169 protein-coding genes (2 of these 169 cut by a window edge) are annotated in these 230,686 nt (G+C 41.9%); 47 read left to right on the forward strand and 122 right to left on the reverse strand.

The features are described 5' to 3' along the window. A protein-coding gene (locus BUC20_RS22040; RefSeq protein ID WP_073233201.1) for a glycosyltransferase crosses the window boundary here: on the reverse strand, positions 1-904 show its 5' portion. It extends 218 nt beyond the left edge of the window; 904 of the gene's 1,122 nt are visible here — the first part of the coding sequence; its start codon is at positions 902-904; its stop codon lies beyond the left edge, outside the window. Between the two features lie 130 nt (positions 905-1,034). On the opposite strand from BUC20_RS22040, the gene tgt reads away from it, so the two are divergent. The 5 genes from tgt to BUC20_RS22065 all read left to right on the forward strand — a co-directional run bounded on the left by tgt (position 1,035) and on the right by BUC20_RS22065 (position 7,982). Further along, positions 1,035-2,165, forward strand: a complete 1,131-nt coding sequence (gene tgt / locus BUC20_RS22045; protein ID WP_073233202.1) for a tRNA guanosine(34) transglycosylase Tgt — start codon at positions 1,035-1,037, stop codon at positions 2,163-2,165. Further along, positions 2,166-3,269, forward strand: coding sequence for an LptF/LptG family permease (locus BUC20_RS22050; RefSeq protein WP_084529152.1), 1,104 nt, complete (start codon positions 2,166-2,168; stop codon positions 3,267-3,269). After that, entirely contained in the window at positions 3,270-4,163 is an 894-nt protein-coding gene (locus tag BUC20_RS22055) for a DMT family transporter (protein WP_073233203.1), read from the forward strand. It begins immediately after the preceding gene. A 723-nt stretch (positions 4,164-4,886) separates the two neighbouring features. Continuing rightward, positions 4,887-7,697, forward strand: a complete 2,811-nt coding sequence (locus tag BUC20_RS22060; protein ID WP_073233204.1) for a TolB family protein — start codon at positions 4,887-4,889, stop codon at positions 7,695-7,697. A 3-nt stretch (positions 7,698-7,700) separates the two neighbouring features. Then, on the forward strand, positions 7,701-7,982 hold the full coding sequence (locus BUC20_RS22065) for a LapA family protein (RefSeq protein ID WP_073233205.1): 282 nt from the start codon (positions 7,701-7,703) through the stop codon (positions 7,980-7,982). A gap of 94 nt (positions 7,983-8,076) precedes the next feature. Here the strand turns inward: BUC20_RS22065 and BUC20_RS22070 are convergent, their stop codons facing one another. Together BUC20_RS22070 and ispE are read right to left on the reverse strand one after the other, a co-directional pair. Beyond that, positions 8,077-8,493, reverse strand: coding sequence for an OsmC family protein (locus BUC20_RS22070; RefSeq protein WP_073233206.1), 417 nt, complete (start codon positions 8,491-8,493; stop codon positions 8,077-8,079). 6 nt (positions 8,494-8,499) lie between these two features. Next, positions 8,500-9,303: a 4-(cytidine 5'-diphospho)-2-C-methyl-D-erythritol kinase gene (gene ispE / locus BUC20_RS22075; RefSeq protein WP_073233207.1), complete on the reverse strand. Its 804-nt coding sequence runs from the start codon at positions 9,301-9,303 to the stop codon at positions 8,500-8,502. Positions 9,304-9,490: 187 nt separating this feature from the next. Here ispE and BUC20_RS22080 point away from each other — a divergent pair, with 187 nt between their 5' ends. The 3 genes from BUC20_RS22080 (at position 9,491) to secDF (ending at position 13,842) form a co-directional block, all read left to right on the forward strand. Next, positions 9,491-10,285, forward strand: a complete 795-nt coding sequence (locus BUC20_RS22080; RefSeq protein ID WP_073233208.1) for a thymidylate synthase — start codon at positions 9,491-9,493, stop codon at positions 10,283-10,285. Next, on the forward strand, positions 10,282-10,767 hold the full coding sequence (locus BUC20_RS22085; protein ID WP_073233209.1) for a dihydrofolate reductase: 486 nt from the start codon (positions 10,282-10,284) through the stop codon (positions 10,765-10,767). The genes BUC20_RS22080 and BUC20_RS22085 overlap by 4 nt, the downstream gene beginning before the upstream one ends. A 114-nt stretch (positions 10,768-10,881) precedes the next feature. Continuing rightward, complete coding sequence (secDF, locus tag BUC20_RS22090; protein WP_073233210.1) at positions 10,882-13,842, forward strand: protein translocase subunit SecDF; 2,961 nt, start codon at positions 10,882-10,884, stop codon at positions 13,840-13,842. A gap of 86 nt (positions 13,843-13,928) precedes the next feature. Here secDF and BUC20_RS22095 read toward each other — a convergent pair whose 3' ends face one another. Then, entirely contained in the window at positions 13,929-14,492 is a 564-nt protein-coding gene (locus BUC20_RS22095; RefSeq protein ID WP_073233211.1) for a hypothetical protein, read from the reverse strand. Positions 14,493-14,740: 248 nt separating this feature from the next. Between BUC20_RS22095 and BUC20_RS22100 the strand changes: the two genes are divergently transcribed. Continuing rightward, positions 14,741-16,045 (forward strand): NAD(P)/FAD-dependent oxidoreductase, encoded by a 1,305-nt coding sequence (locus BUC20_RS22100; RefSeq protein ID WP_073233212.1) that lies wholly within the window; start codon positions 14,741-14,743, stop codon positions 16,043-16,045. Beyond that, a complete protein-coding gene (locus tag BUC20_RS22105; RefSeq protein ID WP_073233213.1) occupies positions 16,023-16,886 on the forward strand; it encodes a hydroxymethylglutaryl-CoA lyase in 864 nt (287 codons plus the stop codon). The genes BUC20_RS22100 and BUC20_RS22105 overlap by 23 nt, the downstream gene beginning before the upstream one ends. Positions 16,887-16,914: 28 nt before the next feature. Here BUC20_RS22105 and BUC20_RS22110 read toward each other — a convergent pair whose 3' ends face one another. Next, positions 16,915-17,340, reverse strand: a complete 426-nt coding sequence (locus tag BUC20_RS22110; protein WP_073233214.1) for a GNAT family N-acetyltransferase — start codon at positions 17,338-17,340, stop codon at positions 16,915-16,917. A gap of 481 nt (positions 17,341-17,821) precedes the next feature. Here BUC20_RS22110 and BUC20_RS22115 point away from each other — a divergent pair, with 481 nt between their 5' ends. Beyond that, complete coding sequence (locus BUC20_RS22115; protein ID WP_159441144.1) at positions 17,822-19,552, forward strand: T9SS type B sorting domain-containing protein; 1,731 nt, start codon at positions 17,822-17,824, stop codon at positions 19,550-19,552. An 81-nt stretch (positions 19,553-19,633) separates the two neighbouring features. On the opposite strand, the gene fbaA is transcribed toward BUC20_RS22115, so the two are convergent. Beyond that, positions 19,634-20,713: a class II fructose-bisphosphate aldolase gene (fbaA, locus tag BUC20_RS22120; protein ID WP_069377817.1), complete on the reverse strand. Its 1,080-nt coding sequence runs from the start codon at positions 20,711-20,713 to the stop codon at positions 19,634-19,636. A 398-nt stretch (positions 20,714-21,111) separates the two neighbouring features. Between fbaA and BUC20_RS22125 the strand changes: the two genes are divergently transcribed. Both BUC20_RS22125 and accD read left to right on the forward strand, forming a co-directional pair. Continuing rightward, positions 21,112-22,143, forward strand: coding sequence for a GNAT family N-acetyltransferase (locus BUC20_RS22125; RefSeq protein ID WP_073233216.1), 1,032 nt, complete (start codon positions 21,112-21,114; stop codon positions 22,141-22,143). 183 nt (positions 22,144-22,326) lie between these two features. Next, a complete protein-coding gene (gene accD / locus BUC20_RS22130; RefSeq protein WP_073233217.1) occupies positions 22,327-23,172 on the forward strand; it encodes an acetyl-CoA carboxylase, carboxyltransferase subunit beta in 846 nt (281 codons plus the stop codon). Between the two features lie 59 nt (positions 23,173-23,231). On the opposite strand, the gene BUC20_RS22135 is transcribed toward accD, so the two are convergent. From BUC20_RS22135 to glmM, 4 genes are all read right to left on the reverse strand, one after another. Next, positions 23,232-25,526 carry a GH92 family glycosyl hydrolase gene (locus BUC20_RS22135; RefSeq protein ID WP_073233218.1) on the reverse strand — a complete coding sequence of 765 codons (2,295 nt, stop codon included), beginning with the start codon at positions 25,524-25,526 and terminating at the stop codon, positions 23,232-23,234. A 306-nt stretch (positions 25,527-25,832) separates the two neighbouring features. Next, positions 25,833-26,366 (reverse strand): GNAT family N-acetyltransferase, encoded by a 534-nt coding sequence (locus BUC20_RS22140; protein WP_073233219.1) that lies wholly within the window; start codon positions 26,364-26,366, stop codon positions 25,833-25,835. Positions 26,367-26,377: 11 nt separating this feature from the next. Then, positions 26,378-27,526: a cysteine desulfurase family protein gene (locus tag BUC20_RS22145; RefSeq protein ID WP_073233979.1), complete on the reverse strand. Its 1,149-nt coding sequence runs from the start codon at positions 27,524-27,526 to the stop codon at positions 26,378-26,380. A gap of 5 nt (positions 27,527-27,531) precedes the next feature. After that, a complete protein-coding gene (gene glmM, locus BUC20_RS22150) occupies positions 27,532-28,920 on the reverse strand; it encodes a phosphoglucosamine mutase (protein WP_073233983.1) in 1,389 nt (462 codons plus the stop codon). Positions 28,921-29,095: 175 nt separating this feature from the next. Between glmM and BUC20_RS22155 the strand changes: the two genes are divergently transcribed. From BUC20_RS22155 to BUC20_RS22165, 3 genes are read left to right on the forward strand one after another with little or no spacing between them, the layout of a single operon-like run. Then, complete coding sequence (locus tag BUC20_RS22155) at positions 29,096-29,827, forward strand: class I SAM-dependent methyltransferase (RefSeq protein WP_073233220.1); 732 nt, start codon at positions 29,096-29,098, stop codon at positions 29,825-29,827. Continuing rightward, positions 29,824-30,387: a phosphatase PAP2 family protein gene (locus BUC20_RS22160; protein ID WP_073233221.1), complete on the forward strand. Its 564-nt coding sequence runs from the start codon at positions 29,824-29,826 to the stop codon at positions 30,385-30,387. The genes BUC20_RS22155 and BUC20_RS22160 overlap by 4 nt, the downstream gene beginning before the upstream one ends. After that, positions 30,387-31,115: a ZIP family metal transporter gene (locus BUC20_RS22165; RefSeq protein ID WP_073233222.1), complete on the forward strand. Its 729-nt coding sequence runs from the start codon at positions 30,387-30,389 to the stop codon at positions 31,113-31,115. The genes BUC20_RS22160 and BUC20_RS22165 overlap by 1 nt, the downstream gene beginning before the upstream one ends. Positions 31,116-31,123: 8 nt before the next feature. Here BUC20_RS22165 and BUC20_RS22170 read toward each other — a convergent pair whose 3' ends face one another. The 9 genes from BUC20_RS22170 to BUC20_RS22205 all read right to left on the reverse strand — a co-directional run bounded on the left by BUC20_RS22170 (position 31,124) and on the right by BUC20_RS22205 (position 37,239). Beyond that, on the reverse strand, positions 31,124-31,588 hold the full coding sequence (locus BUC20_RS22170) for a MarR family winged helix-turn-helix transcriptional regulator (protein WP_317042808.1): 465 nt from the start codon (positions 31,586-31,588) through the stop codon (positions 31,124-31,126). Further along, positions 31,588-31,749: a C1orf53 family protein gene (locus BUC20_RS33965; protein ID WP_159441145.1), complete on the reverse strand. Its 162-nt coding sequence runs from the start codon at positions 31,747-31,749 to the stop codon at positions 31,588-31,590. The genes BUC20_RS22170 and BUC20_RS33965 overlap by 1 nt, the downstream gene beginning before the upstream one ends. Then, positions 31,750-32,691, reverse strand: coding sequence for an MBL fold metallo-hydrolase RNA specificity domain-containing protein (locus BUC20_RS22175; protein ID WP_073233224.1), 942 nt, complete (start codon positions 32,689-32,691; stop codon positions 31,750-31,752). Then, positions 32,691-33,287: a dephospho-CoA kinase gene (coaE, locus tag BUC20_RS22180; protein WP_073233225.1), complete on the reverse strand. Its 597-nt coding sequence runs from the start codon at positions 33,285-33,287 to the stop codon at positions 32,691-32,693. Before coaE ends, BUC20_RS22175 begins: the two co-directional genes overlap by 1 nt. After that, a complete protein-coding gene (locus tag BUC20_RS22185; RefSeq protein ID WP_073233226.1) occupies positions 33,287-34,234 on the reverse strand; it encodes a CdaR family protein in 948 nt (315 codons plus the stop codon). Before BUC20_RS22185 ends, coaE begins: the two co-directional genes overlap by 1 nt. A gap of 79 nt (positions 34,235-34,313) precedes the next feature. After that, the gene (gene yajC / locus BUC20_RS22190; RefSeq protein ID WP_073233227.1) at positions 34,314-34,655 is read right to left on the reverse strand and encodes a preprotein translocase subunit YajC; all 342 of its coding nucleotides are present in this window, start codon (positions 34,653-34,655) and stop codon (positions 34,314-34,316) included. A gap of 28 nt (positions 34,656-34,683) precedes the next feature. After that, positions 34,684-35,148, reverse strand: coding sequence for a DUF1573 domain-containing protein (locus tag BUC20_RS22195; protein ID WP_073233228.1), 465 nt, complete (start codon positions 35,146-35,148; stop codon positions 34,684-34,686). A gap of 5 nt (positions 35,149-35,153) precedes the next feature. Continuing rightward, entirely contained in the window at positions 35,154-36,047 is an 894-nt protein-coding gene (nusB, locus tag BUC20_RS22200) for a transcription antitermination factor NusB (RefSeq protein ID WP_234994574.1), read from the reverse strand. Positions 36,048-36,150: 103 nt separating this feature from the next. Continuing rightward, complete coding sequence (locus tag BUC20_RS22205) at positions 36,151-37,239, reverse strand: Glu/Leu/Phe/Val family dehydrogenase (protein WP_073233230.1); 1,089 nt, start codon at positions 37,237-37,239, stop codon at positions 36,151-36,153. Positions 37,240-37,352: 113 nt separating this feature from the next. Between BUC20_RS22205 and BUC20_RS22210 the strand changes: the two genes are divergently transcribed. The 4 genes from BUC20_RS22210 (at position 37,353) to BUC20_RS22225 (ending at position 43,766) form a co-directional block, all read left to right on the forward strand. Continuing rightward, positions 37,353-39,152 (forward strand): ABC transporter ATP-binding protein, encoded by a 1,800-nt coding sequence (locus BUC20_RS22210; RefSeq protein WP_073233231.1) that lies wholly within the window; start codon positions 37,353-37,355, stop codon positions 39,150-39,152. 73 nt (positions 39,153-39,225) lie between these two features. Next, positions 39,226-39,555: a DUF3276 family protein gene (locus BUC20_RS22215; RefSeq protein ID WP_069377834.1), complete on the forward strand. Its 330-nt coding sequence runs from the start codon at positions 39,226-39,228 to the stop codon at positions 39,553-39,555. 512 nt (positions 39,556-40,067) lie between these two features. Continuing rightward, on the forward strand, positions 40,068-42,467 hold the full coding sequence (locus BUC20_RS22220) for a TonB-dependent receptor (protein ID WP_073233233.1): 2,400 nt from the start codon (positions 40,068-40,070) through the stop codon (positions 42,465-42,467). A gap of 51 nt (positions 42,468-42,518) precedes the next feature. Further along, positions 42,519-43,766 carry a DUF4374 domain-containing protein gene (locus tag BUC20_RS22225; RefSeq protein WP_073233234.1) on the forward strand — a complete coding sequence of 416 codons (1,248 nt, stop codon included), beginning with the start codon at positions 42,519-42,521 and terminating at the stop codon, positions 43,764-43,766. 113 nt (positions 43,767-43,879) lie between these two features. On the opposite strand, the gene BUC20_RS22230 is transcribed toward BUC20_RS22225, so the two are convergent. The 12 genes from BUC20_RS22230 to BUC20_RS22285 form a co-directional block, all read right to left on the reverse strand. Beyond that, positions 43,880-45,007: a TlpA disulfide reductase family protein gene (locus tag BUC20_RS22230; protein ID WP_084529154.1), complete on the reverse strand. Its 1,128-nt coding sequence runs from the start codon at positions 45,005-45,007 to the stop codon at positions 43,880-43,882. Between the two features lie 25 nt (positions 45,008-45,032). Next, positions 45,033-46,217 carry a thioredoxin family protein gene (locus tag BUC20_RS22235; RefSeq protein ID WP_073233236.1) on the reverse strand — a complete coding sequence of 395 codons (1,185 nt, stop codon included), beginning with the start codon at positions 46,215-46,217 and terminating at the stop codon, positions 45,033-45,035. A gap of 213 nt (positions 46,218-46,430) precedes the next feature. Then, complete coding sequence (locus tag BUC20_RS22240) at positions 46,431-47,876, reverse strand: RagB/SusD family nutrient uptake outer membrane protein (RefSeq protein ID WP_073233237.1); 1,446 nt, start codon at positions 47,874-47,876, stop codon at positions 46,431-46,433. 102 nt (positions 47,877-47,978) lie between these two features. Further along, a complete protein-coding gene (locus BUC20_RS22245) occupies positions 47,979-51,605 on the reverse strand; it encodes a SusC/RagA family TonB-linked outer membrane protein (RefSeq protein WP_084529156.1) in 3,627 nt (1,208 codons plus the stop codon). A gap of 242 nt (positions 51,606-51,847) precedes the next feature. Next, a complete protein-coding gene (locus BUC20_RS22250; RefSeq protein WP_073233239.1) occupies positions 51,848-53,011 on the reverse strand; it encodes a FecR family protein in 1,164 nt (387 codons plus the stop codon). A 91-nt stretch (positions 53,012-53,102) separates the two neighbouring features. Continuing rightward, positions 53,103-53,681 (reverse strand): RNA polymerase sigma factor, encoded by a 579-nt coding sequence (locus BUC20_RS22255; RefSeq protein WP_073233986.1) that lies wholly within the window; start codon positions 53,679-53,681, stop codon positions 53,103-53,105. Positions 53,682-53,790: 109 nt separating this feature from the next. After that, positions 53,791-54,918, reverse strand: a complete 1,128-nt coding sequence (locus BUC20_RS22260) for a TlpA disulfide reductase family protein (RefSeq protein ID WP_073233240.1) — start codon at positions 54,916-54,918, stop codon at positions 53,791-53,793. 42 nt (positions 54,919-54,960) lie between these two features. Further along, the gene (locus tag BUC20_RS22265; RefSeq protein WP_073233241.1) at positions 54,961-55,890 is read right to left on the reverse strand and encodes a hypothetical protein; all 930 of its coding nucleotides are present in this window, start codon (positions 55,888-55,890) and stop codon (positions 54,961-54,963) included. Between the two features lie 21 nt (positions 55,891-55,911). Beyond that, positions 55,912-57,369, reverse strand: coding sequence for a RagB/SusD family nutrient uptake outer membrane protein (locus BUC20_RS22270; RefSeq protein WP_084529158.1), 1,458 nt, complete (start codon positions 57,367-57,369; stop codon positions 55,912-55,914). A gap of 11 nt (positions 57,370-57,380) precedes the next feature. Beyond that, positions 57,381-60,890, reverse strand: coding sequence for a SusC/RagA family TonB-linked outer membrane protein (locus tag BUC20_RS22275; protein ID WP_159441146.1), 3,510 nt, complete (start codon positions 60,888-60,890; stop codon positions 57,381-57,383). Positions 60,891-61,094: 204 nt separating this feature from the next. Further along, the gene (locus BUC20_RS22280; protein WP_073233247.1) at positions 61,095-62,273 is read right to left on the reverse strand and encodes a FecR family protein; all 1,179 of its coding nucleotides are present in this window, start codon (positions 62,271-62,273) and stop codon (positions 61,095-61,097) included. Between the two features lie 63 nt (positions 62,274-62,336). Further along, complete coding sequence (locus BUC20_RS22285; RefSeq protein ID WP_073233249.1) at positions 62,337-62,930, reverse strand: RNA polymerase sigma factor; 594 nt, start codon at positions 62,928-62,930, stop codon at positions 62,337-62,339. Positions 62,931-63,155: 225 nt separating this feature from the next. Between BUC20_RS22285 and BUC20_RS22290 the strand changes: the two genes are divergently transcribed. Next, a complete protein-coding gene (locus BUC20_RS22290; RefSeq protein ID WP_073233251.1) occupies positions 63,156-64,397 on the forward strand; it encodes a DUF5018 domain-containing protein in 1,242 nt (413 codons plus the stop codon). Positions 64,398-64,468: 71 nt separating this feature from the next. On the opposite strand, the gene BUC20_RS22295 is transcribed toward BUC20_RS22290, so the two are convergent. The 10 genes from BUC20_RS22295 to BUC20_RS22340 all read right to left on the reverse strand — a co-directional run bounded on the left by BUC20_RS22295 (position 64,469) and on the right by BUC20_RS22340 (position 83,285). Continuing rightward, complete coding sequence (locus tag BUC20_RS22295; protein ID WP_234994575.1) at positions 64,469-66,271, reverse strand: cellulase family glycosylhydrolase; 1,803 nt, start codon at positions 66,269-66,271, stop codon at positions 64,469-64,471. Positions 66,272-66,281: 10 nt separating this feature from the next. Then, complete coding sequence (locus BUC20_RS22300; protein ID WP_073233992.1) at positions 66,282-67,724, reverse strand: glycoside hydrolase family 30 protein; 1,443 nt, start codon at positions 67,722-67,724, stop codon at positions 66,282-66,284. 66 nt (positions 67,725-67,790) lie between these two features. Continuing rightward, entirely contained in the window at positions 67,791-69,326 is a 1,536-nt protein-coding gene (locus BUC20_RS22305; protein WP_073233253.1) for a RagB/SusD family nutrient uptake outer membrane protein, read from the reverse strand. Positions 69,327-69,421: 95 nt separating this feature from the next. Next, positions 69,422-72,514, reverse strand: a complete 3,093-nt coding sequence (locus BUC20_RS22310) for a SusC/RagA family TonB-linked outer membrane protein (RefSeq protein ID WP_073233255.1) — start codon at positions 72,512-72,514, stop codon at positions 69,422-69,424. Positions 72,515-72,731: 217 nt separating this feature from the next. After that, on the reverse strand, positions 72,732-75,653 hold the full coding sequence (locus tag BUC20_RS22315; RefSeq protein WP_073233257.1) for a triple tyrosine motif-containing protein: 2,922 nt from the start codon (positions 75,651-75,653) through the stop codon (positions 72,732-72,734). Positions 75,654-75,904: 251 nt separating this feature from the next. Beyond that, positions 75,905-78,838 (reverse strand): TonB-dependent receptor, encoded by a 2,934-nt coding sequence (locus tag BUC20_RS22320; protein ID WP_073233259.1) that lies wholly within the window; start codon positions 78,836-78,838, stop codon positions 75,905-75,907. A 35-nt stretch (positions 78,839-78,873) separates the two neighbouring features. Next, positions 78,874-79,743, reverse strand: coding sequence for a hypothetical protein (locus tag BUC20_RS34105; RefSeq protein WP_073233261.1), 870 nt, complete (start codon positions 79,741-79,743; stop codon positions 78,874-78,876). Between the two features lie 359 nt (positions 79,744-80,102). Beyond that, positions 80,103-80,828 (reverse strand): YARHG domain-containing protein, encoded by a 726-nt coding sequence (locus BUC20_RS22330; protein ID WP_159441147.1) that lies wholly within the window; start codon positions 80,826-80,828, stop codon positions 80,103-80,105. A gap of 104 nt (positions 80,829-80,932) precedes the next feature. Next, a complete protein-coding gene (locus BUC20_RS22335) occupies positions 80,933-81,952 on the reverse strand; it encodes a cytochrome d ubiquinol oxidase subunit II (protein WP_073233265.1) in 1,020 nt (339 codons plus the stop codon). Between the two features lie 4 nt (positions 81,953-81,956). Next, complete coding sequence (locus tag BUC20_RS22340) at positions 81,957-83,285, reverse strand: cytochrome ubiquinol oxidase subunit I (protein WP_073233267.1); 1,329 nt, start codon at positions 83,283-83,285, stop codon at positions 81,957-81,959. Positions 83,286-83,489: 204 nt separating this feature from the next. Between BUC20_RS22340 and BUC20_RS22345 the strand changes: the two genes are divergently transcribed. Continuing rightward, the gene (locus tag BUC20_RS22345; protein WP_073233269.1) at positions 83,490-84,428 is read left to right on the forward strand and encodes a GLPGLI family protein; all 939 of its coding nucleotides are present in this window, start codon (positions 83,490-83,492) and stop codon (positions 84,426-84,428) included. Continuing rightward, positions 84,425-87,100 carry a TonB-dependent receptor gene (locus tag BUC20_RS22350; protein ID WP_073233271.1) on the forward strand — a complete coding sequence of 892 codons (2,676 nt, stop codon included), beginning with the start codon at positions 84,425-84,427 and terminating at the stop codon, positions 87,098-87,100. The genes BUC20_RS22345 and BUC20_RS22350 overlap by 4 nt, the downstream gene beginning before the upstream one ends. Here BUC20_RS22350 and BUC20_RS22355 read toward each other — a convergent pair. Together BUC20_RS22355 and BUC20_RS22360 are read right to left on the reverse strand one after the other, a co-directional pair. Then, on the reverse strand, positions 87,078-88,535 hold the full coding sequence (locus BUC20_RS22355; RefSeq protein WP_073233273.1) for a M56 family metallopeptidase: 1,458 nt from the start codon (positions 88,533-88,535) through the stop codon (positions 87,078-87,080). The genes BUC20_RS22350 and BUC20_RS22355 overlap by 23 nt on opposite strands. Positions 88,536-88,539: 4 nt before the next feature. Beyond that, positions 88,540-88,902 carry a BlaI/MecI/CopY family transcriptional regulator gene (locus tag BUC20_RS22360; RefSeq protein WP_073233275.1) on the reverse strand — a complete coding sequence of 121 codons (363 nt, stop codon included), beginning with the start codon at positions 88,900-88,902 and terminating at the stop codon, positions 88,540-88,542. Positions 88,903-89,083: 181 nt separating this feature from the next. Between BUC20_RS22360 and BUC20_RS22365 the strand changes: the two genes are divergently transcribed. Further along, the gene (locus tag BUC20_RS22365) at positions 89,084-89,914 is read left to right on the forward strand and encodes a hypothetical protein (RefSeq protein WP_143166878.1); all 831 of its coding nucleotides are present in this window, start codon (positions 89,084-89,086) and stop codon (positions 89,912-89,914) included. Positions 89,915-89,927: 13 nt separating this feature from the next. Here the strand turns inward: BUC20_RS22365 and BUC20_RS22370 are convergent, their stop codons facing one another. Then, positions 89,928-92,495 (reverse strand): M1 family metallopeptidase, encoded by a 2,568-nt coding sequence (locus BUC20_RS22370; RefSeq protein WP_073233279.1) that lies wholly within the window; start codon positions 92,493-92,495, stop codon positions 89,928-89,930. A 116-nt stretch (positions 92,496-92,611) separates the two neighbouring features. On the opposite strand from BUC20_RS22370, the gene BUC20_RS22375 reads away from it, so the two are divergent. Beyond that, positions 92,612-93,460 carry a DUF2911 domain-containing protein gene (locus BUC20_RS22375; RefSeq protein WP_073233281.1) on the forward strand — a complete coding sequence of 283 codons (849 nt, stop codon included), beginning with the start codon at positions 92,612-92,614 and terminating at the stop codon, positions 93,458-93,460. Between the two features lie 57 nt (positions 93,461-93,517). Here the strand turns inward: BUC20_RS22375 and BUC20_RS22380 are convergent, their stop codons facing one another. The 8 genes from BUC20_RS22380 to BUC20_RS22415 form a co-directional block, all read right to left on the reverse strand. Next, positions 93,518-95,221 (reverse strand): sodium:solute symporter family protein, encoded by a 1,704-nt coding sequence (locus BUC20_RS22380; protein WP_073233283.1) that lies wholly within the window; start codon positions 95,219-95,221, stop codon positions 93,518-93,520. An 88-nt stretch (positions 95,222-95,309) separates the two neighbouring features. Further along, on the reverse strand, positions 95,310-97,748 hold the full coding sequence (locus tag BUC20_RS22385; RefSeq protein ID WP_073233285.1) for a PIG-L family deacetylase: 2,439 nt from the start codon (positions 97,746-97,748) through the stop codon (positions 95,310-95,312). A 95-nt stretch (positions 97,749-97,843) separates the two neighbouring features. Next, a complete protein-coding gene (locus BUC20_RS22390; RefSeq protein WP_073233287.1) occupies positions 97,844-98,443 on the reverse strand; it encodes a hypothetical protein in 600 nt (199 codons plus the stop codon). Positions 98,444-98,557: 114 nt separating this feature from the next. Next, the gene (locus BUC20_RS22395; RefSeq protein ID WP_073233289.1) at positions 98,558-99,184 is read right to left on the reverse strand and encodes an FMN-dependent NADH-azoreductase; all 627 of its coding nucleotides are present in this window, start codon (positions 99,182-99,184) and stop codon (positions 98,558-98,560) included. A gap of 56 nt (positions 99,185-99,240) precedes the next feature. Continuing rightward, positions 99,241-99,834 (reverse strand): Crp/Fnr family transcriptional regulator, encoded by a 594-nt coding sequence (locus BUC20_RS22400; RefSeq protein WP_073233291.1) that lies wholly within the window; start codon positions 99,832-99,834, stop codon positions 99,241-99,243. A 33-nt stretch (positions 99,835-99,867) separates the two neighbouring features. Beyond that, the gene (locus tag BUC20_RS22405) at positions 99,868-101,358 is read right to left on the reverse strand and encodes a helix-turn-helix transcriptional regulator (RefSeq protein ID WP_073233293.1); all 1,491 of its coding nucleotides are present in this window, start codon (positions 101,356-101,358) and stop codon (positions 99,868-99,870) included. Positions 101,359-101,453: 95 nt separating this feature from the next. Next, positions 101,454-101,771: a putative quinol monooxygenase gene (locus BUC20_RS22410; RefSeq protein WP_073233295.1), complete on the reverse strand. Its 318-nt coding sequence runs from the start codon at positions 101,769-101,771 to the stop codon at positions 101,454-101,456. Positions 101,772-101,881: 110 nt separating this feature from the next. After that, positions 101,882-102,712, reverse strand: a complete 831-nt coding sequence (locus BUC20_RS22415) for a M57 family metalloprotease (RefSeq protein ID WP_073233297.1) — start codon at positions 102,710-102,712, stop codon at positions 101,882-101,884. Between the two features lie 407 nt (positions 102,713-103,119). On the opposite strand from BUC20_RS22415, the gene BUC20_RS22420 reads away from it, so the two are divergent. Further along, entirely contained in the window at positions 103,120-104,109 is a 990-nt protein-coding gene (locus BUC20_RS22420; RefSeq protein WP_073233299.1) for a PDDEXK nuclease domain-containing protein, read from the forward strand. 62 nt (positions 104,110-104,171) lie between these two features. On the opposite strand, the gene BUC20_RS22425 is transcribed toward BUC20_RS22420, so the two are convergent. From BUC20_RS22425 to BUC20_RS22475, 11 genes are all read right to left on the reverse strand, one after another. Beyond that, the gene (locus BUC20_RS22425; RefSeq protein ID WP_084529166.1) at positions 104,172-105,437 is read right to left on the reverse strand and encodes a glycoside hydrolase family 88 protein; all 1,266 of its coding nucleotides are present in this window, start codon (positions 105,435-105,437) and stop codon (positions 104,172-104,174) included. Positions 105,438-105,468: 31 nt separating this feature from the next. Then, positions 105,469-107,286 carry a RagB/SusD family nutrient uptake outer membrane protein gene (locus BUC20_RS22430; protein ID WP_073233303.1) on the reverse strand — a complete coding sequence of 606 codons (1,818 nt, stop codon included), beginning with the start codon at positions 107,284-107,286 and terminating at the stop codon, positions 105,469-105,471. A gap of 17 nt (positions 107,287-107,303) precedes the next feature. Then, entirely contained in the window at positions 107,304-110,423 is a 3,120-nt protein-coding gene (locus tag BUC20_RS22435; RefSeq protein WP_073233305.1) for a SusC/RagA family TonB-linked outer membrane protein, read from the reverse strand. 114 nt (positions 110,424-110,537) lie between these two features. After that, positions 110,538-112,649 carry a chondroitinase-AC gene (gene cslA, locus BUC20_RS22440; RefSeq protein WP_073233307.1) on the reverse strand — a complete coding sequence of 704 codons (2,112 nt, stop codon included), beginning with the start codon at positions 112,647-112,649 and terminating at the stop codon, positions 110,538-110,540. A 16-nt stretch (positions 112,650-112,665) separates the two neighbouring features. Further along, positions 112,666-114,102 carry a sulfatase gene (locus BUC20_RS22445; RefSeq protein ID WP_073233309.1) on the reverse strand — a complete coding sequence of 479 codons (1,437 nt, stop codon included), beginning with the start codon at positions 114,100-114,102 and terminating at the stop codon, positions 112,666-112,668. A gap of 76 nt (positions 114,103-114,178) precedes the next feature. Beyond that, positions 114,179-118,279: a hybrid sensor histidine kinase/response regulator transcription factor gene (locus BUC20_RS22450; protein WP_073233311.1), complete on the reverse strand. Its 4,101-nt coding sequence runs from the start codon at positions 118,277-118,279 to the stop codon at positions 114,179-114,181. A 111-nt stretch (positions 118,280-118,390) separates the two neighbouring features. Beyond that, the gene (locus BUC20_RS22455) at positions 118,391-118,822 is read right to left on the reverse strand and encodes a DoxX family protein (protein WP_073233313.1); all 432 of its coding nucleotides are present in this window, start codon (positions 118,820-118,822) and stop codon (positions 118,391-118,393) included. 58 nt (positions 118,823-118,880) lie between these two features. Next, complete coding sequence (locus BUC20_RS22460; RefSeq protein ID WP_073233315.1) at positions 118,881-119,486, reverse strand: TetR/AcrR family transcriptional regulator; 606 nt, start codon at positions 119,484-119,486, stop codon at positions 118,881-118,883. A gap of 162 nt (positions 119,487-119,648) precedes the next feature. Next, positions 119,649-120,266 (reverse strand): alpha-ketoglutarate-dependent dioxygenase AlkB family protein, encoded by a 618-nt coding sequence (locus tag BUC20_RS22465; protein ID WP_073233317.1) that lies wholly within the window; start codon positions 120,264-120,266, stop codon positions 119,649-119,651. Between the two features lie 157 nt (positions 120,267-120,423). Next, on the reverse strand, positions 120,424-121,008 hold the full coding sequence (locus tag BUC20_RS22470) for an insulinase family protein (protein ID WP_073233319.1): 585 nt from the start codon (positions 121,006-121,008) through the stop codon (positions 120,424-120,426). Positions 121,009-121,264: 256 nt separating this feature from the next. After that, a complete protein-coding gene (locus BUC20_RS22475) occupies positions 121,265-121,771 on the reverse strand; it encodes a hypothetical protein (RefSeq protein ID WP_073233321.1) in 507 nt (168 codons plus the stop codon). 189 nt (positions 121,772-121,960) lie between these two features. Here BUC20_RS22475 and BUC20_RS22480 point away from each other — a divergent pair, with 189 nt between their 5' ends. Continuing rightward, positions 121,961-122,656 carry a LytR/AlgR family response regulator transcription factor gene (locus tag BUC20_RS22480; RefSeq protein WP_073233323.1) on the forward strand — a complete coding sequence of 232 codons (696 nt, stop codon included), beginning with the start codon at positions 121,961-121,963 and terminating at the stop codon, positions 122,654-122,656. A gap of 86 nt (positions 122,657-122,742) precedes the next feature. Then, on the forward strand, positions 122,743-123,117 hold the full coding sequence (locus tag BUC20_RS22485) for a hypothetical protein (protein WP_073233325.1): 375 nt from the start codon (positions 122,743-122,745) through the stop codon (positions 123,115-123,117). 46 nt (positions 123,118-123,163) lie between these two features. Here BUC20_RS22485 and BUC20_RS22490 read toward each other — a convergent pair whose 3' ends face one another. The 6 genes from BUC20_RS22490 to BUC20_RS22515 all read right to left on the reverse strand — a co-directional run bounded on the left by BUC20_RS22490 (position 123,164) and on the right by BUC20_RS22515 (position 132,074). After that, the gene (locus BUC20_RS22490) at positions 123,164-123,703 is read right to left on the reverse strand and encodes a DinB family protein (RefSeq protein ID WP_073233327.1); all 540 of its coding nucleotides are present in this window, start codon (positions 123,701-123,703) and stop codon (positions 123,164-123,166) included. Positions 123,704-123,768: 65 nt separating this feature from the next. Further along, the gene (locus tag BUC20_RS22495; RefSeq protein WP_073233995.1) at positions 123,769-125,541 is read right to left on the reverse strand and encodes a cytochrome c oxidase subunit I; all 1,773 of its coding nucleotides are present in this window, start codon (positions 125,539-125,541) and stop codon (positions 123,769-123,771) included. 182 nt (positions 125,542-125,723) lie between these two features. Further along, a complete protein-coding gene (locus BUC20_RS22500; RefSeq protein ID WP_073233330.1) occupies positions 125,724-126,593 on the reverse strand; it encodes a helix-turn-helix domain-containing protein in 870 nt (289 codons plus the stop codon). A 113-nt stretch (positions 126,594-126,706) separates the two neighbouring features. Continuing rightward, positions 126,707-127,102 carry a hypothetical protein gene (locus tag BUC20_RS22505; RefSeq protein ID WP_073233332.1) on the reverse strand — a complete coding sequence of 132 codons (396 nt, stop codon included), beginning with the start codon at positions 127,100-127,102 and terminating at the stop codon, positions 126,707-126,709. 63 nt (positions 127,103-127,165) lie between these two features. Continuing rightward, a complete protein-coding gene (locus tag BUC20_RS22510) occupies positions 127,166-128,545 on the reverse strand; it encodes a type III PLP-dependent enzyme domain-containing protein (protein WP_073233334.1) in 1,380 nt (459 codons plus the stop codon). Between the two features lie 94 nt (positions 128,546-128,639). Next, positions 128,640-132,074, reverse strand: a complete 3,435-nt coding sequence (locus tag BUC20_RS22515) for a pyruvate carboxylase (RefSeq protein WP_073233336.1) — start codon at positions 132,072-132,074, stop codon at positions 128,640-128,642. A 235-nt stretch (positions 132,075-132,309) separates the two neighbouring features. On the opposite strand from BUC20_RS22515, the gene BUC20_RS22520 reads away from it, so the two are divergent. Further along, positions 132,310-133,218 carry a DUF6268 family outer membrane beta-barrel protein gene (locus BUC20_RS22520; RefSeq protein WP_143166879.1) on the forward strand — a complete coding sequence of 303 codons (909 nt, stop codon included), beginning with the start codon at positions 132,310-132,312 and terminating at the stop codon, positions 133,216-133,218. Positions 133,219-133,283: 65 nt separating this feature from the next. Here BUC20_RS22520 and BUC20_RS22525 read toward each other — a convergent pair whose 3' ends face one another. The 4 genes from BUC20_RS22525 to BUC20_RS22540 are packed head-to-tail and all read right to left on the reverse strand — an operon-like array spanning position 133,284 to position 139,034. Then, on the reverse strand, positions 133,284-133,982 hold the full coding sequence (locus tag BUC20_RS22525; protein ID WP_200800984.1) for an ABC transporter ATP-binding protein: 699 nt from the start codon (positions 133,980-133,982) through the stop codon (positions 133,284-133,286). Between the two features lie 10 nt (positions 133,983-133,992). Next, entirely contained in the window at positions 133,993-136,167 is a 2,175-nt protein-coding gene (locus BUC20_RS22530; RefSeq protein ID WP_084529170.1) for a TonB-dependent siderophore receptor, read from the reverse strand. 11 nt (positions 136,168-136,178) lie between these two features. Then, positions 136,179-137,603: a DUF3526 domain-containing protein gene (locus BUC20_RS22535; RefSeq protein ID WP_073233343.1), complete on the reverse strand. Its 1,425-nt coding sequence runs from the start codon at positions 137,601-137,603 to the stop codon at positions 136,179-136,181. A gap of 3 nt (positions 137,604-137,606) precedes the next feature. After that, positions 137,607-139,034, reverse strand: a complete 1,428-nt coding sequence (locus BUC20_RS22540; RefSeq protein WP_073233345.1) for a DUF3526 domain-containing protein — start codon at positions 139,032-139,034, stop codon at positions 137,607-137,609. A 78-nt stretch (positions 139,035-139,112) separates the two neighbouring features. On the opposite strand from BUC20_RS22540, the gene BUC20_RS22545 reads away from it, so the two are divergent. The 4 genes from BUC20_RS22545 to BUC20_RS22560 are packed head-to-tail and all read left to right on the forward strand — an operon-like array spanning position 139,113 to position 146,890. Next, positions 139,113-141,317 carry a peptidase domain-containing ABC transporter gene (locus BUC20_RS22545; protein WP_073233347.1) on the forward strand — a complete coding sequence of 735 codons (2,205 nt, stop codon included), beginning with the start codon at positions 139,113-139,115 and terminating at the stop codon, positions 141,315-141,317. Between the two features lie 28 nt (positions 141,318-141,345). Beyond that, positions 141,346-144,036, forward strand: a complete 2,691-nt coding sequence (locus tag BUC20_RS22550) for a lantibiotic dehydratase (protein WP_073233349.1) — start codon at positions 141,346-141,348, stop codon at positions 144,034-144,036. 3 nt (positions 144,037-144,039) lie between these two features. Then, positions 144,040-144,927 carry a thiopeptide-type bacteriocin biosynthesis protein gene (locus BUC20_RS22555; protein WP_073233352.1) on the forward strand — a complete coding sequence of 296 codons (888 nt, stop codon included), beginning with the start codon at positions 144,040-144,042 and terminating at the stop codon, positions 144,925-144,927. 16 nt (positions 144,928-144,943) lie between these two features. Beyond that, positions 144,944-146,890 carry a lanthionine synthetase LanC family protein gene (locus BUC20_RS22560; protein ID WP_073233354.1) on the forward strand — a complete coding sequence of 649 codons (1,947 nt, stop codon included), beginning with the start codon at positions 144,944-144,946 and terminating at the stop codon, positions 146,888-146,890. Positions 146,891-146,938: 48 nt separating this feature from the next. On the opposite strand, the gene BUC20_RS22565 is transcribed toward BUC20_RS22560, so the two are convergent. The 6 genes from BUC20_RS22565 to BUC20_RS22590 all read right to left on the reverse strand — a co-directional run bounded on the left by BUC20_RS22565 (position 146,939) and on the right by BUC20_RS22590 (position 151,026). Continuing rightward, the gene (locus BUC20_RS22565) at positions 146,939-147,133 is read right to left on the reverse strand and encodes a pinensin family lanthipeptide (RefSeq protein ID WP_073233356.1); all 195 of its coding nucleotides are present in this window, start codon (positions 147,131-147,133) and stop codon (positions 146,939-146,941) included. Positions 147,134-147,360: 227 nt separating this feature from the next. Beyond that, positions 147,361-148,479 carry a glycoside hydrolase family protein gene (locus BUC20_RS22570; protein WP_200800985.1) on the reverse strand — a complete coding sequence of 373 codons (1,119 nt, stop codon included), beginning with the start codon at positions 148,477-148,479 and terminating at the stop codon, positions 147,361-147,363. Between the two features lie 92 nt (positions 148,480-148,571). Then, on the reverse strand, positions 148,572-149,267 hold the full coding sequence (locus tag BUC20_RS22575; RefSeq protein WP_073233358.1) for an alpha/beta fold hydrolase: 696 nt from the start codon (positions 149,265-149,267) through the stop codon (positions 148,572-148,574). Positions 149,268-149,512: 245 nt separating this feature from the next. Further along, the gene (locus tag BUC20_RS22580) at positions 149,513-150,145 is read right to left on the reverse strand and encodes a hypothetical protein (protein WP_073233360.1); all 633 of its coding nucleotides are present in this window, start codon (positions 150,143-150,145) and stop codon (positions 149,513-149,515) included. A 108-nt stretch (positions 150,146-150,253) separates the two neighbouring features. Beyond that, entirely contained in the window at positions 150,254-150,592 is a 339-nt protein-coding gene (locus BUC20_RS22585; protein ID WP_073233361.1) for a hypothetical protein, read from the reverse strand. After that, complete coding sequence (locus tag BUC20_RS22590; RefSeq protein ID WP_073233362.1) at positions 150,589-151,026, reverse strand: hypothetical protein; 438 nt, start codon at positions 151,024-151,026, stop codon at positions 150,589-150,591. The genes BUC20_RS22585 and BUC20_RS22590 overlap by 4 nt, the downstream gene beginning before the upstream one ends. A 278-nt stretch (positions 151,027-151,304) precedes the next feature. Between BUC20_RS22590 and BUC20_RS22595 the strand changes: the two genes are divergently transcribed. Then, positions 151,305-152,591: a hypothetical protein gene (locus tag BUC20_RS22595; RefSeq protein ID WP_073233363.1), complete on the forward strand. Its 1,287-nt coding sequence runs from the start codon at positions 151,305-151,307 to the stop codon at positions 152,589-152,591. 285 nt (positions 152,592-152,876) lie between these two features. Beyond that, the gene (locus tag BUC20_RS22600; protein ID WP_073233364.1) at positions 152,877-153,713 is read left to right on the forward strand and encodes a DUF6266 family protein; all 837 of its coding nucleotides are present in this window, start codon (positions 152,877-152,879) and stop codon (positions 153,711-153,713) included. A 32-nt stretch (positions 153,714-153,745) separates the two neighbouring features. Here BUC20_RS22600 and BUC20_RS22605 read toward each other — a convergent pair whose 3' ends face one another. Continuing rightward, complete coding sequence (locus BUC20_RS22605; protein ID WP_073233365.1) at positions 153,746-154,678, reverse strand: MBL fold metallo-hydrolase; 933 nt, start codon at positions 154,676-154,678, stop codon at positions 153,746-153,748. An 8-nt stretch (positions 154,679-154,686) separates the two neighbouring features. Beyond that, the gene (locus BUC20_RS22610) at positions 154,687-156,825 is read right to left on the reverse strand and encodes a carboxy terminal-processing peptidase (protein ID WP_234994576.1); all 2,139 of its coding nucleotides are present in this window, start codon (positions 156,823-156,825) and stop codon (positions 154,687-154,689) included. A gap of 221 nt (positions 156,826-157,046) precedes the next feature. Between BUC20_RS22610 and BUC20_RS22615 the strand changes: the two genes are divergently transcribed. Next, a complete protein-coding gene (locus BUC20_RS22615; protein WP_073233366.1) occupies positions 157,047-158,252 on the forward strand; it encodes a GAF domain-containing sensor histidine kinase in 1,206 nt (401 codons plus the stop codon). Positions 158,253-158,271: 19 nt separating this feature from the next. Here the strand turns inward: BUC20_RS22615 and BUC20_RS22620 are convergent, their stop codons facing one another. Next, positions 158,272-159,387: a nuclear transport factor 2 family protein gene (locus tag BUC20_RS22620; RefSeq protein ID WP_073233368.1), complete on the reverse strand. Its 1,116-nt coding sequence runs from the start codon at positions 159,385-159,387 to the stop codon at positions 158,272-158,274. 200 nt (positions 159,388-159,587) lie between these two features. Beyond that, entirely contained in the window at positions 159,588-160,823 is a 1,236-nt protein-coding gene (locus BUC20_RS22625) for a thioredoxin family protein (protein ID WP_073233370.1), read from the reverse strand. Positions 160,824-161,086: 263 nt separating this feature from the next. On the opposite strand from BUC20_RS22625, the gene BUC20_RS22630 reads away from it, so the two are divergent. Beyond that, positions 161,087-162,160: a PDDEXK nuclease domain-containing protein gene (locus BUC20_RS22630; protein ID WP_073233372.1), complete on the forward strand. Its 1,074-nt coding sequence runs from the start codon at positions 161,087-161,089 to the stop codon at positions 162,158-162,160. An 83-nt stretch (positions 162,161-162,243) separates the two neighbouring features. On the opposite strand, the gene BUC20_RS22635 is transcribed toward BUC20_RS22630, so the two are convergent. The 16 genes from BUC20_RS22635 to BUC20_RS22710 all read right to left on the reverse strand — a co-directional run bounded on the left by BUC20_RS22635 (position 162,244) and on the right by BUC20_RS22710 (position 184,522). Further along, positions 162,244-163,389 carry an efflux RND transporter periplasmic adaptor subunit gene (locus BUC20_RS22635; protein ID WP_073233374.1) on the reverse strand — a complete coding sequence of 382 codons (1,146 nt, stop codon included), beginning with the start codon at positions 163,387-163,389 and terminating at the stop codon, positions 162,244-162,246. A 12-nt stretch (positions 163,390-163,401) separates the two neighbouring features. Continuing rightward, positions 163,402-167,763, reverse strand: coding sequence for a CusA/CzcA family heavy metal efflux RND transporter (locus BUC20_RS22640; RefSeq protein ID WP_073233376.1), 4,362 nt, complete (start codon positions 167,761-167,763; stop codon positions 163,402-163,404). A gap of 97 nt (positions 167,764-167,860) precedes the next feature. Beyond that, entirely contained in the window at positions 167,861-168,235 is a 375-nt protein-coding gene (locus tag BUC20_RS22645; protein ID WP_143166880.1) for a hypothetical protein, read from the reverse strand. A 54-nt stretch (positions 168,236-168,289) separates the two neighbouring features. After that, positions 168,290-168,574 (reverse strand): exonuclease/endonuclease/phosphatase family protein, encoded by a 285-nt coding sequence (locus tag BUC20_RS22650; RefSeq protein ID WP_143166881.1) that lies wholly within the window; start codon positions 168,572-168,574, stop codon positions 168,290-168,292. A gap of 9 nt (positions 168,575-168,583) precedes the next feature. Beyond that, a complete protein-coding gene (locus BUC20_RS22655; protein WP_073233379.1) occupies positions 168,584-169,909 on the reverse strand; it encodes a LamG-like jellyroll fold domain-containing protein in 1,326 nt (441 codons plus the stop codon). A gap of 55 nt (positions 169,910-169,964) precedes the next feature. Further along, the gene (locus BUC20_RS22660; protein WP_073233380.1) at positions 169,965-171,050 is read right to left on the reverse strand and encodes an alkaline phosphatase family protein; all 1,086 of its coding nucleotides are present in this window, start codon (positions 171,048-171,050) and stop codon (positions 169,965-169,967) included. Positions 171,051-171,118: 68 nt separating this feature from the next. Then, positions 171,119-172,429 carry a DUF5690 family protein gene (locus BUC20_RS22665; protein WP_073233381.1) on the reverse strand — a complete coding sequence of 437 codons (1,311 nt, stop codon included), beginning with the start codon at positions 172,427-172,429 and terminating at the stop codon, positions 171,119-171,121. A gap of 13 nt (positions 172,430-172,442) precedes the next feature. Continuing rightward, positions 172,443-173,675: an NAD(P)/FAD-dependent oxidoreductase gene (locus tag BUC20_RS22670; RefSeq protein ID WP_073233383.1), complete on the reverse strand. Its 1,233-nt coding sequence runs from the start codon at positions 173,673-173,675 to the stop codon at positions 172,443-172,445. Positions 173,676-173,705: 30 nt separating this feature from the next. Next, on the reverse strand, positions 173,706-174,866 hold the full coding sequence (locus tag BUC20_RS22675) for a TIGR03364 family FAD-dependent oxidoreductase (RefSeq protein WP_234994577.1): 1,161 nt from the start codon (positions 174,864-174,866) through the stop codon (positions 173,706-173,708). Positions 174,867-174,870: 4 nt separating this feature from the next. Next, positions 174,871-176,316: a phosphonoacetaldehyde dehydrogenase gene (gene phnY / locus BUC20_RS22680; RefSeq protein WP_073233385.1), complete on the reverse strand. Its 1,446-nt coding sequence runs from the start codon at positions 176,314-176,316 to the stop codon at positions 174,871-174,873. 56 nt (positions 176,317-176,372) lie between these two features. Then, positions 176,373-177,614, reverse strand: a complete 1,242-nt coding sequence (phnA, locus tag BUC20_RS22685; protein WP_084529176.1) for a phosphonoacetate hydrolase — start codon at positions 177,612-177,614, stop codon at positions 176,373-176,375. A 117-nt stretch (positions 177,615-177,731) separates the two neighbouring features. Continuing rightward, entirely contained in the window at positions 177,732-179,228 is a 1,497-nt protein-coding gene (locus BUC20_RS22690) for a SusD/RagB family nutrient-binding outer membrane lipoprotein (protein ID WP_073233387.1), read from the reverse strand. Between the two features lie 5 nt (positions 179,229-179,233). Next, entirely contained in the window at positions 179,234-182,404 is a 3,171-nt protein-coding gene (locus tag BUC20_RS22695) for a SusC/RagA family TonB-linked outer membrane protein (RefSeq protein WP_084529178.1), read from the reverse strand. Between the two features lie 362 nt (positions 182,405-182,766). Beyond that, positions 182,767-183,288, reverse strand: coding sequence for a CAP domain-containing protein (locus BUC20_RS22700; RefSeq protein ID WP_073234014.1), 522 nt, complete (start codon positions 183,286-183,288; stop codon positions 182,767-182,769). Positions 183,289-183,338: 50 nt separating this feature from the next. Further along, positions 183,339-184,118 (reverse strand): Fpg/Nei family DNA glycosylase, encoded by a 780-nt coding sequence (locus BUC20_RS22705; RefSeq protein ID WP_073233389.1) that lies wholly within the window; start codon positions 184,116-184,118, stop codon positions 183,339-183,341. Between the two features lie 59 nt (positions 184,119-184,177). Next, positions 184,178-184,522: a winged helix-turn-helix transcriptional regulator gene (locus BUC20_RS22710; protein WP_073233391.1), complete on the reverse strand. Its 345-nt coding sequence runs from the start codon at positions 184,520-184,522 to the stop codon at positions 184,178-184,180. Positions 184,523-184,703: 181 nt separating this feature from the next. Between BUC20_RS22710 and BUC20_RS22715 the strand changes: the two genes are divergently transcribed. Continuing rightward, complete coding sequence (locus BUC20_RS22715; RefSeq protein WP_073233393.1) at positions 184,704-185,645, forward strand: MBL fold metallo-hydrolase; 942 nt, start codon at positions 184,704-184,706, stop codon at positions 185,643-185,645. Here BUC20_RS22715 and BUC20_RS22720 read toward each other — a convergent pair. Next, a complete protein-coding gene (locus tag BUC20_RS22720) occupies positions 185,639-186,481 on the reverse strand; it encodes an alpha/beta hydrolase (protein WP_073233395.1) in 843 nt (280 codons plus the stop codon). The genes BUC20_RS22715 and BUC20_RS22720 overlap by 7 nt on opposite strands. Positions 186,482-186,567: 86 nt before the next feature. On the opposite strand from BUC20_RS22720, the gene BUC20_RS22725 reads away from it, so the two are divergent. The 5 genes from BUC20_RS22725 to BUC20_RS22745 all read left to right on the forward strand — a co-directional run bounded on the left by BUC20_RS22725 (position 186,568) and on the right by BUC20_RS22745 (position 188,855). After that, a complete protein-coding gene (locus BUC20_RS22725; RefSeq protein WP_073233397.1) occupies positions 186,568-186,936 on the forward strand; it encodes a winged helix-turn-helix transcriptional regulator in 369 nt (122 codons plus the stop codon). A 98-nt stretch (positions 186,937-187,034) separates the two neighbouring features. Beyond that, the gene (locus tag BUC20_RS22730) at positions 187,035-187,397 is read left to right on the forward strand and encodes a hypothetical protein (protein WP_073233399.1); all 363 of its coding nucleotides are present in this window, start codon (positions 187,035-187,037) and stop codon (positions 187,395-187,397) included. Next, entirely contained in the window at positions 187,351-187,761 is a 411-nt protein-coding gene (locus tag BUC20_RS22735; protein WP_143166882.1) for a hypothetical protein, read from the forward strand. Before BUC20_RS22730 ends, BUC20_RS22735 begins: the two co-directional genes overlap by 47 nt. A gap of 44 nt (positions 187,762-187,805) precedes the next feature. After that, positions 187,806-188,159, forward strand: coding sequence for a hypothetical protein (locus BUC20_RS22740; RefSeq protein WP_073233403.1), 354 nt, complete (start codon positions 187,806-187,808; stop codon positions 188,157-188,159). Between the two features lie 198 nt (positions 188,160-188,357). Beyond that, the gene (locus BUC20_RS22745) at positions 188,358-188,855 is read left to right on the forward strand and encodes a type 2 periplasmic-binding domain-containing protein (RefSeq protein WP_073233405.1); all 498 of its coding nucleotides are present in this window, start codon (positions 188,358-188,360) and stop codon (positions 188,853-188,855) included. A gap of 76 nt (positions 188,856-188,931) precedes the next feature. Here BUC20_RS22745 and BUC20_RS22750 read toward each other — a convergent pair whose 3' ends face one another. Continuing rightward, positions 188,932-189,525, reverse strand: coding sequence for a DUF4291 domain-containing protein (locus BUC20_RS22750; protein WP_073233407.1), 594 nt, complete (start codon positions 189,523-189,525; stop codon positions 188,932-188,934). 82 nt (positions 189,526-189,607) lie between these two features. On the opposite strand from BUC20_RS22750, the gene BUC20_RS22755 reads away from it, so the two are divergent. Then, entirely contained in the window at positions 189,608-190,165 is a 558-nt protein-coding gene (locus BUC20_RS22755) for a thioredoxin family protein (RefSeq protein WP_073233409.1), read from the forward strand. Between the two features lie 107 nt (positions 190,166-190,272). On the opposite strand, the gene BUC20_RS22760 is transcribed toward BUC20_RS22755, so the two are convergent. The 15 genes from BUC20_RS22760 to BUC20_RS22830 all read right to left on the reverse strand — a co-directional run bounded on the left by BUC20_RS22760 (position 190,273) and on the right by BUC20_RS22830 (position 216,703). Further along, complete coding sequence (locus BUC20_RS22760; protein ID WP_143166883.1) at positions 190,273-191,532, reverse strand: DUF4302 domain-containing protein; 1,260 nt, start codon at positions 191,530-191,532, stop codon at positions 190,273-190,275. 17 nt (positions 191,533-191,549) lie between these two features. Next, positions 191,550-192,833, reverse strand: a complete 1,284-nt coding sequence (locus BUC20_RS22765) for a DUF4302 domain-containing protein (RefSeq protein WP_073233413.1) — start codon at positions 192,831-192,833, stop codon at positions 191,550-191,552. A 19-nt stretch (positions 192,834-192,852) separates the two neighbouring features. Continuing rightward, positions 192,853-193,704: a zinc-binding metallopeptidase gene (locus tag BUC20_RS22770; RefSeq protein WP_073233415.1), complete on the reverse strand. Its 852-nt coding sequence runs from the start codon at positions 193,702-193,704 to the stop codon at positions 192,853-192,855. Positions 193,705-193,725: 21 nt separating this feature from the next. Continuing rightward, positions 193,726-195,204, reverse strand: coding sequence for a RagB/SusD family nutrient uptake outer membrane protein (locus tag BUC20_RS22775; protein ID WP_073233417.1), 1,479 nt, complete (start codon positions 195,202-195,204; stop codon positions 193,726-193,728). A 55-nt stretch (positions 195,205-195,259) separates the two neighbouring features. Continuing rightward, positions 195,260-198,853, reverse strand: a complete 3,594-nt coding sequence (locus BUC20_RS22780) for a SusC/RagA family TonB-linked outer membrane protein (protein ID WP_073234016.1) — start codon at positions 198,851-198,853, stop codon at positions 195,260-195,262. A 279-nt stretch (positions 198,854-199,132) separates the two neighbouring features. Beyond that, a complete protein-coding gene (locus tag BUC20_RS22785) occupies positions 199,133-200,311 on the reverse strand; it encodes a FecR family protein (RefSeq protein ID WP_084529182.1) in 1,179 nt (392 codons plus the stop codon). A gap of 87 nt (positions 200,312-200,398) precedes the next feature. After that, positions 200,399-201,019 (reverse strand): RNA polymerase sigma factor, encoded by a 621-nt coding sequence (locus tag BUC20_RS22790; protein WP_073233419.1) that lies wholly within the window; start codon positions 201,017-201,019, stop codon positions 200,399-200,401. A gap of 270 nt (positions 201,020-201,289) precedes the next feature. Continuing rightward, positions 201,290-203,365 carry a glycoside hydrolase family 2 protein gene (locus BUC20_RS22795; protein WP_143166884.1) on the reverse strand — a complete coding sequence of 692 codons (2,076 nt, stop codon included), beginning with the start codon at positions 203,363-203,365 and terminating at the stop codon, positions 201,290-201,292. 15 nt (positions 203,366-203,380) lie between these two features. Next, the gene (locus BUC20_RS22800) at positions 203,381-204,820 is read right to left on the reverse strand and encodes an alpha-L-fucosidase (RefSeq protein ID WP_073233421.1); all 1,440 of its coding nucleotides are present in this window, start codon (positions 204,818-204,820) and stop codon (positions 203,381-203,383) included. Positions 204,821-204,850: 30 nt separating this feature from the next. Next, positions 204,851-206,815: a heparinase II/III domain-containing protein gene (locus BUC20_RS22805; protein WP_073233423.1), complete on the reverse strand. Its 1,965-nt coding sequence runs from the start codon at positions 206,813-206,815 to the stop codon at positions 204,851-204,853. A gap of 8 nt (positions 206,816-206,823) precedes the next feature. Next, on the reverse strand, positions 206,824-207,219 hold the full coding sequence (locus BUC20_RS22810; RefSeq protein WP_073233426.1) for a hypothetical protein: 396 nt from the start codon (positions 207,217-207,219) through the stop codon (positions 206,824-206,826). Positions 207,220-207,344: 125 nt separating this feature from the next. Then, on the reverse strand, positions 207,345-209,087 hold the full coding sequence (locus BUC20_RS22815; RefSeq protein ID WP_084529184.1) for a RagB/SusD family nutrient uptake outer membrane protein: 1,743 nt from the start codon (positions 209,085-209,087) through the stop codon (positions 207,345-207,347). 9 nt (positions 209,088-209,096) lie between these two features. After that, entirely contained in the window at positions 209,097-212,153 is a 3,057-nt protein-coding gene (locus BUC20_RS22820; RefSeq protein WP_073233428.1) for a SusC/RagA family TonB-linked outer membrane protein, read from the reverse strand. Positions 212,154-212,177: 24 nt separating this feature from the next. Beyond that, complete coding sequence (locus BUC20_RS22825; RefSeq protein WP_073233430.1) at positions 212,178-213,818, reverse strand: RagB/SusD family nutrient uptake outer membrane protein; 1,641 nt, start codon at positions 213,816-213,818, stop codon at positions 212,178-212,180. A 17-nt stretch (positions 213,819-213,835) separates the two neighbouring features. Then, positions 213,836-216,703, reverse strand: coding sequence for a SusC/RagA family TonB-linked outer membrane protein (locus tag BUC20_RS22830; RefSeq protein ID WP_084529186.1), 2,868 nt, complete (start codon positions 216,701-216,703; stop codon positions 213,836-213,838). A gap of 521 nt (positions 216,704-217,224) precedes the next feature. Between BUC20_RS22830 and BUC20_RS22835 the strand changes: the two genes are divergently transcribed. Continuing rightward, a complete protein-coding gene (locus BUC20_RS22835; RefSeq protein ID WP_073233434.1) occupies positions 217,225-221,307 on the forward strand; it encodes a hybrid sensor histidine kinase/response regulator transcription factor in 4,083 nt (1,360 codons plus the stop codon). 60 nt (positions 221,308-221,367) lie between these two features. On the opposite strand, the gene BUC20_RS22840 is transcribed toward BUC20_RS22835, so the two are convergent. From BUC20_RS22840 to dinB, 5 genes are all read right to left on the reverse strand, one after another. Beyond that, positions 221,368-221,793, reverse strand: a complete 426-nt coding sequence (locus BUC20_RS22840; RefSeq protein WP_073233436.1) for a PEGA domain-containing protein — start codon at positions 221,791-221,793, stop codon at positions 221,368-221,370. Positions 221,794-222,111: 318 nt separating this feature from the next. Beyond that, the gene (locus BUC20_RS22845; protein ID WP_234994578.1) at positions 222,112-223,233 is read right to left on the reverse strand and encodes an AAA family ATPase; all 1,122 of its coding nucleotides are present in this window, start codon (positions 223,231-223,233) and stop codon (positions 222,112-222,114) included. Continuing rightward, positions 223,202-223,912: an RNA ligase family protein gene (locus tag BUC20_RS22850; RefSeq protein ID WP_073233440.1), complete on the reverse strand. Its 711-nt coding sequence runs from the start codon at positions 223,910-223,912 to the stop codon at positions 223,202-223,204. The genes BUC20_RS22845 and BUC20_RS22850 overlap by 32 nt, the downstream gene beginning before the upstream one ends. A 205-nt stretch (positions 223,913-224,117) precedes the next feature. Beyond that, positions 224,118-227,060 (reverse strand): DNA polymerase III subunit alpha, encoded by a 2,943-nt coding sequence (locus BUC20_RS22855; RefSeq protein WP_073233442.1) that lies wholly within the window; start codon positions 227,058-227,060, stop codon positions 224,118-224,120. Positions 227,061-227,063: 3 nt separating this feature from the next. Next, positions 227,064-228,221: a DNA polymerase IV gene (gene dinB / locus BUC20_RS22860; protein WP_073233444.1), complete on the reverse strand. Its 1,158-nt coding sequence runs from the start codon at positions 228,219-228,221 to the stop codon at positions 227,064-227,066. Positions 228,222-228,557: 336 nt separating this feature from the next. Between dinB and BUC20_RS33970 the strand changes: the two genes are divergently transcribed. Beyond that, positions 228,558-228,698, forward strand: coding sequence for a hypothetical protein (locus BUC20_RS33970; protein WP_159441148.1), 141 nt, complete (start codon positions 228,558-228,560; stop codon positions 228,696-228,698). Beyond that, positions 228,688-229,578, forward strand: coding sequence for a lysophospholipid acyltransferase family protein (locus tag BUC20_RS22865; RefSeq protein WP_159441149.1), 891 nt, complete (start codon positions 228,688-228,690; stop codon positions 229,576-229,578). Before BUC20_RS33970 ends, BUC20_RS22865 begins: the two co-directional genes overlap by 11 nt. Before the next feature lie 59 nt (positions 229,579-229,637). On the opposite strand, the gene BUC20_RS22870 is transcribed toward BUC20_RS22865, so the two are convergent. Next, on the reverse strand, positions 229,638-230,686 hold the 3' portion of the coding sequence (locus BUC20_RS22870; RefSeq protein ID WP_073233448.1) for a RagB/SusD family nutrient uptake outer membrane protein. It continues 445 nt past the right edge of the window; the window shows 1,049 of its 1,494 coding nt (coding positions 446-1,494); the start codon falls outside the window, past its right edge; it ends in the stop codon at positions 229,638-229,640.

Here is a 230,686-nt window from a genome sequence, read left to right on the forward strand (position 1 = left end):
AAAAGGCATAAAACAGGAATTGAAAGATGATCTGGCAGGAAAGGATAAACTTATGTTTGCCTTTGTATAATTTGCCGGCACCAAAATGTCTCTTCTTTTGTCGCAGGTAAGCACCAAAGCTTGTGTTTGGTTCAGACCAGACATGACTATCTTTATTGATTCTGATTTCTGTGTTGCGGGAATGTGCATTCGCATTTACAAATAAATCATCATCACCTGAAGGGATATGCATGTGAGCTGCGAAGCCTTTATTCTTGAAGAAAAGCGTCTTTTTATACGCCATATTTCTTCCTACACCCATGTATGGCATCCCTTTAATGGCATATGAGAGGTAGTTTACAGCGGTAAAGAAAGTTTCAAAACGAATCAGTGCATTTAGAATGCCTCTTTTCTTCAGATAGGGAGAATAGCCCAGAACGATCTCTACTTTAGGGTCTTCTGATTGCTGCATTCCCAGTAACCAGTTTGCTGAAGCAGGAACACAATCCGCGTCTGTAAACACGAGCCAGTCGTTAGAAGCGGCTTTAATCCCCATGGTAACGGCGAATTTTTTACCTGCAATAAACTTTTCACCTTCAGAGATCGTGACGATTTTCAGGCGTTTATATTGTTTGGCAAATTCCTCCAGAAGCTGTCTTGTACCATCCCAGGACCTGTCGTTCACCACAATCACCTCAAAATCAGGGTGATTTTGTTCCAGAACTGCCGGAAGGTATGCTTTCAGGTTATCCACTTCATTCCGCGCACATATAATAACGCTAAGCGGTTTTGCAGAAGTTTCAGGTATAGGTTCTACCGGAAAAAATGCCAGTTTCAGGTGAACAAACAGACTAAAGTATAATTGTATTAAGAAACAGAAGATCAATGAGCCGAGCAGGCAACACTCTATTAAGGTTAATTCCACGATGTATTTTTGTAGCTGCCAAATTTCTGCTTTTTAATCTGTAATGTTCCTTTTTGTTGATAAAAAATTTAGCCCATTTATAGCGCTATTTTTGCTACTTTTGGCAGATTTTAGTGGAGCATACAGATATATGAAATTTACCTTACAGGCAAACGATACACATTCAAAGGCGAGAGCAGGAACAGTTACAACAGATCACGGAGACATACAAACTCCAATTTTCATGCCTGTGGGCACTGCAGGGACTGTAAAAGCAGTTCATCAACGGGAACTTAAAGACGATATTGACGCAAAGATTATCCTCGGAAATACCTATCATTTATACCTTAGACCGGGGCTGGACATTATAGAAGGTGCCGGTGGATTGCATAAATTCATTGGTTGGGACCGTCCGATTTTAACAGATAGCGGAGGTTATCAGGTCTATTCTTTGAGTAAAGTAAGAAAGATTAAGGAGGAAGGTGTTACTTTTCGCTCGCATATAGACGGCTCGAAACATCTTTTTACACCTGAATATGCCATGGATATTCAGCGTACCATTGGTGCTGATATCATTATGGCATTTGATGAATGCACCCCTTATCCTTGTGATTATAAATACGCAGCGAATTCGATCAACATGACCCATCGCTGGTTAAAGCGCTGCTGCAACAGGTTCGATACGACTGAGCCGAAATACGGATTCAATCAAACTTTATTCCCTATTGTTCAGGGATCAGTATACAAAGATTTAAGGGTAAAATCTGCAGAGTTTATTGCAGGAATGGGCCGCGAAGGAAATGCAATCGGCGGATTGTCGGTTGGGGAACCTGCAGAAGAGATGTACGCGATGACAGAAGTTGTTTGTGACATTCTTCCTTACGATAAACCGAGGTACCTGATGGGCGTGGGAACACCAATCAACATCCTGGAAAACATCGCTTTAGGCGTAGACATGTTTGATTGTGTAATGCCGACCAGAAACGCCAGAAACGGGATGTTATTCACCAGAAACGGGATCATCAATATCGGCAATAAGAAATGGGAAAATGACTTCTCTCCTATTGATGCAGAAAGCGACCTTCATGCAGATCAGGTATATTCCAAAGCTTATTTAAGACACCTTATGCACTCGAAAGAGATGCTTGGCGCGCAAATTGCGACCTTGCATAACCTGCATTTTTACCTTTGGCTTGTTAAAACAGCCAGGGAAAAGATCATCAGTGGCGAGTTTTACGCCTGGAAGAACAAAATGGTGACTATATTAGGTAATAAATTATAAATGAACTTCATCAAAGGCAGGATTAAGATTATCGACTGGTACATCATCAGTAAGTATCTGGGTACATTTATTTATACCCTGACGCTGTTTGTGATCATCATCGTCATCTTTGACCTTTCCGAAAAGCTGGATGATTTCCTGGGTAATAACCTGAGCTTCTGGCAGGTCATATCTTTATACTATGCGGGATCTATCCCCTTTTATGTAAATATGCTCTCTCCGCTGATCAATTTTATAGCGGTGATCTTTTTCACCGCAAAGATGGCTGATCAGACAGAGATTGTACCCATATTAAGCGGTGGAGTTAGTTTTAACCGCTTTTTATTGCCTTATTTCATCTCTGCCTTTATCATTTTCTCCATTAACCTGGCTTCTAATCTATACATACTTCCTTATACCAACCAAATCAAAAACAGCTTTGAAAACACCTATATAAAGAAGAATGACCCAACCAGCAAGACTGATATCCACATGAAACTGGACGAACATACCTTTATATACATGAGGAGTTTTGACAACAAGAGTAAGGTTGGAACCCAGTTCTCACTGGACAATTTCAAAGGGGATGTGCTGACAAAAAAGATCGTTTCTGATGAAATCAAATGGGATTCCGTAAAGCGCTCCTGGAAACTGACGAATTACTCAGTAAGGGACATCAATGGCTTGAAAGAAACCATGACCGCAGGTGCGGGTAAAACCAAGGATACCATTCTTGATATGCGTCCTGATGACTTCTCTGCTTACGACAATGTCTTCGAAAACCTGTCTGGAAAAGACCTTTCAGATAAGATCAAAAAAGAAAGAATCAGGGGCTCCGGTATCATGAACGACTTGCTTTTCGAGCGCTATAAACGTTATTTACAGCCCTTATCCGCCTTCGTACTTACCCTTATTGGTGTGGCTTTATCCTCCAGAAAGGTCCGCGGAGGAGTCGGGCTACCCTTGGGAATAGGCATTCTTCTGAGTTTTGCCTATATCGTATTCAATCAGTTTGCCAAGATGTTCTCACTTAAAGGAGGGATTTCACCGCTGATTGCAGTGCTCGTACCTACCATAATTTTTGGTCTTTTAGGGTACTATTTACTCAGAAAAGCACCGAAATAAATGAACGATCCGGCTGGCATCTCCCCAAATAGAAACCTGTTAATCCTGCATTCTACTGTTTTTATATGGGGCTTTACAGGCATTCTTGGTGCGCTGATTTCCATCAATGCAGTACAACTGGTTTGGTACAGGGTGCTCATTGCCAGCCTTAGCCTGCTGATTTATTTCAGCCTGAGTAGAACAAGTTTAAGGGTTTCCAGGAAACAATTCCTCCGGTTTTTCTTTACAGGGAGCATTGTTGCGGTCCACTGGATTCTCTTTTTTTACGCAATTAAGGTCTCCACAGTATCCGTTACGCTTGTTTGCCTCTCCTCTTTCACCCTTTTTACCGCAATATTAGAGCCCCTGATCAAGAAAAAACCCATTTTGATACCCGATGTCATTATTGGATTAATCATCATCCTGGGCATCTATATGATCTTTAAATTCGAAGCAGGATATACACTGGGTATAATATTAGGCTTGTTATCCGCTTTAGCCTCCAGTCTATTCTCTACAATTAATTCTACCCTGGTCCAGAAAAGTGATCCGAAAATCATTGGTTTTTACGAAATGGCAGGTGCTTTTTTCTGGATTACAGTGTACCGTTTGCTCGATAAATCCCTGCTTTCAGAATCCTTTAACCTGAGTATAAAAGACTGGTCTTACCTTCTTTTATTAGGCACCATCTGCACTGCGCTTGCCTACGTTGCAGGCGTCTCCGTGATGCGTACATTATCTGCTTTTCGGGTAGCCCTGATCACCAATCTTGAACCTGTTTACGGGATCATTTTAGCGTTCATATTCTTCGGCACAAAGGAAACCATGTCTATCGGTTTTTACCTCGGTGCAGCACTCATTATCGGAGCTGTATTTTTATATCCGATATACAAAAAGCGTAAAAATTTAAGCTAGGTATTTCGTCAGAACAGCCGCTTATTCCCTTCCTTTTCCCGCTCAGAAATCAGCCGCAAAAATCGAATAACAGCTTTCCCTTCTCAACGAAACGCTTCGCATTTCCAGACCTGAATCCCAGTTTTACCTCATGCAAATCTGTTTTAAATTTCGACCTTAAAAAGACATCAAGTTGCAATAAATACAAATACAAGGAATGAGATCAGACGCAACCATGACCTGAAAACACCCAGCTGAAAGACACCCATGCCCCGCCTGTAACAACGGGTCATCGCAACCAAAATCCGCTTCTTCGCTTCTCAAAACCCTTCACAAAATCCAGTCACAATTCTTAAAAAGATCAGTCAACGGACCAGAGCACAGACATCGGATTTTAAGAGATAAGGAAGGTCCCTCCAGGAAAAAGCCCTTACTTATCCGGATCGGTAAAAGAATCCCCCGGGGTAGGGGAGAGGAAATCCTCCGGTTTTTTCTATTGTAAGTAATCCTCAAATAGTGTACCTTAATCCCGGATTAAAAATCAAACATAAACACCTGTCAAAAATCCATAAATAAACACTGATTATTGCACATAAAAGGCCTTAAACTGACACACCTGATTTCACTTACAAAAACACAATCAATTGAAAATCAAAACCATTATAAAATTCAACTAAAATTAAAGATTAAATAAAAAAAGGCCCTGAAAATCTGAAAAACTAATTATTTTAGCATATCCAAATAATGACCATAATATCAAGAAATAAAAAACTAATAATCAGCATAATAACAACATCAGTATTAAGTTTAACATCACACAAAGGCTTTGCTCAGATCTTCAACTCAGAACAGAACCCACTTAGTGTAAAATGGAGACAGATCAACGCTTCCGGATTCAGGATCATCTACCCCGATGAGCTCGAGAAGGAAGCACAGAGAATGACCAACACCTTAAAACACATCTATCCTTATGTCGGAGCGAGCATAGGCAGGAAAAATACCAGCATTCCTATCCTGCTTCAAAACCGTGGTGTAATCGCCAATGGCTTCGTTCAGCTCGGGCCAAAAAAATCGGAGTTCTACACCACTCCTCCCCAACAGTTCGACAGTCAGGACTGGCTCAACAACCTCGCTGTTCATGAGCTCCGGCATGTGGCACAATTTGATAAACTCACTGGCGGACTCGCCCATCCTTTTCCTGAACAAGTATACCTCGCCTGGTTCGGGGTAAGCATCCCACTCTGGTTCTTTGAGGGAGATGCAGTAAGTACAGAAACCTCTCTGACAAATGCCGGTCGCGGAAGAATTCCTTCCTGGATCATGCCTTATAGAACCCAGCTGCTGGAGGGCAAAAAATTCTCTTACAGCAAGGTGAATTTCGACTCAGAAAAAGACCTCACTCCCGGCTATTATCAGCTCGGATATGTGATGGCCTCGAACCTCAGAAAGCAGTCCGGTAAAAACATTTTTGACAGCGTACTCACCGACATCAAACGACGCCCGCTCCGGGCCTACCCTTTCTCCGGAAGCTTAAAGAAATTCAATGGAAAAGGAAGTAAGGAATGGTTCGACAATACCACCGAAAATCTCCGCAAAGAATGGGAACTTCAGGCACAGAAATCAACGACGGAGGCCTACCCCTCCCTCAACAAAAAAGCAGACCTGGCAACCAGCTGGTTTCTGCCCGTAAAAATTAACGGTCAGCAGATCCTTACCCTGAAACAAAGCAAGGCTGAGCCTGCACATTTCAGCATGATCGGTCCGGACCGGAAAGAAAAGAAATTACTTTCCATCGGATACCAGGAACAACCATGGTTCAGTTATGCCAACGGGCTAATCGTCTGGGATGAGGTAAGGTATGACCCGAGGTACAGACAGAGAAGTTACAGTGTCATTTGCAGTTATGACCTTCAAAGCGGGCGCACAAAAAAGCTGAGCTCCCGCAGCCGCCTCTTCTCCCCTACTCTATCGGCTGACGGAAAAAAAATTATTGCAGTACGTTTTGACCTGAGCAACCAGTGTAATCTGGTAGAAATGGATGCCGGTACCGGAACCATACTTCATACCTATCCGAATCCGGAGAACCTGATCCTTCAGACACCGGCCTACCGGCAGGATGGAGCAGAGATTGCTTTTGTCAGCGTAAGCGAAAAGGGAAAAGCTTTACGCACTATAGACCGCTCCGGAAAAACAGAGGTACTGATCGCCGAATCTCAACAGCAACTCAGCAGGCCGGTTTACCTTCCGCAAGGAATAGCTTTTAACGCTCACTACAATGGGATCGACAACATTTACTACATACAACCCCTCAGCAAAAAGATAAGCGCTCTGAGCGCAGCAAAATACGGCGCGTTCAATGTAAGCCTGTCCCCGGACCAGCAATCCATTGTTTTCAACAATTATGGACTGCAGGGTTATGAGGTTGCAGAAAGCCTCTTGAAGCCCCATGCTCCGGGGGAAAACAATTTTGTCTTTCTGGGCGCTGCAGCTGCGGCACAGGAAAATTCAGGAAATGTATTCGCGGCAGTTCCCGACAGCAGCTTTGCCTCCAGGCCCTACCACGCCCTGGGAAATCTGTTCAACGTTCACAGCATTATTCCAGTAATTGAAGATGAGTATCGCGGTGGGCTTCAAATCAACTCAGACAACCTCCTCAATACCATGAATGTGTTTACCGGCGTAAATTATTTCAGAGACCTCAACCGATTTGAGTACAATGCCGGGTTAACCTACAAAGGATTCTACCCGGTACTCAGCGCCGTTTACAGAAACAGACCGAGACGCACCTTTTACAACAGCAACTCAGGCGTACAACAAGGAGACTGGAGAGAAAACAATGTCCAGGTCAAGGCTTCCCTTCCGATCAGCCTCAACTCCCTCAACGATACTTACAATTTTTCCCTGAACACCTCCACCAGCTATACCCAAAGGTACCTGCCTGAAAATATGCCAAAGGATTACATCACCACTTTGAAATTCCCGATGGAGTATAGTTTCACTTTTACCCATACCACCCGGCAGGCAGAAAGGGACATTGCCCCGAAATGGGCACAGATCCTGAGGGTCACTTACCTTCATCAGCCTTTTGACCAGCAACTCGCAGGTGACCTCTTTGCCGCTGAGAGTTTCCTTTATTTTCCCGGTATTGCCAGAAACCATTCCTTCCTGGCTAATTTCAGCTACCAGAGGACTTCAGGTATCAGAAGATACGACCGGGAGATCAATACCGTTTATGGCTACAGCAATATTCCTGCAATAAGCAAACTGAGAAACACCCTGCTCCTCAACTACCGTTTTCCAATTGTATTTCCGGATGCAGAGATCGGACCACTTGCTTATATCAGAAATCTTCGTGGAGGTTTGTTTTGTCACTATGAAAACCTTGGAGATGAAACAAATTTGGCAGAACCTAAAACTTTTGGCTTCGAATTACGTAGTAGTATGAACCTCCTTCGTTACAAACCTTTGGTAGATGTGGGAGGAAGGGTCGTTTTTGTGAACAAAATGTACAACCAAAACCCTATATTAGAATTAATTTTAAATTATAGCTTTTAAGTCATGCGTACTAAAACCATTTTCATCATCATTTTTACGGTGCTCATCACCATCTTTTTAATGATCAACACCGATGTCGTAGAATTCAATTTCATATTCGTTAAGAAAGACATTTCTAAACTTTTAGTGGTTGGTGTTTGTACGTTTATCGGTTTTATTCTTGGTTATTGGGTGGGAAGACCAAAAGTTACAGTGAGCAGCTATGACCATAAAGAAAGTCCTCAGTTAAAACCTGAGGACCCTAAAAAATCAATCAGCGATGCGGATCGCGATTATATCAGCTAAAGGCTTTTCAACGGCCGGCTGCAACCCTTCATCTACCGCTGAATTAGAGGAGCAAAGGTTGCAGGCGGCTTTCTGTTGATCCATCCAATAAGTATTATTGATGAATGCTATACGTGAAATTTATCGTAGCTGAGCGTCCCAGGATATTGGAAACCGAGCAATATTTGTCGAAAGTAAGTGCCAGTGCACGCTCCACTTTCTGAACGTTTAAAGCACCATACAAATCGAAATGAATATCAATTACGTCAAAAATCGGAGGCATTTCCTCTGTTTTTCTGGTTGCTTTGATCTTGATTTTCACATCATTCAAAGGTTCTTTCTGCTTGTTGAGCACATTGACCATATCGATCCCGCTGCAACCGCCAAGGCCAATCAGTAACATCTCCATCGGACGGAAACCTTTACCTTCTCCACCAATCTCTGCTTTCGCATCCAGTTCTACCGTATGACCGCCAGAGTTTTCTGCTTCAAAATTAAATTTATCGTTTTTTCTTATCAGGTTGATTTCCATAATTCATTAAACGTTGTAAAATACTTTATTGGTTCTTTCAAGTTCAGGAAGTTTTACCGCTGACTTGAAAATTGCATAAACGCAGGACCCGCTCCCACTCATCGAAGCATAGATTGCTCCATTGTGGTAAAGGTTGTTTTTTATGTTTTCAATTTCGGGATACTTCAAAAAGACAGAAGCTTCAAAATCGTTCTTCAGCTCTGCCTTCCAGTCACTCAAAGGCAAATGTATTAAATCTTTCAGCGAAGTAACAGGAAGAGCAGGCTTTATTCCATCATATGCTTCTGCCGTAGAAACATGGATCCCGGGTTTAACCAGTACCAGGAAGTATTCATTAAGATCGATACTGACCTCAGAAAACTCGTCTCCCTTACCTTCGGCATAAACCGCTTCGTTCCGGATGAAAAACGCACAATCTGCCCCCAGTTTGCGCGCATAATCCTCCATTTGTTCATTGGAGAGCGACAATCTGAATTTTTCATTCAGCAATTTAATCAGGAAAGCAGCATCTGCAGAACCACCGCCCAGACCTGCCCCTATCGGAATGTTTTTCAGCAAACACAGGTGTTGGGGAGGAAGGTCAAAATCATTTTTCAACAAATGATAAGCCCTGAGACAGATGTTGTCTTTTGTATCACCAGGAATATCCGTACCGCGGATGGTACAACTCAGCACCTCCGCATCCAGTGTTTCTATAACGTCGTAAATCTTTACCGGGTAAAAAATGGTTTCGAGGTTATGATACCCGTCCGCACGTTTTCCGGTAACATGTAATCCCAGATTAATTTTGGCGTTGGCAAATGCAAGCATTGGTTTCTGATTGTAGGACAAACTTACATAAATGAGGACAAAAGAAGCAGACTGCAAACCGAAAAAAAGAAAGGATTTGAACAATGCTGAATTTTTATTTTTTAATTTTGTACGATCCTATGAAACCCGGGAGAACGTAGTATCTTGCGGTGAAGCACAGGAGAAAGAAAAAGGAGCTTAGCAATACATGAAACAATATTTAGATTTAATGCAGCATGTGCTGGATCATGGCACACAGAAGCATGACCGGACGGGAACAGGAACAATTAGTGTATTTGGCTATCAGATGAGGTTTAACCTTCAGGAAGGCTTTCCGATGGTGACCACCAAGAAACTACACTTAAAATCTATCATCCACGAACTGATCTGGTTCCTGAGCGGAGATACCAATATAAAGTACCTCAAAGATAATGGCGTTAAAATCTGGGATGAATGGGCAGATGCCGATGGTAACCTTGGGCCGGTTTATGGTTCACAGTGGAGGTCATGGCCAACACCTGATGGCCGCAAGATCGATCAGATCAGTCAGATCATCAACAGCATCAAAAACAATCCCGATTCAAGAAGGATCATCGTATCCGCATGGAATGTAGCCGATATCGAAGACATGGCCCTGCCACCTTGCCATGCATTCTTCCAGTTTTACGTAGCAGATGGTAAATTAAGCTGTCAGCTTTACCAAAGAAGTGCAGATATCTTTTTGGGAGTTCCGTTTAATATTGCATCTTACGCCTTATTGACCATGATGGTTGCCCAGGTGTGCGGACTTCAATACGGAGATTTCATTCATACCCTTGGAGATGCCCACTTGTACAATAACCATATTGAACAGGCCAGACTGCAATTGAGCAGGGAGCCAAAAAAATTACCACTGATGGAGATTAACCCCGGGGTCAAAGACCTGCTGGATTTCAAATTCGAAGATTTCACCCTGCAAGGTTATGAGCCACACCCTCATATTAAAGGAGCTGTTGCCGTATGATCCTTTCCATAGTAGTCGCCATTGCCGAAAATAACGCCATCGGCAAAGACAACCAATTATTATGGCACCTTCCTGCTGATTTAAAACACTTCAAGGACATCACCAGCGGACATACCATTATCATGGGCAGAAAAACCTATGATTCTATTGGCAGGCCCCTTCCCAACCGACGTAATATCATCATTACAAGGAACAGTAATCTGGACCTGCCGGGAACAGAAGTGACCCATAGCCTGGAACAAGCCTTACAGCTTTGTGCTGCGGAAGAAGAAGTATTCATCATTGGCGGTGCCGAACTCTATAAACATGCACTGGAGGCCACAGACCGGATTTACCTGACCAGGGTGCACCAAAGCTATGAAGCGGATACCTTTTTTCCGGAATTGGCTCCCGGACAATGGCAGGAAACAAGTATAGAAAATCATCAGCCAGATGAAAAAAACAGGGTTGCTTATACGTTTTCGACGCTTGAACGCAAATAGTTAAGCCCCCATAATAAAAACTTTAATAACGTGGCCTATTATTTAAAAAAATAATTAGATTTGCCGACTTGTTAAAAAAATATATAGCTTATATAGACTAATAATTACAAACAAATGCAGGGTAAAGGTTTTATTAAATTTATGGCGATACTATTGGGTATCGTCTGTGTGTATTCTCTCTCATTCAACTTTGTCACTTCGAAAGTTGAAAAAGACGCAAAAGCTTATGCTAAAGGGGATGTGAATAAGGAAAAAGCTTATTTAGATTCCATGGCCACAGTGCCGGTTTATCCTGTTTTTGGATTCAACTACCAGTTCTGTAAAGAGAAAGAAATTAACCTTGGGCTCGACCTTAAAGGTGGTATGAACGTAACGATGGAGATCTCGTTATCTGAATTGGTTAAATCTTTAGCCGGCAATACTGATGATGCGAATTTCAACAAAGCGTTATCAAATGCACAAACACAACTAAACGCAGGTGGAAAAGATTTCATCGCTTTATTTGTAGATGAATTCGAGAAACTTTCTCCGAACGTGAAGTTAGCAGATTTCTTCTCTAACCAGGACAACGCTAAATTGCTTAAAGCTAACGCGAGCAATTCAGAGGTAAAAAGTTATTTGTCTAAAGAAGCAACAAGTGCGATCGACCGTTCCTTCACTGTCATCAGAAGCCGTATCGATGGTTTCGGTGTAGTAAGTCCGAACATGCAGAAACAAGAAGGTACCAACCGTATCCTGATTGAGATGCCAGGTGTTCAGGATAAAGAAAGGGTTCACAAATTATTGCAAGGTTCTGCAGAATTACAATTCTGGCAGGTATACAACAATGAGGAAGTGTACTCGATCATGGAGAACATTAACAAAACGCTTGCTTCGACCTTAAAAGTTGCAGAGCCTGCAACTTCAGCAACAAGTACTGATACTACTGCTAAATCTGAAAGTAAACTTGCAGGTCTGGCTAAAAATAAAGACACTAAAGATTCTGCTGCTACGAAAAACAAAGAGCTGACAAAATCGAATCCTTTATTCGCTGTATTAAACGTTCCTACTTACCAGGCAGAAAACGGACAGACTTCATTACGTCCGGGACCAGTTGTAGGTTGGGTAGCTCAAAAAGATACCGCTAAAGTAAACTCCTATTTCAAAAGATCTGAAATTGCGTCGATCATTCCTCAAAGCTTCAAGTTCATGTGGAGTGTTAAACCAATGGACCTTGCTACCACAGGCGGTTCAAAAGTTTTTGAATTGTATGCCATCAAAGCAACATCTATGGATGGTAAACCAGACTTAGGTGGTGATGCGATCAGCGAAGCCCGTAGTGATTACGATCAGAAAGGCAGACCTGAAGTAACCATGTACATGACTGGTGATGGTGCTTCAAAATGGAAAAAAATTACTGCTGAAGCAGCTGCAGATCCAAACAATAAAAAATCTATTGCAATTGTATTAGACAATACCGTTTACTCTGCTCCTACTGTACAAAACGAAATCCCTAATGGTATCTCTTCCATCACTGGTAACTTTACCGTGAATGATACCCAGGATTTGGCAAACATCTTAAAAGCAGGTAAACTTCCTGCTCCTGCAAGAATCGTTGGTGAGTTTGTTGTTGGTCCTTCATTGGGTCAGGCAGCGATTGACAATGGTTTATTATCCTTTGTTCTTGCCTTTATCGTGATTCTGGTCTTCATGGCTTTATATTACAACAAAGCAGGATGGGTAGCTAACCTTGCCCTTGTGATCAACTTATTCTTCATCATGGGTATCCTGGTTTCACTGGGTGCAGTATTGACCTTGCCTGGTATCGCAGGTATCGTATTGGTAATCGGTTTATCCGTAGATGCGAACATCCTGATCTTTGAGCGTGTAAGGGAAGAGCTGACTTTAGGTAAGCCAACACCGGTTGCGATCAAAGAAGGTTTCAAACATGCAATGTCTTCTATCATTGACTCCAACGTTACGGTATTGGTATTGGGTGTGATTCTTTTCATCTTCGGAACAGGTCCGGTTCAAGGTTTCGCAACGACGCTTTGTATTGGTATCCTTTCTTCACTATTCTGTGCAGTATTGATCTCACGTCTGGTATTTGAATGGTTGTTAGAGAAAAAATCAAACATTACTTTCGGTAACAAACACACCATCCACGCGTTCAAAAACATTGCGTTTAACTTCGTTGGACACAGAAAGATCTATTATATGATCTCTACTGCAATCATCGTTCTTGGTTTCATCTTCTACTTCAAACATGGTGGATTAAACCTGGGTATCGATTTTAAAGGCGGTAGAACTTATATCGTTCACTTTGACAAAGGAATGCACACGGAAGATGTTAAATCTAAACTGGCAGAAGTATTCCCTGAATCAGAAACGATTGTTAAAACCGCAGGTGCAGACAACGAATTAAAAATCACCACTACTTACCATATCACTGATCAGGATAACGGAGCCGACAAACTTGTTGAGAAAGCCCTGAACGATGGTTTAGCAAAAACTGGTGTTAAATATACCATTGAAAGTAATGAGAAAGTAGGACCAATCATTGCGAGTGACATTGTGACCAGAGCTTACGGGTCTATCCTGTTCTCTTGTTTAGTGATGTTTATCTATATCGTGGTCAGGTTTAAGAAACTGAACTACGGTTTAGGTGCAGTAATCGCATTGTTCCATGATGTGTTACTGGTACTTTCATTCTACACGATCTTAGATGGTGTCCTTCCATTCTCTTTAGAGATCGGACAGGATTTCATCGCGGCAATCTTAACGGTAATGGGTTATACCATGACAGAGACGGTTGTTGTATTTGACCGTATCCGTGAAAGACTTGCAGAAAGCGGAAAAGAAGATCTACATGGTGAGGAACGTAATAAACTGATCAACTTTGCACTAAACAGCACATTGAGTCGTACTATTTTGACTTCATTAACTGTATTCTTCGTATTACTTGTGATCTTCATCTTTGGTGGAGCAAGTATCCGCGGATTTATCTTCGCACTATTGATCGGTCGTATCATCGGTACATATTCATCATTATGTATCTCTACCCCGATTGTAATTGACTTAGGAAAGAACAAGTAAGAAATTACTGATCCAAATAAAGAAAGGGCTGTATCAAATGATACGGCCCTTTTCTTTTTATTTCCTAATGTACTAACACGTAAGAATTACTTTCCTGCCTCTGTATTGTACTGTTTAATAACTTCTCTTACCTGATCAAAACTGAATTTATCCGCTGCAAGATAACGCTCTGCTATAGTCTTATTGTCTTCTATAAGGGAATAGAAAGCATCTTTTCTATCTTTCCGGCTTCCAATTAGGTTGTTACTTTTCACTTCTATAGGAATGCCATTTCCTTTAGAAGCATACCAGGTTACTATGGTATGGGATGCGCCCTTATAGCCGGAGAAACTATTGACATATTCAAACAGACTGATCTTTCCAAATTCAATTCTTAGCAAGAATACTTTTTTATCCCACTTAGACGGTTGTACAGCCTGGTAATCCTCCTGTTTTTTTTCCAGGTGAAATGCATCGACTTCCAATGGGCTGTACTTCACCTTATCCGAGCTATCAGTTTGCCTATATTTAACCTTATTCAGATTATAATCATTGATTTTACCCCACAGCGTGTCTTTTTGCGTAGTAACAACATAATCTTTTTGAGCATAGACTGTTGCAATTGAACAAGATACTATTGAAAAAACCAGTAACATTTTTTTTAGTGCCATTATGTAATATTTTTTGATGGTTTTGGTTTATAAAATGATCAGCCAAAGACTGATCTGTTTCAGAACATTTAGAATAAAGCATACGGTATTAAGCGCATTGATTTCAAATTGTTAAATTAGTTAAAAACTACATCTCTCCAACAAAAATAAATTTGGTACAACCATTATAATTTGACATTATTTAAGCAATAATAATTCTTTTTGGATGCCTTTTTGTTTGTTATGTATCTTTACGAAAACAGATCATTATGGAGCAGCATTTCCCAAAAGGCAACAAAACCAGAATAGTAATTGTAGGCGGAGGATTTGGAGGAATAGAATTAGCGAAGAAACTAAGAAATAAAAACATTGAAATCATTATGGTAGACAAACACAACTACCATACTTTCCAGCCCCTCCTCTATCAGGTGGCTACCGGTGGTCTCGAAGCTGACTCCATTGCTTTCCCGCTCCGAAAGATTTTTAAAGGACAAAAGAACCTGACTTTCCGCGTTGCAGAAGTGAAAAAGGTAAACCCGGAAACCAACTGTATTGAAACTTCCATTGGCACCATCGACTATGACCATCTGGTGATTGCGACAGGCTCCACCAGTAACTTCTTCGGAAATACAGAGATTGAAGACAATGCCATGCCGATGAAATCCATCCCTGAGGCCTTAAACCTCAGAAGTCTGATTCTGCAGAATTTAGAAGCTGCACAGATTGCGCCGGATGCACTGACTGTAAATGAACTCCTCACCTTTGTGGTGGTTGGCGGAGGTCCTACAGGCGTAGAAACCGCAGGTGCGATTGCAGAATTGAAAAAACACGTATTGAAAAGCGATTATCCTGAACTGGATATCGATAAAGTTCATATTTACCTGATCGAAGGATCTCCCGAACTATTGGGTGCCATGTCTGTTCAGGCCCAGAAAAAGGCGCATGATTTCCTGACAGAACTGGGTGTAAAAATCATGACCGAGTCCAGGGTGCAGTCTTTCGACGGAAAAGCTTTATCTCTTGCTGATGGTCAGAAGATCCCTTCCTCGAACGTAATCTGGTCTGCAGGGGTGAAAGGTGTGGTCTTAGACGGATTAAGTCCTGATGCCGTAGTACGAGGTGGCAGACTCAAAGTAAATGAAATCAATAAGGTCGAACACTATGAAAACATTTATGCCATAGGCGATGTGGCCGCAATGATCACCGAAGAATTTCCTAACGGACATCCCGGAGTCGCTCCTGCAGCAATTCAACAGGGAAAACTCCTGGCCAAAAACCTGATCAGCATCGTAGAAAAGAAACCTACCGAAAACTTTAAATATTTTGACAAAGGAGCGATGGCAACCGTAGGTAGAAACCGTGCGGTGGTTGACCTTCATAAAATCAGATTTCAGGGAGTATTCGCGTGGTTTACCTGGATGTTTGTACATTTGATGACCCTTGTAGGCTTCAGGAATAAACTCGTGGTTTTTGTAAACTGGGTATGGAGTTATTTCAGCTACGACAGGGGAACCCGGTTAATCATTCGCCCATATCACAAGAAAGAACAACATGAACCAGCAAAAATCGATTAAACTAGTAGAATGCCCGAGGGATGCGATGCAAGGCATTCACGACTTTATTGATACTGACCTCAAAGCAGAATATATCAATTTATTATTACAAGTGGGCTTTGACACCATCGATTTTGGCAGTTTTGTTTCCCCTAAAGCGATTCCTCAACTCAGAGATACGGCAGAAGTGTTGTCTAAACTAGACCTCGGTCAGTCAAAGTCAAAATTACTGGCCATTGTAGCTAATTTAAGAGGCGTAGAAGAAGCGGTTAAACATAAAGAGATCAGTTACCTCGGTTTTCCCTTTTCGATCTCTGAGACCTTCCAGATGCGCAACACCAATTCTACCATCGCGGCGTCGCTGGATACGGTAAAACAAATGCTCGACCTTTGCGACCAGCATGATAAAACAGCAGTCGTTTATTTGTCGATGGGTTTTGGAAATCCATACGGAGATGAATGGAATGAAGAGATCGTAGAAAAATGGGCCGGTACCCTTGTTAACAATGGTGTAAAGATCTTGTCCTTGTCTGATACCATCGGCGTATCCTCGCCGGAAAGAATAAAAGCAATTTTACCCGGACTTACCGCCAAATTCCCTGAGGTAGAAATAGGTGTACATTTACACAGCACTCCGGAAACAAGGATTGAAAAGATCGCGGCAGCTTATGAAAGTGGTTGTCTCCGTTTCGACAGTGCTTTAAAAGGTTTTGGGGGATGTCCTATGGCGGCTGATGACCTGACCGGAAACCTGGCTACAGAAGACCTGATCTGGTTTCTGGAAAGCAAAGGAGAAAAACTAAATCTGGATATGGAAAAATGGAAAGCTGCGGTACAGCTTTCCTCAGGAATTTTCTTATAACCTATAAGCGGGTAGATTCCTTCGGCTTCTACCCTTTCTTAACCATTTTAAAATGCTGAATTCCAGCTTCCTCAAACTGGTCTCCTTCCGCCACAAAACCAAATCTGGCGTATAAAGGCATGGCGGTTAACTGTGCATTCAGGTAAATATAATGCGCATCTTCAGGAAGATCAGACAGTGCAGCAGCAACCAATGCCTGGCCAATCCGCTTTCCCCTGAATTCCTTTAATACCGCAAACCGTTCCAGTTTATACCCATTGTCGGTTTTTCTCCAGCGACAGGCACCACAAGGCTGATTATCCATCATGGCCAGAAAATGAACAGATTCTTCTTCATGCTCCCATTCTAATTCTGGCGGACAGTTCTGCTCTTCTACAAAAACTACTTTTCTGATTGCAAATACCTTTTCCAGCTCTTCTTTATTCGTTGCTTTATTGACAAACAATGTTTCCATATTGAATTGATTTGTACAAATATGCTAAAAATCTAATGGATGCACCAGTATGACTTATTTCAATAAAATTTTGCTATTAAAATCATTATTATGCATTACAATTCCATATACAGAATTGTAATGCAACACAATTACAAAACACACAAATCATTGTCAGGCAAATACTTGGTTAACAAAATACATCTGTTTAGATTAGCATCAGGTCTTTAATTCAGAGGGGGAAATCTCTGTAATTTTCGTTCTTCGGAGGTCATATGATCTCCAAAGAGCGGAGACTCATTTTATTTTATTGAACAAAAGATAAAAAATGAGCAAAACCATCTTCGCTGTTTTTTTATGCTGTTTTTCCTGCTGCATTAATAATACATTTTCACAAACCTGCCAGGGAAGTCTTGGCGATCCGGTTGTGCATATTGATTTTGGCAGAGGTGATGACACTTTTGGTCCAGAATTAGGATCTAACACAAAATACCAATATATCATGTCAAATGCACCGGCTGATGGATATTATACGATTAAGAAAAAAATAGATAGAGGTGATCCCTGGCATTTTATTTCAAATCATACTCCAGATGACCCTGATGGCTATCTTATGATGGTTAATGCAAGTTATAGTCCTGGAATCTTTTATGAGACAATCGTTACTACCGAACTATGCGCTAATACAACTTATGAATTTGCAGCATGGGTTGCTAATCTAATGAAATCAGGAGGAATCAAACCCAACATTACCTTTCAAATAACAACGATCAATGATCAAATACTTAGCACATACAATACGGGAGATATCCCTAATTCAGTCGAATCTACCTGGAAACAATATGGCTTTTTATTTACTACTATTGGAAATGTAACCCAAGTAAAAATCAAGATTGTTAACAATGCATTAGGCGGCAGTGGTAATGATCTGGTACTTGATGACATTACGTTCAGACCTTGTGGGCCCAAAATTTCCACTTCTATAGATAATGGCCAACAGGAAAAAATCATTTGTGAAAATGAAAACACTTCAATTACTATTTCTGCAAATGTTGAAGGGTCAGCAAACCTCCGATACTTATGGCAAAGAAATAGTGGCAATGGCTGGGTTGACCTTAATAACGAAACGACTACACAGATAATTATTCCCGCTCAAACCTTGCCACCCGGAAATTATCAATACCGTATTTTAGCTGCTGAAATAAACAATTTCAACTCACCCTCGTGTAGAGCTGCTTCATCAGCCGTCACAATCCAAGTAACCCCCTCCCCTAAGCCGATTGTCGTTAGTCAACAAAACGTTTGCATAGGAAATACAATCAATTTAGATGTAAATGGAACTGCAGATTCTTATTCCTGGACAGGACCAAATAATTACCGCTCTAACCTTAAGTCACCTGTCATCGAAAATGCTTCCGCTGCTGATGCTGGAACATACCAAGTAAGCATCATCTCCAAAGGTTGCTCAGCTATTGCACAGATTAATGTATCCATTATAGCTCTTCCCTTAGCTGAAGTCGATGCTTCATCTGTTTCTATCTGTGAGGGTACTTCCGTTACACTCCATGCTTCCGGCGGATCCAGCTATAAATGGATGCCATCCGAAGGATTATCCGCTACGGATATCCCCAATCCCATCGCTTCCCCCGGAATCACGACTGTATACAGTGTATCAGTTTCTAATGGAGTTTGTGAAGCCATCAAATATGTAATCGTGAATGTATTTAGAAAAGCTGAAGCTGATGCCGGAAAAGACAGGTCGATCATAGAAGGGCAGTCTATTACCTTAAATGGCAAGGTTTCCGGTGATCATGTCCGGTATTTCTGGACTCCTTCTAATTTCCTGGACGATCCCTCAAAACTAAACCCCACAGCCAGTCCTCCACAGCACATCACTTATACCTTGAATGTATGGTCTGAAGAAGGCTGTCCCGGCAGCACTTCTGACGTATCCGTTAAAGTTTATAAAAAACTGGAAATTCCCAATACCATCACCCCAAATGGCGATGGCATTAATGATGTATGGAATATTGCCGCATTGGAGGCTTATCCGGAAGCAGAAATCAAAATCGTAAACCGCTATGGGGAACGGGTATTCAGCTCTGCATCTGATGCTAAAAACTGGGATGGAAAATATAAAGGCGTCAATGTTCCGGTAGGAACCTATTATTACATGATTGACCTCCACAGCGGGCAAAAAATCATCACCGGATCAATTACCGTTCTAAGATAGTCTTCTTCTGATTTCAAGCCCACATTTCATAAAAAAAGCGCTCTGATTTTTTCAGAGCGCTTTTCATATCAATAAGACACCTTATAATTTATCGCTTGCGTCTTTACAGTTCAAATCTTCAAAAGCTTGTGTTAAACGTTTCACAAAAGCTTCTTCACCTTTACGCAACCATACGCGTGGATCATAGTATTTCTTATTTGGTTTATCTTCCCCATCAGGGTTACCAATCTGGCCTTGAAGATAAGCTTCATTTGCAGTATAATAATCTAAGATACCTTCCCAGAATGCCCATTGCATATCAGTATCAATGTTCATTTTGATGGCTCCATAAGAAATTGCCTCTCTGATTTCTTCCTGAGAAGAACCTGATCCACCATGGAATACAAAATTGATTGGTTTCTCTGCAGTCAATCCGAATTTTTCTTTGATGAAGTCCTGAGAGTTTTTAAGGATAACCGGTTGTAATTTTACGTTACCTGGTTTATACACTCCGTGAACATTACCAAAAGCGGCAGCTACGGTGAATTTATCACTTACTTTACTCAATTCTTCGTAAGCATAAGCTACTTCAGAAGGCTGAGTGTATAATTTAGAGCTATCTACATCGCTATTGTCCACGCCATCTTCTTCACCGCCGGTTACACCAAGCTCGATTTCAATGGTCATGCCCATTTTTGCCATACGTGCAAGATATTTAGCAGAGATTTCCATATTTTCTTCAATAGGTTCTTCTGATAAATCAAGCATGTGTGAAGAGAACAATGGTTTGCCGTGCTCAGCAAAGAATTTTTCTCCATGATCCAACAAACCGTCGATCCATGGTAATAATTTCTTAGCGGCATGATCAGTATGTAATACGACTGCAACACCATAATGTTCTGCTAATAAATGAACGTGTTTAGCAGCAGATACCGCTCCCAATACGCAGGCATTTAGATTGTCATTATTCAATGTCTTTCCTGCATAAAACTGGGCACCGCCATTTGACAGCTGAATCATAACAGGTGAATTAACTGCTTTAGCTGTTTCCATTACCGCATTAATTGTATTGGTACCGGTAACATTAACCGCAGGTAATGCAAACTGATGTTTTTTAGCCTGTTCAAATAATTCCTGAACAGCATCTCCGTAAATTACGCCTTTATAGCCTTTTAAACTCATTGTTTTATAATTTTTTATATCCCGAAGTTATGAAAAATATCACGCTGACCAAATCTGTGGCCAACAAATTACAAACTAATATTTCCTCATCTGACTCCATTATTCAAATATTAACATCCAAATGATTGGAATCATCCATTTACGAACCAGTCTGAGTTCCTGCTAAAATCCTGTTTAAATGTTTTGCATATGGTATTCATATGTGTTATCCTCCAATTGACCATCATTTAACCATCAACAGGAGGTTGATAGGTCTATAATTGGTCTGACAGACCTTTCAACGATGTTTTCGAGATCAAATGACCCTTTATTTTAGGATAACACATATGAATACCATATGAAAAACATTTCGTAAATTGTTTTTAATCAATTCAATCACTTACTTAAATAAATTAAAAATGGGAATATTAATAAATGGGTTATTTGGCGGATTCCATGGTAGAGTCGGCAACCTGGTAGGTTATACCTTAAAAGGTAAACATGTCATCAGAATGATAGGCAGAAGCGAAAAACCACTTACTCCGGCAAGAAAAGCAAACTGCCAGAAGATGACAGTGGTCAATGAAATCCTTAAGCCTTCAATTTATGCGATCCGTGCAGGATTCCGCCTTGCGGTTGTCGGAACGGACAGAAACGAATACAATGAAGCCGTTTCTTACAATAAAAAGAATGCCCTTCGGGGTGAATATCCAAACATTAGTCTGGACTACAGCAAAGTATTGATGAGCATGGGAACCCTTCCTGTGGCAGTGAATCCCTCGATCAGCCAGAATGAGGAGAAAATCACCTTTAACTGGGAAGACCAGGTCTTTTCGGGAAGCCAGTATTATAACGATCGGGCGATGCTGGTGATTTATTTCCCCGATTTAAAAGACACCTGTTACCAATTAATCGGAGCAAAAAGAGGGGAAGGCACAGATGTGCTTTCTATCGATCCGGCGCATCTCAACAAACGCATGGAAGCCTATATCTCTTTTGCCAGACAGGATGGCAGAGAAGTCTCTAATAGCGTACATGCGGGCTCTTTGAACTTAGATCGTGAAGTAGACATTGCTGAAGATGCTGCGCCGGAGACTAAAGATAATTCTGAATTTGTTCATCAACTACAGGATGAATTAAACCAAAAAACAACCGGAGACTGGGAGTTAAAACTCAGTCAGCATGATGCCCGCATCGCAGAACTCAGGATCACCTCCCCTGTTAATGAACAGGTGGATCTAAAAGAAATGATTGCTCCTTTATTCAAAAAAACAAAGATTAACCGGCTTGTGGTGAGTATAAACACAGGAAACAAGGAAATGATCAGCTTATTAAAAGATCTGGGTTTCAGAAAGGAAGGTCATTTTATTGAAAACCGGTTTGTAAATGGCGAATGGATCAATGAATATCAGTTTGCGATACTAAAATCGGAATGGGACCTGTTGAACTAGTGCTTTAGCAAGAGATCATCTGTTTTTTATTTGGGTATGCTATACCGGAAGATTGAAGCATCTATCCTGGCAGGAATTCCTGTGAACTGACCATAAGTAACCGGCATTTTTCAACAATTGAAACTAGCGCTTCCGTTCTGATTTTTTTTTGTTTCTTTGTACTCGCATTTTTCAACAAATAACATGGCTTGGTTTAAGAGAGAAAAAAAAGGTATCAGTACACTGACAGAAGAAAAAAAAGAAGCGCCAGACGGTTTATGGAACAAGTGTCCGAATTGTAAGAAAGCACTCCACAGTGCCGATCTGGAAGAAAATAAATACGTTTGCCAATATTGTGATTTTCATTTAAGGGTAGGATCAAAAGAATATTTTCAGGTATTATTTGACAACGATGAGTTCAAAGAACTTTTCCCGAACCTGACCTCAGGTGACCCTTTGAATTTTACAGACAGCAAACCTTATGTAGAGCGACTGGTAGAAAGTCAGGCTAAGACGGGCTTAAAAGATGCCATCAGAGCTGGGCATGGTAAGATTGAAGGCCAGGACCTGGTCATTGCCTGTATGGACTTCAACTTCATCGGAGGTTCGATGGGATCAGTAGTAGGTGAAAAAATTGCCCGTTCTATTGATTATTGTATCAAACATAAAATTCCATTCCTGATGATCTCCAAATCCGGAGGTGCGAGAATGATGGAAGCCGCATTCTCATTAATGCAGATGGCTAAGACTTCGGCTAAATTAGCCCTCCTAAGCCAGGCAAAAATTCCTTACATCTCTTTGCTAACAGATCCGACAACAGGTGGTGTAACAGCTTCCTATGCAATGCTGGGTGATATCAATATTGCTGAACCTGGTGCCTTAATCGGTTTTGCAGGTCCAAGGGTAATTAAAGAGACCATTAAGAAAGACCTTCCTAAAGGATTCCAAACTGCAGAGTTTGTGCAGGAACATGGCTTCCTTGATTTTATTGTTGACCGCAGGGCGATGAAAGCAAAACTAGCTGCCTTCCTTAGAATGCTCAACAACTAATAAAATTTTACGCATAAAAAAAGCGGGCATTTTACAATGCCCGCTTTTTTTATGTCCCATTATTTATTCGGATCTGTAGAATAAGAATAAGGGAAATCAGTTTCCTTAGTTCCTCTTTGCTTGTTTGGTGTTGCAGACATGCTGAAATCCAATACTGCTCCTTTGTTTAGTTCTGAGTGGCTCAACCAGTTTTTAGGATAAGCGGTACCATTGTATTTAAGTCCCTGAACATACCTGTTGTCAGCACTGTTATTCGCCGCATTGATCGTCACTGTTTTTCCGTTCTCCAGGTTCAATGTTACCTTTTTAAATAAAGGTGCACCCAGTACATACTGATCTGTTGCAGGCGTTACCGGATAAAAGCCCATCGCAGAGAACACATACCAGGCAGAAGTCTGTCCGTTGTCTTCATCTCCACAATAGCCATCAGGAGTAGCTTTATACATTCTGTCCATTGTTTCCCTCACCCAATATTGTGTTTTCCATGGTGCACCTGCATAATTGTACAGATAAATCATGTGTTGGATGGGTTGATTTCCATGCGCATACTGCCCCATATTGGCAATCTGCATTTCACGAATCTCATGGATCACACTTCCATAATAGCTCTCATCATAAATCGGAGGCAAACTGAAAACAGAATCCAGCTTATTGACAAATTTATCTTTACCACCCATTAATTTCGCAAGACCGTCAATATCCTGGAAAACAGACCAGGAATAATGCCAGCTATTTCCTTCTGTGAATGCATCACCCCATTTGAAAGGATTAAAAGGAGACTGGAAAGAACCGTCTTTATTTTTACCCCTCATCAATCCACTGGAAGGATCGAACAGGTTTTTATAATTCATGCTTCTTTTCGCGTATAAATCAAGCTCTGCTTTTGGTTTCTTCAATGCTTTACCCAATTGATAAATCGCAAAGTCATCATAGGCATACTCTAACGTACGTGCCGCATTCTCATTAATTTTCACATCATAGGGTACATATCCCAATTCATTGTAATACTTCACTCCTGCCCTTCCTACAGCCTCTAACGGACCTTCATTATTGGCACCATGAATCAAAGCATCATACAAAGTATTGATGTCATATCCCCGAAGTCCTTTAATATAAGCATCAGCAACTACCGAAGCAGAGTTATTCCCCACCATCACATTGGCATATCCCGGGCTCGACCATTCCGGCAACCATCCTCCTTCTTTGTAATCATTGATCAGTCCTTCCTGCATCTCTTTATTGATGGATGGATATACCAGATTCAGGAATGGATATAAGGCCCTGAAAGTATCCCAAAAACCTGTTCCGGCAAACATATAGCCAGGCAGGATCTTCCCATTATAAGGGCTCCAGTGTACAATTTTATTGCTGGCATCCAGTTCATACAATTTATTCGGGAAGAATAATGTCCTGTAAAAGCTCGAGTAGAAAGTTTTAGTCTGATCTACGGTGCCACCTTCTACCGCCACTCTGCTCAGGGTTTTATTCCAAACCGCCTTGGCTTTGGCTTTCGTTGCATCGAAAGAATCGTTAGCCAGTTCTCTCTTTAAGTTCAGTTCAGCCTGTTCAAAGCTGATAAAGGACGAGGCCACTTTCATGGTCACCTGCTCTCCTTTTTTTGTTTTAAAGCCTACGATCGCTCCTGCATGGTCTGCTTTCAGCTCTAATTCCTCTTTCAGCAACTCTTTTCCTTTCCAGGCATTTGCCGAACTAAAGTCTTTGTCAAAATAAGCTACAAAGTAATTTTTGAAGTTCTCAGGAGTCAGCTTATGGCTATGTCTGGTGGTATAACCAATGATTTTTCTTTCTTTAGGAAAGATCCTGATATAAGAACCTTTGTCGAAAGCATCCAGCACCACAAAAGAACTGTCGGATTTCGGAAAAGTAAACCTGAACTGAGCAGCTCTTTCCGTTGGTGTAATCTCCGTGGTCACATCAGCATCGGCCAGGTAAACGCTATAGTAATAAGGTTTGGCAATTTCGGCTTTGTGAGAATACCAGCTGGCACGCTCATCCTGTTCAAATTTCTTCTTACCCGTTACCGGCATGATAGAGAATTGTCCGTAATCATTCATCCATGGAGATGGCTGATGGGTTTGCTTAAAACCACGGATTTTATCTGCATCGTAAGTATAGGCCCAGCCATCCCCCATTTTACCAGTCTGGGGAGTCCAGAAATTCATCCCCCAGGGTAAAGCAATGGTAGGATAAGTATTTCCGTTAGACATAGAAGGTTTACTGGCTGTTCCCATCAGGGGATTGATCCATTCTACCGGATCGCTCAGCTTTCCAACTGTTTGTGCAAAAGCCGAAGAACAGCCTGCAATTAATAATGCTGTAAGGTATCGTTTCATCATCTTGGTCTTGGATAAATAAAATTATAATATTTGGTTTAAAATCTTGCTTCTCATATGTTAAATCCGGACATCCGAAAAAACCAACGCTTTTCCGGTCAGTTCTTCAGTGTATAATTTATTATTAATCGCTAATTAAAATCGTTTTAGCACAACCCTAAAGTAATAGATTTTTATTAGATAACTAAATAAAAAGTATAACATTTTGGTTAAAGTACCGCAGGAGTAGTAAAACGTTTTATTTCCAGACCAGGAACCTGTCCTGAAGCAGTCATAAAGAAGATATAATGATAAATTGGAAGCTGCTTAACTGAGTGATCTCAGATAGACTTTACTTTTGATTTTTTCAACAAGTGGACTGGCCTCCTGATCCGACAATATCCTGTTGCTCATTAATAGAAAAGGAAAAGATTGTTTCGGATCAGCATAGGAAGGCTGCCGGTAAGGCAATGTTAAAATATGATAGCCCAATCTTTCATAAAAAGCGATCCTTCTGACCGCAAAAGAGTCCTCAGGATGTTCAACTTCCAGTATGATCGTTCCCGGAATCTGTTCCTTGTAATGGTTTAGCACACGCGCACCATAATTCTGCCCGCGTAATGCCGCATCAATTGCAAAATGTTCAATAAAACAGCATCCTTCGATTTCCCACCAGGTGATCAGCCCGATGTATTGCTCTGCAGCATATACCAGATCAAGGTGCATCTCTTCGGTATCCGGAACCAGCCCAAGAAGGGAAACCCAGTCCCTCCGCTCATGCGGAGGGAAGGCATCCTCATATAATGTTTTGATAAAAGTCAGCGCCGGATCGTTTACCGAGGTGATGCGTTGAAACTGCATAGAAGAATCGTTTATGCAGTAATATTTTGACTAACTACCTGTTTTACTTTATCAACTACAATATCCAGTTCTTCTTTTGTATTGTATTTACTGAAGGAGAACCTCACCGAGGGACGGTTTGGATCCGCGTTAATACCGCTCAGTACATGTGAACCGATATTTGAACCAGAAGAACAGGCACTACCACCAGAGGCAGAAATACCATTGATATCCAGGTTAAACAACAACATGTCAGACATGTCCATTGCAGGGAATGAAACATTCAATACGGTATATAAACTCTTATCCGCCTCAGTTTCTCCGTTAAAATAAACATCGGCAATTTCGGTACTCAACCTGTGTTTAAGGTAGTCTTTCAGTTCCTGAATATGCTTCTGGTGACTTTCCATTTCTGCATAGGCGATTTCCAGCGCTTTAGCCAGGCCAATAATACCGTATACATTTTCTGTTCCACCACGCATATTACGTTCCTGGGCACCACCATGAATGAACGGGCCGATTTTGATGTTATGGTTTACAAAAAGGAAACCTACCCCTTTTGGTCCGTGTAATTTATGTGCAGCGCAAACAATAAAATGTGCTTTTAATTTTCTTACATCATGTACATAATGTCCCATGGTCTGAACCGTGTCGCAATGATAAATCGCATCATATTGTTCACAGATCTCTCCTACGCGGACAATATCCGTCAGGGTTCCAAGTTCGTTATTGGCATGCATCAGGGAAACAAAACTGCGTTCGTTATCTTTCAATAACTCTTCCAGATGTGCATAATCAATATTTCCCTTTTCATCGATATTTACAAAGCTCAGCTTTTCAATTACCCCCTGCTTCAACAACATATTCAGGGTATGTTCTACAGCATGGTGTTCAATTTTCGAAGTGATGGCATGTTTAATATTGTAAGCTGCAATACCACAGCGAATCGCCGTATTATCAGCTTCTGTACCCCCAGAGGTAAAAAAGATCTCTGCAGGAGTCGCATTTAAAAGACCGGCAACTGTTTTTCTTGCTTTTTCCACCAATGTACGTACCTCTCTACCCTGAGCATGAATTGCAGATGGATTGCCGTAATAGTTAGTCATTACGTTCACCATCTCTGCGATCACCTCTGCATCAAGAGGTGTCGTTGCCGCGTTATCCAAATAGATCCTGTTCATCTGCATTAGTTCAATTTTAAAATTTCTTTAATATCTGATATGATTTTTGAAGCAAGGTTCTCCGCAACAGTCTCACTTCCGGCCTCACTGTAAATACGAATGATCGGTTCTGTATTTGACCTGCGCAAATGAACCCATTCTTTATCAAACTCAATTTTCAACCCGTCAATGGTACTGGTAGGTTGATTTTTATATTTCTCCTGAACCTTCAGCAAAAGTGCATCAATGTCCATTTCCGGAGTTAAGGTGATTTTGTTTTTAGAGATATAGTAAGCCGGGTAACTGCTTCTCAAAAGAGAAACCGATTTACCAAATTTTGCCAGGTGGGTCAGGAATAAACCGATTCCAACAAGGGCATCACGGCCATAATGAGATTCCGGATAGATGATACCACCATTTCCTTCTCCACCGATAATGGCATTGATTTCTTTCATTTTATTCACTACGTTCACCTCTCCAACCGCAGAAGCATGGTACTCCCCTCCTGCCTTTTCCGTCACATCTCTCAATGCTCTGGTAGAAGATAAGTTAGAAACGGTATTTCCCGGTGTGTTCTTAATCACGTAATCTGCTACCGCAACAAGGGTATATTCCTCTCCAAACATGCCACCATCTTCACAAACAAAGGCCAGACGATCTACATCCGGATCTACCACGATTCCTAAATCTGCATTTTTCTCTTTTACAAGTTTAGAGATTTCGGTCAGGTTTTCCGGCAATGGTTCCGGGTTGTGAGGGAAATTTCCATCAGGAGTACAGTACAATTCATAAATGGTTTTCACACCCAGGGCTTTCAATAAAGCAGGTACAAAGATACCGCCTGTAGAATTTACACAGTCAATCGCAATTTTGAAATTGGCTGCCCTGATGGCTTCCACATCTACCAGTGGCAAAGCCAGAACCGCATCAATATGTTTCTGAAGATAGGTATCATTATTGGTCACTTTACCCAGATCGTCCACATCAGCAAAGCTGAATTCCGCTTTTTCGGCCATGTCCAAAAGTTCTTTTCCATCTGCATCGCTGATGAATTCCCCTTTTTCGTTCAGTAGCTTTAAAGCATTCCATTGTTTAGGATTGTGACTGGCCGTTAAAATGATCCCGCCTCCTGCTTTTTCCAGTGGAACAGCGATTTCCACGGTTGGTGTAGTCGATAATCCAAGATCAACGACTTCAATTCCCAGGCCCTGAAGTGTTCCGATCACGAGGTGGTTCACCATTTCTCCGGAGATTCTGGCGTCACGACCGACAACAATTTTTTTAATGTTCGTTTTATTGATAATCCAGGAGCCATAAGCTGCCGTAAATTTAACGATATCAATAGGAGTCAAACCGTTACCGGCAATTCCGCCGATGGTTCCTCTTATTCCAGAGATAGATTTTATTAGTGTCAAGTTATTCGGTTTTTTTTTCAAAAATAGCAAAAAAAGAACATAATGATTGATTTTTAAGCCTTTCAATCGTAAAATTAACATCATTAAAATTGCAGGTCAAGCTTAAATAATCCTCTTTGTTGCATTTGAAAATACTATCTTTGTCTTTTTCCTAAACATCAAAAATTCTGGCTCTATGCAGCGTAAATGGTTTCAATATTGGTTCAACTCCCCCTATTACCATATTTTATATAGTCAACGTAATGACGCTGAGGCAGAATTCTTAATCGACAACCTTTCTGCGTATTTAAAACCTGCAGCAGATTCCAGGATTCTGGACATTGCCTGTGGCAGAGGCCGTCATTCCATTTACCTGAATAAAAAGGGATATGATGTTACAGGAATTGATCTTTCCGAGCAAAGTATCAAATATGCGCAACAGTTTGAACAAAAACACCTTCATTTTTTTGTTCATGACATGCGTAAACTCGCTTTCATCAATTACTTTGACATTGCGATGAACCTTTTTACCAGTTTCGGGTATTTTGAAACGGAAAAAGAACATGTCAGTGCTTTAAAATCCTTTCGCAAAGGGATTAAGCATGATGGAACACTTGTGATTGACTATTTCAATACCAATAAAATCATTAAGAACCTGACACAACAGGAAACAAAAACCGTGGAAGGCATAGAATTTCACCTGCATAAATTTGTGGCAGATGGAAAAATCATTAAACACATCAATTTTGAACACAGGAATAAAGCCTTTGCCTTTGAAGAACGTGTACAAGCCTTCCAGCTGGAAGATTTTAAAAGAATGCTGGAGAAGAGTGGCTTGCAAATCAGCGAAACTTTCGGAAGTTATGGCCTGGAGCCTTTTGACGAGATTAAGTCTGACCGTCTGATCCTAATCTGCAAAAAAGTATGATAGAAAGCCTGCAGCAATTTGACGTTGAATTGTTTCTAAAAATTCACAGAGGCCTGGCGAATCCATTTTTCGACTGGCTGCTGCCGCTAATGAGGAACCGTTATTTCTGGGCACCACTTTATCTCTTTATCATCATCTTTTGTGTAAAAGAGTATAAGAAAAAAGGCTGGTATATTGTTGGTATGTTACTATTTACCGTAGCTATGGGTGATTTAATCTCCTCCAGGGTAATTAAACCATTGGTGGCCCGTATCCGGCCTTGTAATGACCTTACTCTGGCTGATGACATCATTCACCGTGTCCCTTGTGGAAGTGGCTATAGTTTTCCTTCTGCTCATGCGACCAATCATTTTGCCATTGCTTTGTTTCTTATTTTTGTCTTTTACGACAAATGGAAACCAATTTTACCCATTGCATTGAGCTGGGCCTTTATCATTTCCTTTTCACAAATCTATGTTGGGGTACATTACCCGGTTGATACCCTGTTCGGCGCTTTACTTGGCGGCTCGATTGGTATCGCAACATCGTTTATCTACAAAAAAATACAACCACAAGTATAATGGAAGTCTGGAAGCTGTTTATGTTATTCTTTAGCGCCTTTTTAGGAGGCTCCGCCATCTTTCTGGTGAAGAGCGATAAATCGCAGTTACTGAAATTAATCCTGTCTTTTAGTGGCGCTTATCTGTTTGCCATTACGGTCCTGCATCTCATACCTGATGCTTACAGTGGTCCTGATCATGCAGAAATCGGAATCTTTATCCTGATTGGTTTTTTATTCCAGATCCTGCTGGAACAGTTCTCTGAAGGGGTAGAACATGGACATATTCATAAACACGGGGATTCTAAAGCATTCCCTTATGGCATCATGATCAGCTTATGTTTACACGCTTTTCTGGAAGGAATGCCTTTGGCAAAAGATCAGCACAATGCTTTGATCTTCGGGATTTCGTTACACCATATTCCTGCGGCTTTTGCATTGGCCAGCATCTTGTTGCAAAGTAAATTCAACCGGAACAGTGTTCTTTTTTACATTAGTATTTTTGCCATTATGGCCCCTCTGGGCTTCTATGTGAGCTACGGACTAAGTAATGGGACGATTGGCGGGGTAGAGAATTACTTCAATAAGATCATGGGAATTGTAATCGGGATTTTCCTGCACATCTCCACCACCATTTTGTTTGAATCCAGTGTAGACCACAAAGTAAGCAAGCGGAAGATGATTGCAGTACTCTGCGGTGTGGCAATCGCCCTGGTTGGTTATTTCTCTAACGGCGGGCATAGCCATTAAACCAGCTATTACCCCCTCATTTTATCCAGCAGATCGTTTAAAAGCGCAGCTTCCTCTTCGGTCAGATTTTTGGAAACCGGTGCGGAAAGGTCCAGTTCGTCGTCCATCTTTTTCAACAAAGAGAGTCCTTTATCGCTGATCAGAATATCTACTGCCCGTTTATCGTTTGGATTTACCTTTTTGGCTACGAGTTCCTTCTGAACCAGGCGCTCCGTAATTCTGGAAGCATCACACATCTTATCCAGCATCCGTTCTTTCAGCAGATTGATGGTAGAAGGCGCAGGATATTGCCCTCTCAGGATCCTCAGGATATTGAACTGCTGCGGCGTGATTTCATAGGGCTGAATCACCTGCCTGAAATGTTCATTACACCAGCTATAGGTAAACACTACATTTACGATGGCCTGCTGGTAAATGTTTTCAAATTTTGACGTTTTTGTTTCTTTCTGCAACTGCATCTCCAATCTTTTCATTAAGTATCGTTCTCTTCATTTGGTTTGGTCTTCTTTTTACCAAATCCCCAGGGGCAATGTTTGCATTTATTCTTGCAACAATACCCTCTTTTCAGGTGATAAGCCGCTGTAAAAACCATTAGCCCATCTTCATTAAGATAATAGTCTACCCCTTCTTCCATTTAAGTAAGCAATTTAACTACCAAACTTTTTTCATAATGGTTTTTCAGTTGTACCCCATCCCCATGATTTGTCCAGACCTGGGTAGGCTTCACCTGCCCTATCGTGTACAGGATATCCTCCCAATCGGCATGATCAGAAACATACAACTGAATTTCGTTGTTGTTCTGCAGGTGCTTCCAGCCTGTGGCAAAGACCCTGATCACATTGATGGCCCTGAAATAACTCCTGAACACCATTGGCGGAACCAGATAAACCATATGGGTATGGTTATTCTTCATTACCTTCCGGTCGTACATCTCATATTTACCCATATCTATTCCCTTTTGCTCATAGATCTTCACAAAAGGCATCATGCTATGGTGTACCAATATCCGCTTTTCCGGACAATATTTATTCATCAGACTGATCAGCCGCTGACATTTTCCCAGGGCATAGGCTCCCAGCATGATATTACTCTGAGTACTGTTAAGTTTCAGGATTTCTTCCTCTGCTGCGGGATGTCTGGTATTTGGATCCGCAAAAGTAGTCTCGGTGATCAATACATCTGCGGTTACATATTCAATAGGCTCACAGGTATCATCAGGCTGAAGTTTATAATCTCCGGTGTACAGATACCTGATTCCCTCATATTCCATCAGGATCATGGCAGAGCCCAGAATATGTCCTGCAGGAATAAAGCTGATCTTCACCCCATTTAAGACAAAAGTTTCTTCGTATGCTTTAAGGTGGAATTCTCCGCCGGCAAATTTCTTATAACGGTGTTTCATAAACAGCGCCGTTGCTTCCGTACAATAGACATTCAGGTTCCCACCGATGGCATGATCTCCATGTGCATGGGAAATCACCGCGTATTTCACTATTTCCTTTGGATCCAGATAAAAATCACCATATCTACAAAACAAACCCGTTTTTGTAGCAACTATAAAATCATCCAATATCATTAAGGAAGTATATTTAAAAACTGATGGTGAAGTTCCATCACTTGTATAATTAAAGAATCTGTTTCATTATTACGGACCAGCATATCCGCCATTTTAGCCTTTTCCTCGTCGGAGAGCTGTTTATCCATCCGGGCTTTAACTTGTTCAGCTGTTACCCCATCCCGTTGCATTACGCGCTGTAATTTCAATTCCAGTGGCGCAACAACCAGTACATTGCGGTCGCACATCTGATAAGAGCCACTTTCAAAAAGTAAAGCTGCCTCTTTGAGCACATAAGGAACCGTTGAAGGAATATCCTTTACCCAATGTTCAAATGCCCGGAATACTGCCGGGTGAACCAATGCATTTAACTTAGCCAGTTCATCGGCCTGATTAAAAACAATACCTGCAATGTGTTTATTATTTAATACCCCATCAGCAGTATAGCTCTCTGCACCGAAGGTATCTTTAACTCCCTGTACCAGGATCGGATCACTCACCATGATCTGTTTCGCTACCGTATCCGCATAAAATACCGGAATGCCCAGGGTTTCAAAAACCTTACACACGGTGGTCTTCCCACTCCCTATACCTCCTGTTATTCCTATTTTTAACATTATTTTTCTATGATAAAATCAATTTTTGCAGGTTGTGCCTGCACCAGCTTACAATAATCCGGGAAGCGGATCAGCTTCACCGTTAGCTCATTATGCTGAAATACTTTCCACTCATTCATGTCCACTACCGCCTCTATAAATTCTTCATTCACCTGAGCATATTTAGAAAGGGCAACCAATAGCGTAATCTTTACCTTTTTTGGGTAAAGTTTAACATTGTAATATTCTTTGTTATTGATCACCTTAACCGGAACTTCAATGATTTTTTCCGTGAACTCATCTACAGGCAGTTTCACCTCCACACTTGTCGGGAAAATATTCACGTTTTTCATCTTGTTCTGTGTCATCGCTACCCTTGCCACGGTTGTCGCCTGTATTTTCTCTATTTTCAGGGTATCGGTGTTCCATTCGTTGATGTTCCTGATGTCATTTTCAGGGCCGGAGATGGTCACATAACTTGGCGTAATCTGTACCTCATTGGAAACTCCATACTGTGGGACATAGCTCAGGTTAGACACCAGGTTTACCGGCACCCGCTTTACCCTTCTTTCAGAAAAATCAAAGTAAAGCGTATCAGGTTTTACAGAAATGATCTTTTGAGAAGTTTCCAGTTGGCGGTTTACATTAAACAGCTGCTCGGAAAAGAGCACAAAGTTCCTGTTGTTCAGTTTCTCCAGACTGATAGAAATAGACTGTGGTTTCACCCTCAAACGGGCAAAGAGCAATTGCCAGCCTGTTCCTTCCACCTGCAGATCTACGGTATCTGATTGTAAAGGATGGAAAGCTTTTTTCTGGGGGAAATTCCTGTAGTCCAGCACCGTCTTGGCAGTATAGACATATTTGTTGTTCAAAGCCATGAACAGCCAAGCACCAACTGCCATGAACAGGCAGGTGACCAGCACCAGAAAACGCTTTCGCTCTACTTTTGTGAGTTTGATGATTGGCATGGCGGTAAAGTAAACAAATATACTGAAATGCAAAAGCCGCACCAAACAAGGATGCGGCTTTTACTTATAGCAGAGAAAACTACGCTTTCGGAGCGTCAGTTTTTGCAAGGTCAACTTTAGGAGCTGCAGCTTTCGTTGCATCTAAAGAGATTGCAGTTTTATCAAAACGGATTTTAGTACCGCCTTCTACTTCGATTAAAAACGTAGTATCGTTCATATCAACGATTCTTCCATGAATTCCGGCAGTAGTAACGATTTTATCACCTTTTTTCAAGTCTTCAACCAGTTTTTTATGGTCTTTTGCTTTTTTAACCTGTGGTCTGATCATAAAGAAATAAAATACGACCATGATTAAAACCATTGGGACCAGGGTACCTAGCATACCGCTGCCACCTGCTTGTAAGATTACTGTTGATATCATATTGTTGTTTATAAGATTTTTGTATTGCCTATTTTGCTTCTTTGATCTCTCCGGTCAGGTGTAATTCTGCAATCGCCGGATTGGCATTGGAAGTCACTGTGATGACTTTATCCTGCATACCGAATTTACCCGTGCTGTCAAATACAACTTTGATCTCACCGGTAGCACCCGGCTGAATCGGCTCTTTTGGAGGTTCAGGAATGGTACAGCCACAAGTAGCAGTCGCATTGCTGATGATCAGCGGGCTTTTACCCGTATTTTTAAATTTATAACTGTAATGAACTTTCTCTCCCGGTGCTATTTTACCAAAGTTATAGACTCCGCTATCGAAAGTCATTACTGCAGCATCTGCTGCCGCAACAGGTGATGTTGTAGCTTCAGTTGTTGCTGTTGTACCCGTAGAAGCTGTGCTTGCTGAAGGTGTTTTTGCTGTGTTTTGCTGGCATGATGCAAATGTCATCGCTGCAATTGCCAATAACAAGATTTGTTTCATAATCGTTATTCTTCTATAAGTCCTCGACCGATTTTATGGATGCTATCTGTCCTTTTCAGGTCACCTAAAATTTTGTCCAAGATACCGTTAATAAATGAATTACTTTTCGGAGTACTGTAATCTTTTGATAGATCAAGGTATTCGTTAATAGTTACCTTAACTGGTATTGAAGGGAAGTTCAGGAGTTCACAGATCGCCATTTTCATCAAAATAGTGTCCATTAATGCAATCCTTTCCGACTCCCAGTTTTTTGTACGTTCTGCGATCAGGTCCTGATATTCTTTGTTGTTTTTCAAAGTATATACAAACAGGTCTTCCACAAACTTGCTGTCTTCTTCCCAGTCCTGACTAATTGGGGTCAGCTTATTTTTACGTGGATCTTCGGAGGTAAAATTCTTCAAAGTCTTGGCCACCATTCCCTGCATCACTTCTTTATCTACAGACCAGTTGATAAATTTATCCTCAAAAGCCTGGATAATGTTGTGGCTTTTCAAAATAATCTTTCTGAAAATGTATTTAATAATGGTTTTGGATTCCTCCAGACTGTTGTCCTCATCGCTAAGGTAAGCCAGGTATTCAGGAGTAGTTTTCAAGGTATTGAAAATACCTTTTACAAATTCCGGGTCAGATAACCAGTTGATCTGGTATTTGTTGACCATGTCAATAAAAGCAGGATTCTCTTTCAGAGTTACTGCAAATTTATTGTGAAGCAGTTTCATGTTTGGATTGAGATCCTCTGCGGTAGGCAAATGTTTATTTGACCTCTCAGTAGCGTCTGTACTGGTGTATTCTGTGACCTCAACAAGGAGCGAAAGCATCCAGATGTACATTTCGTACACGCTGTCAATACTCTGCATTAATGCTTTCTTTGAAGAAGCTAAATCTCTCTTGTCTGTCATTTGCCATGCAAAAATATTTTGCAAAGCTTTAATTCTTAAGTGCCTTCTGTTTAACATGAATGTAAGAACGAGTGGTAAATTACCGGTTTATTAAAATTGTTTATTAGAATGATGATTTTATTTTTTTGATGTCGATGATTCTTTGTTCAGCAATGCGGTTCGCGGCCCATATCGTTGGGATGTTGTCTTTTTTGGACATTTTAATGACGTCACGCGTGGCATTGTAAATGTTCTCTGTTAACTGGATCGTGCGTTTTTTACCAAAACCGGTCAACTCAGAATAGCAACTGATTAATCCACCTGCATTGATCAGATAATCCGGAGCAAATAGGATGCCTTTTTCCAAAAGCAATTTACCGTGGATCTGTTCATCTGCCAGCTGATTGTTTGCAGAACCTGCAATAATCGCAAACTTCATTTTAGGAATGGTCTTATCATTTACGGTTGCACCTAAGGCACATGGTGCATAAATATCCGCATCAATTCCAAAGATTTTATCCGCTGCGATGGGTTTCGCCTTATACGTACGTGCAACATGTTGCAGGCGTTCTTCATTGATGTCACTGATGTATACTTCTACATTTTCAGCTCTCAACAGCTCTACCAGGTGCTCCCCTACATTTCCAATCCCTTGTACTACTACTGAGCGCCCTGCCAGCATATCTGTTCCGAAGACTTCTTTCACACAGGCTTTAATGCCCAGAAAAACACCCTTAGCTGTATGTGGTGCCGGGTTACCTGCGCCACCTAAAGATTCAGGAACCCCGGTTACATGACCTGTTTCCATACGGATATACTCCATATCTTTTGTTGTCGTACCCAGGTCTTCAGCAGTGATGAACTCTCCGTTCAGGTTTTTAATGAACCTGCCATAGCTGCGCATCATGGCTTCTGATTTCCCTTTTCTGGAATCCCCGATAATTACCGCTTTACCACCACCGATATTCAGGCCTGTGATTGCTGCTTTATAGGTCATTCCTCTCGATAATCTGAGTACATCTTCCAGTGCTTCAGCTTCTGTAACGTAATTCCACATGCGTGTTCCGCCTAAAGCCGGACCAAGCGTGGTATCATGAATGGCTATAATTGCTTTCAAGCCAGTATCGGGGTCATTGCAAAAAACGACCTTTTTATGCCCTGCGGCACTTAATTGGTCTAAAACTGAATTCACAAGAGAACTATTATCAGGCATATAATTTTGTTTATCAGATATGTCGCAAAACTAGCATAAAAAAAACATTATTTACACTGTTTTAACCAAAGTCTTAAAAAAAATTACCTTCATTTGGCTAACTTTACCAACTCATGAAACACCTTAGATTCTTAAACAAATACTTCTATAAATATAAATGGTGGATTATTCCGGGGGTATTTTTTGTAATTATCTCCAATATCTTTGGTGTAATCCCCGCTCAGGTCATTGGGCACGCCTTTAATTTAATTACGGAAAATATACAGATCTATGGTTTGTTCGAAGGTTTTGAACGCCGCAGCATCATCTATGATATCTTTAGTACCAGTTTATTTTATTTTGGTTTACTGGTCCTCGCCCTATATTTAATGAGGGGTCTTTTCCTGTTTTTCATGCGGCAAACCATTATTCTCATGTCCAGGCATATAGAATATGACATGAAGAATGAAATCTATGCCCATTATCAGGAACTGAGCCTCGGCTTTTACCGCAGGAACAATACCGGTGATTTAATGAACCGTGCTACAGAAGATGTAAACAGGGTGCGGATGTATGTAGGTCCGGCAATCATGTATACCATAAATACCGCTGTGCTCTTTGTACTCGTGATCTATGCCATGTTTTCGGTAAACAGTACCCTCGCGATTTTTTCCCTGCTCCCACTCCCGGTATTGGTGGTGATCATTTATTTTGTGAATACCCTCATCAATCAAAAGAGTGAGCAAATCCAGGAACGGCTTTCCAGATTGAGTAGTTTTGTTCAGGAAAGATTTTCAGGAATCCGGGTCATCAAATCCTATGTAAGGGAAGACCATACCAAAGAAGTATTTGCAGCAGAGAGCCAGGGTTACAAGGACAATGCGATGGGACTGGTTAAAGTACAGGCTTTATTTTATCCGACCATGTTATTACTGGTTGGGCTGAGCACCATCTTAACCGTTTATATCGGCGGGAAACAGGTGATCGAAGGATCGATCAGTGCCGGAAATATTGCAGAGTTTATTGTATATGTCAATCAGCTCACCTTTCCCGTATCGATGCTGGGTTGGGTAACGACATTGATCCAAAGGGCTTCGGCATCTCAGAAAAGGATCAACGAATTCCTTCAGCTCCAACCCGACATCCTTTCCGGAAGCAGCGCTATTGCTCCCGTAAATGGAAACATCAAATTTGAAAATGTAAGTTTCACCTATCCTGATACCGGAATCCAGGCAATAAAGGACATCAGTTTTGAGATTGAACAGGGACAGTTTGTGGCCATCATCGGTCGGACCGGCTCAGGAAAGTCGACCCTGGCCAATCTGATGATGCGCATGTATGATGTAGATCAGGGAGAAATAAAGATGGATGGTGCCCCGATAGAAACACTGAACCTGCAACATTACCGCAGTCAGTTTGGCTTTGTACCACAGGAAGTCTTTTTATTCTCAGATACCATCAAAAACAACATTGCCTTTGGACTGGATCAGGTAAATGAGGAAGAAGTGATTGAAGCGGCAAAAAATGCAGCAGTCTATCAAAATATTATCAATTTCGACCTTAAGTTTGAAACCATGCTTGGCGAAAGAGGGATTACCCTGTCGGGCGGACAAAAGCAACGTGTATCCATTGCCCGTGCGTTAATTAAAGAACCTAAGGTATTGATCTTTGACGATTGTCTTTCTGCGGTAGATACCCGTACAGAAGAGGAAATTCTGAACAATCTTGGAAAAGTAATGAAGGGAAAAACAAGTATTCTTATCGCACACCGGATATCTACCATAAAAAACGCAAATAAAATCCTTGTTTTAGATGATGGAAGGATTATTGAGCAGGGAACTCACAGCGATTTGCTTCAATTAGGAGGTGCTTATTCAGAAATGTATCAAAATCAATTGCTGGAAGAAGAAACTTCTGACAATTCTACCTCCTGACAATTTTCTATTTTGAAGTTTAATAATTATTGCTTTATATTTACCCGAACCAAAACCAAGATCAATACCAACCATGGGAGAATTTGACAACAAAGAGAGAGAAGAGGTTTTTTCGAAGAAAGTAAGGGCCGGTAAAAGAACGTACTTTTTCGACGTAAAAGCAACAAGATCAGGAGACTACTACCTTACTTTAACTGAAAGTAAAAAAAGACTGGAAGACGGTGTGTTTGTAAAACATAAGATCTTTTTATATAAAGAAGACTTTGAGAAGTTTGCTGAAGGATTAAATGAGACTGTTGACTATATTAAAAGCCACCAGGATGTTGTAGAAAAACGCTATGAATATTCTGAGAACCACGAAGGCGCAGGAAACAAGAACCATAATGATGATTTTTCTTTCTAACATATAAAGAAAATTAGAAGCCCCTCATCACAGGGGCTTTTTTGTGTCTTTTATTTTTACTACCCGTTTCAAATATCGTTGTAATGAAAAGGAAGACCTTCCTTTTCATATCTGCCCAGTCCCATAAGTTCTTGCGCGGCGGGCAAACACAGCCTCCTCGTAAACACAGCCTACCCCCTCGTAAATACAGATCAGGCTGCAAATACAAATCCCTTCATAAACACAGATCCTCCATCAATACGGGCAGCTTTCCAACCAGGAGCTGAAGAATAAGTTACCCTATTTATAATAATTCTAAATAAATTACAGATTTAAGGATATACTTCTTAGATTAGCCTAGTTTTTAATCAATCTAAATAACTTGTCATATGAAATAACGATTACAGCAACCTCTCTATCTATTATTCTTTAAAAGAATAAGGGATAAATATATTCATGAAAAAGCCGTACAGCAGCAACTGTACGGCAGATACCTTTAAAAAAAGGAAACTTCTAACGTCAATTAAAAGTACATGCAAATTAAGAAATTTTTGCTTACAGGGATATTTTTTGCCCTGAATTTATTAGGTGCGTACGCACAATCCGGAAATTCCACGATTACCGGAAAAGTCAAAGATGAGTCCGGCAGACCGATTCCCGGCGCGATCATAAAAATAACAGGCACTAACACTGCTGTTGCAGCAGATGAAAACGGCCTTTTCAAATTTGAGCGGATCAGCTCCGGAAAGGTAACGGTTACCGCTTCCGCCATCGGGATGAAACTTCAGCAAAAAAGTGTTTCAATTAGCCCGGAGAAACCTGCAGAACTCCAGTTCATACTCCTTCCCAGCGTTCAGCAATTGGAATCCGTTGCCATAAACGGACGGACAGTAACCCAGGAAGTGAACCGGCAGGCCTATAATGTCACAGCAATTGATGCCAAAAAACTACACAACACCTCTCTTGATATCGGACAGGCATTAGACAGGGTATCAGGAATAAGGGTAAAAGAAACAGGAGGTCTGGGTTCCAATATGAATATTTCGCTCAATGGTTTTACAGGCAACCAGGTTAAATTTTTTATTGATGGATTGCCTATGGACAATTTTGGCTCCTCCTTTCAATTGAACAACATCCCTATAAATTTCGCAGAAAGGATAGAAGTATATAAAGGTGTGGTCCCGGTATGGCTTGGGGGTGATGCTTTAGGAGGAGCAGTGAACATCATTACAAAAAGCACTCCACAGACCTATTTAGATGCGTCCTATTCCTTTGGTTCTTTTAATACACATAAGACCAATGTAAATGCAGGATACACTGCAAGGTCTGGTTTTACCGCACAATTGAATGCCTTTCAAAATTACTCTGATAACAATTATTGGGTAAATGTGGATGTAGCTGATTTTGAATCGGGAGTTTATACACCCATGCGGGTAAGAAGATTTCATGACAACTATCACAATGAAACGGCTATACTTAATCTGGGCGTAATGAATAAAAAATATGCTGATCAGCTATTAGTGGGCATTACCCTCGGACAGAATAAAGCAGATATCCAGACAGGTAACAGAATGGAAGATGTATACGGGGCCCGGTTAAGAAAAGGAAATATCATTCAGCCCACATTCAAATACATCAAAAAAGATTTATTCACCAAAGGACTTGATGTGCAGCTTACAGGAAGGTACAATTTGGGGGAAGAACGCTCTATTGACACCGCATTCCGCCGATACAACTGGCTCGGAGAAAGCAGTCCTAAGGACAAAAATCCTGAAGCTAAAGGAGGAGAATCCGGCGAACGGAGAGATTATCGCTATAAAAATAACAATGGCGTGTTTTCGGGAAATATCTCCTATGTGATTAATGAGCATCATTCCATCAATTTCAATCACATTACCACGACTTTTAACCGCAAAGGTTTTAATGCATTGGATCCAGGCAACCTGGCCGATCAGCAGCCCCAAAAAACAACCAAACATGTTACGGGTTTAGGATACCGTTTTGACTACAATCAAAAATGGAGCAGCACCATCTTTGCAAAAAACTATGCTCAGCAAAGTCAGGCCAGCAAACTGATGGATGGAGTTTATTCCAAAGGCGAAAGAAGCATATCTGAATTTGGTTATGGCTTCGCAACCACTTACCACTTGCTTTCCAACCTTCAATTAAAGGCTTCCTATGAGAAAGCGAGAAGATTGCCTGAAAACAATGAACTCTTTGGTGATATTGATCTTCTGTCTCCAAATTTAGACCTGTTACCGGAAAGCAGTAATAACCTCAACATTGGGGCACGTTACCATTTCAGTCTGAACAAAAACCATCAGTTTAGTATCGATGCCAGCTACGTTCACAGAGACGCTTCAGATTTTATAAGATGGGTTCTTCAGCCGGTTAGTTTTGACGGAAAACAGAATCAGAAAGCTGATAATGTAAGAGATGTTAAAAACAGCAGTATCGAGGGAGAAATCAATTACTCTTATAAAAACCTGTTTAATGCGGGCTTTAACATTACTTATCAGAACCTGAGAAACAACACCCGGTATGAACCCGGAAAGACAGAGCCCAGTCCGACGTTCGGAGACCGGATTCCTAATATGCCTTATATATTCGGAAATGCAAATGCCTCTGTAGTAATCCCCAACATTGGTAAGGATAAGAATTCATTAACGATAGGATACAATATGCTTTTTGTCGGAAAGTTCTATCTGCGCTGGCCAAGTAACGGAAGCCAGAGCACAAAAGCTGAAATCCCTCATCAGATATCCCACAATGCCAATATGGTCTATACGATGGCCAAAGGTAAATACAACCTTTCTCTGGAGTGTTTTAACCTTGCTGATAAGGTACTGTACGACAACTATAGCTTACAAAGACCCAGCAGGTCCTTTGCCTTAAAAGTAAGGTACTTCTTCAGCAAAGACCTTCTTAAATAACCCGCTTTTAAACCACAATTTTTAATCAAATCAATAATAATTTTTAATCATATGAGAACAACAGTATCCTACTTTTTAACGTCTGTATTGACCGCAGGCGTTCTTTTAACAAGTTCATGCAGTAAAAAAGAGAGCCCGCAAATAGATACCGGCACTTCCAATACAGGAAAATCAAAATTCGTCTTTGTTGTTTATACAGATGGTTCAGGTGGTGAGGCCAGCAGATATATCGTCTCTACGGAGGATGTAAAATCGGGTACCATCTCCACAACAGGAAACGGAGTAGAAACTGATGCCTATTCGTTTATCAAACAAAACAATAAACTTTTTGGGATTGTATATGCGGCTCAAGGTCCTACTACTCCTTTTAAACTAAATGAAAAAGGAGAACTGGTACGTGCCGGTGCATCGGTAAACACAGAAATGACCGGAATCTATGGAACGGTGAACAACAACGAATATGTTGGAGGCTCTGTCGCCAGAAGCTTAGCCAGCCCAATAGGCACATTGTACCGCTTTGATGCCGAGAATTTAAGAATAGCAGGAAGAAATACCGTGGATCTTTTCAAAATTACCGGAACAGATGAAATGGCTGTATGGTCTGGTATTACACAGGTGGACAACAAATTATTTGCGCCGGTATATTTTTCACCAGGTGTTTCAGGAAAGACAACCAAATATGTTGACAGTACCTGGATTGCCGTGTTTGATTATCCATCCTTACAATATAAAAAACTGATTCGTGACGGAAGAACCGGTTTTATAGGGAACTGGTTTGGCATGCAGGGCGTAAAACAGATAGAAAATGGCGATGTGTATGCCTGGTCTACCGCTGGCGGATCCGGCACCTTGAAATCGACAAAACCTTCGGCCATTGTCCGCATTAAAAAAGGCACTGAGGAATTTGACCAATCTTATTTTTTCAATGTCGAAGCAGTTACAAAGACTAAAATCGCACGTGGAGAGTACATAAAAGATGGAAAATTCCTGATGACACTCTACGCTACGAATGAGGTTGGTGGTGTTAGCGGAGGCAGGGTGAAATTAGCCATCGTAGACGTGATTAACAAAACGGTTAATTATGTTACCGGTGTTCCTGAACATGAACAAATGAGCTACAATATGAAAACTTATGTGGAAGAGGATGGCAAAATCGTCTACTATGTACTTAAAGAGGATGCAGCCAATGGCGGTGAGCATTATTTATATGTAGTTGATGTCGCTACAAACACTGCGAAAAGAGGTATTAAATTCCAGGGAATCGCTGATGTGACTTCTATAACAAAGCTAAAGTATTAACAAAAAAAATTAGCCTGTCTGGTTATTTTATATTTAAGGTCCATAAAGCTTTTGTTTTATGGACCTTAAATTTAGCATACGCCGGCATGCTCATTTTTCGGAAATCAGCACATTTATTTCAACAGCTCCTCGAGCTTCTCATGAAGGCCTTTTCCTCTCAGGTCCTTTGCCACAATAATTCCTTTATCGTCTACCAATACCGAATGCGGAATCCCACGGATGGCATACAGTTTCACCATCGGACTTTCCCAGAACTTCAGGTCTGAAATCTGATACCAGTTTAAATGATCGTCTGCAATTGCTTTTTTCCATGCTGCAGCACCCTCTGCTTTATCAAGAGACACACCCAGTACATTCAATCCTTTCTCATGATACTTCGCATAAGCAGCAACCAGATTCGGATTTTCCTGACGGCAAGGTCCGCACCAGGAGGCCCAGAAATCTATTAAAGTATATTTTCCTTTTTTTACCACATCATTTAAAGAAAGCCTGGTACCCTCCGGGGTTAACGCGCTAAAATCAGGTGCTTTGATGCCTATCGCTACCCTCGATAAATCCTCCAGACGTTCTTTTACTTTAATGCCATAAGTACTGGACTTTACCTCTTTTGAAAGTGACTGGTATACAGGCTGAGTAACTGAAGGTTCAATATCCCCGTTAAAAATCAGGTAAGGCGTATAATAAGAAGCCGGGTTCTGAAGAATAAAGTCTTTGGCCAGTACGGCCTGCTCTTCTTCCAATTGGTCGAATTGTGCACTGATCGTTTTGACCAGTTCTTCATTCTTAGCAGTACGTGCCTCCTTGTAGGCTTGATTCAATGCTCTGGTTTTCGCTGTAACAGGTGCCATTATTGCATTAAATTTCAGGTAATCATCATGCGATGCGGAACCGGACAAACTGACCTTAGACAGGTCCTCAGCATTTCCTTTCAACACCATCGATGAATTGTCCAGAAAGGCATTGTACCTGATCCTTTTGTTTTCAACCCTCAGGCTATAGAAATCTGCGCCGTTTTTTACTGTTCCTTTCAGCTCAAACTGATTGTTTTTTACCGTCTGGAAAATGGTATCGATCTGGCCCTGGCCGGCACCATGAATCAGCATCACCTTATCTCCGTCTTTTAAGCCACTCAACTCCCCTTTTAGAGAAAAGCCTGTTGTATTTTGTGCATTTGCTCCTGCAATACCAAGCAATGACGCCATGGTCAATGAAAGTATGGAGCGGTTTAGTGTCGTTCTCATTTGTATCTGTTTATCTTTTATCTGCTTATAACAATTCAATTTTATCAATTAACTCCTGGGCAAGTTTCTGGATTTTAGAAGTTTCTGCATCCGCCAGCTGTCTGGATTTTTTTGCCGCGATAAGTGCTTCTTCTTTCTTTTTCAGCGACAGGCATACTTTAGCAAAGGTGCTCTGGATCGAATATTCTTCAGGTTCCAGTGCTACAGCATGTTTGGCCATCAGATAAGCTTGCTGCAATATTGCAGGATTGGAAGCCCCTTTATAATCGGCTCTTCTGGCCAGGAAACTCAGCTTCTCGGCATCTGCCTTTAACACTCCTTTCAGTGCTTCATCCGTCACCCTTTTGTAATCGGCAGTTCTATCCTGTTCCAGGTAAAAATCAGCTTCCAGCATCGCTCCCTGTTTCCTGCGGTCTGCTTTATCTGAGCCATTAAAAAAGGCCAGCTTTTTCATAAATGCAGTTTCATCTTTAGCGTAAATATATCCATACATGCTACTGCTGACTAAGCGGTCTGTCAGTTGTTCTCTTTCCTCCGCGCTGCTCCATGCCCCATACTTTGATTCGTTTGCCATAAAGTAAGCCCCTAACCGGTCGTTTTCTGTTCTGGCCAGGGCTTTTACCGCTTTCCATCCCAATGCAGAATTGAGTTCCTGCTCTGTAATTCCGGTAACAATATCCTTTCCTATTTTTTCGGCAGCTCCGCGGTCAGACTTCTGTAATGCCAGATAATAATCCAGAATAAAAGGAATGTCTCTTTGTCCGGACTCATACTTTTTTTTCAGAAAAGAAAGGTTTCTTTTCGGATCGGCCGCCATCTTTCCTTCTTCCAAAAATTCAGCAACAGACATTTTGGAAGCTGTTCTGTGCACGACCTCTCCTTTATCATTGACAAACAGGAAAGTCGGAAAAGATTGTACATTATATTTCTTGCGGAGTTCAATCCCCTCCCCTTTTTCCATATCAATCTTCGCATTGATAAAATGTTCGTTAAAGAATGCAGCCACCGAAGGTGCTACAAAAACATTTTTATCCATCCATTTACAGGGCGCACACCAGGAAGTATAACAATCAATAAAGATCAGCTTATTTTGAGTGGCCGCTTTTTCGGTGGTTTCTTTCCAGTTTGAAGTCTGGTTAAATTTAATTCCTTCCTGTGCTTTTAAACTTCCGCTAATCAGCAGAAACAGGAACATGAGTAAGTTTTTCATTAGTATATAATTTGAATTTTATCTGTTATGATTGATCATGCGCCTATTATTCATTGATATTTATTGTTTTCAATGGGATTCATGAGCTCGCAAGCGAGGTTCATTGCTTTTTGCAAGCGGTATGCTTATGATCAATCATTGACCTGTTTTTTTATTTATGAAATTCCATCGAACTCCCGCCGATCAGCAGAGGAGAGGCCGGTATTAAATGCCTTAGCGGTCATATACCGGTATCGAAGGATTAAACTCCAGAACTTTTGGTGGCAGTGGCAGGATATATCGCTTATCATTGGCTGGCAAAGTATACGTCTCAGCCCCATTCTTATGGACCACGGTTTTTGCAAAACGGGGATCTTTATTCAATCGTTTCAAATCGATCAGACGCGCATTTCCCTGAAAAGCATTTTCCCTTCTTCTTTCTTCCAGCGCCATCAGCAATACCTGCTCACTGTTAGCAGCCACCAATGGCTGATTACCTTCAATACGCATGTTCCTCAGCTTATCCAGGTGCTGCAAAGCAATGTCCTTATTTCCAACCCTTGCTTCACATTCTGCTGCGATCAGGTAAAGTTCCGGCGTACTGAAACCCAGGTTAAACTCTACATAGGGCGCCCACAATCTTCTGTTCGGGAAATAAACCGGCTTGGAACCAAAGTTAGCTTCTCCATTACAAAAGAAAAGATTCAATCTTTTGTCCTTCGCGTTTACAGGCAGGTCTTTCTGATAAACATTTAAAAGATCAGCACTGATATACAATTCTGTAAACACATGACCACCACTACCGGAACCGATACGGGTCCAGATACTTTCTCCATTTTTATCGGCAGCAGGAAATAATACCTTTGAATCGGCAATCGTGCATACCCTTCCATAGGTTCCTGCCTTATTCGTGTATAGTTTGTAATCAATCAGGCTGCTGTTTAATTTCAATGCCTCATTTACATTTTGTAACGCTTCATTATACTTTCCCATGTACAGGTACATCCTGCTCAAAAAAGCATAACCTACACTTTTAGTCGGGTGGAAATTATTAGGCGCTTTCACAGATAAATATGGCAGAGCTTCATCAAGATCCTTTTGGATCTGAGCGTATACCTCCGCAACCGTATTTCTTTTGTACTTGACATTGACGTCTTCAGTCAGTACTAAAGGCACTCCCAGATCAGTTGCTGCAGTAGCAGCATCATAATGCGCAGCATAAGCATTTACTATAGTCAGGTATTCAAATGCCCTTCCGATTTGTGCTTCTGCTTTCAGCTGCATCCGGTCGGCCATCGGCCTGTCTTTTACTTTTTCAATATTATTGATCACCGTATTATAAACAAAAATATGCTCATAAGCCCCCTCATAAAACCCGTCTTCTTTCCCCGGCTCGAAAACCGCACCAGGTTTAAACTCATATAAATTCCGCTTAAAAAGCGCATAAGAAGGATAATCAGCAGAATTGTTTACATCCTTTATTTCTCCGCTTTGCGCATCATCAGTCAGGTAAGTAGGATAAGCAGCCGTTGTTCCGTACAATGCGGAATTGTTTAATAATTTTTCATAGTCTTCATAAAATTCTGGTATCGTATAGCCTTTTGGTTTTACATCCAGGTAATCTTTACAGCCCGATATTATCAGGATGCTGAGGGATAAAATGGTGAATATCTTTTTCATCAGAATATATTTGTTTTTTATTGGTTATGAAGCGATCATGATCTTGTTAGTCATTACGTTGTGTGATCTGTAAGATCATGATGGTTTCATATTGTTGTTGAATTAAAAATTAGCAGACAGCCCGAAGGTATAGGTTGGAGGCAGCAGGTTTCCTCTTGAAGGAGGAGGGAAATCTTTGGAAGTAGAAGAAGAAACGTTGGCTCCCATCCACATTTCCGGATCCAGATTTTGCCTGTTTGCTGACCAGCGCCATGCATTTTGAACCTGGAAACTCAACCTTAAGCGTTGAACATGATTTTTCTTTAAAAAGTCATTGGCCAGATTATAGCTTAAAGTAATGTCACGAAGTTTGATGTAGTCTGCCTTTTGAATGCCATGATTTCCTGCTTCCCAGATATTGGTAATCGAGCTGCTTGCTGCAGTTTTAAATGCAGGAGCGACTCCCGGAATCAGCTCATCTCCAGGTTTTCTCCAATAATTCAATGCATTTCTATCCATGTTACTGGTATAGTTCAGTTCTGCATATTTGGTTAAATAAGGGGAAAGTACGTCTCTCATCACATGACCTCCATAATAGATAAACATAAAGAACAGGTCAAAATTCTTATAACTGATGTTATTGGCCAGGGAGACCGCATATGGAGGAGTTGAAGTTCCTTCATAAACCAGGTCTGACACCGATAGGTCATCTGTACTCTTCACTTCTTTTCCTTCTTTCGTTAATGCGATCGGATTTCCCTTTTCATCCAGTCCTTTATACCTGATGCTATATATGGCATTCATCGGTTTCCCTACCCTGTTTTGCGCTCTTTCGGTATAATTATAAATACTGTTGCTCGAATTTTCCAGCTTAGTCAATACATTGTTATTATAATTGAAGTTCAGTGTGGTATTCCATTTGAAATCACTGGTTTGCATGTTCGTGCTGTTCAGAGAAACATCAATCCCTCGATTCCTCATGCTTCCATAATTCAGCAATACGGAACTCCATCCAATTGTAGGGTCAGTATTCTGCATTCCCAAAAGATCGCTGGTAGATTTGTTGTAAAACTCTACTGATCCGGAGAAACGGCTTTTGAACAGGCTGAAATCCAATGCAATGTTTGTTACCCTTGTTTTCTCCCATCGAAGCTGGGCATTTGGCGGACTATCTATTTCAGACTGGAACTCAGAGGTATACCCGTTTGGTTGTCCGTCTTTCGTAATCAGATAGGGGCCATTTAACTTGGAAACATTCCCGTTGATGCCATAAGTGGTACGAACAGTAAGGCGATCCAGCCAATCGTTCTGGTTTTCAGAGATGACATACATTAAACCCGCAGACCATAAAGGTTTATATTGGTACTTAGGATCCGTACCGAACAAGTTCGACTGGTCCATCCGGATGCTGGCAGTGGCAGTAAGCTTATTGTCGTACGTATAAGAACCATTACCATAAAAAGAGACAAACCTGTTATCCGTGTAGGCAAAGCCTTTCTCCAGCCTGTCAAAGTGGAACCTGCCAAATACCGCTTCAGTACCAATGGTATCTCTTGCCAGCAAGGCTTCATTGATTGGCTTGTAAACCAGGCTATAATCATCATAGCCATATTTGTACATATTGGTACCGGAGGTTAATATTTTACGCTGCTCTGCACCCGCAATGATGTCTACACGATGTTTTTCAGCAAATAATCTGCTGAAATTCAGCTGTGCCCTTAATGTATGGGAATTTTTATCATTCCTGATTTCATTCACCTGGCCACCCAGGGGAATCAGATTACTGATGAGTCCTTTAGGTGAGATGATCGTCGCATCATTGATCTGTGTTTTTACGTTGTATGCATCCTTTGTATAATACTTCTTTTCATATTCTTCTGTTCTTTCCTTCTGATAAAGGAGGCTTAGTGATAGTCCATTAATAATTTTGATGTTCGCCCCGACATTGATATTCAGATAATTATTATCATAAGTATAATGTTTGGTGTTCATCTCATTTACAGGAGCAAAATTCTCGTTCTGCAAACGCAGGCCATTCAGGCGGTCAATTTCAAATTGTGATTTGGAATTCAGCCAGTTTACCGGGTTTCCCTGCTGATCTCTCAACATAAAATAAGAGGCTTTACCCTTATTCAGGATGTCCATCCCGATCACCCCGTTGTCATAATCTTCCTTTTTCTTACTTCCCAATACACCAATGTTCAGCTTTAACCATTTGTTTAGGTTTAGCGTATTATTGAGGTTAAAGCCCATTCTGTCGGTACTTTGTTCCCGCTCATAAGGGTTTGAACCAGTGTAGTTCCCACTAAAATTATAGGTATATACATCTGATCCACCGGTCAGGGAAAGGTTGTGTTGCTGATCGATCGCGGTCTTACGGATGAACTCTTTGATCACCTGATCGTAGCGGTCATTGTTGCGGTAAACATCCAGAGCGGTTTGTAATTCCGCCTCGGTAAGGTGTTCCTCTCTTCTTTCGTAATACAATTTGTAAACGTCATTCATTGCTTTACGCGGGTCTATTCCACTATAAGATCCTGAACGGTAATTGAACATTTCCCGTTGAAAATCTACCAGTTCCGCACTGCTCATTTTATTCGTATAATTACGATCGGGTAAAGGCGTAAACTTAAGCGTTCCGTTATAATTTACCCTAACCGGTCCTTTTTTTCCTTTGCGGGTATTGATTACAATTACTCCGTTTGCAGACCTTGCTCCATAGATAGAAGCAGCAGTCGCATCTTTTAAAATGGATATCGTTTCTATATCAGCAGGATTGATCGATTCCGGATCCCCTTCGAAAGGTGCGCCATCGAGTACATACAGCGGTTTGTTTTCTCCTTTGATGGTAGATACCCCACGGATCTGTACCTTTCGTTCCCCAGCCACTTTATAAGTGGTTAATCCCGCGGCCATCCCTTCGATCCGGTCCAGAATATTTCCCTGTAACTTACCACCAAGATCTTTGTCGGCATTAATCACATTGATGGATCCTGCGGCACGCTCTTTTGGAATATCCTGATACCCGGTAGATACAATTGCAATTTCTGATAATAAAGCGGGGTTAACCTCTAAACTGATCCGGATCGGGCTTTCTCCGTTTGCGGGTACTTCTTTTGATTTGTACCCGATGTAAGAAACCAGCAAAATTGCCTTTTCATCTACTGCATTGAGCTCAAAATCACCTTCCGTATTGGTGACCACCTTCTTTTTAGTGTCTTTCACCTGCACGGTAGCGCCAGGCAAAGGCATTCCCTTTTCGTCCAGTACCTTCCCTCTGACTTCAATAAATTTGAAATAATTGTTCATCAGGTTCAGCAAAGAGAGGTCCTTTTGCTTAATCACGACCGTATTTTCAATAATTTTAAAGCTGAGGTCCTGATCCTGAAAGCAAGCTGCTAAAGCCTGTTCCAGTTTTACATTTTCCAGGTTCAGGTTTACCTTTTTAGCGGATTTGATCAGGTCACTATTGTACAAAAAAGTGAATTTTGTCTGTTTCCTGATGGATAGTAAAACCTGCTGCAAACTGGCATTCTTTTCATGTAGTGTAACCCGCTGTCCAAAGGTACTGGCCGCAGCCTGCACCAGTGATATGGTGATCAATATTACGATCAGATTAATCCGCATAATAATTTGTCTTCTGGTTAAGGAATTTATAAAGGGGATAGCCCTGTAAATGGCCTTAAATGGTTTAAAATATGGCGCATGGCGTAGCCTGTCCATACCTGTGGTAGTATTAAATAAATACATACATTTGTAAGGTTGGGTTAAAGTATTATTCTGTTTCTATGCGTTTTTCATCCCGGTTACGATCGGGACAAATGGAAAAAATGGTTAACCCAACAGGGGTCCCGGGTACGACCAGGATCTTCAACCGGGTAAGTGCTTCAACACTTTCCCGGTTTTTTATGGATTAACATTTATAGGTTCCCTACTCCAGGACTGGTAAATTTCTCTTCATTTTTTTTAGTTTATGGTTTATGATTAGTTGATTAAAGCGATACCACAATTTTATTTCTGGTATTGGTTTGCTTTTCTATTTTAAATTTCACGTTCAGATACCGCAGCATATCCAGGAACGCAGCAGCATTCACTTTCCTGCTCACCTCTCCTGTAAATGATATTTCCGGAATATTGCCCTCATAGACCACGTCTACGTTATACCATCGGGAAGCCTGCCTCATGACAGTTTTTAAGTCGCTCTCGTTAAAACGGAAGAAACCGTTCTTCCAGCTCATCACTTCTTCTGTATCCACTTTAGCCACGGTCAATTTATCTTTTAGCAGGGCTTGTTCCCCCGGTTTAAGGAACACATGCGCTGTTGGATCTGCTTTTTTGGAGACCTTCACGCGGCCTTCCAGCAGGGTTGTTCTTCCGACAGGTTCATCTGCATAGGCATTCACATTAAAGTGAGTGCCCTGTACTTCAATCTGCTGTGTGGGTGTCATCACGATGAAAGGAACACGTTGTGTATTTTCTTTTCCTTCTTTAAGCTGTTTGGCAACTTCAAAATAGGCCTCTCCTTTTAATTCAACTTTTCGCTCATGGAGGTGGTCAAAAGTCAATGGAAACCTCAGTGAAGATCCTGCATTTAGCCATACTTTGGTCCCATCCGGCAAAACTACCTGGTATTCGCCTCCATCAGGAGTGCTGATGGTATTGTAAACATCAGGTTTACTTACACTTGAAAGGTGATAAATCAACTGGCCATCTTTTGATTTAGAGATCTCCACCCCCGACTGACTGGCAAGGGTTCCGCTCTTCGCATCTGATAAAGAAATCTGACTGCCATCATCTAAGGTCAGGATCGCATTGTTCCCTCCCGGGGCAATTGTCTTTGCAATCGCATGCTGTTCTGCAACATTATTTTCCGGAGATCCGGACACATAAAAGAATATAGCTGCAGAAAGACTCAGCAACAGTACTGCAGCCGCAGCGATCCTGGGCCACAAAGGAATGCTGCGGGCTGGTGCTCCCGGAAGTTTTAACCGCTCCCGGACCTCGTCAATATCCTGACTAAGCTCTTCCATGCTGAAACCATGATTTAAACCGGCTGTTCTGCTCAGATGCCAGCTTTCCAGTAAAGCACGCTCTTCTTCCGTACAATTACCGGCAAGATACCTGTCCAATAAATCTTTTGCATTTAGTTTTTCCATAGTACAGAAGAGGCTGCTTTGCCTTTATAAAAACAACAGACAGGCAGGTCGGGCGGAGGGGGTAAATAAAAATGATTTTTTTTATTTAAGATCAGTAATGGGAAATTAAGAACAGGAATACGATCAGTCCGAGTTTAATTCTCAGTATTTTTAAGGCATGCTGTACATGTTTCCTCACCGTCTGTTCGGAAAGGTCCAGCTGCGCTGCAATTTCCTTATGACTCAATTGCGATTTCCTGCTCAGCTCAAAAACTTCACGCATTTTAGGAGGTAAAGCTGAAACTTCTTTTTCGATCAGAGCGGCCAGTTGTTTTTCCCTGACCAGATGATCCGTTACACAGGTTCCCTCATCGATAAACTGCTGCAGCGAACTCAGGTAGGCAGATTCCACTTTTTGGTGGGAGATCACATTAAAAATGCGGTTGCGCACCGCAGTATAGAGATAGGCAGAAAGGTTTTCCGGGAAAGACAAGGTTTCACGTTTGGTCCACAGGCTGGCAAAAAGCTCATGAACAATGTCCTTTGCCTCTTCGCGATCCTGCATCCATTTATACGCATGAATGTGCAACAACCAGGTATACCTGTTATAAATTTCTGTATAAGCTTTTCTATCCCCGGACTTTAACAATCCGGCCAGTTCATTGTCCGATATTGTCTGATAATTAAGCATTTTGTCATCCCCCCGGGCGAATATAGTAATTATGACCTTATTCAAAAGAAGAACTCCCATACCCGAAAGCGGATATGGGAGTTTATAAATTGCCTGAACAGACCTGAGCCTACTTCATTAACTCTTCCAGTTTTTTATGCAATTCTTCTCCACGTAAATTTGCAGCAACAATTTTACCTGCCGGATCAATCAGGTAATTTTGTGGAATTCCTTTTACCCCATACATCTTTGAAGCCGCATTGTTCCATCCCTGCAAGTCACTTAGTTGTGTCCAGGTCAGGCCATCTGCTTTAATCGCATTTAACCAGTTGTCTTTCTTTCCAGGCTGATCCAGTGAAACCCCAAGGACGGTAAAGTTCTTCTCTTTATACTTGTTATAAGCCGCCACTACATTTGGGTTTTCCGCGCGGCATGGCCCACACCAGGAAGCCCAGAAATCCAGCAATACATACTTACCTCTGAACTCAGAAAGTTTAACCGGTTTATCATTCACATCATTCTGTGTGAAATCAGGAGCTGTTGCACCAATAGCCGTCGCTTTCGCAATCTCAATCTGTTTGGCGAAATCCAAACCAGCCTTACTTTCCTGCAGGCGTTTACTCAATGCATGGAATTTAGGTTCTACCTTAGCCACATCTATATCATACTCGGATGATTCCCTTAAGGCCAGCAGGCTAAAATAAGAATCAGGATGTGCTGCAATAAAGACTTCCTGAATTTTCAGTTTTTCATCGGCCGCAGGTTTATGTCTGCTTTGCAAGCTCTTTACAAACTCTTCTTTTTGCTTTTCTTCGTTACTTGCTGCTGCCCATTCGGCATTCAGCCCACTGATAATTTTCTCCGGCCCTGCAACAGCTTTTAAATACACTGCATGTTCTGCATTGATCGGAGATCCCGTAATCAAAGCATTTTTTACAGAATCTTTAGCCTTCACATTGATCTCTCCCTTATCAAGATAAAAGGATAAGACATCCGGATTCTTCGAAGGTACCGCTGCTCCCTGCTGGTCAAAAGTAATTTTAGCAGCCGTTGGTCCGGATACTTCTCCTTTAAAATTAAAAGCTCCGTTTTTCAGAATTGCCGAATCTTTTACCATCGAGCCATCCTTGCGGTAACTCAGGTAAGCCTTTGATTTGGCTCCGCTTTTGGCTATAGCTCCTTTTAAACTGAAAGCTGCATTTTGCGCATTCGCCAATACCGGAACAGCACATATTAGCGTAAAAACTAATTTTCTCATTGTTTGAATTGATTTGGTTGAATTTATTGATTATTATAATGATTAAAGCGATGCTTTGTAAGCATCAAATTTTGCTCTGTAAGTGTTTCCCATAGCCTGTATGTCCCAACCCTGGGAATGAAGATACCTGACAAACGCTTCATATTTTTTAGCCCTTGCCGGACTGTTATCGAGGTATTTCTTCTTAATGTTTTCTTTTGATTCCAATGCCAGTAACCTCATCCAGGAAGAGAAGTCGTTTTCAAAAGAAGTTGCTCCTGAAGACTCAATGAATCCTCCACTGGCTGCCAGCAGCGCATACGCCGCATCTCTCTTTTCTGCGTCCTTATCTTTATCGAACTCTTTCTTGATTTTATCAGCTGCAGCACCATTGTCATACGCTTTTCCGGCATCTGCAAATTCCTTTACCGGCTCTGGGATGCGCAAAGTGACCATGGAAGAAAGTTCAGCCCATATAAAAGTACTCAGGACCGAATCCTGATAATAATGGTTTTCAGGATTCAGTACAGGTAAAGCATCCTTCATTTTATTAGGCCAGCATACCACCAGCCTGCTCCTCCCTATTCTTTTGATGTCTTTTGCAAAGTATCCTTTTCCATAACTTTTCACAAAAAACAATTCTAAGGGAAAGTATGATTTTGAGAATTTCGGAGCAACGCCAGACATCAAAGTCTTCGTATAAAGAATGGCACTCTGTCTGTCCTCATCCGCAATTTTCTCCACGCCAAAACGATTGGTCGGGTCGCTATCCAAAATCGCATTGGTCACTTCCTTCCAATCCTTAAAATCCATTCTCATCCAGACATTATGGTTTTGATATAATTCCTTAACAGCAGGGTCTGCATCCGCAGGAGGCGAAAATGTCTCTTCAAATTTCAGGTCTTCTCTATTCGTTAAGGTCTCTCCTTTCTTACAGGACCATAACAAAACAGCCAGACTAAAGGCCAAAACGTATATTTTTTTTAAGTTCATCTCTTTTAAATTTAAGTCAGCTTATCTTTTATTTATTGGCATTTCCGGACTGTTGATCTGCTCCGATAAAGGGATTTGCAGGATGTAGCGGGGATCTTTCTCCTTTAAAGTATATACCTGCCCGTTCTTATATACATGCGTTAAAGCAGGTTTCCCTAATCTCCGCAAGTCAAACCACCTCAATCCGCCCTCAAAAGCAGTTTCCACCCGACGTTCTTCGTAAATGCGCTTCAGAAGGTCTTCCTGGCTTGCAAAATCGGCCAATGTCAATGGAACAAAAGCCCCCTTCTTAATGCGGTTCAGCAGGAGGTTATTCAAATCGGCAATGGCCAGTTCTTTACGCCCTAACCTTGCATAAGCCTCTGCCCGGGTCACATATGCTTCGCTCACTTTTAATCCGATATGATAACTACCGTTTTCCTGTTTGGCAAACATGTTATAAATGGTAGGTCCTGTCTGCACACCATCGGCAGTATTCAGGTCGGCAAATGAATCAAAAATGTATCTCCGATAGTCCGCTACCCCGTTACGCCTGCATAAATCCAATAGCTCAACAGCGGGTTTACAGGCATTCATGCCATGATAAAAAATATTATTATTGGCTCTCCCTGCCATGAAGAATAAGACTTCATTTTTATAATCAGAATCAATCATTCCGTAATTGCTGGTAAAGGCATAACTTTCCTGGTTCTCTTCATCAATATGGGCCTGAGTTTCATTCATATTAAACAGACCTTTGGTATTCATCACTATCGTTGATGCAGCAATGGCACCTTCATTATCCCCCGTAAAAAGCTTTACCCTGGCATTAAATAACTGCAGGGAGTTGTAATTGAAGCGGTACTTACCTTTCTCCGGTTTCCCCATTAACAAAAGCCCAGCCTGATCAATATCCTTCCTGATTTGCCCCCATACTTTTTCAATCGGCTCCCTCACATTGTTCTGGGTATGCTGATGAACATCCAATGCAGACAACGGCATCGGAACCCCTTGACCAGCAAGCGTTTCCGGAGCGTAAACATCAGCATAGAGGTTTACCAGATAAAAATAGCTGAAGGCCCTTAGTGCATAAGCTTCGCCCATGACCGTTTCAAAAAGGACTTTATCAGCGGAAGAAGGACTTCGTTTGGAAAACTCATCCAATACCGTATTGGCATAATAAACGGATCGGTACAATTGCCCCCAGTAAGGGTCATCTGCAACCCCATCCATCTGATGGCTGGCTGCCCAGACGTACCAGGGTTCATTAGCACGTTCCAGGCCGTTAATGGTTTGCAGGTTCACAAAAGCATTGTCCGTCATGAGTTCTGTTTTAAAGTAGAAATCCAGTTTTGGATAACCACCCAGTAATACAGATTCGTAGTCGGCAATGGTTACAGGCATCATGCTGTTTACCGGTTTGATGTCCAGCATTTTTTTACAGCCCGAAGACAACAGCACCAGCATCGCTATAAAATTCAAATAAAATATCTTTTTCATAATTGTGGTCTTTAGAATTGTACAGACAAGGAAACGGAATAAGAACGGGGTAATGGCAGGAAGGTATTTCCAAAGGAAACATTTGCATTCCTGGTGTCATTGTAACTCATCATGGAGCCTGTAGACTCAGGATCCTGTCCTTTTAATGCTTTATTTTTCCATACATGGAGGTTGTTTCCCTGTAACATAAAACGGATGTTCTGAATTCCCTTTGCCCGAAGCGCCGGGGTAAAAAGATCATAACTGAGGGACAGGTTTTGTAAACGGACAAAATCGCCTTTTACCGTTCTCAGGTCACTATTGTCATACATCTTTCCATTGTATGGACTTGTTCCCGTTACCGCGAGGTCCCATGGATCAGATTCCAGCTTTGGAACGTTGGTATGCAATTCATCTCCCGCTTGTCTCCAGCGCCCGGCCCATTCTTTAGACATGTTTTGTGTGGCATCAGGAAAACCGAATGCAAATCCCTGGGAAAGGTTACGCAAGCGGATTACATTTCCGAAGTTTCCAATGAACAGCGCAGAAAGCGTAAATTTCTTATAAGAAAAAGTATTGGTCAGACCACCTTGTATCACAGGCATCGTAGTCCCCGAATAAGTCAGTCCATCTATCTTATTCATTCCATACAAGACCTTTTCCCCTTCTTTTGTGGTATAAAAAGAAGCCCTTCCATCCGCATTCAATCCCGCGTACCGGTAAGACCAAAGTCCGTTAATCGGCTTCCCTACCATTGCCGAAGAAGCAAAATTACTACGTTGAGCATCCGTAAGGCTGTTTACCGTTGGCACTGAATAAACTTCCAATACTTTGTTCTCATTGTATCCCATATTCACATTCGTAGACCATCGGAAATCTTTTCCATCGATATTAATGGAATTTAAAGACAGCTCAAAGCCCTGGTTTTTCATAGAGGCCCAGTTGACCTGAATAGAGCTAAAACCAGAAACCTGTGATACCTGCTTTGTTCCTAAAAGGTCTTCCCCTTTCTTGTTATAATACTCAATGGTACCACTCAATCTGCGTTTCCACAACCCAAACTCCAGGGCCAGGTTGGTGGTATAGTTCATCTCCCATTTCAGGTTTGGATTTTTAGGCGCTGAGATCACCAGATAGCCTTCCTTATTGATCACATCCGTTGTACCTATCCTCGCCACCAAATCTGAATAAGCCTGAGAAGCCACATTACCCTGACTACCATAAGAGCCTTTCAAGGTGAGGTAAGTCAGCCAGTCTTTGTCCTTCAGAAAGTTCTCTTCTTTCATCTGGTAGTTTAATCCCAGTGCCCAAAGTGGTTGAAAGAGCTTGTTGGTCTTTATCCCAAACCGGTTTGATCCATCAGAACGGGCATTCAGACTCATCGTATACCGATTCTTGTAGGTATATCCTGCTACTCCAAAATAGGATACTGCTGCTGTTTCATTCAAACTCTCTGTCCAGTACGGAATTCCCATGGTTTCCATGAACTCAAACTGAGGAACCTGCTGATGCCCCCGGTTGTGCACATATCCATAGATATCGGTAGTCACCTCTTTATACTTAGATGTTCTGATCTCCTGGCCAGCCATCACATCAAACCGGTGATCGGTACCAATTACAGGCATATAGGAAAGCTGGTTCCTGAAAGTTAAAGAGTTGTTATTGTTGGACCTGTCCTGTCTGTAGCCTCCGTCAACCCATACCGGAACAGAGATATAATCCACAGTCTTGGTCATGTCTCTTTTCCTTGCACGAACAAAATAACTCTCCTCCGTCGCGATGTCCTCATCTACAGTATTTTGCTTTGAAAAAGAGAACAAACTGGTAAAGATCAGATCAGGTACCAATCTCCATTCCAGATCTACTGTTCCACGCATTCCGAAGTTCCTGGAGGTTCGCCAGCCCTGCTCTCTGTTTTCAAGGAAATTATACTTCAGGCTATTGTAATACATGTGGTTGTATCCACCATTTTCATCAAAGGCATTTTGGGCAGGTGTGGTGTATATCGCCCATTCATAGGGGTTCTCGCGGGAATCTGTGGCGAAGAAACTATTGTTTTCTCTGGCATTGACATCCAGCATTCCCCCGATACGGATATTATCCCTCAGTTTTGTGTACACCTTAACTGATCCGGTATAGGTTTTTTGTCCGACTTTTTTAGCGGTTGCCTGATCATCCATCATGCTTCCCGATAAGTAAAAAGTGGTCTGTTCGGTACCGCCGGAAAAATTCAGACTATGCTTATGGGTAAGTGAATTTCTGAATAAGTGTTTAAACCAGTCTGTATTTACAGTTTCCAGTTGTTTCACTTTATCCTGAAATTGAGACCAGCTCATCTTCCTGTCGTGAACATCTATAAAATAGCGTTCGAAGTCTGAAACCGTTCCATATTGTCCGGGTTTATTGGTACTGGTATTCAGGATACCTCTGGAAATCATTTCCAGATTCACATCGGTCCGTTCTTTTGAATTCATCATGTAAGCATCGTCAATCTGCGGGCGCATCCCCATGGAAAGGTGACTGGAATAGCTGATTCTGGTTTTGCCCGAAACTCCTTTTTTGGAAGTGATTACAATTACCCCATTTGCGGCCTTGGTCCCATATATCGCGGTTGCGGCTGCATCTTTTAACACATTAATAGATTCAATATCGTCCACATTGATGCCACCTATTCCTGAAGCAATGAGGTTCCTGTTGTTCATGATATCATCTACGGAAACGTTCATCGGATCATCCAGGATAATCCCATCTACCACCCAAAGCGGCTGCACATTCCCGCTGATGGTGGATGTTCCGCGAATCCTGATCTGGGGGATTGCTCCGGGTGCTCCTGATGTGCTCACGATGGTTAGTCCCGGGACCTGTCCTTGTAACAGTTTATCAATATTAGGCTGGTTAATGGTTTTCAGCACATTCATATCCACAGTGGTGATGGAAGAAGTCAGTCTGCGCCGTTCAATTTTCTGATAACCACTCACCACGACTTCCGAAAGGTCAGACAGGTCTGCCTCAAGTTTAATCAGCATGCTGTTTCTACCTTTAACAGGTTCTTCCTTGCTGATATAACCCACACAGGAAAAGATCAGCACTGCCTCTCCGTTTGGTACGGTGATGGCAAATCCACCTGACTGATCTGTGGCAACCCCCAGCTTGCTGTCTTTAAGACGAACGCTGATTCCGGGCAGAGGAATTCCGTTTTCATCGGTAACTTTTCCTTTAACCTCTATGGATAGTGGTTTTCGAACCTGGGGCCTCCTTTGTATGACCACGGTATTTTGCTGGATGACATAAGTAAGGGGCTGATCTTCAAAGCAGACCTCCAATGCTTCGGTTAAGGAAACATTTTTCAGGGTCACATTCACTCTTTTTGCGCCTTCCAGCGTCTGTGCAGTATATACAAAGTTATAGCCACTTTGTATCCGTAATTCTTTAAGAATTTTATCCAGAGAAGCATTTTGCTCAGAGATGGTTATGTTCTGTGCAACACTTTTTGCGGAGATCTGGAAGAAAATGGTCGTCATTAGAAGAATGGTTAACTTCATGATTCGCAGTATTTTATTTTGGGCATAAGCGGGCCGCTTAGACCTCAGGAGATCGTAAATATTCATTACATTTGGGTGGTTTGGTTTGTTGATTGATTGTCTTCTGCAAAATTTCGGGTAAACCAGGCCAGTGTCAGACCACGATGGCAGTCGGGTCTGGCATGTTTATTTGAACCATTAAGCTTACCTTGGGTATAAGTAGATTTATGGCATAACTGTTATTCTCCTTCCTTCGATTTTAAAGTGCACTGTTTTCGTTAATTCAAGAATATTCAATACTTCAGATACCTCTTTAAATCGTGATACCGTCCCTATAAAAGTATTATCTGTTGGTTTTCCCTGGTAGACGATCTCCAGATCATACCACCTCGAAATCTTTCTCATAATGCTGCGGATGTCTTCATTGGCAAACATGAAATACCCTTTTTTCCAGGCGATCATTTCTTCCATATCTACCGGGATGACATGAAAATGGTCATTGACAAAAATGGATTGCTCTCCGGGTTTTAGCGTTAACTCATTATTGAGCCGGATACTTCCTTCCAGTAAAGTAGTTTTTGTACTTTCCTCATCCGCATAGGAATTGACATTAAAATGCGTTCCCAAAACCTCTATCACCTGAGCGCGGCCTCCCTGATCTGACTTCGCTGCAGTCAACACCTTAAATGGCTGATGTTTATTTTTTGTGACTTCAAAGTAGGCTTCACCGCTCAGCTCTACGATACGGTTTTTCAGGCCCGTAAATGTCAGGGGAAACTTGAGGGAAGAAGCGGCGTTGAGCCATACTTTGGTGCCATCAGGCAAATTGATCTGATACTGCCCGCCTCTTGGCGTGGCAATCTTGTTATGTCCTTCAGAAGCTTTATTTGAAGCACTGACATCATAGGTCAGCTGCCCTTCTGCAGTTTTGATGATGTTAATCCCTGATTGTTTTGCCAATTCCCCGTTCTCTGCATCACTAAGGGAGATTTCTGAACCATCGGCTAAGGTAAGAACAGCCTTATTTCCACCCGGAGGAATACTAACGGCATACCGGGGAGCACTCCTTCCAATCCCCTGCCCGGTAACAGGAGCATAAAAATAGAAAGCAATGCTAAGACTGATGAACACCATCGCCGCTGCCGCCCAATACAACGCAGCATAAGATTTTATCCTTCTGACTGGTACAGGCCGATCAACAGACACGATCCTCTTCAAAACAACCTCCCATTGCGCTTCCCGGATAAGTTCTTCCCCATCAGCCTCCTGCTCCATCATTTCCAGGATTCCTTCCCTTACCGCATCTCCCTCATCCCCAGTCAACTCCAAAAGCGAGTCTGTTTCTTCAGTTTTGAGTTCCCCTTTTTCAAATTGTTCCAATAAATATTTTATACGGTCCTTCATAGATTCTGATACTAAGAAGCAGCAAATGGAAATAAGGACTATCGGGAAATAAAAAAAATATTTTTATTTCAGCAAGGTGAGGTATGCCAGCAGGCTCAGCGTGATTCCATGATGGTGCAAATGTTCCCGGATGGACTTTAGAGAGATCACCAACGCATTTTTTACAGTATTTGGAGAAATATGAAGTGAGGCAGCAATCTCAGGAATGTTTAAGCCCTGGCCCCTGCTCATCAGGTAAATCTTTTTTCTTTGTGCCGGCAAGCGGTCAACCGCATCTGTAATCAGGTGATTGATTTCATTGAGGTGGATCGTATCAATCGTCGTATTGCTTTCATGTGGCTGTTCCTGTTTCAGGTCATCGATGGCTTTAGTTTGCTTCAGCACCTTTCTAAGATGGCTGAGGCATTCGTTTGAAGCATATTTATACAACCATGCTTTTACATTCTCGACTTCATCAAGCTTATCCCTGTTCAGCCAGACCCTCAAAAAAGTATCCTGAATAATTTCTTCTGCAGCAGCTTCGGATTTTGTGAAGCGCAATGCGAAAGTCTGTAATACAGGAAGGTAATGATAGAACAAGACGCTGAATGCCTGCTCATCCCCTTCCGAAATTTGCTTCAATAGCAGCCGTTCATTAAAAATTGGTTTTAATGTCATACCCTTATTTTCCCCCTACATATCCTGAAAGACCTTTTTAAAGACCTGAATACGTACCGTAATGTTAAATAATTATTTTGAAAGCAGCGACATTGTAAAAAACAACCTCTTGTTTTTACTGGTTTCCATTCATTATCCTCAGCTTCTTTCAAATAAAAATTCGGCAAAACATATTAAACTTTTATAGAAAATAACTCTACTTTAGCGTCATAAAAAAATAAATAAATGAAAATTCAAAATTACACGCTCCTCCTTCTCCTGTTTCTTTTTAGTTGTAAGAAAGATTCACCTGTTGTTCCAACTCCCGAAGTCATTCCGGGCAAAAGCAGTGAAAAGAAAATTACCGCTTTTAAATTCTCCACAATAACGCCCGAAGCGATTGGTATCATAGATGAAACCGCAAAAAAAATTGCGATCAATGTCCCTTATGGTACGACGATCACTGCAATGAAACCAGTAATTTCAGTTTCGGACAAGGCAACAGTTAACAATGCGGAAGCTGCAGATTTTTCAAAAATTGTGGTTTATAAGGTAACAGCAGAGGATGGCACCACACAGGAATACGAGGTAACAACAACCAGCAGTAATCCCAAATTCAGCATTGAGACCTACACGGGACCAGTAGAATTGGAAGCCGGAAATGGTTATTTTCTATTAAAAGGAAAAGGTTTTGGAACTGATGCTTCAAAAATTGAGGTAATCCTCACCAATCGTACAACTTTGGTGAAAACGACCATGCCCAGCCTTCTTCTGCTCAATGATACTTCTATAGGACTAACCATCCCTGAAACTTTGGCTTTTGGCACTTATTCGGTTCAATTGGTGATCAATGGAGAAGCGGTGCCTGTTCCTGTCACATTAACTATTGTTCAGGCGGCGCCAATACTGGAGTCACTGAGTAGTGCTTCATTAGCACAAAGTGAAACACTGACCATCAATGGTCGTTTTTTTGCAACCGGAAATACATTATCCATCATATTCAAATCAAAGACTACAGGAACTATTTATACGATAAATAATCCCGGTACAGATATAGTCGCCACCAGCACTAAATTAGCAGTTAAGCTGACCAATATCCCTGGCGGAACCTATACGGTTCAGGTAAAATCAAATGAAAAAGTTTCTGCAACCAAAGATGTCGAGGTCATCGCCCCTGTTGCATCGACGCTTAAAATCCTTCGTATCCGACAATCCACTCATACCAACGGGTATGGTTTTTATCCGGGAGAGGGGATGCGGATAATTGCCAATTTTATTTTTTACACTGAAAAACCTTCGATTATATTCTCGCCTTTAACCGGTATAACACAATACCTCATAAAAGGTTCAATTTCTTCCGGAAGTATGGATGAGACGACGATTGATCTTGAAATAAGAGCATCTATTCCAAAAGGCAAGTATAAAATATACATAGAGTCAAATGGGCGGACAAGTGATCTATATGATCAGATCATTGAAATCTTATAAAGCGTAACGCTAAAAAGGTGGTCCATCCAGACCACCTTTATCAATTACAATTAAACTAAACTTGAGTGCGTTTATCTTTCAAAGTGGATGCTGCTAAAATTGAAGCCTCCGGTATTTATATAAAATTTCAGCTTTTGAATTCCTTTCCTCAACCTGATTCCTTTAAGAAACTGGGGTTTGAAAATGGACAGTCCACCTGTTTGTGAAATGACTTTATTTGCAGCCACTGTTTTTCCGTCGATCAATATCGAAATGTTCCCCTTGTTATCCTTTGCGGCTACATTCAGGGTTAAGTTGTAAATACCAGCGTTCTGTACATTGATGGTGTATTGCAACCATTCTCCAGCTTCGGTATCACTTACAAAATACCCGGTTTCAGGAGCAGTATGCTGCCGGATATCTACTCCGTCATTCCGGTAGGTCCTTCCCCGGTTTCCAATTGTTGTCTTTTGCGTGGAAACATGGTAATCTGCGGTATCCTGATCAAAATACGCTTTGCCGTTGATCCCTAAGTCATAGTCTGCTGCGGCCAGGCTGATTCCAGGTTTAATCACATTCGCTTTAAACGGTTTCGTTTCGGAAGAGAAAGGCTGGCGAAACATGGCGTCTACCACATCTGAATGGAAGATATTACGTTCTATTTTCAAATCTTCCGCCAATTGCATCAATCCTTTTTCCGCAACCAGGGCTGAAGGTCTTGGTCCCGCCCCGTTCCAATATTTCAATACCTCATCGTATTCCGGATTGCTTTTCACCTGCAAAGGATTGTTGTGTCCCAATTTCTTCAGAGGCCACCAGGCCCAACCTATATTGTTCTTTTCGAAAAGGCGAATGGCTTCTGTAAACCATACATTGGAGTTTTCTCCTGTCTCTCCCAGCCATACCGGAACATTTCGTTCCGCGCTGGCCTTCAACATTCCGGAAGCAGAAGCCTGGTCATTAAATGCCCAGTATTTGTGGAAGCTGAGTACCATATTTTTATCCCAAAGTGGAAATATCCCATTGTAATTGTTTCCCCAGCCATTGCCCTCAATGATAATGATGTGTTGTTGATCTACCTCGCGGATGGCTTTCGTGATTTCCACCATTAACTTTCTCAGACCTATGTTTTTCTGTTCTTTAATGCCGTTTTTATCATTTTCCCGGTCTTCAAATCCCCAATTCGGTTCATTGATGATATCATAGGCGCCAATCCAAGGTTCATTTACATACCTTTCTGCCAGCTTCCGCCATAAAGCCACTGTTTTCTGCTGGTTTGCTTCACTATCCCATAATGAGGGTAAAGCAGGATTCCGGTCAGAAATGTTAAAGTCGTTCCCTTGACCTCCCGGTGCGGCATGTAAATCCAGAATGAGGTATAATTTATATTCCTTACACCAGGCCAGTAAACTATCTGTCATGGCAAATCCCTGTTCAATCCAGGTATTTTGAACAGGTACCGGTTCCTGTTCCACCGGTAAAGTATAAAGGTTAAAATGCATCGGAAGTCTGACAGAGTTGAATCCCCATTCTTTCATCGCCTTGATATCAGCTTTACGGGTATGATTCGACAACCATGCTTTATAAAAAAGGCGGGTCTTATCTTCTCCGATCAAATCCTTCACCTTCTCCCGGATTTTAAATTGTTGTCCTCCTCCGTTCAGTCCTAACATATACCCTTCCTGAACCATCCATCCTCCAAAGCCCATTCCTCTTAACAGTACATTCTCTCCTTTTTCATTCCGAATTTCTTTGCCTTGCACCTTTAGGTAACCTTGAGCAAGCGTTCTTTGCACAGTCAGGCAAAAAAGGGCCACACTCATCATGGCCAGGAAGATCAGTTGTTGTACCTTTTGCAAGGTACCAGGTGCGGCATCTATAGTTATTGCGCTCATAAATAATCTGTTAATCGATAATAATCGTTGAAATGGAATGAGGTAAACTGGTGGTTTCTGAGGATTTTCCGTACATCCACAAATGATAAGGAAGCGTTTTTTCAGATTTATTCATCACGATGATCACTATTTTTCCATCCGGATTTATAAACGCGGTACTGATCAACAGGTCCCGGTTTGAGGAAGCAGCAATGCGTCTGGCACCTGGCTGTACGAACTTCGAGAAATGTCCCAGATAATAATAGGAATTGGTGTAGATGAGCTTGCCGCTCTTCAGATCAGCATGAATGGGGGCAAAACAAAAATTACCGACATGATTGGGGCCTCCGTTTTCATCCAGCAACATGTTCCAGTCGGTCCAGGCAGAAACACCACTATTAAAATCATTGATCATGGAATAGCCATAGCGTTCACCCAAAGACCAGTTTTTAACACTGTCCAGGTTAAACTTTTCCACACAACCTTCTGTAAAAATGAGTTGTTTATCAGGAAAGGTTTCTTTCACCAATTTCACATTTTCGAACAACATTCCACTACCGGTCCAGGTTTCATACCAATGAAAACCTATTCCCCAGATGTATTTGGCAGCTTCAGGATCAGACAATAAAATGTTCGCTCTTTGAAAAATCTGATCCCTGTTATGGTCCCAGGCAATCAGTTTCTTTTCAGCCATTCCATTTTTCTTTAATGTTGGTCCCAGGTATTCTTTAATAAAATCACGTTCTTCCGCTGCGGTATAAATACAAGACTCCCACTTTTGCGTAGCCATTGGTTCATTTTGAACAGTAAGCCCCCAGACCGGGATTCCTTTAGCTTCATAGGCATTAATGAATTTCACAAAGTAATCAGCCCAGTTCTGACGGAATTCGGGTTTTAGCTTTCCTCCTTTCAGCATGCTGTTATTTGTTTTCATCCAGTCGGGAGGACTCCATGGACTCACATACAGGGGCAACTTACCTCCCGCAGCAAGTATGGCTTTTTTGATCAGTGGAATTCGGTATTGCTCATCATGGGCAACTGTAAAGGTCTTCAACTCCGGATCCTGGTCTTTTACATAGGTGTAACTTCCGCTGGAAAAATCACTGCTGTGAATGCTGGTCCGGGCAAGGGTATATCCAATCCCCTTATCTTTACTGTAATAAGCATCCAGAAATTCCTGCTGACTGGCCGCAGGCAATTTAGCAAAGTTTTCAGCCACTGCATCTGTAATGGATCCGCCAATGCCAATAACAGACTGAAAGGTTTTAGAAGGATCGATAAAAATACAGACTTCTGTCTCCAGTGGTTGAGGCATACTTCGCGAAGATAATGTCCCTGTTTTACTGATGCGCAGATCCGTTCCCAAGGCAGTAGTGTATTGAGTAATTGTTTTAACAACCGGTCTTCCTTGCTGACCATGCGCGCATAAAACTGGTAAAAGGAATAAAAAAGGAAGCAATCTCTTCGTCATCATAAATTGGTATTGGGTTCTTAAGATAGGTTTAGCAGTCATAAAGAAAGACCGCTAAACCTATATGTTCTAGTTATATCCAGGGTTTTGAGTCAGGTGAGCAGTAATGACATCATTGTAAGGAATAGGAAGCAATTCATGTTTTCCTTTCACAAAGCCAAGAGGTCCCAGTTCCTGCTGTGCAAGGTCCCACCTTACCAGATCTAACCAACGGAATCCTTCAAATGCAAGTTCCAGTTGCCGCTCCAATACAATTGCTTTAAATAATGGATCTCCGGCCAGGCCAGACAATTGCGTCATGTTCCGTTTTGACCTCAGCAAATTGAGATAATCCAATCCTTTAGGCTCTGCTCCAGCCCGGAAACTGGCTTCAGCAGCCATCAGAACGACATCTGCATAGCGGATAAATCGCCAGTTGGTTCCATAATTCACTTCAATAACCGCATTTGGTGTACTCGCAGACTGACTGATATAGGATCCGTATTTGCGCTGAAAACAACCATCAAAGTCATACACACCTGTGGCCGGGAATTCTCCTCCACCGGCAATGAGCTCTTCCCTTGACATAATGATTTGTTTTCTTCTCACTACATCACCAGCATTGACATAGGCATCATATAATTTTCTTTTAGCGAGGTTCATGCCCCAGCCTCCAACCAGTGAATCTGCGGGTGCCTTTTTATATCCTGCATCAGATCTCGGGCCCCAAAGCTGCACGTGAATATTGCTTTCAGGAGTTTCTCCCCATGGGAAATTTCCATAATCATAAGCAGCCGTACTGGTATAAGAGATTTCAAACAAGGACTCTTTACCAAACTCCCCCGCTTTGGAAAATGCATCTCCAACAGACTCCGCCAGTTGATACTGTCCCGAATTGATCACCAGATCAAACTGTTCTGCCGCTTCAGTCCATTTCTTCTGATACAGATAAACCTTTCCCAATAGCGCCTGAGCTGTACCTTTAGAAGCGCGGAAACGATCCGCTTTAGCATAAGCACTCTTTAATGGCAATCCGGCAATAGCTTCTTTCAGGTCAGCCTCAATTCTTGCATATACCTCGGCCTTAGGTTTCCGCCCTACAGAAGAATACTGGCTTGGATCAATTTCATCTGTGACCAATGGAACATCCCCCCACATACTTACCAGGTCAAAATAATTGTAAGCCCTTAAAAACTTAGCTTCTGCAATTACCCGTTTACGTATGTCTGTTTCAGGACTTACTTTATTGATGATCTTATTGGCCCTATACACTGCAATGTATAGTTTCTGCCATACGATAGAAACCTTATCATTCTGAGAAGTGGCTGAGAATTTATCCAGCTCCTGATAACCTGGCTGATCACCACCATTTGCCCCTCCTGCATTACTTTCGTCTGAGGGCATGATTTTCAGCATCAACATGCTGTTCCACCCTCCTTTATAATAATCAGATTGCATAATGTCATAGACCCCTACAATTGCAAGGTTAGCATCTGCATCTGTTTTGTAAAACTCCTTCTCATCCAGACGTCCAGGAACTTCCTGATCAAGAAACTTTTTACATCCGGAGGCCAGAAAAAGGGTAACCATACCCAATATCACGGTTTTTGTATTAAATATTTTCATGGGAATATATTTGTTTTAATGGATATGAAGCGATCATTAGCTTTTTCATTTTTAGTGGTATAGGTATGCCAATGATGGTTTCATGAGAATTAAAATTAAAAGGTAAATGAAAGTCCAAACAATGCTTTTCTTGGTGTTGGGTAAACTCCTCTGTCTATACCGATACTATTACCCCCGGCATTTCCTCCTTCAGGATCAAGGCCTTTATACTTGGTAAAAGTGAAAAAATCATCCAGGGAGAAATACAGCCGTACATTCTGAACACTGATCTTATTGGTGAAAGAATTTGGAAGGGTATAGCCAAGTTGCAATTGACGGATTTTGGCGAATGAACCATCGAATACCATCATATCACTGTTATATGATTTTGCATCTGCACCTGCAGAAAAGAAAGTATTTGTACTTCCATCACCGTTCCATCTGTCTTTAAAGAAGAAATCAGGTTTATTGGCAGTACGACGGTCATTACGAACAAAGCCCATCAATACATCATTTCCCTGCGAGCCTTGTAGAAAGGCTAAAAAATCAAAACCTTTGTAGCTCATAGTGATTCTTGCACCATAGGTGAAGTCAGGAAAAGCATTTCCTATATTGGTTTGATCAGTCGGACCGATTGAACCATCTTTGTTGACATCTACGAATCTTGGATCGCCCGGTTTTGGCGCATATCCGGTCAGCTTATTGTCTGAGATGTATTTATCGATCTCTGCCTGGTTTTGAAATATACCATCGGTTTTATACCCATAGAAATACCAAAGTGGCAGGTCTTTCTCAAAACGGGTAGCAGACCAGCCCGTACCTACTCCGGCTCCCGTAATGATCGGATAAAGTGGATTGGTTTTAGTCACTTTATTATCAAGTGCACTCAGATTCAATGCAATCTCATATTTGAATGCCCTTTCGTTTCCGTTGTTATAAGCCAGCTCAAATTCCCAGCCTTTATTGACTACATTTCCGCTGTTGACATCATTCAATCCATTTCCTGCAATATAAGGTGCCGCCCCATTGGTGATCAGGTCTTTGGTGGTTTTCTTAAAGTAATCGGCAGTAAAGGTCACTCTGCTGTTGAACAGGCTCAGGTCAAGACCAAAATCAAGCTGCTCGCTGGTTTCCCAGGTGAGGAATGCGTTCAGTAAATTTGTAGGGGAGGCTCCGAGTATAAAATTCCCATCCGCATCGGTATATTTCTGTCCCTGGCCAACAAAACTCTGCCAGGAGCCGATTGGCACATTAGATAAACTACCATTCTGTCCCCAGCTACCCCTTAATTTTGCATAATTCACCACTTTGGATACACCAGATGTAAAGAAATCTTCCTTAGACATTACCCAGCCTGCGGATACGGAAGGGAATGTTCCCCAACGCCTGTCGGCCGGAAAAAGTGAAGATCCATCATATCTCAATGTCGCAGCAAACAGGTATTTATCTTTGTAATCATACATTAAACGTCCATAGTACGATTGTAAGGTACTTGCATCATATCTTCCTGTAAAAGTCGATAGTTTCTCTTTTGCTTCAAGAACATATTCAGGGTAGGCCCATTTATCCTCATTTCTAAAAATACCTGAATAAGAACCTTCAATGTTATTGTACATTCTTTTGATGGCAGAAGTACCTGCCAATGCGCTAAAATTATGGTCCCCTATTTTTTTACTGTAGGTGATGTAATTTTCCCATTGCCAGTTGAAATAGTTGCGCTGGTAATCTGATCCGTTGGCAATTGGTGTTGTTTTCTCGCTGGAATACCAGGAAGTAGGATTCCAGGCATGATTTCTAACGAATGCGGCATCAATACCAAAACGGGTGGTAAACTTAAGTCCGGCAATTGGTTCAACATCAGCAAAGACATTACCTACCAGTTTATTTTGGTTCGTTCTGGAATTGGTCGTTGCAATCATGGCCAGCGGGTTGCCATACTCCCCCTGAACATAAGGGGAAATGCCATAATAGTTCCCGTTTCCATCTCTTACCAGTGGAAAATTACTGGCCAATGCATTCTTCACATGTGTAGGTAGCGCTCCTGTATAGGTAACCGGCGTAAGTGGGTCATAAGCCAGCATACTTCCTACAACAGAGCCGTACTCTGTGTTTTCTGAAATCCCACGGTTCGTGAAATTGGAATAAGAAAGGCGTTCACCGATGTTCAGCCATGATTTCATCTTGTGGTCTGAGTTGATGCGGATGGTCACCCTATCGAACTTGGATTTGTCGCTCCCGATAATCCCTTTTTGCGTAAAATAGTTCATCCCGATCAGGTAGGTTGATTTTTCAGAGCCACCACTAAAATTCAGGGTATGGTGTTGTAAAGGTGCGGTATCAAAAACTTCGTTTACCCAATTGGTGCCGGCTCCTACAGCCTGTGCTTCGGCAAGGCTGGGTCCGCTGAGTTTTGCTTCCGACAAATATTGCTGATACTGCAAGGGATCCATTGGCTGCACATTATTTCTGGCCGACTGTATACCGTATTGAAAAGTATAATTGATCACAGAAGAATTTGCCTTACCTGATTTTGTAGTGATGATTACCACGCCGTTGGCACCTTCTGCTCCATAAATCGCTGCGGAAGCTGCATCTTTCAGAATCTCAATATTGCTGACTTCCGAAGGATCAAGAAATTCAATCCCACCTGCACGCACTCCATCAACAATGTACAAAGGATCAGATTTCCGGTTGGAACCAGCTCCCCTTACGCGAATGCTCATTCCCGCGCCTGGTGCACCGGAGTTCGGGATCACATTTACACCAGCAGTTCTGCCTTGTAATGCCTGATCGATCCTGCCGGAAGAGACCGTTTTCAGGTCTTCGGCTTTAATAGAAGAAATTGCCCCGGTTACGAGACTTTTCTTTTGTGTTCCGTAACCAATCACTACGATTTCACTAAGTGCAGTTTCATCTCCTTCCAATGCTACGTTGGCCGTGCTTCCTGATACGGTAATGATCTGGATTTTCATGCCCAACTGACGAAATTCCAGTTTTGAGCCCGAAGTTGCAACGATGGAATACCTTCCCGCTGCGTCTGTGCTCGTTGCTTTTGAACTGCCTTGTATTGTGACGGTAACTCCCGGCAATGGTTGCCCATTTGCTTTCTCAGTTACCTTGCCCGTTACTGTTACTTCTTGTGCCATGGAGGCAAAGGGGGAAATAAGTAAACAGCACACGAAGAAAATAAGAGTAATACTTCTTTTCATACGATTTAATTTAGGTTAGTTAATATTTGGTTAGCTGGCCAAAGCGTATTGCAATGGCAGAATCAAATCTATATCAGGAGGGAAATATTTGTACAAACAGATAGGCCTACACCGCCACTACACAAGCCATAGAAGTCCCGGAGGGCCTGTATAAGAGCCCCTACATTACTACTACAAACAAACATTAACTAACTGAAAACAAATAACTTAAATCAAATCAACCCGTTACATCAGACCTGGAGATGGTAATTAGAAAATCATAGAGATTGGTTTCCGGCTGCAGGCGCAGTTTCTTCCTCAAACGGTAACGCCCTACCTCTACTGCTTTGATGGTAATGTTCATCAGCTGTGCAATTTCCTTGGTAGAAAGGTTCATTTTGAGGTAAGCACTCAGCTTGAGTTCATTAGGGGTAAGATCAGGATACAGGTCTTTTAACTTATTAAAGAAATCAGCATTTACAGAATTGAAATGCATGGAGAAATTATCCCAGTCCTGATCACTCTTTTCTACATCACGAATCAAACGGATCAGGTGCCGGAAACTTGGAGAGCTATCGTTAATATCATGGTTTTTAATCACAGTGGAGATGACATCTTTGATTTTAGCCAGCACCTTGCCCCTTTGCACCAGATGCATGGTCATGGTCGACAATTCCCTGTTTTTATAATCTACATCAGCTTCCAGTTTTTCGTATTCCAAACGGACAATTTCCTTCTCCGAACGGTCCATTTCCAACTGGTGCAGGTAACTCAGTTTTGCCTGTTCGATGCGGTGTTTCTTTTTCTGCCATTTAAATAAGAGATAGATCAGCAAGCCAGCCAGCAGCAGATAAAAAACATACATCCAGATGCTTTGATACCAGGCTGGTAATACTTCAAAGGAATAGGAAACCGGATCCGATTCATTGCCTACACTATTTCTTGCCTTCACCGTAAACGTATATTTTCCTGCCGGCAGATTGGTATAGTCTTTTTCTGTTTTTTGCCCCCATGGAGACCAGGTATTATCAAAACCGACCAACTGGTAGCTAAACTCGATGTTCTTCCGGTGTTCAAACAAAGTTGAGGAATATTCAAAGTGCAGGGAATTGAAAGCATTGCCTATCCTCAGACTGCCTGAGAGGTCTTGAGAAGCGATGATCGCATCATTCTTCATAAAATAACCTCCAAAGATCACGCTGTCGGTTTTCCCGATGATGCGAATGCTCCCCATCACCAGCTGAGGTCTGGAAGTATTTTGCAGATACTTGGTATAATTGAGGTGATAAGCTCCTTTATTTGCGCCTATAAACACATTTTCAGCATTCATCACATAAATAGATTCAAAACCTCCAACTACTTTCCCATCCAGCTGAGGAAAATAATGGATAGAAAAAGGCTGGTTTTCACGAGGTTGCGTAAAGTCAAGTACACCTACTTTTTTATTGGAGACAAACCAGACATTTCCTTTAGCATCCTCCTTTAGATATTGAATGGGCATTCCCTTTAATGCACTGTTGAGCAAAGGAAAAGGTGTAAATCTGTTTTTTATCGGATCATATTCATATACCCCATTTTCGGTAGCAATCACCACCCTGTTTTTGAGCTTAAAAACATAATTATACATAAACGAAGGAAGCCCTTGTTTGTCAGTATACACGTCTTGTTTAACGATCTTTTTATAGTCAGCAGAAAGCTCGAACCTATATACTCCATGATAAGGATGAGAGGCCCAGATGTGGTTATCGTTATCAAAAGCAATGAACCTCAAAGACTCTGTGATTCCTTCGACCTTATCTCCATTGATAAAATTCCCATTCTGATAACTGATTTTCTGAAGGCCGAGGTAAGAGCCCGCAATAATATCCGCAGATGGGAAAACGTTGGAAACAGGCTGGAACAACCAGGTTCCGGGCACTGAATAAATCTGCCGGGCGATTTCTCCTTCAATCACTGAAAAGCCATCCTCATGCCCCATTAACAGGTGATTGTTCAGTTCGGACAGGCTCCAGACCTGCCCTTTGGTGTTTTTAACTTCTGTAAAGCTTCCTTTGGAGAGACTGAGGTCTTTAAGACCAGGTTCCACAGGTGTCACGTAGAGGCCATTTGAAGTTCCGATATAGAGGCGGTTATTGAATCCGGCTACTGCATAACTGGTGATCTGTTTACTTTTATCAGGAAAAATATTCCTGACGGCGCTATTGATTGCGATGTAGTCAATGCCGTCATCGAGCGCCAGCCATAGATTTTTGCTCTGATCAATGATACAAGCCCTCACATTGTTATTTTGCAAACCATCCCTATACGTATACCTCTGAACCAGTTTGCCTGCCTTATTAATGATCATTACCCCTCCTGAGGTTGTTCCTATCAGGTACTTTTCTCCTTCAATTTTCTTCGCATAATAAATCCGGTCATTATAAAAAACACCATCAAGCATTGTTTTCTTTGCAATGAGTTTTCGGTCATGCATCAGGAACAACCCATTCTTTAAGGTGGAAACCAATAAAGTATCTTTAGCATATTCCATAATTGCGGTTACCGCAGAATTGTTCAGAATCGGATCAGTGCAATAAGGCTTCCATACATTTTCTTCATAGACCATCAGGCCCTGTCCTTTGGAATGTGCAAACAACTGCCCTCTTGCTTCACCGGAAAACTCCCAGGACACCTCCGGTTTAAACACCTTTACGGCTCCATCTTTATAATGGATAATGGCTGTTGTGGTCCTGAAAACCACTTCATCATTCAGAATCGATAAATTCCAGATGTCTGCAAATTTGCGGTACTTCTCCGGAATCAGCGGTACAATGGAATGGTACTTCAACACCCCATGATCATCGGGAAAGAAATAGCCCAGTTCATCCTGTCCACCTACAAAAATCCGGTTTTTAGTATCGATCTCCACTGAACGTACAGAAGTAAAATTAGGAAGCCTGATGAGGTTCCAGAAGGATCCGTTAAAGCTGAGTAAGCCTTCATTGTTTCCAAAGTACAAAATCCCGTTTTTATCCTGCGCAAGATCCCAGTTCTGAATTCCAGCCTTATATTGTTCATTATTATAATTCACAATCTGCGGACTCGCCATCTGATCCTGAGCCATACCAGCCCTGATAAAACAAAGAAACAAAAGTATCAACAGCAGTAAAGGTCTTCTCATAAATGATCGCGCAAAAAAAAATCCGTATAATGACTAATTAGCCAAAATACGGATTTTAAGGTAGATAACATGAATAAATTCAACCCCTGCCTCCTCCCCAGGCCATGCTGGAGTTGAACCGGAATTCCTGAGCAAGAATAACCTTCCTTAACCCAGAATTTCCCCAACAAAATCTTGTCTGCGAAAAGGCATAGGAAGATTTGCCCCCTTCAGGGCAAAGATTCCAGCCTTTGAACAGACCTTATTTTGTCCTACATGAAACTACCATCCCCCCTACGCATAATTCCTCTGCCATTTTTGCCCTTTGCACCAGTCCATTTTTGCAATCTCATGCTCAAACGAACCATAAAATACCTGCTCAGCGCATTTGATTTAGTATCTACTACCGCATTCCCGGTATAATCCTGAGTAATGAAGTTATTCTGATTCAGTATATCGAAAGCCTGGAAAGTAACCTTTCCCCTGCGATCGAACAATTCTTTCTCCACATACATATTGATCACCAATGGGTTACTGGACACATTGGAACTGATCCCTCTTACATAGTTTTTACTGGCACTGTAGCCAAACAAATACGTTTCCCAGAGGTAAACTCTTCCATCCAGATTCAGGGCGAGGGTATTGGTATTTCTGTTCGCATCTGCCAGGAGTGTATTCGATGATTTGGTATGGGTATAAGAGACATGCGGATTAATTTCAAACCACTCCGTTGGGTTGATCCTTGGACCGAAACGTTCCACCATGGTCAATACATTCGTATTATTTTTTAGCCCGTTTGTCATGGAGATCCCGTGGTTATAGTTTACGGATCCACTAAAAGCAAGGTTATATTTTCTGTCGTTGAGTTGTTTATTGACCGAATAGTTTGCATTTAAGTTATAAATGCCATTGGTATTCAGGTACCTGGTTTCATTGATCCTATTGGCTGGCTGATCCGGATCCTGAATCTGAACAACATTCCTGATCACCGCATTATCGGTCATAGAGGCATTCAGATTAAGGGAATAGTTCAGTCTGGAATTTGCGATATAATTGTTGTAATTCGCATTGATGCTATGTGTGAAGCTGGCCAGAAGGTCAGGATTACCAATGATTGGATTCAGCGGGCTGGATACATCTCTTACCGGCTGAAGCTGATCAAAACTAGGTTCTACGGCATTTCCGGAATAGTTCAGTTGTAATTTATGCTGTCTGGACCAGAGGTATTCAAAACGGGCGATTGGAATCAGGTTAAAACTATTTCTGTTGGTCGTTGTTCCCAGGCTTTGCTTGGTTCCGGAAAGTACTGCCGGTACTGCTGTCAACCCCAACGAGAACCTCACTTTAGACATCCTGTCCATTCCATAACGATAATTCAGGGCAAGGCGACCTTGAGTAAAGGAATAATCGTAAATATTGCTCAGGGAATCAATGACTGCAGAATTCCCGTTTGCTCCAATATCTCTGGTAGTGGAGGTATTGTCATAGCCATTATAATTTACCTGCGCATTGAATTCCAACTGTGTATTCAAGGTTAGGGGCTCTACATAAGTCAGACTTCCCCTGTAATTGTCCTGAAGGTTTTTACGTGCGATGATCCTGTTGATCCTGGACTGTGTGCTCTGGGTTTCCTCCACATTTTCATAGTAAGTAAACCTGGAATCCTGAATCTGTTCTGCTTCCTGATTGTTACTATTCAGTTCCACCTGAGCAGAGATGTTTCTTCTTGGTTTCTTAAACAAATGCTGATAAAAGACCGTTGCACCAATTTGTGGTCTTGTATTTTTATTCAGGTTATTGCTGAATTCGTCCCTGTGGTTAAATCCATCCTGAAAAATGGTATCAATTCTGGAGTTATTGGTTGAATTGTATCTGAACGTAGGAATGATCTTCAGGAAATTACTACTGTCCAGCTCGGCCTCAATCTCCAGCCGGACATAATGGCTTTTGGTCAGGTTATCCGCAATGCTGCGCTTCACCTCATTGGTTACATTGTCTACGATTCTCGGAACGGCATTGGTATCGATGGCAGCAAAACGTCTTGCAGTACTGTTATTGATCGAATTGACATCTGTTGTACTGAATCCGTAATTCAGGTTGACCTCTACTTTTTTACTTACTTTATCGCGGTAACTAAAGGATCCGTTTCCGTTTTGCGTTGTTCCTCCGCTTCCACCTGCAGCCCCGGAATTGTTATTGTTGTTTCCACCGCCATTTCCTCCTCTTCCACCACCGCCACCGGAATTACCTCCATTGTCTCCGCTTGGGGCCACTCCGTTAACCGTATTGTTGAATCTTCCGTTTACGCCGATCGTCTGGTTCCCATTGACCCTGGTCGCGAAAACTCCCGATTCAAAACGTTTGTTACTTCCCGCGCCTACGTTTACATTGGCCATATTTCCGACAGACTTATCTGTTCTGGTCGTGATGTTTAAAATCTTTTCCGGATCTCCGTCTTTAACCCCTGTTCTGGCTGCCTGATCGCCGTAATCATCTACCACCTGGATCTTCTCTACAATTTCTGCAGGGAGGTTTTTGATGGCATTGGCGAGGTCACCACCCAGATATTCCTTTCCGTTCAATTTAGCCTTTGTCAGCGTTTGCCCCTGATGGGTAACTGTTCCGTCGGTCCCTACTTCCATCCCTTCCATCTTCTTCAACAGTTCATCCACGGTGGCGTTTTTCCTGACGATATAATCACTGGCCTTGTATTCTACGGTATCTGTTTTATAGGTGATTGATGGGGTACCATTAATCACTACTTCATTCAATTGATTCTTTTCTTCCTTTAGGGTGATGGGATCCATTACAATCCTCGGAATGGCATCATTTTGTTTGTAACGAACGGGTTTAGAAGCGGTATAACCGATGCTTTGAACCAATAGTGTATACGTAGCAGATTTTACATTTTTGAAAACAAATATCCCATCTGCATTTGTGCTTGTCCTTAAGGTATCTTTATCAGAGGTCAGGCTTACTGTTGCACCAATCACGCCTAGGTCTGTTGAATCCTTCACAATACCACTGATTTCACGGGTTGGAAGTGGTGGTGGTGGATTTTGTCCTTTGGGTTGATCCTGTGCAAAAAGAAGGACCGAGCTAAAAATAAGGCTGAATAAAAGTGTTAATTTCTTCAAAGCGCCAGAATATCGGCTGCGATGGCCTTGCTGCAGCCGGAAAGCTGTAACCTTGTGAAAATGGTTCATTCGTGTCTATATGGTTTGGTTTGTGTGTGTCAGTTTTATTTTCTGGCTAAAGTGTATTTACCCCAAAAATCTGTAGGGCTGATGAGTGCCTGAAAATCAATACCGGAATTACCGCCACCTCTGGGGCCAAATCCACCACCGCCTGATCCACCTCTTCCGCCACCAAAGCCACCTCCACCTCCACCGCCATCAAAGCCTTGTATCTGCAATCCGTTTAATTTAATGTTGTAAGCAAACTCTGTATTGCTGTCTTTCGAAAGACCCAAAGCAGCCAGAGGAATGGCAATTTCATAGAAAAAAGCATTATCAGTTCCGATAGATGCAACTGCTTTAATTCCATATTCATTATATATAGATATCAAGGTATCTGTAGTATTCTTAAATCTGTTTATTTTAATTTCTTTTACCTGAGCAAGTTGCGTTCTCTGCATTGCGGCCATCATGGAATCACGCTGTTGTTTGCTGATCTGCTGACCGCCGGCACCCCCCATAACGGTCATCATTTGCCTGCGGCCTCCACCCTGCCCAGCACCGCGGTTCATGCCGCCACGGTTTACCACAGGATAAGTCAAAGTAATGCTTTCTTTTTCTTTCTTTTTACCATCCGGATTTACAGAAAAAGTAATCCCTCCGGCCATAATTTTGGTATTATTTGCCCCATCAGTTGATTTAATAGCCACATACAGGTTATTTTCATCATTAGCGATGGTATAGTAAATATCGGTCCGTTTATTTAATGCCTGAAAACTATCGTTCCATTCTTTATTCTTACCATCAGCCCTTAGTCCGGCAGGCGCAAACAGCCCGGCGGCTTGTACATCCGGTAATTTCTGTGCATATCCGGATAAACTAAAACCGGCAAATAAAAGGGCCTGGAAGGTAAATTTGAAGAATCTTGCTTTCATAACGGGTCAAATTAATGGCAGTATTTTCTATAGTTGATGTGGTTAAGACTTTATAAGATGATTTAGGTTTAATCGCTAAAATTAATTTTTTTCTTCTATACAGGAGTTTGTTACACAGAACTGTAGTATCTGAGCTGCATTTGCTCTTTTAACAGGTGTTCTAATTTTTATCCGGCTTGATTATTTTAATGCTTTTTAAACGAAACCCTGACTATTAGCGTTTTTATTGCATACCTTGAAAAAAAGAGCAAAATGATGATATACGGAGTAAGAGTTGGAATTTCAGAAATCATGATCATGATCATGGGGCTTATTATTGTTTTCCTGGTGATCAGGGCTTTTATTTTTCAACCCAGGGGTTAAATATCGACCAGCTTCAGGAACCTGAAAGAACCGTTCGTAAATTCAAATATCCACTGGTAGCTGAATTCGGAAACTGATTTTTCGTCTATCAGGCTAAAATCTTTAATCAATGGAGAGCCACCTGTCCTTGCCATTTTGATGCTTATTTTTTCCTTCTCGATATATAGCTTATACTCCTGCAGGGCCAGGCCATCATCTACCGTAACTTCGTAAATCCCTTTATGTTTATACCAGTTTACGGCCTCAAAATCTAATTTGTTGAGCGTTTTCGACAGGTAATCAAGATCTTCCTTCCATCCGGGAGTATAGCCATAAACACCTGCTTTTTGTGTGGTCAGCACCAGCATTTTAAACTTTTTCAGTGCAGCCATCAGCGCTGCCCTATTCTGCTCCAGGACCTTTATCCGTTTTTTAAGAAATTCGATGTTCTGCTGCTCGATATTGCTGAACCGGACAGCAGCATTGCTTTTTGCCGGCTGATACCAGGATTTATCTTTAAAATAACCGGCGATTTTCTCCTTACCAAAGCGATGGCCTTTTCTCGCAAAGATCTCGTTAGAAAGCAATTGCAATTCGTCCAGACTGGCCTCTTTAATCTGGCCTTCCTTAATGAGAACGGTCATGCAGGATGAACAGTCTGTTAAAGACTGGGCAACAGCAACCGGCATCTGAAACCAGCCTGGCAAAAAAAGAACAACCACTAAAAAATTATACCTGGACATCAGCATCTGTTTATTTTTATAAAGAAACGAAATGAAAATCCATCTCTCCAAAAGGGAATCAACAAACGACAGCAATCAGGCCATAACTGAGGTACTTAAGCTGTTTAATGATCTGAAGGAATGTCCTTCCGCTTCTGAAAAATGTAAATCAGGTAAAATAAAGCAGGTAAAATAAAGATACTTCCGATGAGCAGTGCATAAGCCAGAGACTCTATGGTTTTGATCTGGCCCTGATGGGTAAGTAAGGAAAGGTTTGTTCCGTTCTTCAGCAACACAATGTCCGGAAAATGACTGTAGGTTGCTGCAAATAAAATCATGGAAACCTGAAAACCGGCCAGTAACCTCAGCATAATTGGCTTATCCCGCTCCAGAATAAAAAACATCACTACCAGGGAGATACTCGCTGCAATGATGGCAATCAATCCCGGAGTATCCCCAAATATCCAGTTAAACAGAGGAATCTGTTCCAGGTAAGCAGAAAGGAAAACCAATGCTCCGCAAAACATAACCATAAAAATTGTTCTCCTCGCTTTCCTCGTAAAAAATTTCCTGTCGCTTTCGTTATCTGCTTGCCCGATGATAAAGATCGTCGCTAAAAATCCGCAAATGCTGACCGTAAAAATGCCCACTGCTATGGAGAACCAATTGAGCCAGCTGAACACATAAGCAGATAAAAAATCATTTGCCTGAAGGTCTATCCTTCCGGAAACTGCACTTGCTGCAATAATTCCAAGAAAAAATGGGGTGATCAGACTGGAATATACAAATATTGGTGTGTATAATTTCTGCATGTCATCTTCTACCGCATCGTAGTTTCTGAACACAAATGCTGTTCCCCGGGCAATGATGCCCAGCAACATGCAAACCAAGGGAATATGGAGATAAACAGATACGGTGGTGTATATTTTAGGGAAGCCTACAAAAAGAATAACGATCGCAATGATGAGCCACATGTGGTTGGCCTCCCAAATGGGACCAATCGCATCATACATGGTTTTTCTCGTTTTGTCTTTATTCCCTTTGGAGGTAAAAAGTTCTATAATTCCTGCCCCAAAATCGGCCCCGCCTAAAAGAATGTATAACAGAATGGCAGTCCAGAGAAAAATAATAACAACGTATATCATAGGATTAGCTTTTAGGGACTTCGTTTGAAGAATCGTATAACTTACCTACCATGGTGATCTGGCGGTATAACAATAAACTCACAATTACAGAAAGGGAAATGTATACTCCGGTAAAAAGGTAAAAAGAATAAGCAATTCCCGGCATTGGGGTTACCGCATCAGCTGTACGCATGATGCCATGAATGATCCAGGGTTGCCGGCCCACTTCCGTAACCGTCCATCCCGCCTCCAGGGCAATAAAGCCCATAGGGGTTGCAATCACAAATAATTTCAACAGCCAGTTGCTGTTCAGCCACTGTTTCTTCTTCCAGAGGGCGATAAAATACAAGATGGCAAGCCCGACCATCGCCATTCCCAGCCCTACCATGATCTGAAAGGCGTAATGGGTAACGCCTATCGGTGGCTGATCCTCTTTTGGTATGCTGTCCAGTCCCTTCACTTCGCCGTTAAAATCCCCTGTGGCCATAAAACTGAGTAAGCCAGGGATTTTGATTGCGTAATCCACCTTTTTACCAGCGGTATCCGGAATTCCTCCAATGATCAAAGGTGCATTTCTTTCTGTATGAAAATGAGCCTCCATGGCTGCAAGTTTAGCTGGTTGGCGCTTTGCTACATCTTTGGCAGAGATATCACCGCTAATGGGCTGTAAACAGGCTGCAATCGTTCCGAATACTGCGGCAATCTTAAAGGCTTTGCTGTGGAAAGCAACGTTTCTGCCCCGAAGGATCATTAAGGCATGAACCCCGGCAACTGCAAAACCAGTAGAGACGAACGCAGCTACCGTCATGTGCAAGGCCTGAGAGAACCAGGCATCGTTAAACATGGCCTTAATGGGATCAATGTTCAGGTATTCTCCATTGATGTAATCAAAACCCGCCGGACTGTTCATCCAGGCATTTGCAGCAACGACCAGAATTCCGGAGAGCAAACCGCTGATGCCTACCACCACGCCCGTTGCCCAATGAAACCAGGGGTTGATCCTGTTCCAGCCATACAGGTAAAACCCGAGGGCTATCGCCTCAATAAAAAATGCCGTTCCCTCTAAAGAAAATGGCATTCCAAATATCGGTCCGGCATGTTCCATGAACTTCGGCCAGAGCAGCCCCAGTTCAAATGACAATACCGTTCCTGAAACTGCTCCCGTAGCAAAGAAAATAGCTACCCCTTTACTCCATGCCTTAGTCACATCACGGTAAACTACATTTTTGGTTTTAAGCCAGTAAAAATGTGCCAGTGACATAAAAAAAGGCATCACCATTCCTATACAAGCAAAAACAATGTGAAAGCCAAGGGAAAAGGCCATCTGAAGGCGGGCAGCTAAAAAATCGTCCATATTAAGGTTTTAATAAACGGTAATGGATAAAAGAATTCCTGGCCGTAAAGTTAATGCATAATGACCTCAGAACATATTATTTCCCAATTAATTAAACATAATGAGGTAAAAAATCATTACGAGCAATTAGTATTACTACGATATTTTCGTATGTTTACAATACTATCGTAGATAAACCTGATTACTGAACCAAAAAACAAGCACATGAGAAAACAGATCCTGTTATTAAGCACCTTCACCCTACTCTTTTCAGGGGTCGTCAAAGCACAGAAAGCGGATAGCATCCGCGCAAAAGCAATTTATGGCTTTACCCATATCAAAGACACCACTCAACGCGATAAAGCATCCAGCGAAGAAATGGTCCTTCTTCTCGGCACAAGAACCAGTGCCTACCTGAGTATGGATAAAATCCAGTTTGACCTTCAGCGCAAGAAAGACATTGAAGAACAGATCAAAAACTCTGTTCCCGGAAAGATGAGCATCAACATCAAACCCAGCACTAAAAGCCTGACTTATGATGAGTTCTATCAATATCCTCTTGAAAAGAAAATCATCATCAAAAAGAAACTGTTCAATGACTATCTCGTGGAAGAAGCGCTTCCGGAAATCAACTGGAACATCAGCTCAGATACCAGTACCATTTCCGGACTGAAATGTCAGAAGGCAACAGCTCATTTTAAAGGCAGAGATTATACGGCCTGGTTTTGTCCGGACCTTCCTTTTCAAAGTGGACCATGGAAACTCAATGGTTTACCCGGGTTAATACTGGAAGCACAAGACCTTAAAAAAGAAGTGGTTTTCAAGTTTATGGGATTTGAAAATGTGCACAATACCACCGCTATAAAGGAAGAGGCAGAATCCGCTATTGGTGGAATCACGGTTAGTGGAAAGGTAAACATCTCCGGAATGAGTAGTGCGGACCTTTTGAACTCTCCAACATTTTATTTACCTAAAGGCAGTATAAAAACCACACAAAAAGAGTTCAACAAGCTCCTGGAGGCCATGAAAAAAGATCCTGATGGCTTTATAAACGCCTCACTGGCTGGTCAGGGCCGCGCCGTTAGCGGACAGAAAACTGTCAATAAAAGCAAATTCATCACCGAGACTTTAAATAATCCGATAGAACTACCTGAGGTAAAATGAAAACCGCTATTTTTCTAATCGCGCTGCTTTGCAGTTTATTTTCAATGAAAGAAGGGATCGCACAAAGTCAGATCCGGGGTCAGCTAAAAGACCATAAGGGTAAAACGATAAATTCTGCTACCATAACCCTTAAAAATGGGGAAGGGAAGATCATTGCCTTTACGCGGACGGATGAAAAAGGCAGTTATCAGCTCAAAGCTCCGGCAGGTCAAACTGCCGGACTTACGCTTGAACTCAGCAGTCTGGGCTATAAACGCGAAGTGCTCTCTGTTACAGACCTGAATAAAAACTATGATGCAATACTAACGGAAAGCAGCATCGCACTGCCAACAGTAGTGATCAATAACAGACCCAGACTAAGGGTAGATGGCGATACCTTAAATTATAAACTTGCTGATTTCAGCAACAGGCAAGACCGGGTATTGGGCGATGTACTTAAAAAGATGCCCGGAATAGAAGTGGCTTCAGATGGCAAAATCTCTTACAACGGGAAGAACATTTCCAACTTTTATATTGATGGCGACAATCTCCTGGATGACAAATATAACATTGCCACCAAAAGCATTCCTAAAGATGCGGTCGACAAGGTTCAGGTGATCCAGAATGATCAACCGATCAAGATGCTCCGAAACAAGATAAACAGTGATGATGTCGCTTTAAACATCACCATAAAAGACGAGGCGAAACTCAAGCTCATCGGACAGGCCAGTCTGGGCGCAGGTCTTCCAAACCGCTTTGATGAAAATATCAATGGAATGATGTTCAACAAGAAATATAAAGGCATCAACTACCTGAAAGGAAACAACATTGGAAATGATCCTGCCCGGGAGATCGTCTCCCACAATTTCACAGAGCTGCAAGACCGGCTGAGTAATGGTAAGCCGGCAACACTTTTATCTACCGGAGCTGCAGGCGTACCGGATTTACCTCAAAACAGATACCTCTTTAACCGTGCTGGCCTGCTCAATGTCAACAATCTTTTTAACCTGAAAAAAGACATTCAGTTAAAAACCAACCTTTATTACCTGCTCGACAGGCAACAAAGAGATTATGACAAGTTTACGGAGTATACCCTGCCTTCAGGAAATGTAAGTTTCACCGAAAACCAACACAATGTCTCAAAACCGAACCAGTTTCGTGCACAGGCAAGCCTGAACATCAACAGGGAAAAATCTTACCTTAACAACACCTTCATCAGCAATTATAAACCAATGAAATATGAGGTAGGTTTAAGCAGCAACGGCATTCCGTTCGGACAACAACTTCAACAAAGACCTTTTGAGGTATCCAATGAATTCAGCTATCTGAATACACTGAAAAACGGTAATATCTACAACCTGTACTCCTATCTCAGTTATAGCAGTCAGCCGGAGAAATTACAGGTTAATGCCGGATTAAATGCGGATCAGCTGAACAACGGAGTTCCTTATTCTGCCTTAATTCAACAAAGCAATACCCCTGCTTATTTTGCCAATACCTACCTCTCCTTTAAAAAGGTTTTATCTGGAATTGTCCAGACTTACAAAACGGGTTTTAGTTTTCAGGCTCAGGAATTAACTTCTTACTTAAACACCATCCAGCAGGATGCACAAACACAACCAGCATCCCTGAATGCCCTCAATAACCTGAACTGGAAACGGTCTAACCTTTATACGGAAGGATTGTATGAGTACGAAACAGAAGATGAAAAACTAAAAGCCAGCCTAAGTGTGCCACTGAGCTATCAATACATTCATTACCGGGATCCGGGGTATGCACTTAACGAAAAAATGAACAGGTTATTTGTCAGCCCGGGTTTAAGGCTAAAATATCAAACCGGAATAGAAAACTATCTACAACTTTCTTATACCTTAAAAAATGAACTGGGTACGATGGACGATATCTACCGGGGAGCCATTTTGAAAAACTACCGCAGTTTGTATGCCAACAATGCACCTTTATCTGAGCAAAAGAACCATACGGCTGCCCTGAATTTCAATTATAGAAAAGCCATTACCATGTTCTTTTTCAACCTGCAGGCCAGCTATAGCAGGATCAATCTGAATACCATATCTTCCAGTACCCTGACCAATAACCTGCAGGAAAGAATCGTATTGCCCTATGACAATAACATCAGTGCGTACAATCTTGACGGAAATATCAGTAAATACTGGTTTGCACTGAGGACGACCTTCAGTATGGGGCTAAGCTGGTTGCAAAGCATGAATAATCAGTTTCAAAACAATGAACTCCTCCCCTATACTGCAACCAACAGTGGGATAAAAGCCGGTTTTCAAAGTAAAATCAGCAGCAATACCAATTTAAACTATTCCATAAATTACAACCAGATGGAAAGTAAAAGTTCAGCAAACAAGGAGGAACCCATCAGATACAAACAGATCAGACAACAGGCAGAATTGTCTTTTATGCCTTTCAATGATCTTTTCTTAAACTTATCTGCGGAACACCTCTACACCAAACAATCGGGACAAAACCGGCTGAGTTATCTCTTCTCAGACCTCAGTGCAAGGTACAAACTGAACAAGATCAATACGGATTTTGAGTTCGGGATCAGCAACCTTGGAAATATAAAGACTTATCGGGCGGTATACGTGTCCAGCAATGCATTCACTTCCGGAACTTATGAAATACCGGGCAGAATAGCGATGCTTAAGGCGACACTAACTTTTTAAAGGTCTTTGTATAAATACGGATCCCTTTGGTATTTGGGTATTGATCATTCTTTTGAACGTTGACACGCTCAATATCAAGGGGGTTCAATTCTTTCATCCGCTCTACCGGAACTTCTACCTCATCTATATAAATTTTCATGTCAGGATCCGCTCCGGGAAAGCTTTCCTGCAAGGGATCTGTCTCCTTATTCTTTCCTCTGATAACCAGGACTTTTACAGAATCAGTATTCGTTAACTGCATCGTAGCCGGGCCGGAACGCTTCACCATCATCACTCTGGTCACTTTTGGTGTACCATCCCCGTTGATCTCCTCCGTATGAATCTGCCTGATTTTGAATTTGGTGATCCTGGCTCCCGTATCTGCTTCATTTGTACTTATGGTCGCTTCAGCTTCCGGGTTCTCCTTGTTCACCTTCTTTTGAAGCACGGTCCCACCGGCAGTTTTTGCAGTGGTTTGCCCCTCGTTTCCGTTACGCACGATCTTGTTGAAAGCTACAGCCGGCTTTTCCGCTTCATAAGAAGAGGGCAATGCTGTGGTTCTTTTGAGCGTATCCTGAAAACCCAGATTCGCTTTAATATCTGTTTTGAATAAGGTAAAAGCAGTGGTTAAGAGCAACAACACCGGGAGTAAAAACACATATCTGATCAGCTGAATGCCAGATGATTTTCTGGAATTCATCATGATAATCCGCCTTTTTATTCCTGTAATATTGAAATTATTCATCAGTACAGAGGGATTTCCGGCAGTCAGCGTATGGATCATGCTGTATTGATAAGCCTTACGGTCTACACCTCTCTTCAGGATCTGCTGATCGGTAATGAACTCTATATTTTCCTTAATTGCCTTTCTGATATACCATACCCCCGGATTAAACCAATAAAAAACAGCAGTCAGTTCTGCCATCAGGATATCGATGGTATGCCATTCCTGAACATGAACCTGCTCATGCTCCAATACGGCATCGAGTTCTTTTGGCTGATGAAGCCCGGGGTTCAGGTAAATATTCTGCCAAAAGGAAAAAGTGCTGATGTCTCCTTTCAGCAAGCGCACTTCGTATTCACTAACCCTTCCCGGAACAGATTGCCGGTGCACCTGATAAAGGGAATAAAGCCTGATCAGCAGCCGGAAAGACATCAGGAATACCCCTGTCCAGAAAACAAACCTGGCCAACATCCAGTAATCGAATCCTGCATCTGTAACCGCCACATAGATGACCGGCAATGCGGATTCGATGGGCTTCAGCAACGCTTCATGTTTTTCGAAAAGAACCATAGGATCCACAAAGGGATATAAGGAAGAAAACACAATTCCAGCCAACAGGAAGAAACGGTTTAGGGTATAGAAAGTGAGCTTACGTAAAATCAGATAGTAAGCCAGACAGAATAAGATCAGGGCTGCATTCACTTTCATCAGAAAAACAAAGAACTCCGGCATCACATCAGTTTTTAGGATTTTCGATCAGGTTGATAATTTCTTTGAGCTCATCCGCACTAATCTTATTGTCTTTTGCAAAAAAAGCAACCAGCTCCTTGTAAGAGTTTTGAAAATAATCATTCACAAACCCACTCATAAAGCGTTTTTTATATTCAGTTTCTTTCACTTTAGCGCTATACCGATAGGCATTTGCAAATTTCTCACTCTTCAGAAAACCTTTACGTTCCAGGTTTTTAACCGTAGAAGCCAGTGTCGTATAAGGAGGTTTCGGTTCCTGCAACAACTCCATAAAATCTTTAATAAAGCCAGCACCGAATTGCCAGACCGCCTGCATGGCCTCTTCTTCCTGTATAGTTAACTTTTCCATATTTACGATATTATCGTAAATATACGAATCATACGTTTAATCTGCCAAATATATTATTCGCAGCAATAAATGCTCATAAACACTATTGTTAATAAATAATTTTAATTTAAAGTAACAAAAACAACCACAACAAGAGAATTTAACATAAGTTCACCGTTCATCAATCCCAATAATTATGATCATGAGCATCAAATCCAACCGCAACATCCTAAAATCCGGCATTTATAGCTTCGCGCTTCTTTTGCTATTGCTTGCTTACAGTTGCACAAAACAACAGCCATTGGCTGATCAGCTCCGGAAAAAGGAGAAAGAAAAGGAGGAGTCAACAACAGGGCAGCTCCTGCCGGTAAAAATTGAAATTGGAAAATCTGTGATGGAACTCAAATATCAGGAAGAGCCATTGCTGCTGACTGAAATCAGCTATCCAAACGGAGAGGTAGGGAAAGTGCTTTACACAAAAACAGGTTATCCATTCAAATTTGAAAGGTATAAAAACAGTAAGAAGATCCAATACTTCATTTATGCTTTAGATGCAGCATCAAAAGTCAGTAAAATACAAAACTGGGAGGATAAGAATGGCGTTTTTGTGCTCAGCCAGCAGTATACCCTTGCTTACGACAAACAGTACGGCATCAATAGTATAAAAAAGTATGACCTGGCTTCGGAACCTCTTGGAGAAGAACTCCTGACTTACTCCAACCTGGGAAATCCCCAGACCATTACCTTTATCCAAAAGAACATCAGTAACGAATTCAGCTGGACTTATGACGATAAAACCGCGATATTCAATCAACTACCTTTCGTACAGGTGTTGTTTCTGGGGGAAGAAAATCAGGACCTCAGTATGGGAAGAAGTAACCCTTTAAGTGCTTCTTCCCACAAAAGTCCCTTAGAAAATAAGACCTTCAGCTATAAATACAACAGCAGTGGTTATCCTGTTGAAATCACCCGAAAAAAAGGCGGCAGCACTATAACCATGAAAATAACATACAAGCCCGTTAAAACCGGCTAGTTATGGATCAATTCTACTTATTCAATAAACGCTCTGCTCTATACAGGTAATCCACAGATTGTAAAATCTTCGCCTTGAGTTTTGGATTGTAATCAGGATTTGCTTTTAAAAAATCGGTAACGATCTGAACGGCTTCTTTGCTTTGATAATTGCTGAAGATAGCAGACAACCAATTCTGTGGAAAGAAAATATCTCCTGTAGTTTGAATTTCTGACAGCATCTCCAGGCTCTTAGGCAAGTACTTCACAGAAGTAGCTTGTCTGAGCGGGTGGTGCAAATAATACAGTGCCACACCAACATTAGACTCTTTCGCTCTGTTTGCTTTTAGCTCCAGACGCTTAAAGAAAGCATCACGAGCGGCCAGATCAGAAGAAACTGCCGGCATGATAAATTCAAAACGTTTCCGGCGGTCTTCATTACTGATCCGGCTCAATTGCTCTTGCAATATTGCCGAATTGTCTTGCGCTCTAAGGGCTAAGGAGAAAGCAAGGGCGGTATAATCATCTTCAGAAAGTTTCAGGCCTTCGGGTGCTTTTCGCTCTTTCCAGATCTTGTTTAACTGAGCTGCCGCATCTTTAGATAAAAAGATATCCTGATAGGTTTTAAACAGTATTTTTTTATGGTTTGCGGAAGGCTGTTGGATCATTGCTTTCCACAATGCCTGTTCAAGAGCTGCAGATTGTGCAGATCTTCCTTTTTCATCCGTAAATTCCCAGAAAATGGTGGAGAGATAACCGCTGATCAGTTTCAGGTTTAATTCTTCTTTTTCTTTATCCAATCCTTCGGTAAATAAGCTCAACAACTCCGCAGGCTTTACAGATCTTCCGGTCAGCATGTTCTCGTATAAAGAGATATAGGCCGAAGCACGGTCAAGAGGTTTGCTGATTGCATAAAGTTGTTTAAACATTCCCCGGTCCACAGGCCATAAACCATAGCCCTGTCCGGAAGAGTTAAACTGCACAAATAAAGGAACTTCCATTCCTATTGCTTCTTTCAGTTCCACTGCTGATGCATTCAGGTTTACCGTTAATTCCTTAACCGCACCCGGATAATGTAAGCTGATTTCAAAAAGCTGCGGCCAGATCTTTCCTTTTCCATATTCTGCTTTCTGCTGAATGTTAAACTTACTGATTTTACCATCTTTCTGTTCCAGAGTATAATCAACCAATGGCCGTCCGGTATCATTTACCCAAACCTTGTTCCATTCCTGTAAATCAGCATCTGCATATTTATCCAGAATAGCAATCAGATCCGGCCAGGAAGCATTCCCATTAGCAAATTTCTTCAGGTATTCCCTTACTCCCTGCTGGAATTTCTCTTTCCCCATCAGGCGTTCCAGTTGTCGCATCATGATTGGGGCTTTATGATAAATGATGTTGCCATAAAGCGTCCCTGCATCCTTTAAATTAGTTAAATCCTGTCTGATGGGATTTGCACCAATACTGCGGTCCACCCCATAAGCTGCAGGGAAATGATCTACTAAAAACTTAAGGTCAAACACCTCTTTTCCGGTGAGGGCTTCCGTACTTTTATCCGCCATAAAATTGGCAAAAACCTCTTTCATCCAGACATCTGTAAACCAGTTCATCGTTACCAGATCCCCAAACCACATATGTGCAGTTTCATGGGCAATGAGGTTATTTCTTGAATTCCACTGGTCTTTTGTCGCCCCAGCATCGAGAAATAAGGCCGATTCTTTGTATTGAATTGCGCCTACATGCTCCATTCCTCCAAACTGAAAATCAGGAATAGATACAAAGTCGAACTTTTGAAAGGGATAAGGAATAGCGGTCCAGTCTTCCAGGAATTTCAGAGAACTTCCATGAATCTTAAATACTTCATGCAGGCTATGGTTGATTTTGGCAGTATCTGTTTCCCGATACAGGAAGTTCGCCTGCAGATGGTCCATCTCCCCTTTTGCTGATTTGAATTTGCCGGCAGCAAAAGCGAAGAGATAAGTACTGATCGTATCTGAGGTTTTAAAGCGATAGGTTTTACGGGATCCTGTTAATGTGGAGTCCTTTAGTGTGCCATTGGCAATTGCTTTCCAGTCGGCAGGAACTTTCAATGTCAGGGTGTAAACGGCTTTCAGATCCGGTTGATCAAAACAAGGAAAAACTGTTCTCGCCCGGTCAGGGACAAATAAAGTATACAAATAATCGGAATTGCGGTTCAATGCGCCATCTCCTGCAGTAAATTCCAGGTCAACTACGTTTTCTCCGGGTTTTAAATATTTAGTGCCAATCACAATATGCTCATTCACATGTAACAGTTCAATAGGAACGCCATTGACTGTAATGCGTTTAAGCTTCGCAGGATCTTCTCTGAAATCAAGTTGCAAAGGATATTTTTTTGATTTCAATTGAAAAGAAATTTTTTCTAAAGCTCCGATTTTCTCCTCTTTCTGTGTAGGAATATCCAGTTCCAGTTGGTAATGAACTTTACTAACCGTTGCCTTTCTATAACTGGCAAGCTGTTGGGAAACTCCTGTTTCCGGATTTTCACCAGGGATAGACTTTATTGCTGAACAGGAAACCAGAACGGCAGCAAAAACCGGTAGAATATGACGTAGATTAAGCATCTGGCTAATTTAGGGAATGATTTTCTAATTTATCCGTCAAGTTTAAGAACAAAGGACAGATATCACTGAAATAAGCATTCTTTAATGTAATTTAGTAGCAACAAAACTTAAATCAGATGAAAACAACATTAAAAACGGTACTGATCCTTGCTTTAGCAGTATCATTAAACACTGAGCTTCAGGCCCAAGGCGTTAAATTGCCACAGGCAAGTTCCGCTCAGACCATCACACAAAGCTTTGGATTAGGAAAAGTGACGCTCTCTTACTCACGTCCCAATACCAAAGGCCGCAAAATTTTCGGAGCGATGGAACCTTTTGACAAGGTTTGGCGTACCGGTGCAAACGGAGCCACTTCAATTACCTTTACCGATGCCGTAAAAGTAGGTGGAAAAGAATTGGCTGCCGGAACGTATGGCTTGTTTACCATTCCGGGCAAGGATGAATGGACAGTAATCTTCAACAAAGATTCAAAACAATGGGGTGCTTATGAATACAAAGAAGCAGAAGATGTATTGCGCATTAAAGTTAAACCAGTGAAACTAAAAGAGAAAGTGGAAACTTTCACTATTGAGTTTGCGAATGTTCTTCCTACTTCCGCACAGTTACAACTGGCATGGGAAAACACAGGCTTAAACATCGACCTGACTACCGAAATTGATGCTCAGGTAATGGCAAGTATTGATGAAGCAATGAAAGGTGAGAAAAAACCTTATTTCGCGGCTGCTCAGTATTACTTTGAAAACGGTAAAGACCTGAACAAAGCTTTGGAATGGATCAATGCTGCTGAAGCAGCAGATGGAAAAGCGCCATGGGTAAAATTATGGAAAGGCCGTATCCAACTGAAAAAAGGTGATAAAGCTGGTGCAATTGCCACAGCAGAAGCGGGAATTAAACTAGCTACAGAAGCTAAAATAGAGGAATATGTAAGGTTAAACAGTGCATTATTGGCAGAAGCTAAGAAATAAGCTGTTTGAGCCCATCCGTCTATAAAAAATCCCTGTTCTAATTGAACAGGGATTTTTTTATGGTGTTATCGTTCGTTTATCTTTTCCAAAGAATTGCTGCAGGAGAATGGCCACCATCACCACCAGCAGACAACCAATCACATTGAGCCATAAATAAGCCACCCATTCCTGTTGTCCGATCAGGATCACTGCAATTTCAGCGATGATTGCTGCAAGGAATACAGCCCTTCCATTCACTTGTTTCACATAAAAGGCCACCAGGAATACCCCCAGAATGGTTCCATAAATATAGGAACCCAGGATATTGACTGCTTCCAGCAGGTTTCCAATCTTACTGGCATATAAAGCCATAATGATACAAATCACGCCCCAAAACACCGTTGCCCACCTGGAGGCTTGTAAATATTCATGATCAGAACCGTCTTTCCGGATCAGGCGTTTATAAATATCGATCACGGTGGTCGAAGCCAGAGAGTTCAGCGCGCTGGCTGTAGAACCCATAGAAGCCAGGAAGATAATCGCGATCAGCAAACCGATCAATCCTTTTGGCAGATACTGGGTAACAAAGCTCAGGAAGATATAATTGTTATCATTGATATCTGCCGCTTTATCGTTTTTAGTCATCAGGTTCGTCACCTCTTTTCTGATGCCCTTTCCTTTTTCATCAGCCAACTGTAAAGCCTTCCGCTGAAGGTCAATTTCAGCTTGATTATCTGCATCCAAAGCCTGGTTCATCTTATCTACCACCAGTTGTTTCTCCTGAAATGCCTGATCATAATCTGCTTTCAGTTTGTTCAGCTCCGGCTGATACTGGCTTTTTTCCAATTTATTCAGCTCAAAGCTGTTAAAAAAGACCGGCGGACGGTTATACTGATAAAAGGTAAAGACCAATACCCCGATTAACAGGATAAGAAACTGCATCGGGATCTTCACCAGACCATTCATCAATAAGCCAAGTCTGCTCTGGTTCACAGAAGCTCCGGATAGATAACGTCCAACCTGACTCTGATCGGTTCCAAAATAGGAAAGCTGTAAGAAGAAACCCCCGATCAGTCCGGACCAAACCGTATAAGGGTTTTTAAAATCAAAGGCAAAATCTATCGCATTTGTCCTCCCCATTTTTCCGGCAATACTGATTGCTTTACTAAAGCCAATATCTCCCGGCAGTAAATGAACTACCATAATTCCTGCAGCAAACAAACCACAGAAAATAATACTCATCTGTAACATCTGGGTATATGATACGGCCTTCGTTCCTCCATAAACGGTATAAAACACCACCAGACTCCCGATAAACAAGGTGGTATAGGTGGTATTGATGTCCAGGATGGTAGAAAGAATAATTGAGGGGGCGTAAATCGTAATTCCGGTTGATAATCCACGTTGAATTAAGAATAAAAATGCGGTTAATGCCCGTGTATTCAGGTCGAAGCGCTGTTCCAGAAACTCATAAGCGGTATATACTTTCAGGCGGTGATAGATCGGCACAAAGGTGATACACAACACGATCATCGCTAAGGGAAGGCCAAAATAGAACTGCACAAAGCTCATTCCCGAAGAGTAAGCAAGGCCAGGCGCAGAGAGGAAAGTAATTGCACTTGCCTGCGTGGCCATCACGGACAGACATACATGGTACCATGGCAAGCTTTGGTTCCCCAACAGGAAACCCTGGATATTCTGGGCCCCGCGACTTTTATAAATGCCGTAGACCACAATCACCACCAATGTAAGGATCAATACTCCCCAGTCTACATTACTCATTGAAAATATTTAGTAAAGGCATAAAAAATCAGGATCAGGAAGACTAGCCAGCCAATAAGGAAACGATAAAAGTTCCTATAATTCTCCATTATTTTTTGTTAGAAATCAGGTTAACAAACAAGCGGTAAGCTCCGGGTACACCCGCAGGTAATTGTCTGAAGAAAGAAAGAGAAGTGTACACAAACTTTCCTTTTCCGTAATCTGCTACGATCAGGGAACCATTTTTCTCTGTTTCGCCAGTATCGTGCATGCCCAGAATTGGTGTATATTTCGGGTCGATATTGGTTGCAAAATACAATCCACGCTCCTGTACCCATCCCTCAAAATCTTTAAGGGTAATCTTATTCGGATAATTTAATACCGCATGATTTGGTGCCAGTAAAGTCACTGCAGCATCTTCTTCTGTCACGCGGTCTCTGGACAATGCAAATGGATAAGGTCCGATTTCATTTCTCTTTAATGGGGAATTCACATTGTACTGAACCAGTAAAACACCACCATTCTCTACGTATTTCATCAGTTTAGGTTGTATCGCCTGGAGATGCTCATTGATATTGTACAAACGAACACCAGTCACCAGGGCATCAAAAGAAGAAAGATCAGCATTTAAGACCTGTTGTTCTGAAAGCTGGGTCACGTCAAAACCGATCTGCTTTAAAGATTCAGGAACCAGGTCTCCTGCCCCTGCAATAAATCCGATTCTTTTGCCCGCAATCTTCAGGTCTGTATGTTCTATTCTTGCTGTTGCGGAAGGAAACAAGGTTTGTACAGGAATATGGTCATAGTTCAACACCTGCAATCCCTGATGGTAGCTTTTGCCATCTACAACTGCGCTCAGGGCAAAATCCCCGCCCGTTGATGTTGCTCCCGGACTCAATTTAAAGGACACCATTTGCTGCTCTCCTTTTTTGTCCATGCTAAAGTCTAATTTCTCCGGACTTATACTCCAGCCGGAAGGAAGTTGAGGAACAAGGCTCCCGGTCAGATGATCACGGAAGCTTTGTAAGCTTATAAAAATAGTCTTGCTTTCAGTCCCATTAAACAGGAAAGCTTTTTCTCCAAATGTGGCAGTCACCGGAGGAGCGATCACCAAAGGCTGGTATACCTCTCCCTTAACCGGATCTGTAAATTTATAGATCACCGGGAATTTCTTTTCTATCGTCTGATCACCAATGGTAATCCGGAATACCCCATTCACGAGGGCATGGTTTTCAGGAAGGCCAATCAGGGATAAATCATCTACTTCAAAGCTACCTTGCCCATGTTTTTTCTCCAGCCAGTAAGGCTGACTCAGCTGATTCGCGCTACCAAATATTTTACGGTCCATTGCCGTCAATCTGTTTGGAGCAAGATCGACCTTCAGGCGGCTTTGCAGCTCCTGGATATTAATAGAAAAAGGAAAATTGTCTTTTACCCTGGCAATGGCCTGGATCTTTACGGCCACCGAATCATTCAGGGCATAGGAAGGATTTGCAGCGGCGACTTCAATCCAGATCCCTGAACAGGCAAGGATAAGGTCATCCAGCAATTCTTGTTTGAAAGGTTTTCCTTTCACCAGTTCACGTAGTTTTAAAAGTTTTGCCACCGAGGCTGAAGGATTGGAAGCCTGGAAACCGGCATTGATCTCTGTAACCAGTTTCTGGATTTCAGCACTACCCGGATTTCTGTTCAAGCTAAAATCAATTCCTTCAAACAGATCTGATTTCGCCTTTTCGCCCGCTACAGGAGAAAAATATTCTATTGCCGAACCTCTTTGTCTGGCAGAGCCGAAACCCTGGCTTTTATGGTTAGACCTGCTTTCTGCAGCAATCTCCCCATAACCTTTACCCAGTAAGGGGTTATATAATCCAACATCCAGCTTCAGCTGGTCCTCAGATGTGGTGTTGTTTCCACCGAAATTAAAAGTATTCCAAACGATACGTTTTGCCTGCCATGGCTTTACAAAGGCCAGCTGTTCCGGAAACTGTTTAGGATCTGCCGCTGCAGAAAAGGCTTCACGGGCAAGGATGGCAGAACCGGAATGATGCCCATGTCCGGCACGTGCATCTTCAGGAAAACGGGTGATGATCACATCCGGCTGAAACTTACGGATCACCCAGACTACATCAGAAAGAATTTTTGTTTTATTCCAGATCTTGAAACTCTCTTCCGGATTTTTTGAGAAACCAAAGTCGTTGGCTCTGGTAAAGAATTGTGCTGCTCCATCCATCCTTCTTGCTGCAAGCAGTTCCTGCGTTCGGATGAGGCCCAACAGTTCTGCCTGTTCTGTGCCAATGAGGTTCTGTCCACCATCACCTCTGGTTAAAGAGAGGTATCCTGCCCTTACTTTTTTCTCTTTTGCAAGGTAGGCCAATAAACGGGTATTTTCATCGTCGGGATGTGCTGCAACATACAATACGCTTCCACTAACGTTTAAACTTTCTAAGCCTTGCTTAATCTCCGCAGCGTTGAGTGTTGGGCTGAACTGCGCATTCGAGTATATCGGAAACGCAGCTAAAGATAAAAGCAGGTATTGACGGAATTTCATAAACAGGTCTTAATTCTCGAATGTAAATAAAACATCCTCAATCTGAAACTTAATTCCGCCAATAACCGTAACAATCCTGAAAAGTACGACGTACCTTATAGGAGAATCTTACTGCTTACTTCTTTGTCAATGGTAATGAATCCTGGTAATTTTACCAGTGCTCCTCCTACTTTGATACTTGGTCTGATTTTTAAAGTCAGAATTCCTTTTTTCTCTCCGCCATTTTTATTGCCTTGTAAGAATTCAGTAATTTCATTCATCACTTTGCTGTTGGTTACAAAAGGATAAATATTGGCAATCAGGTCTACCGGAACAGTAGTGGATTGTCCGGACTGGATGTTTACTTCCTGATTCACAAAACCTCCTGCCAGTTCCTGTTTATTGATCAGGATTTTATATTCAAATTCATTGATCCCTGCAACATTGGAAGATGGGTTAGTTATTTCCAGGTTTAAACGGGCCTTTAAAGGGATGTCTTTTCTCAATAAGCCCAGTGCGAGTCCCGGAAGACTTCCTAAATTGATGTTCTGATCGTTCAACAGCTTTTTAACATCGGTACCAGCAAGGGAGATGTTGTCGGCAGAATGGATTTTATAGGTACACTTTTCTAAAGCTTTGATTTGCTGTTGTTGCTTATTGATCACGCAACTCTGAATAATAATCGCCGTCAGGCAAAGGAAAATGATCTTTTTCATGATATATGTAGTTTTTCTTTGTGTGTGCTGATTTGTGTTAAAGGTACAATAATAGCGCCATTTAGCTATAACGGATTAATCAGTCAAATGATATCAACACGCAGAAAATGCTTTTTAGCCGATCTCATTGATCATCTGAAAAATCTCCTGCTTTGATTTTTCAAATATTTCTCCTCCAAACTCTTCATTGTCCAGTGAAATTATGGTTACGTCTTTGACCCCCATCATTCCGAAAACGAACTGCAGATATTTGGTTTGAAAATTCATATGTTCATTTTTTTCATGCTCGGCATAGCCTGTATCACCTCTGCTGGAAAGGATGTACATCTTTTTGTTTTCAAGTAACCCAATGTAATCTCCATCTGGCTTACCAGAGCGGAATTTCCAGGTTTCATTGATCCGCATCACCTGATCTATATAGGATTTTAATCCACTGGGTATAGACCAGTTATACATTGGGGTTCCGATGACATAGATGTCATTCTCCTTCAATTCCTGAACCAATTCATTACTAAATTGTAGTGCTGCCTGATTTTCATCATTCCTGTCCTTTGGTTTTAAAAAGGCTCCTGCAATCCATTTTTCGTCAATTGGGGGTACAAGATTAAGTCCAAGCTCCCGGAAGGTGAAATGATCCTCCGGATACCTGCTTGTCCAGTTGTCTACAAATAACTGCATCAACATTCTGCTATATGACCGCTCAGTTCTGACACTGGCGTTAATCATCAGTAATTTCTTCATTTGCTTTAAATTTTAGGAAAGCAAAATTCAGCATAAGGAATATCAAAAATATTGACCTAGTTCAATGTCTTTTTATTTCTCCGTTTGATCCTGCTCAAAAATTCAGCAGAAATCCCAAGGTAAGAAGCAATGAGGTATTGCGGGATTTTGGCCACAAGCTTTGGATAACTTTGTAAAAAATCCAGATACCGGTGTTCGGCATTATAGACATTGTTCATGATAATCCTCTTCTGCAAAGTGCCCGCATAACCTTCCAAAATGATTCTGAAATACCTTTCCAGCGCAGGGATTTGCTCCAGCATTCGTTGAAAAGAATCAAAACTGATCTGTAAAAGTTCGGTTTTCTCCAATGCCTGGATGTTGTATATGGAAGGGGATTGTTTTCGGAAACTATCTATATCCGTCGCCCACCAGTCATCTATTGCAAAATAAAGAATTTCCTCTTGTCCGGTATCCGCGTTTATATAAAATGCTTTCAGCGTTCCGGAGATGATGTAATTGTCTTTCCTGCAGACCTCTCCATTTCTCAGCAGGTACTCGTTTTTCTCCAGTACCTTTTTGGTCCAGAATGAATTTAAAAGCAGGACTTCCTCTTCGCTGAGCCTGACCTGCTTCAATATGTTATCGATTAACTGATGTGTTGAGCTCAAATCTATCCTTTAAATTTATCCATAAAACTAACTTTACAATCTGGTCATCCATATATTAATGTCTTCTTCTGAAGAGATTCTTAGCTTTTTACGCACACGGTACTTCTTTCCTTCAACGGCTCTTACTGAAAGGCCGGTATACCTGGCAATTTCTTTTGTTTCAAAATTCAGCCTCAATAAAGCGCAAAATTCAAGCTCTGATGCCACAAGATTAGGAGCAATCTCCAGGACTTTTTTTGTGAAAGCCTGGTCGAGCTTATTAAACTTAATAAAAAATGCGGGATCGTTTGTAATCGCCATCTGTACCACAGTTCTCATTTCTTCCTCTTCATTTTTTTGTCCGGGAATTCCCACCTGCTCCAGCATCTGTACCTTTTCCTCCATAAGTCGACTTTGTTCTGCACTGATCTGCTGCGTTTTTTTGTATTTTCTGAATATGATAAAAGCAATATACAGACTCAGGAAGAACAGCGGCAGAAAGATCAGCAGAATTAAGGCATAACGTCCTGCTTTACCTGCATTATGAAGCTCCTTTTCTTTCAGCAGGCCAGCCAATGGTTTTCGTATGGCTTCCTTCTCTACTCTGGCCAGACTATCTGAAATCGCCGTGTATTTAAGCAGGTATACTTTCTCCAGATCTGCATCACGAAGTTTGTAATATACTTTTGACAGACTCTTAAATGCAAACTTTTTCACATATACGGCATGCAAGGAGTCTGAAAGAAAAAGCACCTTCAAAAGTGTATGAAGTGATTTTTTATATTCTCCTGTTTCATAATACAGTGTTGCAAAATTCCCCAGTTTAAGCATTTCTGTTTGTCTGGATTTAAACTTACGCTCAGCCTCGCCTTTTACCTCAAGATACTTTCTGGCAGAATCATATTGTTTGACTTCAAGAAATTTACTGGCAATATTACTTTCAGACAGGCTGAGTCCGACAATATATTTACTATCATTATGAATCTTTTTGTATTCTTCATGACTCTTTTTATAATAATACAGTGAGGAATCCTGCTGCCTTTTGTTGCTTTCAAAACCAAAGGCCAGGCCGGTATAAATCTGCCCCATCCGGTAATGCCGACCATTGAGATCGGCAATTTTCTCTGCATGGATTTTGGCGAGCTCATACATTTTCCGTCCTTCTTCATAAAATCCCAGTGCAGTATAGCTACCAGCCATCAAGGTAAATAAATGGGTAGTAAATGTTTTATGATTTAGTTTTAAATTGGTTGCTTTTGCCTGATTTCCAATTTCCAGTACTCTTTCAAAATTCCCGCAGTCAAATGCCAGTACAGCCATTGCATTCCAACTCCAGACCAGCATTTTGATATTCCCTGTTTTTCCCGCTTCCTGATGGAACTGATTCGCTAATCTGACTGCCGACTTCACATTTCCGGCCTGATCAAGTAAAGCACATAAACGATCGATTTCCGGATCTGTATCCCTGGCATAAGTTCTGGAAGTCAGGCTGATAAAAAGGATTAAGTAGGTAAATAAGTACAAGAAAAAAAGACTTTTCTTCATATCGGCTTCCGCTCGTTCATCACTGGTTTTAAAGATGTTAAAGTAATGTTTTATCTCTAAACTTCAAGCTTAAAATTCTCCGCTCCCAGACCGGCCTATACCAGTACTTTCTCTGGTTGATAAATATCCAGGCCATCCAGGACGTCTGTTCTGTTTTCCTCCAGATGAGGAAGGATATGGTCTTCCACTAAATATTTATAATGTGAACTCAATTGGTGATCTCTGGCAGCTTCCAGGTCAGTAAACTCCTGAAGAATGACAAAGATGCGCTTGTTCCCCCTGGATCTGGTGATGTTATAATTCAGACAACCTGGTTCTTTCAAAGCGGCATGAACAAGCGGGCCGAAAAAATGCGCTACATGAACTTCATACCCTATTCTCACGCGCCAATACACGACTAAAACTATTGACATATTCTTTTGTTGATTTAATTTACAGCATGTTCCTTTTCTGATCAACGGAAATTAAAAAATACCGGATGCAGCTACATCCGGTATTTCCATCACCCGATTACCTTGATTTTTTATTTATACAAATAGTTTAATGCAACCACATCATTTGCGTTAAAAGTACGTGGGGTACTTCCTACACAAGCAAGCATAAACGATTCTGAATCGGGAGCAGATGGCGTTCCAGGAATTCTGATTGCGCCAACACCTGCCTGCCCTTCATTGTCTCTTGATCCACCACAACTGTAAGCGCGGTTTGCATAATCGGTATGACGGAACCCGATGTTATGTCCAATCTCATGTTGCAATACTCCGGCAATCTGCTCCAGGCTTTTTGAAGAATAACCAGCAGAATGGGTATTGAAAAGAATCTGATTGTAAGGATTTCCAGAACTGGTAGGAAAACCACCACTGGCTAAAACAATTCTACCAAGGAAGTCTGGTCCCTGATAAAAGCCTTTGATGTCAATAGTACCTGTTGTTCCGGCAGTAGCACGTTGGAATTTAAGCTTCAGGCCAAGGTCATTGTATCTTTTGATGACAATATCCAGTGCCTGAGAGAACTTCACATTCAGACCAGTCACAGAAACGGTAATCGCTCTTGGCAGATTTTTCACAATATTGGTTGTTCTATACTGCTCTGTTTCTGCAATATTCAGGCTGGTATTGACTGCAGCTTCTTTTAAATTTTCTTCTGTCAACAGAATATCTCCTTCTACAAGGTATCCATTCTCTACCTTTTGAGCTTCATGTGTATTGAATCCCAGTTTTTTAATCTGAGCTAAAGTGGATGCAGAAATTTCTTCTTGTTTTTCGGTAACTTCTGCATGTTTTTCCTTTGAGCAGGAATAGATGCTGCTGATCAATAAGCTAAGCACAGCCAGGGATAAGATTCGGTTTTTCATAATTTAACAATTTAGGATTTTTGGTTTTGATTGAATTTGTAAAAGGGTGATTCATTAATCAAATCAGCTGATTAGGCGATGCAAGTTTAGTCTTTAAACACTCCCGGGTGGTTAAAAAAAATCTACTCACATCTACTCAAATGCCACAATTGGGCCCATTTGTATCATTCCAAAAAAAAATCACACGATAAATTCCCGTTTTATACGTACACCAAAAAAAGCAATAACATCAATGAAAGATAACATAGCGCTTGCCTGAAGATGTCAGGTCTGGTTTGGCCATCACGCACCCTCTGATTATATCTAAATAAAATACTTATTAACATATTAAGATAATATAAGTTATAATAAGAAAATTAGACAAAACGATGTACTGCTGTAAAACTCAGCACAATAATCAATAAAAGATGAAGGACTTAGAAAAACAAAACCAGCTATACACTGAAATTTCATTAGTGGTCAGCCAGGCAAAACAAAGGGTTTACCAGAATAGCAATAAGATCTTATTACAAATGTACTGGCAGATTGGAAAACTGATCGTAGAAGATGAACAAAAAGGGAAAGCCAAAGCAATCTATGGCAAGGAAACACTGAAAAAACTTTCAAAAGCACTAACTGTTGAATTCGGAAAAGGCTTTGATGAACGCAATCTGAACAATATCCGTGCTTTTTACAATGCTTTTCCAATTTGGAACGCCGTGCGTACGGAATTGAGCTGGACACATTATCGCATTATCAGCCGACTGGAAACCAAATCATTAAGGTTAAGATATATACAACACTGCATCGAAGGTAATTGGGATACCCGTACCCTCCAGAGAAACATTAAAACACAATATATCGGAAGAATCCTGGAAGAAGAGCACACAGATCTGCCGGCTCCAAAACAACTCATCAAAGATCCTTATATTTTCGAATTCCTCGGGATCACAAAAGATCTTCCCGCATCTGAAAGTAATATTGAAACGGCCCTGATTAACCATATCCAGCATTTTCTAATGGAGCTGGGAAAAGGTTTTGCTTTTGTCGCCAGACAACAGCACATCGTAACAGATACCTCCGACTTCTTTATAGATCTGGTATTCTACAACTATTACCTCAAATGTTTTATCCTGATTGATCTGAAAACCCAGAAACTTAGCCATGAGGCCATTGGGCAGATGGACATGTATGTAAGGATGTACAACGATCTGAAAAAAGGCCCGGATGACCAGCCTACGCTTGGGATGATTCTCTGTACTGAGAAAGATGAAACCTTAGTTAAATATTCTGTCCTGGCAGAGAATGAGAAAGTATTTGCCAGCAAATACCGGTTATACCTTCCTGATGAAACGGAATTAAAACAACTAATAGAGCAGGATCGGATCAGGCTTGAGCTGGATCACCCAACGGAATAATCAGCTAAAAGAAAGCACAACCCCATTCGTATGGAGGTTGTGCTGCCTGATGCTGCTAACGGCTAGCCCTTCAGCTTTTTATACCTTAACAAAGCCTCAAGGAAATAATAATCTGCATAGATCAATGGAACATCAATCTCTGAGCTGTGTGGAATACTTCCTACAGAATGCTTTAGAATGAATCCTGCATTGGTCCCTGGTTCTGCCAGATAAGGTGCTTTCGATAAAGAGCCAATCATTTCCTCTGCCTGCTTGTAGTAAGAAGATCCGTCTTTCCCTAAATAGGTACTCAATTCAAAGAGTGCAGAGGTGGCTACTGATGCAGCAGAAACATCACGTGGAATGACTGCAAATTTTGAGGCATCATAACTCCAGTCCGGTTGATATCCCTTTTGGTTGACATTAAAATCCCAATAAGGAATTTTATCTTTTGGAAGGTTGTTGTTTTTCAAATAGAAATCAGCCATTTTCTTTGCCGTTTCCAGAAAACGTTTGTCTTTGGTTTCGCGGTAAACCATCGTAAATCCATAAATCCCCCAGGCCTGTCCCCTCGCCCAGGTAGAGTTATCTGAGTACCCCTGATTGGTTTGACTGTTCAATACTTTACCTGTCTTTACATCATAATTGATCACATGGTAAGAACTGTAATCCTTCCTCACATGATCCCTCATCGCGTTCAAAGCATGGCTCACCGCAATGTTTTTATACTTCGGATTTCCGGTTACTTTTGAAGCATAGAAGAGCAGTTCCAGGTTCATCATATTGTCGATGATCACCGGATAGTTCCACATTGTCTTCTTATCCCAGGATAGCTTAGGGTTCCAGGATTTGATAGACCCAACTTTTGCATCATACCTGCTGCATAAAGATTCCGCAGACTGGATCAGGATATCTTTGTAAGCAGGATTATTCGTTAAACGCAAGCCATTTCCATAACTGCAGTACATTACAAATCCCACATCATGGTGAACGGTATTGTATTTTCCTTCTTCCAATGCTGCGGTCCATTGTTCTGCCGCAGCTTTCCATTTAGCATCACCGGTATATTCATATAAATACCATAATCCTCCCGGGAAAAAACCTCCTGTCCAGTCGTGCACATCGGTATACTTTACCGACCCGTCTTTATTCGTTGTCCTTGGAAAAAGTTTCAGGTCTTTGGCTGTAGAAAGCAGTTGGGTGTATTGCTTTTCTGCTACGGAAAAATCCTTTGCGATCAGTTCTGTTTTAGGAGAAAACCAGAGGAAGGAAGAAGAGAGTACTGCAATTCCCAGGGCCGAAGCCAGCAGTACCTGTTGCTTTTTCTTATTGAAATTCATTAGTTTCATTTGATTGTTTTATAGGGTTATTACGTTGTGTTTACCAGCCTTTATTATTTGGAAGCAGAAGTTTGTTCACTGAAGTCTCATACAATGGAACAGGAAATAAAAGATGACGTTCATCGACGTTACTTCCTCCTATCGCTGAGTATTTAAAATTGGTTGGAGCTCCGGCATTGATTTCTGCTGCGGTCTTTTTCAGGTTCCCGACATACTCTTCCCAACGGATCAGGTCGGCACGGCGCAGGGCTTCAAAGCAAAGTTCTTTCTCTCTTTCATTTTTGATGACTATGCGGAAAGCATCTTTTGAAGCAGTTTGCGCAGTGGTCAGGCCCTCATCCCCCACAACCGAAATCGTGGCAGTAGCAAGGGCTCCCGTCCCAACACCACCACTAATCGTAATGGTCGGTATGGAAGTATAAAAGGCGCCAAAATCGGTGATGTTAATTGCAGTAACCTTACCTCCGGCAATGGTTACTGTTGCAGTAGCATTCCTGGTTGCTCCGCCTCCTGTAATACTAACTGAAGGAGGATTGGTGGCCAGATATCCGGTACCCCCTGCACTGATCGTGATCGTTCTCAGTTGCTCTCCGGAAAGGGTTTTGCCAAAGGCCCGCTTTCTCAGCTGATTCAGGGCCGAGATGGCTTCACTGGTAGGTCCGTTCACTTCATTATCTGCTTCAGCAAGCATGAGCAATACATCTGCATATCTCAATAAAGGGAAATTTTGAGGGGTATAATTCTTTTGTTTCTCCAGCAATTCATACTCTCTCCTGAATTTACCGGAGTTCCGCTGATAAATCTCTGCTGTGGTCCAGTTGATCCTGGTGGTCGTTGCACCGCTATATCTGAATGGAGCAATGGCCCAATCCCTGCGCAGGTCTCCATTTTCGTATAGCTTGAACAATCCTGGTGTTGCAGCAATGAATCCATAACCGTATCCTTCTTTTTCATTGGTACAAAGAATCCCATTGTTATTCCCAACCCTTCCGGCTTCGGTATAGGCATTTCCTAAACGGTTACCCCAGAACTCCACTTCCCAGATGCTCTCTTTGGTATCATATTTATCCTGAGCATAATTGATGAAAATCTGCTTATAGTCATTGTTCAAAGCATGACCAGCACCACCTGCAACCACCTTTTTAGCCCATGAAAGTGCTTCCGCATATCTGGAAACATCTTTCAAAGGATATCCCGCCATATATAAATTGACCCTCGCCAGAATTCCCTGTACCGCACTTTTACTCACACGACCTCCAAAACCAATTTCAGTGATGGATTTAACCAGTCCTTCGGCCTTTGTCATGTCTGCAATGATCTGGTTGTATACCTCTCTTGCAGGAGTTCTGGCCACATCAGTGGAGATAATAGAAGCAGTAGGCTTCAGGATCATGGGTACATCTCCCCAATTGCTCACCAGCAAAAAGTGATAGTATGCCCTTAAAAACAAAGCTTCTCCTTCAATAACACCTCGTTTCGATTCATCCATTGCTGGTTTTTTGATATTAGCCAACACGAGGTTCGCTCTTTCTATCCCCTGATAAAGCGATTGCCAGAGCAAACGGATATCCGGATCGGAAGAATCAAAGTTTAAGACCTGGGTACCCGTTGCCTGGGCACTTCTTTGGTAATAACTCTCATCCGTAGCCGCAGTGAGTCTGGTAAAAATGGAATTTCCATATACATTCTCGCTGCCCATAATGTCGTAAACTCCGGTCAGTGAATTGTTCATCTGTGCTTCTGTAGCGTAATAATAATCCGGAGAAAGGGTATCTGTTGGTTTGGTATCCAGGAACTTTTTACAGGAAGAAACTCCTGTAAGGATCACACCAAGTAATAAATATTTTAAAGCTTTCATTTGATCAGATTTTAAAATTAAAATGAGGTATTGATACTGAACACAATTGTTCTTGCTCTAGGATAGGCAGAGTAATCAAAGCCTGGTGTCAGCGCAGAATTTCTTACAGAAACCTCCGGATCCATTCCTGAGTAATTGCTGAAAGTATACAGGTTCTGACCTGATGCAGCAACCCTCAGGCTTTTCAAGTTAAGCCGCTTCAACACCTCCTGACCAAAATTATAGCCCAATGAAACGGTCTTTATTCTTAGAAAAGAGCCATCTTCGATGACGCGGGAAGAGTAAACCCTTGGTCCCTGGCCTTTCACTCTGTGTAAAGTATTACTTGGATTTTCCGGTGTCCACCGGTCAGCATAGTTCGCAAACTGGTTCAGGTTGGTCTTGTCCAGCATATTGCCTTCAAACAACATTCTGTTCGCATTATAGATGTCATTTCCATAAGACCATTGCAGAAAGATACTCAGGTCAAAATTTTTATAACTGAAGTTATTGGTTAACCCACCAACATGTAAGGGCTGCCCCCTTCCAATTACCGTCTGGTCTTTGGTATCTACCACATTGTTTCCATCAAGATCTTTATATTTTACATCACCCGGTTTGATCGTACTTCTCACATTCCCGTTGTTTGGGACATTGTCTTTTAAGGTATATACTCCCGGACTGCCTTCATTAAAATCACTGAACTGATAGATCCCATCAAACTGATACCCATAAAATTGTCCGATAGGCTGACCTACCTTTGCAATGTATAATGGAATACCATTATAAGAATTTTCCCAGGCCAGGGAAGTGGTTCTGAAATCCTGCCTTTCACTCAGGGCCAGTACTTTCGAACGGTTAAAACTGATGTTAAAACTACTCGACCACTTAAAGTCCTTATGATCGATATTCCTGGTATTCAGTGTGAACTCCAAACCCTGGTTTCTCACCTCTCCGATATTTTTAAAAGCACTCACATAACCTGTGGTATATGGAAGATCAGCATCCAGTAACAAATCATAGGTTGTTTTACGGTAAACATCCACCGTTAGTCCGATCCGGTCTTTAAACATGCTCAGGTCATAACCGATATCTGCCTGGGAAGTACTCTCCCACTTCAGATCCGGATTTCCAAAGGCCAGTGGAACTGCTCCCGGGTTAATGGTATTGTTAAATCCATAAGAGGCTCCGATCGGCAAACCCAATATCGAAAGGTAAGAGAAATCACCGACCCTGTTGTTTCCGGTTACCCCATATCCAACCCTTAGTTTCGCATCATTCACGAAAGTCAGCTTTTTCATAAAATCTTCATTACTCATTCTCCAGGCCAATGAGCCGGAAGGAAAATAGCTCCATCTGTTTCCCGCCATAAATTTGGAAGAACCGTCTGCCCGGAAAGAAGCACTCAAATAATATTTTGACGCGTAATCGTAGGTTACCCTACCCAGAAAAGAAAGCAATTTACTATTTGAACTTACTGCAATTACCGGTTGTGGTATTCCTTCATCCAATCCGTCCAGCCCCAGGGTTTCGTTGGGTACCTGAGTCGCAGACATTCCATATCTGGAGAAACGATCGCCTTGTAACGTGATGCCTCCTAAAACATTCAGGTTATGTGTTTTGTTGAAACGCTTTGCAAAGGTCAAAATGTTCTCATTCAACCAGCTGCTGTTTTGATTATAAATGATCGAGCCATTCACTCCTGTTAAACTTCTGGGGCCGCCATAATAAGTCTGACTATTATAAAACACGTCGTTTCTGCGCAGGTTATTGCTGATGCCACCGGAAACTTTTAAAGTCAGGTTCTTCGTAAAGGCATATTGCGCATAAGCATTGGCCCGCAAATTATTGGTAGTGGCATTCCTCAGTTCATTTTTAGTGGAGATCACCGGGTTCACACGGTAGTCATTGGAACCATCTACCCCCGGATCAAAAAGAATATCCTCCAGGTCTCCGCCACCAGCTCCGGAGGTTGGCCGATATCCCCATACGCTGTACAACAAGCCATTCGTTGCAGAGTTTGTGCCCGCATTTGGTATCGTACCACTCGTCTTGATATTGCTGTAATCGAAACTTCCGAAAACTTTTAATTTCGCATTCAATTCCTGTGTCAGGGACATTCTGCCCTGGTAACGGGAGAATCCCGAATTGATAATGATACCATCCTGATCCATCACCGATCCTGAAATCACATATTTCGTTTTATCCGTTCCACCTGTCAGGGAAAGGTTATGTTCTTGTGAAGGTGCTGTTCTGTAAATCTGATTCTGCCAGTCTGTTCCTTTCAGCCCCCTGTAAGAATCAAGGGTTTTGCCATCCACATAATACAGAAGAGGGGTATTTACAGGGTCGATTTCTTCCTGAAGCCTCACAAACTCATAGGGATCCATCAGGTCCATCTTTTTAACGTTTTGCTGAAAACCTACGGTACCGGTATAAGCGATCACAGGAGCACCGATCTTTCCGCTTTTAGTGGTGATCAGGATTACACCGTTGGCCCCTCTTGCTCCATATATCGCCGTTGCTGAAGCATCTTTCAAAACCTCAATAGATTCGATATCTGCCGGGTTGATCGCATTGTTATTGGCGGTTTCTATCGGGAAACCATCCACTACATATAAAGGTGAATTGTCTTGTGTAATTGAGTTCTGGCCACGGATCACAATGTTAAATGAAGAACCCGGCTGCCCATCGTTTGAAGCCACTTGCACACCCGCTACGCGTCCGGCCAAAGCTTCATCAAAAGATTTCACGGGGGCTTTCTGAAGGTCTTTCATGTTCACACTGCCAACTGCTCCGGTAAGGTCCTTTTTGTTGACAGATCCATAACCGATCACCACCACATCGTTCAGTACTTTACTGTCTTCCCCCAAGGTCAGGTTCAGGATTCCTTTATCCCCCACACTGATTTCTCTTTGCTCATATCCGATATAGGTAAAAACCAGGGTGGTGTTTCCTTTTACAGGAACCTGGATTGCATACTTTCCATCTTTATTGGTGGTGGCTCCTCCTTTGTTTCCTTTGACCATCACGCTTACCCCAATTAGGGGAAGTCCGTCTGCACGGTCTGTGACGATGCCTTCTACCCGCCGCATGTCCTGCGCAAAAGCCACACAGGCACACATCATGCACATCATAAAAAGGTACATTTTTTTCATACTCAGTAAGTTTAGATTTGGTTCTCAATAACCCTCCCATGGATTATTGATATCAAATTTGCATATCAATAATCCGAAATAAGGGGTACTAATTAATTTTTATAAGGGTAATAATCAGTTAAAAACGGCCATTACAGTAGAACCTGCAAGTTCTTGCTGAGGAAGCGCAACTTCAATACGACTTACCCTTCCTGTTTTTAAATCGGTAAGCGTCAACACTACGGTCTTTTCTTTCTGTAAGGGATCGGCCACATAAACACGCTGTTTCCCTTCCACATTTCTAACCATAAGGATACAGGCCTTGTCTGTTTTTACCGAGAAGCCAGGAAAGTTAAAACTTCCCGCCTGATAAAATACAGCCTGGGCAATACCCAATTGCTTATGGTACACGCCCTGTAATGTTTCTGTATTGGCGATCACCTGAACACGGGCGACATCATACTGTTCCATATCTTCGGCTTTTATCCCTGGCAATACGATGTAAGCATATTTGTCATTCCGGGGTTTAATTCCATGATTGATCCAAAGCTTAAACACATTTCCAAACAATTCTTTCTTAGGATGCGAATTGTTGATATGAAACCAGTTTCCCTGTTGCAGATTGGTGCTCAGGCTAAGGTTCCCTCCTTCAGGAAAAACATAGGCAATGCCATCATGCCAGATCCAATCCTGACTTTTCTCCTTTAAATTGAAGCTTTTCCCGGCAGTTATCCGATTACGATCCGATGAACGTTGTACCGATCCATTCAACCAGCTTTGGTTCAGGCTTGTCGTAATTGGTTCTGCAGCCAGGCTATTGATTCCTGCACCAAGGCATACCACCTCATCATCAAAGAAAAACCACGACTTTTTTGCCGATAAACTGTCGTAATCCAAGGCATAGGCGCTGGCTCCATATACTTTATCAGATACACCTCCTGCAAAGGCATTACTTCCCTCCTCTCCCCAGAATTTAGTCATCAACCGGTCTGCAGGATAGTCTCTGCTGGTAACTCCAGGAATTTTATCCCATTCCCATACCGGCATAATGTTGTAATATTCCGGTCCACGGACCTGAATGTTCGTCGCCCCGTCGGCAAGCGTCCTGCCCAATAGGTTCTCCCCGTTTCCAGCCTCACTTCTTTTGGTACGGTTGCTGACCATTCTGACATTAAAAGAATAAGCGGGACGCAAATGAAGGGTATAATCTCCATTCCAGAACTGGTGGTGTAAAGGCTGGATATGAACACCCGGGCCAACAGTGCTATCTGTTCTTGCAATCGCCTGATCCCATTCTTCCCCATGTTCAGGATCAATCGTTTTTGCTACCCTCAGCCTGCTGCTCTCCCCATGTTTATTTAGTATATCCGGTCTGCTGACGCCACGCCCCTCCACATTAAAATCGATATAACTCCCGCGAATGGTTTTTAAATAACTGTCCCTATAGTATTTTGAAAATAGCTGAAGCTTATCCTCATTCAATGCATAAGGAGTATTCCTTACATATCCGGCCAATTTAAGCACACCTGTAATAAATACTGCGCCATAGCTGGAAATCTGAAGCTGAGGCCCATGTTGCAGGTAGGAATAATCATACTGCAAACCTTCCTTATAATGGACAAACCGGATGGGGTCAAATAATTCCCTGGTCGACAAAGCCATCAGGGATTGGTCTTTAGTGAGCAATGCCCGGTAAAAATAATGCAATGCAATATCCGTTTTATTGGCCCCGGTCTTCTTTTCAGGATCACCACGTTTCATGCGTTCCATCAGTGCTGCTTCCAGCGCCTTTGCCAACTGCTGTTTTCCAAAGCGCATCTGGATCAGTAACTCACCCAGTGCCTGGGGAGTAGCAATCTCATTGTGCCACCAATTGCTGCTTTTCGGATCAGCACCATACCAATAACTGAAAGCATTGGAAATCCCTTTGAACACCTGTTCATCTCCATAGTACCTGCTTCCTTTTGTAATGTAGGCCTGGATCAGGCTCTGCAATTTCAGCAGGTGATCATTTGGCATCCAGTTGGTTATCGAAGTGTCTTTATAATTGACGGCAGCCCAGCTTCCATCGGCTTGTAAAGCCTTAAAATTCCTGGTTGCAGGCCCATCCAACTGGCGAAGTGGTTTGACCAGGTCCAGCCTGATCCTGTTCATAATGGTATCGTAAGGCTGGTCTGTTTGTGCTTTAGTAAAACCTGGTATCAGCAATAATAAGAACAAGCTGCAACAGGAGAATAATTTCTTCATTTGGTTAGGATTTATATTATGGGTAAAGTCTTTCCATTTCACGGCCTTTTACTTCCATGCGGTGTTTTTTTATTTGATTTTCATCGCCATAGGTGCTGTACCAATGGGGTTGGTCGAGCCCTTTCTCCCAACGGGAAAGCAAGGCTGATAAGTTTTTTACTTTTTCAGGGTGTTTTTCCGACAGGTTATGTTGCTCTGAAAGGTCTTTACTCAAGTCAAAAAGCAGGACATTTTCCTTCACACGGATCAGTTTCCAATTTCCTGACCTGACCGCAGCAGCAACTCCCCTTCTCCAGTACAGTGCCTCATGCGGAATGTTCTTATTGCCTGGTGATAAATAGGGCAGCAGGTTTAGCCCATCCAGTTTTTTTGTTCCTTTTTGCCGGCCTTTACCTGCAGCAACTGCTGTGGGAAGGATGTCCAGAGAAATTACAGGTTGGCTATAGGTCTTGTTTACCGGGATGTGTCCAGGCCATTTCATCATCATGGCTACCCGAATCCCACCTTCCCATTTGGAACCTTTCATTCCTCTCAGTGCTCCGTTATCTGATGAATTTCCTGTTGCTCCACCATTGTCGTTGATAAAGATGACGAGGGTATTGTCTTCCAGTCCATTGTCTTTGATTGTTTTAAGCACCCGTCCTACGCCATCATCCAGTGAAGTCATCATTGCCGCATAAGCCCTCCTGCCGCTATCCGGTATTCCGGCAAAACGATCCATCAGATCTTTTCTTGCATTCATTGGGGTGTGAACGGCATTGTAAGAGAGGTACATGAAAAAAGGATTGTTTTTATTTTTCTCAATAAAAGCGCTCGCTTTATCGGTAAACATATCGGTGAGGTAAGTGATTTTCGTTTCCGGGACGATGTCCATGTTGTCATACAAAGCCGTTTCCTGGTTGCGTTTACCTTTATAGGCGAAAAAATCCCGGTGACCTCCTGTGAAACCATAGAACTCATCAAAGCCCCTTTTTAAAGGGAAATGTTTTTTTTCTTCTCCCTGATGCCATTTTCCAATGGCAATTGTTCTATAGCCATTATCCTGCATCTCATTTCCTATCGTCCGCTCTGCAGGATCCATTCCCACATCGCTTACCTGATACCCTTTGGCAACTTTAGTGGAGGTATTGTGTTCAAAACCGAATCGTTGCTGATAACGTCCGGTTAGTATACCCGCACGTGAAGGGGCACAGACCGAAGCAGAAACATAAGCATCCGTAAAACGTGTCCCCTTTCCGGCTATTGCATCTATATTTGGCGTAGGAATCTGGCTTCCTCCATAACAACCAAAATCGGCATAGCCTGCATCATCGCTAACGATTACAATCACATTGGGTTTTGAAAAACCCGGGTTCTTTTTCCGGAGTACAGCATCCTGCTGGGCCATGGCGCATGCTGAAAACCTAAGCAGCAAAGCGACAGACATCATGATCATCAATTGATTTTGTTTCATACCTATCTTCATACAGAAATCAAATATTCAGTTTAATTGGCTGATTAAAGGAGAGAAATCGGTTAAAAAGGGGGGACTAATCTGTTTTCTTCACATATTCGGAAGGGGCAACATGGAACTGTTTGCGAAACTCCTTGCTAAAATACTTTCTGTCGTTAAAACCGACTGCATAAGCGACTTCTGAAATGTTCAGTTGATGTTCCGATAAAAGCTGGGCTGCTCTTTTCAATCGCTGAGATTTAATAAAATCGGTAATCGACAAACCGGTCAATGCCTTAATCTTTTTATACAAAACTGTCTGACTCATCCCAATGTCCTCTACCAGACTGCCTACATTAAATTCAGGATCCTCCATTTTGGATTCTACCAGCCCCATCAGCTTGTCCAGGAATTTCTCATCAGGGGAAGCAATTTCTATTCTTCCCGGCATGAGCATTACCTGCCTTACATATTTCTGTCTGAGACGGTCCCTTCCCTGCAACAGGTTCCGGATGCTCAGTTCCAGCACCTGTATACTGAAAGGTTTGGTGATGTAAATATCTGCCCCTGCCTCCAGTCCGCCTACCTGATGCAAATGCGAAGCCATTGCTGTGAGCATAATCACGGGAATATGATTGGTCCGCTCTTCCTGTTTTAATTTCGAACACAATTCCAGTCCATTCATTCCAGGCATGGTCACATCACTGATGATCAGATCAGGAACCTGCTCCACTGCTACATTCCAGCCCTCCAATCCATCTGCACTCTCCAGCAAATGGTAGGTATGTTGTAAAGACTGAAGGATAAAACCTCTCAATTCGTCATTGTCTTCCACAACAAGTATGGTAAATTTTTTATCTGCTGCAAGCGCTTCTTTTTCTCCCTGAGCGTTTACTGCATCAATTTCAGGAGTTGGCTCAGAAAAAACAAGCAGGTCTGATGCTGCGGCAAGGTCTTCATCATTAAAATGTGAAGAACCCAGCGGCAAGGTAACAGTCAGGCTTGTGTTTCCTCTTTCTCCGGGCGTAGCCAGCACACTGGAAACAGAAATCCCACCATGATGTAAGTCTACAATATGCTTTACCAGAGCCAAACCTATGCCCCAGCCCTCCGTGTTTGTCTTTCCGGATTTCACCTGATAAAAATTGCCAAATATCTTATCCAGCAAATCTTCCGGAATTCCAATACCATTATCCCTGATCATCAGCTCAATATGATCTTTTTCTTTCCTCACAGCAAAGACAATCTCCCCTCCGTCAGGGGTATATTTAAATGCATTGGAAAGGATGTTATAGCAAACTTTCTCCAGTTGTGCGGGATCAAAAAAAAGCAAGACCTCCTCTTCCGGAGCTTCAAAACTATATTTTATACTTTTAAGTTCTGCCAGGCCTTCATAACTGCTGTAAATCTGGCGACAAAAGCCAATCAGTTCATTTTCAGCAATACGAAGTTTCACATTTCCCGTTTCTATTTTTCTAAAATCCAGCAATTCCGTAATCAGGCGTAATAAACGATCCGTGTTTTTCTTAATCCCGGATAGCGGAGCACTGATCAGCTCATTTTCTTTACTAAGGCTGATCAGTTTTTCCAATGGGGCAAAGATCAGGCTTAGCGGAGTGCGGATTTCGTGGGATATCCTCGTAAAAAAATCCAGCTTCATCTGGTAAAGCTCTTGCTGCCGCTCATTGTTCAGGTGCTCATAATAAAGTTCAGATTCGAGACGTTCCTGCCTGCGGAAGAAACGGAAAATCAGGTAAAGCAAAGTGCATCCTGCCACAACATACAGCAAATAGGCCCACCAGGTGCGCCATAAAGGTGGGAGGACCCTAATGTCCAATACCGTAGGATTTTCATTCCAGACCCCATCATTGTTACTTCCTTTGACCAGCAATTTATACTTCCCTGCAGGCAGGTTTGTATAGGTAGCTGTAGGAATCGTTACATAATTCCAGTCCTTTTCAAAGCCATCCAGTTTGTAAGCATACTTATTTCGTTCCGGCTGAATATAATTTAAAGCCACAAAATCAATGCTGAAGATGTCCTGATCTGCAGAGAAAGTGATCTCTTTAGAGAAGCTGATGTCTTGCCTTAACAACCGATCAGGTCCATCCACCAATACCGGTTTATTGAAGAGTTTTAAACCAGAAAAGGCCACCTTTGGAATGTGTTCATTCTCCTTGATTTCTCTTGGAATGAAAGATACCAGACCGTTGTAACTGCCAAAATAAAGTTTTCCGTTTTCGTCTTTATAAGCAGAGTTTGCATTGAACTCATTTGCAGGCAATCCATCTGTAATGTTGTAATTTTTGAAAGAACGCTGCTTCAGGTCAAATTTACTCAGGCCTCTGTCTGTACTCAACCATAAGCTTCCTTCATTGTCTTCCAGAATGCCAATGATGTTATCGCTGGCCAGGCCATGCTGTTTCGTATAAGTGGTAAAAGATTGCGTTTTTGGGTGATACAGGCTCAGTCCTCCATGATGTGTCCCGACCCAGATATTCCCCTGCTTATCTTCCTGAATGCAGCTGATCTGATTGGATTGCAGACTGTCTTTATGCGCTGTACTTTTCAGAAAAACCTTAAACTGTTTAGCTCCCAGAGTTAAAAGATTGAGTCCCTTTGGAGTCCCCACCCAAAAATTCTTCCTGCGGTCGGAAAAAGAGAAACGGATATAGCTGCTGCTGAGCCTTAAACCCGGAGCAGGTAAATCCGTCAACACAGAAAAGCTTTGCTTTTCAGGATCGAACAAATTCAATCCTCTGGAAGAAGTTCCCACCCATAGGCGGCCATTATGGTCTTCGGAAATGCTGCTCACATAGCCATAGCTTAAACTGGCCGGATTATTCGGGTCATGGCGGTAATGTTTAAACTTCCCCGTGGCGGGATTGAACAATTCCAGTCCACCCTGAAATAAACCGATCCAGATCTGCCCCTTTTTATCTTTATAAATCGCTTTAATCGTATTGGAACTTAAACTCCCAGGATCTGAAGGATCATTCAGGTACTTTTTAAACTCATTGGTCCTGGTATTGAAATAGTTCAATCCCTGTCCTTCCGTACCAATCCAGAGGTTCTTCTGCTCATCCGCAGCAATCACACTAATGATATCACTGCTGATGCTGTTCCGGTATTTACTATACTTATAAACGGTAAAAGGAACAGTATTCTGATGGGCTACATTGACTCCGCCAAACATCGTTCCTATCCATACGGAACCATAATTGTCCTCATAGATATCTTTAATCGAATTGTCACTTAAGCTTTTACGGTTTTCCGAATCATGCTTAAATATCCTGAAACGTAAAGTTACGGGATCCAGAATGTTCAGGCCGTTCATGGTGGCGACCCATAAATTACCGTCTTTGGCAGGCATCACTTTACGAATGATGTCATTGCTGATCCCATCATTGCGGAGAGGCTGGTGTTGAAACCGGATAAATGAACCTGAAGCCGGAACAAAAAGGTTGAGTCCTTCGGCCTCTGTACCCACCCAGATCCTGCCCTTAGCATCTTCCGCAATTGTTTTTATCGAATTGGCGCTGATGCTGCCTGCTTTCGATGGATGATGGACAAATGAGCTGAAAACATACTGACCATTTTTAGGGGTCATTCTGGTTAAACCTTCTGTTGTTCCTACCCAGATATTGGATTGGCTATCTTCAAAAACGGTGTAAACAGAGTTTCCGGCAAGCCCATCTTTTTTAAAATACCTTTTGAATTTTCTGGATTCAGGATTTTCGAGTATGCTTAAGCCGTTATAAGTACCAAAAAGGACTTTTCCCTTCCTTCCGGAATGGATGGACAGCACAATTTTATCGCTGATGCTGTGTTGATCAGCAGGTTTAAAAACAATTCGTTCAAACTTGTCTGTTTCCGGAATATACCTGTTGAGTCCGTTCTGCGTCCCTATCCATAAATTCTGCTGTTTATCCTCAGCAATTGCATAGATATAATCTTCAGCACTGATAGACGCCGGGTCAGCTTCATCGGTTTTATAAATTTTAACCGTTTTACCGTCATAACGGTTGAGGCAGTCGCGGGTTCCAAACCACATATACCCCCTGCTGTCTTTACAAATGGCTAAAACTGTACTTTGAGACAAGCCGTTTGTAACCGACAAGTGATCAAAAGAAAACTGACCAGATACCGTATTAAATAATAATACAAATACTAAGGTTACAAATAGTTGTTTAGGCATAGGTAATCATCCTGAAGGATTGGTTAGGTCCCCGGCAATTATACTAAAAAAAAACGCTTAACCCGATAGATGTATCAGGTTAAGCGTATTTATAGCAAATAGCAAAGCCGCTTAGCGTCTGCGTTTACTCAGGTTATTGCTGATGATCTGATCCACGCTATATTTTCCGCTTCCGGAAACAAAAAGGAAAATATAAACGATCAGATAATGTAATGCCATTTCTTTTTTATCGAAACCATCAGGACCATGAATGATCAGAATGGCCACCAACATCGTCACGATCAAAGGAATCACGGCCAGTCTTGTACCCAATCCGATCAGGACCAGAATTGAACATAAAAACTCTGCAAAAACTGCCAGGGCAAGAGAAGCAGGTTCGCCTACCCCGATCGGATCTCCAAATTGGATCGGTCCTCCGCCTGTTAACATTTGTAGTTTCTGATAACCATGGAACAACATGAAAACAGCAATAGAAACGCGCAGGACAAGCAGCATAAAATGTATGCCTTCGTGGTTGAAATTAGTGTTGAATAGTTTCTTCATTGAGATAGATTGTTTAGTTGAAAAAAATAATATACGTGGCGTATGTTAAATCTAAGAATTATTTACTGGTTATGGATATGATAAATCCCGAGATGGCATCCTGAAGGATCATTTTCTTGGAAGGATCGGGCCTTCCCTCTTTTTCAATCATCTGAATAGAAACCAGACCATGCAGAATTGATAAGTAAGTATGGTATTTAAGGAAATAATCTGTCTCCGGATGATTGCTTTGTGCAATGGCTTCCTTGATCGTGGAGATCATGATTCCGGTAGCCGTAATCATTTCTGTAACCTGTTTCACACGGTCACAGGCCGGAATCCCCAGACCGAACATCAATTGATAATATTCATTGTGATCAAAAGCAAAATCCCAGTAAGCGTAAGCCATCGCTTCCAATTGCTTCGCGGGAACGGTATGCTGGTCTTTCACCTCCTGAAGGGTATCTGCTAACTTTTGAAATCCTTCTTTGGTAAATTCCAGCAGGATGGCTTCCTTATTTTCAAAATGGTTATAAATTACCGGAATGCTGTACTCTATCGCATCTGCAATCTTGCGGATGGATAAGGATTGCCAGCCATCAGAAAGGACCTGCTGCCAGGCGGCTTCAAGAATGCTTGCTCTAAACTCTTCTCTTTGTCTTATTTTACGTTCTGCAATTCCCATGTCCTATGAATTTTTATTAACACCGTTAACAAAAGTAATGGGTAAATTATATTTTAAAAAGTCTTTGAACAATTCTGACGTAAATACAACAAACATCATCTGGTCCAAAACCGCTTTATCTGCCTGATATCCTCAATTTAATGAATCCATCTAAAGATTTATTTAGTGAATTAATCTAAAGGTCAGGTTGATCCTGGGCTCCGAAACTTTCACCGTTTTTGGTAAACGGTGTTCCCAATAATGCTGTGTCTCTCCTTTCATGATCAGTACGCTGCCATGGCTCAGGTCGACAGAAATAATGGGAATCTTTTCCACATAGCGTCGGAACTGAAAAATCCGGTGTGCACCCAGGCTTACAGAAGCAATCAAAGGGTATTTCCCCAGATTCTTTTCATTATCCCTATGCCATCCCATACTGTCTGTCCCATCACGGTAATAATTGAGCAGACAGGCATTAAACTTTGCGCTGTACTTTTGTTCAATCTTAGCTTTGATCTTTTCCAAAGCGGCAGTCCATGGCGAAGCGTTCATGGTAATCCCTGAATAGCTGTAGCTCACTCCTGCATCTCCATAAAATGCCGTAAATCTGGGCTGAAGAACAGTCTTGCCAAAGATCGTGATCGGCTCCTGTTTCCAGGAAACACCGGACAATAACTCCTCAAAATACTCATCGCTTTCTTCCTCAGTAAAGAATCCGGGAAGGAATAGGGCCTCTCCCGGAATCGGAAGGAGGTTAACATGATCTCCGTACATCGAATGACTGTTAAAATAATTTTCCATAAAGATAAATCAATTTTAAGAACTAAACCCATCATTGTTTTATCATCTTCTGCAAAACACCATCTGCTGTAAACAAAAAAACAGATGGCAAAATACCTGAGTATTTAAACCATCTGTAATCCTCCTCACCTATCTCCGTTTCTTTATTGCGGCTGTCTTATTTAGTAAGCGCAGTTCCGGTATTTTCTTTCCAGTCGCCAAATGCTTTCTTAGCCAATGCTTTTGCCTGCGCAACAGTAATGTCGCCGGCAATGGTAATGTAAGTTCTTGACGGGTTAATCTGTTTGTTATAATATGCTTTCAATTCCTCTAAAGAGATCGCCTGGTTTTCCTTTACTTTATCTAAAGTTCCCTGATCCATTACCGGTTCCTGTAAAGCAGATGACATCACCAAAAATGCAGTTTCAAAATCTTCAGCATCCGCAGCAACGTTCGCTTCATCAGCAGTAACACTTACTTTTGGTGCCACCTCTTTTTTACTGTTGGCAAAAGCAACATTTTTTTTGTTGATCGTTGTTTCCTGCAACAGGTTTGTTAAAGCATTGGATACCGCAGCATTGGTGTCTATTGCCGCTCCTTCGATTTTAACGGAGGCAAAGACTTTACCCATTCCACTGTTTTCGGCTACGACCACCTCTATTCCATTTTTTAATTTAAAGCTTACCGGATCTTTCATAGTTCCCTGTGCCTGAATGTTACTGAAAGCTAATACTCCGATGATCATCATTAATAGTTTTTTCATTGTTATCTTTTTTAATTTCTTGTTTTTCCGGTTGATATATTTGGATTGATTTCCTGAAGCAAAGGTAGCCTGGTTTTAAAGGTGGGGAAAGAGAGAATAGGTAGAAAGGCAAAAAGTATCGGTGAATCCGGTGTCTGGGAACCGGCTGATCAGGAGCCCTTTAAAACAAAAAAGCAGATGGAAAATACCTGAGTATTTTAACCATCTGCGATCCTCCCCTTCTTATCTCTCTATCTTTATAAGGCTGATGCCCTGATTATTTTGCCAATTCAGTTACACGGCTTTCTTTCCACTCTCCAAATGCTTTTTTAGCCAGTGCTTTTGCCTGTGCAACAGTGATGTCACCTGCAATTGTGATGTAAGTTTTCGCAGGAGCGATGTTTCCTTTGTTCATTACAGGTGATTTTAAGGCATTTGCCATCACCATAAAAGCACCATCAAAATCTTCGGTATCTGCTGATACATGAACCTCGTCAGCAATCAGGCTTACTTTAGGTCCGAAGTCTTTCACATTCGAAGCAAATGCAATTTTACTTCCTTCGTTAAGTCCGTTTTCAAGCGCTGTTGTCAGTACTTCATTTGTGCCTAATTCAGTACCATCCATTTTTACCGCAGCCAGCACTTTACCCATTCCACTGTTTTCAGCAACAATAACTTCTACTCCGTTTTTCAGTTTAAAGCTAACCGGATCTTTCATGATTCCTTGTGCCTGAATGTTATTGAAAGTAAATAATGCGATGATGATGACGATTAAGTTTTTCATAATGTTTTCTTTAGTTTATGTTTTTCTGGTTAATTTTTAATTGATTTATGATTCAAAGGTATACCCTCTTTACAGGCCAGAGAAGGCCGAATAGACAGAAAGGATAAAATGAACGGTGAATGGGCCTTTTCACTCTTTCATTTTTTGATGCATTATAATTACATTAGTGTAAGGCTAAAGAAAATCTAGATGAACTGCTTAATTGTTGATGACAACAAAATTGCCCGGACGACCCTCAAACAACTGATCAGCCTGGATACCTCATTAACACTGGTTGATGAATGCAGCAATGCAACGGAAGCTTATGTTAAGATTTTAGACCATCCCATAGAGTTGTTATTTCTGGATATTGAGATGCCGGGAATGACCGGAATGGAGCTGGCACAAAGCCTTGGACAAAAACGACCGCTCATCATCTTCACTACTTCTAACCGCGATTATGCAGCTGAAGCCTTTGATCTCGATGTCATCGACTTTATCATCAAACCCGTTACGCCAGTCAGATTTCTGCAATCCATGGAACGGGTCAGGGAATTTGTAAAGAACAAAGGCCCGCTTACAGACCATAAAGAAAAGGACTTCATCTTTATCAGAGATTCCAATACCGTCCGCCGGTTGAAACTGGATCAAATATTATACATGGAAGCACAGGGGGATTATGTGAAAATTTACACCCAGGAACAGGCCTACCAGATTCACTCTACCTTAAAATCTGTTGAAGATAAATTACCTTCCAGTATTTTTTTAAGGGTACACCGTTCCTTTATCATCAATGTAAGTAAGATAGATACCCTTGAGGGGGGAACGCTGATCATCAACAAAAGCCTCGTTCCAGTTTCTGATGCTTACCGGGCAGCCCTCAATAAAAGGATGCAGATCCTTTAATGCCGAAATCAGCAGGCAAGGCGCATTACGACATAAATCTTCTGGCGCATTTTTTGCTGATAAAAAGCCAACTCATCCCATAGAAAATGTCAGCTTCTGCCACCGGAATTCCAGGAAATTATCAACTCATAGACCTCAGCTATATTGAGCTGCTCAGCAATGGAGATAAGGCTTTTGAAAAGGAAATTGTGCAGATATTTATTGAACAAATCCCTCAGGACCTGGCCTTAATGAAGGCCCATTTTGCTGCGGGTGATTTCAATCAGTTGAAACAAAGTACACATTATATGCTACCCAGCATCTCTATTTTTGGTCTGGAGAACCGGTTAAAAGTAGAACTTGAAGCATTGGAGGCACTGGAATCTGCTTATAAAGTACTTAAGCGTCACCTGGAAACAGTCACCAAGGTATGTAACAAGGCAAGGGAAGAAGCCATCACTTTGCTCCATTCCTATGCCTAGTCTTAAATTTTAAGCTATACAGCAAAGCTGCCTGCAGCCTGAAACATTAGTTTTTATCTCCGTTTTTATAGATGTTGTAATAATTATAATCCGTCATTGGTGCTCCCGTTAATCCTAAATGATGACTGATTGTGGTGATTTGTCCACGGTGGTAGGTACTATGGTTCATGACCTGCTGAATGTATTCAAAGTTGGAAAAATCACATTTAAACCAGGGATTTTCAACCAGTGTACTTTCTTCAACATTGGCTTCGGTCATTTGGTCAACATATGCAGAGAATTCTTCAGACTGCCTGATGAGCATATCAAAAGCTTCATTTATGTTTCCCTTAAATTCTTTTGTCCAATCGAATGTTTCTTTTTTAATGAGGCTTAACCAGTATACCTGTGTCTGACAAATGTGAAAGACGGTCGGTTTAATCCCCCGAAAACTCGAAGCCACTTCCTTTTCCAATAGCTCTTCAGGGTAGGTTCTCAGCCAATTGATCAATCTGGCATTTGCCCATGCATTATATGCGGCATAATTTTTCATTAAATAAGTAATCGCATTCGTCGCGGTCGTGGTGTTAAGGTTGTCAGGTGCCATATTTTGTTTGTTTTATGATACAAATTAAATATACGACACTGACAACCCTATGGCAGTGTATTTTTTTAAAATTTTGTGGAATTCTTTTGCTCCCTTTCGTAAGCCTCCTGAATGGCCATCAATTCCGGATTGTTTTCCAGGTCATGTGCCTGATTGGAAGACATCGTCTGGGAGAAAGGAACGGTCTGCATGATAAAATCCGCTTCATGTCCGGGTTTGCTATAGTCATAAGCCCAGCGATGAACCACAGGCAATTCTCCCGGCCAGTTTCCATGGATATGCTCCACCGGAGTTGTCCATTCCAGTGTATTGGAGTCCCATGGATTTTGAGTCGCTTTCTTTCCTTTAAAAATAGAATAGAAGAAATTGTATAAAAAGGCAACCTGTACCAATGCGGCGACAATGGCTGCCCAGGTAATCAGCACATTTACTGACATCCATTTTTGCATAAACTCAAATTCCGTAAAAGCATAATACCTTCTTGGTACTCCATCCAGTCCCAGGAAATACATCGGAAAGAACACCAGGTAAGCACAGGCAAAAGTGACCCAGAAATGAAGGTAGCCCAATTTTTCGTTCATCATCCTTCCAAACATTTTAGGGAACCAGTGGTATACTCCGGCCAGCATGCCAAATACTGCTGCCGAGCCCATCACCAGGTGGAAATGCCCGACCACAAAATAGGTATCATGCAGGTTAATGTCTAAAACTGCATTTCCCAGATAGATCCCGGTCATCCCTCCTGAAATAAAGAAAGAAACCAATCCAATGGCAAACATCATTGCCGGAGTAAACCGGATGTTCCCTCTCCACAAGGTGGCCAGGTAATTAAAAGTTTTTACCGCAGAAGGAACTGCAATAATCAGGGTGGTGATCATAAATACCCCACCTAAAAACGGGTTCATTCCTGTGACGAACATGTGGTGCCCCCATACAATGAAAGATAGAATCACAATTCCAATCAGGGAGTAAACCATCGCATGGTAACCAAAGATTGGCTTCCTGGCATTGTTAGAGATCACTTCTGAGGTAAGCCCCAATGCAGGCATAATTACAATGTATACTTCAGGATGCCCAAGGAACCAGAACAGGTGCTGCCAAAGAATCGGCGATCCTCCCTCGTTCGGTAACACCTGAGTCCCGATTACAATATCAGACAGGTAGAAACTCGTTCCCATACTTCTGTCAAAAATCAACAGGATCACTGCGCCGGTTAGTACCGGAAAGGACAACAAGGCCATCACCGCTGTCAGAAACAGGGACCATACCGTTAGTGGCAAGCGCCACATGCTCATCCCTTTGGTACGCATATTTAAAACGGTACTGATGTAATTCACATTGCCCATCACTCCGGAAATGATGAAAATGATGATACTGACCAGCCAGAGCGTCATCCCCAATCCGGATCCTGAAATGGCCTTTGGCAACACAGACAATGGAGGATAAACTGTCCAGCCTGCACTTGCCGGCCCTGTTTCCACAAAACAGGAACCCAGCATCACGATGCAGGCAACCAGGAAAAACCAGTAAGACAACATGTTCATCAATGGGGAAGCCATATCCCTCGCCCCGATTTGCAGGGGAATGAGGAGGTTACTAAAAGTTCCGCTGAGCCCGCTCGTCAGTACAAAAAAGATCATGATCGTTCCATGAATCGTGACCATGGCCAGGTAGAAGTCGGGTTTGATCCGACCTCCTTCTGCCCAGTTGCCCAGCAATACTTCTAAAACAGGAAATTCTTTATCCGGCCAGGCCAGCTGCAGGCGAAAAAGAACAGACATCAGCATCGCAATGACCGCCATAAAGATCGCAGTGATTAAAAACTGCTTGGCGATCATTTTATGATCGGTACTGAAGATATATTTTCTGATAAATGATTGCGGATGTTCATGCGGTTCCGCAACGCTTGTTAAGACTTCTGTATGCATGGATAGATATAAATATAAATACCCTGCAAAAGTCCCCTAAACGACGCTCAATCTATGGTAGCAAACTTATATAATATGGTATAGATTAGAGATTAGGCCTTATTCTTCCGGAACTCCTCTGGTGTCATTCCCACCAGCTTTTTAAAGAATTTGGTGAAATAGGAGTTGTCGTTAAAACTGAGTTCATCAGAAATCTCTGAAATCGTCATGTCCTGACTCACCAGTAAGCGTTTTGCTTCCAGCAATATTCTATTGCGGATCACTTCCCCTGCCTGCATCCCAAGGTATTCCTTGCACAATGCATTTAAATGATTGGGGGTGATGTATAAAAGATCTGCATAGTCTTTAGGTAACCGCAGGTTGGTAAAATGTTGTTCAATTAACTTCTGGAAATTGCGCAGCAAGGTATAATTATAGACTGGAAACTTGTGTTTTTCAGCCGGGCTCAACTGTTGTTCCATCCTCATGAACACATATAGTAACATCACACTCACCAGGTCTTTTTGTAAAGGTTTAACCCTGTTCACCTGTTCGTAAATCCGCTCAAAAAAAGCAGTCATTTCCTCTTCCATATGAGCAGGAACCTGGAAAGCCCCATCCTGTGCAATTCCATTGAGAAAACTGAAGCCATTTAAAAAATCAGGTCTCAACAACAGGGATTGAAAAAACTCCCGGCTAAAATTGATGACATAACCATTTACTTCTCCTTCAAACTCCCAGGTATGTACCTGTCCCGGAACCATAAAATACATGTGCATCGGCCGAACTTCAAAACGGGTAAAATCGATAGCATGTGCTCCCCCTCCTGAAGTAAATAAAACCATGTGGTAAAAATTATGCCGATGCGGAAAAGCAAGACTGCTGTGTTTATGCAGGTAATCGGCAAGATGATCAACCAACAATTCGTCCTCTTTATAACCTGATAAAGTGCAGCAATCAAGAACCGGGATTTGTTTTATCATGCGCCAAAGTTACCGGGTTCAATTCTGCAAAAAGCGGTATTAAACTTTAGATTAATGGTACTTATTACTTCCGCTTAACCTGTTTTTGAAAAAACCGGCTGAAAAGCCCGGTTTTAGTTGAACAACCTTGCTTCTAAATAAAGGATCAACGGCAATACAAATTTATGTTTGCTTTCATCGCCATCTGAAATGCAGACCAATCCCCAGCCTAAATGGTCTTTTCGAAGACGGATCAGCTCGGTATGGTCAGCTGAATAAAAGAAATACTCCCCATTGGGATAAGCTTCAAAATACCCTTCTATCTGATCCTTGCCTCTTCCAATCCGTACCGTTTGCTTTCGGACATACTGAAAATGCATTCTGATGTGATTTTCCAGCAGTTCTTTTTTTGGCAGCTCAACAGCAGAAGCAACCAGGCGGTTATATTGGAGCATCGCCAGTTTTATAAAAATAACAGCAGGTGCGAAAGCGGATAGAAAAAGGACACCATGGCCAGCCAGATTACTCATACCCCAAAATTAAAGACCTTTGCATCTAAGCATGGGTATTAATCCGGGGATTAATGGTATGGATTAAAGATATCCTAAAATTTTCAGGGCCTGCTTACTGTTTTGTTCCTCCGCAAAGACCCGGTAGTTCAATGTTTCATCCTTATTCCGGTCGATCAGGATGTGTTTAGGTCCTGGTAACAGGCAATGGTGAATTCCCCCGAAACCACTCAGTACTTCCTGATAAGCCCCGGTATGAAAGAAGCCGATGTATTGTGTTTTACGGGTTTTCGGCATGAAAATTTTGTCGTGACCAGAGTGGTAATAATCATCTCCATCGCAAGTCATCCCACCCAGATAAACCTGTTCCTGTTCCCTTTCCAGGTTGTTCACAGGTAACAACAGGTATTGCTGTCCGATTGCCCAGGTATCCGGTAAACTGGTAATAAAAGAGCCATCCAGCATCAGCCACTTTTCATTGTGGTTTTGTTGTTTCCGCCCAAGCACCTTGTATACAATGCCTGAGGCCTCAGCAACGGTGTACTTCCCAAATTCAGTGATCAGATCCGGTTCAGCAACCCCATAACTATCGCAAACCGATTTAATTCTCCGGATGATCCGGGTTACAAAATCCAGGTAATCAAACTTAAAATCAAAGGAATCCATAAAGGGCATTCCTCCGCCAATATCCAGGCTGCTTAACCAGGGATTGACCAGACTGAGTTTACAATACAGGCCAACATGCTTGTCCAGTTCCTCCCAATAAAAACGGGAATCAGAAATACCGGAATCAATAAAGAAATGTAGGGTAGTTAATTTGAAATTCGCGTGTCCTTCTATCTTATTCTTATAAAAATCGATGATTTCTTCTCTTCTGATCCCTAGTCTTGAGGTGTACAACTGAGAAGCCGGCCGGTCATCCGATGCAATCCGCAGCCCCAGATTCAGTGGCTGATGGAGGTGTTCTGTATAAAAATTAAACTCCTCTTTATTGTCCAGGATGGGAATAAGGTTTCGGTTTCCCTGAGCGATCAGTTCCAGGATTCCCTGCTGGTAGGCTGCGGTTTTAAAACCATTACAAATCACCAGTGTATCCTGATCCATTTTGCCGGAGGCCAGTAAGGAACTCAGTAAAGGAATATCAAAAGCAGAAGAAATTTCAATCCCGATGTGGTTGCTCAGTGCTTCATTCAGCACGTAACTGAAATGAGAACTTTTAGTGCAAAAGCAATAGGTATACTTCCCCAGATATCTTTCAGCGGTCATTGCCCTGAAGAAAAGCTCCTGCATGCTGCTGATCTTTTCGCTGATGGAAGGGAGGTAAGTGAATCGTAGAGGTGTGCCATACGTTTCAATTACCTCCAGCAGATTTATTCCATGGAAATGCAATGCATCATCCGTAGTTTCAAAACCAGCAGTTTCCAGCGCAATATGCCCGTTAATAAATTCCAGGTAGTTTTCCATAGCCATCCCCTTTTTGGGATGGCAAAAGTAAAACAGATTCCGGCTAAACTACTGGTGTTTTTAGCGGCTCAAATGGTATAATACGGAGATTGAACTAAACTTCCAGTACCAGATCATCAGTATTGACAATCGTTCCTTCCTTTAAGACAATTGATTTCACCACTCCATCTGCGATTGCCGTAATATTGGATTCCATTTTCATCGCCTCAATCATAAACATGGGTTGGTTTTTCTTTACTGTATCGCCCACCTTGACAAAAACTTTTGACAATAAACCCTGTAAAGGGGAACCAATATGTGCAGGATTCAGCTTGTCCACTTTTCGGTTTTCAGCCCTTGTGACCTTCACTTCTTTATCCTGAATTTCGATATTTCTTGTCTGTCCGTTCAGTTTAAAGAACACCGTCCGCATCCCCTTATCATCAGCCGGACCAATGGAAAGCAAACGGATCAGCAAGGTTTTTCCTTTGGCAATTTCAATCGTTGTTTCCTCTCCGGGCTTCATTCCGTAAAAGAAATACTGAGTAGGAATCACAGATACGTCACCATACAACCTGAAAATCCGGATCGCTTCGGCAGTCACCTTAGGATAGAACTTATAAGCAAGATACATGGTATAAGTCAGGTCATCCCCAAATTCCAGTTTAAAGGCCTCAAATTCTGCTTCCAGATTCAGGGCCTCCAGATGTTTATTAGGCCTGTCGGTAAAAGGTGTTTTTCCTTTCAGCAGGATTTTCTGTAAGGCTTCCGGAAAACCTCCTGTCGGCTGACCGATCTCTCCCATAAAAAAGGAAACCACCGATTCCGGAAAGGCAAGCTGCTCTCCCCTGGCAAAAACGTCCTCCGGACTAATGTCATTGGCCACCATAAACTGGGCCATATCACCCACGACTTTAGAGCTGGGTGTTACCTTCACAATGTCACCAAACATGGTATTCACATCTGAATAGCGCTGTTTGATCAATTCAAACTTATCCCCCAATCCCAATGCAATGGCCTGAGGTTTTAAATTAGAATACTGTCCGCCGGGAATCTCATGTTCAAAGACTTCAGCAGAACTTGCTTTTAAACCGGATTCAAATGGGTAATAGTATTCCCTTACTGCTTCCCAATAGTTGGAATATGCGTTCAAAGATTTGATATCATAGGGATTCTCCCTTTCATGAAAGCGCATCATTTCCACGATGGCATTAAAGTTCGGTTGTGCAGTGCTTCCTGATAATGCACCCAGGGCACAGTCGATCACATCGACACCAGCTTCAATGGCCATGAGGTAAGTTGCAGGTTGTAAAGAAGAGGTATCGTGGGTATGTAAATGGATTGGAATTTTTACTGTATCCTTCAGGGCTTCTATTAATATTTTAGCCGCATAAGGTTTCAATAATCCCGACATGTCTTTCACTCCAAGAATATGGCTACCTGCATTTTCCAGATCTTTGGCCATCTTCAGGTAATACTCCAGGTTGTATTTACTGCGCTTTGGATCCAGAATATCCCCTGTATAACACAATGCACCTTCTGCAAGTCCCTGTGTTTTTTTGCGGACCATTTCAATACAAGGTGCGATGTTCTCCATCCAGTTTAAAGAATCAAAGATTCTGAAAATATCTACTCCTTTTTCCCAGCTTTTCTCTACAAAAGATTCGATCAGGTTATCAGGATAAGCCGCGTAACCTACTCCATTACATCCACGGATCAGCATTTGAATTAAAATGTTGGGCATAGCAGCACGCAATTTCTCCAGTCTCCTCCATGGGTCTTCATGTAAAAACCGCAGACAAACATCGAAGGTTGCTCCACCCCATGCTTCCATACTAAAAGTCTGGGGGTGTTGTTTGGCAAAACCTTCTGCCACTTTGAGCATATCGTAGGTCCGCATCCTGGTGGCCAGCAAGGACTGATGTGCATCCCGGAACGTGGTATCCGTATAATGGATTTTCTTTTCTGCTTTCAGCCATTTGGAGAATCCTTCCGGCCCAAGTTCGGTTAACAAATCTTTGGTTCCCTTCGGATAAACAGACTGACCGACAATCGGTACCACCGGTTTTTCCAGGCGTTTATTTTCATCTACCTGTAGTACATCGGGATTCCCATTTACGGAAACCTCTCCTAAATAGGTTAATATACGTGTTCCACGATCCAGTCTCTTTTTTGATTCGAAAAGCTCCGGATGTTCCTGGATGAAATTGACAGTCGCCTTTCCCTGTACAAAGGTGGGATGGCTGATCAGGCTTTCCAGAAACTGGACATTATTTTTTACCCCACGAATTCTGAACTCCCTCAGTGCGCGGTGCATTTTCCTTGCCGCATCGTCCAGAGTATGTCCACTGGTACTCACTTTTACCAGCATGGAATCAAAAAACGGACTGATTTTCATCCCGGGATAGGTACTTCCTTCATCCAGTCTGATGCCAAATCCGGTTGCGTTTCTATAGGTAATCAGTGTTCCGTAGTCTGGTTTAAAATCATCCGAAGGGTCTTCGGTGGTAATACGGCATTGCATGGCAAATCCATTACAACGGATCGCCTCCTGGCTTTTAATGCCAATTTCCGCATCCGACAGGCGATAACCATCGGCAATAAACAACTGGGTTTTGATCAGATCAATCCCGGTAACCATCTCTGTAACCGTATGTTCAACCTGGATCCTCGGATTTACTTCAATAAAATAAATATGCTCCTGCTCATCGATCAGGAATTCAACAGTCCCTACATTGTTATATTTTACGGCTTTTGCGATAGAGGTGGCATAATGATACAGCTGGTCTCTGGTCTGCTGACTTAAATTCAGGGAAGGTGCTACTTCCACGACTTTTTGAAAACGGCGTTGTACTGAGCAATCGCGTTCATACAGATGGACCACTTCCCCGTAGTTATCTGCAACAATCTGCACTTCTATATGCCTTGGGCGGTTGATAAACTTTTCAAGAAATACAGTATCATCCCCAAAAGCATTCTTCGCTTCACTACGCGCTTCAAAAAAACTCTTTTTCAGCTGCTCATCGTTATGTACGATGCGCATACCACGTCCACCACCACCGGAAGCCGCTTTGATCATCAATGGATAACCAATCCGGTTGGCTTCAGTTAAAGCCAGCTCAATGGTATTCAGCTCCAGTTCATTGCTTTCTATGATCGGCAGACCAGCAGTTTTAGCCACCTTTTTTGCCGTCACTTTATCTCCTAATGAAGACATCACGTCCGGTCTGGGGCCAATAAATACAATTCCATTGGCTGCACATTGCTCCGCAAATTCTTCATTTTCCGATAAAAAACCATATCCCGGATGGATGGCATCTGCTCCGCAGTATTTTGCCATCCCGATCATCGCTTTAATGTCGAGGTAAGGTTTTAAAGGTTCATTGTCGGCCCCAATCTGATAGGCTTCATCGGCCTTATACCTGTGCAGGGAATACCTGTCTTCATAAGTATAAACTGCCACGGTCTGGATGTTCAGTTCACTGCATGCCCGTTCAATACGGATCGCGATTTCGCCCCGATTGGCAATCAATACTTTCTTAATGTTCATATTTTGGTTGTAGATTGAATCAAAAATATCACATTCCTGCTAAACCTGCACCATCAAAATCATTTTATTATCAGGCAGTTACCTTGTACAAAATACACTATCCAAAATAAAAACACAGTCCTGAATAGGGGTAAAAGGAAAACCTGTTGTCACATACCTGAACAGATCAGAAAATGTTAATGTATTCCTGTTCCTCATCCTTTACAGAAACAACATGTTTAAAAAAAAATCCCTGATGAAAAAAAAATTGATGATCCTGCTCATCTTATCCGGAAAAGGTGCATTTGCCCAGCTTACACCAGTAAATACCATTGACATCACCAGAACCTATAGTACTGGAAGTAAGTACATACAAAAAGATGAACCTTTAGAAAACACCAAAAAACCCCAGGAACGATTTGATCTGGGTTATAGTTTCATGATCTCCAACAAAGTAGATACCGCCACCCGAAAGGTTAACAGCTGGACTGCAATGGTAGATGCGAGTTATACTCAAATGGGTAAACCATTGACTGAAAATGACCTGATGCCTCATCGCTTATTCAGCACACAGTTTGGAGTAGTCAATTACCGCTCCCTGGGCAATAAATGGGGAATGGTAAAACTCGTTCAGGTTGGTGTCAATACAGACCTGAAGAAATTCGACATGCACGATCTGTTTGTTAGCGGAGGCTTGATTTTCATTAAAAATCAAAGTCCGAAATTTTCCTATGGCTTCGGTGTCTTTGTGGCCAATGCCACTAATGCTCCTCTTATCCTTCCCGCGATGATCTTTCAGCTGAGAACAGATGGCAAATTCAAATTCAAAATAGACCTGCCTACAGAAGTGAGCACGGCCTATGAAATGAATAAGAAGATGGAAGTAAAGCTGGCATTAAGATACAGGAACATCAGCTATGATGTACAGAACAAAATGAATCCAAAAAGACGGTACCTCAACTATATGGAACTTCCTTTGGGGCTCGAAGGAAAATGGAAAAGCAAACATTTTGATATTACTTTGGGCGGTGGCTATATGTTCTTAAGAGATTTTCAACTTAAGGAGGGGGGCTTCAAAAACATGTTTAAAAGCGTTCCTACAAATACCTTAAATGGTAATATATATTTCAGTACCGGAATCAGTTACCGGTTAAAATCAAAATAAGAAAAATGCCTTTCCGTACGGAAAGGCATTTTGAGATTTAAAGAGGAGATCCTGGTCTTGACGATCTAAATCGTTTCCAGATACAACTTCTGCAGATCACCTGCAGAAATATCCTTTGCATTTAAAGTATGAACCAAAGAGCCCTGACGCATAATTCCGATCCTTGTTCCCACATTTACCGCGTTAAAAATATCATGAGTAGCCATAAACACTGCTTTCCCTGCTGCAGAAAGCTGTTTGACAATTTCACTGAACTCATGGGTGGCTTTGGGATCCAAACCGCTTGTTGGCTCATCCATTAGGATGACCGCTGCATTTTTTGCTACCGCAATGGCAATACCTACTTTTTGTCTCATGCCCTTGCTATAATTCCCCACTCTTTTATGAAAAGCCTCAGGCTGTAAACCTGCCTGGAGCAAATACTGTTCAAGTTCCTCTCTTTTATACCTGAATCCTGCAATACGGCTAAAGAAATCCAGGTTTTCCAGGCTCGTCAGGTTCGCATACAGCATCACCACTTCTGGAATATAGGCCAGGAAACGTTTGGTATTGGCCTGATTTGGAGAAACCAGCAGACCATTTACCAATGCTTGTCCGGAACTTGCAGCTGTAAACCCTAAAAACAGATTGATAGTGGTGGTTTTGCCGGCTCCGTTTTGCCCCAACAGACAGAATACTTCCCCGGGTTCAACACTCAGGTTCAACCGGTCAAGGGCCGTTTGATCTCCATATTTTTTAGTCAGTTCTATTGCTTGTAACATCATCAGGCTAAGATTAAAATTTGATACCTATAGACAATTTCACATTAAAGGGATCTCCATCGATATAATAGAAATTACGTCCTTCATAAGGAAAACCGGAGATGATATCACCTGAAGACATGTAGCGTTTCCCGGTCAGGTTATCCGCGATCATCCGAAAGAAATACTTGTCCTGAACATAACTGATTCCTGCATCAAATTTGGTGTAATCAGGAATGAACTGGTCTTTATCTGAAGTACTGCGTTTGATGATTGTGGTTTGTCCCAGACTCAGGTTCAGACTCGCCAGATTCCTTAAAGGGAACTTATACTGTATCCAGGTATTGAAGATCTGTTGCGGTGTCTGAGGCATTTGTTTATCCAAACGTTTGGGATCTTTATCTTTGGTAATGACTGCTTTTACAAATGTATAATTGGTGACCAATGAAAGTTGATCAGTGATATTACCGATAACATCCAGTTCTATGCCCTTGCTGGTCACCTCCCCAAACTGTATCCTATAGCCAGCATTCACTTCATCGTTGGCTGCAGTATTAATTCTGATGGTATGAAAACCTGTTAAAGTGGTATACAAACGGGAATTAAACCAATTCCGTTTCAGGCCGATCTCCAGATTTTTTCCCCTCTGAGGATCCAAAGGTTCCGCACCAATCACTTCTCTTGCGGCATTGACAATCGCTTTCTGGCCAGTTTGTGGAACAAAAGACTGATCATACAAAAAGAAAGCAGTAGTGGAGCTGTCGATCAGGTAAGTTAGCGCTGCACGTGGAGAAAGGGCATTTTGGTTTTGTTTAACAGGAACCACACCTCTCGAATTGGTGGTTATTTTCTCATTTGTAAACCAGGTATACCTCGCACCGATCGTTAACAATAGCTTTTTATGCAGTTGAATATTGTCGTAGGCAAAAGCAGATTTTAAAAAAGTATTGTTGGTGATTCTGGTCAGGCGTGTCGTTTGACGGGCCTGATCGGGATCTACAAAATTTGAAGGATTTGCTAAAGTGTAAGGGAATTCGATTTTGCCATTGTTCAGTGACAAGGAGTCTCTGCTGTTGGTATATTCGGCGCCAAATAATAACTGATGACCAATTGGGCCAGTCCTGACTTTACCACTTGCGAACAATTGGGATGAAAATGTTTTTCCTGAGCCCATGCTCAGGCTTGACCTTCTATTCGTCATTCCATTTGGTTCGAAATACACCTTACTTCCTTTGGAAGTCATGTTCCAACTGGCGTAGGGAGCCAATAAATAAGACGACTGCGAAGTCAGTTGCCAGTCTTTGTTAAATTTATGAACAGCATAAATTCTGCCGGTTTGATTTTGGGCATAACTAATCGGCAATCCATTTCCTGCACTGTAATTAATTCCGATTGGCCCGCTGAGTTTATCTGCTTCACTCCGTACTTTATCAAGAGAGGACCCATATTGACTTTCCCCTCTTACCAGATTATACTCTGCCAATACAAAAGTGTTGGGGCTGAAGTTGTATTGCAATACAGGTGCGATCACATATTTATCCGTACGCATTTCATTCAGATAAGAATCCCTGTGCTGATAAGTGGTATTGAAACGGTAAGAAAAACCTTTTTTCTTCACTTCAGATCCAATATCAACTGATGTCCGGAAGAAGTTAAAACTTCCCCCATTGACCACCACATTCAATAGTTTCTGACCGGGTGTCTTGGTAGAAATGTTTATCGATCCTCCGGGTTCTCCATAGGAATTTAAAAACCCTGCAGGGCCTTTCACAAATTCTATGCTCTCGACCAGCGATTCATCGTCGATCAAAGCTCCATAACTGAAGCGGCGTGACATGCCATTGTAAGTGGAAAAAGCATTAAATCCCCGGATCTGAGCGGTAGCAGAATTGTCAAAAGGGGTACTGTTGAGTGCAAAATAAACACCGCTGACATTTCTGGCGGCATCTCTAAGCTCCAAACCTCCTTGTTGTTGTAGCAGTGAAGAGGAAATGCTGATGATACTCTGGGGAGTCTGTAATAGAGGTTGCTGTAATTTCAAGGTATTGGTAAGGGTCTCCGGGCGTAACCTGACCACCCTCTGTTTCACCACATTGACCTCCTTTAATTTGTTGACTTTCTGAACACGGGAAGCGGTATCGCTCTTCTGCCCATAACTCAGGGGCTGATAGATCAAATAGAGGAAGGTTAAGTAAATTATTCTTTTCATTTATGTATGGGTTATTTGAGTATGCTTTTTTTTCTTGCAATCCATAAAACCAGGGCAATGGCCAACCAGAGGGGTATCGTGTTGGTTAAAATCCGGCTAGTCCTTGTTTCATCCTTTGCAGGCTGAAAAACGGGTAGGTTCATCACCTCTTTACGGCTTAATTTTTTATTGGCCAGGAGATAACTGTTCATCAGTTTCACCCAAAGGTTTTGAAAGTCTCCTGCTTGTTGCTGGTAAAAGAGATAATCCCTTAAATCAGTCTGGGCGGTTGCATTGATCAGACTTTGCATTTGAGCGACAGGATTTAACCAGGCCGTTTTGCTTAACCAGGAATTATGTGCCTTTGCTCCGGCATGGTATTTTTTTACATTTTCGTTCATCCGCCTGCCAAGCAGGTCATAGTAGGCCACAAATCTTTTGTTTCCATATTGGGCGGTATCCGATGATTGTTTCAAGGGTAGATACTGTGGGTTATTGCGGTAAAAATGAACCAGCAACTCCTTAATGGGCATTTCCCAGGTATCCAGCATCGTTTCTCTTTGATGGGAAACCAGTTCAGTCCGTAAAGGCATAGGATACTTCAATGCGGCCAGTTTATTCATAAGAGCTGGCAGAATTAAAGTCAGCAGCAACCAGATCCCCAGCAAAGTCAGGGAGTTGATACGGGAAGATTTGCGCAAGACCACGACCAGCCAGCAGATAGAAAACCAGAATAAAAGATAAGTGGTCAGCACGAAAAACCAGAGGAGCACATCAGCTCCTGACAATAAAGTCCCCTTTGGATGCAACAAAAAACCAATGATGCTCAGGATCCAGCCAAGCATGCAAACCATTAACAAACGGAACAACAGTTTATGAAACAGAATCCGGTTGAGGTCTCCGCTTTGCACATTTAACAAACGGTCTGTCTGTTGCTCCTTTTCTTTGGCATACAGATCATAACAAAGGATAATGATCAGCAGCGGAAACAAATAGATCAGTACAAAAGAAAAATCAAAATTCCCGGAAGCCAGTTTCTCCGGATTGGCAATCTCTGCATTGGGCGGAGTAAGGATATCCCGTTTACTGTTAATGATGTCAAAATAAGGAAGAATATCGCGTTGACCGATCGCCATTAAAGCCAATCCCTTTGGTGGATTTGTAGCAATTGGCGATGCCCGGTATTCAATCACCTGTGGTAATCCTGCCTGCGCAGCCAATGTCTTTCCTTTGCTGGTACTCGTGTCTGCGTCAAAACGCCCAAGCAGCTCCTGAAAATGAGATTTTTGGTTTTGAACCAAGGTATCCAGTCCTGAAAGTTGTTGTCCGACAAAGTGATGTCCTGTGCTCAGGCTATAAAAGCCCATCAACAGGAAGAAGATAAGAATCAGTAGCTGAGCAGGCTGACGAAGAAATTGACGCCATTCAAAGCTGAAAATTAATTTAAGTAATGGCATATCCTAAAACAGTGAAGATTTCGAAACGAAGTGTAAAGACAGGGAGAGCAGCAATACCCAGCAGCAAATGGAGATTATTCCCGTTTTCTGCATCGCGGCAACCTTGGAAAGAGAAGGGAAATCATACTGAAAATCCTTCAGCTGCCGGAAAAATTCCGGACTTGCAATATAAGCCTGCTGACCTTTCTGAGGATGATTTGCCAGTTCCAGATTTAACTCCCGGATCAATCCGTTCCGGTATTTTTTTGCCTGCATAAAGAAATTCTGATGATGGTAAAAATCTGTCCCCGACATGGCCATAGAGAGCCGTTTCAAACTGATAAAAGGGTTCAGTAACCCTGCGCTATTCAGAAAAGACTGCTGCTGGTTAAAGGTATCTTCCAACTCCGCATAGTAATGATCAAACACCTTATTCTGATAATCTTCATTGTACTGCAGGATTAAGCCATCCGCATTCACTGGCAACTGACTGGCGATAGCTACTTTATATTTTTTCAGTAAGGCATTCAGGTAATTTCCGGCTCTTTCCTGATAAGGTGGATCACCATTAATACCTTTTAAAAACCCTGCCCTGATATGGTCCTTAAAGGCGGCCCTTGACATTAAAGGATAGCGTTTATCCGCCAGCCCTGTCGCTATTTTAGGCAACAAGACACAGCTGAAAAGCCATAGGCTTAAAACAATCATGATTGCCGTCCCCGAGCCTTTACTCAATACAGAGACCAGAACTCCGGTTAAAGTCAGGAGCAGATAGAACAACACATATCCGGCAATAATGAAGAGAAACCTGCCAATTAAAGATATACCTGAAGGCGCAAAAAATAAGCAGCACAACACTACCAGAAAAATGGGCAAAACCAGCAAAATCACAAAAAGGTAATTGGCAAATACTTTTCCCCATACCAGCTGAACCGGCTTTATCCCCTGAGCCATCAACATTTTAAATGTGCCGGATTCCTTTTCAAAAGTCAATGATGAGGAACTGATAAATAACAACAATAAAGGGATAAGCAATTGCATGATCATCGCTATGGTAAAGGACCCGAAGCGCATCAGCGCATCATTACTTTCTGCATTACTATAATCGACCTCATGCTGCACATGTGCCTCTACCCGGTAGGTCGTGCCGAAGTAATCATTTAATCCCGGATCAAATGCACTGATCAGATTCAGGGGTTTAAAAAGAACGGTTCCGAAATGAGCAGCATCATGTGGATTGGTATGTTGAGCCTTAAACTGATCCCGGAACTTTGCGTTGGATCGTTCCCTGCTTTGCTGATCCTGCCGGTACTGAAAAACAGTAAGCAAACTGCTGACGGCAAACAGTGTATAAACGATGACCGCCAATGTACTCATGATGCGGTCACGGTAAGCCAACCGAAACTCTTTCCAGACTAAAGTCCGTAATGTAGGGGATAAGTTCAAAGACATTTACATAAATTAATTGCATCAAAGTTGCATTATAATTATCATATTTGCAACAGTGTTGTATTTAAGATTATACTATATATGTCTCCTATTTTCTCTTTCGGCAGGAAGTTTCCTTTTTACAAACAGCCAGATGCAATGGACTGCGGGCCTGTGTGCCTGAAGATCATTACGGAATATTATGGAAAGACTTTCCCTTTGTCGCATTTCAGGAAATTATGCAATATCGGAAAACAGGGGACCACCATGGCCAGCATGATCGCTGCTTCGAAGTCACTGGGTTTTAAGACTCTTGCGGCAGAATTACCTTACCTGCAACTGCTAAACAAAGTATCCCTTCCCTGCATCCTTCACTGGGAAAAAGAACATTACGTTGTTTTATATCATATTACCGATAAATACGCCTGGTTATCCGATCCTGCAATGAGCAGCAAGCTGAAGATCAAAACCAGGGATTTCCTCAATTCCTGGCAGATAGAAGAAGGCAGTGATATAGGCAGGGTTTTGCTGCTGGAAAACACTCCTGCCTTTCAGGAACAACAAAGTATACCGGAACAAGCGGCTTCGTTATGGTCACTGCTCCCCTACCTCAAATTACATCGCAAAAGTTTAATTCCCATCGGTCTTAGCCTGGTTCTTGCCAGTGTTTTCTCTTTAATCATTCCATTACTGACCCAACTGATTGTTGATAAAGGGATAAACGGAAAAAACACCAATCTTCTTTTCCTGATCTGCATCGGCCAGCTGATGTTGTTCTCCGGGCGAATGCTGATGGATTTCCTTCGTGCCCGTCTCCTTTTCAGACTGGGGGCACGAACGAGTATTACGCTGTTAAAAGAATTCCTTGCAAAGCTGATGAAATTACCTTTTACCTTTTTTGACAACCGACAGGCGGGAGACAACATGCAAAGGGTGAATGACAACCAGCGTGTGGAAGAGTTTCTGACCAATTCGCTGATCAGCTTTATCCTCTCCCTGATCACCCTCCTTGTCCTGGGTGGAGTATTATGGTATTACAACTGGCAAATCTTTCTGATTTTCATCGCTGGTGCAACACTCAGCGTATTATGGTCCAATTCATTTAAGCAAAAAAGAAAGATCATCGACCAGAAAAAATTCAAAGTACTTTCCGCCAATCAACAGCTGTTGCTGGAGATTTTTTATGCCATGCAGGAGATTAAACTGACGGGCAGTGAAAAAGAAAAACAAGAATTATGGGAAGGTTTACAAGACCGCTCCTATGATTTGAAGCTCGAGGCTTTGCAACTCGATCAGCTGATGCAAGGTATCGGGTATTTCATTAATGAGGTCAAAAATGTTTTTATCACTTATGCCGCTGCCATGCTGGTGATCAATGATCAGGTCACTTTAGGTGGTATGCTGGCCATTACCTATATCTGCGGACAGCTCAATACCCCGATCACTCAACTGATCGAATTCGCCAGGGTTTCCCAGAATACAAAATTCAGTCTGCAGCGTATGGCAGAAGTTCATCAGGAAATCCCGGAAGATTTTGAACTCAAAGATCAGCATGTCCCTTCAGGTCCCCGGGACATCATACTAAAGCAACTCAGCTTTCAATATGGAAACCCTCAGGCACCGTTTGTCTTAAAAAACGTAGACCTGTTTATCCCCGCAGGGAAAGTTACCGCCATCGTAGGCATGAGCGGAAGCGGCAAAACAACCCTCATTAAGCTCTTACTGAAATTTTATGAGATTAGTAAAGGCTCCATCACCGTTGGAGACCAGTCCTTAGCTCAGCTTCATGCCAAAGCCTGGAGGGCATCCTGTGGTGTAGTGATGCAGGATGGCTATATTTTTATGGATACCATTGCCAATAACATCTATGCAGGTGCAATTGTCAAAAATGAAAAACGTCTTCATGAAGTAGCCAGAATGGCGAACATGCATGATTTCTTCAGTTCCATGCCTTTCGGTTACCAGACTGTAGTTGGAAGAGACGGATATGGATTAAGTGAAGGACAAAAACAGCGGCTCCTGATTGCCAGACTGATCTATAGAAATCCATCTTATGTCTTTCTCGACGAAGCCACCAATTCCCTGGATGCCCATAATGAATTGTCCATTGTCAATAACCTGAATGAATTCTTTAAAGGCAAAACTGTATTGATTGTTGCCCATAGACTAAGCACCGTAAAAAATGCAGATCAGATAGTGGTCCTGAATCAGGGTGCGCTCGTAGAAAAAGGCACACATCAGGAGTTGATTCAACTTAAAGGCAGCTATTACCACCTCATTAAAAATCAATTAGAACTCAGTAAATAATCCATTTTAAAATAAAACCAGAATAAAAATGAGCATTCAGATATTTCCACATTCTTTAGTCAGATATGCTGGTATGGATTACCGGACCTTTGATGATTTTAAGCTGAAAGGAGCTGCCGAAATCCTGCAAAAACACCAATACATCCTTCGCGAAAAAGCAAGACTGAAGCTATTGATCTGTGATGGATTGTACGACTTAATTACCGCACAGACAACCGATGAAAACAGACAGATTCTGATTAACCTGAAACGACAGATCTATAACGACAAGAAAATAGCGATTCAAAAGCTGGACGAATCAATGGGCTTATTTCCTGATGCACTCGCGTTAGAATTAAAAAGCTATCTCTTTCTGGAGCAGTCTATCGCTAATTTCCACAATGCAAACCGAACAAACTTTCAACGTCAGCTGATAGGGCAATACAGAAAGCTTCAACAGTTGGCCTTTGCTCCTTCCCTGCAAAATGGGCTACTCTTATCCAGCCCGGTTTTATTGGAACAATTGTCCGGATATCAAAACAGAGAACCAGAAGCTTTTCGTCAAAAAGAGCACAGGATAAGTTTTAGTTTGCTACGTTACCTAACCAGAATGTGTTTCAAAACTTCGCCTTTCAGTACTTTTACCTATACCGGAATCATGCAGCTGTCGGGGAAGCAGCCTCGGAAACAGGAGCTGTTTTCCAAAGCCATTCACCATAAAATCAGGCTGAATAACAAGCTGTTTGAATATCTGAAATCTGTATTGGTCCATCATCCCCGGATCAATGAACTCATGACAGTCAGGCTCAACGAGACTGCCACAATCAAAGCAGAAAAGATCCATTTCCTGATCAATTTTAACAATATAGAATCCTTTCAGCAATTGCCTGCAATAGGATTACAACTCTTGATCTTTCATTATCTCAGAAAAGAAAAACAAACACCAACCTTGGTTCAGTTAATAGATAAAGTGTCAGAGTCAGTAGAAGATGCCAGTGCGGACATTATAAAAAGCTATCTGTTTAAACTCATTTCTGCAGGATTACTGGAACTAAGTATGGAAACTTCGGGCATCAACCCTAAATGGGATGAAGAACTATTGAAATTCCTCCTGAAAACAACACCTCAAGACGCTGACACCCAACAGCTAATCGGGCTTTTTGAACAATTACAGCAATACAAATCCAGCTATTCGAAGGGAAATACTGCTGAACGAAACTCCATACTCCAGGCTGCGGAACACCAACTTGATACGGTTTTAAAAGCGTTAGAGCATTCGGCCGGGTTAGCCAGCCCTCAAAAAGGAATGGATCAGGTTTCCGAATCCAATCCCAATGCAGCATTTGAAATTCTCAATTTTAAATCGTACCGTTTTTCTGGCAGACAGCTATTTTACGAAGATTGTTATACCACAGAATCTGAATTTTTAGAGAAAGCCCTGATCACAGATTTCACAAAAAAAGCAGATCAGCTACTGAGTCACCTGAGCCCGATGGATTTGTTAAAAACCGAACGTCAGAAAATGACCTCTTTTTTCCGGGAACACTATCCTGAAAATACGAAAGTAAAAGTCGCAGATTTTTACCATGCTTATTACTTTCATATAAAAAAGCCAGAGAAAGAAAATACAGCAACCTTGTCCGCCAAAAATTCGGGTGAATGGGTAACAGCCGTCAATCTGAAATTGGCAGAATTAACGCTGAATAAACCGGATTCCATCCACCTTGACCATCTTTTTTTTGAACCTTTATCTACTGGCAAAATGGCGGAAAATCAATATTCAAAGGCACTTTTTGTCCAGTTTTATTTAAAAAAGCAAGATGCTCGTGAAGAAAGTCAGAATGCTGTTTTCGGAGTTATTAATTCTGTTCTTCCCGGAATGGGTAAAGTAAGCGGCCGGTTCCTGCCTCTGTTCTCTCCTGAGCTTAGTACTGATTTTCTCCGCTATAACTCGCAACTTCATCCGGAAATACTCAAAGCAGAAATCAATGATGCTTCGAGTTTTAATGCCAATATACATCCCTCCTTACTTGATCATGAATTGGCCTTACCTGGAGGAAACAAAAGCTATCCGGAAAATCAGCAAATACAAATCGACGACTTGCTGATCAGCTTTAATGAAAAAACCAACTTTCTTAAACTTAGCTACAGAGAAAAAGATATTTACACTTATGATCTATGTCTGGAATCATTTTATAATCGTTCCAATCTTTACCAGCTAATGGCCCATTTTAATGAAGAAGAAAAGGTATTTCTTCCACAATTTATCAGCCTGGTAGATGCCCACTATCTGGAGCCTGAAGAAGAACAGGTTGAAGAAATTCTCTCCCTCCCCAGAATCACTTATGAAAAAACGGTCATCATCCGAAGAAAAACATGGCGTATAAAAACGGATTCTATACCAGTCCAACAACCATCAGAACCAGATTACGACTATTTCATCAGGATTAATGACTGGCGTCTCGGGCATGAACTTCCAGTCAATATCTTCTTGTTTTTAAGAAAAAAAACTTTCTTCATCAAACCCTCGCTTCAGAAGAACGCAAAAAAAGAAGGATTTAATGATGATTATAAACCTCAGTTTATTTCATTTGAGCAACCCTTACTCATCGAATTGTTCAAACGTCTGCTGGCCAGGGCGGGCGATTATGTAGTCGTAGAAGAAATGCTGCCGGAACTTCCAACTGAAAGCCAATCTGAACCTGTTAAAGAATACCTGCTACATTGGTATAAATATTAAACTATGAAAAGTAAGTGGTTTGCGATATATATATATTATCCGGGAAATCTGGATTTGATGCTTCAACAATTGATCCATCCCTTTACCAATAGATTTTTCAAAAATGAATCAGATGGGGCTTACTTCTTTATCCGATACTGGGAAAATGGAAGTCACATCAGATTAAGGATGAAAGTGGATCCTGAAAAACAGGAAATGTTATCTGCAGAGATCAGAAACAGAGTCAATGCATTTTTTGCACAATACGCGGATCCGATGCTCCATACCGGGCCCAAAACAGAGTCAGAATCTCCGGGTCATGAGCTGACTTATATCAGCTATGAACCGGAGATAAACCGCTATGGAAATCAGCAAAGTATGCCCTGGGCCGAAGCACATTTCTGCAGCTCCTCCGTTTTCATTTTAGACTGGATCAATTCCCGGAAAGATGGGTCCTCGATATTGGCTCAGGCATTAAGTATACACCTGATGTTATTAGCTGCTACCCAATGGATGTTTCCGAGATTGCTCAGCGTATGTGACCTCTTTATTGATGGCTGGTTACCCAGATTGTATGATCCTGCAAAAGATGCTGCACTGGAAAAAAGGCTCTGGTTAAAGCAGTTTGAATCTGCTTTTGACCGGGCAAAATCACAAATTCTACCTGCTTCAAAGCACTTCTGGGAATCCCTGACCGGGGATACTGCACCGGATAAAGTCAGTCGCTTTCTACAGGAGAACATTAAAATTATGAAAAACTATTCTGCAGCAGGATTTGAAGAAGCTAAATTAAATGAGATTGTCACCAGCATGATGCACATGAACAACAACCGGCTGGGCATCTCCAATTATGAAGAGGCATATGGAGTTTATTGCCTCCGGCGGGCCCTGGATCATATTGCAAACTCTTAAACCCAATTCATTTTATATGCCATCATTTGATCCTAAACAAACTGAAAAGATCAGCGAACAGGTTCAACGCCTTAACAACGACTTGCTTTCTGCTGCAATCAGAGATCATACCGGCCTCTGTTGGCCAAGCCCCTATTATACAAGTACCGGTCAGTTCTCCTTCAAAGAAACGATCGATATTTTTAACGGGAGTAGTGGAATTGCCTTATATTTCATGGCACTTTTTGAATACTCCGGAAGGAAAGAAGACCTGAAAACGGCAGAGGACATTCTACGTAAAGCACTGAAGTCTGAGGAAGTCCTGAAGGCCCGGTCGTTTGGTTTTTATACAGGTATAAGTGGTGTTGTTTATGCCTGCATCCGGTTCTATGAATTAAGCGGAAAAAAAAAATACCTGAATACCGCATTTCGTTTAATCCGAAACAATGAGGAAAACATCATTAACAATACCGTAAAAGCGGATTTTTTAAGTGGATATTCCGGAAGCCTGTTTGTCATTACCTTACTTTATCATCACCTTCAATCCGATGTAATTCTAACGATGATCCGGCAGATGATCACTAGAGTAACTACCGAAGCAAGAATTTCTAAAACCGGATTAAAATGGGACTATGATCGCTCCAAATCTGCCTTTGATAGTCTTACAGGCTTTTCTCATGGGGCCTCCGGTATAGCCTATTCCCTGATGCAGGTGGGGAATTACTTTAAAAACGAGGGCCTGATTTATCTTGCAGAACAGGCTTTGCGATATGAAATGCAATATTTTCATGAGGAATCAGATAACTGGCTGGACCTCCGTCTGGGAAGTTACCGGTTAAGTTTACCCGACGCTCACAGATGGGATCTTAATCTGTTTTTACCGGAGATGAGAAAGGTCAATTCCTGGGCACACGGTGCCGCAGGAATCGGATTAGCCCGATTGTACGCCTGGCAAACCACTGGAAATCCAATATATCTTGATCAATGTAAAACTGCCTTAAACAGGTGCTTGTCGGATATAGAAAAAATGGACAGAACTGATTTTAGTTTATGCAGTGGCTACACTGGCATGATCCCCTTTCTTTTAAAATTTCAGGAACTCAGGGGATACGATTTTAACGAACAACTATGCGCTGTCGCCAGGCAGGCAAAACAGCTATACGAGCAAAAAAACAGTTACAATTCCTATATTTCCTCAGGTCCATTTGATTACGGACTCTTATCTGGCAAAGCAGGAATCGGTTATATGCTTTTACAGCTTTTAAATCCGGAGATGACTAGTGCTGTTTATCCGGCTTTACCACTAAACACGGCCGGCACGATAGTCGATATTGGTCCTGACAAAAAGCTCATACGCCGGGGCATCTTTTTTCAGTATTACCCCAAAACCATTCAATTGCTGGATTTATCTGAACCTGATTTTACAGAACACTTTTATGCTGAAGATCTCTGCGAATTTGAAGACGTTTTAAATCAGAAAATTAATACTTTACCTGATACCAAAGTCCGGAGCATTATGGAGGTATTTAATTTCGAACACCAAAGAACCAGTTGCTGGAAAGCACACAAGGGTTATTTATGTTATGCAAAGAAAAACGAATTCATAAGAAATCAATATCAGCAGTTGTCATTGTTCAGGGATGAAGAATTGTTGGATCTCGAGATGAAATTAGCCGACCATGTGACCTTTTATCCGATCACTCCGGAATGGAGAGCAATCATGGAATTAAAAGAAACTGACCAGGCCGCATTATTTCTCGCTGAAGAATCGGGGATGAATACGATTTATATTGGTCAGCTACCAAAATTAGTAATCAGCCCGCTGGGCAGAGAAGCCGTCAAGGGTAACAAACTGATTAGCGTTATTCTAAATGGCTTTATAGAAAATGATCAACGGACTTCAGCCCTAGATGCGCTAAAGCAGAGACTGATCTCACAAATCAGATCTCTGATCAGGGTTGGAATAATTAGTATTAAAGTATAAATAAGAGGAATCAGAAATCTGACTCCTCTTATTTTATTTAGTTTTGAACTAGCATTGAACTGTAGTACAAATCACCTGTTCCGTAGGATGATGATCATCTGTAGGTACAGTATGTGTTGGTTCTGAAACGTTACCCAAACCACCTGATAAACGTTTGGCAACTTCGCTATCAATACTTGTTACAAAGCTCTCTAATTGCAGGTCTTCAAGATTCAACTTGATTTTATCCATTGAATTGTTCATATGTAATAATTTTAAGAATGATGCCTACTGTGGTATCGGGTTTTTGGCTGTCCCCGGTTGCAACAGGACTAAGTTAGCTATTTGCAACAAAGTTGCAAAACTTATCTTAGTTTTTTTTCATTCTTTTTTTCAATGATTTATTGACTTTACAGTTGACTCATTTAGCGCTCAAAATAAAGAAATCAATACATCAAGATATATTAACATATAGACATCAATATACCGGTCTATTTTAAAGGAATCACCATATTCCAGGACCTGTCCAGCTGATAAGGTTTATCCCCGGAACCTGTAGCGGCAAATAAATGCGTTGGTTTACCATCTTCAAAAAGCAAAAATGGTCTTTCAAAATTTCCTTGTTTTGTACTCGTTCCATTGTCCCATAACACTGTTCTCGAATAAGCCTTCACCGGTTTGGCCAGTTCCCACTTGATCCCATCTTTTGATAAGGCATGAATCCCTCCACCCTCCTCTCCACAAATGTGTCCGAACCGGTCTTTCATGATGAGTTCGAAATGGTCTTTCTCCCACCACACAAAAGGATCTTCTACATCGTTGTCCATTTTTCCGGCACTGTGAAACTGAAACAATGGCCGGTCAGATAACCTTTCATAAGGCCCGCGGAATGAATCTGCCTCTGCTGCTCCCAGTAACAAAGGTGGATTATGGTCCTTTTCTGAAGATTTATACATCAGATAGACCTTTCCCCCGGGCAATACAACAGGTGATGGATTAGAGGTAATAGAAGCATCCCAATGACCCGCCCTGGGTTCTAAAACCGGCTTTTCATTTCTCGTCCATGGGCCGTAAACAGAGGTTGACCAGGCCATGCCGATTCTCTTGTTCATCCAGGATCTTTGGCCGAGTCCGCTACCCCAGACATCTTCCCCTGGTTTTGGAGCAGGATCTTTATAATGGGTACCGAAATAATATAAAACATAATATTTTCCTGACTTTACGATTCGGGCATTGTGTGTGGCACAACCATCAAAAAAACTGTTTCCTCTTGCCGGTAATACCACCTCAGCAAAAGTATAGGGACCAGCTGGTGTTTTTGATACCGCCCGGACAATCTCAGAGTTCGTTACCCAGTTTCCAAAGCCATATTCTTTAGCCCACCTCGAAGCAAACATATGGTAAAGACCATCTTCGCCCTTAACAACTGAAGGGTCCCAGACCCAGTAATCATCCATAGAAAATCCTCCCTTAATTGGAGCCGGCAACATCCGTTCTGGTAAAGACCAGTCATACGAAGGCTGCCCGAATGCGGCAGTATCATTTAATAAAAATCCTGCCGTACCTACTGCGGCACACTTAAGAAAAGTCCTTCTTGTAAGATTGATCATACCATTTCATTTTCCTCTAAAATAAAAAACTCAGGGCTTAATACAGCATCTATTGCCCTATCAAACCCTGAGTTTTTTATTTTTTATTTTCTTTATCCTACTGCTGCCGCTGCTTCTAAAATTAATGCCGTCACCTCTTTTGGATGTGAGGCCAGGGAAGCATGACTTGCATCCAGATGGATGATTTTTTTTGCATTGATGTGTTCTGCCATCTCCTGTTCTGTTTGCGGTGGAATCATATGGTCATGATCAGAAACCTGATACCAGCTTGGTTTGGTTTTCCATGCCGGTTTACCCATCTGGTCTGAGAATCCACTTCCATGAATTGGTTTTTGAGACAGAGACATTACAAGTGCCTCATCTTCCTTTAAATCCTGACAAAAAGATTGATGAAATTCATCGTATTTGATCCACAAAAAACCTTTACTATCCGGATAGATGCTTGCTCCGCCTTTTGGCTGATCTCTTCTTCCAAAAATGCTACCCAGGCTATCTCCTTCATCAGGAGCAAATGCCGCGATATACACCAGGCCGCTTACTTTATCGTGGTTACCTGCACCTGTAATTACTGCACCGCCATAAGAGTGGCCAACAAGTAATACTTTCCCTTCCTGAGCATCAATCAGGTCAGTGGTTTTATCGATGTCATTCTGTAACGAAGTAAGTGGGTTCTGTACCGCTCTTACTTTATAACCTTCTTTGGTTAAGGCAGGAATAACATGCCCCCAGTGTGACCCATCACCCCATGCTCCATGCACAAGGATAATTGTTAAATTTTTACTGCTCATTGTTTTGTTTTAAAAGGTTGATTGAAATAGTATGCTTATAAATACAGTAACATAACAACCAAACTGAACCAAAAGATTTAGCTTTTTCAATAAATCTTTTGCTTCAGTTCCTTCAAAATCCTCCTCCAGTCAAAACCAATTTATTCCCCTGGCTGCAGATAACCGCTTCAGTGAAAGTTCTGACAATTATCGCCATTTACCTCAGGAATTTTCAGCAGTTCTTTCCTACAGATCCGCCTTATCCATCAGATTAAATTAATATCCGAATATTTTTTCTTCAGTGCTTTTTCAGCAACTTTCACCAACTCTTTATCCGCACTGGTAAAGCACCCTTCTAAAAAGCCATGGACAAGATTTCTATCCCATCCGGCACATGCACAGGCCAATCCAATTCTAAGATCACAATATCCGATCTCATGTTTCTGAGGGAATTTTTCAACCATATGGATTAACCTTTCTATCTCTTCATTTTTCAGCATTAGTTTGTCGGCAGCAATACCTCTTAATGCACCGTTAATCACTGAAAAATCACCAAAGGCCAGCAAATCAAATACAGCCGACACATCATGATCTGATGTTCTCATTATTCTCATATAAGCCATTGAGGTATAACAGGTGATCATATCGTGATCCTTATTTTCCCGGCATATCTTATACAAATGCTCCCTTGCAGGTTTATAGCGGATCAGACCTAAACTATTGATCATCATGATTTGCGCTTCCCAGGAATTTACGATACGGGTTTGCTTTAAATAGGCAGCCCACAGGTCATCTCCTGCGATGCTCAACCCTTCTTTTCCAATAAACTTAGCTGCCTTTTTTCTGTCTGCAACTTTGGAAGAAGAGAGCATTTTTTTAATTTCATCTATCTTATCCATTCCTATTTATCAATTAAATTTTCTTCCGATCATTGGATTTGTGCCGAAATCAGGAATACTTTTTTACAGAAAGTGATTAACAGCTGGCATCTACACGATGATACAGGTTTAGGGGATCTTCACTTTAACTTCGGTTCCATTAGGATCAGCAGGATCGTAATAAACAATTAAGGTATCTTTTTCTTTAAAGTCGCCGCTCAATTCACAATTAAAACGAACAACTTTTTCCTTTTTACCATCCATAATTGTCAGGTTATACCTGGCTTGTTTTGCTCCATAACGACTTACCCGTTCGGGTAGCCTTTGATCTATTACTGCTTTTGCAGCAATGTAATTTTTGTATTTTTCTTTCTCAGAATTGTCTTTGTCTGATTGGCTACAGCTCGTGTAAATCAGCGATAAGGTTGTAAAGCTGATGATAACCCAGGTCATTCTGTCCAGGTTCATACTACGACCCATTTATTCTCCATAAGCCAGGTATGCGTATCTTTAATAAATTCTGCTCCATGTTGTGAGACCCCAGGGATTTTATTTTTATATTTTTTTATCGTTTCCACCAAAAAAGTATAAAAAACATCGCCCATAATTAACCGCTGTTCGTCTTTAGACAATGGATGAAATCTGCCATCAATAAAAGGGCGCATGGTTTCCTCCTCAACTAACATATCAAGCCCCAGCATATCATCATCTTTATAAAATCTTCTTTTTGGTTTCCACTCATATGCTTTAGGAAGACATCGAAAACAAATCGCCAATTCAAAAGTCAGCCTATCGTTATACTTCAAAAGTACATCCCGCTCGTAAGCATAAAGCTCATCCTCTATTTCACTAACCTTGCACCATTTGGCACTTGGAGTATCAGACGTTAAATCAATTTTCATATTTTATTTTTTCCTTATCATACTTCCCTAGCACCATGATGTGATTTTTAGTTTTACTCCTCCAAAGGCAGTTTGAGTCTAACACCCGAATTTAACAACAAACCGTACACATATTTAATAATTTGTAAAATTATTTTAATTTTTATATTTCAAAACCATATTCGACACATCATTCGTCAGAATGCTCTCTGTCTTTCTCCACCCGACAGCGTCTCCTTAAGCAAATTTCTAATTGCTATTTAATTAATACCTTAGCCCGATTTCAAGAATTCAACTCCATGTTTAAAATATTGATCCTCCTCTTGCTGATTCCTCAGGCTCCAAAAACAACTGATTACGAGCTCGCGAAAATAATGACTACATTATCAGACCAGCAGAGGACCATCTTATACCAATATGGGACAATATATACCTACAGTGATACCGCCACCGCAAATCGCTATTGGAATGAACATCATACCGGGTTAAATCAGCTGACTAAAGAACAGGCAAATATTTTATCGGCCGATCTGTTAGCCAATACCGAACTGGTTTACAACATCAAACAACCTTCACGTTTACAGTCGCTGATGGGAATATTTACGGCATCACGTCTTCTGATGGGCGCTGCCGCTTTGATTGCAGCAGGCGCATTGTTAATGCTATTGAAGCGCTTCTGGTACAGGATATATGATATGGCCATGAAATATCTGGCTCCTGTATTCCGTTTACTCTTCTCTCCCAGACTACTTCGCATTCAATTGCTTCTTCTATCTATAATTGCAATTTTTCTGGGTCCCGAAATAAATGACCTGATGTTTCGCACCATCGTGCTCCAGCTTGGCCTGGTTTTGTTATGGACACAGCTTACCGCCCTGACTACAAGCAGAAGTTTTCACAAACTATACGAGGATATTTTCAGCAGGCATTACATAGATTTCAGTACCAAAGAAATCTTGCTGCAAATCACCATGCCATCCACCCTTACGTTATTGGCAATGGGATGGTTAAGTTCTGTTTGTAAAGACCCCTGGTATCCCTTTGAAATAACAGCCATAGCCTTAGCCATCGTTTATTCACTTCCACCGGTTAAATCGGCATTACCCATATTCCGGAAATTATTCCTTCCTTTTCCAACGTTCTGCTGGAAGAAGGATTCGGTATTGGCTTCCTATATCATATTAACTATGATCATCTGGATCAGTTTGCTATTTGTTCCAATGGTACCAACAGCAGCAATCGTAACCGTTACATTGGTACTGACTTCATTACTCCTGGCCTTCTCCGCTCATGACTTCTTTATAGGCAAGACCGGTTATAAAAACTACTTATGGGTACAGCTGATCACCATTCTCTGGTTCTGTGCCTGTGTACTTACAGGTAATAAGCTAGGTATTGCTTTTGTCACCTGGTCTGCTCTTGCCGGTCTTTTTCTTTACGTGCTCTTAAAATACTGGGAGCTGCCCACATTGTTCGGCTGGGACTGGAAACATAAACGGGCATTGGGAATTTTAGGCATGGCCTTATTGATATGGTTAATTGCTAAATTGATGAACTATTTTCCAGAGCTCTTTATCTCTCTTTAAATCTCTGTTAAGGATGAAAAGCAGTAAAACCGGGGATGCCCTCCTATATGCTCCCTGTTGAGTTCTGAATAGCTTGATCTTTGCCATGATATTGATGATAGGTTGTTAGGTCCTTGCCAGGTCAAATAGCCCTTTAAAAGATGAAATAAACACTTTCCGGATTCATAAGATATGCCACCTAAAAGCGGACTCATCAGGGAGTGTACAGGTACTTTTCCGAAACTCATTATTTCTTAATTGATAATTTATCTATATATTGTTGTATTATAAATTAATCTATTAATTATGGCAACTTCAAAACCCGGCCCTTATGGCCATCCAAATGGAAAAATCGGAAACATTGTATTTTATGTACTAAACGGACAAAATGTAAGCAGAACCATAGGTGCCCCTGGTAAACCCAGCCGGAAACAATTGGGAAATCAGCAATCTATGAGCGTTACCATGAAACTCATCAAACCAATGAAAGATTTCATCAACATTGGTTTTGGCCTGGAGGCCGCCGGTACGGTCAAAAATGCGTTTAATCTGGCCACCTCTTATAATAAGAAACAGGCTTTAGAGGGTGAATATCCAAACATCAGCGTGAATTATAGTAAAGTGGTGTTGAGTAAAGGTACTTTACCCGCAGCTAAAGACATCAGAATGGAAAAAAAAGATACTGGCGTGCTTGTCAGCTGGGATCCGTATTACCTGGATCGGGAACTCAGGCATGACGACTGTGTCATGATTCTACTGTACTATCCCCTAAGAAGAAAGGTCCGTTCATTTCTTAATGCCGCGAGAAGAGAAGAAGGAAAATACCTGATTGAACTGGAAGAAGAATGGCTAAATGAGCCAATAGAGGCCTATATCTCCTTTAAAACTGCCGATGGCAAAGAGGTTTCAGACAGTTTATATGTCGGAAATCTAAATGGTAAGATGGACAGTCCGGAAGAAAAAAGCAATCGGGAAAAGTATAAAAAGATAAGAGAAAGATTTGAACAAGTTGAGGCTGATTATATCAGGTTACAGCAAAAGGATGAGGGCAGACATACAGAAAGCAAAGCCTTCCGGCATCTCGAAAAGGAATATCAGGTACTTAAAAAGAAATTAGAGAACCTTCCCGGCAAACCTGTTTAAAAACTTCAGACATTGTAAATCGAATCGGATGATCAGAGTTCAAAAACCTGATTAAACCTCGCGATGTGAAATCCTTTTTCAAGAACAGTTTTAGTTTGCGGACTTTTCAGATCCAGCAGGGGATTGGTATGGTTTAAATGAATGAAATGAACCTTATCTTTCTCCGATTTCGGAAGTGATTCAAACAGTTTCATACTTTCCACTACAAAAGGATGTGGGATCTCTGAAATAGGTCTGTTATTGATTTCCTGTCCGTCATAAAACGTGGCATCGATAAAAGCATAATCTACTTTTCTGATTTCGTCGACAATATTTTTGTCCCATTTAGACCATTTGTCAATATCAGGAATAAACAAGGCTTTTTTATGGGGTCCTGTAATGATATACCCAACGGTTTCAGAATACTCGTCCCGGTGAGGCACCTTAAAGGCCTTCACTTTTATATTGGAAGAAAGGACCTGCTCCCCGCCTTCTTCAAGGGGCTTGATCTGAATGTTATTCAGGCTTACCAATTGGCTCCAGGGTCCGTTATTCTCCAGAAACTGCTTCATTTTAGGCATCGCATAGACAGCGACATTTTTAGCGTTAGTCGCTTCTCTGCCCAGGTACATCAGCCCGGTATAATGGCCGATATGTGCATGGGTAATAAAGATGCCATCGGGCAACTCTTTACTCCCTACCCAGGAAGCCTTCTTTAGTATTTTTGTCTGGCGCGAAAAGTCCGGAGTCGGATCAAACAACCAGTTCAGTTTATTTTCCCTGTCAACCACACCAAGAGAAGAAACCATCCGGGTTTTATCCGGATTTCCGAACAAAGCTTTACAGCAGGACTTATTGCAACCAATATGAGGGGAACCTCCATCCTGAACATTCCCTAATATTACCAAAGAGGCCCCTTTCTGTTGTGCCTGTACTTTAAAACAAGTGATCAGGCTCAATAGAAGCAATGCATTTATGACCTTCATAAACAGGGTTATACTTTTTTATTGGCTAAAGAAAGCCCCATGAAATCGGCCATTACTTTAACAGATTCGTCTTCAATAAAGTCAAAAGAATCGTCTTTCGTAGCTTTATCACCTTTTTTGAGCACCGGAAGACCTCTGTAGACCCTTAGCTCATTTCTTCTGGTAAAGTTTTCGGCTTCCTGATCATCACGTTCTTTTTTGATTTTTGCTTCATTTAAAGTTACTGAACGTTCATTACTGCGTTTTTTTGCCTCTGCAAGGTTTTGCTTAAAGAACTTAAAATACAAAGATTCAGCGACACGTTTTTCACTTCTTTTGACCAGTTCCGCTTTTACGGCAGCAAGGTTCCCAAGGGGTTGAAATGTAGCGCTATTGATCACATCCCATGATAAAGCTGAGGGCTGACTGCTTTCGCCAATCTTATCCATCTGGTAGCGGGAAGGAAAAGTAATGTCAGGATTTACGCCTTTATGCTGCGTACTGCTACCGGTAATGCGGTAGTATTTATCCATGGTCAGGTTGATCTGCCCTAAGTTCACCGCTGCAGGATTTGCACCTTTTTCCTTTGTCGTATCGTTTTGATTAATGATGGCTGCCATTTTCTTCAAAACCTCAGGGTTCACCAGCCTGTTTAAATCAATTACCGATTGAACAGTGCCCTTACCGTAAGTCTGACTTCCCATTACAATCCCGCGATCATAATCCTGGATCACTCCTGTAAAGATCTCCGAAGAAGAGGCACTTGAACGGTCTACAATTACACCTAATGGCCCGGTCCATGACAACTCGTCTCCACTCAGCGATTCTACTCTTGTTTTTCCACTCAGATTCTTCACCTGAACGATCGGACCTTTGTCAATAAATAATCCTGCCAATGAAACTGCTTCCAATAAAGCTCCACCACCATTCCCGCGTAAATCCATAACGATACCATCCACTTTATCCTGGTTTTTCAAGGTATCTATCAATCGTTTAACATCACGCGTGGTGCTTTTGAAGTTTTTATCTCCGGCTCTCGCCGCATCAAAATCAAGGTAAAATGCAGGTACATAGATCACACCTACTTTATAATCTTTTCCATTGCTCTTCACCGTCTTCACGCTTTTTTGGGCAGATTGCGCCTCCTGAATCACTTTATCACGGATCAATTCTATAATTACAGGCTCGGACGATAACTCCTTACCATCAGGAATCACCTTCAAACGAACCTTCGTTCCCTTAGCACCCTTAATTTTGGTAATGCTGACATCTAATCTCCAGCCCACAATACTTACAAAAGGAGCATCTCCCTGGGCCACGGCCACAATGCGGTCGCCGGGACTCAATTGTTTTCCTTTTGCCGCAGGGCCACCAGGAACTACACTGACAATTTTAGGCACTTCATTTTCAATCATGAGCAAAGCTCCTATTCCAACAATTGAACGCGACATCTCTTCATTAAAACTTGCCGCATTTGAAGCATTAAAATAGTTCGTATGCGGATCTAAGGAAGCCGTAAACGCATCCATCAGCATCTGAAAAACATCCTGATTATTGATCTTTCCAATCTGGGTTTTTAAATCCTGATAATTTTTGCTCACCGTTTCAACACTTTTAGCCGGTACTGAACCCGCAAGGTTTAAATTGATGAGTTCGTATTTAACCCTTCTCTTCCAGGTATCATTGAGCTCTGCTGTTGAAGCCGGCCATGGCATTTTTGACCTGTCATAAACATAAGTATCATTCTGTCCGAATTTCACATCAGCTTTAGCCTGCACAATCGCGTAATCCAGGCGTTCATTCAATCTTTTAGCGTAAGTATTGTAGATGAAAAAGGGAGCACTTAAATCTCCGTTTTTAAAATCGTCATCAAGCTCATACCTGTATTTTTCAAACTCCTTGATATCAGAACTCAGAAAATAGTTTTTCCCCTGATCTAAAGACTTAATATATTGATCTAAAATGATCGAAGACACCGAATCATTGATCTTAATTCTTTTGTAATTGTAGTTTTCAATCAGTCCAACCACCTCTTTCATCACGAACTGTTGCTGTATATCAGGTTTTATGTTCTTTATTCCTTCAACAACAGGTTGCGTTTTTGGCGGAGCTGCCTGACAAGCGAGTACAGCCGCAGTAAAAAACACAAATGATAACCTTCCTAACATATGCTTAAATAATTTAAAATTCATCTCTAATTTCATGGTATTGACCTCAATTCCAACAGGCTGCGTTTAATTTTCTGAAAATAAGAATAAATCTCTTCCGAAACCAACAAATGCTCAATTGATATAACGACTAATGTAATTAAAAATTCTGCCAATAAAAGAGCCGCAATAAATGCGTTACAAACAAAAAAATGTAAATTGTCCTAATTTCTACAGCACTAATGGTAAAATCTGACAATCTCTCGCCCGACCTACTACAAGACATTGAAGACATCAGCAGGATACCTGTCGTGTCTACCATATTAGAGGTCATTTGTCTGACTACAGGTATGGGCTTTGCGGCCATTGCGCGGGTGACGGAAGATAAATGGGTAGCCTGCTCTGTAAAAGACGACATTCAGTTTGGATTGACCAAAGGCGGGGAATTAAAACTTGAGTCGACCATCTGCCATGAAATCCGGCAAACCGGAAAGGAAGTAGTGATTGATCATGTGAGCGATGACCGCAATTTCTCTGCACACCATACCCCCAAATTATACGGCTTTGAAAGTTATATTTCCATCCCGATTGTACGGAAGGACGGCAGCTTTTTCGGCACACTCTGCGCCATTGACCCTAAACCTGCAAAACTAAACAACCCACAGATCATAGGAATGTTTAAGCTTTATGCAGACCTGATTTCTTTTCACCTGAATGCACTGGATAAAATCAGCATCACAGAAAGTAACCTGATAGAAGAACGCAAAAGCTCAGAACTGAGGGAGCAATTTATTGCAATTTTAGGTCATGACCTCAGAAACCCATTGTCCGCTGTATACAACAGTGCTCAGATGTTGATGAGGTTGCCTCTGGAGGATCGCCCTCAGCGCCTGGTCCGGATTATAAAAGATAGCGCTCACCGAATGACAGGATTGATTGAAAACGTACTTGACCTGGCACGTGGGCGCATGGGTGATGGAATTAGTGTGAGCAAAAACAATGATCAGCCGATGCAAGAAATCCTGGAGGAAGTGATCTCAGAATTTCAGGCCATCTCTCCGGCAAGGATCATCAAAACAGAATACCATTTCGAAGGACCTGTACATTGTGATGGCATGAGGATCGCCCAGCTTTTCTCCAACCTTTTGGGCAATGCCATTACTCATGGTCTGCCGGAAACACCAATCAGGGTAAGAGCAAAAAGTAACCTGACGGATTTCAGTCTATCCATTACCAATTTCAGTGAGAAAATACCTGAAGAAGCCATGGCTCAGCTGTTTCAACCCTTTTCGAGAGGTAAAGTTAAGCCCGGGCAGGAAGGTCTGGGACTTGGTCTTTATATCTCAGCCGAAATTGCCCGGGCTCACCGTGGAAAACTAGAGGTCGTATCGAATGATAAGGAAACTTGTTTCACTTTAAGAATTCCGGTTAATCCAGTAGTGCTTTAATCATCTATCAAAGATCCCTCTATTGGGCATTCTCTATTAATTGTATGATTTTCTTTGCTACGCCACTGGATGATTGAAAGTTTTGTCCGGTAATAATTCTTCCATCAGCTTCAACATGCGAAACATTCCTGGCTGAAAATTTAAATGTTCCGCCTCTTTCTTCTATAGTTTTCTGAATTAAAAAGGGAAAATGCTTAAAATATTCACCATCTTGTTTTTCGTAAACATCAGGATAGCCACTTATTCTTTTTCCCTCCACTAAATATTTTCCGTCTTTAGTTTTTAAATGAGCGATACCGGCGGTACCATGGCAAACTGAAGATATTATCCCCTTATTTTCTTCATATACTTTTAATGCGATATCCTGAATTTCTTTATTTTCCGGCACTTCGTACATCGCACTCCCCCCGCCAATATAATGTACAGCTTTGTAATTTCTATAGTCAATTTCTGCAGGCTTTTGTGTGTGCGCCATCGCGTACATAAAGCCCTGATCATACAGGTACTTTTTTTGTAAGGTATCAGAAGTGTTAATATATGCCAAAGGAATGCTTCCTCCTTCAGGACTTACAAAATCCACAGTATACCCTTCAGTTGTAAAAGTATGGTAGGCATTTACAATTTCCGAAAAACTATTCCCTGTAGGAATCGTAGATTTTCCATAAAAATGGGCATTAGCTACCATAAACAATATGCGCCTACCAGATTTATTTGAGGGCATACTGCTTGCTGATTTGCTGATGATTTTCCATTCGCCCTGAATTTTCTTAAGCAAAAACATATCCATAAATTCCTGCTTTCGCTCTGGTATAAGTATTTCGGCTTTGGCGATAGCGATATCATTATAAATCTCTATTGAAATGATCCTGCCCATCCGGCCATTAAAGGCTCCTTGCTCTCCTTTTTTAAACCATTGCATATACTCAGCAACAGGTACTATCCACATGGGTTTTTCTTTATGACTTAGAAATAAATTAGCCTCCGGATAAAACGCTTTGGCTATAGTGTCAGGCAGATTATAGGAAGTGCCCTTCAGATAATTTCCAATACTCTTTTGAACAGCTGCCTGCTCAGATTGTGCGAATAGCAACGCGGCTTGTAATACAAGCAACAAAGAAAGAAACATTTTTTTCATATGCTTTTTGAAATTTTATTTCTCCCAAAACTAGATGATGCACAACCACAAGCCGGTACAAGTTTATAAAAACGCAGTACTATTTTATAATACCGTACTAAAAACTCATGTTTTCACCTCATTAGATGACACACAAAAGCCCCTTATTCCAATTGAATAAAGGGGCTTTAGGTAATTATTGTAGCAGAAGGACTACCTGTTTACTTTTTATCCCAGGTTTTCTCTCCTTTTTTCATTTTGTCAAGAGTAGCCTCGTAAGTTGCTTTTTCTGCTGCGGGTACCAAAGCAATTGCTTGCTTTTGCATCGCAATCGCTTCCTCTTTCTTGCCCATTTTATAAAGCAGGTTTGCATATGTATCCAGGAAAGCCGGCTCCTTACTTTTGGTATCCTCTACACTGCGTTTACTCCATGCCATAGCAGAAGCTACACATTCGGCATCCTCACAGTTTTCAAATACCGTCCAGGCAAAACTATTCAACATGGATCCATCAACTTCAGTTCCGTATTTTTTCATGTAAGCCAATACTGAAGACTGAAATTTAGGCCAGTTTTTTGTGTTTTGATAAAACTGAACCTGTAAAAGTTCCGTTGATTTGTTCAGGTCTACAGTAGGGTATTTTGCTTTTGCGACCCCAATCAATGAATCCAGATTGGCAGTCGGTTTTCTCAAATGAGGATAGAGCTCTTCCTGAAGAATCACTCCACTCAAAACCTGAGCAGATTTACCTTTACCCAATACCGCATCTACTTTTCCTGGTTCTTTCAACATCAGCTGAAAGCCTTTGCTTTTGCTGTTTTTGGTAAACTTCCCTAAAAACTCCAGGTTGTCTTTAGTGTATAAGTCGGTTTGCGTTTCCAGGTAGGCAGCAGCCACTTTCCCTGAGTTTTCCTGATCATAAGCTTCTGAAGCGATAACGGCCAGTTTCTTTAAGCTTTCCGGAGTCGCATTACCCGCCTCATATTTTTTTAGTAAAGTATAATATTGTGTTTCCGGGCTCAGTGCCTTTTGGGCAGCAGCAATAATGCCATCTGCATCACCACCACCTACAATCCGGTGTACCAGTTCTCCTTGCGGTGAAAAGATCAGAAAAGTAGGATAAGCCTGAATCTTGTAGGCTTTATCAATGGCAGCAGCATCTGCATACCAGCTTTTCACTTCTTCACTGTCCTCTTTGGTCTTATCAAACTGAACCTTTACGTTTACAAAGTTTTTATTGAAAAATGCACCTACTTTTTCCTGAGGAAAAATGGTACTTGTCATGTATTTACAAGGGCCACACCAGGTGGTGAAACAATCTACAAACAGGTATTTGTTTTCCTTTTTTGCTTTTTCCTGTACTTGTTTCCAGGTAAGTCCATGTTCAAAATGGGTTCCTTTATCCTGTGCAATCCCAAGAAAAGGGATCAGGACAAATAATAAAATTAACTTCTTCATTTGATTGGTTTTATTGATGACACGATAGATGGTTTATTATTACAGACAATATACCAACAATCTATCATATAACGACATACATTAACACTAGTTAACACTTCTTCACCTCCTCTGTAAACTCTTCTCAATTCGAACACAAGATAAAATAAATATTAAATTAACTAAAAGTAAAATAAAACAACTAAAAATATGGAATTGTAAAATATATTACTCAAGATTGCATTAGATCAACATGAAAGGGGATCTTAAAAACCTCACAATAAATGAAGCAGTCAAAGAAACCAACCCAGACCAAATCATTAAAAAACGATCACTTTAGTCTTTTTGAAAGTATTAAAACAATTATATCCGAGACTCAGAGTCGCGTTGTCCGGAGTATTAACTCCACAATGATTCTGGCTTATTTTCAAATAGGAAAAATGATTGTGGAGGATGAACAGCATGGAAACCAACGTGCCAGTTATGCTAAAGAAACCATTGCTCAATTAAGTAAAGAGCTTACGAAGCAATTTGGTAAGGGCTACTCTTTTTCTAACCTTGAGTATATGAGAAGTTTTTATTTAGCTTATCAAAATCGAATTCCCCAATCAGTGATTGGGGAATTCAAAGAACGTCTAAAAACCCAGTTAGACAACAACTTACACCCTCCATTTCAGCTGACATGGACGCATTATATTCAGCTTTTAAAAGTCAAAAACGATGACGAACGCAGCTTTTACGAAATCGAGGCTTCAGAAAATAACTGGTCGGTAAGAGAATTGCAACGACAATACAATTCGGCATTATTTGAAAGATTAACCCTAAGTAAAGACAAGGAAACTGTGCATAAGCTTGCTAAAAAAGGTCAGGTACTCGATCAACCCACTGACGCATTAAAAAGTCATTATGTGCTGGAATTTCTCGGATTAAAAGAAAACAGTAAATATTCTGAAAATGATCTGGAGACGGCTATCATAGATAAACTAGCACATTTCATGTCGGAATTAGGGAAAGGCTTTCTCTTTGAAGGTAGGCAACGAAGGTTTACGCTGGAAGGAGACAGCTTTTTTGTTGACCTGGTTTTCTATAACAGACTGCTAAAGTGTTTTGTTCTTTTTGACCTGAAAATTGGCAAATTAACCCATCAGGACATTGGCCAAATGCAGATGTATGTCAATTATTATGACCGAAAAATAAAAACAGCTGAAGAAAATCCAACCATAGGCATTATTCTATGCAAAGAAGAAAACAGAACAGTTGTGGAATTTACTTTACCCAAAGACAATAAGCAGATTTTCGCAAAAGAGTATAGCGCAGTTTTACCAAGCAAAGAAGTGCTTAAAAAACAATTGGAATGACACGCATACGAACAGTAATTAAGTTGAAGTTCTGATCACCTGATAGAGACAAATGTTCAGAACTTCAATCTTATTTATAAGCTTTATTCCCCTTCCTCTCCTCCGTTTTTCATCTTCATCAGAATTGCGTAAGCATTCTTCAAAACAATATTTTTTGCCGGTAATGTTGACTTAATTTCTGTAAAACCTTCGCTTAAAATACCTGGATCCACACTCAGCATTTTGTACTGGTGATTTCCTTCGTCCGTAAACACATAAAATTTATTCTCCCACTTCACCACAGCCTCATCAGGAACGGCAGTAACACTGGCATGGTTTAGTTTTACTGCTGCGTTCAGATAGGTTCCCGGCAATAGTTCCTTCCCATAGTTTTCCAGGTCACAATGAACACTCATGCTCCGGTCGTCACCAATACTCGGACTGATCAGGTGAATGGTAGCCAGGTATTTTTTATCCGGGCTTCTGTTTGTCGTACAGACAATTTTCTGTCCCTCTCTAAGGTTAGCTGCGTCATTCTCTAAAACTGTTAAGTTCACATGAAGTTTTTTCGGGTTGATCAGTTCAAACAAAACATCCGTGGCATTTACATATTTACCAGTGTTCACATTTACTTTAGTGACATGACCATCTATTGGGGAATAGATCTGAATCCTTCTGGAAATGTTAGCTGCATTTAAGGAAAGCGGGTTCAGCCCGATCAGTTGCAATTGCTCCCCTAATGATTTAACCATGATTTTTTGCTGGTTGAAATCGCTCTCTGTTTGCTGGAACAGCTTATCGCTCGTCGCCTTCGTTGCATTCAGTCCTTTTTGTCTGATGTAATCGGCTTCGGCAAATTTAAGTTTGTTCTTAGCCATCAGGTAATCCTGTTGCAGCTGTACATATTGCTGATCTTCGATGGTGGCCAGGACTGCACCTTTCCTGACAGCCATTCCGGGGATAAGACTTGTTTTTCTGATATAACCTCCCAATGGTACGCTGATAGAAAAGACATTTTCTGGTGGTACATCTACCAATCCATTGACGTTTAAAACACTGCTCATGCCTCTTTTCTCAGGCATTCCTGTAATGATCCCGGCGATTTTTTTCTGCTCTGCAGTAAACTGTACCAGGTTAGTTTCCTGCACAGGTGTTGGTTTAACTGCAGTTTTTTCTGCCTCTTTTTCTGCGGTTGTACAGGAAGTAATAAAGAGAAAAAGAGAGAGGCTTAATATGATATTTATTTTCATGATGATCTTTTGTTAATTGCTGGCACTGATTCTTTCGATTTCAAAAGCAGACTCATTGAACTGCTGGACGGTATTAAAATATTCACTACGGATCTGGATACTCTGATTGATCAATATGGCCCAATCCAGGTATCCTATTTCACCGGCATTGAGTTTTTGAGTGGAAGTCCTGATGATGGCTGTTGCGTTTGGCAATAGCTTCTTCTGGTAAGAATCAATCCATTTTTTCTGCTGTTCGTAATTGTAATGTGCTTCCTGCAGGTCTGCATTCAGCTGCTGTCGGGTTGCTTCCAATTCCTGTTGCTTTTGCAGGATCAATACGCTGGAGGCCTTTATTCTGGACTTTTGTGCGCCAAAAAAGAGCGGAATCCCAAGTCCTATGCTGACCGATGAAAACCCTTTACTTCCATTAAAATACTGATCTGTCCCGATCGCATTGGTCTGCCAGCCGATGATACTCGTCCGGTTATAACCGAAGTTGAGAGAAGGCAGGAGTTTACTCTTTTCCAGTTTCATCTCCTGTCTGGACAACAGTATTTGCTGTTCTTTTAGCCTGAACAAGGGATTGCTGACGATTTCTGTTGCGCTTAATGACAATGAACCGTAAACTGCCGCTTCTGGCGAAGGCTCCAGCCTCAAGTGGCTGTTTAACAAAACATTGAACCGGTTTAAAAGCAGGTGGTAATCCTTTTTTAACATTTCCAACTGGTTACTGATCTGTAGTTTTTGATTTTCAGCCATATTCAGTTCCAGTACATCCACATCACCGGCAGTATACCGTTGTTTAGACTTCTCCAGAAATTCAGTATATACCCGGTCTGCTTCCAGTAATAGTTTTTCTTTTTCCTTCAAAACCAATAAACCGTAATAGCTCAGCTTCACCCTTGTCCTGATGTCCAGGCTTTGTTGCTGCAAAGCAATCTCGCTCAGCTGAACATTTGTTTTATTTATAGCCGATTGTCTCGCATATACGGCTGGAAACTCCAGGCTTTGAGCAATCGAAAACTTACGATCATTTGCCAGACTGTTGAATTTCCCATATTCAAAACCCAGGTTTGCTTTTTCGGGATCAAAGCCGGTTTTCGTCAGGGCTTTATGATAGCTGATGTCTGTTGCAGCAGCCTTTAAGGAGAGGTTATTTTTTGTCGCAGTGTCCAATGCAGCAGCCAGGGAAATACGCTCCTGAGCGGATGCATTTCCAAATCCACAGCAAATCACTACAATGGCAGTAATCATTCTTTTTCCTGGTTTGAAATAGTGGAAACCTTTTTCAAAGACAATATATAGCATGGGCAAAACGAATAAAGTTAATAGGGTAGAAACAATCAGGCCTCCAATGACTACGGTTGCCAGTGGCTTTTGTACGGCACCTCCCGCTCCGGTACTGATGGCCATGGGAATGAATCCTAAAGAAGGAACCAGTGCAGTCATGAGCACTGCACGTAGTTTAGATTTGGTGCCATGGACCACAATGCGTTTCACATCATCCCAGCCTTCCTTCTTCAGCCGGTTAAATTCTGAGACCAGCAGGATTCCATTCAGTACTGCAACACCAAATAAAGCAATGAAGCCTACTCCTGCGGAAATACTGAAAGGAAGGTCACGCATCCAAAGTGCCAGGATTCCTCCAATTGCAGAAAGCGGGATAGCTGTATAAATCAGTAAGCCCTGCTTTACAGAATTGAATGCAAAATACAACAACATAAAAATGAGGAAAAGTGCAATCGGTACAACAATGCTCAACCTTGATTTGGCAGCAGTCATGTTTTCAAATGAACCTCCATAAGAAATGGTATAGCCCTTAGACAGATTGAGTTCTTTAGCCGCCTTTCCCTGAAGCTCCTGAACGATAGATTGTACATCTCTGTCTTTCACATTAAAGCCAACGATGATCCTTCGTTTGGTATCTTCTCTCTGGATCTGGTTGACACCTTCTACTTCCTCAATTGAAGCCACCAGGCTGAGTGGAATCTGTGTTCCGTTCCCTGTAGAGATCATCAGGTTTTTAATATCGTCGATATTTTTGCGTGCATTTTCTGCCAGCCTGACTACCATATCGAAGCGTTTTTCACCCTCATAAACCTGTCCGGCTATTTGTCCGGCAAAAGCTGTATTCACGACCCTGTTGATCTCTCCTACATTCAGACCATATTTTGCCATTCCATCCCTGTCATATTTCAGCACCACCTGTGGCATTCCGGTTACCTGTTCCTCATAAATATTGATGGCTCCTTTTACCGTTCCGATGATTCCACCCAAACGATGTGCGTAAGCAGCGAGAGAATCCAGGTCTTCCCCGAAAATCTTACACACAATGTCCTGCCTCGCCCCTGTCATGAGTTCATTAAAGCGCATCTGCACCGGGAATTGAAAACCTACGGTAATGCCGGGCACTGCTTCCAATGCTTTGGTCATCTTCTCACTCAGTTCCGGGAAAGATTTAGCCGAAGTCCATTCCTTCTTGTCCTTCAGGATCACCATCATATCCCCTGCTTCGAATGGCATCGGGTCTGTAGGCACTTCTGCACTTCCAATTTTAGTAACCACCTTTTGCACCTCAGGGAAATCTCTGAGCAGTATTTTTGCAGCCTGTTGTGTGGTCTGGATCGTATTGTTCAGATTACTGCCCGTCAACAGCCTCGTTTCTACCGCAAAATCCCCTTCTTCCAGCTGGGGAATAAACTCGCCCCCCATCCTGCTGAGCACAAACAACGAAATTCCAAATAAGGAAATGGTAACGAATAAAATGGTTTTCGGAAAGCGAAGTAAGCTGCCCAATAAGGGTTGATACTTTCTTTCCAGCCAGATCATCAGTTTATCCGTCAGGTTTTTCTTATGCTGCAGTTTTTTATTCAGGAACAGGGCCGACATCATCGGCACATAGGTGACAGACAGAATAAATGCACCCAGGATCGCAAAAGCAATAGTGAAGGCCATGGGTTTAAACATTTTCCCTTCAATCCCTTCCAGGGAAAGGATCGGCAGGTAAACAATCAGAATGATGATCTGACTGAACACCGCTGATTTGATCATGGAGCCTGTCGACTTACTGACTTCCGTATCCATCTCTTCCTGATTGATCCGGTCTAATTTTCTAAAATGTTTGGAATGTGAAAACCGATGTAAAATTGCTTCTACCACAATCACAGAACCATCTACAATAAGACCAAAATCTATGGCTCCAAGAGACATCAGGTTTCCTCCAACGCCAAATTTATTCATCAGAATAATGGCAAACAGCATGGACAGTGGAATCACCGAGGAAACGATCAATCCTGCCCTCAGGTTGCCTAAAAAGAAGACCAGAACAAAGATCACGATCAGTGCACCTTCCAGTAAATTCGTTTCCACCGTTTGAATAGCATTGTCTACCATTTTTGTACGGTCCAGAAAGGGTTCGACGACCACGCCTTCGGGAAGCATTTTCTGGATTTCGACCATCTTTTCCTTTACCCGCTTCACGACAACAGAAGAGTTCTCGCCTTTGAGCATCATCACTACTGCGCCCGCTACTTCGCCCTGGTCATTGTAAGTCATTGCTCCATACCTGATGGCAGAACCCAACTGCACTGTTGCGACCTGGCTCATCAATACCGGCATGCCGTTGTTTAGTTTTTTAACGACGATTTTCTCAATGTCTTCCCGGGTTTTCGTGAGTCCTTCACTTCTGATGTACAATACGGTAGGTCCTTTTTCAATATAGGCTCCCCCGGTATTTTCATTGTTCTTTTCTAAAGCATCAAAGATATCGGTGATGGTCAGGTTATAGGCTTTCAGCTGCTCCTGTCTGACGGCAATTTCATACTGTTTCAATTTCCCTCCAAAGCTGGAAACCTCTGCCACACCGGGTGTACCCAACAGCTGACGGCGAACAATCCAGTCCTGAATGGTCCGTAGTTCCTGTTCGTCATATTTCCCCTCATATCCCTTGAGCGGGCGAACTACATATTGATAAATTTCTCCTAATCCGGTAGATACCGGTGCCATCTGGGGGGAACCTATTCCCTGAGGAATTTCCTGTTGCACCTGTTGCAAGCGTTCGCTGATTTGCTGCCGGGCCCAGTATACATCTGTTTCTTCATCGAAAACGATGGTCACCAGGGACAGTCCAAAACGGGAAAAGCTCCGGATTTGTTTTAAACCTGAAATACTGCTACAGGCCTGTTCTATGGGAAAGGTAATGAGCCTTTCAATATCCGGCGCACCAAGGGAAGGTGAAACGGTAATCACCTGCACCTGATTATCGGTAATATCAGGGAGGGCATCTATGGGGAGTTTTGTCACTTCGTAAGTACCCCAGCCCATCAGGGCGAGCACAAACAAGCCAACAATCAGCTTATTCTTTACAGAAAAGCCAATGATCTTATTTAGCATAATTGATTATATTAATGAAACCGACAATATCATCCCTGTCTGATCAGGAAAAAATCATCCTGCAGGCAATGGGAAAAAGAAAAATAACTGATATTGATTATGCTCTTGGTGGCTTAAAGAAATCTCCCGGTTCGGGATTGGCATGCAGGTATTTATGAAGGCTCCATTTGTGATTTGGGATCAGAAATGAGCTTGCTTTTTGAATGGTAATTTTTCCGGCTGGAATTGCCAGATGGATGATCGTTGGGCACTCTAACTTCTTAAAGGGCAGCTCCATATCTTCCTTCTGGTCATCATCATCGATGTCCTGACCAAAGTAGTGCATGGCTAAAAAGTCCAGTACCCCAATCCGCTCATCCAGTTCATGGTGCCTTAAAAAATGAGACACCAGCTTTGGCATTTTAAATACTTCTATGAAAGAGGCGTTTAAAATGAAGATGGGGAATAAGATGAACAAGCAAGCTTTTTTCACAAGGCAAATATAACCTTAGCTTTTTAAAAAGCAAGGTATGTTTATGTACGGTCTCTATTCCTGGCTATTCCTTTTCAATTGAAACACGGTCATTAATGCCGCATGATCTGAAGGAAACATCACAGGATGATAATCGATTACCCTGGACTCGATAGGGTCAAGTCCTTTGCCCTTATAATAGATAAAATCAATCCGGTCTCTCAGGCCATATAAATCCGTTGTTGGGGCTGCTCTTACACCCCAGGTAAGTCCGGGGTCTGATAAAGGGTTGACATGCATTTTCCGGTAGCTGTCCGTAAATCCTGCTTTTAACATTTCCAGACTCTCTGGCCATTCCACTACCAGTCCCTAATGACTGGCCTGAGTTGCTGCGGTCCAGTCGAGGTGAGATCCCATGTTAAAATCACCGCCCATAATTACAGGAAAATGATCGGTGTTTTTCAGAAGAGGGCTGATCTTTTTCAGAATTTCTTTTATTTCTGCATGTCTGGTAGGTGCCTCCTCCTTTATCAGCTGCTCCGCATTTTTCTTCTCTTGTCTGATGCTTGCATCCACATCCGGTAAGTAATTCAGCCAGGTATTCAAATAGATCAGCTTTTTATCCGGCCCCAATTTCAAAGTCACTCCCCCAAAATTAGAAGGATGGAATTCCCTGATCGTTTCCAGAATCGGATAGCGGCTGATGATGGAAAGGTTAGCGCTGATCAGGTAAAAATAATAACCTAAGGAATCGGCAATGACCGCTCCTGAGCCATAGGTTTCCACCAGTCCAACGATATCGGCATTGGTAGATTTGATCGTTTCAATCACACGTTCCAGTCCCACTGCCTGCCCATACCGATGTCCTCCATGCCAGATGTTCCAGCTGAAAACCTTTAAATGATCAGGGTAGGGTGTTTCTTCTTTTGTCTTGTCTGGAAAGAATTGCAAATATTGTTTTTCCACTTCTGTGGCCTCCAGGGCCCTGTTCCAGACTTTCAGCTCATCCAAAAAACCGTTAAACGCATTCCATTGGGCATTCGATCCATACTCCCATTTTTCATCAGCACCACCGATCACCGTGGAAAGCTTGCTTTCAAAGCCAGCAAGCCCTGGCGTATTATAAATTGCCACATTCTTTCCGTCCAGGTACATCCAGACTTCATGCTGATCCCGTTTGACGGTAAAAACAATCTGATGCCAGTTACCGTCATTGATCCGCTGCCTTTCGGCGGTAGGCTTGTAGTCCTGGCGCTGCTTACCATCATTTAGGGAGAGTGCCCAGGCTCCGTTTTCCTGCGTATAAATCTGCCAGCCAATGGTGGAGAAGTCGTCCGCAATTTTATTTCCCATCACCGGCCCTCCCATCCTTGCATTAACCAGGGTTTTTACCCAAATCTGGACAGAGAATGAGGTCTTTTCGCTGAATTCAGGCAAGGTTCCTTTGTTCAGTTTAACAGGTCTTCGCAAAATTGCATTTGCAGAAAGGTCCAGTGCTCTTCCACTCAAGCCTTTAGCATACTGTGATTGTTGCAAATCAACGGCATAATAGGCACTGTCTTTGGGCGTGATGTGTTCTTTAAATCCAAACTGATCAAAGTTCAGCTGATACACCGGTTCCTGTGCATTTACAGGATTCTGCCCAAACATTAAGGCTAAAATCAGCACCAGATTTACCCTCATTTTTTGCTTCATTATGCGTTTCATTATTTCCGTATCCTTATCTGATGATTTCAGTATGCTTTCAATTTTATTTCAATATACTTTCAATTTCTGCACCAATCGGATTCGCAGAACTGAATTCAAATCCCAATAGTCCGACCATTGTTTTTGCCAGTTGGTCCTGGTAAATCTGCCCCTCAGTTTTCAACTCACCCAAAGGTTTGATTCCAGGTCCCATTGCAATCAGCCAGGTATCATTGGCGTGTGGAATCCTTGCTCCATGGCTGGTCCATTGAGTTCCTTCTCCCCTGCCATGATCCGGCATGATCATTAAAGTAGTTTTCCCTTTGTAAAAGGGGTCGTTTTGCAGGTCATTCCATAAGCTGGCAATCATGGCATCAATATTTCTTGTGGCATCCAGATAGAAATCATATTTATCTTCATGACCATACTCATCAGTATCCGCAAGATCCAGGTAAAGTACTTTAGGATGTCTGGCCTTAAGATAAGATTTCGCAAGGGCATAAGTTGTGGCATCCAGACGTTCCTCGTTGCCCCATATCTGAGGTTCATAATGCTGGATTTCATTGGCCAGTTTTTCTCCTTCACTGAGATTTTTTGCGATGATGTTCTCGCCCGGGATGTTCACCAGCAAGCCATTTCTATTCCTGTTGATGATCCTGCCAACCGCAGCCCAGGAAGCAAAACTAACCACTTTACCCTTATACCCTTTCTGCTGATCCAGAAATTCCAGGATATTGAGGATCTCATTGTCCGGGTGCCCGTTAGACTTCACTTTAGGATCGGCATAGCCTGTCAGGTTTTCACTGCGGCCGGGGTAAGAGATCCAGTAAGGATTTTTAACATTTACCTTGTTTCCAAGATCCCGGTTCCCATAGATCTGTCCCTTCTTTACAATGGTGGTCCACAGGAAGGGCATCAAGCTGATTCTGCGTTGCTGTACGTCCTCAGACCAATACTTTTTAAACCGTTCTGCGGAATCCTGCGAATTGAATTTTTTATGGAGCAGCAGTTCTTTTTCTGCTCCCTTGAAGACCTCTCCCCACCTCAATCCATCTATAGAGATGATGATCAGGTTTCCATCGTTGGTTTTAGATTGTGCAAAAGCTCCTTGTACTGAGATCAGCGATAGGAAGAATAGTATATATTTCATCTGTGTATTTTTTATGTTTTTAATTGTTTGATGGAACCTACGATGGTGATCCCGGATTCATCTCTCTTTTATTTATTTAATGGCATCCGGTCTAATATTCCGGTAATCGGTCCTTTTACGCCAATCTTACGGTTAAAAAAAAGTGCAGATAAAATCAGGAGTATCAGACAGATGACGGTGAGCAGGTAGCTGAATTGCATCAATACCTTTGCCCAGCTTAAATCCTTCATAAAAAACTCTTTATAAAGTAGTAAGCCAACACTCCCCAGATATCCGGCAGAATCACACATGTATACAAAGAAACCCGCATTGGCTTTGATTTTAAATAAGGCAATCATCCTTTCAAATAAAACCACCTGTATGGGGGTATACGCTAAAAACAAGCCCATTCCAACCAGCAGCATCCACCAAAACGGACTCAATACATGAAGGTGAAACAGTAAGGTACTTCCACCGCTGATCAATAAGCCCAGGGCCACCAGATACTGCGTTCCCCAAAAGCCTTTGATGTTATTACGAATCAGCGACAGGCAACCTATGGCAATCAGGACGATCACTCCTGTAATTGCTTCTGTGAGCGAAAAGACAGTTTTATCCCAATGTGGCGCAATTTCATTCCAGATTTCTACAGAGAAATTATCCCGGAAATCCCTCATCGTGGTGAGCATCGTATAAATCAACCCGATTCCAAGTATCGCCGGGCCATATTCTTTTAAAGCCAGGCGTTTATCAGCAGCCGTCATGGGCAGACGTTCTACCCTCAATAGCTTATCGGTATCATCAGGCTCAGGAATGACAGAGAGCATCCAGACAAACAGGAGGAAAGCGGGTAAAAAGAGCAGGCCCATAACACAAGGCATCCAGAATTCGCTGATAAAAGGAAGCCATTCATGCACCATAAAGTAAATGGTCTTAATGATTCCTGATGATACGATGAGGCTGATGCTCATGCCCATTGCCAGCATCTCTGTAAACCGTCTTCCTTCGAGGTAACTGAATATAATTCCCCAGACCATTCCTAAAGGCAAACCATTCAGAAACAGAAAGACAAAATTATAAGGATAAGGAACCAGGCCAAAGAGCAGCAGTGATACTTCTGCGAAGAGGATCAGGCAGATGATGAGCTTCTTTCTTCCCGAAGCTTTGAGTTCTGAGATCACCTTGATTCCCATAAATTTAGACACCATGTACCCAAATACCTGGGCAATGATCAACACTGCTTTATAATCCAGGTCCCAAAGGCTCATTCCGGAATAAGTACCACTGGTAAAGGGTTTTCTAAAAGCATACATACAGAAATAGGTCCCAAAGGCAGCAATCATGCACCAGATCACAAAGAATACTTTGGAATGGCTCAGTAAATGTTTAAGTCTGTTCATCCTGATGGTTTATCTATCCACTTACTTTTGTTGATCTTGCACGGGCACATCTTTCAAGCCATTCCGGACTGAAAGGGTCAACCTCCCCGAATCGCTGAAGGTCAAAGGCAGAGAAGTCATAAGGGTTCTCCTTACCCGCTGCCAGCTCGGCAAAGGCAAGTCCTACTCCTCCACTTACGGAAATTCCTGCGCCCACACATCCCGTAGCCATCAGCAGATGATTTACTCCCGGAGCTATGCCCATAGACAGGTTGTTATCCGGGGTATATCCTGAAAAACCAGCAACATAATACTTCATTCCGATATCGTAAACTTTAGGAAAGAAACGCGCCAGCCGGTCGATCACTTCTGACAGGTCCTGAACGCCTTTGTCAGGGCTGAAAGAAAAGTCATTGACATCTGAGGGGATGACATCCGCAGAGACACTTAAAGAGTTCCGTTCTCTGATTCCGAAAAGCAGACTCCCCCCTTCCGGACGGGCATAGGCCTGTGCATCCGGCAGCAATACGATGGGTGAGTTGACCGGGAAAATGGCATTCTTTTCTGTGATCCAATACTGGCTTCTGGTAGGTGCCATCGGCAAACTGACGCCTGCCTCACGTGCAAATTTTGGTGCCCATGCACCAGAAGCGACGATGGTTGTTCCTGCGATGATGTCCCCTTCTTTGGTATGAACACCAAGGACATCATTTCCCTCCATGATCAGGTTTGTAGCTTCCAGTCCCTGAATAAATTCTGCGCCCTGTAGTTTCGCACATCTGGAAAAAAAGGTTCCCAGCAGGTAAGGATCACAATAAGCTTCATCAGGCATATAACCAATGCTCAGGGCTTCATCTGTCTTTAGCCATGGCGACATCTGATGTGCTTCTTCCGGAGAAATATAATGAGCGGCCTGATTAAATTCTTCAGCAATGGCCATCAATTCTTTCAGTTCAGCCAATCTTGCTTCGGAGGCGGCCAGGTGAATTACCCCACAAAACTTCATATCCATAGATTCACCAAGGATTTTCTCCATTTCGGCAACCACCTGATACGTTTCGAGAGACAGCGGGATAAAAGATTTTTTAGCTCTGATTTTGGTCACCAATGCTGCAGCATGGCTTGTTGCAGCGTTACAAAGTTCGTTCCGGTCAAGAACGATAATTTTTTGTCCGGGATTATTCCGGGTATAGTAGTAGGCAATGGCACAACCAAAGACACCCCCTCCAATGATGACCACATCGGCCTTCTTAAATTGTTTGTTCATACTCAGTTTGGTTAGTAAAGGTCTTGTTGGTTAATGGTATATTTTTTTAATGCTGGCTTCGGCATAACCTGCCGCGGAGGTCATACCCTTTCCGCCTATTGCCGTTCGGATGTGTATCCTCTCGTCGATATCATATTCTACAATTGGTTTAGTCTTATGCTGCGGGTAAAAACCTGCCCAGCTTTCCGAAATTTTATGAACATCAAAATTCACGATGCGCTGTGCTTCATTGATCATGAGTTGATTCAGTTGATGGTTGATTTTGAAGCCAAGATCATCGGTATGGTTAACCTCAGCATATTCATGAGAATCCCCGATAATAATGGATCCGTCTATCCCCTTTTTAAACAGAATATGGATGCCCCATTTTCTCAGTTCTTCCTGATCTGCCGGATTGCTCAGTTTTTTAAAGGAAAGGCATTCCTGAAAAGATTCATACCTTCTGATGGATAAGCCGGTAAGGATATTTCCTTCGAGCTTCACTTCCGGCATAGGGATGGTTTTCATCATCTGAAGTTTACAAAGGCTGATGCCACTTTCCTTAAACAGGTCGGCAAAAAGCAGTTTAAATTCTCCTCCATTGCAGATCACTACTTTTTCTGCCTGCATGGTTTCCCCGGCAGCGCTAACCATGATTACCCGATCACCGGAAACCTGACATTCCACCACAGCAGTGGCAGGTTTGTAGCTGAGATTCGGATATTTCCGGGTCGCCCAGGAAATCACACGGTGAATCATCTGGTCTGGCTCCACACTAACTTCCTGTGGAAAGAATAGTCCGCCTTTGCAATATTCCTTTTTCAGGGAAGGATATTTAGCCAGGCAGTCTGTAGCTGACAACAATAAGGATGGATAATCTGCTTCATCCATTTTTGTTTTCAGCTCCAGAATCAGTTGTAATTCTTCCTGATCTGATGGGATATAAAGTGTTCCGTTATTACGGACACTGATGTCAGACTCCTGCTGAATTTCCTTATAAAGCTCAGTGGCTCGTAAAGCGTAGGGAAACCAATCGGAAGCCATCCCCGAAGGCACAACCTGACCAAAATTTCTGACCGTAGCATTCACAGGATACTGATCTTTTTCAGTCAGCAGCACCTTTTTCCCCATACGGGCAGCATGTATTGCGTGAAAGGTCCCGAGCACGCCGGAGCCTACCACTATTAAATCATACATTGGTGTTTTCATCATCTTTTTACCAGGGCATAGAAAATGTTTTCACATAGGAGAAGCATTTGATCGCTTCCACCACTCCTTCTTTGATGCCAAGTCCTGAATCTTTGATTCCGCCAAATGGAGAATTTTCTATCCGGTAACCAGGCACTTCATTAATGTTTACTGTTCCTACTTTCAGTTCTTTCACAAAACGGATGGCATGGTCCATATTATTGGTCACCACACCTGATGACAGTCCGAAAGCAGTGGAATTAGATAAAGCAATCGCATCGTCAATATCACTGAAAGTCAGGATTGGAGCTAAAGGTCCAAAGGACTCCTGAACTACCATCTGTGTAGTTCTTGGCACATCGACAATGACTGTTGGCTCCAGTAATGCACCATTCCGTTTGCCACCAAACAGGACTTTTGCCCCTTCAGCAACGGCTTTGGCTACCACCTCTTCCAGATAAATGGCCGAAGCTTCGTCGATCACTGTCCCCACCCTGGTTTCAGGGTCTGCGGGATCTCCGCAGAGGTATTCTTTTGTTTTTTCTACAAAACGTTTTGTAAATGTTTCGGCAATGCTTTCCTGAACCAGGATTCGCTTCACTGCTGTGCAGCGCTGACCGGAATTGCGATAGGCGCCTTCCGCTGCGAGGGTAACTGCAAGTTCAAGATCTGCATCCTCCAGGATGATCAGGGGATCATTGCCACCCAGTTCCAGGATTACTTTTTTATAACCTGCGGTAGCTGCGATTCTTTTTCCTACAGCAACACTTCCTGTAAAGGATATCAGATCTACTTCCGGTGCCTGAACCAGTACTTCGGCTACTTCTTTTGTTTCTCCAAGCAATACACTCAGCATGTATTCCGGCAAACCTGCTTCGTATAACAATTCCACAAACCGGATCGCCGTTAAAGGTGTTTTTTCGGAAGGTTTTAAGATCACCGGAGTTCCGGCAGCTAAAGCCGGAGCTATTTTATGTGCCACCTGGTTTAGCGGATGATTAAAGGGGGTAATGGCCACTGCAAGTTTTAAAGGCTCACGGAGCGTGAATATCTTACGTTGTTTTCCATTCGGGGAGATGTCGCAGGAGTAAATTTGTCCATCATCTTTCAGGCATTCTATGGATGCAAATAACAATACATCATGTGCTCTTCCGATTTCATAATGGGCTTCCCTGATACACAAGCCCGATTCCGCAGTAATCAGTTGGGCAAAAGCCTCCTTTCTTTGCAACAGTAATACCCTTGCACCATCCAGAATGCGATACCTTTCATAGCGGCTCAAGACCACTCCGCCCCTTAAAGCAGTAGTGATTGCATTCCGCGTGTCTGACTCGCCGGCCATTTCGACTGTGCCGACCAACCGTCCGTCATATGGGCTATGTACCGCCAGTTGCTTTTGGGAAGAAACCGGTTTGGCCGCAACAAGGGAGGCTAACTTAATTATATTTTCAGTGGCAGTTAATTCTTCTTTCATGTGCTTAATTTAAAAATGTATTACAGCCCACCCTGCAATTTGTATCCGCTAAAAAATTAATGAGTACCATTTACGGTAAAGTCAAATACATCGAAATTACGGGGATCACCCTGTGCTCTCATTTTGTATTTCGCATTGAGGCGATGAGAAATCACCAGCGGGACCATTTCTTCGTACCTTCCACCATGAGAACGCAATGTTCCATCCAGGGCTTTCAGATCATGATCAGCAGGAGTTTTTCCAACCACCACATCACGTGCAGATAAAACAAAAAGATCACCGGTTCTGTCTGCAGGTTGTTCCAGCAAACGGCAACCTTTTTCTTTGTTGTATACTTCTGTGATACCAGGTTGTGCTGCAAGCCATTGCTCTACTTCATCAATATTTGAATCATTATTGACGTATACCAAAACATAGGAACCCAGGGCACCATGGTGTTTCACATAAGGATCCGTAATCGGGCAGATCACACGGAAACCAGGGCCAAATTGTGTGGTAAGCATGCTTTCAATAAACAAGACATTTGGTGATCCATCCGCTTTTACTTTGGCATTCATTCCATGATCAGCCGTAGCACCAATGACCGCACCCATTTCCAGCATTTTGCCCAGCTCCACATCCTGTGCTTCATAAAAAGCCAGGGACTCTTCTGTATCCGGGGCATAGGTATGCTGCATATAATCGGTCAGCGACAGGTATAAGAAATCGGCCATACCATTTTTAATCAATGCCACACCTGCACGCAACACGAATAAACTGGCTTCAGCACTATAAATGGCCGGAGTTTTATGTCCGATTATGGTTTCCGCATTTTCGATACCATGCGTTTCCAGTTTAGCCTGATCCGCTTTTTCCGCAGAAAAAGCAATCCCTTTCAACTGATAAGAAAGAATATCGCGCAATTTTTCTTTGGCTGTTACTACTGCTACTTTACGACCGGCATTTGCTGCTGCTGCCAATAAAGTTTCTGTTCTCAGATATTCGGATGAATTCATCATCACTTCCTGATCCTTTTTTACATCATAAAAGAAGTTTCCACAAATTCCATGGACCGCCGGACTAACCCCGGTAACGATCGAAGAATTGTTGACATTGGTAAAAGAAGGTAAAGCACCACGGACCATTCCTCTGTAACCTTGTAACACCATTTTTTTAAGGTTCGGCATCCGGTCATGGGCCATGGTCATATCCAGATATTCATCTGCAGAACCGTCCATACAGATTACGACAATTGGTTTTGCCGGTGGGTTATAATCTATACCGTTGACTGAAAAAGGAGTTGTTGAGATATTGTTCATTTCTATTTTATTTTATACTGATGATTATATTTTAATTTACGATTATAGTTTCATTAAATAAGGGAAGGACCGTGACCAAACGGCCCTAACCCAAACGTACTAACCTAACTTAACTTTTTATTTTAACAGCCACATGATCTGATCTCTGTCGTCTATTTCAGTTCCAAACTGAGCACGTAAAGCAGCCCTGTAGCTTTCTGTATTTTCTGTGTTTTCGGCAGATGGGTAAGCCCACCTTACCGGAAGTTTGGTGACACTATTCACTCCTGAAAATTTAAATTCAGGTACTCCTGTACGTCGCTGCTGGAACCATGCTTCAGCTCCCGAATTTTCCGCCAGGGAAAGATACATTTGCTCATGAATGCGTTTCAATCCATCCGCACCTCCGATATAGGGCGCCTTGGTTGTGAGGTAGTCTCCAATCGGCGCATTGTAAAAGGCCATAGATGCCGTTACTCCATTGTCATAATGTGTCTTTGCATTCTCCGTGATCCAGCCTCTTTGTGCGGCTTCAGCAATATTCAACTCCTGCTCTGAGTAGCCCAGTAAAATAGAAGGCTGCCCTACGAAATTCCAAAATCTCTTCTCATTGGGTTTGGAAAGTTCTCCATTGTTTTTCCTGAGGTTGTTTGCAATCGCGGTAACTGCCGCACTGGCCCCGGCATAAGAAGCAAAGTCGGCTCTTACGGCAGTTTCATTTGTCGGGTTTGCCGCCAGCGCATTCGGTGTAGGATCGGCTACGATTTGCAATCTAGGATCAAGGTATTTTTTAAGCAGATCAATGTAAGTATCTACATATAAAACCCCCTCTCTTAAAATACCGGAATTTGGATTGTATGTTCCTCTGAATCCATCCTCATCCCTATGGACAAGCTGCATATTATCGCTTAAGCTGCCAAATAAAGGATATTTCGCCGGATTTTGAATGATATTCTGAAAGCGGCCTTTTACATTAAGGTCAGCATCACCTTCTTTTTTACTCAAAAGAATGAGCATCCTGAGGGTATAGGCATTAATTGCTTTTTGCCATTTTTTAAGATCCCCGTTAAAATAAATGTCTCCATCAACCGAAGCTCCCGGAGTTGCTGCAATATAGGCGGAAAGCTCACTATTAGATTCGTCCAGCCATTTTAAGCACTGAATAAACACCGACTTTTGCGGATCGTATTTGGGCTTTGGAAATTTCTCCCCCTGCATCGCTTCTGATAATGGAATGTCTCCCATCTGCCTGGTCATGGTGCTGTAGTAATAGGCTTTTAAAAATTTAGCAAGGATCACATAAACAGGTGTGTTTGCCTTTCCTGCTTCCCCGATCATTTTTTCTATATTTCTCAAAGGACTATTTGCAGCTTCCTTGGCTCCATAATAGAAAGTTCCTCCTCCATATTTATAATTTAATGGACTGGAATCTGCGGTTGCGAAAGTATGGTACTGCGGATTCTGATAAGCATCTGAAAACGCACTTACCGGAGCCGGAGTTACCCCACTAAACAATAAACTTGGAGCCACAGAAGATGGGTTATTCGGATTTTCTCTTAACTCATCATATTTTAAACAACTGCTTGTCGTTACCGCCAGTAACCATAGACAAAGCACTTTATGCATAGTTTTCATTTGTATTAAAATTTAAGGTTGATATTGAAACCATATGTTCTTTGCGCAGGCTGCTGCAGGTCGGTATCACCGGTAGTCATGCTGTAAGTATCCAGGTCACCAAAAGTTTTATCTTTGGTCCAGTAATACAAATTGCGGCCTACCAGGGATAATGAAGCCCCTCTTAGAAATTTATTTTTCAGGAATGTCGCAGGAACATTATAGGTCAGTATTACTTCTCTTAACTTGATAAAGGTTTTATCAATCACATTATTTTGCCATGCTGCTTTATATTCTTTCGCCCAGGTTTGATAATCAACTTTATAATCATTTGGAGCAAACACTCTCGTATCTGAAAGCATATTTCCATCTGGATCATATTTCGCCTCTCCGCTTACAATTTTCAGCCCTGAGATGAGCATTGTTTTAGGATCAGTCCCATTCGCATAAGCAATGTTCGAGAGTTCTCTTTCGGGTCCAATGGCATCAGGATGAGAACCAGATCTCCAAAGATCTCTTTCAAATCTATCGTAGGTAATCCCACCAAATCTGCCGTCCACTAAAAAGGAAAGCGAGATATTTTTATAGCTGAATGTATTGTTCATACTCACAGAGAAACTGGTTTTTTGATTTCCTATATTCACATCATAATCGGTAACTCTAGGTAATCCATCATCATTCATAATCAATTGTCCATCCGGAGATTTTTCCCATTCCGAATACCAATAATTATCCAGACGGCCGCCAACAGGCGTTCTTCCTTCTTTTAATTGCGGGGTTCCGTCGGCAAGTGGTGGCAATGATTTCAGGTAATCTTTACCTCCGTCCACGTTGATCAGCGCTAACCAGGAGAAGTTGTCCGTTCTAACAGGGGTGGCATTGACAGAGAAATCATAACCTCTCCTTTGTGTTGTTCTTCCATTCAACCTGATTCCGGTATAACCTGAGGTTTGAGAAAAGATCTGCGTAAAGATCTGAGGGCCATAAGTATTGCGGTAATAAGAGAAGTCAAAACCTAATCTATCGTCCAGAAATCTCGCTTCCACTCCATATTCATAGGTAGTGTTGAACTCTGGTTTCAGGTTTGGATTGTCAATGATACTCGGATAGGAAGCAATAGGCAGATTTCTGTTCCGGGTACCAGTAGCATAAGAATTCACGGCATTATAGACATCGTAATCATCATCATCTTCACCAATCTTATCACTCCCCACTTTCGCGTAAGCAGCCCTTACTTTCAGAAAATTAATCGCTTTCGGTAAATGAAGCATATCACTAACCACTGCACTTAAAGACAAGGAAGGATAAAAGAAAGTAGAATTTTTCGCGGGTAAAGTTGAAGATTTGTCCACCCTTCCGGTCATCCCCAGGAAGATCCTGTTTTTATAGGCCAGATCAATAGAGGAATAAGCACTGTAAATTCCTTTTTCGTCCTTATAGCTTTTAGGTAAAATCTTCTCTGCAGAATTGTCCAGTTTAAAGATTCCGGGAACAATTAGTTTACTTGTAGCGGCATGTGCCTCTCTATTGCTTTTATAGAGTTGGTTTCCGCCCAGTGTTGCATTAATGTTTAAGTTATCACTAAAAAAGTTATCATGGTATTTAATGAGGAAGTCCGTATTTGACTCCAGCATTCCAAAATCATTGTGTCTGTATCTGCCACCACGATCGGAGATATCATAGTCATAAATATCCATAGAGATCTCTTCATCTTTGATCAATGAATAAGTATTTAAGCTGGTCCTGACATGGGCATCAAATTTATCATTGATTTTATAATTAAATTTTACGAATCCCAGGACGTCATTTTTAGTATAAGGTCTTTTCCATTCGTTGGCCAGCATATATGGATTGTTGTACCTCCAGTTCTCAACAAAGCGTTGTTTAATCCCTTCTTTGCCCGGAACCCAATAATCTTTAAAATCCCTGATGTCAAAATGAGCGCCACCCCAGATGCTCAGGTTATAGATAGGAGAATGCGGCCCGTAATTATTTCTGGGCAGGTTACTCGCATACTCATAAGTATGTTGCAATGATCCGTCCACCGATAACTTATCTGATAATTTCAAATTCCCATTTAACCGGAAGGTATTGATGTTCAATTTGGCACCAGGTACGGATGCTTTTGAATATTTATAAGTATCAGACAGTGTGACTCCACCACTTTCACCTCTGCTTTGCACTGAGAAGTTAGTGGAGCTGACCAGTCCGGTTTCCATAAAATTACCCAGGTTATCTTCTCCTCTGGACAGCCATGGTGTAGGGATTCTTTTTCCTGTTGAAGCATCAATAGGAGAATCATACTGAGGCAATAAGCGGCCATCAAACTTAGGCCCCCAGACAGAATAATCGAAGTCATTTACTCCACCACCACCAGGACCACCGGTGCCAAAAGCATACTTACCTGCATCACCCGGACCATATTGTGTTTGCGCCTTAGGGATTCTGATGAATCCACCCTGAAAAGTGGTAGAAGAATTAACCGACATGGTGGTTCCATTAGCGGCATTGCTGCTGCTTTTGAGACTGATTTGCACCGCACCATTCAATCCTAAGGAACCATATAAAGCAGAAGCTGCGGCTCCTTTTAAAACCGAAATGTTTTCAATATCATCAGAGCTGATATTCCACATATCTGTGGTGGTGCTTGGTACACCATCGATCACGATTAAAGGTTTTTTCCCCCTTAAATACAATTTGGGATCAGAAAAGAAATCACTGCTATTGGTTACCGTAAGGCCGGCGACTTTCCCTGTCAGAGACTCCACCACATTTGGGGAAATTGCTTTCTGTAAAGCATCTCCTTTCACTTCCTGAATCGCATAACCCAATCGCTTTTTTTCTTTTTTAATTCCCAGGGCTGTAACCACCACTTCATTTAAGTTGGCCTGGTCAGGTTCCAGCTTCACATTGACCTGGGCTTGTGTGCCAGGAGTAATCTCTTTTGGCTGATAGCCGATAAAACTAAATACTAAGGTTGCATTGGCCGGTACTACCAAACTAAATTTCCCGTCGGTATTGGTGGTTCCCCCGCCACTTTTACCTTTTATCCTGATAGATACCCCAGGCATGGGTTGGTTGTTTTCATCGGTCACCGTTCCGGTAACGGTGCTTTGTGCGTAAGTCGCGCTCAAAGCCAGCAGCCAGACTAACATGGCCAGCAAGCATGCTCTTTTTACTGTGTAGAAAGTTTTCATATGTTCAAAAGTTTAATTTGGCTAGACTTATGTTTAGTATTTATACAAATATAAAAGAGTTATTGTAAAAACAATGTTAAGTAATGCTAAACTTTTAAAATATAATTTTGGATAAGAATTTACACAGAAATCATTCAATCAATTGAAAAATAGTTAATTGCACAATTAAAAACACAAAACGTGTGCTAACAAAAAAGAAATACTAATTTTATATTTAGTATTTATATACAAATAAATATTTAGAAGCATATAAAAACCCCATTCATTTATCTTTTCTTCAAAGATTGCACGAACGGGGTTATTTTTATAAACCAGTGAGGTATTCCTATAAGTGATTATTCCTGCAAAAGGAAGCTTGGGGATTACAATTTAGCGGCCAGATCCATTGTCCAGGAATTATTTACCCGGGCAACACCTATTTCTTTTGCACGCACATCCATAATGTTCTTGCAATGCCCCTGACTGGTCAGCCAGTAAGCGACCACCTTTTGTTCATCCGTATTGATCATGGCTATATTTTCCGCATAAAACCGATAAGTATAACCTGCCGCTTTTATGCGGTCGCCAGGTGATTTCCCATCACTGCTCTTGTGGTCAAAGAAATTATTCTTTACCATATCTTCTGTATGTAGTTTTGCTGCAAGCGCAAGCTGATCATTCCAGGTCAAGGCAGGGACAGGAGGCATCTTTTCTCCACTACAATCACATCCTGTTACCCTAACTGCATTCACAGCCTGTAACATCAGTGTATTATTCAGGTTTGTACCAACAGGATCTTTCGCCGGATTGGAGGGATTTCCTTCCTCAGTGGAAGAATTGGATTTCTTGCAGTTTGAAAAAACGCAAACCAGTATGAACAGTGGAACAAACAGTAATTTTTTCATGGCAGTCTTCATCCCACAAAAACGCTGCCCTTTATCATTAATTGCCCGGATCAGCTAAAAAGTTCCTGTTCTTCTGTATAATACGTCTTTCTTGCGCCTGTTTTTTGGATGATAATTTCTGCACCTGTGGGGCTTTCAGGATGTTTCTGCGTATGAACTTTAAGGAAATCCCTGAACTCACCTGTAATGCTTCCCGGATGCACTTTTCTGATCTGCGCGATCGCATCCTTCAATACCTCATTTATCGCCTGATGTAAGTCTTTCAATTTCTTCTCAGGGATTTTTCCTGCAATTGAAAAGGGAGAAATACCAGCTTTCCATAAGATCTCATCTGCATAAGCATTTCCAATTCCCCGAATCTTGTTTTGATCTAATAGGATCGCCTTTACCCCCGCCTTTTTTCCTTTGAACGCTTTGCTAATGAAATCTACGTTCAGGCTTTTATCCAGGGCATCCGGAGCTTCGGCAGCGGAAGGATTTAAAGTTGGTGTTGCAATCTTTTGAAAATCAGACATCACCAGTCCTGTTCCACCTTCAAAAAAGAGTTCAATGACGGGAGATTTGATCACATGGCTTTCTTCAAAAAAATGAAGCTGTCCACGCAGCATGAGGTGCAAGGCCAATACATCTCCTTTTTCAAAATTGAAATGTAGTTCCTTACCCGAACGGCTCACTGATTTGAGTTTCTGTCCTGAGAGCACAGCTCTGAGTTCATCACCGGAAACGTTTAACTTTTTATCATAAGGTATTTGTACAGTACTCAGTTTTTTTCCTGCGAGGCGCTCATCAAGGTTTGTGCTGAAGACTTCTAAATCTGGTAATTCCGGCATAGTCTAAAGGTTAATGTGGGAATACAACAATCAAATGGATTTAAAGTTTTGATCGTTACTTACTCCAGCAGATCAATCACCAGTTCTTTATTTTCATCGCCCCATTTTTCCATTGAACGGACCACAGGGAGTAATGATTCTCCGAACTCCGTCAGAAAGTATTCTACTCTGGGGGGCAATTCTGCATATATGACACGGCGGACGATCTTGTGTTCTTCCAATTCTTTTAATTGCTGATTCAATACTCTTCTGCTTGCATCCGGATTCTGCTTTTGTAATTCTCCCGGTCTTCTCAGCCCGCTGTTGATGTTATAAATCAAACAGCTTTTCCATTTACCTCCGATAACCTCCATGATCACAGCTATCCCACAGTCTAGTTTTTTTGGAATTTTCCTCTCGTACATAAGCCTAATTTTACTGGTTCAAAAATACAAATTATTCTTTCCATGAAACCCGGATCAGCCAATTGGGGTAAATTTCCCCCTATATGATTCGTAAGTACGTACTTGTAAGAAATCTGGCCCAGCTCTAGTTTTGCAGCACATTCATTTCCCGGATGTCCATTTATTTTTTTAAACAAAACATATGAAACACTTACTTAAAAGCCTGCTCATTGCACTGCTGTTTAGTCAGACACTAATGGCACAAACGATCAAAAAAGCGGAAAAAGCACAGGCAGGTTATTACCGGATGAAATTTGGAGATTATCAAATCATAGCTTTATCAGATGGAACACTTCCACTCCCTGCTGAGGATATCCTGCTGAACATTTCGAAAGAGCAGATCAGCAAATTAATGGCTAAAAACTATGTCCGCAAAAACGAGGCATCCGTCAATGCCTATCTTATTGATACGGGTTCAAAACTCATTCTTGTTGATGCGGGAACCAGTGAGCTTTATGGACCATCATTAGGTTTCCTTCCCAATAGTATCCGCGCTGCCGGCTATCAGCCTGAGGACATTGATGCGGTCCTGATTACCCATATCCATACCGATCATACCGGCGGACTGATGGATGGGAATAAAATGGTTTTCCCCAACGCCAAAATTTACATCAGTAAACCTGAAGTGGATTTCTGGCTGGGGAAAGGTCAGAAGGAAAAAGCAGCAAAAAGGCTGGCTCCCTATTTTGATGAAGCCCAGCTAAAAGTAGGCCCTTATCTGAAAGCGGGTAAAGTGGTTACTTTTAATTACGACAAGGACCTCTTCCCTGGGATAAAACCAATAGCCACACCAGGTCATACTCCAGGCCACAGCTTCTTTTTGTTAGAGAACAAAGGAGAAAAAATGATGTTTTGGGGAGATATCATGCATGTTGCTGAAGTCCAGTTTCCAAACCCGGAAGTTGCCATTACTTTTGACATAGATCCGGTAGCGGCAGTAGCACAGCGCAAAAAAGCATTTGCAGAAGCTGCTGAACAAGGATACTGGATTGCCAGCGACCATATCTCCTTTCCTGGAATAGGACATATCTGGTCAGCAGGCAGTGGATATGTATTGATTCCAATTCCTTATCAATATCAGTAATCTGCATCAGAAGGCAGCATTGCCTGTTTAAAATAAACAAAATGATGCTGAATAGATTTGCTCCAATATTCAGTGTTATGATCGCCAGGCTGAGAAAGGAAGGTAACAGGAATATTCAGACTGTCTGCAACAGATTTTAACTGTGTCGTGTTTTTATACAGGATATCTGCTGTTCCGCAGTCAAAAATAAAGGGCCGTTTAAATTCGGAATGTTTCTTCAGCAGATCAACAATACTAAAGGCATTCCAACTTGTCTTTTCAGGATCTCCGATCACTCTTCTAAGGTCGTCAGTTAAGCGGTCATTTGACCAGAACTGGCGACTTACCTTCTGGTAAAAAGAGTAGTCCGGATATAGGGCACCACTGGTAGAACCTGCAGTATTGAAGTAGTCCGGATGCTGTATAAAATACCGGAGTGCACCATAGCCTCCCATACTCAGACCACTGATGAAGATGTTCTTCCGGTCTATATTAAAGGAATCATGAATTAATGGCACCAGGTCTTTAAAGAAAAAATCTTCATATTGAGAATGGGCATCACCGGGGCTATTCAGGTAATAAGATACAAAACCATCAGGGCATACAATGATCATCTGGTATTGATTGGCCATCTCCTGAACATCAATTGTATTTGACCATTGCTGATAATTCTCACTGTAACCATGAAGCAGGTAAACCAGGGGAACCAGTTTTTTTGCATTATAATTATCGGGTTTAAATACCAACACCGGAACCGGCTGATTTAAATATTTTGTTTTTACCATCAATTGCTGGCTGGCATTTAGCTCGGTTGTGATCATCAGAAAAAAGAATAGGTATGTCAGTAAACTCTTCATTTTTATTAATTTTGTATGGCAAAGTTCCATAACAATCTCATCGGCCACAATAACGAACAGAATTGTTAGTGATCTATACTACTGATATGAGAAAAGAAGCATCTACAAATGCCATCAATGAAAAATTCCTGTTTCAAACCTGTGAATTAAACTCTGCTTTGAATGTAATCAGTGGTCGCTGGAAGGCACAGATTATTTATTCAATCTCTCTGGGAAATAACAGGTTTAACCTGATCAGGAAAGAATTACCCAATCTCTCAGAACAGGTACTTGGGAGGCAGTTAAAAGAATTGGAAACCCATGCAATTATTGTAAAGCGCATCCTTCCGGATACGGTGCCTACCGGAATTGAATACATACTGACAAGTAAAGGGTTAGCGCTGATTCCTATTTTAAGCAGCCTTTGCGACTGGGGAAAAACCTATGAAGAAGGGAAGGAAATTTATCATTTATAACTCTGTCATCATTCTATTTATTTGAATTTCTATTTTAGCACACTAGAATAGGACTACGATCTAACCCCAGCTGTCAGATAGCTTTACACCTTGATAAAATGAGAATAATAAGTGATATAAAAGAAGCTAATGAGCTGTTGAGTTTATATATCGGAGCTACTCTGCAAGTGTTTATGTTTAGTACCAGCCTGCTACGCATGGCATTAAAATTAACGGTACCAGGCAATCCTGAAGCTGTATTTATAGTTGGTATCAGTTGTACTTCTATTGAGGGACAATTTGCGTTAAAAAACTCAAATGTATCGATTGTTACTGAGATCAATAAAGAATTCGGCGAGACCATAACGAGTATTATCGATAAATCGGGAAACTTTAAACTGATTACTTCAGGAGGCTTTGCTATAGCTCAGGGACTTGAAGAAGAATTTAGATCTTCATTTGATTCCTTTATCAAGGAATAACTTAGCAGCAGTGCCATTATCTCCAGCTCAGTCATTGAAATCAAACAAATTCGCTATTAAAATGGAAAGATTAAGTTTAATCGCAGAAATTATTTTCCTGGAAACAGCAAAGAACAGCTTCAGTTTTCCCATTGGAAATTCTATCAGGATGTCTTTTTGGCTTCCTGGCGACAAAGCATCTACTTTTTCTGAAATCCAAATCAATAACAAAATTATCGACCTTGGAAAACATGAAATTCTTGAAATAAAATTAGGGGATATAGGTTTATTGTTAAGCAGAATACAAAAAGGCACTGAGTTTAGAATGGGGACATTTCCAAATGAAATTGCTATTGGAAAGGTCATCGAAATAAAGCGTAGCTGAATGGTTAGGTTACTTACTCTCATTGGTCCATAAAACTTCAAAAGATGTTAAATGAAATAATTAATAAATATGAAAACTTTTCAGATTCATTAGTTCTGGAAATGTTATACAATACCACTTCTAAAAATTTAGAGGCGGTCATTAAATGCATGAATAAATTAAATGATTACGAATTTGAAACGATTAAGATTTTTTTTTCTGATGTAATATCAGTTCGTTTTGTTGAAAAACAGAACCAATCCAGTACATCAATAAATTCTGCTCTTTTAACAAGTAACAATGAAATTATTACCTTTGATTTCTTTCCATTGATATATGGAAATTCCGACCTACATGAAAACAAGTATTCGGATTTTATGATTAAATGTAAACAAATAGGCTATAAAGTAATTGGCTGACGCGACGAGGAATTTAATAGATCCATCTGAGCATAAATTAAAAAAATAAAATTATTTGCATCACTAAGAAAAGCCTATTCAACATGAAATTTAGATCATGATGGGCATGATTTACCTGTTCAATTTAACATGAAAAATGGGGCAAATACAAATATATTTAACTCTTGGATGCATAATTATAATATAATAAATTAACGAATGACATTTGATTTCGACAGCTACTATGCCGGTCTATTTACCAGAACCAACTATTTTGACAACTATCTGGATATCTATCCTAACCCTGGCGAGAAAAGAAACAAAGCAAAAATAATTCCCTTGCTCGCTAAAAACATAAACGAAAAAGACAGCATAAGTTTGGCCTGTACGTTAGGCGTTGCTTATTTAGATGGTGCAGATAAGGATTATACTGACTTATTGTTGTCCGTATTAAATGCCGATTGGCACATTTTGATTGAAGATATCATTGAGGTATTAGAATTAACAAAAGACCCTAAAGCCGTTGATAGCTTGTACGAAGCTGCTCTAGATTTCAGAGATTATGATGATTTCAGGTCCATTGGAAAGAAATCTATTTGGGCCCTGATCACCATAAACACTCCGGAAGCCTGGGAAAAACTATCCTTACTTGCGCAGGTTGATGACGAGATTATAAAAGAAAATGCCAATCTCTCACTTAGAAACCGTAAAAAATAAGAACGTCAATAAAACCTCGCTCTATTTAATGCAATAAAAAGGGAGAGTCTTAAGTGCGACTAGGTGTGATAATTGTTCAACTTGACTTCACATTCAGGGCAATTGAATCAGGCAAAGCATAAATCTGCTCCTTGGGTAATAATTTTTCAGCTTCATCAACTTTATGCGCTTTAATCAGCTGATGAATACTTTTAGAATATTCAGTGATGTCCTCAATTTGCACAATCCAGTCTTCACAATACTTGTCTACTGCGATACTGGAAAGGCCTATCTGAATAGATCGATATGCCAAAGCATTCAGGAAAATATCCTTTTCGGGATCCCATTGTACCCTTACCGGTGATGCAGAAAGTTTCTCTTTCCAATCCTCATGGGAAGTGTGTATCCCGGCTTCAAAATGGGATAAACATGCATTCTCCAATGCCCATTCAAATCCTGATCTTTTAATTTTAACAGCCAGGATATGCTCCTGATGTTCCTTAGTGGCCCAGCCCGAACGATACATCATCCAGAGAAAAGATGGTTTTATCCAGGTCATTCTTTCCTTCTTAAAAGGAGGAGAGATAAAGGTCTGAGCTGCTACTGCAGTTTCCGCTATGTCCCTGCGGTAAGCCTGGTAAACGGTGATGGTTTGCTCATCACTTAAAGCTCTGATTATTCTTTCATTCATTATTGTATTTATATTTATTCATTGCCAAAGCTAGCCTATTAACTATAAAAATTTAACTAAATTAGATAAAAAAAGACCTCACATGAAAATCAAACACTTATTACTAACCCTTTGTGCGCTTGTTTTTTTCGCAACAAGCTATGCACAGGAATCTGCAAAATCCGCAGATATAATTCTTAAAACAGCGTATAAACAAGCAGCTAAAGAAAATAAAAAAGTATTTGTAATCTTCCATGCTTCCTGGTGTGGCTGGTGTCATAAACTGGATAAAGCAATGAATGATGCAAGTTGTAAGCAGCTTTTAGACGATAGCTATGTGACCTGCCATCTCACTGTAATGGAGAATGATAAAAATAAGCATCTGGAAAACCCCGGGGCAATTGAGTTCATGAAAAACTTTCGTGGTGATAAAAGCGGAATCCCCTTTTTCCTGATATTGGATAAAGATGGGAAGTTACTGGCCGATTCACAGATCAGACCTGAGGGGGCATCTTTGGATACACCCGGAGAAAATATGGGATGTCCTGCTTCAAAAGAAGAAATCGCTGCTTTTCAAAAAGTATTAAAGAAAACATCTAAACTTAGTGAGGCTCAAATCACACTTATAGGAGCACGTTTTGCTGTACTGAACGGGAAGTAAGCAAACAGAAATTAATATAAATTGCGGCAGAAATGACTCTTAACCGCAATTTATATTTTAAAAGTATAAAGTTGACGTACTGCATTATTCAAATAACGCAATAGTGCTTATTTTTCAGGTCCCCAGCTAATCCAGGCTTTAGCATCTGTTACACTGACCAAATCGCAGGTATTTTTTCCGGTTTTGATCACATAAAACCCCTTTGTATCCTGCCATTTATTCGTTGTATTCCGAACAATCGGCAAAATAGCTGGAGGTGCTGTACCAAAATCACCATCATCCACAAATTTAATAGTTCCGTCAGCTGGAAACTCATTTATTGGTCCGGGTCCATACTTCCCATATGCATTATTCACCCAAAAACCCAATCTGGAATAGGCAGGATTAACCTTTGGATAAAATATAAGCATTATAAATCCCGGGATGTTTTTAACGCCGTAGGCATCAGGAACGCCTTCTACTGTAAAACCCTCATAAGAATACCATCTCGCTCCGTTTGGAGGACTGTTAAAAAAAGCCTTAGCTGCCGTTCCGTCCTTTGCAACTGGTGCGATTTCATTGGTAATAATTCCTGCAACACCAGCAGTCATCAGCTTACCTGAATTGGCCGCTAAATCCACCTGCAGATCACTAAAAGAAGTCATCACAGTAGCACCATCTACAAATGGGGTTGCCAGGTCAATCCCTGCATTGGTGTAAGTGTAGTAACTAGAGAAAGTCTGAAAACTATTATTTTTCAGGTAGTTGATGGTTAAAAACTTTGTCTCCCCATTAAACATCAGATCATATGCATTTGCTCCTATTGTTAATCGTTTAAAATACCTTTTAAAAGCACCTAAATTTTTAATGGCATTCATACTTTTCCCCATATTTCCCGCCAGATATTCATCCGCATCTTTTTTGACTGCTTTAATCAAGCTTAGCTTTGTTCCAAGTTCATCACCCAGGAATACTATTGTATCCTTGTTAGCAGATCTATAACTATAAGTACTATCTAATTTCAAGGCAGTGGCAAGGGCTGTAAAGGCACCTTTCTTACCAAAAGTAAGCACAGCATTTGTCTGTTTCGAGCGGAAAGCATATTTGGTTTCGACCGGAGTTGAAGCAGCAACCAAATTATTATCCAGGACAAACTTTGCATCATTAGCTCCGTTAAACCTAAGATAACCACTGTATGAATTTCCTGTTGTGGATTCCACATTTATTTTAAAGCCTTCCGTTCCTGAGGCTACCAATTTCTGAAGATCGCTCAGTTTGATGGTTTCATCTGTAAATGATTTTTCGACAGGGAACCGAGCAAGCTCCCCCTTTTTACAGGATGCCATAAAAAAAACAGCAATCAGTATATATATAATATTCTTTTTCATCTTTTTAGTTTGAAGGATTATTGAAATCTTATCCAATTCTTACTGTCGGTAACACTAACCAGGTCAAAAGTATTTTTACCAGTTTCAAAAGCATAATACCCGCCAACTTCCGTGAACTGGTTATAAAATTTGTTCACAATGGCAACTCCCGCAGCACCAGGGTTGTTCCCCGAAGGGTTAGCCTGATTACCATAAGGGGATTTAACAAAGACCATTTTTCCATCCGGATCCAGGCGGGTGTTGAATATCGGTCCATACCTATTCCCACCATTATACTTAAACCAGGCAATATCAAAAGGGTCATTGAACCAATTCGGAATATATTGTATTTCAGTAAATCCGTTGATCGACTTCACACCATGTGCGTCTTTTACCCCAGCCAGGGTAAATCCATTTTTACTCACCCAGGTATGCTGTTTAGTCACGAACATTCGGGTCGGTGCTCCTTTATCAATAATTAACGGAATGGCACCATTAGTCATTGTCAGTTTTGTTCCTGCTGCAGTAAATTCTGCAGTCCCTGCGGCAACATCAATATTAAAACCACTCAGCTCGGAAACAACAGTTGTCCCATCTACAAAGGGTACTCTCAGAATCAGCCCATTCGCCGTAATCCCATACTCCGTAGTGAAGCTTTTGAACCCCGATTGGTCATAGTAAAAGCTAATGGTATGTTTATCAGAATTCAGGCTAACATTATACTCCTTTCCGGCGATACTCAGTTTATTATAATAGTATTTAAAATTAGCTATCGTTGCCAGGTAATTGTTGTTTGTAAAGGCTTTATCGATATAGTCATCTCCTTCTGTTGCTTTAGCTCTGACCAAAATCATGTTACTTCCGTTTAAATTTCCCTGGAGTTTTATGGTATCCGCACCTGAGGCTAAAAATGAAAATTCAAAATCAGAGACAAAGCCCTTACCCTCTGCGCCTCCGGCACTTTTAGGATCCGGATCGGCAAGCAGATGCAGATAACTGTAAGTATCAAAATACAAGGCTGGCAATTGTGTACCTTTTATCCGGTAAGAGCTTTCTTTTCCTGTCGTAGCTTTATCCTTATCAATATCAGAATAAGTGATCACCCGATTTTTATCATCGAACTTAAACTTAAAAGTATAAGAACCTCCTCCTTTTGGAAAGAGGTAGCCAATCCAGCCATTTTCCGAAGCAACAAGTTGTTTTTGATAGACTGCAATCGCATCCGTCAACCGTTCATCGGGACGCTGATCCGCAGCAATATTGGATTTTTTACAGCCGGCTAATCCGAGAAGGATCAGGCTGTAGTATATAATTTTTTTCATGATGGTTTAATTGGAATGGTTAATTCATTATGACCGTAATGCCAGCTTTCACTTCTCTTTGTAATGCCCTGAAGTCAATGCCATAGGATTTCTGAAAATAATCAACTATAATTTTCTCTTTTCTTCTTAAAATGTCAGCTGCATTACCAGGATTTGCCGCAACAATTGCATCAAACTTTACCTGACCCTCAACCAACAAGAAGGATATGGTCTCTACGAAATCTTCATCCGCCGCTGCTTTGGAGTAAGGAGTGACCAATCCCTGGGCATTTGCATCCTTAGTACTGGTATTGAACCAGCTTGCGGTATACCATTCCGGATTTAATTGTTTAAATTCTCTGGGATATAGCTTATTCTGATGCAGGATATGTGCGAACTCATGATGAACTGTGTGCAGCATTTGTGTCAATACATCCAGATTTTTTCTGTCATAGCTATTAATTACCGCCAACCCGATTCTTTTCCCTCCTTCCGCTTCTCCTAAAGTGATGGTACCATCAGTATTGTACTCAGCACTACCGCTCATCACAAACTGACGGGGAGTAAATTTCCTTACAAATTCCTGCCCTGCAACCTTTTCATAGGTCTTCATCCAGATTTCTTTAACAGCGTCTAATGCAGGAATTACATTTTCTTCTTTAACAGGTGCAATATTCTTATTGAAAGCTATTTCATAAGGATCCCATTTATACTTTACTTCAATATTATACGGATCTGTGAAATTGACCTTAATGTAAACATCCAGTGGTCCTTTTGCCCAGGTTTCCCCTCCCAGACTTAAAATAGGAGTCTGATTGGTTTTCTCCTTTTTACAGGCAGTAAATGTGGTGATGATCAAACACATTAACAGTATTAAAAATTCCTTTTTCATATATATCTTTTTATGAATTAATTATCTCGGGTTTCTCTCTATTCCAGCCATTTCTACCTCTTTTGGGATTTGGAATACCCGTCTTGGATCATTTGGCCCCAAAACATAGGTTTTTGTTAAGTCAGCCGTAGTGTGCACTACCGGCAGGTTATGCCTCAGGATATCAAACCAACGGATGCCCTCAAACATAAATTCAGCGCGTTTAAAGTCGAGAATTGTTTTTATTAAGCCTTCCTTAATTGACTTTGAACTGTAAAAATTATTTATTTTATCAACTGTGATCTCATGTGCGGCTGCGCTATACACAGGATTTGCACTACTTACAAAGAGCCGTTTACTTCCAAAAGCATTCAGGTCCTTTAAGGCATCTGTCTGATTGCCAAGCTGGGCATTGGCTTCTGCTCTGTTGAACAACACCTCTTCAGCAGAAAACAATGGAATCATATTGTAGCCATTTCCGGTATCTCCACCTTGATTGGTATAGACAAAATGTTCTTTGTATTTCCTCAGATTGTAAGTCAATTCCCGACCATAAATTCCGTAAGCCCATGTTCCTCCTGAGACATTGCTTGCCCAGAGCGTTTTGTTAACCAGACCGATGGTCAAGGCATACCGGTAGCTGGCAAAATTCCGTCCCCACCAGGACTCGGCCTCCTGTAAAAGAATGTTTGCAGGATTTGTCGCATTACTATAAAGCATGCTCATCGCCACCGGCTCCAGCTTCCGGAAAGTTGGGGTTACAAAATCGCGTAAATTAGGTGTAATATCTCCGCCGGGAAAAACAAGATTCGCATGCTCAACTACTTTTGTATAATCCCTTTTGAACAGATAAAACCTGGTCGCAAAAGCATGTGCCGCCGCAGGGGTAAAATGATATTTTGGGACCGAATAATTGACAACACTTAATAAAGGCAAACCTTCAACCAGGTCCTTTTCTATCTGCTCATACACATCAGCAACAGTCTTACGGCTGTATTTTTTGACAACCTCTTTTTCCGGTTCCAATACATATGGAATTCCAGGATCAACTCCTGCTGTAGCAGGGTCATATACCTTTGAAAAAATGGTAACCAGCATAAAATGAGCATATGCTCTTGCGACCAAAGCCTCTCCTTTTTGCCCGACATAGTCCTGTGGGTTATCAGCATTACGAATCACCTCAAGCGCCTGATTTGCGGCTGCTATTGCCTTATAACAACCATACCAATAAAAATCCGGACTATCAGTATCGCGGCTTCTTACATCCTCAAAAAACCAGGGATCCCTGTTGAGTGGGTCTCCACCACCTGCTTCTATTCCCTTATCTTCTGCGTTATCACTAATGGCTTCACAGAAGACCTGGTAATTTGCATGAGGATAAGCCGTTACCAGCAGTTCCGAAACTTTGGCAGGAGTATTCACTGTGGCCCTTAAATCCGGAGCTGTTTCCAAATACTTTTTACAGCTGGTTCCGGATATAACCAGAACTATCAATGCTATATATTTTATATAATTTTTCATGTTTAATACTTTTTAAAAGCGATCCTACAGGCTATATCAGCCTCATTGTCATTTACTATAATCCAACTTTAAGTGAAAGAGTAAACTGTCTGGGCATTGGCAGGGCTACCCCTCCACTGCTGAAAAACTCAGGATCCTGACCATTTAATTTTTTATCTGAATACAGCAAAGCAATGTTGTTGGCAACCGCAGTCAGAGATGCCGTTTTTAAGCCAATTTTACTCACCATTAATTTTGGAAGGTTATATCCAAGCGTGATAGATTTAAGACGTACAAAGCCTCCATCTGCAACTCTTGAAGTCGAGTAGTTATAGGAGTTATATGGATAAGCTCCATCCAGTCTTGTCGCATTTCTTTTATCTATAATCGATGGGGTCTGATCATCTTTATACAGCACAAAGCGTCGGAGGAAATCATTTGGCATCGCATCCAGATCAGAATAGTTATTTTTGTATACCGGGTTGAGCCTGATTTTGTTCCCTGCACTGAAAGTAAACAACAGCGATGCTGTAAATCCTTTGTATGACACTGAGTTATAGAATCCCCCATTAAACAGAGGATCTATAGGTCCCTCATATTTCAAATACTTGTTATCTGAACTTTGTAAGAAAACTTTTGTACTTAACTCTCCATTTTCATTAATAAAGGAAGGAACTCCGTCATCTGCCTTTATTTTTTCGAAATCGATAGAGAACAAAGCACGGGTCGGGTAGCCCAACTGAGCACCACCATCAGGTCCTACCAGACTCAGAATCGATGGTTCACTGATTAAATTTGTGATTTTTCCTTTATTATAGCCAAAGTTAAGCTGAGAATTCCATGTTAAATCCTTCTTTTTGATGATCGCTCCGCCTATTGATCCTTCAATACCTCTGGAAATCATATCTGCATAATTGGCAATTTTAAAAGCTTCACCACCTATGCCCGGAGTTCTGATTGCCCCGATCAGGTCAAAGCCTTTACGTCGATAAGCATCGACAGTTACATTTAAGCGGTTGTTCAGAAAAGAGATGTCAATTCCTACATTGGCTTCATATTGTTTTTCCCAGGTCAGCTGAGAATTTTCAAGGTTTTGAATTGCAAGACCCGTTTCAATTTCAGAAAGAAAAGGCCTTAACGTATTTCCACTTTTCACGACCAAACTGGAATTTGTTGCATTTCCCAGACTCGCCGTTAACCCATAGGTTCCTCTTATCGTCAGTTTACTGATGGTGCTTTGTTTTTTCATAAACTCTTCTTCATCCGCATTCCATGATCCACTCACATTCCATGTAGGTAACCATCGTGCCTGTCTGGATTCCCCAAGCTTATTCGAACCATCATACCTTACAGTTCCGTTCAATTGATATTTGTTATTGTAGGAGTACGATCCGGTAGCTGCATAAGCCAGATAACGGTCAAACCATTTTTGCATCGCGTAATAGTTGAAATTCCCTTCTACAGATTTTGTAATTGCTCTCGGATCAATAAACGGGACTCCTCCTTTATCAAATTGATAACCATAACCTGTAAACTGAGTGTTCTTCCTGTCAATGTATCTCATTTCCTGAGACGCGAATAAACGAACGAGATGTTTCTCATTTATTGTGGTATTATAGTCCAGACTGTTACGTACAAAGAAACTTTTCAATAAGTCGTCATTGGTATAGAACATCCCGCCCTGAGGTAGTATAGAAACAGGATCACTATCCGGATCATTTGGTGGGGTGTACAAGAACTTGTTATTGCTTCTTATCGTCGCGTTTTCAGGATAAACCCCTGCACGATAGGCCTGAGGCATATTTGAATTCTCTTTAACAGAATGATCCTGTCCTGTCTTTGCGTAACGATATGCGCCAATTACATCATAAGTAAGGTTTTTGGTGATTTTATACTTGAGCTCTCCCTGAACTTTTAAATCCATCAGATTTAACTCCAGTATATTATTATCCAACTCGTTAATGATATTAAACGGAGCATAATTCATTGTAAAGTACTCCAGATTTCCATTCTGATCGTAAGGGTTTAGTGTACGACTGGTATTTAAAGCATAACTAAATGGATTCAAATCGAAATTTCTGGAAAACTCTCCTGATACCGGATTACTTGTCCGGCCTAAGGTTCCGGGTGCTTTCTGATCACGGATAGATCCGGTGGTGATCAATCCAAAACTAAGTTTATCGTTAATTTTCCAGTTTCCACGGATATTTCCTGTAAACCGTTGTACCTGATCTGCGATCGTCCAGCCGTTATCCTTCAGGTAACTGGTGGAATAATACATTTGAGATTTATCAGAACCCGTTGAAACACTTAAGGAATGCTCCTGCATAAATGAATTCTTAAATAACACGTCAAACCAATCTGTATTTTGGTTGGCATACTTATATAAAAATCCGGCCCGGGCTTCCGGCGAATTGTACACCCCCGGAGTCGTTCCTCCATTTATAAAATCGAGGCTCTGATAAAGTTTTTTGTAAACTCCTCCATTTGCACTGTTCACAATGCCACCATATCCTAAAAGCCCTTTTCTATCCATTTCGGAGAACACAGACATCTGGTCATAGGAATCCATAATGTCAAATGTTTTATAGGAAGGCTTTAAATAGCTGGAAAAATTCCCAGTATAAGAAATCAAAGGCGAACCATCTCCTACTTTTCCTTTTTTAGTGGTAATCAAAACTACGCCATTCATCGCACGTGCACCGTATAAGGAAGTTGCCGAAGCATCCTTTAGAATTTGAAAACTTTCAATATCATCAGAATTGAGACCTGCTACAGATGAGCCCAATAAAGTACTGGGATCACCAGTCGACAACTGGTCGTTGGAAATATTTACAATATCTTCAATAACCACCCCATCAATCACCCATAACGGTTTATTTTCACCAGTGATTGAAGTTGCACCACGAACTCTGATTTTTGGGGCGGCACCAAAGGTTCCGGAGACATTCTGTACCGAAACCCCCGCCACACGTCCTTCCAGCATTCTGCTCACATCAGAGATTCCATCGCGTTTTGCATCTGCACCAGTCAGGGTTACTGCTGAACCGGTAAACAACTTCTTACTGATCGTTTGATATCCGGTAGAAACCGTGACCTCCTTCAATTGGCTCACATCCTCTTCAAGAACAACATCAATGGTAGTTTTACCAGAGATCTGAACCTCCCTGCTTTTGTAACCAATATAGCTAAAGACCAATGTAGCACTTTCCTCGACGCGAATTTGATAAGCACCTTTCTGATCAGTGGAAGCAGATGTTGTTCCTCCTTTTACCTTTATACTTACCCCGGGTAATGCCGCGCCGCTCTTATCAGTTACATGTCCGCTGACCTGAACTGAATTGACATAATCGGCAATTTTATCCAGAAGATTTTTTTCCTTTTCCTTGATAACGACTGTTTTGTCCAGGATCTCATAGGAAAACGGCTGATTTTTGAAGCATAGAATCAATGCTTCATTTAAAGTACTATTTGTTACCAAAACATCAACCTTACTTGCTTTCTCCAGTATTCGTTCATTGTAGAAAAACTGGTATCCACTTTGTTTTCCAAGCTCTGTAAAAATTTCGGTAAGCGAGCTGTTCTTTTTATTAAGGTTAATGTTTTGGGCTATTCCTGCCGCACTGATTTGCATAAGGGCGAGGAATAGAATAACGAAGGTCAACTTCATAATTCTCCAAATTTGATTGCGCTGCTGCGTTTTTTTTGGCAGCAGAACGCAATGAACAATATTATTCATATGTTTGTTTTGGTTGGGTTTTCTGATAAACTGTTTGTACAAGATTGTTAAAGGTTAAACCCAATGATTAGAGGACCGTCGATCGCCATCGAAGGTCCTTTTTTTGAATTCAACCTCTATCCCTTAACCCCCGTCGCTTTTGTAATTTTTTTCCATGTTTTGGTTAGTTGATTAGTTAAATTGATATGGTTGATTGTTTTATGATGTGATTTAATTTGAAGAGATCTTCATCTTTCTCCCCTCTATGCTGAATTGAACATCACTCAGCTGCAACATTTTGATGAACTTACTTAAGGTCACAGATCTGTTCACTTTCCCTGTAAACCGATCTGCCGGCACTTTCCCTTCGTATATGATCTCGAGATCATACCAATTGGCCGCTTCAGCTAAAACTTCGGATAATGTATTGCTTTTGAAATAGAACCAGCCTTCTTTCCAGGCCACGACCTGATCAGTATTGACGGCACTAACTTCTAAAGTCGTTCCTTTTTGGAACGCCTGCTCTCCAGGTCTCAGCACAATTGGCTCCTGTTCCGAACCAGTAAGGGAAACTTTCACAGAACCTTCCAGCAGGGTGGTTTTCGCGAATTTTGAATAGCTGTTAATGTTAAAATGAGTACCCAGCACTTCTACCTCTTGCTGCATGGTTTTGACCTTAAACGGACGCGCTTTATCCCTGGTTACCTCAAAATAGGCTTCGCCGTCTAACTCGACTCTCCTGGTGTTGTTTGGGGGGGCAAAAGAAACCGGATAAGTCAATTTAGAAGCGGCGTTAAGCCATACTTTAGAGCCATCAGGCAAAATAACCTGATACTGACCTCCCTTGGGTGTTTCAATCGTATTCATCTGATTACCATTGATTTCCTGGTTGTCTTTTATCGTATAGATGAGTTGTCCGCCATCTGTTTTACTGATTTCTATGCCTGCCTCACTGGCCAGCTTCCCATTAGCCACATCAGTAAGGACAATACGTTTACCATTTGCAAGCGTTAAGTAGGCTTTATCTGAACCAGGCATAATATCTTCCTTTTCCAGACGGGCCAGTTCTCTTTCTGTTTTGTTATGGTCCGAATAATAAAAAAACAGAAATCCTATCATGAAAAGCCCCGCTGCCACTGCCGCCAAAGGTTTCAGGAAATTTGGCCATAAAGGAACCGGAGTTTTAGACTCTATTCTGGATGTGATTTTTAGATAGACCTTATCCAGTATATCCTGATCAGGATTTAACCTGGAAAGAGGTTCTACTTTATCCAGTTCAAACCGCTCCATAATCGCCTTCAGCAGAACAGCTTCATCTTTTGTGTTAAAAAATGATAAGAGTTCTTTCACCTCATCAGGGGAACTTTCATTATTCAGATACTTGGTTAACAGTTGATTTTTCAATTCCAAAATATGCACAGTTTTAAATGTAAGACGCTGGTCAGGAGAAAACCATCGGCTCCATGTTTAAAAAAAAATGAAATAATTTTGGGATGATTAGATTTGTTCGGAAATAATTGCTGCTGCAATTAAGATAATGCTCAACTCGCCGGAGGTAACAAAATAGGTTTTGATCGCTTTTGTGGCCCGGACAATATGATCGTTAATTGTCGAGTTTGAAATGCCCAGTAACTGACCGACCTCATCATAAGATTTACCTTCAAGTTTACACAGTATAAATATTTTACGGCGTTGAGGAGGTAAAGTTTCGATTGCTTTATTCAGCAAGGTCTGGTCTTCCTTACCAATATACATTTCTTCAATATCCAGGTACAACCCTGAGGCAGCAACAACCAGGTGTTCCATTAACTTCTTATCGCGCACTGCTTTTCTAAAATAATCCTTTACCAGGTTTTCCGCAATACGATATAAATAGGAATGAAAAGAAGTATGAATGGCCAGCTCAGCTCTTTTATCCCATATTTTTAGAAAAACATCCTGCAAAAATTCCTGAGCAATTTCTTCATCTTTTAACAATCGTTTCAGATTGCTGTAGATTTTCTGACTATACAATTGATACAGATAAGCAAAAACAACACGATCCCCATCCTTTAACAAGGAAATCAGTTCCGTTTCAGTAGAATTACTATAAGAATTAACATCTTCTGTGTCAATCATGGTGTATTCAAGCTTATTAACAAGCGCTCCCTCTACGCTTTCACTAAGTAAGACATTTTCGACCGTAATTTATTACACAAACGTTCAAAAAAATATCTTTTTAACAAAAATTCACACTTAAATCATTAGGATTAAACAAATAAAGGAAGAAATTACACGTTAATTTCAAATAATCGGATGACATTTCGATTTTGAACATCACAAAGAAGAGAAATCATTAGGTTCAACAATAACGGCACACATCCATATGCCGTTATTTGTTAATTTTTATTAAAAAGTCCAGTTTAAGTGATCTTTTTTTATAGTATTCCCACTCCCGGCTGCTGCCTCAATACTATTCTTTCCTTTTTGAAGCTTCACCTTTTCAAAAATATAATGAACCGCGGTAGTTCCTTTTTTGACTCCCGTTACTTTCCTGCCATTCACGATCAGTTCCGGTGTCCCTGTATTGGAATATACTGTTACTGTAGTTAACGCATTGACCCTTTTATTGTTCCTTCTGCCGGCGATGTACACCATTGGTTCCGGATTCCAGTTTGCTTTATACCAATAAAATGCATCTTTCTTCACTTTTCGATCAAAAGTGATCAGCCCTTTCATGTTTCTTGCTGGTACACCTCCCCCATTTGCAGGAGGCACTGCAAAATCAAACATGTTCCAGACATAAGAGGCTGCGATATAAGGATGTTTTTCAATAATCCCCCATTGAATCTCATGGAACTTCTGCTGATAAGCTTCAGGCCAGAACTGTCCGGAAGGGTTGCCTGTATCCCTGCTCAGTTCTTCCTGTTGATCAATGTTTGCTTCCACCCCATATTCAGAAAGCACCAGTCTGTTCTCAGGATATTTTTTTTCCAGACCAGACACCCATTGTTCCAGATCACCGATCCGGCCTTCATACCAGCCATAATAACGGTTCATACCCTGAATATCAGCATTCAGATTTGTAGGACGGTCCATTTCCCCATAACCACTCACACTTACGGTGTAACGGTCAGGATCTTCTGTTTTTGAGATATCATCCAGATCTCTGGTCAGTACAGCGGTATAATCATCCGGTGTTTTTCCATAAACTTCATTATGAAGTCCCCATACATAGATGGAAGGATGGTTGAAATTCTGACGGATCAATTCTCTGAGCTGATGTTGCGCATTGCCAGCTTCCTTACCGGAAACCGCATTTACAAAAGGAATTTCCGCCCAGATGACAAAGCCCATGCTGTCGCATTTTGAATAAAGGTATTCTGATTGCTGATAATGCGCAAAGCGGATAGAAGTGGCTCCCATTTCCTTAATGTCATTTAAATCTGCAACATGTTGATCATTTGATAAGGCATTACCCTCGTCCTGCTTATCCTGATGGCGGCAGACCCCAAGCAAGCGGTAAGGCTCATCATTCAGGAAAAACCCTTTACCAGGTTTCATCTCAAATTTACGGATCCCCAGAGGCTGACTAACCTCATCCAGGACCTGGTCTCCATCCATAATTCTGGCCACCAGTTTATAGAGATAAGGATCTTTAATTCCGTTCCATAAATGTGGATTTACCAGATTCAGGTTTTGGGTAAAGATCTGCTCCCCTTGTGTAGACACATTGACCGGAGTATTTTCTTCCTTAACCACCTTCCCGTCTGCATCATAAATTTTCGCCGACAGGGTCAGGGCCACACGCTGCTCCGACTTGTTTTCCATCTTCACTTTCAGCTGAACATCTGCTGATTTAGCAGAAACATTTTTCTGACTAATGTATATCCCCGGTGAGGCAAAATCAGTTACCGCAATATTTACCTTATTGGTAACAATCAATGATACAGGACGGTAAATCCCACCATAGATCGGGAACAAGCGGTTGTTAATGGGAATCACATCTTCGCGTTCCTGGTTATTTACACGTACTTCAATTTTATTTTTCTGTCCGTATTTCAACGCATAGGAAATATCGAAAGCAAAGGCAGAATATGATCCTTTATGCTCTCCGATAAAGCGTTCGTTCACATACAAACGGGATTCAGATCCGACCCCTTCAAAACGTATGAATATCCGCTTCCCCTTCCAGCTTGTATCCGCCTGAAGCTCCTTTTTATAAGTAGCATCCCCCGCATAAAAACCATTTCCCGACTGGATGTCTTTGTCGTTCCAGGTGTGAGGAATACTGACATTTTTCCATTTCAGGTCCGTTAAAGCAGCATCTCTCCGGTTGGCATCTTTTTTAAACTGCCAATCGTTATTGATGGCAATCACTTGTCTTGCACTTTCTTTCACCTTCGTTTGTGACCTTACTGTGGTGCTCAACAGCATGGCAACTGCCAGCAACACCAACAAAGATCTCTCCCGTTTAATCCTCATATCTGTATCTCGTTTTTAAATTTTAGCTTTCTCATATTTAGTACCATTACCTTTTTCTGCTTTGGCAGTTTCCAGCACAATGACAAATGGCTTTGATTGTTCCCTTTTTTTCAGATGCAGGAAATACTCATCTCCGCTGATCTCCTCAGGACTAAAAACCTCCTGAGTATCAGCCAGCAGGTATGCTTTTTTGATGATCGTCTTTGGAGGTGTTTTTATTCTTAACGCGGCTGATACCGGCACATTAAACACGACCATATAAATCTTATCCGTTCCGCTCTTTTTTGTGAAATAACCCCAGTCTTGTTTCTCATAACCTGCATATTCACAATTATAGATGGCCTCCTGATTGATCTTCATCCAATCGCCAATTTCTGTTGCCAGTTTGATTTCTTCCTGACGGATGGAACCATCCCCTTTAGGGCCGAAATTGAGCACAAAATTACCTCCCATGGAAACACATCTGGCCGTCATTTCGATCAGCTCATTCCCCGTTTTGATATGCCCGTTCCATGCCGCATTATAACCCCACTGGTTTTCGGGAACCGTCATCACACAGTCCCAGTCGTTGCCATGAACATCTTCGATTTTAGCAGGTATTTTCCTTTCCCATCCCTGTTCGTAATCCCCCATTAATACCCCATTGGAATCAAAATGACGTTTTCCGTTTTCGTCTGCCCTGAACCTGCTGCCAATGATCAGCCCCGGACGAAGTTTGCGCATTTCCGTTTCCAGCTCATCAGCAAAAGCAGCCTGTTTCACCCATGATTTATCCCAGGTTCCATCAAACCATAAGCCTTTGACGGTAGGGTAATTGGTCAGTAATTCGATCAGCTGGTTGCGTGTAAACTTCTTGAAGCGTTCAAAGGCAATGCTGTCTTCTTTGGTTTTGAGGTCATACCGCCAATCTGGATGGTTCCAGTCCATCACCGAAAAATACAGGATCACATCTATCCCTTCCTGATCATAAGCATCTACTACCGCCTTTACGATATCTTTTTTATAAGGGGAATTCTTTACGGTATATTTCGTGTACTTACTTGGCCACAAGCAAAATCCATCATGATGTTTGGTGGTAAAAGTCACGTACTTTGCCCCCATTTGTCTGGCTGTTTTTGCCCATGCCTTCGCATCAAAAGCAGTTGGGTTAAAGCTGTAATTCAGGGAATCATAGGTAGATTTAGGAATTCCGTTCCAGGACCTGATCCACTCGGCAGCACCATTATACTGTTTTCCATTCCAGGCGCCGCCAGGGATGGCGTATAAACCCCAATGGATAAATTGCCCAAGGCCATAACCCCTCCACTTTTCCATAGCTGCATCGCTTCTTTTTCCGACCCTATGGGAGCCATGCAGCAGGGTTATTTGTTCTTTAACAGCAACCTGTTGTGCAGATGCCGGTTGTAAATTCGTCAGAAGGGAAAGCCCTAATGCTGCAATTATCAATCCTTTCATTGTTTCTCTGTGTATTGGTATTAGTCGTAATTATTTTTTATAGAATTTAAGGACAACCTGATCCTTTAGTGTTTTACTTTTGAATATCAATTGTACCCGGTATACCTTCTCTCCCCAGCTCTTTTTCAGTCTTGGATCTTCGAGTTCTTCTGTCTCTGCTTTGACCTCGAATTTCGCTGGATCGTATTTCAGGGCAAGGCCTGTTTTACCGAAAATCAGCTCTCCCGAGCCTTGCTGAACAGGCTCAGAGGTTACAAAATTTAACAGGGAAGGCTGCTGAAATTTTTTCAGCTGATAAGACTCTGTTAAGGTTAACATTTCTTTGGCCGGATAAAAATCCAGGTTACGCTTCCAACTGCTTACGGCAGCTGCTTCAGGATAAGCGGCAGCCAGATCTAAAGACAGGCTTTCATGACCAGGTTTATGGGCATAGACAAAGTCTTTTGCCGCATACTTTTTTCCGTCCAGCTGCTGACTGCCATTGATGTCAGGGCAGTTGTGCCATTGGGATTGCAGGTTCCACAATTCGTAGCGTTGTTTACTGAATGTCTTACTGGTATAAGTGCCTACTCCTACATCAATGATAGCAGGCTTACCATCCATATAAATGATGAAATTGCCAATATCATTATGGTTATGACTTTCGGCATTGTGACCTCCCTTTATTGCGACAAACATGCCTCTCGTGCTTCCCGCTTCCGATCGCATCGTCAGTACCTGTAATTGCGGTAACAGGGAAACCTGAGGGTATGGGGCAACTGCAGGAATTTTCAACAGGTCTTCATAGATCGCTACAGACTGTACAAAATCAGTTACATCTCCTGATGGAAGTTTCTGATGTTCCTGCTTAAACTGAAAAGCCGCGAACTGTTTCAATACCGGATCATTAAAGAGCGTCCCAAACTGGTAAATACTTTCAAAATCCGGGGTTGAACGGGCAGTAGCATCTGCAAAATTCACCATATAATCGTCTGCGATATGCATTTTATAAATGTACTTTCCCATCTCATGGAGGAGTGGTTTGTTCTGCCAGTTGAGTTGTCCCTTACTTGCACTGCTCAATAAGGTCAACAACCTGATGAGTTTACCTCCGGCCTCTCCCCAGTAACTGGGACCTTCGTCACAACCTCCGTCTAAAGGATATTGATTAATGAAATTGTCAGCACTGCGCATGATTTTTCCGGCGAAGCTGTTCAGAGAATCCGGATTTTGCATGGTCAGTAAAGCAGTGTGCATACAATTGGTATTGACCCATGCGTTCCAGTTGTTGACTGCATTTCCTTTGAAGCCCATCCACCAGAAATGATTGTACTTCATATAGGGCTGAAATATTCTTTTGTCCAGTTCAGACAGAATCCTCTTATTGATCACTTTGGAATAGCTGGCAAGTTCCGGAGCAAGCAAATGATAAATCATGGCTACCGTGACTGCTGTACGACCCGCGTTCAGGTCAATATATCCATCTTCAGCATTGGGAAGGTCTGCCCCTTCCTTTTGTACCACGATATGCGCGGGAGCTACCCAGGTACTTTCTTCCAGCACCAGCCAAAGACCGTTGACCAATTGAGGAATAAACCTTCCTTTTCTTTCGATCAGTTCGCCGATCACCAGGTTTGATAATTTTCTCCGTCTTTCGGATTGCAATTGCTCGTAATTGGTTCTCGTTCCGGTATGTTTATAATCCAGATAAAGGCTTGCCGGTAAGGAAGGCCAGGTGTATCCATTTGCCTGTTCTGCCTGTTTGATAAATGTAGATTTTAAACCTTCAGGAAGGGCATCAATCTTTTGAAAGGTTTGTAATTGCTGTTCTTTTCTCCATGCTCCGATCTGATTAAAATCTACACCTTTATTGAATTCAGCAATCAACCAGTTTCTGGATGCTTCTTTTTGTCCGTATACCAAATGGAAACCCAAAATCAACAGAGAGGATAAGATCCACTTCCTTAGATTGAGCGATAAATTGCTTTTATTCAGTGCTGTGTTTTGAGTTTCCATATTTGGTTTTATAATCCGTATATCGTAATGTTACCTTTCCCATCTGTACCTGATCCATCTCCATCTATCATCAAGGTGATTAAGATCTGATATTGCTTATAACCAGCAGAGGCGGGGTCCCAGATCGTAAATTTCGCATCTCCCTCAAAAGCCCCGTCTTCATAACCACCTGCGGTAAAATCCAGTGGTTGTATCCATTGAAAAAAAGTATTTCCCGGATCAGTGACCAAAAGACCTTGTATCCCCTGGTGGGCAGTCAGGTGTACAACTAAGTTAAATACTTTATTGTCAGTACTTGTAATCTGATACTCTTTGATTTGAATCTGGGCCTGTGCCTTGTTCACAAAAGACAACAATAACATCATTGATAGTGCTGTGCATAACATTAAGATTTTTCTTTTCATCGTTTAATTATTAAGGTTTATAGATTTGGTTATTTAATTCAGATTCAGGTATAAAAAGGACCCTTCGCTGATGCGACCAAACAACAAGCGAAGGGGAAACACAACTTAACCTAATGATTATCGTTTTACCAACCGGGGTTTTGGATCAGCAAATTATTCTTATTTATTTCTTTCAAGGGGATTGCCCGGTAATACATCTGGGGACTGTTAAATTTCCTGGTTTCAAATGTGATTCTGGCATTGGTAAAAGTATTGCCGTTTTTCGTCCACTTCATTCCTCCCATTGGCCCGTTTAAAAGGTTTTCTGCAATTTTCCATCTAAAGATGTCAAAGAGGCGATGTCCTTCTTCCGAAGCAAATTCGATACGTCTCTCATGGCGGATTACTGTGCGCATTTCTTCTTTCGTCAAGCCTGGAGCAAGGGCATAAGGATCCAGTCCGGCACGTTTGCGGACGGCTTCCACCGCCTGATATACTGCTGCATTCGGACCCTGGAATTCATTTGTTGCTTCTGCAAATGCAAGCAGGATATCCGCGTATCTGGAAATCACAAGACCGATCTGGCTGCTCACTCCGTAGTTCCCACCTGCATTTTCATTACAAAACCTTCTCCAAAGGTATCCCGAAACGGTATTGTAGGTAGCAGACCCCATTCCATCACCAGGAGCCAGGGCATAAAGGTCTACCGGCTTCTTTGTTAAGCTGGTCCTGTCCAGCCATAGTGCCTGGTTATAGATAATCGTGTAATAAAACCTTGGATCACGGTTGAGGTATGGTGTTGTTTCTACGTATCCTGATCCGGATTCTGAAATGAGTTTACCATTCTTCATCGGATAATCATCTATCAGCTGCTGTGTAGGATTTCCAAAATTCTGACCTCCGCGTGAACCCGGCAGCATATATTGCTCATAAAAACGCCCGGTATTCCGCATAATCTGAAAGATATATTCAGAGTTCTTACGTTGAATTCCCATGTCATAATAGCCATAGCCCGGAGCAGTGGTATTGTCTTCCACAAGGCGGTAGAGTCCAAGGTCCATGACACTTTTAGCCGCATCAGCGGCGATTTTCCAGCGATTGACATCATAGCTTTCATAGCCGAGAATTGATTTTAAAGGGCCGGAGTTTGGGTTATTTTCATTGTAAAGCGGGCTGGCAGCCATCAACAGCACCTTTGCCTTCACTGCAAGTGCTGCCCCTTTTGTGGGCCTGCCAAAATCTTCCGGCAATTGTTCCAACGGCAATATCAGCGCAACTTCATTGAGTTCTTTTTCTATATAGCCAAGGGTCTCCACGAAGCTGTTTCTAGGTAACATAAAATCATCACTCAGCTCATATTTTTTATCTCCCAGTAGGGGAACTCCACCAAAGACTCTCAGCAAGTGATAATAAGCATAAGCCCTTAAGAATCGGGATTCAGCGATTAACTGTTTCTTTTTTGCTGCAGAAAGCGGCGCACGTTCAATGTTATACAGAAAAACATTCACCCGTCTCACCATCGCGTAACAGACATTCCATGTCGCTAAACTGGGCGCACTATCAGAGGCTCCAGCCACATTGGCCAGGTTAAATCCCTGCGAAAACCCACCTGAATACCGCGCCTCTCCATCATCAGAAGCATCAGAAAAGGCCCATAATCCACCACCCCCTGTCCCATTTTCCATGAAATAAGTTTTGTCGAGCTCTGCATAGACCGAATTCAAAAACTGAATGCTCAATGCACTGTCGGCGAACACAGTTTGTTCATTGATCCGCCCTATATCTGTAGGATCCAGGAAACTTTTATCCGTTGCTTTTTTACATCCGCCGCTCCACACTGCAAGTCCCAAACAGGCAGTGATCATGATATATTTAAATAATTTTTTCATGGTTTCTTCTTAAAATGTTACTTGTAATCCAAAATTGACAATCTTCATCTGAGGATAATTCTGATAAGCCTCCACACTTCCTCTTTTGGATTCCGGGTCTACATCATAAATCTTCAACTTATTAAAAGTGAGTAAGTTGAGTCCACTTGCAAAGAACCTGACATCTTTTAAGCGCAAGCGCTGGGTAAAGAGTTTAGGCAAATGATATCCCAGCTCTACATTTTTTAAACGGAGGTAATCTGCAGGTCTCAACCAGAAGGTGGACGCATCAAAACTCACCCCTCCCAAACGGGGGTATTCGGCTACATCTCTGGTTTCCGGTGTCCAGCGCTTCTGGTGAATAGCTGCCGGGATTCCGTTGGAGTTACCAATCTGCAACAAGGTATTTGAGCTGATGCTACTTCTTGCTGCCCCCTGTAAAAGGAAAGAAAAGTCGAAATCTTTATAGCTAAACCCGGCAGAGAAGCCATAAGTAAGCTCAGGAGTTTCTGGTTTTCCAATAGGACTGATGTCATTTCCATCGATGATCCCATCACCATTTACATCCCTGTATTTCAGGTCACCCGGCTTAACCAGCTTTCCTGCTACCTTCGGGCTATTTGCGATATCCGCCTCATCATTATAAAAACCTTCAGAGATATAACCGTATAACTGTCCTACCGGACGACCTGTTTTCTTCAGGTTTGGAGCTACTGAAAACGGTTCATCTCTGAAAAGAATTTTGTTCCTCGCAAAAGAAGCATTTGCGCGGACAAAGTACTGGAAATGATCATTTACCGCATTCCGGTGATTCAGTTCCAATTCAAAACCTTTATTGCTCACCCTTCCAATATTTACCGGTGGCAAGCTCAGACCAGTATATCCGGGAACAGTTTCCATAGCAGTCAGGATGTCGTACCTCAGGTGATCAAAATAATCAGCAGTAATTTCCAGCTTGCTATTGAACAGCTTCATGTCTATCCCGATATTTGCTTTACGTTCTTTTTCCCAACGCACGTCATTGTTACCTAGTGTTCCAGGGGTTACTTTTGGTTGCCCTGTCGGGCTTTCCCCAAAATAATACCCTCCGCCGGCCACCTCATAAACTTCATCGTACAGGTAGCGGTTGCCTTTCACCTCATCACTTCCAACAGTCCCATAAGAACCTCTGAATTTCAGGTAATTGATTACTTTTATATTGTCTTTAAAGAAGGGTTCTTCGCTAATGTTCCATCCTCCGGATATTGCAGGAAAGAAGCCAAAGCGATTTTTAGCCTTGAAACGATCGGAGCCATTATACCCCGCATTAAATTCAATCAGGTAACGCGATTTAAAATTATACCCCAACCTTCCGGCATAGCCCTGAAAGTTTCCCGGTGCATCAGAACCTTTGATGTCTCCTGTACGGTTCGTCAATACCAAACCATATACATTATGCTGTCCAAACTGTCTGCTGTAATTCAGAATCGCCTGAAAATTCAATCTCCTGAAAGGCGACTCATAAGTACCATTCCCTCTGACCAGGGGTTCAATCCTCAATAACTCAGGATATACCGGATCCAGAACTCCTGTTGAAGGAATCATGGTATATACCGGAAACCGTTCACGCGTCAGCTGCCTGTTGAACTCCGACTTATTCGTATAAGCGACCACTCCTTTCAGGGATAAACCCTCCGTAATGAATCCCAACTTATGTTCTGCACTCAGGTTGAGGTTCAGGTCATTGCTGTAATTCCGTTTATACCCTCCATATTCCAGGGCTCCTACCGGATTGAGTGAACCTCCTTTTACCCCACCATAACTTCCATCGGCATTACGTACCGGGTATACCCATGGGCCAAGTAATCCACTGGAGATCCTGCGCCAGAAAGGAAGTGCCCCTCCCCCCATCGGATCCGGTAAATAGGGTTCATTGATTTCGCTGAAACGTGTGGAAAGATCCAGTTTCAGGCTTAAATTTTTGTTGACATCCAGATCAACATTAGAGCGGATATTGTACCTTTTTAAATAATAATTGTTATTAAAATCTTCCTTTCTGTCTACATCTTTAAGGATTCCGTTTTGATAGATAGATCCTGCCGAGATGAAATAACGAAGGCTGCTGGTTCCCCCGCTGATGTCGATGTTGTTGCGCAACTGTACCGCATTGTCCTTCATCACCTGATCGTACCAGTTTACATTGGGATAGCGGAACGGATCATCACCCAGGCGGAAATGTTCCAAAGCGGCATCACTGACCAGGCCAGGATAGACACTATTAGGATCCTGTCCTGAATTGATTGCCTGTTCCTTCATCAAGAGCAGGGATTGATAGGAATCCAGTGATTTCCTTAAAATGGTTGGCATCTGCAAACCGGCTTCCGTCCGGATAGTAATCACTGCGGGCCCTTCCTTTCCTCTTCGGGTCGTGATCACGATTACCCCGTTGGCACCCTTTATCCCATAAATCGCTGTTGTAGCCGCATCTTTAAGGATAGAAATACTTTCCACCTCATTTGGATCAAGCTGATTCAACTGCGCATACTGGTATTCCACATCATCCACGATAACCAGAGGACTATTGCTGTTTCCGGCGAATGAACTGACCCCGCGGATGTAAATATTGGCAGCATCCTTTCCCGGTTGCCCGCTTGTTTGTTGCTGGAATAGTCCCGGTAACCTTCCTGCCAGTGAATTCTGGATACTTGCAGCCGGACTCTGACGCAGCTCTTTTCCACTGATGGTGGCAATGGAACCAGTATTGGTAATTTTCTTTTGTTTGGCATAGCCCACAACTACTACCTCATTCATCTGCGAATTGTTATCTGCCAGTTTCACGACAATGGAGTGGTTGGTTCCGATATTAACAGTTTGAGGTTCATACCCCATACTCCTGACTGTAATTTGCCTGCTTGTGATCCGCAGGGTAAAAGCTCCTTCGATGCTGGTGGTTGTTCCATTCTTTTTGGCACTTCCTGTTTCAACGATTGTAGCACCCGGAAGAGGAGTACCTTCCTGATCGGTCACTTTACCACTCAATACGATCTGTTGAGCGAATGCCATAGTGCCCAGGCACAGCATAAAGCATATAAGAATTATTTTTCTCATTATTTCTGTGTTTGTTTGGAGGAATTAATAAGTATATCCTGGATTTTGAGTCATGTTTGGATTGGTCTGGATTTCCGTATAAGGAATCGGGAAAAGGTAATTCTTCGAAGCATCGAAAACCGCCGGAGCAATATCCTGGATGCTATAGTTAAAAGTTCCATCTGGATTTTTAACGATATTCATCCCTTTCAATGGGCCGTTGAGCACCTGTTCCGCAATCTTCCATCTTCGGATATCCCAGAACCGTTGTTCTTCGAAAGCCATTTCAACGCGGCGTTCGTTTCTGATCAGGGTACGCATCTGGCCTTGTGAGATACCTGCCGCAATTCCATACCTTCCATCTGTTCCGGCAGTAATTCCCGCTCTTTTTCTGATGGCAATGATGGCATCTGTTACTTCGGCAGCGGGGCCATTGTATTCATTGAGTGCCTCCGCATAATTCAATAAGATCTCCGCATAGCGAAACAGCATCACATGGTGATTCTGGTTGCTATAAATACCAGAGCTCTCGAATTTTCCCATGAATTTACGCAGGTAATAACCCGTTTTTGTTTGGGTTCTGCTCCCTCCCGGACGATCTAATCCTCCGTTGAATGTTTCTACAGGTCTGTTCAGCCATTTACTGGTATTGAAAAGCACTGTTGCCGAAAATCGGGGATCTCTGTTTGCATAGGGATTTGCGACATCATATCCGGAGCCGGTTTCCATTGGCATTTTGCCATTTTTCATAGGGAAAGCATCTACCAGATTTTGAGTCGGGCTGGTATTTCCATTTCCTGCAGTATATCCTATTGGTCCGTTATTCAGTTCCACATTCTGGCTTTGTGCCTTCCCCTTCATGAAAATGATCTCCGGATTTTTAACCGCATTAAACAGGGCAATAAAATCAGTTCCCAATGAATAATTGCCCAGTGTCATGACCTCTTTTGCCGCATCAGCAGCAGCTTTCCAGCGTTGAAGATCAGAACCAGGATTCAATAGCGGGCTGGCTCTATAAAGTAAGATTCTTGACTTTAAAGCCAGGGCAGCACCTTTACTGGCTCTGCCAATATTCTGATCACTGAGCACTGCAGGTAACAAAAGGTCTTTGACCGCTTCAATTTCAGACAGGATATAGTCGTAACATTCGTCAGTAGTATTTCTTTTTAGATTGACATTATCGTTCAGGCCGAATATTTTATCGCCAATCAGCGGAACCCCGCCCCATCTTTTTACCAGCTCAAAATAAAAGTAAGCACGAAGGAAACGCGCTTCTGCTTTCCACTGGATTTTCAACTCCGGCGTGGTGGGTACCACATCGATTTTACTCAGGAACATATTGGCCCTGCGGATACCTGTATAATTGTTTTCCCACTGGTTATCGGGAAGGTTTTGCCCGGAGATCAGTCCGGTTCTGAAACCTTCCACCAGACTTCCGTCTTCTGAAGATACCGCATCATCAGTCCCTACATCCAGGAAACTATTGATCACCCTGTTATAGCCCTCAGGCAATTGCAGATAAGTACCATTGAGAAACTGTTTTGCATAATCTGCATTCTTATCTATATTATCGAATACCAGATCTTCCCCGATTCGTTCCAGAGGTTCGCTTTCCATTGATTTGGAGCAGGAAGCTATGATTGCAATCAGGCCTAATCCTGTAATTATATTTTTTATACGCTTCATTACTTTAGTGTTCAGGTTTAAAACTGTAGGTTAATTCCAAAATTGAATACGCGTTGGTTTGGATAATCCCAGGCTACGACTTCAGGATCTACCCGCTCAAGTGGGGTAATGGTGAGCAGATTGCTCCCATTCACAAAGATCCTTGCCCTGTCCAGCTTTATAAAGCTGATCCAGTGCTGAGGTAAGGAATACGCAAACTCCACATTCTTTAAGCGCAGGTAGCTGCCATTTTTTAACCAGAAAGAAGAGTTTCTTTGGTTATTGATGTTATTCCCAACGGTTAAACGCGGATAAGTCGCCGTATTGGCCGTTGCAGGTGTCCAGCGATCCAGGTGATGGGCAAATGCCTGTCCTGAACCTCCAATTCCTACAGATTGAAACTCATACGTTCCGGCTCCGTTTACAAAAACATTCCTGTTGGTTACCCCGTTCCATACCATTGAAAATTCAAATCCTTTATAATTGAAACCTGCAGTTAATCCGTAGAAAATCATCGGTTTGGTACTTCCTATTGGCTGTTCATCGAAAACATTGATTACACCATCTCCGTTCAGGTCTTTATACCTGATGTCGCCAGGCACCGCTTTAAAACCATCCACTTTCGCACTGTTGTCAATTTCAGTCTGATTATTGAAGAAACCATCGGCCACCATTCCAAAAGGCTGTCCGACCGGAAGTCCGGTCCTTTTCATCCATTCATAAGGCCTGATGACCTCATCTATATAATCGATTCTGCTTTTGCTGACCGAAGCATTTCCACTTACAAACCAGTTCATGTTCCCCGTTTTACCATAATAACCTGCAGTCAGCTCTACCCCGCTATAGGTTCTTTCTCCAATATTTTCAATTGGCCTCTTATTGCCCAATATGGCACTGGCATTGGTTCCACGTTGTTGTAACATGCCGCTATAGGCATTGTGGTAATATTCCGCTGAGAATTGCAGCTTGTTCTGGAATGCAGAAATATCGAGGCCAATATTGAGTTTATCTGCCTTTTCCCAACTGAGGTTAGGATTAGCTAAAGCCGCTTCTACAATTGATCCGTTGCTCGTTGCCGGGTTACCAAAATAAACAGAACCGCTGCTCTCATAGTACTGTTGATAAAGGAAATCTCCTGCTCCGCTATTGTCGGCACTACGACCATAACTCCCCCTTAATTTGAGGGTATTCAAAGATTTGAAAGATTTCATAAAATCTTCTTTTGAGATGTCCCAGCCCAATCCTGCTGCGGGGAAAAAACCCCATTGTTTATTGGTTGGGTAGCGGTTCATTCCCATATAGGAAGAGGCCAGCTCTACGAAATACTTTTTGCTGTAATTGTATTGAAACCTTGCTGAAAGCGCAGAATTGGTAATGCTCAGGTCTGAGCTGTTCACATAATTATCGATGTTATAATTGAGGGAAGCATTCAGTTCATGATTTCCAAACACCTGATCGTAACCCGCCAGAAATTCTGTATAAATCTGTCTGTTCGTTACATCCTGTCTGGAGCTGTTGTTCTGAGAACCATCTGTACCATATTTAATGATATCAGCACCCCCATCCGGTTTAGGGGTATACTGATAAACCGCAAAGGATTTACTACGGTTGATCAGTTCAGAATAATAGGTATTGAAAGATCCTTTACCTTTTACATATAAACCTTCCAGCAAACCATCAAGCTTTTGTTTCAGGCTTAAATCGACTCCCAGGTTCCGGTTATAGCTTGGCCTGTAACCCGATCCGATCACCTGCCCATATAAGTTATTGGTAAATTGCTGATTTCCTCCGAAGGAACCATCCGGGTTTAGCATCGGATAGGCATTGTTTGGTGTCCTTAGCAAACTCATATAAATCAGATCTGAACCTGTGATCCCTGATAAACTGGCATCAATAGCACCAGGTTCGTTCCCATTTCTGATCCTTCCAAAGATGTTCAGCGAAAGCAACAGGTTTTTGGTCAGGTCGGCATCTACATTTGTACGGAAACCATAGCGTTTAAAGGAGTTATTTGTTTCATAACTGTTTCTTGTGGCATCAGAAACAAAGAAACCACCCTGATTCAGGTAATCAAGGTCAACAAAATAGCGGGCCTTATCGTTTCCTCCGGAGAAGTTCAGGTTATACCGTTGCTGGCTCGCCTTATTTTTGAGAATGCTATTGTACCAGTCTACATTAGGGTACAATACCGGATCAGAACCATCACGGTATTTTGCAATTGCTTCTGCCGTATATCTTGCTGGTTTTCCATCATTTGCCAATGCTTCATTAAAAAGTGAGGCATAATCCCCGGCATTCAGGAAGGAAGGAATATTCAGTTGTTTCTGAATGCCGCTTTGCGCGGTAAAAGAAATTTTTCTGGGTGCAATACCTCCTCTTTTCGTTTCAATCAGGATTACCCCATTGCTTCCCCTCATTCCATAAGTAGCCGTTGCCAGTGCATCTTTTAAAACGGAAACAGAAGCAATCTGTTCCGGGTTGATGCTGCTCATATTTCTTGGCACCCCATCAATGATGACCAATGGAGTCCTTCCCCTCAGGGAAATGGATGCCGCATCTTCTCCCGGTTTGGCCGATGACTGAACCATATAAAGACCAGCGAGTTTTCCATATAAAGTAGCTTCTATCTGTGCCACAGGAAAGCTCAGCAGTTCATTTCCACTGATGACCCCCTGGGATTGCAACAGTTGTTCTTTCCGCTGTGTACCAAAAAGTACCGGAATTTTGCTGGAAGGCAGTTGAAAGGAATAGGAACTCCTGACTACCTTTCTTGCAGAATCGTTCAGTGCTTTCTTATTGAAAGTACTATCCTGGGATTGGGCATATGCCGTCTGATGAGCTGCTGCCGTTAAACAGAGCATCCCCAGTCCCAAATTTCTAAATGAATAGCGTAGTTTTTCTATCATATATCTGGTTTTAAGTTTAGGTCATTTGATATTGCCGGAGGTTAAAGCAGCCCTTCGCTGTTGCGAACAGATTCACAGTCGAAGGGCATTGCAACCTAACCGTACTTTTGTAAATTATTTTTTAGCTATCCCGGACCAATAAATGGTATGAATGACGGGGCAACAGCTGCGCAGGTATTTCGATGCGTCAGTGTAAATGAAGAGAATAAATCAGTTTCATGTTTTCGGTGGTTTGGTTAGTTGGTTAATTGGTTAGTTGATTTTTCGATCTGATGACCGATACAAAATCTGAGTAGAACAGAGAGGACTATAATCCTCAGAACTTTGTCTTTTTGGTCGTACCAAAGCTGTAGGATTCTTTTTTTTAAAAGGATGAATATTCTAAAAGAAAGGGTAGAAAAATCAAAACAAACCGTCTTCCTGCAACAATTCAACAATATTTTCTAAATAATAAGGATGAATAATCCGATATTCATAGCTTAGCTAAACCAATATTAACAGCCCGTGGGGAGGGAACAAGTATGAGATCTATTAAAAGGAGCTTTGGTTTGCCATTGCTTTCCTTTCTTATTTTATGGCAGCTGAACAGTTATGCACAGAAAGACATTAGTTTCAGCAACCTGACGCTGGAAAACGGTCTTTCACAGAACTCTGTCATGGCCATTACCCAGGATCAGCAGCAGTTTATATGGTTTGGAACAAAGCACGGATTAAACCGGTACGACGGCTATCAGTTTAAGGTCTACAAAAACAACCCCAATGATCCCAGGAGTATCTCCAGTGATGACATCACCTCAGTTCTAACCGACAAAGAAGGTGTGCTTTGGGTAGGGACAGTCAGAGGATTAAACAGATACGACTCAAAAAATGACGACTTCAGGCGCATTACTGCAGATCCTAAACTTAAACATGGAATCAGCAGCAATTCAATAGAACATATTTATCAGGATTTAAAAGGTAACATATGGATCAGCACCCTGCGTGGAGTCAGCCTGCTCAGCGACCGCAAAAAGAATGAGTTCAGGACTTTCTTGTTTAAAGGCAGCTCCGCCAGTCAGGCGATAAACAGCATTTATGCGACATTAAGAGACCGTAATGACCATGTTTGGTTCGCTACCAGTGACGGATTGGTCTGTATGAACCTTAAAAATGAACAATACAAGGTATATCGGCATGACCAAACGAAGAAGGGAAGTCTGAGTTCCAATTACATTACCAGCCTGGCTTTTGATGCACAGCAGAACATCTGGATCGGAACGGACAATGGGCTAAACCTGTTCAATAAAACCGACTCTTCTTTTTCGGTTTACCGGCATAGCGACAACCTCAATTCACTGGTTCATAATGACATCCGTGAAATCATGCCGGACCGGAAAGGAATGCTCTGGATCGGAACACAGGAAGGGCTAAGCATTTTCGATCCGGAGCGTAAAAAATTCATCAATTACCAACATGATCCGGAATTAAAAGAAAGCCTGACACATAATTCGGTACATAGTATTTTTCAGGACCGAAACCACAGCATCTGGATAGGCACCTTTTATGGAGGGGTAAACATTGTTCACCCTTTCGCTACACAGTTCCATACTTACAAGAACAGCAAGCTGCGGCCAAGCATCAGCAGCAACATCGTAAGTTCCATCGTGGAAGACGACCAGCAGAACCTGTGGATAGGAACAGAAGGCGGTGGTTTAAACTATTATAACAGACGCAACAATACCTATACAAATTATAAAATCAGCCTGAACAATAAACACGGTCTGACCTCTAACCTGATCAAAACCATTTGTAAAGACAGAAATGGAAACTTATTAATAGGAACACATCATGGCGGACTGAACATCTTTAACCCCAGGGATAAAAGCTTCAGGTCTGTCGTTAATGTGAAGGATACCAACCGCACGGTCAGCACTGCCGAAATCATTGCCATTTGTGAAGACAGTAACCGGGATATCTGGATTGGCTCTTACTCCGGGCTCACTCTGCTAAAGATGAAAACCGGAGATCCCGCAGCTTATACGATAAAGAGTCCTCTGGAGAAACTGCTCCCGGACAAACACATACAGGTATTGTTTGAAGATCGGGATAAAAACCTCTGGATTGGCACCCAGAGAGGCTTAAATGTCTATAATTTAAACAGCAAACAGCTCCGTACTTTTTTAAAGGATAAGAATGACCGTAATCAACTTCAATCTGATTACATCAATTGTATCGTGCAAACGGCTACAGGGAAGCTTTGTATAGGAACTTATTTTGGAGGATTGAGCATTTATGATCCAGGCACAAAAAAGTTCAAAACCTATACAGAAAAAGAGGGGTTATCCAATAACAATGTGCTGGGTGTGATTGAGGATGAAGCCCGTAATTTATGGATCAGTACTGATAATGGTTTATCAAAACTGGATCCCGAAACAGGGAAATTTCAGACCTATACCAAAAGTGACGGTCTTGCCGGAAATGATTTCAATGTACGCTCTTATTTCAAAGACAGCAAAGGGGCTCTTTTTTTTGGTGGTTACAACGGGCTGACTTCCTTTTACGCCAGGCAGATTGAGATCAACCGGCAGCACAGTCCCATTGTGTTTACCGGCCTGAAATTATTTAACCTTCCTGTTGCGGTAAACGGTCCGGATCAACTTTTAAAGGAGGATCTGAGCAGCAGCAAAAGCATCACCTTTGCACATGACCAGAATCACTTTACCCTTGGTTTTGCCTTGTTAAACTATATCAAATCTGATAAAAACAGGTATGCTTATCTACTGAAAGATTACGATAAAGACTGGAACTATACGAGCGATCCCAGTGCCACTTACTCCAATCTTCCCTCCGGCGATTATACTTTCCTGGTTAAGGGAATCAATAACGACGGGATTTCCGGCACTCGTCCGGCAGTGATAGAGATCCGGATCAAACCTGCCTTATGGGCCAGCTGGTGGGCCTATTGCGGGTATATTTTAATCCTTGCAGTGATCCTCTTTCTTATCGTCCGTTATATTGTGATCCGGGCACTATTAAAAAGATCGGTAGACCTGCAGCAGATGAAGCTCAGTTTTTTTACCAATATCTCCCATGAGATCAGAACCCCACTGACACTTATTCTGGGCCCACTGGAGAACCTGCTGAGAAACACACAGGACAATATGGAGATCCACCGGCAGGTGATTCCCATAAAAAATAATGCAGACCGCTTAATGAGGCTGATTACTGAATTAATGGACTTCAGAAAGGCAGAAGCAGGGCATCTGAAATTGACAGTGAGCAGGGAGAACATCGTGAGCTTTACCAGGGAAATCTTCCTGGCCTTCCACCATATTGCCATTAACAGGAACATCGGATATACCTTTGAATGTACACAGGAATCTATTCTACTCTATTTTGATAAGGGGCAATTGGAGAAAGTACTTTTCAATTTACTCAGTAATGCTTTTAAATTTACGGATGACCAGGGACAGATCACGCTCTCTGTTCAGGAACGGGATAATGTGGTAGAGATCAAGGTAAGAGATAACGGGAAAGGAATCCCCTATGAAAGTCAGAATAAGCTGTTCAGCGACTTTTTTCAGGTGGACGAACAAGGTTCAAGTCATATTGGTTCGGGGATAGGCCTGGCACTTTCCAAAAGTATTGTGGTCTCACACCACGGAAAAATTGGGATAGAAAGTCATCCTGCAATCGGAGAAAAGGCTGGTGACACTTGCTTTACCGTTATGCTTCAAAAAGGAAAGACCCATTTTAAACCGGCAGAACTGATGGAAAACATTGGTTATGATCTGCATGTTTCTCCCCTATTGAACGAAAATCAGCCTTCAGTAAAAGAGATCAAACCTATAGCAGGTCATGAAACGATTTTAGTGGTAGAGGATAATCCGGAAATCAGACAACTCATTTCCGGGCTGCTCAACCAGAGCTATCAGGTGATCGAAAGTGAGGATGGATGGAAGGGCTGGGAAACCGCCATTGAGCTCCTGCCCGACCTGATCATCTGCGACATCATGATGCCCATAATGGACGGACTGGAGCTTTGCAGGAAGCTAAAAGAAGATGAACGGACCAGTCATATTCCAGTGGTCTTACTCACTGCAAGGTCTACACATATCCATCAGGTCACAGGACTGGAGACTGGTGCAGATGCTTATATCACCAAACCTTTCAGTACAGAATTGCTGGAACTCAACATCAGGAACCTGTTAAATTCCAGAGCCGCCATGCGACAAAAATATGGACAACAGGTGACCTTACAACCTCAGAATGTCATTATCGGATCAATGGACCAGGCCTTTATGAGTAAGGTATTAAAGTATATTGAAGACAACATGGCTGATCAAAGTTTTGCTGTTCCGGACCTGGCTACCGAAATTGGAATGAGTCAGCCCGTTTTATACAAGAAAATACGGGCGATTACAGACCTTTCTGTAAATGATTTCATCAAATCTATCCGCTTAAAAAAGGCCGCCCAGCTATTGGAGCAGCGGGTTTATACCATATCAGAGATTTCTTATCTGGTAGGATTTAATGATCCTAAATATTTCAGCAGGGAGTTCAGGAAGCAATACGGAGAAACACCAAGAGGATTTATCAATAAACTGGGAGAAAACAAGGCGTAAAAAAGGCTGAATGGAATTTTCCATTCAGCCTTCCGGATATTCCTAAAAGATGCTCAAATGTTAGTTTGCTTTAGCTGCTTCTTTTACGGTTTCCTTTGGAACCTCTTTTGACGATTCTTTTGACGGTTCTAATTTCATTTCGTAAACCTTAGGATCATATTTCATCATTGCTCCAGTAGCCGCATCAATACCCCAACCGATGATAAAAAGTAAATTTATAACAGATACGGCATTAAATGTTGTTGCTGGCTGGAATGTTTTTGTTTCAAAACCAGCTTTCTTTAAAGTAACCGTTTGCCCGGTAAAGCCCTTTTTAAGCCTCACAGGAGCTGGTGTTACGCCAGAACTTAATCCATCCACTTCTATATCAGCTCCCGGAGGAACCGAATTGATTTGAACAGTTTGTTTTGAACCGGTAAAGATGGTTGCACAGCCAGAAAAAAGTAAAGTAAGGGATAACGCAGAAACAGATAGAATTTTTTTCATCAATTGAGTTTAATAATCGTCCTACTCATATGGCTTTTCAGTAACGCCCCGTTTTTTATTCTGTTCGCTGGACTACAGATGATTTCATTAAAAGAATAGAAAAACATCAGCAATCTCAGCTGCCAGGATTGTCTTTTTACACAAAACAACAATAACAAACACAAAAAGCGCAATAAATTTAAATCAATTAATATAAATTCAAAAATAGAAACAATATGTCATCATAAAAAGGGAAATACAAATAAAATTAAGTAAAAAAAATAAACACAAATGTATATTATACACAACAATGAAACTCAAGACCTGTAAGAGTTCTATTCAGGAACTATGATAAGAGACTGCATGTGCCTCCCATGGTGCCGGGACCTCCAGCTTATGGATGAGCTTCTCCATAACCAGGTCTGGCACAATGGCTTCCCTCCCCTTATTTTGACGATGTAGCATTGCATAAGGACTTTCGATATACACGATGCGGACCTTTGCTTTATAAGTGCTGAAGAGATCGATCAGTTGCATCCTCATCTGGCTGGTGGTATTGGTCGCATTCCAGACAAAGCCTTGTTGTTTACGCAGCAAGACCCTTGCCCGCTCTTTGGCTTCCTGTATCACCCGGCCATTTCCAGCCTTGTCCGTAGGTTTAATTCCCCATTCCCGACGGATATCGTCCAAAGAGATCACTTCCATATCCGGAAAGTTCTTTTTAATAAACGTATCTTTCCCCGACCCCGGCAATCCGCTCATGAGTACCACTTCCATTAAAGGAACCTCAAAAGGGATATAATCCGGATAGGCATTTTCTCTTTGTAAATAATACATGCGGGCATCATCAGATACAAAGGGCCTAGCGATCCCCCAACATCCCTGCTCCCTGCAGAACTCTTCAAAGCAATCAATCCGGTACAGCATTGCCTCCTGGTCTTCACAGATACGCCCCAACATATCGGCTCTTGCCAGCAATGCCAGCCATTCGGTATTGACCTCCATACTGGCCATGATCAGTGCTTTCAGGGGATCCGGTTTTTCGAAAAGCCAGATCGGAAGCCCATGATACCTCACCAGTGCCACAATTTGTTCACGAATGTAAAAAGGGGCGGGTTGATCCTTGTACAGAACCTGCCTGGCTTTCATTGCTCCTTTCCGGGCATGCCCTTTTGAACTGATGCTGCCATCCTGTTCCAATACCGTAGTACTGTATTTCTCTACATCATGCAGCAATGCCGAGGCCCAAAGCATTTCTTTTTCCTGAGCAGCTAGCTGCTGAAAGCATTTGTCATTTTCCAAAGCAGCCAATACCATTTGCGTATGTACCGCCACATTGCCTTCGGCATGATAAATTTTATCCTGAGGAACTTCCTCCATACGTTTCACCCAGTCGAACTGTTTTTCCAGTTCTGGCCAGGATTTGTCTTTACTGATGGTCCACATAGGTACCTCCTTCATTATTCAGCGCGGCGCGTTTCCAGTTACGGGTCCAGTGCTGGTCCGTTTTTACGTGCCCCTTTCTTACATATTTAAACACATTATCCGCAAATCCGGCTACGGGATAGCTTTCCGAATTTCGGGTTACAATTCCTTCAATGGTAGCCAGATTGCCACTATAGGCATCATGCGGATCGAACAGACCTCTTCCTGCTGCCAGTTGCAGGACCTCTTTCTCAAAAGAAGGCCTGTCGCCCGCAGGCTTAAAACTCCCGATCACCGGTACAGTGGGCAAATCCAGCATGGCCGCGTAAAACCTGGTTTCCTCCCAGCTGAGCCATTGGTCCTGTTGCCTGATGCCAAAGACATAAAAATGATGCTCCAGCGAACGGTATTCGATAGAATGAACGGCATACAGGTTCTCCAGGAAAATCTCAAGCGTTCCAAGATCGTTCCTGATCAACTGCCAGAATCTCCTGAGACTTTCGGTCCATGGAGAAGTGGTAGGTGCAGCATGGGAACGGGCAAAGACACCATGTCTGGAAAGACAATTGTTTTCCCCATCCAGTTTCTCTGTATGGATCAGGGCAGGGATTTTTTCTAATTGCTCCCAATAGTGATGTTGTATTCTGTCGTCACTGGTAGTCCCCGGAGAAAAAGGGTAGTGATAGGTACGACCGTATTTTTGTGAAATACTCATGATATAAAATTAAAATAAAAGATAAGACAGACACCTCCACCCATGAAATGGGGGAAATGGATTTCTAATTTATTTTAATCGTATTACATGACATTGGTCTTTAAAGGGTTGTGGTTATTTTGACAAAAGTAATCAATTTTTCTCTTTGAAGAAATTTACATTTTATCCTTTTGCACCAGCATCATAAAACCAGGAGGCCCCGGCATTACGCCATTACCGGATTATCGACAATGGGCAATTTCGCAAAGCGGATCACCTCCACACTTGGGAAGCCGAAATCTGTTACTATTTTTCCCAGAATCAGGTAACAGCCAGTCCCCCTGAAAGGGTAAACCGGGGTAGAATCCGGGAAGTGTGTGGTATCAAAGAAGTTTCCTTCTGCGTCCAGAAAAGTACCGAACCACATCTTCTTATTGTTTTTGGTATGTACTGTTTTCTCACAAACGTAAAGCCCTACCATTTTTACTATTTTTCCTACATGGCTGATCAGTTCTGAGGTACAGAGATCGCCACGATAGCCTGTTTGCAACAGGTCAAACATAGAAAGGCTAAGCGGGAAGCCCAGCAATTCCAGTTCATGATAAGCATCTTCCAGTTTGGTATTGATGAGCGTTGGCAGTTCATAATGTTTTGCTTCGACCCGGAACAGCTCTGCATCGCTAAGGGGTTTATCCTTTTTACCTAAAAGCATGTGCACATCCCAAAGCAGCTCCTTTTTACTCCTTCCAGTAAAGCGCAATGCCCCTACCCGAATCAGAATAATCACCTGTTCCAATCCCATCCCGGTACGCCTGACCAGATCCTCCAGACCGGTATAATCGCCATGTAATCTCCGTTCTTCCGGCAGCAGTTCTATGAACTTATTCTCCAGCCCCTGTATACCGATCAGGCCCAGATAAGCTTCCATCCCCCGGATACAGACCACCTGCCTGCTGTGATTTACACAAGGTAAATGGACAACTGCCCCTGCTTTTTTCAATTCATGTACATACAACCACCTGGAATAAAAGCCTCCGTAATTATTGAGTACAGCGACCATAAACTCCCTGGGGAAATAAGTTTTCAGGTACAAACTCTGGTAACTCTCTACTGCAAAACTTGCCGAATGTGCCTTCGAAAAACTATATCCGGCAAAAGAAGATACTTGTCGCCAGACCTCCCTGGTGGTTTCTTCCGCTCTTCCCAACAACATTGATCCTTCGAAGAACTTTTCAACCAGTTTGTCGAACTCTGTTCTGGAACGGTATTTCCCACTCATGCCTCTTCTCAGAATATCCGCATCAGTACCATCCATACCGGCATAATGTATACAGACCTTGATCACATCCTCCTGATAAACCATTACCCCATAAGTATCGCCCAGTGTTTCCTTCATTACGGGATGCAGGTATTTTACATTTTTGGGATCATGAAAACTCTGGATATAGGTCTTCATCATTCCTGACTGGGCCACTCCCGGACGAATGATCGAGCTTGCTGCAACAAGAGTCAGGTAATTATCGCAGCCTAGTTTGATCAGCAATTGCCGCATTGCCGGAGACTCAATGTAAAAGCAGCCAATGGTATTGCCCGAATGCAGCCTGGTATTGAGATTCGGATCCTGCATGAATATCTTTACCTGATGGATATCTATTTTTTGCTGCAGGTTTTCTTCTACCAGACACACGGCTTCTTTAATATGACCAATTCCCCGCTGACTTAAAATATCATATTTATCATAACCGATTTTCTCTGCCTCATACATGTCCCATTGTACGGTAGGCATTCCCTTTGGGGGCAGGTCCAATGCGGTATAATAGGTAATCGGCTCCTCAGAGATCAGCACCCCTCCGGCATGAATGGAACGTTGGTTTGGCATATTTCCCATCAGTGCATAGGCCGCCATGATCTTCTTAAAAGTGGGGTTATTCTTATTTTCGGCTTCCTTTGTGCGATCCGTAAAACTATCTATTTCGGCTTTAGGCAAACCCATTACTTTTCCGATTTCCCGGATCACACTACGGTCTTTGAAAGTCGACATGGTCCCCAGTAAAGCAGTATGTGCTTTGCCATAGCGCTTAAAGATATAGTCCTGTACATCTTCCCTTTCGTCCCAGGAATAATCAATATCAAAATCCGGTGGAGAGGTCCGCTGTGCATTCAGGAAACGTTCAAAATACAGGTTCAGTTCAATAGGATCTACATCGGTAATCTGCAGACAATAGGCAACGGTGCTGTTGGCTCCGGAACCCCTGCCCACATGGTAATATCCTTTTGCCATCGAATAGCGGATAATGTCCCAGGTGATGAGGAAATAGGCACAAAAATCAAGTTCATCGATCACCTTAAGCTCTTCCTTTACTTTCTTTAAGGCGGCTTTATTATTTTTCCCATAGCGGCGTTCCAGCCCTTCTATTGCCAGCTTATACAGCAGGGCCTTATCATCTTCCTTTTTTCCGGTAAAGGTACGCCGGTTGAGGTGGACCTTCCCTTTCGGATAATCCATGACACAGGTGTTCATCAGGTTGCGGGTATTATCGAGGATGAAGGCATATTTATTAAAGCGGCTTTCCAGCTCTCCCGGAGGAAGAAACCGGTCTGTATCGGTACATTTATCGGCCGGGCCCACCATCGTGATCAGGGTATTCAGGTCTATTCCCCGGAGGTATTCGTGTAGCCGGTATCCTAGTTTATCCGCTACAAATACAGGTTGCAAAACCAACAGCTTATCTTTTATCGCCAACAGGTCCTGATGGTACAATTGAGAAAGCTCATCAAAGCGGATGCCCAGGTATTCGTTATTTCTTAAGGTTTCTGTATGCCCAAAAGGATAAACGATATAGGCATTATCCATCGCTTCTGCCAGATCGGGCAACTCTTTTTGCTCCAGGTTGTGCAGGGTAAGAAAATCGTTCAGCTCCTTCATCCCTTCCCTGTTTCTGGCAATGCCAATGTACAACAGCTTTTTATCCCTCCGGAATTCCATGCCTCCAATAGGTTTGATCCCTTTTTCTTCACAGGTCCGCATGAACTCCATCACCCCTGTAGAGTTATTGATGTCGGTGAGTACCATCTGGGTAATGCCAAGCGCCACTGCTTCGTCAATGAGCTGAGGCATAGACATCGTACCATAACGGAGGCTATAATGGGAATGGACATTCAGGTACATGAGCTACAGTTCTAAATTCATGGTTGAAGCCAGTTTAATCGCCTTATCCCCGAAGCGCTTTCTGATCTTATCCAGCGCCTGGTACAGGCTGTATTGTTCCTGGGATTCACTGTATAAATCGATCTGTTCATGACCGCTCACCAGGTTAGAAAAGCGTACACCCACCAGGCGCAACAACATCCGTTTCTGGTATACCTGACGAAACAATTCTTTTGTTTTAAGAATCAGAACACGGTCAAGGGAAGTATAGGTAATTGCGATTTGTTTGGTGACGTCTTCAAAATTAGAATATCGGATGGTGACCGTGATGCAGGCCGTAAGTTTCTTTTTCTGCCGGAGGTCAAAAGCCAGGTCCATCACCATAGAGGTCAGGAGGTTATTAATCGTATCCACATCAATGCTGTCTGCTTTGAAAGTACATTGGGTACTGATGCTTTTCTGTTCCTGGTAAGGAATAACCGGAGAATGATCTACACCTTTTGCCTTTTGCAACAGCGACAGCCCATTCTTACCGAGAATGCTATTCATCTGATCGGGATGGAGCTGTGCAAGGGTATAAATCTTTTTAATCCCCATATCACTGAGTTTAATAAAGGTTTTCTCCCCTAATCCGGGAATCTTCCGGATCGACAAAGGATTCATGAAGTTCTGAACCTCCTCTTGTTCTATATTGGCTTCTCCATTTGGCTTGAACTCATTCGTTGCCATTTTTGAAACGGTTTTATTGACTGATAAACCAAACGAAATGGGTAGTCCTGTTTCTCTGATGACGGTAGCTCTTAGTTCCTTTACATATTGAAGGGTATGGTGAAAACGGTCCATCCCCGTCATGTCGATATAGTGCTCGTCTATGCTTGCTTTTTCAATCAGGGGAACCCTGTCTCTTAAAATCTCGGTGATTTCCATGGAGGCTGCAGAATAAGCATCCATATTGCCCTTAATAAATACAGCATGCGGGCAAAGCATTTTTGCCATCCGGGAACTCATTGCCGAGTGTATCCCGAACTTTCTGGCTTCATAGCTGCAGGATGCCACTACGCCCCGATCAGAAGTTCCGCCAATGATGACCGGCTTTCCGACCAGACTGGAATCTTTCCGGACCTCTACAGATACGAAAAAAGCATCCTGGTCCATGTGAATGATGTGCTTATCTGAAGACATGAAAAAAATTTTAGATCACAGCAAAGTTATGCTAATATTTCCATCAAAATAACAAAAATACTAATTTTATTAGCATAGATAGATTGGAGATAAAATCCACTGTAAAAAATAATTTTCTTCCGGCCGTAGGGGTAAGGACAAATCTTGTTGTCTTAAAGGCAAAGACCAATATTCCCAGATCATGAAACATACATTTCTGCTAAATCCTGTCAAACATCCCGTTCGTGGACAGATTCCCGCTGCTCGTCAATTTCTTTTCTCTGAGCAGGCCCCTCAACCTAATTTCGCCTTCATTCCAATTCATTGAAGCCTGAAGCTTCTTAAACTATGATCCCAATGGTACGATTAAAAATTATGACTGCACTTACTTCTAATCCATATTTCTGGCTGGTCAGCTTTGTATTAATTGCGACGGTACTGTTCGTTGTTTTAATTGCTTATTTCCTGAAAATTATCCATGAACCCTGTGAAGAATAATCCGCTAAAAAAAGCCCTTTACTACTTATCATTTCTTTCCGTTTACCTTCCTGTTTACCTGCTGGGATTACTTCCTCTTTCCGTTTCTAAGGGAACTTTAGGAAAAATGCTGTACTTCCTGTCTTACCGGATTTTCAGGTACAGGTACAATGTGGTGCTGCAAAATCTTTCCCGGGCTTTACCTACTAAATCCTATGCGGAGATCCAGCAGATTTCCAAAGATTTTTACCGGCATTTATCCCTTATGATTCTGGAGACCACCCGGTTATTTTCGATCAGCAGCAGCTCACTTCTTAAAAAAGTAACCTTGTCTAACGTGGAAATGGTGATGGATTATTATGAGCAGAAAAGAAACATCATTGCTGTTTTAGGACATTATGGCAATTGGGAATACCTGAACATTCTACCTGCCTACCTTCCTTTTAATGTGAATGCCATTTATAAGCCGCTCAGCAACCCGGTAATGGGCAAACTGATTCATCACATCAGGGGGCGTTTTGGAATGCGTCTGATCCCCGCAAATCAGGCATTAAGGTATCTGCTGAAACAAAAAGACCAGCCACAAATGTCCCTTTTTATCGCAGATCAGTTTCCGGGCATAAATGAAGATACCAAGTTTGATTTCCTTCATCAGTCTACCAATATGTTCAATGGAGCTGAAAAGCTATCTATTGCCACCGATGCGGTTGTGGTTTATATAGACATCAAAAGAAAACCGGACAACTGCTGGGAAGTAGGTTTTTCGCTCATCACCGATGCCGCGAAACAAACTGAGGAGCAACAGATCACGAGGTGTTTTGCGGATAAGCTTCAGGAAACGATTAAAGCGCATCCGGCGTATTGGTTATGGTCGCATAAAAGGTGGAAGGTGGCCGTTTGACAAAAAAGGCTGCTTCATCCGGGATGAAGCAGCCTTTTCAGGTATAAATATTTTCAGAACTATGGATTCTGTCCACCAGGACCAATCGCCGGGTTGGCGTCAATCTCGGCCTGAGGAATAGACCATTGCCATTCCGGTCCACCTGCAGGAACAGACAATACGCCAGATAAGGCAAGTGTCGCATTTCCACCGGTTCTGTCGACTGGTAAATTCAAACGCTTCAGGTCAAAGAAACCAAAGCCTTCTCCCCAGAGTTCTGCTCTTCTTTGGATCAGGATCTCTTCCAGTAATGCAGCACCAACATTTGTTGATAAAACATAATTTGGATTACGGTTTTTTGCCAGTGTAAATAATGCATTCTGAGCATTTATATTTTCCGCAGCATTTCCTTCTACTGCCAGATGAGCTTTTGCTTCTGCTTCAATCAGGTACATTTCAGCCACCCTCATGTTCACAACATCTCCGATACTCGTTGTACCTGCATTTGTGAATTTGCGTTGCATAAAAGTTGACCTGACTCCACCAGTCGGCACAGGGAAGTCCTTATTGGCCCCCGTTGGATCCCAAAGCCCTCTACGAACATCTGTTGCCGCTATTTTATTATACAATACAGAATTGATCCGTTTTGGGTTCGTTCTGTTTGCACTGGAACCATAGGTTCCCATATAGGAAAAGAAAGAAAAGAAATAGGTCGTCTGATCTTCCACCTGTTTGCTGCCCCACATCCATTCTGTGTTCTCGATATTGTTAAAACCAGCCCTGTAATCGGCATTACTCATCAGATTCAGACCTGTTCTGGCTTCTGCAGCATTTTGCGCTGCCACGGCCCATAATCCCTGAGCTAACGCTACCCTGGCTTTAATTCCTTTGGCAACATTGAGGTTCAAATGTGATTTTGTAGGTCTGACACTTGCTCCGTTTAACTCTACAATCGCTGCATCGATATCTTTATTGATCTGCGCATAGACCTCTTCTACAGAAGCTCTTGGTTTTCCTCCATCAAGTACAGAATTGATCATCACCGGCACACCGGCCTGGGTATTGGAAGCCCCTTTATCGTACCGTTTTCCAAAAACCTGTACCAGCGCAAAATGTGCCCAGGCACGAT

The sequence above is a fragment of the Pedobacter caeni genome, assembly GCF_900129215.1.
In the GTDB taxonomy this organism is placed as follows: Bacteria; Bacteroidota; Bacteroidia; order Sphingobacteriales; family Sphingobacteriaceae; genus Pedobacter; species Pedobacter caeni.

Bases quoted from the DNA above. Each gene is read 5' to 3' on its own strand.
- BUC20_RS22800 (WP_073233421.1), bottom strand. From the start codon at position 204,820: ATGAAAGGATTGATAATTGCAGCATTAGGGCTTTCCCTTCTGACGAAT.
- BUC20_RS22585 (WP_073233361.1), bottom strand. From the start codon at position 150,592: ATGAACCTGGACAGAATGACCTGGGTTATCATCAGCTTTACAACCTTA.
- BUC20_RS22060 (WP_073233204.1), top strand. From the start codon at position 4,887: ATGACCATAATATCAAGAAATAAAAAACTAATAATCAGCATAATAACA.
- BUC20_RS22665 (WP_073233381.1), bottom strand. From the start codon at position 172,429: ATGAACAGACTTAAACATTTACTGAGCCATTCCAAAGTATTCTTTGTG.
- BUC20_RS22635 (WP_073233374.1), bottom strand. From the start codon at position 163,389: ATGAAAATAAATATCATATTAAGCCTCTCTCTTTTTCTCTTTATTACT.
- BUC20_RS22690 (WP_073233387.1), bottom strand. From the start codon at position 179,228: ATGAAAACTATGCATAAAGTGCTTTGTCTATGGTTACTGGCGGTAACG.
- BUC20_RS22475 (WP_073233321.1), bottom strand. From the start codon at position 121,771: ATGAAAAACTTAATCGTCATCATCATCGCATTATTTACTTTCAATAAC.
- BUC20_RS22345 (WP_073233269.1), top strand. From the start codon at position 83,490: ATGAGAAAACAGATCCTGTTATTAAGCACCTTCACCCTACTCTTTTCA.
- BUC20_RS22135 (WP_073233218.1), bottom strand. From the start codon at position 25,526: ATGAAACGATACCTTACAGCATTATTAATTGCAGGCTGTTCTTCGGCT.
- BUC20_RS22425 (WP_084529166.1), bottom strand. From the start codon at position 105,437: ATGAAACTAATGAATTTCAATAAGAAAAAGCAACAGGTACTGCTGGCT.
- BUC20_RS22775 (WP_073233417.1), bottom strand. From the start codon at position 195,204: ATGAAAAATTATATAAAATATATAGCATTGATAGTTCTGGTTATATCC.
- BUC20_RS22395 (WP_073233289.1), bottom strand. From the start codon at position 99,184: ATGAAGAAATTACTGATGATTAACGCCAGTGTCAGAACTGAGCGGTCA.
- BUC20_RS22790 (WP_073233419.1), bottom strand. From the start codon at position 201,019: ATGATTGACACAGAAGATGTTAATTCTTATAGTAATTCTACTGAAACG.
- phnA (WP_084529176.1), bottom strand. From the start codon at position 177,614: ATGAACAATATCTCAACAACTCCTTTTTCAGTCAACGGTATAGATTAT.
- BUC20_RS22085 (WP_073233209.1), top strand. From the start codon at position 10,282: ATGATCCTTTCCATAGTAGTCGCCATTGCCGAAAATAACGCCATCGGC.
- BUC20_RS22055 (WP_073233203.1), top strand. From the start codon at position 3,270: ATGAACGATCCGGCTGGCATCTCCCCAAATAGAAACCTGTTAATCCTG.
- tgt (WP_073233202.1), top strand. From the start codon at position 1,035: ATGAAATTTACCTTACAGGCAAACGATACACATTCAAAGGCGAGAGCA.
- BUC20_RS22795 (WP_143166884.1), bottom strand. From the start codon at position 203,365: ATGAGGATTAAACGGGAGAGATCTTTGTTGGTGTTGCTGGCAGTTGCC.
- BUC20_RS22350 (WP_073233271.1), top strand. From the start codon at position 84,425: ATGAAAACCGCTATTTTTCTAATCGCGCTGCTTTGCAGTTTATTTTCA.
- BUC20_RS22575 (WP_073233358.1), bottom strand. From the start codon at position 149,267: ATGAGCAGTAAAAATTTAACAATTATCCTTGTGCATGGAGCATGGGGT.
- BUC20_RS22365 (WP_143166878.1), top strand. From the start codon at position 89,084: ATGAGCATCAAATCCAACCGCAACATCCTAAAATCCGGCATTTATAGC.
- BUC20_RS22675 (WP_234994577.1), bottom strand. From the start codon at position 174,866: ATGATGAAAACACCAATGTATGATTTAATAGTGGTAGGCTCCGGCGTG.
- coaE (WP_073233225.1), bottom strand. From the start codon at position 33,287: ATGTTAAAAATAGGAATAACAGGAGGTATAGGGAGTGGGAAGACCACC.
- BUC20_RS22805 (WP_073233423.1), bottom strand. From the start codon at position 206,815: ATGGAAACTCAAAACACAGCACTGAATAAAAGCAATTTATCGCTCAAT.
- BUC20_RS22720 (WP_073233395.1), bottom strand. From the start codon at position 186,481: ATGAAGAGTTTACTGACATACCTATTCTTTTTTCTGATGATCACAACC.
- BUC20_RS22765 (WP_073233413.1), bottom strand. From the start codon at position 192,833: ATGAAAAAAATTATATACTACAGCCTGATCCTTCTCGGATTAGCCGGC.
- BUC20_RS22065 (WP_073233205.1), top strand. From the start codon at position 7,701: ATGCGTACTAAAACCATTTTCATCATCATTTTTACGGTGCTCATCACC.
- BUC20_RS22070 (WP_073233206.1), bottom strand. From the start codon at position 8,493: ATGGAAATCAACCTGATAAGAAAAAACGATAAATTTAATTTTGAAGCA.
- BUC20_RS22615 (WP_073233366.1), top strand. From the start codon at position 157,047: ATGGTAAAATCTGACAATCTCTCGCCCGACCTACTACAAGACATTGAA.
- BUC20_RS22505 (WP_073233332.1), bottom strand. From the start codon at position 127,102: ATGAGTAATCTGGCTGGCCATGGTGTCCTTTTTCTATCCGCTTTCGCA.
- BUC20_RS22320 (WP_073233259.1), bottom strand. From the start codon at position 78,838: ATGAACCATTTTCACAAGGTTACAGCTTTCCGGCTGCAGCAAGGCCAT.
- BUC20_RS22330 (WP_159441147.1), bottom strand. From the start codon at position 80,828: ATGTCCAGGTATAATTTTTTAGTGGTTGTTCTTTTTTTGCCAGGCTGG.
- BUC20_RS22495 (WP_073233995.1), bottom strand. From the start codon at position 125,541: ATGATCGCCAAGCAGTTTTTAATCACTGCGATCTTTATGGCGGTCATT.
- BUC20_RS22280 (WP_073233247.1), bottom strand. From the start codon at position 62,273: ATGAAGGACCGTATAAAATATTTATTGGAACAATTTGAAAAAGGGGAA.
- BUC20_RS22360 (WP_073233275.1), bottom strand. From the start codon at position 88,902: ATGGAAAAGTTAACTATACAGGAAGAAGAGGCCATGCAGGCGGTCTGG.
- BUC20_RS22715 (WP_073233393.1), top strand. From the start codon at position 184,704: ATGAAACACTTACTTAAAAGCCTGCTCATTGCACTGCTGTTTAGTCAG.
- BUC20_RS22530 (WP_084529170.1), bottom strand. From the start codon at position 136,167: ATGAAAAGAATAATTTACTTAACCTTCCTCTATTTGATCTATCAGCCC.
- BUC20_RS22140 (WP_073233219.1), bottom strand. From the start codon at position 26,366: ATGCAGTTTCAACGCATCACCTCGGTAAACGATCCGGCGCTGACTTTT.
- BUC20_RS22170 (WP_317042808.1), bottom strand. From the start codon at position 31,588: ATGAAAAGATTGGAGATGCAGTTGCAGAAAGAAACAAAAACGTCAAAA.
- BUC20_RS22265 (WP_073233241.1), bottom strand. From the start codon at position 55,890: ATGAACTTAAAAAAAATATACGTTTTGGCCTTTAGTCTGGCTGTTTTG.
- BUC20_RS22435 (WP_073233305.1), bottom strand. From the start codon at position 110,423: ATGAAAAAAATGTACCTTTTTATGATGTGCATGATGTGTGCCTGTGTG.
- BUC20_RS22625 (WP_073233370.1), bottom strand. From the start codon at position 160,823: ATGAAGAAGTTAATTTTATTATTTGTCCTGATCCCTTTTCTTGGGATT.
- BUC20_RS22655 (WP_073233379.1), bottom strand. From the start codon at position 169,909: ATGAAGCAAAAAATGAGGGTAAATCTGGTGCTGATTTTAGCCTTAATG.
- BUC20_RS33965 (WP_159441145.1), bottom strand. From the start codon at position 31,749: ATGGAAGAAGGGGTAGACTATTATCTTAATGAAGATGGGCTAATGGTT.
- BUC20_RS22375 (WP_073233281.1), top strand. From the start codon at position 92,612: ATGAAAACAACATTAAAAACGGTACTGATCCTTGCTTTAGCAGTATCA.
- BUC20_RS22460 (WP_073233315.1), bottom strand. From the start codon at position 119,486: ATGGGAATTGCAGAACGTAAAATAAGACAAAGAGAAGAGTTTAGAGCA.
- BUC20_RS22380 (WP_073233283.1), bottom strand. From the start codon at position 95,221: ATGAGTAATGTAGACTGGGGAGTATTGATCCTTACATTGGTGGTGATT.
- BUC20_RS22830 (WP_084529186.1), bottom strand. From the start codon at position 216,703: ATGATAGAAAAACTACGCTATTCATTTAGAAATTTGGGACTGGGGATG.
- BUC20_RS22230 (WP_084529154.1), bottom strand. From the start codon at position 45,007: ATGAGAACGACACTAAACCGCTCCATACTTTCATTGACCATGGCGTCA.
- yajC (WP_073233227.1), bottom strand. From the start codon at position 34,655: ATGATATCAACAGTAATCTTACAAGCAGGTGGCAGCGGTATGCTAGGT.
- BUC20_RS22670 (WP_073233383.1), bottom strand. From the start codon at position 173,675: ATGAACAAACAATTTAAGAAGGCCGATGTGGTCATCATTGGAGGGGGT.
- BUC20_RS22640 (WP_073233376.1), bottom strand. From the start codon at position 167,763: ATGCTAAATAAGATCATTGGCTTTTCTGTAAAGAATAAGCTGATTGTT.
- BUC20_RS22850 (WP_073233440.1), bottom strand. From the start codon at position 223,912: ATGAGTATTTCACAAAAATACGGTCGTACCTATCACTACCCTTTTTCT.
- BUC20_RS22050 (WP_084529152.1), top strand. From the start codon at position 2,166: ATGAACTTCATCAAAGGCAGGATTAAGATTATCGACTGGTACATCATC.
- cslA (WP_073233307.1), bottom strand. From the start codon at position 112,649: ATGAAGAAATTATTCTCCTGTTGCAGCTTGTTCTTATTATTGCTGATA.
- BUC20_RS22165 (WP_073233222.1), top strand. From the start codon at position 30,387: ATGGAAGTCTGGAAGCTGTTTATGTTATTCTTTAGCGCCTTTTTAGGA.
- accD (WP_073233217.1), top strand. From the start codon at position 22,327: ATGGCTTGGTTTAAGAGAGAAAAAAAAGGTATCAGTACACTGACAGAA.
- BUC20_RS22750 (WP_073233407.1), bottom strand. From the start codon at position 189,525: ATGAATGAAAGAATAATCAGAGCTTTAAGTGATGAGCAAACCATCACC.
- phnY (WP_073233385.1), bottom strand. From the start codon at position 176,316: ATGAAAGAAGAATTAACTGCCACTGAAAATATAATTAAGTTAGCCTCC.
- BUC20_RS22310 (WP_073233255.1), bottom strand. From the start codon at position 72,514: ATGAAAAGAAGTATTACTCTTATTTTCTTCGTGTGCTGTTTACTTATT.
- BUC20_RS22295 (WP_234994575.1), bottom strand. From the start codon at position 66,271: ATGAGCGCAATAACTATAGATGCCGCACCTGGTACCTTGCAAAAGGTA.
- BUC20_RS22555 (WP_073233352.1), top strand. From the start codon at position 144,040: ATGAAAAGTAAGTGGTTTGCGATATATATATATTATCCGGGAAATCTG.
- BUC20_RS22600 (WP_073233364.1), top strand. From the start codon at position 152,877: ATGGCAACTTCAAAACCCGGCCCTTATGGCCATCCAAATGGAAAAATC.
- BUC20_RS22385 (WP_073233285.1), bottom strand. From the start codon at position 97,748: ATGAAATTCCGTCAATACCTGCTTTTATCTTTAGCTGCGTTTCCGATA.
- BUC20_RS22595 (WP_073233363.1), top strand. From the start codon at position 151,305: ATGTTTAAAATATTGATCCTCCTCTTGCTGATTCCTCAGGCTCCAAAA.
- BUC20_RS34105 (WP_073233261.1), bottom strand. From the start codon at position 79,743: ATGAAAGCAAGATTCTTCAAATTTACCTTCCAGGCCCTTTTATTTGCC.
- BUC20_RS22725 (WP_073233397.1), top strand. From the start codon at position 186,568: ATGAGAAAAGAAGCATCTACAAATGCCATCAATGAAAAATTCCTGTTT.
- BUC20_RS22825 (WP_073233430.1), bottom strand. From the start codon at position 213,818: ATGAAGCGTATAAAAAATATAATTACAGGATTAGGCCTGATTGCAATC.
- BUC20_RS22300 (WP_073233992.1), bottom strand. From the start codon at position 67,724: ATGATGACGAAGAGATTGCTTCCTTTTTTATTCCTTTTACCAGTTTTA.
- BUC20_RS22695 (WP_084529178.1), bottom strand. From the start codon at position 182,404: ATGAAAACTTTCTACACAGTAAAAAGAGCATGCTTGCTGGCCATGTTA.
- BUC20_RS22305 (WP_073233253.1), bottom strand. From the start codon at position 69,326: ATGAAAATATTTAATACAAAAACCGTGATATTGGGTATGGTTACCCTT.
- BUC20_RS22610 (WP_234994576.1), bottom strand. From the start codon at position 156,825: ATGTTAGGAAGGTTATCATTTGTGTTTTTTACTGCGGCTGTACTCGCT.
- ispE (WP_073233207.1), bottom strand. From the start codon at position 9,303: ATGCTTGCATTTGCCAACGCCAAAATTAATCTGGGATTACATGTTACC.
- BUC20_RS22740 (WP_073233403.1), top strand. From the start codon at position 187,806: ATGTTAAATGAAATAATTAATAAATATGAAAACTTTTCAGATTCATTA.
- BUC20_RS22760 (WP_143166883.1), bottom strand. From the start codon at position 191,532: ATGAAAAAGAATATTATATATATACTGATTGCTGTTTTTTTTATGGCA.
- BUC20_RS22815 (WP_084529184.1), bottom strand. From the start codon at position 209,087: ATGAAAAAATTATTTAAATATATCATGATCACTGCCTGTTTGGGACTT.
- BUC20_RS22730 (WP_073233399.1), top strand. From the start codon at position 187,035: ATGAGAATAATAAGTGATATAAAAGAAGCTAATGAGCTGTTGAGTTTA.
- BUC20_RS22445 (WP_073233309.1), bottom strand. From the start codon at position 114,102: ATGAAACAAAATCAATTGATGATCATGATGTCTGTCGCTTTGCTGCTT.
- BUC20_RS22275 (WP_159441146.1), bottom strand. From the start codon at position 60,890: ATGAAGTTAACCATTCTTCTAATGACGACCATTTTCTTCCAGATCTCC.
- BUC20_RS22410 (WP_073233295.1), bottom strand. From the start codon at position 101,771: ATGTCAATAGTTTTAGTCGTGTATTGGCGCGTGAGAATAGGGTATGAA.
- BUC20_RS22770 (WP_073233415.1), bottom strand. From the start codon at position 193,704: ATGAAAAAGGAATTTTTAATACTGTTAATGTGTTTGATCATCACCACA.
- BUC20_RS22250 (WP_073233239.1), bottom strand. From the start codon at position 53,011: ATGGAAAAACTAAATGCAAAAGATTTATTGGACAGGTATCTTGCCGGT.
- BUC20_RS22370 (WP_073233279.1), bottom strand. From the start codon at position 92,495: ATGCTTAATCTACGTCATATTCTACCGGTTTTTGCTGCCGTTCTGGTT.
- BUC20_RS22315 (WP_073233257.1), bottom strand. From the start codon at position 75,653: ATGAGAAGACCTTTACTGCTGTTGATACTTTTGTTTCTTTGTTTTATC.
- BUC20_RS22605 (WP_073233365.1), bottom strand. From the start codon at position 154,678: ATGAAGGTCATAAATGCATTGCTTCTATTGAGCCTGATCACTTGTTTT.
- BUC20_RS22390 (WP_073233287.1), bottom strand. From the start codon at position 98,443: ATGAAAAAGATCATTTTCCTTTGCCTGACGGCGATTATTATTCAGAGT.
- BUC20_RS22415 (WP_073233297.1), bottom strand. From the start codon at position 102,712: ATGAAAAACCGAATCTTATCCCTGGCTGTGCTTAGCTTATTGATCAGC.
- BUC20_RS22550 (WP_073233349.1), top strand. From the start codon at position 141,346: ATGAGCATTCAGATATTTCCACATTCTTTAGTCAGATATGCTGGTATG.
- BUC20_RS22105 (WP_073233213.1), top strand. From the start codon at position 16,023: ATGAACCAGCAAAAATCGATTAAACTAGTAGAATGCCCGAGGGATGCG.
- BUC20_RS22115 (WP_159441144.1), top strand. From the start codon at position 17,822: ATGTCAAATGCACCGGCTGATGGATATTATACGATTAAGAAAAAAATA.
- BUC20_RS22810 (WP_073233426.1), bottom strand. From the start codon at position 207,219: ATGAAAAGAAAAATCTTAATGTTATGCACAGCACTATCAATGATGTTA.
- BUC20_RS22660 (WP_073233380.1), bottom strand. From the start codon at position 171,050: ATGAAATATATACTATTCTTCCTATCGCTGATCTCAGTACAAGGAGCT.
- BUC20_RS22820 (WP_073233428.1), bottom strand. From the start codon at position 212,153: ATGAGAAAAATAATTCTTATATGCTTTATGCTGTGCCTGGGCACTATG.
- BUC20_RS22630 (WP_073233372.1), top strand. From the start codon at position 161,087: ATGAAGCAGTCAAAGAAACCAACCCAGACCAAATCATTAAAAAACGAT.
- BUC20_RS22700 (WP_073234014.1), bottom strand. From the start codon at position 183,288: ATGAAAAAATTACTGTTTGTTCCACTGTTCATACTGGTTTGCGTTTTT.
- BUC20_RS22285 (WP_073233249.1), bottom strand. From the start codon at position 62,930: ATGACATTAAAACCAATTTTTAATGAACGGCTGCTATTGAAGCAAATT.
- BUC20_RS22520 (WP_143166879.1), top strand. From the start codon at position 132,310: ATGAAAAAAAAATTGATGATCCTGCTCATCTTATCCGGAAAAGGTGCA.
- BUC20_RS22570 (WP_200800985.1), bottom strand. From the start codon at position 148,479: ATGATCAATCTTACAAGAAGGACTTTTCTTAAGTGTGCCGCAGTAGGT.
- BUC20_RS22525 (WP_200800984.1), bottom strand. From the start codon at position 133,982: ATGATGTTACAAGCAATAGAACTGACTAAAAAATATGGAGATCAAACG.
- BUC20_RS22510 (WP_073233334.1), bottom strand. From the start codon at position 128,545: ATGGAAAACTACCTGGAATTTATTAACGGGCATATTGCGCTGGAAACT.
- secDF (WP_073233210.1), top strand. From the start codon at position 10,882: ATGCAGGGTAAAGGTTTTATTAAATTTATGGCGATACTATTGGGTATC.
- BUC20_RS22255 (WP_073233986.1), bottom strand. From the start codon at position 53,681: ATGCTTAATTATCAGACAATATCGGACAATGAACTGGCCGGATTGTTA.
- BUC20_RS22565 (WP_073233356.1), bottom strand. From the start codon at position 147,133: ATGAACAATTCAATGGATAAAATCAAGTTGAATCTTGAAGACCTGCAA.
- BUC20_RS22620 (WP_073233368.1), bottom strand. From the start codon at position 159,387: ATGAAAAAAATGTTTCTTTCTTTGTTGCTTGTATTACAAGCCGCGTTG.
- BUC20_RS22485 (WP_073233325.1), top strand. From the start codon at position 122,743: ATGTCAGCTTCTGCCACCGGAATTCCAGGAAATTATCAACTCATAGAC.
- BUC20_RS22465 (WP_073233317.1), bottom strand. From the start codon at position 120,266: ATGGAAAATTATTTTAACAGTCATTCGATGTACGGAGATCATGTTAAC.
- BUC20_RS22420 (WP_073233299.1), top strand. From the start codon at position 103,120: ATGAAGGACTTAGAAAAACAAAACCAGCTATACACTGAAATTTCATTA.
- BUC20_RS22185 (WP_073233226.1), bottom strand. From the start codon at position 34,234: ATGCCAATCATCAAACTCACAAAAGTAGAGCGAAAGCGTTTTCTGGTG.
- nusB (WP_234994574.1), bottom strand. From the start codon at position 36,047: ATGACAGACAAGAGAGATTTAGCTTCTTCAAAGAAAGCATTAATGCAG.
- BUC20_RS22490 (WP_073233327.1), bottom strand. From the start codon at position 123,703: ATGGCACCTGACAACCTTAACACCACGACCGCGACGAATGCGATTACT.
- BUC20_RS22515 (WP_073233336.1), bottom strand. From the start codon at position 132,074: ATGAACATTAAGAAAGTATTGATTGCCAATCGGGGCGAAATCGCGATC.
- BUC20_RS22270 (WP_084529158.1), bottom strand. From the start codon at position 57,369: ATGAAAAAGATATTTTATTTGAATTTTATAGCGATGCTGGTGCTGTTG.
- BUC20_RS22545 (WP_073233347.1), top strand. From the start codon at position 139,113: ATGTCTCCTATTTTCTCTTTCGGCAGGAAGTTTCCTTTTTACAAACAG.
- BUC20_RS22755 (WP_073233409.1), top strand. From the start codon at position 189,608: ATGAAAATCAAACACTTATTACTAACCCTTTGTGCGCTTGTTTTTTTC.
- BUC20_RS22335 (WP_073233265.1), bottom strand. From the start codon at position 81,952: ATGATATACGTTGTTATTATTTTTCTCTGGACTGCCATTCTGTTATAC.
- BUC20_RS22455 (WP_073233313.1), bottom strand. From the start codon at position 118,822: ATGAAGAAACTATTCAACACTAATTTCAACCACGAAGGCATACATTTT.
- BUC20_RS22340 (WP_073233267.1), bottom strand. From the start codon at position 83,285: ATGGACGATTTTTTAGCTGCCCGCCTTCAGATGGCCTTTTCCCTTGGC.
- BUC20_RS22205 (WP_073233230.1), bottom strand. From the start codon at position 37,239: ATGCCTGATAATAGTTCTCTTGTGAATTCAGTTTTAGACCAATTAAGT.
- BUC20_RS22540 (WP_073233345.1), bottom strand. From the start codon at position 139,034: ATGTCTTTGAACTTATCCCCTACATTACGGACTTTAGTCTGGAAAGAG.
- BUC20_RS22160 (WP_073233221.1), top strand. From the start codon at position 29,824: ATGATAGAAAGCCTGCAGCAATTTGACGTTGAATTGTTTCTAAAAATT.
- BUC20_RS22290 (WP_073233251.1), top strand. From the start codon at position 63,156: ATGAAAATTCAAAATTACACGCTCCTCCTTCTCCTGTTTCTTTTTAGT.
- BUC20_RS22535 (WP_073233343.1), bottom strand. From the start codon at position 137,603: ATGCCATTACTTAAATTAATTTTCAGCTTTGAATGGCGTCAATTTCTT.
- BUC20_RS33970 (WP_159441148.1), top strand. From the start codon at position 228,558: ATGGTACGATTAAAAATTATGACTGCACTTACTTCTAATCCATATTTC.
- BUC20_RS22745 (WP_073233405.1), top strand. From the start codon at position 188,358: ATGACATTTGATTTCGACAGCTACTATGCCGGTCTATTTACCAGAACC.
- BUC20_RS22225 (WP_073233234.1), top strand. From the start codon at position 42,519: ATGAGAACAACAGTATCCTACTTTTTAACGTCTGTATTGACCGCAGGC.
- dinB (WP_073233444.1), bottom strand. From the start codon at position 228,221: ATGTCTTCAGATAAGCACATCATTCACATGGACCAGGATGCTTTTTTC.
- BUC20_RS22780 (WP_073234016.1), bottom strand. From the start codon at position 198,853: ATGAAGTTGACCTTCGTTATTCTATTCCTCGCCCTTATGCAAATCAGT.
- BUC20_RS22125 (WP_073233216.1), top strand. From the start codon at position 21,112: ATGGGAATATTAATAAATGGGTTATTTGGCGGATTCCATGGTAGAGTC.
- BUC20_RS22080 (WP_073233208.1), top strand. From the start codon at position 9,491: ATGAAACAATATTTAGATTTAATGCAGCATGTGCTGGATCATGGCACA.
- BUC20_RS22245 (WP_084529156.1), bottom strand. From the start codon at position 51,605: ATGTATTTATTTAATACTACCACAGGTATGGACAGGCTACGCCATGCG.
- BUC20_RS22450 (WP_073233311.1), bottom strand. From the start codon at position 118,279: ATGCCTAAACAACTATTTGTAACCTTAGTATTTGTATTATTATTTAAT.
- BUC20_RS22500 (WP_073233330.1), bottom strand. From the start codon at position 126,593: ATGATAAAACAAATCCCGGTTCTTGATTGCTGCACTTTATCAGGTTAT.
- BUC20_RS22705 (WP_073233389.1), bottom strand. From the start codon at position 184,118: ATGCCGGAATTACCAGATTTAGAAGTCTTCAGCACAAACCTTGATGAG.
- BUC20_RS22100 (WP_073233212.1), top strand. From the start codon at position 14,741: ATGGAGCAGCATTTCCCAAAAGGCAACAAAACCAGAATAGTAATTGTA.
- fbaA (WP_069377817.1), bottom strand. From the start codon at position 20,713: ATGAGTTTAAAAGGCTATAAAGGCGTAATTTACGGAGATGCTGTTCAG.
- BUC20_RS22580 (WP_073233360.1), bottom strand. From the start codon at position 150,145: ATGGATAAGATAGATGAAATTAAAAAAATGCTCTCTTCTTCCAAAGTT.
- BUC20_RS22155 (WP_073233220.1), top strand. From the start codon at position 29,096: ATGCAGCGTAAATGGTTTCAATATTGGTTCAACTCCCCCTATTACCAT.
- BUC20_RS22430 (WP_073233303.1), bottom strand. From the start codon at position 107,286: ATGAAAGCTTTAAAATATTTATTACTTGGTGTGATCCTTACAGGAGTT.
- BUC20_RS22095 (WP_073233211.1), bottom strand. From the start codon at position 14,492: ATGGCACTAAAAAAAATGTTACTGGTTTTTTCAATAGTATCTTGTTCA.
- BUC20_RS22355 (WP_073233273.1), bottom strand. From the start codon at position 88,535: ATGCCGGAGTTCTTTGTTTTTCTGATGAAAGTGAATGCAGCCCTGATC.
- BUC20_RS22220 (WP_073233233.1), top strand. From the start codon at position 40,068: ATGCAAATTAAGAAATTTTTGCTTACAGGGATATTTTTTGCCCTGAAT.
- BUC20_RS22840 (WP_073233436.1), bottom strand. From the start codon at position 221,793: ATGAAAAAAATTCTATCTGTTTCTGCGTTATCCCTTACTTTACTTTTT.
- BUC20_RS22560 (WP_073233354.1), top strand. From the start codon at position 144,944: ATGCCATCATTTGATCCTAAACAAACTGAAAAGATCAGCGAACAGGTT.
- BUC20_RS22145 (WP_073233979.1), bottom strand. From the start codon at position 27,526: ATGAACAGGATCTATTTGGATAACGCGGCAACGACACCTCTTGATGCA.
- BUC20_RS22710 (WP_073233391.1), bottom strand. From the start codon at position 184,522: ATGTACGAGAGGAAAATTCCAAAAAAACTAGACTGTGGGATAGCTGTG.
- BUC20_RS22470 (WP_073233319.1), bottom strand. From the start codon at position 121,008: ATGAAAAAACTATTAATGATGATCATCGGAGTATTAGCTTTCAGTAAC.
- BUC20_RS22110 (WP_073233214.1), bottom strand. From the start codon at position 17,340: ATGGAAACATTGTTTGTCAATAAAGCAACGAATAAAGAAGAGCTGGAA.
- BUC20_RS22260 (WP_073233240.1), bottom strand. From the start codon at position 54,918: ATGAGAAAATTAGTTTTTACGCTAATATGTGCTGTTCCGGTATTGGCG.
- BUC20_RS22235 (WP_073233236.1), bottom strand. From the start codon at position 46,217: ATGAAAAACTTACTCATGTTCCTGTTTCTGCTGATTAGCGGAAGTTTA.
- BUC20_RS22240 (WP_073233237.1), bottom strand. From the start codon at position 47,876: ATGAAAAAGATATTCACCATTTTATCCCTCAGCATCCTGATAATATCG.
- BUC20_RS22480 (WP_073233323.1), top strand. From the start codon at position 121,961: ATGAACTGCTTAATTGTTGATGACAACAAAATTGCCCGGACGACCCTC.
- BUC20_RS22215 (WP_069377834.1), top strand. From the start codon at position 39,226: ATGGGAGAATTTGACAACAAAGAGAGAGAAGAGGTTTTTTCGAAGAAA.
- BUC20_RS22845 (WP_234994578.1), bottom strand. From the start codon at position 223,233: ATGAAGGAGGTACCTATGTGGACCATCAGTAAAGACAAATCCTGGCCA.
- BUC20_RS22210 (WP_073233231.1), top strand. From the start codon at position 37,353: ATGAAACACCTTAGATTCTTAAACAAATACTTCTATAAATATAAATGG.
- BUC20_RS22405 (WP_073233293.1), bottom strand. From the start codon at position 101,358: ATGAAGAAAAGTCTTTTTTTCTTGTACTTATTTACCTACTTAATCCTT.
- BUC20_RS22835 (WP_073233434.1), top strand. From the start codon at position 217,225: ATGAGATCTATTAAAAGGAGCTTTGGTTTGCCATTGCTTTCCTTTCTT.
- BUC20_RS22855 (WP_073233442.1), bottom strand. From the start codon at position 227,060: ATGTACCTGAATGTCCATTCCCATTATAGCCTCCGTTATGGTACGATG.
- BUC20_RS22195 (WP_073233228.1), bottom strand. From the start codon at position 35,148: ATGAAACAAATCTTGTTATTGGCAATTGCAGCGATGACATTTGCATCA.
- BUC20_RS22590 (WP_073233362.1), bottom strand. From the start codon at position 151,026: ATGAAAATTGATTTAACGTCTGATACTCCAAGTGCCAAATGGTGCAAG.
- BUC20_RS22175 (WP_073233224.1), bottom strand. From the start codon at position 32,691: ATGATATTGGATGATTTTATAGTTGCTACAAAAACGGGTTTGTTTTGT.